The organism is Streptomyces sp. NPDC007917 (assembly GCF_042959105.1).
In the GTDB taxonomy this organism is placed as follows: Bacteria; Actinomycetota; Actinomycetes; order Streptomycetales; family Streptomycetaceae; genus Streptomyces.
Genome location: NZ_JBIBKK010000017.1, coordinates 1 through 198,490, shown reverse-complemented (window position 1 = coordinate 198,490; position 198,490 = coordinate 1). Strand labels below are relative to the sequence as shown.

The following is a 198,490-nucleotide window of genomic DNA, read 5'->3' as shown; positions in this document are numbered from 1 at the left end:
GCGCGCCGGGGGGTGCGCGGGGGGGGGCCGGGCCGGGCGGGGGGGCCGCGCCCCGGGGGGGCGGGGGGGCGCGCGCAACCGGGTGCCCGGGGGCCGGGCGGGGGGCGGGCCCCGCTTCTTTGTCCTGCCTGGCTTGGCTGAGAGCCACGCGCTACGGGAAGTTCCAGCCGTTGCTGTTGCCGTTCCCGTTCCCGCCGTTGCCGCCTCCGCCCCGGTTGCCGCCGGGCCAGCCGTCGTCCCCGCCGCCGCCGATCACGTCCGGCGGGAGGGTGATGTCCGGCCACGGGTTGTCGCCGCCGTTGTTCCCGCCGTTGTCGCCGCCCGGCTTGTCGCCGTGGCCCTTGTCGTCGTCGTTGTCGCGGGGCTTCTCGTTCGGGTCCTTGATCGGCACGGTGACGAATTCCTCCGTCGGCTTGCCCTCCAGGGCGCCGCTCATGGCGTCCTTCCAGATGGGGCCGGGGGTGTCGGCGCCGTAGACCTTGTCGTGGGGGACGCCGCCGATCGTGATGTTCTCCATCTTGACGCCCTTGGAGCCGGAGCCGCCGACCCAGACCGCGCCGGCGAGGTTCGGGGTGTAGCCGACGAACCAGGCGGCCTTGCGCTCGTCGGTCGTACCCGTCTTACCGGCGCTCGGGCGGTTCGCCAGGCCCGCCTTCTTGCCGGTGCCGTCCTCGACGACGCCGCGCAGCAGGGTGTTCATGGTGTCGGCGGTCTTCTCCGACATGGCGCGCGTGCACGAGGACTTGGGGACCTCGAGGGCCTTGCCGCCCGGGCCGGTGATCGACTCGATGAAGACCGGGGTGCAGTAGACGCCGCGGTTGGCGAAGGTCGCGTACGCGTTGGCCATCGTCAGCGGCGAGAAGCCGTCGGTGCCGAGGGTGATGGCGGGCACCTGGTTGAGCTTCTTGCCGTCGGCGCGCTTCACACCCATCTTCTCGGCCATCTCGGTGACCGGGCAGACGCCGATGTCACTGATCATCTGCACGAAGTAGGTGTTGATCGACTTCGCGAGCGCCTCCCTCAGGGCGTACGGGCCCTTCTCGCTCGGGTCCTCGTTCTCCACGGTCGCGCCCTCGGTGTTGGACCACGTGCCGTTGCAGGTGGACACCGGGCTCGGGTAGTCCATGTCGTACGGGGACGAGTAGCGCTGGTACGGCCTCTTGCCCTGTTCGAGGGCGGCCGCGGCGGTGATCGGCTTGAACGTCGAGCCGACCTGGAAGCCGTAGTTCGAGCCGCCCATGGCCTTGTCCGCGGACAGGTTGATCGTCAGCTCGTTGGCCCCGAAGCCGTACGGCCTGGACTGGCCCATGGCGACCACCTTGCCGGTGCCGGGCTCGACGAGCGTGACGGCGGTGGCGACCGGGTCGTCCTTGTAGACATGGGCCTTGATCGAGTTCTGGACCGACTCCTGGGCCTTCGGGTCCAGGGTCGTACGGATCGTCAGACCGCCGCGGTTCCAGCGCTGGGAGCGCTCCTCGCGGGTTTTGCCGAAGACCGGGTCGTTGAGGAAGACCTCGCGGACGTAGTCACAGAAGAACCCGGCGCCGCTCACGGCTGTGATGCAGCCGTTCTTGGGCGAGCTGACCTTGAGCCCGAGGGGCTTCTTCTTCGCCGCGTCGGCCTGGGCCTGGGTGATGTCCTTCACATCGGCCATGCGCTGCAGCACGGTGTCGCGGCGGGCCTTGGCCACCTCCGCGTTGTTGACCGGGTCGTAGCTGCTGGGCGACTGGACGAGACCGGCCAGCATCGCGGCCTGCTCCAGGTTCAGGTCCTTGGCGTGCTTGCTGAAGTAGCGCTGGGAAGCGGCCTCGACACCGTAGGCCTGCTGGCCGAAGAAGGTGATGTTGAGGTAGTTCTGCAGGATCCGCTTCTTGCCCAGCTCCTTCTCGACCTGTATCGCGTACTTCAGCTCCTTGATCTTGCGGCCGACGGACTGCTTCTGGGCCTCGGCGACCGCCTTCTCGTCGTTGCCCGCCTCCTCCACGAAGACGTTCTTGACGTACTGCTGGGTGAGCGTGGAGGCGCCCTGCGAGACGCCGCCGTCCTGCGCGTTCTTGTTGAGCGCGCGCAGCACACCCTTGAGGTCGATCGCCCCGTGCTCGTAGAAGCGCGCGTCCTCGATCGCGACGATCGCCTTGCGCATGTACGGCGAGATGTCCTTGAGGTCCACGATGGTGCGGTCGCGGGAGTAGACCTTCGCGATCTCGCCGCCCTTGGCGTCGAGGATGGTGGTCCGCTCGCTGAGCGGTGGCCTTTTGAGATTGGCTGGAATCTCGTCGAATTGCTCGACCGTTCCCTTGGCCGCGAGGCCGATCGCGCCGACGGCGGGCAGCGCAAGCCCGGCCAGCACCGCTCCCGCGAGCACGCTGACGCCGAGGAACTTCGCGGCCTGCTGAGCGGGGGAGGCCACGCCCCCGCCCGAACGCTTGTTACCCATGGAGGCAGCCTACGTGGCGAATCGCCGGACAGGGGACCACCTGTTCGCATACGCTGATTCACGCCAGTCACTCCGGTGCGGTCGAGCACCATCCCCCCTCTCACTCAAGTGAGTGATGAGACCTGCCCTGTTTGTCGTTTCGTGTCTTGTCTCGCCCCTTTTGGTGCGGGTGAACTGCCCCTATTTGTGCGGGAAGTCGCACATGTCGCCAGCTCACTCCGTTGGGTGATCTGCCGCGTACCCATAGTCCGTTCGGGCCATCCAAGATTGGGCCCGCAGGGGGTGTTGCACCCTGTCCGCCTTCCGTAACGTCCTCAACTGGCGACGGTGAATATGCCGTTTGTCGCCGTGGGGGAGCTCCGAATCGGGAGAGGACGGCGCCAGCATGGGCTGGGTAACCGACTGGAGTGCGCAGGCCGCCTGCCGCACGACTGATCCAGATGAACTATTTGTTCAAGGCGCGGCACAGAACAGGGCCAAAGCGGTCTGCACCGGGTGTCCGGTGCGCACCGAGTGCCTTGCCGACGCGCTCGACAACCGCGTCGAGTTCGGCGTATGGGGTGGAATGACCGAGCGTGAGCGGAGGGCGCTGCTGCGCCGCCGTCCCACGGTCACCTCCTGGCGCCGGCTGCTGGAGACCGCGCGCCTTGAGTACGAGCGCGGGGCGGGCATCCTGCCGCTCGACGACGAGGAATACGAGCGCTTCGCAGCCGTCGGGTAGCAGACGACCGGCGGTTGGCGGTCGGGGGCTGACAGCCGAAGGCTCCTGGGCCGTCAGCCAGTCCTGGCGGTGTGACGTCTCGTTTCTCTCATCACCACGTCACAACCCAGGTGGGGCCAGGCGCTGAGTTCGGGGTGCCTTCGCGCCCCGCACGGCTACCCCGCCGCGCTCTCGGGCTGCCGCTCTGGCTGCTCTGCCAGGCGCTCGCCGATCGCCCGCAGCCCCGCGAGGTCATGTACGTCGCCGGGGAGCGCGGCCACTTCCGCCACGGGAACCTCGGGGTGCAGCGTCGTGAAGCGATGGTGTGTGCGCTGCTCTCGGGCGAGCACCTGCATCCGCTCCGCGTGCAGCCGGAGCAGCCCCACGGCGAGCCTCTCTGCCGACGTGGGGGAGCCGTCGGGGTCAGATGCCGAGGAGTCGCGCGCCGCTGAGGCGTTCTGCTCTTGAGCATGCCCTGAACCGGGGTCGACAATGCCGTCTTCGGCAAGATTTTCTCGGCTGTTGGCGGTGTGGGGCGCGTCCTCGACCCCGTCCGCCTCGTGTGCCTCTTCCACCGGGTCCGCGGGGTCCTCCGGACCGGCCGGACCTGCCGGGTTTGCCTCGCCTACCGGGTTTGCCTCGCCCGCCGGGGCAGGCGCGCCCGATGCCTCTGCCAGCCCCAGGGACAGCGTCTCCGCGGCCGCCAGTGCCCGCTCCGCCGAGAGCTGCGCGGCACCGCTCCCGTGCACCCGGTTCAGCACCAGCCCCGCCAGCGGCATCCGGTCCGCGGCCAGCCGCTCCACGAAGTACGCCGCCTCGCGCAGCGCGTCCCGCTCCGGGGCCGCCACCACCAGGAAGGCCGTGCCCGGCGCCTGCAGCAGCCGGTAGGTGGCCTCCGCGCGGGTGCGGAAGCCACCGAACATCGTGTCCATGGCGGCGGCGAAGGTCTGTACGTCGCGCATCAGCTGTCCGCCCAGGACCTTGCTGACGGTGCCGGTCATCATCGACACGCCCACGTTCAGGAACTTCATCCCCGCCCTGCCGCCGACCTTCGCCGGGGCCATCAGGACCTTGATGAACTTCCCGTCCAGGAAGGAGCCGAGGCGTTTGGGCGCGTCCAGGAAGTCCAGCGCCGACCGGCTCGGCGGCGTGTCGACGATGATCAGGTCCCACTCGTCGCGGGCCCGCAGCTGGCCGAGCTTCTCCATGGCCATGTACTCCTGCGTGCCCGCGAAACCGGCCGAAAGTGACTGGTAGAAGGGGTTGGCCAGGATCGCGCGGGCGCGCTCGGGGTCGGCGTGCGCCTCGACGAACTCGTCGAAGGTCCGCTTCATGTCCAGCATCATGGCGTGCAGCTCGCCGCCCGCCGCGCCGTCGATGCCCTCGACCCGGCGCGGCACGTTGTCCAGCGCGTCGATGCCCATCGACTGCGCGAGCCGACGGGCCGGGTCGATGGTGAGGACGACGGCCTTACGGCCGCGCTCCGCGGCCCGTACGCCCAGGGCGGCGGCCGTCGTGGTCTTGCCGACGCCGCCGGAGCCGCAGCACACGACGATGCGGGTCCCGGGGTCGGCCAGCAGTGCGTCGGTGTCCAGCCGCGGTGCCATGTCCATGCTTCTACCGCCTCCTGCATACGGCGCGTACGGCGCGTCCCGACGCGTACCGCCCGCTCGTACCGTTCATGCTGATTGCGCCGATTGTGTGGATTGCGCTGCTCGTGTCGCCGCCGTCGCCCGTGCGGCTCACATCGGCCACTGCTTGCGCAGATCCGCTGCGAGCCGGTACAGGCCGGCCAGGTCGACGCCGTCGGTGAGCAGCTCCAGCTCGTACAGGGGCAGCTCCAGGCCCGTCAGCTCCGCCCGCTGCGCCCGCTCCAGGGCGACCCGCTCCGCGTGTTCACGGGCCTGCTCCAGCAGCGGGTCCACCAGGCGCTCGGCGAGCCCACCGCGGCGCGCGCCGCCCAGCCCCGCCTGGGACAGGGCCTTGGCGACGGCGGCGCGCTGGCCGTCGGCGGCGGCGTCGACGGCCGCGTGGTCGAGGATCGCGGGCCGCACCATGTTGATGATGACCGCGCCGGTCGGCAGGCCGTCGGTGCGCAGCTCCCCGATGCCGTCCGCGGTCTCCTGGACCGGCATCTCCTCCAGCAGCGTGACCATGTGGACCGCCGTCTCGGGGGACTTCAGCACGCGCATCACGGCCTGCGCCTGATTGTGTATCGGGCCGGTCCTGGCCAGCCCCGCCACCTCGTGGTTGACGTTCAGAAAGCGGGTGATCCGGCCGGTCGGCGGCGCGTCCATCACGACGGAGTCGTAGACGAAGCGGCCGTCCTTGCCCTTGCGGCGCACCGCCTCGCACGCCTTGCCGGTCAGCAGGACGTCCCGCAGCCCCGGGGCGATGGTGGTCGCGAAGTCGATCGCGCCGAGCTTCTTCAGCGCCCGCCCGGCCGAACCCAGCTTGTAGAACATGTGGAGGTAGTCGAGGAGCGCGAACTCGGGGTCGATGGCGAGCGCGTGCACCTCACCGCCGCCCGGCGCGCCGGCGATCTTCCGCTCCTCGTAGGGCAGCGCCTCGGTCTCGAAGAGTTGTGCGATGCCCTGGCGCCCTTCGACCTCGACCAGCAGGGTTCGCCTGCCGTCGGCCGCGAGGGCCAGCGCGAGTGCCGCGGCGACCGTGGTCTTGCCGGTTCCGCCCTTGCCACTGACGACATGGAGCCTGCTCACACTGGGGAGCCTAACCAGTCGTCGTCCGGGCTACGCACCAGGCCCCGGCAGACAGGCATTACAGTCGGCCCTATGACCAAGTGGGAATACGCGACCGTGCCGCTGCTCGTACACGCCACGAAGCAGATTCTGGACACCTGGGGCGAGGACGGCTGGGAGCTCGTCCAGGTCGTGCCGGGGCCCAACAACCCCGAGCAGCTGGTGGCCTACCTCAAGCGGGAGAAGGCAGCATGAGCGCGGTCGAGGACAAGCTCGCCGAGCTGGGCCTGACCCTGCCGGAGGTCGCGGCTCCGCTCGCCTCGTACGTGCCCTCGGTCCGCTCCGGGGCGTATGTGTACACCTCGGGCCAGCTGCCCATGGTCGAGGGCAAGCTCGGCGTGACCGGCAAGGTCGGCGCCGAGGTGACGCCGGAGGAGGCCAAGGAGCTGGCGCGGATCTGCGCGCTGAACGCCCTGGCCGCGGTCAAGTCGACCGTCGGCGACCTGGACAAGGTCGTACGGGTCGTGAAGGTCGTGGGCTTCGTCGCCTCGGCGCCGGACTTCACCGGGCAGCCGGGCGTCGTCAACGGCGCGAGCGAGCTGCTGGGCGAGGCGCTGGGCGAGGCGGGGGTGCACGCCCGCAGCGCCGTGGGCGTGGCGGTGCTGCCGCTGGACGCCCCCGTCGAGGTCGAGATCCAGGTCGAGGTCGCGGACTAGGTCCGCACCGGGGGTTCATCCGGGCGCCGGGGCGAGCGCCACGAAGTCCGCGCCGGACGGGTCGAGGCAGACGGCCAGCCGCCCCACGTCCGGCATGTCGACCGGGCCCATCTGCACGCTGCCGCCGCCCTCGGTGACCTTGACGAGGGTGGCGTCGCAGTCCGCGACCGCGAACACCGGGTGCCAGTACGGGCGGCCGCCGCTGAGCGCCAGATGATCCGCCGGGAGCCCCATGATGCCGCCCTGCGCGCGCTCGGGGCCCAGGCCGGCCGGGGTGATCAGCGTGTACGCGCCGCCTTCACCCGGTAGCGGCATGTCCTGGGTCTGCCAGCCGAAGAGCGAACCGTAGAACTCCTTCGCGGCGGCCGCGTCCGTCGTGTACAGCTCGATCCAGGAGAGGGAGCCGGGCACGTCCACCGCTTCCAGGCCGCGTATCGTCGCCGGCTGCCAGACGGCGAACTGGCCGCCCTGCGGATCGGTCAGCTGCGCCATCAGACCCTCGCCGTTCGCGTCGCGCGGGGCGACCCGTACGGAGCCGCCGGACCGCTCCACCGCCGCTGCCGTGGCCTCCGCGTCGGGGGTCTGGAAGTAGATCATCCAGGCTGAGCGGGCCCCCTCCTCGGTGAGCGGGCCCAGGCCGCCGACGCTCTTTCCGTCCAGCCGGAAGATGCCGTAACCGTCCGCCCCCGGCTCCGGGGGCCCGAGCTGCCAGCCGAGAACCGAGCCGTAGAAGCGGGCCGCGGCGGCGACATCGGGCGCCCCGAGATCGAGCCAGCACGCGGAGCCGGGCACGAAGTCCGTGGTGATCATGGCGCTTCCCTTCTCCGTCGGTGGCTTCCCCCTCGCAGGTCCGTATGCAGCCAGGGTGACACCCGCCACTGACATCCGCCCTCCGGCGCCTGTGCCGGGCGCGGCCGGGCGCGCCGAGCGGTCCGGGGCTCACCTGTGACCAGGTCGGACGTGGCGTCGGCCCCGATGTAGAGCACGGCGTGGCCGCCGCGGTGCGTGCCGCTGCCCCCGTCCTCGCAGGTTGTCGCCTACCGCCACATCGGATCCTGAGACGAGGGGAACGCCTCACCGTGAACACGTCGTCCGTAGACATGCCCTGGCCAACTCGTATGCGCATTAGGCTGCTTGGACAGCCTGAACGCATAGGAGCGGTCATGGAGTCGGGGCCTGACCCGAAGGCGGCACGTACGACAGCCGAGTTCGTCGTCGCGATGCGGCAGTTGCGCAGCTGGGCCGATCTGAGCTACCGCCAGCTGGAGCGTAACGCGGAGGCCGCCGGGGATGTGCTGCCACGCGCCACCATTTCGGGCGCGCTCAGCCGGGACGACCTGCCCAGGGAACAGCTTCTCGCCGCGTACGTACGGGCGTGCGGAGGGGACGAGGAGACCGTGGCCGTATGGCTGGCGGCCCGTCGGCGGCTGTCCATAGCCGGTTCCGGGGCCGCCTCGGCCCCGCCAGACGCTGCCGCGCCGGACTCCGACGCCACATCCGGGCACGCGCCCGCGCCCGTGCCCGCCTCAGCCGGCGCCGCCCGGCCCGGGGGCAGCCCCACGCCGCCCGACCCGGACGAGCGGAGCCACAAGATCAGCCGTCCGGCCGACGTGAGCGAGGCGGCCGAGGTCACCGAGGTGCTCGCCTCCGGCGAGGGGCCAGGCCCGGCACCCGGGGAGCCCGCATCCGGCTCGGCCTGGAGAAAGCGGTATCTGCCCACCGTCGCGGTGGGGCTGGCCGCCGCTCTCGGGGTGCTGCTGCTGGCCTACTGGCCGTTCTCCGGCTCCGACGGCGGCGGCCCCGACGCCCGGCCCGGGGCCGGCTCCAGCTCATCGAGCGGCGGGTCGTCCAAGGTGTCCGACGCGCCTTCGGACGCCTCGGATACCTCAAACACGCCGGACACCTCAAAGACGCCGGACACCAAGGAGCCCGTCGCCGACGACGACGCCCCGCCCGCGACCCACGACGCCTCCCCGTCGAAGAAACCCGAGCCGACGGCCACGAGCACCGCCTCCAAGCCCCGGCTGCCCGCCGCGGGCCCGACGCTGATGCATCCCCTCTCGGCCCCCGGCCTCTGCCTGACCGAGGGCCAGGAACGAAAGAACCCCCAGCCCCGGGAGGTCGCCGCCCAGATGCCGTGCGCCGAGGTCCCGCTGCCCCACGTGTCGCTGGACGCGGTCGGCGACGGCGTCTACCGCATCCAGTGGGACCACCCCGATGTGAACAAGGGGCTCGGCTGTCTGAGCGTCGACGGAAGCGACCCGGGCGACCTGCTCACCCCGCGCCCCTGCTCGTACGCCGACAACATGAAGTTCCGGCTGGAGCCGTCCCACGGCGGGTTCCGGCTGCGTCCCGTCCACAGCGGGCTGTGCATCGGGATCCAGCCGCCCCGTACGGAGGGTGCCGAGGCGATCCAGGCCCCCTGTAGCGGCGCGGAGGACCAGGTATTCCGTTTCACCGCGCCCTGAGGCGGCGCGCCGCCCCCGGCCCCTCGAACATCCGCGCGCCAGCGCATAGCATCCGGCCATGTCCACTACGAATGGTCAGTGGTATCCGTCCGACTGGCCGGAGCGCATCCGACAGCTGGCGACCGGCGAGCTCACCCCGGTGACCCCGCGCCGGGCCGCCACCGTGATGCTGCTGCGCGACGGGGCCGGGGGCCCCGCCGTGCACATGCTGCGCAGACGGACCTCCATGGCCTTCGCCGGCGGGGCGTACGCGTATCCGGGCGGCTCGGTGGACCCGCGTGACGAGCGCGGGGTGGCCTGGGCCGGGCCCTCGCGCCGGGAGTGGGCGCGGCGGCTGGGACTCTCGGAGGACGACGGGACGGCGGCCCAGGCCATCGTGTGCGCGGCGGTCCGGGAGACCTTCGAGGAGTCGGGCGTGCTGCTCGCGGGCCCGACGCCGCACACGGTCGTCGCGGACACGACCGGCGACGACTGGGACAGGGACCGCGCGGCGCTGGTCGCCCGGGAGCTGTCCTTCGCCGACTTCCTTGACCGCCGCGGGCTCGTGCTCCGTTCGGATCTGCTCGGGTGCTGGGCCCGCTGGATCACCCCCGAGTTCGAGCCGCGCCGCTACGACACCTGGTTCTTCGCGGCCGCCCTGCCGCACGGCCAGCGCACCCGTAACGCCTCGACCGAGGCGGACCACACCGTCTGGATCCGGCCCGCCGAGGCGGCCGCCGGGTACGACCGGGGCGAGCTGCTGATGATGCCGCCGACCATCGCGACCCTGCGCGAGCTGGAGCCGTACGGGGCGGTCGCGGAGGTACTGGCGGCGGCCCCGGACCAAGATCTCACGCCCGTACTGGCGCGGGCGCGGGTGGAGGACGGCCAGGTCGTCCTGAGCTGGCCGGGCCATGACGAATTCACCAAGCACATTCCCACGGGCCCCACGGGGGGAGCGACCTGATGACGTACGCGGCATCCTTGCCCGGCCAGCCGCGAGGCGGCCCCATCGACGGCCCGGCCACCGACCGGGCGGTGTGTGTCCTCGCGCCGAACCCCTCCCCGATGACGCTCGACGGCACCAACACCTGGATCGTCGCCGAGCCGGACTCCGACCTGGCCGTCGTCATCGATCCGGGCCCACTCGACGACGACCACCTCAAGGAGGTCATGGCCACGGCGGAGCAGGCGGGCAAGCGGGTCGCGCTGACCCTGCTCACCCACGGCCACCCGGACCACGCCGACGGCGCGGCGCGCTTCGCCGAGCTGACGCGTACGCGCGTACGGGCCCTGGACCCGGCGCTGCGGCTGGGGGAGGAGGGCCTGGGGGCGGGCGACGTCATAACCACCGGCGGGCTGGAGCTGCGGGTGGTGCCCACGCCCGGCCACACGGCCGACTCGCTCTGCTTCCACCTCCCGGCGGACGCCGCGGTCCTGACCGGCGACACGGTGCTGGGGCGCGGCACGACGGTGGTGGCGCACCCGGACGGGCGGCTCGGCGAGTATCTGGACTCGCTGCGGCGGCTGCGCTCGCTGACAGTGGACGACGGGGTGAGCACCGTGCTGCCGGGCCACGGGCCGGTGCTGAACGACGCGCGGGGCGCGGTAAAGTACTACCTCGCCCACCGGGCCAACCGGCTGGCGCAGGTCGAGACGGCCGTGGAGAGCGGCTACCGCACGCCCTCAGAGGTCGTGGCGCATGTGTACGCGGATGTGGACCGGTCGCTGTGGCCGGCGGCGGAGCTGTCGGTCCGCGCCCAACTGGACTATCTGAGCGAGCACGGGCTGATCTGAGGCCGGGCGCGGGCTGATCCGAGGAACGGCCACGGGCTGATCCGAGGACGGCCACGCACGGCCCGCAGCATGAGGAGGGCCCTCGCCGGGGAATCCGGCGAGGGCCCTCCTCGTACGTCGTACGTCGTACGCGTCAGCGGGACCGCTTGGCGAGCCGCTCGACGTCCAGCAGGATCACCGCGCGCGCCTCCAGCCGCAGCCAGCCGCGGCCCGCGAAGTCGGCGAGCGCCTTGTTGACCGTCTCGCGCGAGGCGCCGACCAGCTGGGCCAGCTCCTCCTGCGTGAGGTCGTGGACGACGTGGATGCCCTCCTCCGACTGCACGCCGAAGCGGCGCGAGAGGTCGAGCAGGGCGCGGGCGACACGCCCGGGGACATCCGAGAAGACCAGGTCGGACATCTGGTCGTTGGTCTTGCGCAGGCGCCGGGCGACCGCGCGCAGCAGCGCCGTGGCGACCTCGGGCCGGGCGTTCAGCCACGGCTGCAGGTCGCCGTGGCCGAGGCCGAGCAGCTTGACCTCGGTGAGGGCGGTGGCGGTGGCGGTACGCGGGCCGGGGTCGAAGAGCGACAGCTCGCCGATCAGCTCGCCGGGACCGAGCACGGCCAGCATGTTCTCGCGGCCGTCGGGAGAGGTGCGGTGGAGCTTCACCTTGCCCTCGGTGACCACGTACAGGCGGTCGCCGGGGTCCCCTTCGTGGAAGAGGGCGTCACCGCGCGCGAGGGTGACCTCTCCCATGGAGGCGCGCAGCTCAGCGGCCTGCTCGTCATCGAGCGCCGCGAAGAGCGGGGCGCGCCGCAGAACGTCGTCCACGAGATCTCTCCTTGTCGACATGCACAGGGGACCGTCGTCCCCATGATGCCGGACGGTAAAACAGTGCGATCAATCACAAGTTTGACGCACCTGCCTGCGGCACTGTACGGCAGGGGTCCTATTGAGCGGCTCTTTCCTGCGGTCGGAGCGTATGTCAGTGCCGGGGCTTAGGCTGGCTGGGTGTCCAATAGGCCGGTGAAAGCACGGGGCAAGGGGGCCGGACGGGTGAGTGCACCTCGTAATTCCGCTGTGGGCGAACAAGGCTCGGCCGAGCCAGCGGAAACGGCAAATCCACACAAAACAGCTAAGCAGACAAAAGCCGCCAAAGCCGCCGACGCCGGAAGACCGCGCAAGGCCGCCGCCGCCCGCCCCGAATCCCGGCTCGCCCTCGTCCGCCGGGCCCGCCGGATCAACCGCGAGCTCGCCGAGGTTTATCCGTACGCGCACCCCGAGCTGGACTTCGAGAACCCCTTCCAGCTGCTGGTCGCCACGGTCCTGTCCGCCCAGACCACCGATCTGCGGGTCAACCAGACCACCCCCGCCCTGTTCGCCGCCTGCCCGACGCCCGAGGACATGGCCGCGGCCGACCCTGAGGCGCTGGAGCAGCTGATCCGGCCGACGGGCTTCTTCCGGGCCAAGGCGAAGTCCTTGCTGGGGCTGTCCGCCGCGCTGCGGGACCGCTTCGGGGGCGAGGTGCCCGGCCGCCTGGAGGACCTGGTGACGCTGCCGGGCGTGGGGCGCAAAACGGCCAATGTGGTCCTCGGAAACGCCTTCGGGGTGCCGGGGCTGACCGTGGACACTCACTTCGGGCGGCTGGTGCGGCGCTGGAAGTGGACCGCCCAGGAGGATCCGGAGAAGGTCGAGGCGGAGATCGCCGCGCTCTTCCCGAAGAGCGAGTGGACGATGCTCTCGCACCGGATCATCTTCCACGGCCGCCGCGTCTGCCATGCGCGCAAGCCCGCCTGCGGCGCCTGCCCGATCGCCCCGCTGTGCCCGTCGTACGGGGAGGGGGAGACGGATCCGGACAAGGCGAAGAAGCTGCTGAAGTACGAGCTGGGCGGCCAGCCGGGGCAGCGTCTGCGGCCGCCGGCCGACTATCCGGGCCGGGCCGCCGCCCCTCTGGGGGCGTCCCTGGGGGCCGCGGCTTCCCCGGACGCGGCCGCTCCCGTGGATGCCGCCGCTTCCCCGGGGTCGGCCGCTGCCGCGGAGGCCGCCGAGTGACGAGCACGTACGGCGGCGTGGCCGGTGTGACCAGTGACGGGCTGCCCGAGTGGCTGATGCCCGTGGCCCGTGTCGCGGAGACGGTGGAGGCCCGGCAGCTGAGCCGGTTTCTGCCGCCCGCGCGTGGCGGCGGCCGCCCCTCCGCCGTACTGGTGCTGTTCGGGGAGGGCGACCGCGGGCCCGAGCTGCTGCTCCTGGAGCGTGCGAGCTCGCTGCGCTCACACGCGGGTCAGCCCTCCTTCCCCGGGGGCGCGCTCGACCCGGAGGACGGCGATCCGGAAGGGGCCGGCCCGGTGCGCGCGGCGCTGCGCGAGGCCGAGGAGGAGACGGGCCTTGACCCGGCCGGGGTGCAGGTCTTCGCGGTGCTGCCGCGGCTCTACATCCCGGTGAGCGGCTTCGTGGTGACCCCGGTGCTCGGCTGGTGGCGCAAACCCAGCCCGATCCGGCCCGTCGACCCCGCCGAGACGGCCCGGGTCTTCACCGTTCCCGTGGCGGATCTCACGGACCCGGCGCATCGGGCGACCACAGTCCACCCGAGCGGGCACACCGGGCCCTGCTTCCTCGTCGAAGGGGCTCTGGTCTGGGGATTCACGGCCGGAGTGATTGACCGGATCTTGCACTTCGCGGGCTGGGAAAGACCTTGGAACCGTGACAACCGCGTCCCGCTCGACTGGCGTGCATGAGACGGTGTCCCGGTGAATGTGCTGGACATCCTGCTGCTGCTCGCCGCCGTGTGGTTCGCGGTCGTCGGTTACCGCCAGGGCTTCGTCGTCGGCGTTCTGTCGGTGATCGGGTTCATCGGTGGTGGCCTCGCCGCGGTCTACCTGCTGCCGGTGATCTGGGACGGCACCACCGATCGGGCGTCCCCGGGCACCTTCGGCGCGATCATGGCGGTCGTGCTGGTGATCGTGTTCGCCTCGGTCGGCCAGGCCGCCACCACCCACCTGGGCAACAAGCTGCGCCGTCACATCACCTGGTCACCGGCGCGCGCCCTGGACGCGACCGGCGGCGCGCTGGTCAACGTGGTGGCGATGCTCCTGGTCGCCTGGCTGATCGGCTACTACCTGGCCGGCTCCTCGCTGCCCACCGTGAGCAAGGAGGTCAATAACTCCAAGGTGCTGTTCGGGGTCTCCCGGGTGGTGCCGGACGAGGCGACCACCTGGTTCTCCGATTTCCGCTCGGTGCTCGCGCAGAACGGCTTCCCGCAGGTCTTCTCGCCCTTCTCGAACGAGCCGATCACCTCCGTGCCGGCGCCGGACCAGGCGCTCGCCGAGAGCCCGGTGGCCACGAACGCCAAGCAGAGCATCGTGAAGGTCGTCGGCACCGCCCCCAGCTGCGGCAAGGTCCTGGAGGGCTCCGGCTTCGTCTTCGCCCGGCATCGGGTGATGACCAACGCCCATGTCGTCGGCGGGGTCGACCACCCGACCGTGCAGATAGGCGGCGAAGGCCGGCTCTACGAGGCGAGGGTCGTGCTCTACGACTGGAAGCGCGACATCGCCGTCCTGGACGTGCCCTCGCTGAACGCGCCCGCGCTGAAGTTCGCCGAGGGCGACGCGCGCAGCGGTGACGGCGCGATCGTCGCCGGATTCCCCGAGAACGGCGCCTTTGACGTGCGTGCGGCCCGCGTCCGCGACCGTATCGAGGCCAACGGCCCGGACATCTACCACGACGGCAATGTGCACCGCGATGTCTACTCACTGTTCGCGACCGTGCGGCAGGGCAACTCCGGCGGCCCGCTGCTCACCCCGCAGGGCAGGGTGTACGGCGTGGTCTTCGCCAAGTCCCTCGACAACGCGGACACCGGTTACGCGCTGACCGCGGACGAGGTGCGCCAGGACGTCGAGCAGGGCCGCACGGCCCAGGCCCCGGTGGACACCCGCGGATGCGCGCTGTAGCAGCCGGCCCCGCTGATTGTTCGTCTGTGGCCGCGAGCAGCCTCGCGGCCACAGTGAGTGTTACGGCGCGAGTGAGGGTGACGGCGCGCTGTGGGAGCGGCCGCTACTGACGGCCGCGTGGATGGCGCAGCCGGGCCGAGACCCAGCGGGCCCTGCGGCGGATGATGCGAGGGATCCCCATATCGGGGTCATGGCCTGTGGAAGGCCCGGGACCGCCCCGCTCGGAAACGCTCAGCGCGGTGTTGGCAGCAGCGGCGGCTTCGGAGCCGCGGTCGCTTGGTGCGTCACGGTAGTCGTGCGTCCAGCCCATACATGGGTCTCTGCCCGGGGCCCAAGGTCCGTAATCGCCCCTGGCTGCGGCAATTGGCCTATGCTCCAGGCAAGTGGCCGTTCGAGAAACAGATGTTCGCTCAGCGCGTCGGCGGCCGGTCGACACCACGTCTGCGGCGGGTACGCGGCAGGGCGGCGGGTGGCCTCAGCGGTCGGGCTCGGGGTCCTTGAGCCAGTTGATCAGCTCGGTGGAGAAGGCGACCGGATCCTCCTCGTGCGGAAAGTGCCCGAGGCCGTCGAAGAGGCGCCAGCGGTAGGGCGCCTCCACGTACTCCCCGGAACCCGCCGCGCTGCGGGTGCGCATCACCGGGTCGAGCGACCCGTGCAGATGCAGCGTGGGCACCCGCACCGGCCGCCGCATCCGCCGGTTGAACTGGAAACCGTCCGGCCGCGCCAGCGACCGCACCATCCAGCGGTACGGCTCGATCGAGCAGTGTGCGGTCGACGGGATGACCATCGCCCGCCGGTAGGTCTCCACGGCCTGGTCCTCGGGCAGCCGAGGCCCCGACCAGTCCCGGATCAGCCGCCCCACCAGGGCCGCGTCGTCCGCGGTCAGCTGCCGCTCGGGCAGCCAGGGCCGCTGGAAGCCCCATACGTATGAGCTCGCCGCGCTCTGCTTGACGTCCCTCAGCATGGCCGAGCGCCAGCGCCGCGGATGCGGCATCGAGGCCACCGCGAGCCGCCGGACCAGCTTCGGCCGCATCACCGCGGCCGTCCAGGCGAGGTATCCGCCCAGGTCATGCCCGACGAGCGCGGCATCGGGCTCGCCGAGCGAGCGGACCACCCCGGTGATGTCGAGGGCGAGGTTGGCCGGGTCGTAGCCCCGGGGCGTACGGTCGCTCCCGCCCACCCCGCGCAGATCCATCGCCACCGCCCGGAAACCGGCGTCGGCCAGGGCGGTCAGCTGATGCCGCCAGGCCCACCAGAACTGCGGGAAGCCGTGCAGCAGCAGGACCAGCGGGCCGTCACCCAGCTCGGCGATGTGGAAGCGTGCGCCGTTGGCCGCGACGTCCCGGTGGGTCCAGGGCCCGTCGGGCCGTACGACCGAGGCGGAGGTATCAGGGGCCGTCATGCGGTCGAGCGTGTCATATCCCGTGCCGGGCGGCCGCCATTGGACGCGGCGCGCGGGTGTGGCTTGACGCTGCCCAGCACGGCCGCCGTCTCTTTGGCCGAGGCCATGGACTTCTTCGGCGCCTTGACCTTCTTGAACTTGGCGAGCGCGAAGCCGCTGAGGATCGTGGCGATCAGCCAGTAGATGCCACCCACGATCAGAAAGCACCAGGCGAGGCCGAGGCCGGTCCAGGCGCGCAGACCGTAGGCGAGGGCGAAGCTCAGCACCGGCAGCGAGAACAGCATCAGCACCCCGGCCGCGATGGCCGCGCCGCTGCCGAACAGGGTGCGCCGGGCGCTGTCCCGGAATTCGACCTTGGCCAGCGCGATCTCGTCGTGCACCAGCGCGGACAGTTCGGTGGTCGCCGTGGCCACCAGCTGGCCGAGGCTGCGGTTACCGCCGTCGTCGGCTGCGCTCATCGCCATCTCCCTCTGCTCTCGCACGTCTTATGCGTCCCGCACGTCTTACGCGTCGTCTTTTCCGCGTCTGCCACGTCTTCTGCTCTTCTCCGCGGTTGTCAAGCCTCTCAGATCATGCCGGACCATCGTCACCGGCGTCGGACCCGGCGGCCACTTCGGCAAGTCGGCGGTGCTCGGCGGCCCTGGCCTCGTAGATCGCGGCCATCCGAAGGTGGTACTCCGGGCTGTCGAGTTCATAGATGTCGGGGATGCCGTCCTGGTCCTCGTCCCGTTCCTCTTCCTCGCACAGCTTCCGGTAGGTGTCGTTACGCAGCTTCAGCAGGACGCCCGACACGACCGCGGCGAGCAGCGAACCGATGAGCACCGCCGCCTTCACCTCGGCGGCGAGCGTGGGGTCGGCGGGGAAGGCCAGCTCGCCGATGAGCAGGGAGACGGTGAAGCCGATCCCAGCGAGCGAGGCGATCGCCAACACATCCGCCCAGGCCAGATCCTCGTTCAGCTCCGCCTTGGTGAAGCGGGCGGCGAGCCAGGAGCCGCCGAAGACGCCGATGGTCTTGCCCACGACGAGGCCGAGGACGACGCCGAGCGTCTCCGGGCGGGTGAAGACCTGCCCGACGGCCCCGCCGGAGACCGGGACCCCGGCGGCGAAGAGGGCGAACAGCGGGACGGCGAGACCGGCCGACAGGGGGCGCATCCGGTGCTCGACACGCTCGGCGGGGGAGCGCTCCTCGCCCTCGCGCACGGTGCAGCGCAGCATCAGGCCCATGGCGACGCCGGCGATCGTGGCATGCACCCCGCTCGCATGCATCAGCGCCCAGATCACCAAGGCCAGCGGGACATAGATGTATCCGCCGCGGACGCCCTTGCGGTGCAGTGTCCAGAACACGACGAGACCGGCGACCGCGAGCCCCAGGGCGGCGAAGTCGATATGCGTCGTGTAGAAGATCGCGATGATCAGGATCGCGCCGAGGTCGTCCACCACCGCGAGGGTGAGCAGAAACGCGCGCAGGGCGGCGGGCAGGGCGGTGCCGATGACGGCGAGCACGGCGAGGGCGAAGGCGATGTCGGTGGCGGTGGGCACCGCCCAGCCCCTGAGGTTTCCGCCGCCGGCCGCGCCCGCGGTCACATAGACGAGGGCGGGCACGGCCATGCCGCATATCGCGGCCACGACAGGGAGCGCGGCCGCCCGGGGGTCGCGCAGCTCGCCCGCGACCAGTTCGCGCTTGAGCTCGATGCCGGCCACGAAGAAGAAGACGGTGAGCAGCCCGTCCGCGGCCCAGGAGGCGACCGACAGCCGCAGATGCAGCGCCTCGGGGCCGAAGGAGAAGTCCCTGACGTCCTGGTAGAGGCCGCTGAGCGGGGTGTTGGCGAGCAGCAGCGCGGTGACGGCGGCGACCAGCAGGATGATGCCGCCGACAGTCTCCGTGCGCAGGGCGTCGGTGATGAAGGTCCGCTCGGGCAGCGACAGACGTCCGAGGAACTTACGGCGAATGGGCGCGGCCACGGGGAAGCCTCCTGGGGCGGTCGTACGTATCACGCGTGTGGATACACGTGTGGTGTGTGCCGACCAGACTTCCCGGCGCGCCCTCGAATGCTTGTTCTTGTCGCGCTCTTGGCGCGATGACTTTCCACCTTAACCGGAATGGCCGGAGGGCGCCCCGCCAGGCCGGGCGCCCTCCGTTTGCGAGCGGGTCAGTCCTCGCTGGGTCAGTCCTCGCTGGCGGCGGTCGGCAGCTTGCTCTGGATGAGCTCCATAACGGAGGAGTCGGTGAGGGTGGTGACATCGCCGAGGGTGCGGTTCTCGGCGACATCGCGCAGCAGCCGGCGCATGATCTTGCCGGAGCGGGTCTTGGGCAGCTCGGCCACCGGCAGGATCCGCTTGGGCTTGGCGATCGGGCCGAGATGCTTGGAGACATGGGCCCGCAACTCCTCGACCAGGCCGTCGTCCTCCGCGGCGCCGCCGCGCAGGATGACGAAGGCGCAGATGGCCTGGGTGGTCTGGGGGTCGGTGGCCCCGACGACCGCGGCCTCGGCGACCTTGGGGTGCGAGACGAGCGCCGACTCCACCTCGGTCGTGGAGATGTTGTGGCCGGAGACCAGCATGACGTCGTCGACCCGGCCGAGCAGCCAGATGTCGCCGTCGTCGTCCTTCTTGGCGCCGTCGCCCGCGAAGTAGCGGTTCGAGAAGCGCGACCAGTAGGTGTCCAGATAGCGCTGGTCGTCGCCCCAGATGGTGCGGAGCATGGACGGCCAGGGCTCGGTGAGAACGAGGTAACCGCCGGAGCCGTCCGGCACCTCGTTGGCGTCGTCGTCGACGACGGTGGCGGAGATGCCGGGGAGCGGCACCTGGGCGGAACCGGGCTTGGTCTCGGTGACACCCGGCAGCGGGCTGATCATCATCCCGCCGGTCTCGGTCTGCCACCAGGTGTCGACCACGGGCGTCTTGTCCGCGCCGATGTGCTTGCGGTACCAGATCCACGCCTCGGGGTTGATCGGCTCGCCGACCGAGCCGAGGATGCGCAGCGAGGACAGGTTGAACTTGGCCGGGATGTCGTCGCCCCACTTCATGCAGGCGCGGATCGCGGTCGGGGCGGTGTAGAGGATCGTGACGCCGTACTTCTGGACGATCTCCCACCAGCGGCCCTGATGCGGGGTGTCCGGGGTGCCCTCGTAGAGCACCTCGGTCGCGCCGTTGGCCAGCGGTCCGTAGACGATGTACGAGTGGCCGGTGACCCAGCCGACGTCCGCCGTGCACCAGTACACATCCGACTCGGGCTTGAGGTCGAAGACGGCGTGGTGGGTGTAGGCGACCTGGGTGAGATAGCCGCCGGTGGTGTGCAGGATGCCCTTCGGCTTACCGGTGGTGCCCGAGGTGTAGAGGATGAAGAGCGGGTGCTCGGCGTCGAACGCCTCGGGGGTGTGCTGGTCCGGCTGGCGGTCGACAAGCTCGTGCCACCACACGTCGCGGCCCTCGGCCCAGGCAACCTCCTGGCCGGTGCGGCGGACCACCAGCACATTGCGCACCTTGTCGGTGCCCGGACGGGTCAGGGCCTCGTCGACGGCCGGCTTGAGCGCGGAGGGCTTGCCGCGGCGGTAGCCCCCGTCCGCGGTGATCACCACACGGGCGTCGGCGTCCTCGATGCGGGTGGCGAGAGCGTCGGCCGAGAAGCCGCCGAAGACCACGGAGTGGGGGGCGCCGATGCGGGCACAGGCCAGCATCGAGACGACGGCCTCCGGGATCATCGGCAGATAGATCGCGACCCGGTCACCGGTCCGGACCCCGAGCTCGGTCAGGGCGTGCGCCGCCTTGGAGACCTCGCGCTGCAGCTCGGCATAGGTGAGGGAGCGGCTGTCGCCGGGCTCGCCCTCGAAATGGATGGCCACCCGGTCGCCCAGCCCGTTCTCCACATGGCGGTCGACGCAGTTGTACGCCACGTTGAGCTTGCCGTCGGCGAACCACTTCGCGAACGGCGGGTTCGACCAGTCCAGCGTCTCCGTCGGCTCGGCGGCCCAGGTCAACCGACGGGCCTGCTCGGCCCAGAAGCCCAGGCGGTCAGCCTTCGCCCGCTCATACGCCTCCGCCGTGACATTGGCGTCGGCGGCCAGGTCGGCGGGGGGAGCGAAGCGACGCTCCTCCCGAAGAAGGTTGGCCAGGCTTTCGTTGCTCACGACATCTCCCATTCCCAGGGTGACCGTTGTGTCCCAGGCCATAGCTCATCAGCCCGCGGTGCACCCTGACAAGGGCCGTCGGCAAAAATTGGTTTAGACCTGTAATCACATGACGCCCACGCCCCCGGACAGGAAACCACCGGCCATGCGCCCTGTGGGCCCGCTGCTCGCACAGGCACCAGCTGCCACGCCATGGTCCGGCCGCACAGCCGAGAATCTGCCGGACCCCCCGGCCTCCAGCACATACGCCTGAGCCTCCCCCACATGGAAGTACATCCCCTGAAGCACCAGCGCGCCCTCCGCCACCCGGCGGGCCACACAGCCATGTGCCATCAGATGCTCGAGCTGCTGCACCACATTGACCAATGCCAGCCGCTCCTGCTCATCGGCCACGGGCCTGTTGCCAAGCGCCACCTCGCCGCGCCCCAGCCGCCCGATCCGCTCCATCCGGGCCAGGCTCGGGCGCCCATGGCGCAGCCATCGAGCAAGTGGCGTCTGCGCGACGGGCGGTGTCTGTGTGACCGGCGGCGTCTGTGCGACGGGCGGTGTCTGCGCGATGGGCGGTGTCTGCGCGATGGGGAACGTCTGCGCCATGAGCGGTGTCTGCGCCATGGGCGGCGTCTGTGCGACCGGCGGTGTCTGCCTGCCGAACGGCGCCGGCACCGCCGAGCCGAGCAGCGCCTGCATCGCCCCGCATCCCGAATGCCCGCACACCGTGATGCTGCCGACCTCCAGCACCTCCACCGCGTATTCGATGGCCGCGCCCACCGAGTCACAGGCATCTCCGGAGCCGGGCGGTGGCACCAGATTGCCCACATTGCGCACGGTGAACAGGTCGCCCGGCCCGCTGGAGGTGATCATGCTGGTCACCAGCCGGGAGTCGGCGCAGGTCAGGAAGAGCTGAGTGGGCCGCTGACCCTCCCGCGCGAGTCGCGCCAACTCCTCCCGCACCAGCGGCGCGGTATGCCGCTGGAAGGCGCTCACCCCGCCGAGCAGCTGCCCTCCGCTGTTCTGCACGGCCGTCGGGGCAGGCCGGGTGCAGTGATGGTTGCGCCACGGCGTCCACGGCCTGCAGGCATGGGCGCTGGCCGGCTCGGCGATCGGCCGCCCCGAGCGGCCACCGAGCCTGACCCAGCCGCCGTGCGCCCGGTGCCCCTCGGCCCAGGACTGCAGCGCCTCATACGCGGCGTGGTCCATGAACCAGCCGCCCAGCTCCACCACCACGCTCGCCCCGGCAGGCAACTGCGCCAGGGCCCGGCTGAGCCGGGGCACCGCCAGGAACGTCAGCTGCCCGCTCACCCGCACCCGGTGCAGCCCGGCCTCCTCGGCCACGGTGATCCGGGTGTGGGTCAGCCGGCGCAGCGCCGTGACGACCGCGACCACGATCCCGACCGCCACCCCCTGCAACACGCCCAGCAGGACGACCGAGCCCAGGGTGGCCGCATACACCGGGAACTCCCGGTTCCGCTGCACGTTCTTGATGTGTGCGAAGCTGACCATCTTCACGCCGACGACCATGACCAGCGCGGCGAGCGCGGCGAGCGGAATCAGCTCGAGGACCCCGCCGAGCAGCCCCGCCAACAGAGCCACCCACACGCCATGGAGCACCGTGGACCGGCGGGTCACGGCACCGGCCCGGACATTCGCCGAGCCGCGCATCGCGCCTCCCGCGATCGGCAGCCCGCCCAGCAGCCCGGAGACCACATTGGCCGCGCCCTGCCCGACCAGCTCGCGGTCCAGCCGGGTCGGCTGCCTTACCGGCGCCGCGCCCGGCCCCTCCGTCCGCGGGCCGGGTGCCGCGGTCTGCAGCCGGTCGACGGCGACGGCGGACAGCAGCGATTCCATGCTCGCGACCAAAGTGACCGTCAACACGGCGGCGACCAGTCCGAGCACCGGCCCCTCCGGGAGCCCGGGGAGCGTCGGCACCTCCCACGACGGCAGATCGACGCGCGGCACCGCCATGCCCGCGCTCACCGCGGTGGCCGCCACGACGGCGACGAGCGCCGCGGGCACGGCACGCGCGACCCGTCCGGCCTTCCCCGGCACCGCGGGCCACAGCGCGAGCACCGCGACGGTGATCGCGCCCACCAGAAGGGCGGCCGGGTGCGGATGGCTCAACTCCGCGGGCAGCGCGGCGATGTTGTCGATCACAGAGCTGTCGGGGCTGTCGCCGAGCACCACGTGCAGCTGGCCGACCGCGATGACGACACCGATGCCCGCGAGCATCCCGTGGACGACGGCCGGGCTGATCGCGAGCGCCGCCCGCGCCACCCCCAGGGCCCCGAAGGCCAGTTGCGCCGCGCCGGCGAGCACGGTGATCGCGCAGGTGGTGCGCCAGCCGTAGCGCTGCACGAGATCGGCGGTGACCACGACCAGGCCGGTCGCGGCGCCGCTGACCTGGAGAGGAGCGCCCCCGAGCAGCCCGGCCACGATTCCGCCCACGACGGCGGAGACCAAGCCGGCCTGCAGCGGGGCGCCTGTGGCCAGCGCGAGCCCGAGAGAGAGCGGGATCGCGATCAGAAAGATGACGATCGAGGCGGAAAGGTCCCGTCTGCAGGAGATCCCGCCGATCCGGTCCAACAGCTGCGACATTCCCGTCTCCTCCGGGGCTTCGCGGCCGCGCACGAGTACACGGCCGTGGGTCACGGCGTACTGCGGTCTGATTCCCAAGCCCGGCATCGACCCCCAAGCGTTGGTAAATGAATCGTAATGCTGAGTAAAGTCCGCAGGAAGCCTTTTCGTGCGAAACGGGCCCATATTCCACCTTCCGGGTGAATAGTCATTTGAAATGGCTTGTCATGCCCTGCCTTTTCTTCGTTCCGTGCGAGCTTGGACTCGGTCCGAGCTCCCGCGGCGCGGAAGGACGAGAGAGGCGAGGTGGCGGCATGAGGGCCAGAAGAAACGTCACTGCATGGTTCGCCGTGATGGCCGCGCTGGCCGCGGCGGCCAACTGCACGGGGAGCTCGCACGACTCACAGCGCTCAGGCAACCCGGGACAGCCGCGGACGGACCGCGACGCGCAGCGGAACGGGCCCGCGGCGCCCCGGCACCCCAGGCGTGGCGGGAAGCAGGGCCGGCTCATCGGTGACGGCTCGACCTCCTTCACCGGACCACAGCCGGGGCAGCCCAGACCCCGGCGCCTCAAACCGGGCGACAAACCGCCGCAGTTCGTCGTCTTCTCCTGGGACGGCGCGGGCCAGGACAGCCAGAAGCTCTTCTCCCGCTTCCGCGCCGTCGGCAAGAAGTACGACGCGACGATGACGTACTTCCTCAGCGGCGTCTACATGCTGCCCACCGAGAAGCGAGACCTCTACGATCCGCCGAGACACTCGCGCGGCTCCTCGGCCATCGGCTTCAACGACGTCAAGGGCGTCAAGGACACCGTGGAGCAACTCGGCGCCGCCTGGCGCGAAGGCAATGAGATCGGCACCCACTTCAACGGCCACTTCTGCGGCCCGGACGACGGGGTGGGCACCTGGAGCCCCAGCGAGTGGATCGACGAGACCCGGCAGGCCGTGTCCTTCGTCGAGCACTGGAAGACCAACACCGGCCTGCGGAACGGCGAACCGCTGCCCTTCGACTACGGCAAGGAGCTCGTGGGCGGCCGCGCCCCCTGCCTGGAGGGGCAGAAGAACCTGATCAAGGCGGGCAAGAAGATGGGATTCCGCTACGACGCAAGCTCCGTGGGCGGCCGCCAGGTCTGGCCGAAGAAGATCCACGGAATCTGGGACTTTCCGCTGCAGGAGATCCCCGTGCCCGGCCATTCCTTCGAAACCCTGTCGATGGACTACAACTTCCTCGCCAACCAGTCCGGCACGACCGAGGGCGACCCCTCCAAGCGCGCCGCCTGGGGCAGGCAGATGCGCGAGGGACTGCTCGCCGCCTTTGACCGGGCTTACAAGGGAAATCGGGCACCGCTGTTCATCGGCAACCACTTCGAATCCTGGAACGGCGGAACGTACATGAACGCCGTCGAGGACACCATCAAGAAGGTCTGCCCGAAGAAGGGCGTGCGCTGCGTCTCCTTCAAGCAGCTGGCCGACTGGCTGGACGCGCAGGACCTCGGAGTCCTGCGCCGGCTGCGCAAACTGGACGTCGGGAAGGGGCCGAAGGGCGGCTGGGCGGGCTTCTTCGCCGCCGAGCCGGCCTCCACGCACTCCGCGCTGCCGGTCAAGCGGAAGCGGAAGTAGCTGTCGGCCGCCCGACCAGGACCGATTCGTCCAGCGTGAAGGCAGGGTCGATCTGGGCGGCCAGGTCGGCGCCCGTCTTCTCGTTGCCCCAGCTCTGCGCGTTCCTCAGGTGGAAATGCACCATCTGGCGGGTGTAACGCCGCCAGTCCCGCCGCTCGTACGACGCGTCCACCGCCTCGCGCAGCGCCCGCAGGGCGCGGCGGTTGCCCTCCTCGAGCTCCTCGAAACGGGGCGGGCGACCCCTTTCCATGGCCCGCACCCAGTCCGAGTGGCCGACCGTGACCAGCAGGTCCTCGCCCACCTCGGCGCGCAGGAAGGCCAGGTCCTCCGGGCCCTGGACCTTGTTGCCGACCACGCGCAGCGCCACGTCGAAGTCGGCGGCGTACTCCTTGTACTGGCGGTAGACGGCCACGCCCTTGCGCGTCGGCTCGGCGACCAGGAACGTCATGTCGAAGCGGGTGAAGAGGCCCGAGGCGAAGGAGTCGCTGCCGGCGGTCATGTCGACGACGACGAACTCGTCGCGGCCGTCGACCAGATGGTTCAGGCACAGCTCGATCGCGCCCACCTTGGAGTGGTAGCAGGCGACGCCGAGATCGGACTCGGTGAACGGGCCGGTCACCATCAGGCGCACCTGCCCGCTGTCGAGCCCGACCGTATGGGCGCAGGCCTCGTACACCGGGTTGTCCTCGTCGATCCGCAGGAGCCGTGAGCCCTCGCCCGGCGGAGTCGTCTTGATCATTGTGCCGGCGCCGGAGATGCGGGGGTTGGTGCCGCGCAAGTAGTCCTTGATCAAGGGGAGGTGGGCGCCCATGGCGGGCAGCGCGGCGGCTTCCGGCTCGTCCAGGCCGAGGGCCACGCCGAGGTGCTGGTTGATGTCCGCGTCGACGGCCATGACGGGGGCGCCGGTGGCGGCGAGGTGGCGGATGAACAGCGAGGACAGCGTCGTCTTGCCGCTGCCGCCCTTGCCCACGAAAGCGATCTTCATGTTCACCTAGCGTAGGTGAGTGATCGTCTCCGGCGGTGGATACGGTGAAGAAGACCACTCCAACGAGGGGTGGCGGCCGTGGGTGCGGGTGGGTGCGTAGGGTCGTACTCATGAGTACGACAGCAGATCCGCTCGCCGCCCTGGCCGCGCTTCCCGGCGTCGCCGACTCCGTGGACGCAGTACGCGAGGCGGTGGACCGGGTCTACGGCCACCGGGTGATGCGCCGCCGCAGCAATGAGGTCACGTCCGAGGCGGCCCTGCGCGGGGCGCGCGGCTCCGCCGCCCTGGCCGGGGCCGACTGGGCGCTGGAGGAGGTGCGGCGCCGCAGCGACTTCGGGTCGGAGGGCGAGCCGCGCACGGTGGGCGCGGCGCTGCGGCTGACCGCCGAGGCCGGACAGCTGCTGAGCGTGTGGCGGCAGTCGCCGCTGCGGGTGCTGGCCCGTCTGCATCTGGTCGCGGCGGCCGGGCCCGGGGAGGCGGCCGACACGGTGGGGCGGCCGCGGCTGGCGGGTGAGTCGGTCGAGGAGCCGCTGATCGAACTGGCGCTGCCGGACGCCGACGAGGTGGCGGGGCGGCTGGACGGGCTGGTGCGGCTGCTGGTGGCGGGCAGCAAGGCCCCGGCGCTGGTGACGGCCGCGGTGGTGCACGGCGAACTGCTGGCCTTGCGGCCCTTTGGGTCTCACAACGGTCTGGTGGCCCGCGCGGCGGAGCGGATTGCGCTGGTGGGCAGCGGACTTGACCCCAAGTCCATCTGTCCGGCCGAGGTCGGACACGCGGAGTTGGGGCGTGCGGCGTACGTCGGGGCGTTGGAGGGCTATGTCTCGGGGACCCCCGAGGGCATGGCGGCGTGGATCGCGCAGTGCGGGCGCGCGCTGGAGTTGGGGGCCCGGGAGAGCATGGCGGTCTGTGAGGCCCTGCAGCGCGGCGCCGCCTGAGTCTCCGCGGAATCGGACCACATGGGGTGGTGCGGGCGGGCCCGGACATGATTGCGGCGGCACCGAGTTCGGTACCGCCGCTGGCACGTCCACCGGGTTACCATGCGTGCACGAGAATTCGCCCATCAGGTCGGGATCTTCGCCCGTCACCTGGTGCGGCTGGCCCGTAATCGACGGGTCGGCGTCGCGTGGGTGCCCGGTATTCATGCTCGGTCCGTGGGCCTTGGTGCGTCTGGGGTTATCCTCCGGATGCCCCTGGTCTCGCGGGCCTTCGATTCCTTTCTACTCCTCTGTCAGCCCAAGTGGAAGCTCTCATCGCAGATCTTTGTGATTGGCTTCAAATACGGGCATACGGTGCGCGGCGCCGACTGGCGTACCACATCAGCCCGGCGGTGGCCGCGGCCGCGCCCACCGCCGCCGCCACGGCCAGCACCGGACGCGGCGGCATGGAGAGGGAGGGCACGCGCTGCTTCAGCCGCACCGGCTTGTTGAAGGAGAGGACCGGCCAGCCGCGGGCGGCGGCCTCGCGGCGCAGCGCCCGGTCCGGGTTCACCGCGTGGGGATGGCCGACGGACTCCAGCATCGGCAGATCGGTGACCGAGTCGCTATAGGCGTAGCAGCGGGAGAGGTCATAGCCCTCGGACTCGGCCAGCTCGGCGATGGCCTCCGCCTTGGTCGGCCCGTATGCGTAGTACTCCACCTCGCCGGTGAACACCCCGTTCTCCACGACCATGCGGGTGGCCACCACACGGTCAGCGCCCAACAGCTCGCCGATCGGCTCGACGACCTCGGCGCCCGAGGTGCTGACGATCACCACATCGCGGCCGGCGGTGTGGTGTTCCTCGATGAGGGAGGCGGCCTCGTCGTAGATGATCGGGTCGATGAGGTCATGCAGGGTCTCGGCGACGATCTCCCGCACCTGCTGCACATTCCATCCACGACACAGCGCCGAGAGATACTCCCGCATCCGCTCCATCTGCTCGTGATCGGCCCCGCCGGCGAGGAAGACGAACTGCGCATATGCGGTACGCAGTACGGCGCGGCGGTTGATCAGCCCACCTTGGTAGAAGGACTTGCTGAAGGTGAGCGTGCTCGACTTCGCAATGACCGTCTTGTCCAGGTCAAAGAAGGCGGCTGTCCGAGGCAACGAGTGGTTTTCCACGACGCCGAGCATAGGGCCCACCATTCGGCGTAAGCTGGGCGCGTGGGTTTGCCTGAGAAGGCTCTCGGGTACACCATGGAAGTCACGGATCGTTCGCGACCGTGCTAACCCGGTCCGACTCCTCCCCCCCCGAGTCGGCCGTGGGGACGACCCCCGCTCTCCCCCCCGGCGGGGGTCGTCGCATGTCCGGGTGCATGTGCGGTCTTTTCACCTGATCATTTCCCCCTCCCGGGCCTCTGCTGGCGGCAGCCGCCCCACCAGACTGATCTGTGACTGTGCGTAATCACAAGGCTGCTCTCCGGAAGTCACTGGTTTAGGTGACTGGGATATTCACAACTGATGAGTTGTCCACAGTTTTGGACCAAGATCCCCAAGATTTTCTGGATCGCCGGACGCTGATTCTCCGCGGCGTTCGCGCTCATCGTTCGCGGAAGTGAGAGCGCGTAACGAGATGGGGCGCGTAACGAGATGGGGAGGGGATCGTGGCTGGATCCATCACACCGAATCGACCGGCGGCGGATGGGCGACAGCGCAGACCGCTGATCGTCACGGAGGACGAGGAGCTTCTCGACGACTTGCTGCGCCTGTGCGCGGCGGCGGGGGCCGAGCCCGAAGTGGTGCACGGCTTGCCCGCGCGCCGGGGCAGTTGGGAGAGCGCCCCGCTCATTCTGGTCGGTGACGACGCGGCGGCCCGGTTGCGCGGTGGCACCCGCAGGGAGGGGGTGCTGCTCATCGGACGAGACCTCGACGACCACGGCATCTGGCAGCGAGCCGTCGCCCTCGGCGTGGACAATGTGGCGTTTCTGCCCGATGCCGAGACCTGGCTGGTGGACCGCATCGCCGATGTGGCCGAAGGTGTCGGCCGCCAGGCCTTCACCATCGGAGTCGTCGGCGGGCGCGGCGGCGCCGGCGCCAGCACCCTCGCCTGCGCCCTGGCGGTCACCGCCGCCCGCGCGGGGCGGCGCACCATGCTCATCGACGGAGACCCGCTGGGCGGCGGGCTGGATGTGCTGCTCGGCGGCGAGGGCGCGGAGGGGCTGAGATGGCCCGCCTTCGCCGAATCGCGCGGCCGGGTCGCCGGGAGCGCGCTGGAGGAATCGCTCCCCGAGCTGCACTCCCTGCGCGTGCTCAGCTGGGACCGCGGCCAATCGGTGGCCATCGCGCCGTCCGCGATGAGGGCGGTGCTCGCGGCCGCGCGCCGGCGCGGCGGGGTTGTGGTGGTTGACCTGCCGCGGCGGGTGGACGACACGGTGGCCGAAGCCCTCGACCAGCTGGATCTGGGCCTGCTGGTCGTGCCCGCCGAGCTGCGGGCGGTCGCCGCGGCCCACCGGGTGGCGTCGACGGTGGGCATGGTGCTGCGGGATCTGCGCGCGGTGGTGCGCGGGCCATGCGGACCAGGGCTCGACGACGAGGAGATCGCCCGGCTTCTGGACCTGCCGCTGGCCGGTGAACTGCCACCGGAGCCAGGACTGTCGGACGCGTCGGACGGCGGCGAGCCGCCAGGTGGCAGCCACCGCGGCCCGCTGGCCCGGTTCTGCGCGGAGTTCTGGGGGCGGGTCCTGTCCGACGCGGAGCAGCAAGGGGGCGGGGCATGAGCGTCAACACGAGCGTCAAGTGGCGCGAGCGCGGTGGCGCGAGCGTCGAGTCGCCGGAACTGCTGGACGCCGTGCGGCTCCGGCTGGCGCGAAGCGGGGCGGAGCCGACGCCCGCGCGGGTGGCGGCGGCCCTGCGCGAGGAGGGGCGGCTGCTCGGCGACACGGAAGTCCTGGGGGTCGTCGCGGCCCTGCGCTCGGAGCTGGTCGGCACCGGGCCGCTGGAGCCGCTGCTCGCCGCCCCCGACGTCACGGACGTCCTGGTGACCGCCCCCGACGAGGTGTGGGTGGACCGCGGGGCGGGACTGGAGCGGACGGACGTGACATTCACCGACGCGGCCGCGGTGCGCAGGCTCGCCCAGCGCCTGGCCGCCGTGGCCGGCCGTCGGCTGGATGACGCCAGGCCATGGGTGGACGCCCGGCTGCCGGACGGCACCCGGCTGCATGCGGTGCTCCCGCCGGTGGCCGTCGGGTCCACCTGCCTGTCGCTGCGCGTGGTGCGGCCCCGGGCGTTCTCCCTGGAGGAGCTGGTGGCGGCGGGGACCGTACCGCCCGGCGGTCAACAGCTGCTGCGGACGATGCTGGACGCCCGGCTGTCGTTCCTGATCAGCGGCGGCACGGGCTCCGGGAAGACGACCCTGCTCAGCACACTGCTGGGGCTTGTCGCACCGGACGAGCGGATCGTCCTCGCCGAGGACTCGGCCGAGCTCAGGCCGGACCATCCGCACGTGGTCCGGCTGGAGACGCGGCCGGCCAACCAGGAGGGCAGGGGCCAGGTCACCCTCCGGGACCTGGTGCGCCAGGCGCTGCGGATGCGTCCGGACCGGCTGGTGGTCGGAGAAGTGCGCGGTCCCGAGGTCACCGATCTCCTGGGCGCGCTCAACACCGGGCACGAGGGCGGTTGCGGCACGGTGCACGCCAACACCGCGGCGGATGTCCCGGCCCGGCTGGAGGCGCTGGGATCGACGGCCGGTCTGGACCGGGCGGCGCTGCACAGCCAGCTGGCGGCCGCCCTGTCGGTGGTGATCCATCTGGTGCGGGACCGCGGCGGGCGGCGCAAGATCGCCGAGCTCCATGTTCTGGACCGGGACAAGGCGGGTTATGTCACCACCGTCCCGGCCGCGGTGTGGACCCCCGAGGGTTTTGGCAGGGCGGCGGGCTGGGACCGGCTCCAGCGGCTGTGTGTGCGGGGCGGGGGTGCGGCATGACCGGCGTGGGGGGTGGAGCTGCCCCGGAGGCGCTGCCGCTGTGTGCGGCCGTGCTGTGCGCGGGCGCGGCGGCCTGGCTGCTCTCCGGGTGCGACAGGGATCTGCGGCGGGCCAGGCTGCTGTTCGCGGGCGGCGGAGCCGCCGGGCCCGCCGGGGCGGATCCACAGCGCAGGCTGACCGAGACGGTCGCCTGGCTGCAGGAGCGGTGGCGGACCGCATATGGCGGGCGGATCGGGCGCGAGCTGCTGTGTCTGCCGGTGGGATGCCTGCTCGCACTGGTGGGTGCGTCGGTGCTGCCGCTGCTGGCCGGGGTGGCGGCCGTGCCGCTCGTCGGCCGGTGGCGGCGGGCTCGGAAGCGCGACCGGCAGCAGGAGCGGCGTGCCGCGGCGGTGATCGAGCTGTGCGGGGCGGTGGCGGGCGAGCTGCGCGCCGGGCGGCAACCGGTCGAGGCGCTGTTGGCCACGCCCCCAGGACACATCGGGGAGCGATGGGGGCTGGTCTCGGCGGCCGCACGGTTCGGCGGTGATGTGGGGGAGGCGCTGCGCAGGGCGGCCCGTTCGCCGGGGGCGGAAGGGCTCATCGGGGTGGCGGCCTGCTGGCAGGTCGCGGTCGACGAGGGGGCGGGCCTCGCGGCCGGCCTCGACCGGGTCGCGGCGGCGCTGCGGGCCGAGCGGGACCAGCGGCAGAGCCTGCGCTCCCGGCTGGCGGGCGCACGGGCCACGGCCGTCGCGCTGGTGCTGCTGCCGGTCCTCGGGCTGCTGATGGGCACCGCGCTGGGAGCCGACCCCCTGCATGTGCTGCTCCACACCCCGGCCGGTCTGGCCTGTCTGCTGGTGGGCGGGCTGCTGGAGTGGGCCGGATTCGCCTGGACCTCGCGGGTGATCCGGGCGGCGGCGGGCCAGGGAGGACGCAAGGATCATGGCGACTGATGTCATCCACAGCCTGTGGATCGCGACGGCCTTCGCGGCCGCCACCGTGTCCGTCGTGGGAGCGGTGGCCGAGGCCCGCAGGGTGCGGACCGCCCGGCGTCGGCTCAGGGTGCTGCTGCCGGAGGCCCACCAGGAGCGGCGGCCGGGGCTGCGGGAGAGATGGCGCGCCGACGGGGCGGCCGTCGCGATACGGGACTGGGCTTGGGCCGCGGGCGCCCTGCTCGTCTTCCTCGTCCTGGTCGGCGGCCCGCTGGGCTGCGCGCTGGGCCTCGCCGCCGGATACGGGGCGCGGGGGTGGCGAGGCCACCGTCGAGCGGCCGGCGGCGGGCGGTCGGGCAAGCGCGCCAAGGACGGCGCGGCGCGTCAGCTTCCGCTGGCGGCCGACCTGCTCACCGCCTGCCTCGAGGCCGGAGCCGGTCCGCGCAAGGCGGCAGAGGCGGTGGGCCGGTCGCTCGGCGGCCCGGTCGGAGAGCGGCTCTCCCAGGCCGCGGCGGAGCTGCGGCTCGGAGGTGAACCGGCCGCTGCCTGGGGGCGCGTGGGAGCTCTACCCGGCGCGTACGGACTGGCGCGCGCTCTGGAGCGCGCCGGGACGACAGGAGCGCCGGCCGTGGAGCCGGTGTCCCGGCTGGCCGCCGACTGCCGGGCCGAGCAGGGAAGGCAGGCGGACAAACGGGTGGAGCGCGCAGGCGTGCTGGCCACCGCCCCGCTGGGGGCGTGCTACCTGCCCGCGTTCCTCCTGCTCGGGGTGGCGCCGGTGATGCTCGGGCTCGCGGGCGCCCTGACAGGCGGTGGCTGAGGAGGGGGCCGTTCGGCAGACCGAGCGCGGATGTCGCAAGCAAGCACGGAAACGGAAGCACGGCACTCAGAAGTACGGGATTCAGCACAGATCGGGGAGGCCGAGATGGTGATGCGGTGGTGTCTACGGCGGTACATGGCGATGAAGGCACGAGCCGACGCGGGGATGGCGACCGCCGAGTATGCGATGGGGACGATCGCGGCATGCGCCTTTGCCGCGGTTCTGTACAAGGTGGTGACCGGCGGGGCGGTCGACGAAGCGCTGCGGTCGGTGATCGGGAAGGCGCTCGATGCACAGTTCTGATGCGACCGGCCGACCCGATCCAGACGGTCGGCGCGGTCGGGCAGGATCGGGCGACCGGGGGTTTGTCACGGCGGAGGCGGCCGTCGTGCTGCCGGTGCTGGGGCTGTTCGCCCTGATGCTGATCTGGGGCCTGATGGCCGCGTCCGGGCAGATGCAGTGCGTGGACGCGGCACGGGCCGGGGCGCGCGCCGCCGCGCGATCGGAGCCCCGGGCGGCCGCGCTGGCCGCCGCCCGGTCGGCCGCGCCAAGCGGGGCCCGGGTCGAGCTGCGGCGCGAGGGCGACCTGGTGCGGGTGCGGGTCGAGGCCCGTGCGCCCGGCCCCGGCCCATTGGCGGTGCGCCTGCGCGGTGAGGCGGTCGCCTTCGTTGAGGAATCGGTGGGCCGGGGTGAGGGGGTGATCGGCTCGGCCGGGGAGCCGGTGGGCCCGGACCAACGGCGGCCGGGCGACCAGCCGTCGGGCTCCGTCGGTGAGGCGGCAGGGCCTGGCGGGGAGCCGTCGGGCCGGGCCGAGGAGGCACCGGGATCGGTCGTGGCACCGGCGGGCGAGGCGGGGCCGTGAGGAGGGTCTGCGGAGACCGCGGGTCGGCGACGGTGTGGGCCGCCTTGGCCGCGACGGCGCTGTGCGCGGTGTTCGCGGTCGTGCTGACGGCCGGACAGGTCATGGTGGCCCGCCACCGGGCCGGCGCCGCCGCGGACCTGGCGGCCCTCGCGGCGGCGGACCACGGGCTGGAGGGACGCGAAGCAGCGTGCGGACTCGCCCGGCGGGTGGCCGCCGCACAGGGCGCCCGCGTGGTGAAGTGCGCCCTGCGCGGTGCGATCGCGGATCTCAGGGTGGAGGCACGGGCCGGCCCGTTCGCTCCCGAAGTCCGCTCCCGCGCCGGCCCCGCGGAGCCGCCCGCGCCCCAGAGCGGGCGAAACGCACCCCGGTGAGGCGCCGGGGCGGGCGGGGTGGGGCGTCGGCGTGGCTGGGCGTTCACCGGCCGTGCGCCCACCGGCCGGGGGCGCGCGGCCGCGAAGCGGACGCGGACCCCGGCGCCGCCTGTCGGTGTCGGGTGTCGGTGTCGGCTGTCAGACGGCAGGTGTCCGGCGTCGGGCCTCCGACGCTCCGCTGTCGGCCTCCGGCTGCCCGACGTCCGGGGTCAGCTGGTCAGGCGCCTGGTGCCGACTGCCAGGTGTCAGGAGCCACGTGTCAGGTGCCCAACGTCAGGTGCCCGGCGCCAGGTGCCGGAAGTCCTGCCGTCGGCCGGCGCCTGCTCGGTGCCAGGCGCCAGGCCCAGGCGTCAGGTGTCGGTCGGCTGGGGTGGGGGTGCCTTGGCGAGGAGGGTGGTCAGGAGGCGGATGGCGGCCTTCTTGTCGAGCGGGTCATTGCCGTTGCCGCACTTGGGGGACTGGATGCAGGACGGGCAGCCGGACTCGCACTCGCAGGCGGCGATCGCCTCGCGGGTGGCCGTGAGCCAGCGGGCGGCGGTGTGGAAGGCGCGCTCGGCGAAGCCCGCGCCGCCGGGGTGCCCGTCGTAGACGAACACGGTCGGAAGGAGCGTGTCGGGGTGGAGCGGGACGGAGACCCCGCCGATGTCCCAGCGGTCGCAGGTCGCGAACAGCGGCAGCATGCCGATGGAGGCGTGCTCGGCGGCGTGCAGGGCGCCGCCGAGGGCTTCGGGGGCGACGCGGGCGTCCTCGAGCTGGTCGTCGGTGACCGTCCACCACACGGCCCGGGTGCGCAGCGTACGGGGCGGGAGGTCGAGTCTGGACTCGCCGAGTACCTCGCCGCTGATCAGCTTGCGACGCAGAAAGGAGACGACCTGGTTAGTGACCTCGACCGAGCCGAAGCACAGCCGCGCGTCGCCCCAGGGGACCTCGGTGGAGGTCTCCAGGATGGAGATCGCCGTGGTGTCGCGGGCGGTGGTCGAATACGGCGGGGAGGCCTCCGCCACCAGCGCGACCGAGTCCTCGAGGTCGAGCTGTTCGACGAGGTAGGTCCGGCCCTGGTGGAGGTGGACGGCGCCCTCGTGGACGGTGGCGTGGGCGGCTGAGGCGTCCACGGTGCCCAGCAGCCGCCCCGTCATGGCCTCCACGATCTGCACCGGCCGTCCGCCTTCGCCGCGGATGTCGGTGAGGTCGGCGGCGCGCTCGCGGCGGGTCCAGTGCCAGGCGGTCGCCCGGCGGCGGAGCAGTCTGCGCTGCTCCAGCTGGGGCATCAGCTCCTCGGTGGCGGGGCCGAAGAGTTCCAGGTCCGCCTCGGTGAGCGGCAGCTCGGCCGCGGCCGCGCAGAGGTGGGGCGCGAGGACGTACGGGTTGTCCGGGTCCAGCACGGTGGATTCGACCGGCTGTCGGAAGAGGGCTTCCGGGTGGTGGACGAGATAGGTGTCCAGCGGGTCGTCCCGGGCCACGAGGATCGCCAGCGCGCCCTGGCCGGTGCGCCCGGCCCGCCCCGCCTGCTGCCACAGGGAGGCGCGGGTGCCCGGGTATCCGGCGAGGACGACGGCGTCCAGCCCGGCCACGTCCATCCCCAGCTCCAGGGCGGTGGTGGCGGCGAGCCCGAGGAGGTCCCCGGAGTGCAGGGCGCGCTCCAGGGCGCGGCGCTCCTCGGGGAGATAGCCGCCGCGGTAGGCGGCGACCCTGTCGGCCAGGGACCGGTCGACCTCGGCGAGCCGCTCCTGGGCGATCAGGGCGATGAGCTCGGCGCCGCGCCGGGAGCGTACGAAGGCGACGGTACGGACGCCCTGGACGGCCAGGTCGGTGAGCAGGTCCGCGGACTCCGCCGTGGCGGTGCGGCGGACCGGGGCGCCCTGTTCGCCGTGCAGCTCGGTCAGCGGCGGCTCCCACAGGGCGAAGACCACCTCGCCCCGGGGTGAGGAGTCGTCGGTGATCTCCACGACGGGAAGCCCGGTCAGCCGGGTCGCCGCCACGGCCGGGTCGGCGGCGGTCGCGGAGGCGAGCAGGAAGACCGGCGAGGCGCCGTAGCGGGCGCAGACGCGGCGCAGTCTGCGCAGCACCTGGGCCACGTGGGAGCCGAAGACGCCCCGGTAGGTGTGGCACTCGTCGATGACGACATAGCGCAGCGCGCGCAGGAAGGAGGACCACCTGGGGTGCCCGGGCAGGATGCCGCGGTGCAGCATGTCGGGGTTGGTGAGCACGTAGTTCGCGTACTGGCGGACCCACTCGCGCTCCTCGACCGGGGTGTCCCCGTCGTACACGGCGGGGCGGATGCCGGTGCCCAGGGGAGCCGCGAGATCGGCCACAGCGCGCCGCTGGTCGGCGGCCAGGGCCTTGGTGGGCGCCAGGTACAGGGCGGTCGTGCCGCGTCCGCTGGGCGCCTCGGAGCCGTCCAGGAGGGCGCTGAGCACGGGGGCCAGATAGGCCAGCGACTTCCCCGACGCGGTGCCCGTGGCGACGACCACCGATTCGCCTCGCAGCGCGTGCTCGGCCGTACGCGCCTGGTGGGCCCACGGGCGCTCGATTCCGGCGGCCTGGACGGCATCGACGACTTCCGGCCGGATCTGGCGAGGCCAATCGGCATGGGTCCCGAGACGCGGGGGCAAGTGCTCCGTATGAGTGATGCGCGCAGCCCGGCCCGCCCCAGTGGTGAGCCGCCCGAGGACGGTCCGGGGTGAGGTGCGTATGCCCGCCTGCCGCGGGAGTTGGTTGTGGGCCATCGACACCGAGTCTGTCACTGGTCTGACGGACAATGGGCTCAAGGCGTCGTGCGCGCCTGCTGGTAAGTGATTGAATGCCATCGCGGCTGCCGATCCATGGGGGGCGACCGCTCGATGCAAGGTGCTGGAGGATCCGTGGACCTGTCCCTGTCGACCCGGACCGTTGGCGACCGCACGGTCGTCGAGGTCGGTGGCGAGATTGATGTATACACCGCGCCCAAGCTGCGCGAGCAGCTGGTCGAGCTTGTCAACGACGGCAATTACCACTTGGTCGTCGACATGGAGGGCGTCGACTTCCTCGACTCCACCGGACTCGGCGTGCTCGTCGGCGGGCTCAAGCGAGTGCGGGCCCATGAGGGCTCGCTGCGCCTCGTCTGCAACCAGGAGCGCATTCTCAAGATCTTCCGTATCACCGGTCTGACCAAGGTGTTCCCGATTCACACCTCGGTCGACGACGCCGTCGCGGCGACCGACTGACCAGTCACCATCGGAAGAACGAGGGGGTACCGGGCGGCTCCGCCCGGCCCCTGAGATGCACGCCCATACGCCCGAGGGGGATGGCATGGCCACCGTCGAACTCCGCTTCAGCGCCCTGCCCGAGCACGTCAGAACCGCACGCCTGGTGGCGGCGGCCGTGGCGCGCCGGGCCGGGGTGGACGAGGCCGTGCTCGACGAGGTGAGGCTCGCGGTCGGCGAGGCATGCACGCGCGCGGTCGGGCTCCACCTGAGCAATGGGGTCGAGGCCCCGGTCCGGGTGGTCCTGACCGACGAGGAGAAGAAGTTCTCCATCGAGGTCGGCGACGAGTCGCCGACATCCGCCGGGCTGACGCCCGGCTCCCATCCCGACGTGGACGAGGAGCCGGCGGCCGAGGGGGAGGACGAGATGGGGCTCGCGGTCATCAGCGGGCTGGTCGACGACGTCGAGGTGACGACGGGCGAGACCGGCGGCCGTATCCGGATGAGCTGGCCCACCGCCCCCCAGTCCGTTCTGCCGTAGCTCCACAGCTCGCGCCGGGGTCCATAGCGGACGTCGGCGCAGGGTGCTTCGCCCTGCTCTGGCCATGCGCTGAGCAGGGCTTTTTATATGACACTGAGATCGTCTATAGAGATCATTATCTATGCGTCAGCGAATTAGGCGCCTTCCTTCATCCGAGGGAATTACTGAGGCCGAAACCTATTGATCTTCGCTGGTGCAGGCGAATTCCTATTCCGGCGCCCTGTTTTGATCTGGTGCCGCTCCCTACAATCCGTCCACATCTTGAGCTCAGGACGCCTGAGCGTGGCGGCTCTTCTGCGGTCGCAGAACTGCTGCGCGCCCATGTGCCAAACGTCAAGGAGGACGAATGGCGGGGCAACTCACCCCTCATCCACTGGACCTTCCCCCAACCCTGGCCGCCGCAGAACTGACCGACGACAACAGAGTGATCGTGCTGGTGATCGCCGCGGTCGCGGTGGCGGCACTCGCGGTCGCGGTGACGCTGGTACGACAAGTGCTTGCGGCCGGCGAGGGCACCGACACCATGAAGAAGATCGCCGCGGCGGTCCAGGAAGGCGCGAATGCCTATCTGGCCCGGCAGCTGCGCACTCTCGGCGTATTCGCCGTCGTGGTGTTCTTCCTGCTCATGCTGTTGCCGGCGGACGACTGGAAGCAGCGCATCGGGCGATCGGTGTTCTTTTTGATCGGCGCCGGATTCTCCGCGGCCACTGGCTATATCGGGATGTGGCTCGCGGTGCGCAGCAATGTGCGGGTCGCGGCCGCCGCCCGTGAGGCGACACCGGAGAAGCCGTCCGGAACCGCTCCCGTCAATGGGAGTTCCCCCTCTTCCACTCCCTCTTCCGCGGGCGATTCGGGTGTCGATCTGACGGCCGTCTCGCACAAGGCCATGAAGATCGCCTTCCGCACCGGCGGCGTGGTCGGCATGTTCACCGTCGGTCTCGGCCTGCTCGGCGCGTCCTGCGTGGTGCTGGTTTACGCGGCCGACGCGCCCAAGGTGCTCGAAGGCTTCGGCCTGGGCGCCGCCCTGATCGCGATGTTCATGAGGGTCGGCGGCGGCATCTTCACCAAGGCCGCCGACGTAGGCGCCGACCTCGTCGGCAAGGTCGAAAAGGGCATCCCCGAGGACGACCCGCGCAATGCCGCGACCATCGCGGACAACGTCGGCGACAACGTCGGGGACTGCGCGGGCATGGCGGCGGACCTGTTCGAGTCGTATGCCGTGACCCTGGTCGCCGCGCTGATCCTCGGCAAGGTCGCCTTCGGCGACTCGGGCCTGGTGTTCCCGCTGCTGGTACCGGCCATCGGCGTGGTCACCGCCATGATCGGCATCTTCGCCGTGGCCCCGCGGCGCGCCGACCGCAGCGGCATGTCCGCCATCAACCGCGGCTTCTTCATCTCCGCGGTGATCTCGCTGGCGCTGGTGGCGGCCGCGGTCTTCGCCTATCTGCCGTCCAGCTACGCCGATCTGCACGGCGTCACCGACCGCGCGATCCTCGGCCACGGCGGGGACCCGCGTGTGCTCGCGCTCGTCGCTGTCGCCATCGGCATCGTGCTCGCCGCGCTCATCCAGCAGCTCACCGGCTACTTCACCGAGACCACTCGGCGCCCGGTGCGGGACATCGGCAAGACGTCGCTGACCGGCCCCGCCACGGTCGTGCTCTCCGGGATCTCGGTCGGGCTGGAGTCCGCGGTGTACTCGGCGGTGCTGATCGGCCTCAGCGTCTACGGCGCGTTCCTGCTCGGCGGCACCTCGATCATGCTGGCGCTGTTCGCGGTCGCGCTGGCCGGCACCGGCCTGCTCACCACCGTGGGCGTCATCGTCGCGATGGACACCTTCGGCCCGGTCTCCGACAACGCCCAGGGCATCGCCGAGATGTCCGGCGATGTCGAGGGCGCGGGCGCGCAGGTGCTCACGGACCTCGACGCGGTCGGCAACACCACCAAGGCGATCACCAAGGGCATCGCCATCGCGACGGCGGTGCTCGCAGCCTCGGCGCTCTTCGGCTCGTACCGGGACGCCATCGCCGAGGCGGTCGCCGACGTGCACACGACCGTGGCCGGGAAGACGGGCCTGAGCCTGGACATCTCGCAGCCGAACAACCTCGTCGGGCTCGTCCTCGGCGCCGCCGTCGTCTTCCTCTTCTCGGGGCTGGCGATCAACGCGGTGTCGCGCTCCGCGGGCGCGGTGGTCTTCGAGGTGCGACGGCAGTTCCGCGAGAAGCCCGGGATCATGGACTACAGCGAGAAGCCCGAGTACGGGCGGGTCGTGGACATCTGCACCAAGGACGCGCTGCGCGAGCTCGCCACGCCCGGGCTGCTCGCCGTGCTGGCGCCCATCGCGGTCGGCTTCACCCTCGGGGTCGGCGCGCTCGGCTCGTTCCTGGCCGGCGCGATCGGCACCGGGACGCTGATGGCGGTCTTCCTCGCGAACTCCGGCGGCGCGTGGGACAACGCGAAGAAGCTGGTGGAGGACGGCCACCACGGCGGCAAGGGCAGCGAGGCACATGCGGCCACAGTGATCGGCGACACGGTCGGCGACCCGTTCAAGGACACGGCGGGCCCCGCGATCAACCCGCTGCTGAAGGTCATGAACCTGGTGGCGCTGCTGATCGCCCCGGCGGTCGTGAAGTTCTCCTACGGCGACAACGCCAGCCCGGGGCTGCGGGCCGGGATCGCGACCCTGGCCTTGTTGATCATCATCGCCGCCGTGTACGTGTCAAAGCGGCGCGGTATCGCGGTGGGTGACGAAGGCAACGCCGAGAGGGTCGGCAAGTCAGCCGACGCCGCGGTGGTGTCCTGACCCGGGGCGGACGCGAGTCGGCGGGGGAGAGCCCTGCGGCAGGCGGGCGGACAGGGTGTGTCGACACGCTGTCCGCCCGCCTGCCGCGTCCGGCCCCGGGGCGAACGCGTCAGACCCGCGCTCCGGCCCGGGCTCCGGGTCCGGGTCCGGGCTCCGGGTCCGGGGGTCCGGGTCCGGGGGTCCGGGGGCGGGCTCGGGGTCAGGGGGTCCAGGGGGCCGGGTTCAGTGTTCGGCTCCAAGGTGAGGCGGACAGCACACCTGGCTTGGTTCAAATGGCTACAGAAGGTCCTATAAGGGACGCTCATCCCAGGGCCCCGGCCGCTCGGCCGTGTATGTTCCGGGGCCGAGAAGAGCCATGGAAGGGACCAATCCGGTGAACAAGAAGCTTGTGGCGGCACTGTCCGGCGGTGCGGCACTCGTCGTGGCGCTGACCGGTTGCGGAGGCGGCGGGGGCGAGAGCGACAAGAAGGTCAACGACTGGGCCAAGACGGTCTGCGACGAGGTGCAGCCGCAGCTGCAGAAGATCCAGAGCGCCAACGCCTCGATCCACGCCGCGTCCAACGAGCCGGACTCCAAGAAGCTTCAAAAGACCGACTCCCAGGCGTTCGGCGACATCTCCGAGGCGTATGCGTCGCTCGCCAAGGCGGTGCAGGACGCGGGTCCCCCGCCCGTCGAGGGCGGCGAGCAGACCCAGAAGCAGGCGGTCAAGGAGCTGAACTCCACCTCCAAGGCGTACAAGGACCTGCAGACGGCCGTCGACAAGCTCGACACCTCGGACAAGGCGAAGTTCGCGGAGGGCCTTACCGGCATCGCCGACGAGCTCAAGAAGCTCAGCAATTCGGGTGACAAGGCCCTGCAGAAGCTGCAGGAGGGGAAGGTCGGCGAGGCGATGGCCAAGCAGCCCGGCTGCCAGAAGCCGAAGGGCACCAGCACCGCGTCGCCGTCGTAGCCCTGGCAGCCCTCGTGGCTGTCGTAACCGTCGTAACCGTCGTGACCGCGCGGGCGGCGCGCCCCGCGCGTGCCGCCGCCGCGCCGACCCACGGCGACCCACGGCGACGGCCGGGCCCCGCGCGCCCCGCCGACCGCCAACCGTCAGGCGGGGCCCCCAACTGCGGCCGCCCGGCGTCGCCCGCTGTCAGTGGTTCCCCCGACAATGGGGGCGTGAGTACGCACCGCCTCCCCAGCCCCGCCGACCCCGAGCGCGTCGCCCGCCTGCGCGGCGCGCTGCTGGCCGCCGCCTTCACCGCCGACGGCCTGCTGGACCTGCTCGGCGCGCCCGCCTACGCCGCCCTGGCGCGCAGCGAGACCGTCCCCGCCCTGCGTGCCACGCGGGGCGGCAGCCCGCTGGAGACGCTGGTGCGGCTCTTCCTGCTGCGGCAACCGGTGGCGTACGGGCGGGCGGCCGCCGCCCTGCCCGCCGAGGACTGCCTCGCCGACGGCTGGCTGGTGCGCGACGGCGACGAGGTGCGTGCGACCGTGGACGTGCGCCCGTACGGTGGCCCGCAGGGCGAGGACTGGTGGATCGTCTCGGACCTGGGCTGTGCGGTCGGCGGTGCGGGAGGCATCGGCGGGCCCGGAGGCGCGCCGGGCGGCGTGGACCGGTCCGGGCTCGTCCTCGGGGTCGGCGGGGCGTCCACGACCCTCGCCGGTCTGACGGTCCGCGCCCCCGTGGCCCGGGCCCTCGACCTGGGCACCGGCTCGGGCATCCAGGCGCTCCACGCCTCCCGCCACGCCGCCTCCGTCACCGCCACGGACACCAATCCGCGCGCCCTGAGCATCGCGCGGCTCACCCTCGCCCTGTCCGGCGCGGCGGAGCCCGATCTGCGGGAGGGCTCGCTCTTCGAGCCGGTCGCCGACGAGACGTACGACCTGATCGTCTCCAACCCGCCCTTCGTGATCTCGCCGCCTTCCTCCGAGGGGGACCGGCTGGTCTACCGGGACGCCGGGATGTCCGGCGACGACCTGTGCCGCACCCTGGTCCAGCGGTCCGCCGCCCACCTCACCGACGGCGGTTGGTGCCAGCTGCTGGCCAACTGGCAGCACGTGGAGGGGGAGGACTGGCGCGAGCGGATCGCCTCCTGGGTGCCCAGCGGGTGCGACGCGTGGATCGTGCAGCGCGAGGTGCAGGACATCACGCAGTACGCCGAGTTGTGGCTGCGGGACGCCGGGGCCCATCTCGCCGGCCCCGCCGAGTACGCCGCGCGGTACGACGCCTGGCTGGAGGAGTTCGAGGCCCGCAAGACCAAGGCCGTCGGCTTCGGTTGGATCACCCTGCGCAAGTCCGGGGCCGACCGCCCCGCCGTGACCGCGGAGGAGTGGCCGCACCCCGTGGAGCAGCCGCTGGGGGAGGCGGTCGTGGGCCACTTCGAGCGGCAGGACTTCCTGCGTACGCACGACGACGCGGCGCTGCTGGCCGCCCGCTTCCGGCTGGCCGACGAGGTCGTCCAGGAGCAGGTGGGGCTGCCCGGGGCGGAGGACCCCGAGCATGTGGTGCTCCGTCAGAACCGCGGTATGCGGCGGGCGACGAAGGTGGACACGGTCGGTGCGGGGTTCGCGGGGGTGTGCGACGGCACGCTCAGCGCGGGCCGCATCCTGGACGCGATCGCCCAGCTCCTCGGGGAGGACCCGGTGGTGCTGCGCGACCGCACCCCCGACTCGATCCGGCTTCTGGTCGAGCAGGGGTTCCTGCATCCGGTGGACTAGTCGCGGACGAGCCGGCGGGCGGAGGGGAGCGGCTGGTGGACGGGTCGGTGGACGGACGGGGGAGCGGGGGGTAGTGCGCCGGAGCGCGCGCGACGCTCCGCGGCCCGCCCGGATGGCAAGAAGCTGCCACCCGGGCGCGTGATCATGGCCGGAAGGGCCGGAAGAGTGAGTCGTGCGCTGTTCACCCGCGGTTCGCGCGTACGCCTTCCGTGGGTGCCACGCTCTGCCCATGGAGAGGGGACCCGCGATCTTCGCCGGTACGGCATTTGTCGTGTTCGGCGCCGCGCTGCTGCTGTGGACAGCGGCGCGAACGCGGATGCGTGCGCCGGTCGCGCACGGTGTGAGCCCTGTCGCTTCGGCGGTCCTCTCCGTTCTCTTCGGCATCGCCGCGCTGGGCGGCGGGATCTGGTGCCTGGTTTACGCCTGACAGGGCTCTCGCGCGGCGCCGAGTGACGGTCCGGGCGGCAGACAGGACGCTTGTCGGGTTACCGTTCGAGTGGCGTTGCGGGCTTTTTCCGTTTGACACGGGGCCGGGAGGTACCGTCACACTCCGCAGCGTCACCGTAGTGGTGTACGTGTACGCGTAACCCGTGATTAGTGCCCGTTCACCGAGCGTCGACCGGAGAGAAGAGCGAAGTTGTCCCCGACCAGCGAGACCGCACAGGGCGGCCGCCGACTCGTCATCGTCGAGTCGCCTGCCAAGGCGAAGACGATCAAGGGCTATCTCGGCCCGGGCTACGTCGTCGAAGCCAGCGTCGGGCACATCCGGGACCTGCCGAACGGTGCGGCCGAGGTGCCCGACCAGTACACCGGGGAGGTCCGCCGCCTCGGTGTGGACGTCGAACACGACTTCCAGCCCGTCTATGTCGTCAACGCTGACAAGAAAAGCCAGGTCAGGAAGCTCAAGGAACTGCTCGCCGACTCGGACGAGCTCTTCCTGGCCACCGATGAGGACCGTGAGGGCGAGGCCATCGCCTGGCACCTCCAGCAGGTGCTCAAGCCCAAGGTCCCGGTCCGCAGGATGGTCTTCCACGAGATCACCAAGGACGCGATCCGCGCCGCCGTCGCCAATCCGCGCGAGCTGAACCAGCGGCTGGTCGACGCCCAGGAGACCCGCCGTATCCTCGACCGCCTCTACGGCTACGAGGTCTCGCCGGTCCTGTGGAAGAAGGTCATGCGCGGCCTGTCCGCGGGCCGCGTCCAGTCCGTGGCCACCCGCCTGGTCGTCGAGCGAGAGCGCGAGCGCATCGCCTTCCGCTCCGCCGAGTACTGGGACCTGACCGGCGTCTTCGCGACCGGCCGGGCCGGTGACACCAGCGACCCCGGCACCTTCGGCGCCCGGCTGACCGCCGTCGACGGCCGCCGTGTCGCCCAGGGCCGCGACTTCACCTCGACCGGGCAGCTCAAGTCCGGCTCCCAGGTCCTGCACCTGGACGAGGCGGGGGCGCGAGGGCTGGCCACAGCCCTCGCGGACACCGCCTTCACGGTGCGCTCCGTCGAGTCCAAGCCGTACCGCCGCTCGCCGTACGCCCCGTTCCGCACCACCACCCTGCAGCAGGAGGCCAGCCGCAAGCTGGGCTTCGGCGCCAAGGCGACCATGCAGGTGGCGCAGAAGCTGTACGAGAACGGCTTCATCACCTATATGCGTACGGACTCCACCACCCTGTCCGAGACGGCGGTGGCGGCGGCCCGGGCGCAGGTCACCCAGCTCTACGGGGCCGATTTCCTGCCGGACAAGCCGCGCTCCTACGCGGGCAAGGTCAAGAACGCCCAGGAGGCCCACGAGGCCATCCGCCCCTCGGGAGACCGCTTCCGGACCCCGGCGGAGACCGGTCTCACCGGTGACCAGTTCCGGCTGTACGAGCTGATCTGGAAGCGGACCGTCGCCTCCCAGATGAAGGACGCGGTCGGCAACTCCGTCACCGTCAAGATCGGCGGCCGGGCGAGCGACGGCCGTGACGCCGAGTTCTCCGCCTCCGGCAAGACGATCACCTTCCACGGCTTCATGAAGGCCTACGTGGAGGGCGCCGACGACCCGAACGCCGAGCTCGACGACCGCGAGCGGCGCCTGCCGCAGGTCGCCGAGGGCGACCGGCTGGCCGCCCAGGAGATCACCGCCGACGGCCACGCCACCAAGCCCCCGGCCCGCTACACCGAGGCCTCGCTGGTCAAGGAGCTCGAAGAGCGCGAGATCGGCCGCCCCTCGACGTACGCCTCGATCATCGGGACCATCCTGGACCGCGGCTACGTCTTCAAGAAGGGCACCGCGCTGGTCCCGTCCTTCCTGAGCTTCGCCGTGGTCAACCTGCTGGAGAAGCACTTCGGCCGGCTGGTCGACTACGACTTCACCGCCAAGATGGAGGACGACCTCGACCGCATCGCGCGCGGCGAGGCCCAGGCCGTGCCGTGGCTCAAGCGCTTCTACTTCGGTGAGAGCGCGAGCGAGTCCGGCGCCGAGAGCGCCGCCGCGCCGGGGCCCGAGGGTGGTGCGGCCGATGCCGGAAACGGTGACGGAGACCACCTCGGCGGCCTGAAGGACCTGGTCACCGACCTCGGCGCGATCGACGCCCGGGAGATCTCCTCCTTCCCCGTCGGCGACGGCATCGTGCTGCGGGTCGGCCGCTACGGCCCATACGTCGAGCGGGCGACGCGGCCGAGCGAGGCCGAGGGCGCGACCGGACAGCGCGCCGACGTGCCCGACGACCTGCCGCCGGACGAGCTGACCGTCGAGTACGCGGAGGAACTGCTCGCCAAGCCGAGCGGCGACTTCGAGCTCGGCACCGACCCGGAGACCGGCCGCAAGATCGTCGCCAAGGACGGCCGCTACGGTCCGTACGTCACCGAGGTGCTGCCCGAGGACACCCCGAAGACCGGCAAAAACGCGGTCAAGCCGCGCACCGCCTCGCTCTTCAAGTCGATGTCCCTGGACACGGTGACCCTCCAGGACGCGCTGCGGCTCATGTCGCTGCCGCGCGTGGTGGGCGCCGATCCCGAGGGCGTCGAGATCACCGCGCAGAACGGCCGCTACGGCCCGTATCTGAAGAAGGGCACCGACTCGCGCTCGCTCGAAAGCGAGGAACAGCTCTTCACGATCACCCTCGAAGAGGCGCTCGCGATCTACGCGCAGCCCAAGCAGCGCGGCCGGGCCGCGGCCAAGCCGCCGCTGAAGGAGCTGGGCACCGACCCGGTCAGCGAGCGCCCGGTCGTCGTCAAGGACGGCCGCTTCGGCCCGTACGTCACCGACGGCGAGACCAACGCGACCCTGCGCCGCGACGACGACGTCGAGACGATCACCCCGGAGCGCGGCTTCGAGCTGCTTGCCGAGAAGCGCGCCAAGGGGCCGGCCAAGAAGACCGCCAAGAAGGCGGCCAAGAAGACGACGACGGCCAAGAAGGCGGCGGCCAAGAAGACGACCACCGCCAAGAAGACCGCCGCCAAGAAGACGACCACGGCCAAGAAGACCGCGGCGAAGAAGACGGCGGCCAAGGCGGCCACCAAGCCGGCGGCCGACGCCGACTGAACCGGGCGGCTGAGGCCGACCGGACCAGGTGGTCGAGGCTGACCGGACCGGGCGGCTGACGCCGACTGAACCGGGCCGCCGGGGCCCAGCGGACGCGGTGGCCGACGCCGACTGGAACCGGCGGATCACGCGGACGCCCGCCCGTCTGTTCGGGCGGGTGACCGTCTATTCACGTGATCCGGATAGGCTGGCGGGATGACGCGAGAGCAGCCTACGGACGTGACCCCCACATCCGGCGCCCTTGCCGCGGATTCCCGCGAGCGTGCCGTACGAGCCCTGTTGCGCCATCCGCCACTGCGCCGCCTGTGGAGCGCCCAGCTCGTCGGCGGCACCGCGGACGCGCTGGCCGTCCTGGTGCTCGTCCTGCTGTCGCTGCAGGCATCCGTCGCCACGGGCGCCTTCGGCGATGGCTACCGGGGCGCGGCCCTGTCCGTCGCGGCGGTGCTGGGCGCGCGACTCCTGGCGACGCTGCTGTTCGGGGCGGTGCTGCTCGGCCCGCTGTCCGCGCTGGTCGGGCCGTCGGGGCCGCTGGACCGCCGCTGGACCATGATCGGCGCGGACGCGGTGCGGCTGGCGCTGCTCATCGTCGCCCCGCTGTGGATCGACTGGACCCCCGACGACGCCGTCGCCTGGCTGCTCATCACCACCTTCGTGATCGGGGTCGCCGAGCGGCTGTGGACCGTGGCCAAGGACGGCGCCGCGCCCGGGCTGCTCCCGGCCCCGCCCGCCGAGGGCGCGGCCGTCCGGCCGCTGCCGGACCACCTCGACGCGCTGCGCCGGCTGTGGCTGCGTACGAACTTCGTCACACTGCCCATCGCCGCCGCCGCGCTGCTCGTCGCCACGCTCCTCGCCAGGCTGCTGGCCACCGGCGTCGTGTGGTTCGACGGTCACCAAGCGGCCCTGGGCTCGTACGTCGGCGCCGGGCTCTTCGCCGCCTCCGTGTCGATCCTGTACTTCGTCGAGCTGCCCGGCGCGCAGACCCCCCGCGCGCGCTCCCCGCTGGAGGGGCTGCGCCGCCCGCGCGCCGCGTCCGGCTCCGGCCCCGACAAGGGCCGCACCGGCGCCGTCCCGCTGCTGGTCCTCGCCTGCGCCGCCGTCGCGGCGGCGGTCGCGGCCGCCGTGGGCGTGGCCGCGCTGCAGGCCGTCGACCTCGGCGGCGGCCCGGTCGGCTTCTCGCTGCTCGTCCTGGCCCTCAGCGGCGGCCCGGCCGCCGGCATCCGCTGGGCCCCCAAGGTCCTGCCCGGTCTGTCGCGGCGCCGCCTGCTCGCGCTGGCGATCGCGCTGACCGGGCTGGCGCTGCTGGTCGCGGGCCTGGTCCACGACGCCACGACCGTGGTGCTGATCATCGCGGTCGCCGGGGTCTCGGCGGGGATCGCCGCCAACATCGGCCACACCCTGCTCGACCAGGAAACCGAGGAGTCTCGCCGGGCCCGTACGACCGAGCACCTGCACGCCGTCGTCCGCGTCTTCGTCGGACTCGGCGCGGTCGCCGCTCCGCTGCTGGCCGCCGTGATCGGACCGCACCGGCTGGGCAGCGGCGACTTCGTCTTCGCCCACGGCGGCGCGGCCTTCACCCTCATGCTCGTCGGCGCGCTGCTGCTGCCCGTCGCCGCCCTCGTCCTCGGCAAGACCGACGACCGCCAGGGCGTGCCGCTCCGCCACGATCTGCGCGAGGCGCTGCGCGGCGCCGACCCCGTGGAGGCACCCGCCGGGACCGGCTTCTTCATCGTCGTCGAGGGCGGCGACGGAGCGGGCAAGACCACCCAGGTCGAGGCGGTCGCGGAGTGGATCAGGGCCAAGGGCCACGAGGTCGTGGTGACCCGGGAGCCGGGTGCGACCGCCATCGGCAAGCGGCTCCGCTCGATCCTGCTCGACGTCTCCTCGGCCGGGATCTCGCACCGGGCCGAGGCGCTGCTGTACGCGGCCGACCGCGCCGAGCACGTCGACTCCGTGGTCCGCCCGGCGCTGGAGCGCGGCGCGGTCGTCATCTCGGACCGCTACATCGACTCGTCCGTCGCCTACCAGGGCGCGGGCCGCGACCTCGCCCCGACCGAGATCGCCCGCATCTCGCGCTGGGCGACCAACGGCCTCGTGCCGCATCTGACCGTGCTGCTCGACGTCGCGCCGGAGACCGCGCGGGAGCGCTTCACCGAGGCCCCGGACCGGCTCGAGTCCGAGCCCGCCGAGTTCCACCAGCGGGTACGGAACGGATTCCTGACCCTCGCGGCGGCCGACCCGGCCCGCTACCTCGTCGTCGACGCCGGCCAGCTGCCCGAGGCCGTCACCGCCGTCGTACGCCACCGCCTGGACCTGATGCTGCCGCTGTCCGAGGCGGAGGTGAAGGCCCAGGAGGAGGCCCGGCGCAAGGCCGAAGAAGAGGCGCGCCGCAAGGCCGAGGAGGAAGCCCGCCGCAAGGCGGAGGAGGAGCGGCTGGAGCGCGAGCGGCAGGAGGCCCTGGCCAAGGCGCGCGCCGAGGAGGAGGAGCGCAAGCGGCGCGAGCTGGAGGAGGCCCGGCAGCGCGAGGCCGAGCGGCAGGCGGAGGAGGCCCGCAAGCGGGCCGAGGACGCCCGCCGGCGCGCCGAGGAGGAGCGCAAGCGCATCGAGGCCGAGGACCGGGCCCGCGCCGCCGAGGAGGAGCGGCGCCGCCGCGAGGCCGAGGAGGAGGCCCGGCTGCGGGCCGAGGCGGAGGAGCGCCGCCTGGAGAAGCAGCGCAAGGCGGAGGAGGCGCTGCTGCGGGCCGAGCAGGCGCGGCTGGCGGCGGAGGCGGACGCGTCCCGCTCCGCGAGCACGCCGCACGCCCCGGCGGCTTCGCCCGCCGAGGGTGTCTCCCCGGCCGGGGGTGCTTCCCCGGCCGCGGGCGCTGACGCGCCGACCGTCGAGACCCCGGCCGTGGTTCCGCCGCCGCCCCCCGCCCCGGCCGACGGCGCGGACACCACGGAGACCGTCCAGACGCCGCGTGTCGACCCCCGGACCGCCCGCCCGGGCGAAGGGGCCGCCGACGCCGACGCGACCGCCGTGCTGCCGCCCGTACGGCCTCAGGGGGGCTCGGACGCCGAGGAGACGGCCGTCCTGCCCAAGCCGCCCGCGCCGCCCGCTCCGCTGGCGGGCGCGGCCGACGAGACGGCCGTGCTGCCGCCCGTACGGGACGACGACCGGCCCGCGGACTTCCGAGCCGCCGAGCCCCGGTCCGCCGAGCCCCGGTCCGGCGACCCGGCCGACCGGGTGCCGCCGTGGCTGTTCCGGCCGGAGGAGCCGCAGGGCGGGCAGGGCGGTGAGCAGGGGAACGAGCGGACCCGCGAGCTCCCGCAGTTCGGCGAGGGGCAGCCGCCCCGGCAGGCCGAGCCCGAGCCGCCGCGCCGCTCCCGGCAGCGCCGCCGCCCGGAGTGGGCGGAGGAGACCCCCCTGGACGACCTGCCGACGCTGGCCGACGAGCTGCTGGGCCCGCGTGACGACGAGGACGGGCGCCGCCGCTGACCTGATGAGACCGCCCGTACTGTCGGCGCTTTCGGCGCCGCGGTGCGGGCGGTTCTTTTTCGGCGCGGGTCTCGGCGCTCGGCGGTGCCTGGCGGGGTGTGTCGGTGGGGTGGCCCACAATGGGATGCCGTAGGGACGAGCGGCGGAGGCGGTCATGGCGGTGTGGGACGACCTGGTCGGACAGGACCGGGTGGCGAGCCAGCTGACCGCTGCCGCGCGCGACGCGGACGCGCTGGTCACCGCCGCCGCGGCCGCAGCGTCCGAAGGCGGGTCGGCCGGCGCGGCCGAGGCGCCCCCCGCCTCGTCGAAGATGACCCACGCCTGGCTGTTCACCGGCCCGCCCGGCTCCGGCCGTGCCGCGGCCGCCCGCGCCTTCGCCGCCGCGCTGCAGTGCGTCAGCCCCGACCGGGCGCTCGGCGGCGCCCCCGGCTGCGGCTTCTGCGAGGGCTGCCACACCACGCTGGTCGGGACGCACGCCGACGTCGAGGTGGTGCGTACGGACCTGCTGAGCATCGGCGTGAAGGAGACCCGCGAGCTCGTCCGCCGCGCCCAGCTCTCGCCGGCCGGCGGCCGCTGGCAGGTGATCGTCCTGGAGGACGCCGACCGCCTGACCGAGGGCGCGGGAAACGTACTGCTGAAGGCCGTCGAGGAGCCCGCGCCCCGTACGGTGTGGCTGCTGTGCGCGCCCTCCCTGGAGGACGTGCTGCCCACGATCCGCTCCCGCTGCCGGCTGCTGACCCTCCGCACGCCGCCGGTGGACGCCGTCGCGGACCTGCTCGTCCGCCGGGACGGCATCGAGCCCGAGCTCGCCGCCTCCGTCGCCCGGGCCACCCAGGGCCATATCGACCGGGCCCACCGGCTGGCCACCGACGAGCGGGCGCGGTCCCGCCGCGCGGCGGTGCTCAGGCTGCCCCTGCGGATCGACGACGTGGGCGGCTGCCTCAAGGCCGCCCAGGAGCTGATCGACGCGGCGGCCGAGGACGCCAAGCAGGTCGCGGAGGAGACCGACGCCAAGGAGACCGAGGAGCTGCGCGCCGCCCTGGGGGCCGCCGCCGGGACGGGCGGACGGCTGCCGCGCGGCACCGCCGGAGCCATGAAGGAGCTCCAGGACCGCCAGAAGCGCCGTGCGACCCGCACCCAGCGCGACAGCCTCGACCTCGCCCTGACCGACCTCGCGGGCTTCTACCGGGATGTGCTCGCGCTCCAGTTCGGCTCGCGTACGGCCCTCGCCAACACCGACGTCCAGGACGCGCTGGAGCGGATCGCGGCCGGCTCCAAGCCGGAGCGGACGCTGCGCCGGATAGAGGCGGTCAGGGCCTGCCGTGAGGCGCTGGACCGCAATGTGGCGCCGCTGCTGGCGGTCGAGGCCATGACCATGGCGCTGCGCGCGGGCTGAGCCCGCGGCGCCCGCGCTCACCCGTTCGAGCCCGCCCCTGTCCACTGTCCACTCCACTGTCCACAGGACGTTATCCACAGGCGTGCCCACAAGCGAGCACGGAACGCGTTGATGCCGCTACGCTCCGGATATCCGACCCAAGCGAGGACCGCCGATGTTCATCAGCCGCAGCACGCTCCGCGCCACGTGCGCCGCCTTCGCGGCCGTCGCCCTGCTGCTCGCCGGCTGCACCTCCGGCGCCGCCTCGCCGCGCACCCCACCGCCGACGGGGGCGGCGGCCCGGGCCGCCCTCGCGACGTACTACGAGCAGAAGCTGAGCTGGCACGAATGCGGCGGGGGCGCGGGCTTCGAATGCGCCACGCTGAAGGCCCCGCTGGACTACACCCGGCCCGCCGACGGCCATGACCTGAAGCTCGCGGTGTCCCGCAAGAAGGCCGGCGGCCCCGGCAAGCGGCTCGGCTCCCTCTTGGTCAATCCCGGCGGCCCGGGCGGCTCGGCCATCGACTATCTGCAGAGCTACGCGGGCATCGGCTACCCGGCCCGGATCCGCGCCCGCTACGACATGGTGGCCATGGACCCGCGCGGGGTGGCGGCCAGCGAGCCGATCACCTGTCTGGGCGACAAGCAGATGGACGCCTTCACCCAGACCGACCAGACCCCCGACGCCCCTGCCGAGACCCGCCGCCTCGTCGCCTCGTACCGGAAGTTCGCGCGCGGCTGCGCGGCCCGCTCGGGTGAAATCCTCGGCCATGTCTCGACCGTGGAGGCGGCGCGCGACATGGACCTGCTGCGGGCGGTCCTGGGCGACCGGAAGCTCACCTATGTCGGCGCCTCGTACGGCACGTTCCTCGGCGCGACCTACGCCGACCTCTTCCCCCGCCGCGTCGGCCGCCTCGTCCTCGACGGCGCCCTCGATCCGGCGCTGACCTCCGAGCGGATCAACCGCGACCAGACCGCCGGTTTCGAGACCGCCTTCACCTCCTTCGCCAAGGACTGCGTGCGCCGCGCGAGCTGCCCCCTGGGTACGGGCGACGCCGCCCAGGCCCGCCGGCGGATGACCGCCTTCTTCACCCGCCTTGACGCCCACCCCGTGCCCACCGGGGAGTCCCGCCGCCTCGGCGAGCCCCTGGCCACCACCGGGGTGCTCGCCGCCCTCTACGACGAGGGCGCCTGGCCCCAGCTGCGCACCGCCCTCCGCTCGGCGATGCGCGGCGACGGCAGCGGCCTGCTCACCCTCGCCGACCTCTACTACGAGCGCGACGGCGACGGCTCGTACGCCAACCTCATGTACGCCAACCCCGCCGTCAACTGCCTCGACCTCTCGCCCGCCTTCCGCACCCCCGCCGACGTCCGCAAGTCCCTCCCCGCCTTCCAGAAGGCCTCCCCCGTCTTCGGCAAGGCCCTCGCCTGGTCCGCCCTGAACTGCGCCTACTGGCCCGTGCGCCCCACCGGCGCCCCCCACCCCCTGCACGCCAAGGGCGCCGCCCCCATCGTCGTCGTCGGCACCACCCGCGACCCCGCCACCCCCTACACCTGGGCCCGCTCCCTGGCCTCCCAGCTCACCTCCGCCACCCTCCTCACCTACGACGGCGACGGCCACACCGCCTATGGCCGCGGCAGCGCCTGCATCGACACCGCCATCGACACCTACCTCCTCACCGGCACCCCGCCCTCCTCCGGCAAGCGCTGTACCTGACCTGCGCGTACGCTCCGCACCCGGGTCGCGATCAACCCCGTACGGAGCACCCCTCGAAACTGTGTAGACTTGGCGACGCTGCTGATGCCAGTCTGGCCAGGCAGCATGCCGCCTTAGCTCAGTCGGCCAGAGCGACGCACTCGTAATGCGTAGGTCAAGGGTTCGATTCCCTTAGGCGGCTCCACTGGAACCCCAGCCCAGACACAGTCTGAGCTGGGGTTTTTCATGCGGTCGTGGGGTCAGGGCCGGGGCGGCCGGGTCACGGTGCCCGGAAGTGCCTCTTGCGGTACTCGCCCGGTGAGATTCCGTAGGCCTTCTTGAAGGCTCTGCCGAAGACCGCGTCGTCGCGGAAGCCCCAACGGGCACGGATCGCGCCGACGGTGCGTACGGGGTGGGACGGATCCGTCAGGTCGGCCCGGCAGCGTTCCAGGCGCTGTTCCTGGAGGAAGCCTCGGACGGTCCGCTTGTCATGGTGGAAGAGGTGGTGCAGGTATCGCACCGAGATGTGATGCTCTGCCGCGATCAGCCTGGGTGACAGTTCCGGTTCGCCGAGATTGCGGATGATGAAGGACTTGATCTCCTCGAGGAGTTCGGCCTTTCGGGGATGAGGCGGCAGGAGCAGTCCGTGCGCCTCGGCCAGGCTGGCGAGAAACGCGATGGAGAGATCGACCACAGCCGAGCCGAGCCGTTCGGCCGGGGTCGGCCCAAGGCCTTCCCACTCGTCGGCGAGCCCTTCCAGAAAACGGGCCAGGATCATTCCGGGTCCGGTCCGGGGAGGCACGGGTCGGGCCGTCAGACTCTGCAGCGCATGGTCCGGTATCGGTACCGCGCCGCGGGGGAGGTCGACCACCACGGCCTGTGCCGGGCCGAGGGCCGGGGCGGGTGGCTCGAAGGGCCGTGAGCCCTCGTGCAGCATCAGGGCGTCGGCTTTCCGGTGCATGCCGTCGGCTTTCTCCATGGCCCCTGGCCCCGGGCGGGAGGACAGGAGAGAGAGCTGCCAGGTCTCCGGAGCCGGCCACAGGAGCGGGCGGTGTGGCCGTGCCGGTGTCCGTTCGGGGAGGTTCACCACCGTAAGGCGCACCGGGCCGAGTTCCAGCGCGCGTATCTCATCGGTCTTCTCGTGGGGCCGCCTTTCCGCCGTGGGCTCTGAAACGGAGTCATGCGCTATCAAGGCCGAAGGTGCCTTTCGTTCGGCCGAGTCCTGTCCGGGGGCATGACACAGGACGCGGGCAGTCAGGAGATGCGCGTGAACCGGGCGTTGGTGGTCGCCCGGGCGCTCGAACGTCAGCTCCAGCGCGGCGCTGACCTCTACACTCTTGACCGCTCAGGGCGTCCCGGGAAGGAATGGGGCGTCTCATGGGACGTCTTGAGACGCCTGGGACGTCCGGAGACGCCGCACCACCCCGGATGGCCGCCCGCATACGGCGCACAGGGGGGCACAGGATGGGGCAACGCAGATCGGACACACCGGAAGCACCCCGTCAGGCGGCCGTCGCCCTGAACTCCGCGGCGGGACAGCGGCTGGCGGCCGAACTGCGGCGCATCAAGCAGGCGTCCGGGCTGAGTTTCGCCAGGCTCGAGGCGCGCACCAACTACAGCAGGGCTTCGCTCGAGCGTTATGTGAACGGCAAGCTGTTCCCCGGCCGCGACGCCGTCGAGGGCATCGCGCAAGCCTGCGGGGCCGATCCGAGGCCACTGCTGGACCTGTGGGACGACGCGCTGGAGGCCGGCGCCCAGCCGCCGCGTGACGCGGCACCCCCGCCCGTCACGGCGCCCCCGCCGGAACCGACGACGTCACCCGGCGGGCAGCCAGGGCGCGCCCCGCGCGGTGGTCGGCGGCGTCTGTTCCTGTTCGCGGGGTCGGGGGTGGTGCTCCTGGTGTCCCTCGGTCTCGCCTTACTGCCGTTCAGCCCGTTGAGCCCGTTCGGCTCCGAGCCGTCGCCCCCGGCCCCGTCGAGCGGATGCCGCGACTACGAGGCGGACATGGGCGCCTATGCCGTCGGGAAGATCTGTTGGACATCGGCCAGAGCCACGGTGACGGGATATGTGAAGAACCCGGACGGCACCGGGAAAGCGGTGGCCCAGTTGTGTATCTCCAATCAGCCGAACGTCTGCTCGCAGACCATTGATCTGGCTGTCGCGGGGCCGGGCAGCACCTCCCGGTACCGCCGGACGGTCACCCTTCCGGCCGGGCACGGTGCGTGGGTCCGCACCTGCGCGGAGGGGCTGTGCACCCAATGGGACTGAGAGCTGTGCGCCCAATGGGACTGAGAGGAGTCTCTCCGGTAGGGCTGGGGAGGTCATTGACCTGGGACGCACGGTTCTTGACGTCCAGCGCACTCGGATCAGGTGTGCTGACCGTTCCCTATGTCGGCGCGCATGGCCGAGCGCAGAGCGGCCATCGCGTCGATGTACACGCGGTGGACGCCGCGCCATTCGGCGGTTCCAGGGGTGTTGTCCTCCGGCGTGCCGGTACGGCCGAGGGTGACCTCGGTTGTACCCAGGACGTTCCGCATCTCTCGTAGCGAGCGGTAGGCCGTGTCGGCGGCGTCGGCCACCGGTGGTGGACCGACGAGCGCGATCTCGTAATTCAGGGACAGCAGGGAGTGGCTGCGCCAGGCGGCCCGGAGGTCGGCCTCGTCCAGTGGGGTCTGCTCGCGAATGGCGAGCAGCTGCAATTCGCTGTCCGTGTTGGTGAGGGCTTCGAGGTAGCGGGCGTACAGCTGCCGCCTGAGCTCGTGCTGCTGATGCCCACGATCACGTTTTGAGCGAACGGTCTCGCCCAGCAGTGTTGATCCGACCCCAACCACCGCGCCTATCAGCGTACTTACGGGCGTAGTCCAGTCCATGGGCCGTAAGCGTAGGTCGAATCGGGACCAACCTCCCCATGCGCGGGGCGATTGGCGGCTGCGGCATGCTTGCTGCCCGGCAGGCGTGAGCGAAGCAGGGAGCAGGCATGGGAACGCCCGAGTCCGTCGTGGTCACCGAGACGAAGGCGGCGGGGGCTCCGCCGTCCCGGACGCGTCGGTTGGTCAACTCGCTGGTGTGGGCCGTGTCGGTGCCGCTGATGTTCACCGTGGCCGCGTGGCTGGCGCAGTACCCGTCGGTGGGCCTCTACGTCGGAGTCGTGCTCGCGCTGGGGACGTTCGCCGTCGCGGCGACCGTGGCGGGCGGCATCTGGCACCGGGCGGGGGCGGCGGTGCTGGTGTCGTGCGCGGGGTTCGCGCTGACGCTGTTCGTCGGGCCGGGGCTCTGCGAGCTCTACATGAAGACCATGGGGGAGAAGGTGCCCGCCGTGGTCATGAAGGTCGAGGAGCGTGACGAGAAGCAGTACTGCACGGTGAAGGAGACCGCCGGGGACCATGCCGTGCATGAGGTATCGCAGCAGCAGAACTGCTTCGACCACATCAAGCGGCTGCAGCGCGTCACGCTCCGCGAGGACCCGATGGGGATGCTGGAGCCGCGGCTGCCGGACGGGCCCGACCAGGAGGGCCAGACCGCTGTCGCCCTGGCGATTTCCGGTGGGCTGTTCGTGGTGACCGGTGGCTCGATGTTCTACGCGGGGCGGTGCAGGCGCTGACGGGCGCTGCAATACGGGGCGTACGGAACGGGAGCCCGGCCCTGGGGGGATCAAATGAGACAACTGGACGCTTCCATTCCGCCCACCTTTTCCCATGGATCCAGCCAATCCGCGTCCGCACGCACAGAAAAATATGCGGGCCAAATGGTTGAGAATGGTTAAAATTTGCCACCGCGTGGCGCGTAATCTCCCTGGCTGAAAACGCTCTGACCTCTCACCAGATTCGTACATACGCTCGACGAGCACATCACGGTGGGACGTCATGAGGATGACGCCCGCAGAGCAAAGGGAACACGTTGAAGAGAAACAAGATGTGGGCAGCGGTCGCTCTGCCTCTCCTGGTCGGCTCGGCCACCCTGACTGCCGCCCCATCGGCCGGTGCCGCCACCACGGGCACCGCCGCATGCACCCACCCGTCCTGGCGCGACGTGGACACCGGGACCGGCTACCTCCTGAACCGGGACGGCTCCGCGCCGCTGCGCAGCGGCCCGAACGCCGAGTGCTCGGTGAACATCACCGTCTTCTCGGGCCGTCTCTCCTACGACTGCTACGTGGTCAACTCCGCGGGTAACACCTGGACCCACGCGAAATACGACGACACCGGGACCAGGGGCTGGATCTACGACGGCAACCTGAACGACGGCGGTGCGCAGACGCCCTGCTGACGTGATGACGCCGCTGGGGCGGCGGAATACGGGGCGCGGGCGGGCGGGTTTCCTCGCTGTGGTTGCCAGGGAGCGGTTCAGGCGGCTGTCGGCGGTCGTCCGGCGGTCCTCGGGGGCCGGCGGTGGGCGTCGGCGCCGGGGAGCGGGCTACCCCAGGCCTCCTGCGGCGACCGAGGACCGCCGCTGTCGCAGGGCGTGTCGTACGGAACCGGGGCCCGGTGCCGTCCCCGACCCCGACGCCGTCTCACGGCTGCGCCGCTTCGGGGAGTCGCTGCTCCGCGGCGACCAGTGGGGATGAGGCCGAGGGCGCGGTCGGGCGGTCACGCGTCACCACCTCGCACAGATCCTCCAGCGCACGCCGCGCCGCGCACGGGGGCAGCGGCGCCAGCGCAGCGCGGGCCTCGCCGGCGTAGCGGTTCGCGGCCACCCGGGCCTGTTCCAGGGCGGGGTGGGCACGGAGCCGGCGCAGCGCCTCCGCGTAGCGGGTCTCGTCTGTTGTGCTGGTGAGTCCGGTGGTGAGCAGTTCGCACAGCTCCCGGTCCTCGGGCGAGCCGGTCGCCTCCGCCCGCGCCCGCAGATACAGGACCGGCAGCGTCGCGAAACCCTCGCGCAGGGCGGCGCCGGGGCGGCCGCGCGGCACGCCCCCGGCCCCGCCGGCCTCGGCGATGTCCAGGACGTCCTCGGCGAGGCGGCAGGCCACGCCCAGCCGTTCGCCGTACCGGGCGAGGACGCAGGCGACGTCCCGCCCGGCGCCGGACGCCAGCGCGCCCAGCCGCCCGGAGACCGCGATCAGCGAGCCGGCCCTGCCCGCCAGGACTTCCAGGTAGTGCTCGATCGGGTCGCGGTCGCCGCTGGGGCCGGCCGTCTCCAGGATCTGGCCGGTGACCTGCTGCCGGAAGGCGTCGGCCTGGATCCGTACGGCCTCCGGGCCCAGGTCGGCCAGCAGGTGCGAGGCGCGGGCGAAGAGGAAGTCGCCGGTGAGGACCGCCACCGAGTTGTCCCAGTTCGCATCGGTGGCGGGCGTACGGCGCCGGGCGTCGGCGTCGTCCAGGACGTCGTCGTGGTAGAGCGTCGCCAGGTGCGTCAGCTCGACGACAACGGCGGAGGGCACGACGCCCGGCGCGTCCGGGTCGCCGAACCGCGCGGCCAGCAGCACCAGCAGCGGCCGCAGCCGCTTGGCGCCCGCCCGCACCAGGTGCTGGGCGGCCTCGGTGATGAACGGCACGTCGCTCTTCGTGGCCTCCAGCAGGCCCGCCTCGACCGCCGCGAGACCGGCCCGGACGTCGGCCTCCACCGCGCGGTCCCGCATGCGCAGCCCCATGGGCTCGAGGAGGGTCACGGGCGGGTCTCCTGTCTGTGGGCTGCGGCCGGTCTCACCGGCATCAGGAACGTAGCAGGGGGCTGGAACAGAGCGGGGTAAATGTCTCATATGGCGCCGGGTGCGGGGCGGGGGGCGGGGGCGCGGGTGTGCGGGGTACGGGGTACGGGATGCGGGGGCGCTGGGGCGCTTTGAGGTTTACGGCCCCGCCGGGACGGTGGCCCGGATGCGGCTGCCCTGGCCCGGCCGGCTGTCCACGTTCAGCGTGCCGCCCACCTCCCGGGCCCTCTCCCGCATGGACAGCAGCCCCAGATGGCCTGGGAAGGACCTCCGGGAGTCGAAGCCCACTCCGTCGTCGGCGACCGTCAACGTGACGGTGCCCGGGCCGCTGAGCAGATGGAGGCGCACATGCCGCGCCCCCGAGTGCTTGGCGACGTTGTGCAGGGACTCCTGGGCTATCCGGAAGAGGGCGTGCTTGGCCTCCGGAGTCGTCTCCGGTTCCGCGCCGAGCGTCGCCTCGGCGGCGATGCCGTACCGGTCGCGGAGCGCCGTCACATGTCGTGTGAGCGCGGCGACCAGGCCCTCGGCCTCCAGCGCCTCGGGTCTGAGGCGGCCCAGCAGGACCCGGGTGTCGGCGATCGCGGCGTCGGCGAGCTGCCGGATGTAGTCGATCGGCTCGGCGAGCTCCGACATCCCGTCCGTGTCCTGCTCCGCGTTCCGGTTCAGCAGCTCGCGGGCGGTACGCGCGCCCAGGGCGATGCCGTACAGGGCCTGCGAGACCGAGTCGTGCAGCTCCCTGGACAGCCGCCGCCGTTCGTCCAGGGCGCCCTTGTCCCGCGCGGCCGCCCGCCACCGTTCGCCCTCCACCGCGCGGGCCGCGTGCCCGGCGATCCCTTCGAGCAGGGTCAGATCGAGGCCGTCGGGCCGCCGGCCCGGCGGGTAGCGGCAGTGCAGCACCCCGGTCACCCGCCCCTCGCACAGCAGCGGCCAGGCCGTGCCGGTGCGGCCGTCGCGGAGCGTACGCGTGACGGGGGCGGCGGAGGCGACGGCATCCCGGACCTCCTCCGGCGCGTCTCCCGGAGCCGTCCCGTCCGGTTCCAGCAGCCGGACGGCGCATTCCGCCGCGCCCGTATGCGCCACGGCCGCGGCGGCCAGCTGGTCCAGTGTCCGCCCCACGCCGTCCGAGGCCCCGACGGCGGCCAGTCGACGCAGCTGTTCCCGGGTACGGAGCTGGGCGGCCGCCAGGGCGGCGGGCGCGGCGAACCGCCTCAGCGCGCGCTGCTCGCCCGAGGTGAAGCGGCGCCGACGGCGATCGGCCACCTCCAGGACGCCCACGGTCCGTCCGCCCACTGTCAGCGGTGTGTCCAGAACGGTCACGAACCCGCCCGTACACAGCGCCCCCCGCCGCGCGCCCGCCGACGGCCCGCTGGGCTCGGGCGCCTCGACGCCGTCGGCCGCCCATACGGCCGGCGCCTCGCCGGGCTCCGCCAGCAGCACCCGGGCCGCGTCCGCGCCCACGGCTTCGCGCGCTCGCCGGGTGATCAGCCGCAGCAGGTCCTCGGCGGGTTCCGCGGCGAGGACGCGTCGATGGATGTCGGCCAGGGCGCGCCGCCGCGCCCTGGCCCGGCGTCGGGCAGCGATCACGCCGACCACCAGTGGTCCCGCGTCGCGTCCAGTGGTTCGGGCGTGGTGAGCTCCCCGGCCGGCACCAGGCCCGACTGGACGGCGTACACCGCGGCCTGGGTGCGGCTGTGCACCCCGAGCTTGGTCAGGATGTGGCTCACGTAGGTCTTCACCGTCTGCTGTCCGATCCGCAGGTCGCGCGCGATCTCCTTGTTGGACTTGCCGCGCGCGAGCATCGTCAGGACCTCGGCCTCCCGCTCGGTCAGCTGTTCCGGCCCGCTCGGGGCCCTGACCTGGCCCATCAGCCGGGAGGTCGCGTCGGGGGAGACCTGGATCCGGCCGGCGGCGGCGCCCTTGACCGCGCTTCTCAACTCGTCGGCCTCGGCGTTCTTCAGCAGAAAGCCGATCGCGCCCGCCCGGACCGCGCCCATGACCATGGTGTCGTCGAGTGCGCTGGTCAGCGCCACGACCTCCACCTCGGGGAGGTCCTGGCGGATCTCGGCGGTGGCCGAGATCCCGTCCATGACGGGCATCAGCAGATCCATCAGGACGACGTCGGGGCACAGCTCGCGGGCCAGCCGTACGGCTTCCCGGCCGTTGGTCGTCTCGCCGACCACCTTGATGTCGTCGTCGAGACTCAGGATCATCCGCAGGCCCTGCCGGACGACCGCGTGGTCGTCGGCGATCAGAACTCGAAGTGCCACTTTGGCTCACCTGCTCACGGAACGAGTGCGGACACGGGCACGTACGGTCGGCAGGGGGCGAGCGCGCCCCGGACCGGTCGAGCCGGCCGAGCCGTCCGCTCCGTCCGAGCCGCCGCTGCGCCACGGCGACGTACGGCTCGAACAGCGGCAGGGCCAGCAGCACCAGGGCCCCGGCCGCCCAGCCGGCCAGCACGTCGCTGACCCAGTGAGTGCCCAGATAGACCGTGGCGAGACCGATCGCGAGGGCCATGACCCCGGCCGCCGCGCCCGCCGCCCGGCGGTGGCGGGCCGCGAGATAGGCCAGGGTGCCCCAGACGACGACCCCGTTCGCGGTGTGGCCGGAGGGGAAGATCATCCCGCCGTGGAACAGCTCGGCCGAGCCGAAGGTGTGCGCGTAGTGCGGGCCGAGGCGGCCCGCGCCGAGCTTGACGGCGCCCACGCTCGCGTTGAGGAGCGCGAGGGCGAGGCCGAAGACGAGCACCGGGCGCGCGCTTCCGGTACGCCAGGAGCGCCGGCCCAGCCAGGCCAGAGCCGCCAGGGCGGTGGGGCCGCGCTGGCCCGCGACGATGAACACGTCGAGCGGGCCCTGGGCCCACGGCCACTGCTTGTACGGCTTGAACATCGCCACGCGCCAGTCGAGGCGGACCAGGGGCGAGGTGGTCAGCACGCCCGCCGCGACCGCCGCGTAGCTCGCGGCGGCGGCCAGCAGGAGGATCCGATGGCTGCGGCGCATGGGGAGGAAACTCGGCGCGGCCCGCCCGGAATTCCCCCGTGTGGGGGTTTTGTCTCCCCTGGTTGGAGGCAGCCGATGGGCGTCGGCCCGTCAGGACCGGCCGGTTGGGGCAGCCCATCCGGATGCGCCGACGGGGTTCCGCCGACCGGGTTCCGCCGGCGGGGTTCCGCCGACAGGGGGTCCGCCGGCGGGTCACTCCGGTTCGACGTGGCGGAACCCCCAGTCGGCGGCCTTCGCGACCGCCTCCAGCTGGGACCGCACCTCCAGCTTCTCCAGGATCTTGCGCACATGCGTGCGTACGGTGGCGTAACTGATGCTCAGCCGCTCCGCGACGGCCCGGTTGTCCAGACCCTGGCTCATCAGAGTCAGGATCTCCTGTTCGCGCGGGGTCAGGCTCTCCAGCCGCTCGGTCTGCTGAGCGGAGGAGCGCGCGTTCTCCCGGTGCCGGGCCAGGACCTCGACGAGGGTGCTGGCCGGGATGAGGGTTTCGCCCTCGGCCGCCGAGCGAATGGCGTCGGCGATCTCGTCACCGCTCGCCGACTTGAGCAGATAGCCGCAGGCCCCCGCCTCCACCGCGGCCAGCAGCGCCGAGTCGCTGGCGTCCGCGCTGAGGATCACGATGGCGGTGGAGGGGTCGTTGGCCCGGATCGCGGCGGCCGCGTCGGCTCCCGTGCCATCGGGCAGACGGAAGTCGACCAGCGCCACGTCGGGGCCCAGCTCCTTGGCCATGGGGACGACCTCCGCGACCGAGTCGGCCCACCCCACCACGGTCAGGTCCGAGTACTCCGCGAGCAGTGCCCACAGTCCCTCGGCCACCACCCGGTGGTCCTCGACGATCAGCACCTTGGTGAGATCGGCCGGCGCGGTCACGGCTGCGTGTCCCCTTCCGGACGGTTCAGGAGGGGCGATACGCCCGATGCGTCCGACGAGTTCGACGAGTCCGGCGCGTCCGGCGCGTCCGACGGGCCCAGGGAGTCCGGGTAGCCCGAGGTGTCCGCGGGGCCGAAGGGGAGCGGGCCGTGGCCGGGCGTATCGCCCAGCGGCACCCAGAACTCGACCGTGGTGCCCGTGCCCGGCGCGCTCTCGATGCGGCACCAGCCGCCCGCGATCTGGGCCCGCTCCTGGATGAGCGACAGGCCCAGATGGCCGGGGCGGGACTCCACCTCGAGCGGGTTGTAGCCCTGGCCGTCGTCCACGATCCGCACCAGGCAGCCCTCGTCGAGCCCCAGCAGCTGCACATGGACCGTCTTCGCCCGCGCGTGCTTGCGCACGTTCATCAGGGCTTCCTGCGCGGTGCGGTAGATCAGGGCCATGGTCTCGGGCGGGGGCTTGGCCGCGATCCGGTCCTCCAGCCGGTATTCGACGCCGGTTTCGGTGCGTATCTGCTCCAGGAGCCCGCGCAGCGCCGCGGCCAGGCAGCCGTGCTCCAGGCTGGACGGCCGCAGGTCGAAGATCAGCTGCCGCAGCCGGCTCAGCGAGAGCTTGAGGGTTTCGTCCAGCTTCTCCATGATCCGCTGCTCGTCGGGGTCGCGCAGCCGCCGCCGCAGCTGCTGGAGCCGGAGGCTGGCCGCGGTGATGACCTGGATGGTGTCGTCGTGGATGTCGGCGGCGATGCGTCCGCGCTCGGCTTCCTGGGCGTGGACGAGATGGCTGAGCAGCGCCTGGCGGTCCCGGTCGGTGACCTCCAGCAGCTCCAGGCTGCGCTCCAGGACGAACTGGGCGCGCTGCACCTCGGTGATGTCCTTGATGGCCAGCACGGTCAGCAGTCCGTCCTCGGTGCGCAGCGGGATGATGCTGACGTCGGCCGGGAACTGCTTGGCGTCGCTGCGCCGCCCGACCAGCTCCATGCTGTGTCCCATGGGCTCCTCGGCGGAGTCGGCCCAGTCGCGCAGCGAGATGGTCAGCGGCTGGTCGGGGAGCAGCGCTTCGACGGCACGGCCGATCAGCTGGTCGCGGTCGTAGCCGAACAGGATCTCGGTGCGGTGGTTGGCCGTCTGGATCCGCCCGGCGGCGTCCACGATCACCATCGCGTCCGGGGAGGACTCGATGACCTGCCGGAACCGGCCCTCGGCCGCCCGCAGCTGGCTCAGGTCCGCGACGAAGACCACACACCGGGGCCGCTTGCCCTGCAGATGGCCGCCGCTGAACTGGGCGGGGAACTCGGTGCCGTCCCGGCGCCGGCCGGTCATCGCGGAGGGGGCGGTGAACAGCCGCTCGATCAGCTGCTCGGCGGCGGTGCGGTAGCGGTCGGGGACCAGGTCGCGCAGCCGCTTGTCGCGGAGCTCGGCCGAGCTGTAGCCGAACATGTGCCGGGCGTGTGCGTTGGCGGACTCGATCCGCCCGCGGGCGCCGACGATCAGTACCCCGCACGGCGCCTGGCCGAGCAGTTCCAGATACGACTCCTCGAGCCGGCCGCCCACCAGCTCCTCGAACCGCCAGGAGACGCGGTCGGCCCGCCGCAGCGGCTCGGTGCAGTCGGCGACGAGCTCCCCGGCCATGGAGAACTGGTCGCGGGCGGCCCGGGTGATCGCCTCGAGTATCTCTTCGGCGGGGGTGCCCTTGACCAGGTAGCCGGTGGCCCCGACCGCGAGCATGTTGAGCACGGTCTCCCGGTCGCCGTGGGCCGAGAGGGCCACCACGCGGGCCCCTGGCACCTGCTCACGGATGGCGCGGACGCTGCTTGGCGCGTCGCCCTTCGGCATGTGCACATCCATGACCACGACACGGGGGCGGTGCTCCACCGCGGCGCGTACGGCCTGCTCGTGGTTGACGGCCAGGCCCACCAGCGCCAGGTCGGGGTGGGAGTCGATCAGGTCCGCGAGCGCTTCCCGGACCACGGGGTCGTCATCGGCCACCACGACTCGGATCCGGTCGTCGCGCATCAACCTCCACCTCCCTTGAGGACGGCACCCTGGAGCTCCAGGGTGGACAGCTCGTCACGCCGGCAGTGCGCCAGTGATGGCATGACCGCGGCCAGCGGGGCGACCAGCACGTTGTAGTGGCCACCGATGCGGTCGCACACGGCGACCGCCGCCGCGGCGTCCCACACCGCGGCCCAGAAGGCCCAGTCGTGCCGGCCGTGTGCCCGGGCGGCGTCCAGGGCCGCCCGGCGCGCCACGGAGGCGGCGACCAGGATCCGGTACTGCTCCTCGTCGGACGTGGTGCGGTGGACCTCCGCCCACCCCTCCGCGCGGGTCTGGCTGGAGGTCTGCTTCCACAGATCGGCCACGCGGTCGATCTCCTCCGGGGAGAGGTCCTCGATGTGGGTCAGGAATTGTAGGACTCTTCGAGAATTCGGGCCGAAAATAACACTCATAGGACACTCCAGGACATGCATGGTACAACTATGGAACACCGGGCTTGTCTGTGACTGTCCCAGGCCAGGCCCCCGGCCCTGTGAGCACGTCTTTCTAGTGCCCCTGGCCCTGGCCACTCGTGTTGTTGATGCCCGCCTTGGCGACCCCGCCGCTCTTGGAGCCGACGAGCTGGAAGGACACGCCGTTCTCGTCGGCCCTGGTGATCCGGTACGAGCCCACGGCGGCCGCCTTGCCCCGGCCGTCGACCTGGAAGGTGGCGATCTTCCGCCCGGCGACGCTGCCGTTGCCGGCGTAGACGGTCACCGTCTCGTTGGGCGCGAACCCGGAGCAGTAGAAGCTCAGCGTGGTGCCCGCCTTGCCGCCGAAGGTGCTGGGCTCGGCGCTGGGGGAGTACGGCAGCACGGTGAAGCCCGAGCGGACCACGGCCCGGCTCTGGTCGCCGATCGCGGTCAGGCTCTGCCTGCCCTTCAGCCCGAACGGCACGTCGAACGCGACGTCGCGGATCTGGCCGAAGGAGTTGGCCTGCGTGGTGAAGGCGGGGAGACCGCTGGTGGCGTTGATGTAGACCAGCACCCGCTCGTTCGGCGCGAACCGGTTCCCCGACAGCCTGATCCGCTGCCCCGCCTTCAGCGCGTACGGGGAGGACTTGATCGCCGGGTACAGGCTCAGCATCTGGAACGGCGCGGTGGCCGTGGTCTTGCTCTGCTGCCCGACCAGCACCAGGGTGCTCTGGCCCGTCGGGGCGACGCCGACCCTGATGTCGGCGCGGCCCACCCCGCCCGAGCTGTCGGTGCGCAGCCTGGCGACGGGGGTGCCGGTGGTCCGGCCCCAAAAGACGTTGATCTGCTCACCCGGCTTGAAGCCGCGGGCGCTGATCGAGACCACGTCGCCCGGCCTGCCGACCATCTTGTTGATCCTCGCGGTGCCTATCGCGCCGCCGCTGATCAGCTCGGCCTGGGCGGTCCGGCCGCCGCCGCGCTGCTGCGCGACCAGCGTCCCGGGCCTGCCGCCCAGCGACTCCGGCATGGTGAAGTTCGCGTAGAGCGAGCCGTGCTTGTCGGTGCGCACCGTCCGGATGGCGCGCCCCTTGGTGCCCGACCGCTTGGTCTTCAGCAGCAGGTCCACCGTGCTCTTGGGGGCGAAGCCGCCGCCTTCGACGGACGCCTTGCCGCCGGGGGCGACCAGGCCCGGGTTGATGACGATGATCGGGCCGGAGGCCTGCGGGACCCGCTGGTTGCCCAGCTTGACGGTTTTGGGCTTCTTCGGCGGGGCGATCTCCTGCTGCTGGGCGTCGCTCTTCTTCTGGCCGCCTCCGCCGCCGCCGGCGGTGTTGAGGGCGCTCCCGAGGCCGCCGCGCGCGACCACCTGGACCAGCGATCCCACGATCGCGATGGCCACGAGGCCCAGCAGGACCGTCTTCCAGGAGATCCGCTTGCGCTTCCCCCCGCCGGCCCCCGGCTCCCCCGGCTCCCCCGCGTCCCCCGCAGGGGCCTCGGAGGTCTTGGAAGCCCTGAAGGCCTTGGAAGTCTTGGAGGCCCTGGACGTCTTGAGGGTCTTGGGGGCGTGCCTCGGCGGGGGCTCGTCGTAGTCGGCGAAATCGTCGTCGTAGTCGTCGTAGTCGCCGTACTTGTCGTAGTCGTCGCCCCTGCTGTCGTCCCTGTCGCCCCCGTCGTCCCTGTCGTCCCCGCGTGGTTCGTCTGCCTCACGGGTGTCGTATTCGTCGTCGTACTCTTCGTACTCGTCGTAGTCGTCGTACTCGGGCATGGCCTTCACCTCCTCTTCCGGCGGGTTACTTGTTCACCCGATAGATTTCCAGCCTGATGCCACCCCGGATGTCCGCCCATACCCTTTCCGAATTCCGTAGCGCCGCCAGAATCCAGTTCTCCCGGCCGTCGCCGTTGTTGCGGTGAATTGCGTTGCGCATCTTGTTGGACATGATGATGTAGTCGACGTTCTGCCATCTCTTGCGGAAGAGCTTGTCCCGCAGGGCAGGGTCGGACGAGGCGTTCCAGTGGGAATGCGCGTACGGATAAATCGGGTGTACGTCATGCAATTCTCCCCACATGTCGTCGTCCATGATGATGCGTGCCTTGGGCGGGACGTGCTTGCGCACCCAGGCGATCTGCGCCAGCTGCATATGGGTCAGGGCCAGCTTGTGCTGGTACTGGTCCGCGACCGCGACACGGCCCTCGGTGTTGACGGTCAGGACATATCCGGTGGACGGCGAGGCCAGCAGCAGGACGCCGAGCATCGCGGGCACCGCTATCCGCACCCTGGAACTCGCCCGTCCGAGCAGCCTGCGGAGCACCGGGCGCCTCAGAAGTCGGTCCGTCACCATTCCGACGTTCATGGCGAACATCGGAATCAGCGGGGTGATGTAGAAGTCCAGCACCACGCTGCCGCGCAGCAGATAGAAGGAATATCCGAAGGCCAGCGTCCCGGCGACGAAAAACCCAAGATCCCGCCGGTGTTTCCGCATTCCCCACCACAGGCTGAGGACCGTGGCGGCCATCCCGGCCAGCAGCAGGAACGCGTCCCGGGGCAGCCAGCTGGTGTACAGCAGGCCGTGGTGGTTGAGCAAGCTGCCCTGACTGCGGTTGATCTGCCACCACAGGGTGTAGAGCAGCGAGACGTGGTCCGCCGGCGGGTTGCCCAGGTCGAAGTCGAGCCCGCTGGGCATCAGCTCGTTCTTGAGCAGGGCGTAGGTGACATACGCGCCGACCGGCGCCGCCGCGGCGAACGGCCACAGCGTGCGGGTGAACCGCTGGCTCGTGGAGCCCCGAATTCTCCGATAGAGCAGATACATGAAGGTCGGGGCGAAAAAGAGCGCGTTCTCCTTGGTGATCAGCGCGACCCCCAGCGCTACCCCGCCGGCGAACGCGGATCTGATCGTGGTTTCGCGGCGCAGCAGGGCGTACAGGGCCAGCAGCAGCCAGAACATCATCAGGTTGTCCAGCAGCACCTGGCGCTGGTAGTAGACCGCGATCGGCGAGAGGTTGAAGAAGAACGCGGCGATGGTGGCGGCCAGCACGGTGCCGGACAGCCTCCGGGTGACCTCGAAGAGCAACACGACCGAGGCCAGATGCACCAGCAGCATCAGGAACCGGCCGGTGTTGATCGCGTTGCCGAACGCCTCGAACTGCTTCGGCAGCGGGAACGCCCAGCCTGCCAGCGTGATCCAGCCCGCCGGGGCGTGGTCGTAGTCGTAGGTGTACGGGGACAGCCGGGTCTCCCGGACCAGCGACCAGGCCCGCTGCATATAGATGCCCTCGTCGGTGAGGTACAGCGGATAGCGGAACAGGTGGTAGCCGTGGCTGAGCAGGCCGCAGAGTACGGAGAAGAGCAGCGCAAGCCGGCCGTTGCGGCCCAGCCGGGGGAAGATGCCGCGCTCGACGGACAGCCGCGGCGGCGGGCGCCTGCGCCGGGGGCGCGGCGGGGGCTCGTCGCCCGCGGCCGGGCGCCGGGGCCGTGAGGGCCGCTGGGCGCGCTCGGGTCGGTCGGGGCGCTGGGGTCGGTCGGGGTGCGGCGGCCGGTCGGGTCGGTCGGGGCGCTGGGGTCGGTCGGGGCGCGGCGGCCGGTCGGGCCGGTCGGGGCGCTGGGAGCGTTCGGGTCGCTGGGGGCGCTCGGGCCGATCCGGTCGCCGCGGTCGATCGGGTCGCTCGGGGCGCGGCGGTCGCTCGGGCGGCTGGGACCGCTCGGGTCGCTCGGGACGCGGCGGTCGATCGGGCCGCGGCGGTCGCTCGGGCTCCTCGGGGCGGAGGGGCCGCGGAGGCTGCGGGTGCAGCGGAGGCGTGGGGTCATGCGACACGGGAGTCCGCCTCCTCCGTACGGGCCCGGTGGGCGCCCACGTGCTGGGTCTTCTCCCAGTCGTGGCGGCCGAGCAGCTCACGCCGCATGGCGCGCACCGCGGCGTAGGCGAGAACCATCTGGAAGGGGAACCAGGAGATCGCCATCTTCACGACCGTCCCCGGTGTGGCCTCCAGCCCATGTGCCCCGGTGAACTCGTACAGTCCGACCGCGGCCACCAGGAAGTGCGCGCACAGCAACAGGACGGGCAGATAGGAGAAGAGCGCGATCAGCACGGGCACCTTGAGGACGAGGATCATCCCCAGGGAGACCGGCAGATACAGCCCGAGCAGCGCCTGGCCGTGCGGAAACGCGAGGACGTAGAAGGCGAGCCACCGCTGTTTGCGCGTGGGCATCTGTTTCCACGTGCCCTTCTTGAGGGTCTGCATGAACCCCTGGCTCCACCGGGTGCGCTGCCGGATGAAGTGTCCGAGGGTCGGCGGCGTCTCCTCTTTGGTCACATAGCGGTCGTCGTAGACCACGCGCACCCGCTCGCCGCTGGCCGAGACCCGCAGGCCCAGGTCGGCGTCCTCGGTGAGATTGCGGTCGTCCCAGCCGCCGAGCCGGATCAGCAGCTCGCGGGCGAAGAAGACGGTGTTGCCGCCGAGCGGAATGGACCCGTAGTGGGCGTGGTAGTGCAGCCGGCTCTTGAACCAGAAGAAGTATTCGAGGACGTTGAGCGTGGAGTACCAGTTGGAGTCGAAGTTCATCAGCTGGACGCCCGCCTGCACCACCCGCACGCGCTCCTTGAGCATGACCGTGTTGACCAGCAGAAAGATCTCGGGGTGGATGTCGTCCTCGGCGTCGAAGATCGTCACCACGTCGTGAGTGGTGTGCGGCAGGGCCACATTGAGCCCATGGGGTTTGTTGACGGGCTTGTCGTCGAAGACCACGACCTCGACGTTGTGCAGACCTTCCCGGTCCAGCTCGGCGATTTTCTCTTCCGCCTTTTTGATCGTGCCGGTGTCGTCCTGCGAACAGATCACGAAGACCTCCAGCAGTTCGGCCGGATACGCGGCCCGCACCACCCGCTCGATGGTGGTCTGGATGACGTCCTCCTCGTGCCGTGCGGGCAGCAGCACGCTGAAGGAGAGACGCGGACGGACAAAGCGGTCCGGGGCCCTGGCTTTTCGCTCCGCGTCCGCCCGGTCCCAGGTGTAGAGCATCAGATAGAGCACATGGGCCGACTGCACCGTGAGCAGCACGGAGACCAGGACGAGACCCAGATAGATGATGATGATCATCGGCCCCGCCTCCCCCAGACCCACCCCGCGCTGGCGGCGAAATTGGCCGAGAACGCGGCGGCGATACCGAGGCCGTTCGCCAGCAGGAGGTGGATTCCCGAGCGTTCCAGCAGCCAGACCACCAGGACGTTGACCGCGAGCCCGCCCAGTACGGACACATTGAATTTCAGAAACCGCCGGACCGACGGGGTGGAAACCGCGAAGGTCCATCGGTCGTTGAGCAGGTAGTTGTGGACCACGGCGAGTTCCACCGCGACCGGGGAGGCCGCGAGCAGTGGCCAGTGGGCCCAGTGGTAGAGCGCGAAGAGAGCCGCCGTGTTCACCAGCACGCCACCCACGCCGACAACCGCGAATCGCAGGACCATACCGCTCAGGGCGGCCAGTGGACCGCTCGTCGAGAGCGTTCGATAGAACATTCCTTTTCGCTTGCGGGTGTTGTCCACCCGTTCGCTCGGGTCGCTGGTGCGATCGCTGAACGTTCCGAAACGCTGCATCGCGACTCCCTACGCACGGGGCTCTTTCGCCGATGTCAGTCCAAGAGTGCGCCCCCGCATTTCCGAGGACATCACGCCTTCGGGGGAGGGCGGACTCCACCTTCGGTGGAGCGGCTTTCTCCCCCGTTTTGGGGAAGCCCGGAAACGGCGCCCCCAACTCGTCCCCCAAAAAGGGGAGCGGCAGGTCCCCCGCCCGCGGGTGTCCGCACCGAGGAGACCCGCAGAAGATGAGACGGCCAGGCGTCCGCCGACGGCCTCGCGTCCCACTGGGATGAAGGTAGGTGACGTAATGTCAGGTCACGTGATGTCGCACCGCTCATTCGCCGCCCGGACCGGGGCCGTCATCGCCCTGATGGCGTTCTCGCTCGCGCCCTCGGCGGCGATCGGTGTTTCTCAGCATTCCGATTCCGGAGCGATGCATGATTCCGAATGGGCGCTGACCGCGCTGCAGGCCAAGAAGGCATGGAAAATCAGTAAGGGCGCCGGGGTGACCGTCGCGGTCATCGGCACCGGCGTCGACGCATCCCATCCGGATCTGCGCGGGCGGGTCCTGGCCGGCAAGGACTTCGGGGACGGCCCCAGCGGCACCGGCACCCGCGACCAGGGGGTCGCGATGGAGCAGGCCACCCACGCGGCCGGGATCATCGTGGGCACGGGCCGCAACTACCGGGGCAACGGGCTGCTGGGGCTGGCTCCCCAGGCCCGGGTGCTGCCGCTCGGGGTGTACGAGGACCGAAAGCCGATGGTCGACGCCACCGCCAGGGCCATCCGCCACGCGGTGAGCCGCGGCGCGAAGGTCATCGATGTGGCGGTGTCCTTCAAGAAGCCGAGCGCGGCGCTGCGGTCGGCCGTGACCTACGCGCTCAGCGAGGACACCGTGGTGGTCGCGGGCGCCGGCGACAACGGCAAGGACGGCAACCGCCCCACCTACCCCGCCGCCTACCGCGGGGTGGTCTCCGTCGTGGCGACCGACGAGAAGGGCGCGGTGTGGACCGACTCGCACCACGGCGGGGCCGTGACCCTCGCAGCGCCCGGCGTCTCCATCCTGACCACCGCCCCGAACAGCGACTACTGGACCGGCGCGGGCACCGCCTACGCCGCGCCGTGGGTCGCGGCCGGCGCCGCGCTGCTGCGCTCGGAGCACCCGCGCTGGACCGCCGGCCAGGTCGTGCAGAAGCTGATCGACACGGCCGACCGCAAGGGGTCCTCGGGGCGTGATCCGCGCTATGGCTTCGGGCTGATCGCCCCGGCCAAGGCGCTGGCGGACCGTGCCGCGCCGCCCGCCTCCACGAGCCCGCCCGGCTCCGGGCGGGCGACCGCCGAGCCGGACCACAAGCACTCCGCGGCCCGGTCCGATGAGGGATCGGCGCTGGTGGCGATAGGAGCGGTGGCGGGGGCCCTGGTGGTGCTGGCCGTCATCGCGGTCTTCCTGATCAGCCGCCGTAAGCCCCCGAACAACTCCCACAGCTGAACGGCGGACCCGGCGTGAGCGAGAGGACCCCCGGAACGGCGGGGACCCCTGGGACGGCGGAGACCCCCGGAACGGCGGAGACCCCCGGAACGGCGGGGATACGCGGGCGGCTGGGGTTCTGGCAGCGGGTGCGGCTTCAGGTGCTGCTGCTGGGGCTGATAGGTCTGCCGAGATGGCTGGGGCTCGGGGCGGTGCCGAGACGGCTGACACGGCAGGAGCGGCCGGACCGTGCCGACCGCAGATGGCCACGCCGGGCGTGGCGGCGGCAAGAGCGGCGGAAGCGGCGCCCGGGGCACCGGTCCCCGCTGCGGACCGGCAGAGGCATCGTCCAACTGCTGGCCCTGGCCCTGATGGCCGAGGTCGCGACGGCCGCGACGACGCTCCATCCACCGATGGGCTGGGCCGGCGACGAGTCCGCCTTCCCCCTGCCCAAGCCGTACTTCCCGGCCGCGACGCGGTTCTACACGGACCCCGACAACCCCGCGGCGCAGTGGGTGCGCGACAACCCCCACGACCGCCGGGCGGCGGTCATCCGCGAACGCATCGCCGATGAGCCACAGGCCGCCTGGTTCACGGACACCGACCAGGGCCGGGTCGAGGCCCAGGTGCGCCAGGTGGTCCGGAACGCCCGGGCCCGCGGGCGGCTGCCGGTGCTGGTCGCGTACGCCATCCCGCAGCGCGACTGCGGAAAGCACAGCTCCGGGGGCATGGCCGACCTGTCCGGCTACCGGCACTGGATCGGTGGCTTCGCCAAGGGGATCGGCACCTCGCGCGCCGTCGTCATCCTGGAACCCGACGCCCTGGCGCATCTGACCTGTCTCAAGCGGCGGCAGCAGGCCGAGCGGTTCTCGGCGCTGTCCCAGGCGGGGCGGACGCTGCGGCGGCAGGCCGCGCACGCCCGTATCTACTACGACGCCGGGAACTCGGGGTGGATCCCCGCGCCGGTCATGGCCGAGCGGCTGGAGCGCGCGGGGATCGGCCGGTACGGGAACGGCATCGCCCTCAACATCTCCAACTTCAACGCCACGCGCGACGAGGTGCGCTACGGGCTGTCCGTCCTCAGGGAGCTGCGCCTGCCCAGGCTGGGCGCCGTGATCGACACCAGCCGCAACGGCGCCGGGCCCACCCACGACCACCGGTTCTGCGATCCGCCGGGGCGCAAGCTGGGCACGCCGCCCACCGCCCGTACCGGGATCCCCGGGATCGACGCGTATCTGTGGGTCAAGCAGCCGGGGCAGGCCGACGGCTGTGCGGCGACCGCCGGGCTCTTCGTCCCGGGCTATGCCTTCCGGCTGACCCGCTGACCCGCTGACCCGCTGACCCGCTGACCTCCTGACTCCCTGGCCCTCTGCCCCTTGTCCCCCTGTCCCCATGCCCCTGACCTCCTGACTCTCTGACCTCTTGGTCCGCTGTCCGGGCCTTCTGCTGCCCTGCACCGCTACTCTGCGTCACTGATCCAGCGCCCAGCGGAGCGAAGCCGACCCTCAAAACCGGACATAAAGCCATCAAAGCGGCCGAATTCCGCCTACCTCAATCGAGGTAGGCGGAATTCGGCCGTTTGGCGTGCCCGCAATTCCCGCAATTGAGGTAGCGAGATTTCAGTCGTGCGTACGGTGATTCGGGCCCGGCGGATTCCCTAATGTCGTTGAGCGAAAGGGAAAGCCGCCCGAAGGAGCTCCACCGATGAAAAGAGTTCTCGTCGTGGAGCACCACCATCTGGTTTCGAGTGCTATCGCCGACCTGGTCGACGAAACACCCGGACTGGAACTTGCCGGCGCTGCCAGATCGGTCCGTGAAGCAATTTCGCTGGCCGAGCGAAAGCAGCCGGATGTGGTGCTGATCGACGTGGACAAGACGAGCTGGAGACGGCTCCGTCTCGACCTCCTGGTCGCAGATCTCCTTCCGCGTGCGCGGCTTGTCCGGCTGACCGCAGTCTCCGACCCGCGAGTGGAATGTCTGGTCCCTCCGACGAATACCCCCAGCGTCCTGAAAACAGCCATACCCCAATTCCTCAGGAGTCTCACCGAATGAATTCCCCCATGGACAACAACGTTCCGACCGTTTCCGAGACCACCGAGTCGAAGCGTGGACAGCGTTCCTACCGGCTGCGTGTCGGTATCGCGGCCGGAGTTGTCGTGGCTGCTGCCATCGGTGGCACCGTGACCGCGTTCGCTCTGAATTCCGACCCCGCCTCCTCCGCTGCGGGCACTTCCGCCTCGTCCGCGAAGGCCAAGGGCGGCGCTGCCGTCGACGGTCCGCTGTCCACCCGCGGTGGCGACATCGTGGACTCCAAGGGCCACAAGGTCGTGCTGACCGGTATCAACTGGTTCGGTGCCGAGACCGGCAGCTTCGCGCCGCACGGTCTGTGGACCCGTAACTGGAAGAGCATGCTCGACCAGATCGCGCACAACGGCTTCAACACGATCCGGCTGCCGTACTCCAACGAGATCTTCGCGGCCAAGAGCAAGCCGAACGGGATCGACTTCAAGCAGAACCCGGACCTCAAGGGCCTCACCGGCCAGCAGATCATGGACAAGATCGTCAAGGGTGCCACCGACCGCGGCATGATGGTGATCCTGGACCAGCACCGTCCTGACCAGTACGGCCAGAGCGAGCTGTGGTACAGCCAGAACCTCACCGAGAAGCAGTGGCTGGACGACTGGACCCAGCTGGCCAAGCGCTACAAGGACAACCCCCGGGTGATCGGCGCCGACCTGCACAATGAGCCGCGTGGCCAGGCCACGTGGGGCGACGGCAACCCGAAGACCGACTGGCGCCTGGCGGCCGAGAAGGCCGGTAACGCGATCCACTCCGTCAACAAGAACTGGCTGATCTTCGTCGAGGGCACCGACCGTCACAAGAACGAGCAGTTCTGGTGGGGCGGCGACCTCCAGGGTGTGAAGAAGTACCCGGTCAAGCTGAAGGAAGCCAACAAGGTCGTCTACTCGGCGCACGACTACGGCCCGGGTGTCTACAACCAGAACTGGTTCATGGCCAAGGACTTCCCGAAGAACATGCCGGCGATCTGGCAGAAGCACTGGGCCTACATCAAGAAGCAGAACATCGCTCCGGTGCTGCTCGGTGAGTTCGGTGGCCGCAAGACCGCGGGCAAGAGCTCCGAGGCCGTGTGGCAGAACGCGCTGATGGACTACCTCAAGAAGAACCAGATCAGCTACACCTACTGGTCCCTGAACCCGAACTCGGGTGACACCGGTGGTGTCCTCAACAACGACTGGAAGACGGTCGACAAGAACAAGATGAAGATGCTGTCCAAGTACCAGGCGCCGCTTCTGTCGGCCAAGGGGAAGACGTCGGAGTAACCCCTTCGGTACGGCCGCCGCACCCCGGCGGTGGACAGCGAGGGCCCGCAGGCATCCCGCCTGCGGGCCCTCCGTCGTACCCGCGTACGGCAAAAGTGGAAGCGATCCGTCACCTCGCCGGGTTTCCTGTCCGGGCCCGCTTTCCGCGCCGGTCCGAAGGCGCGAGGAGGCCGGCCGCGAGGAGGCCGACGATGAAGCCCCAGCAGCGCACCGGCCGCGTACTCTTCCCGCTGGCCGCATTCGCGGTGGTGGCGGCCGACCAGGTGAGCAAGGCCTGGGCGGTGGCGGCCCTCGGCGGCACCGTGGGGCCGCGGGGCGAGTTCGGGCCGGTGCACACCCTGCTGGTGCGCAACACCGGGGTGGCCTTCGGGCTGGGGCGGGGCCGGCCCCTGCTGATCGCTCTGATCACCCTCGCCGGAGCGGTCGCGACGCTGGCCGCCGTGGGCGCGGGGATGCGGGTCCGCAGCCGGGCCCGGGCGCTGGCCCTCGGGTTGATCGCCGGGGGCGCGCTCGGCAACGGCGCCGACCGGGCCGTACGGCACCCCGGGCCGCTGCGGGGCGCGGTCATCGACTGGATCATGGTGACGGCCCGCGGTCCGGTGTTCAATCTCGCCGACGCCGCCCTGGCGGCCGGCGCCTGCCTGATCGTCGTCGCCCTGCTGCGCGACCTCACGCCCCCGCTTTGGGGACCGCGCTCTCGCTGGCGTCCGGCTCTCCGGGCGGCAGCGGCTCCTCTTCAGCCGCCAGGTCCGGGCCCCCGTCCTGAGCCCGCGCCGTCCCCTGCCCCTGGACCCCCTCCTGGAGCCGGTTCTGGTGCTGGTCCGGGCCCTGACCCCGGTCCGCGGCCGGATGCTGCGGCCGACCCGGGGCCAGGTCCTGGGGCCGCTCCTCGACCCGGCTCCGGGCCGGGTCCGCGAGGGAGCCCGCCAGGTCACGCAGCCGTCCGAGCGCCGCTTCGTCCGGGCCCTCGCGGGCCCCGCGGGAGGCCAGCGCGCTGGTGATCCGCTGATACGCGGCCAGCTCCCCGGCGCAGCGGTGGCACCGTGCCACATGGGCCCGGACCCGGCGCGCGGCCGGCGCGTCCAGCTCACCGTCCAGATACGACTGGAGCTCCGCGCCGTCCGTGAGGCACTCCCTGGCCTGCCGGCGCTCGGCGCTCCGCCACCACATCCACCACCTGCTCATGCCCCACCTCGCTGTCCTTGAGGTCCCGCGGCCACCAGTCGGTCCCGAATCCGCTTGCGCGCCCGGTGCAGCCTGCTCATCACCGTCCCCTTGGGCACACCCAGCACCCGCGCGGCCTCCGCGTACGACAGCCCGTCCACATGCACCAGCCGCACCACCTGCTGGTCGCGCGGCGACAGCGCGGTGAACGCGGCGTCCACGGCCTCGTCGAAGGCCGTGTCGACCACCAGCTCCTCCGGTGTCGCGCCCTGGGCAGTCGCGAGCCGGTCGAGTTCGGTGTCCGGGTCGTCGAGCAGATGCGGTCTGCGCTGACGGCGCCGGCTCACCTCCGCGTGCCGCATGATCGTCAGCAGCCAGGCGCGCGGATGGCGGCCGTCGAACCGGCCGACCGCCCGGTAGGCCCGGAGCAGGGTGTCCTGCACCAGGTCCTCGGCGTCGGCGGGCTGCGCGGTCAGCGACATCGCCACCCGCAGCAGCACCTCCACCTCGGGCAGCACGTACTGGGCGAACATGCGCTGTTGACGGGCGTCCGGGTCAGCCACGGGTGCCTCCTCGGATCCTGACCCCCCGGGACGCGGTGACCACTGTCACACTCTGTGTAACACCGGGCTCACATCGGCGCACGCCATGATCGGCGGTTCGAGTGATGGTGGGGGCGGCCGTGGGGGCGGCCGTGGGGGTGGGGGAGGAGGCTTCTCGTGCTCAGGATGTCGCTGCTCGCGCTCAGACCTTCACGGAGACCAGGAGTTTCCCGTCGAGCGTGCGGATCTCGAAGTGGTCGATGTCGGCCAGTTTGTAGGCCGCGCCGCCCTGGGTGAACAGGGGCGCCTGGGCGCTCTTGTCGGGGCTGTCCGCGATGCCGTACCCCTGAGGAGGCACCGACCAGGTCGTCATGACCTGCTTCTCGCCGCTCTTGGGGACCGCGATCAGGCTGCACGCGAGAGGGCCCTTGACGTTCTTCAGCCGCAGCATGGCGTCGGTGCCCCACTTCTTGTCTTCCAGGGCGATCGCGGCGCTCACCTTGGTGTCCGGGTCGGTGGCCTCGACCTTGGTGGGCGACTTCTCGAAGATCTCGCTCGCGGTGGTCCCGGCGGTGACGGTCGTGCTCGAGCCGTCGTCGGAGGTGAGGGCCACCGCGCCGAGCGGTCCGCCGATGATCAGGACGGCGGCCGCGGCCACCAGGGAGAGGTGCCGGCGCCGCCGGCGCCGCCGCACCACGGCGACCTCGCCGATCATGCGGTCCAGCAGCCCGGGGCCCGGGCTCGCGGTGAGCGTGTCGATGCCGTTGGGGGTGGCGGTGAAGGAGTGCGGGACGCCCGTGAGCCCGGGCCGGCCGGGGGCACCGTGGATACCGGGGACGTCGGATGCCAGCTCCGCCAGCATGGGTTCCAGTCCCGCCAGCTCGTCGAGGCGGCGTCCGCACTGTTCACAACCGGCGAGGTGCTGCTCGAAATACGTGGCGTCCGCGTCGTCGAGGACGCCGAGTACGTACGCGCCGACGGCGTCGTGCCCGGCGTGGTGCGCCTGCGCGGTCATGCCGTCACTCCTCTTTCCTCAAGCGCGAGCTTCATGGAGCGCAGCGCGTAGAAGACCCGGGACCGCACGGTCCCGCTGGGTATGCCGAGCGTCTGGGCCGCCTCGTTGACCGTGCGGCCCTTGAAGTACGTCTCGACGAGCACCTCGCGGTGCGCGTCGCTGAGGTCGTGCATGGCGTCCGAGAGGGTCATCAGCCGCAGGGCGCGGTCGATCTCGTCCTCGGCGGGCATGAGCTCCAGCGGGGAGGGGTCGACTTCCTGCGGGCGGGCCTGGCGGCTGCGGTGGCCGTCGATGACGATCCGCCGGGCCACGGTGACCAGCCAGGGCCGGATCGAGCCGGTGGCCCTGCTGAGCTGGTCGGCGTTGCGCCAGGCGCGGACAAGGGTCTCCTGGACCACGTCCTCGGCCCGGTGCCGGTCGCCTGCCACCAGGCGCAGTACGAAGGCGAGCAGCGGCCCGGCGTGCTCCTGGTAGAGCGCGCGCATGAGCTCCTCGTCCGGCGTACCGCGCTGGGATCTCGACCGATGTGCATCGGTCACGGCGGCGTCGTCGCGCACCAGAACCTCCAGGACGGAACCCGAGTTGGACATCATCAGCAGACACTCCCGGTGTGTTGGCCGGGGGTTGTGTGGCCCGGACGGCCTCTTCCTCCATCACTACGGACGGGGCGTGAGCGTCGCTCAACTCGGGGCGAAGTTTCTTGAAGTGATCGCGGACGGCGCCGTTCCGCACCAACCGGCGGGCGCTGCCGCACCGGGCGTCAGGCGCCGCAGCAACCGGCAGGCGCTGCCGCACCGGGCGTCAGGCGTTGTCGCACCGGCCGTCAGGAGGCCAGGGGGTCCAGGACGACGGGCTGGACCGAGCCCTCGATCATCGCGCCCAGCCCCTCGACCGCGCAGGTGTCGGGGTGTTCGGCGATGTGCAGCGGCATACCGGTCGCCCCCCGCAGGAGATCGTCGAATCCGGGGAGCCCCGCGCTTCCGCCCGCCAGCATGATGCCGCGCTCCGCGAGGTCGGCGACCAGATCGGGCGGGCAGCGGCGGAGCACCGCGCCGACCGCGTCGAGCACCCCGGTCAGCGGGGTCTGCACCACGGCCCGGATGCCCTCGATGTCGAGCTGCACCGAGCGGGCGAGCCCGGTGGCCACGTCCCGGCCGTGCACCTCGGTGTCGTCCACGGCCGGGCCGGCGCCGCTCAGGGCCAGGTGCAGCGGGCGGACGGCCTGGCTCGGCAGCACCAACGCGTGCTCGTTGCGCACATGTTGGACGAGGGCGTGGTCGATCGTCTCCCCGCCGACCGCCACCTGCTCGGCGGCGACGATCGAGCCCAGCGACAACACCGCGACCTGGGTGGTGGCCGCCCCGCACACCACGATCATCGTCGCCTCGGGCCGCTCGACCGGCAGGCCGCAGCCCACGGCGGCGGCGATCAGGGTGTCGACCAGCTCCACCCGCCGGGCGCCGAGCCCGGTCAGCGTCTCGACGGCGGCGCGCTCCGCCAGCGGGTCGGCGTCGTGCGGGACGCAGACGGCGGCGCTCAGCAGCGGCTTGCGCCGCCAGGCCCGGCGCACCTTGTTGCCGACGAGGTACCGCAACATGCGCTGGGCCATGGCGATGTCGACGACCCTGCCGCCGGACACGGGCCGGACGACCCGGATATGGGCGGGGGTACGGCCGATCATGCGCTCGGCGAGTGCCCCCACCGCGATCAGCCCCCCGGTGCGGGTGTTCACGGCGGCGACACTCGGCTCGTCGACGACGAGGCCGGTGCGCCTGAGATAGACCCGGGTTCTGGCGGCGCCGAGGTCGACGGCGATGGAGCAGCGGCGCAACCGGTCGAGGCTGATGGTCATGTCAGGTCTCCTGCGTGGTCAGGTCTCCTGTGGGGGCGGCGAGGTGGGGCCGTCGTCCCGGCGGCCCTGTGATCATCGTGTGGGCCGGACCGCCCGCCGCGCCTGCGGTGCTGCGCCGGTCGGGCGAGGAGCGGCCCTCGGCTCTGCCGATGCGGCGGGTGCGGCGATTCGGCGGTCCGGCGATTCGGCTCGGTCGGCTCGGCAGGCTTGTCGGGCTTGGCCGGTCGGCGTGTTCGGCTTATTCAGCTTGCTGGGCTCGTTGGGCTTGCTGGGCTCGTTGGGCTTGTTCGCCGTACTCGCCGGCGTCCGGGTAGTCCTTGGCGTCCGCGTAGCACTCCACGGCTGCCGTGGTGAGCGAGAACCGCACGGGCGTCTCGCCGAAGGCGACCCGGCCCGCCCTCTCACCCGCCGCCGCGATCGCCTCCCGCACCTGCGGGACCTCCTCGGCCGGGCAGTGCACGATGACCTCGTCGTGCTGGAAGAAGACCAGCTCCGCGCGGAGCCCCGCCCCGGCGAGCGACTGCCGCAGCGCGGCGAGCATCAGCACCGCCCAGTCGGCGGCGCTGCCCTGGACGACGAAGTTACGGGTGAACCGCCCGCGGGCGCGGGCCCCGGCCGTGCTGCCGTACGTCGGCTCCTCCTCCTGGTCGCGCGGCAGGCCCGCCTCGTCGGCCGGGTCCCCGCCGGCGGACGCGGGCGGGCAGGTGCGGCCCAGCCAGGTGCGCACCAGCCGCCCCTCCTCACCCGCCCGGGCCGCCTCGTCCACGTACGCCACGGCCGCCGGGAAGCGGCGCCGCAGGGCCGCGAGGTGCTTGAGGCCGTCGCCCGAGGTCTGGCCGTAGATCGCGCCGAGGAGCGCGAGCTTGGCCTGGTCGCGCCGGCCGGAGAAGGCGCGGTCGGACAGCGTCGCGTACAGATCCCGCCCGCTGCCGGCGATCTCCATCAGGCCCGGGTCGCGGGAGACGGCCGCCAGCACCCGCGGCTCTATCTGGTCGGCGTCGGCGACCACCAGCCGCCACCCCTCGTCGGCGACCACCGCCCGCCGCACCACCTTGGGGATCTGCAGCGCCCCGCCGCCGTTGGTGGTCCAGCGGCCGGAGACCGTACCGCCGGGCACATACTCGGGGCGGAAGCGGCCGTCCCGAACCCACGACTGCAGCCACGCCCAGCCGTGCGCCGTGTGCAGACGGTAGAGCTTCTTGTAGCGCAGCAGCGGCTCCACGGCGGGGTGGTCGACGCCCCTCAGCTCCCAGGCGCGGGTGGAGCCGAGCGAGATGCCCTCGCGCGCGAACGCCTTGACGACCTCGGCCGGCAGATCGGGCCGCACCCGTACGCCCCCGAAGGCGCGGGAGACCTCGTCGGCCAGCTCGACCAGCCGCTGTGGCTCCAGACCGCCCGGGTAACGCTCGCCGAGCAGCTCGTCCAGCAGCTCGCGGTGGCGGTCCGCGCGCCAGGGCACCCCGGCCCGGCGCAGCTCGGCGGCCACCAGCGTCCCGGCCGACTCGGCCGCCGTCAGCAGCCGCATCCGGCCGGGGTGCTCGGCCGCCTCCGTACGGGCCAGCTGTCCGGCGTAGACCGCCAGCAGCGCGTCGAGGGGGTCGGTGCCGGGCGGCAGCGGCACCGGGCCGGGCTCGAAGAGCGACGGCTGCGTCTCGGCCGCCCGCACCGGAGGGTCCTCGGGGACCGGCAGGCCGCGCAGCCGCGCCCACGCCGCGGCCAGCGAGCGCGGCTCGCCGCACCGCCCTTCGTGGCCCAGCAGCAGGGCCTCGGCGGCCTCCAGGTCGTAGCACCGCTCGACGCGGACGCCCGCGGCGAGCAGCCGCGGGTAGAGCTCGGAGGTCGACCGCCACACCCAGCGCTCGACGTCCGGCCGGGACCGCACGGCCCAGGCGGCACCGCCGGCCGCGGCCGTGACCTCGACGATCGGACCTGCGGCCCGCCCCGCGGGGTCGAGCGGGCACAGACGGGCGCCCCCGTCCCCTGTCTCCGCCAGCGCCCATCTCATGTCGGTGAGTGTGACAGGAGGGTCTGACAGAACCGGCAACTTCTGGGCGCCCGAACTGCACCGCCTCAACGGCCCCAACGGCCTGCGCTGGTATCTGACCTACAGCGCGGGCGTCTCCGCGAACATCGACCACCAGCACGTCCACGTCCTGGAAAGAGGGCGGTACGCAGAACCTGTACGCGGTCCGGATGAGCAACCCGTGGACCCCGACGGGCGGCGCCGTCCGCATCGCGACCCCCACCTACAGCTGGGAGAAGGTGGGCTCCGGGGTCAACGAGGGGCCGACCACCCCTGGCCTGCTGTTTTTGCTGCCCGAAGGTTGCCTCGCGCGCGGCGGTTTTGGGCATCATGCCCGGAATGATGAAATCCGGAAGAATTTCCGGGTGTGGGAGAACCTGTCGGGCATGGTCTGCGTCACCTCTATCGACCGTGTATGCCGACCGCGCGGACCGCCGTTGCCCTACGCTTCCCGGTGATCATCGGGTGATCGTCCGGATACGCATGGTGCACGTGCATCTGCTGGTGCATCTGCGAATGCATTTGCCCGTTCTGATGCTCATGCATTTGCAGCTCAACAACGTTATGATCCGGGTCAGTTGACAGCTGCACTAACCAGTGGAGAGCCCTGTGCGCGACCACCCGTACAACGGCATGGCGGCCGCGGACCTTCAAGAGGCCGCCTGGCAGAAGAGCAGCCACAGCAATTCCCAGGGCTCATGTGTGGAGTTCGCCAAGCTGCCGGGCGGCCACGTCGCCGTACGGAACTCCCGCTACCCGGACGGCCCGGCCCTCATTTACACCCCGGCCGAGGTCGAGGCGATGCTGCTCGGCATCAAGGACGGCGAATTCGACCACCTGGTGCGCGACCCGGCCTGACGCGGCCCGTTCCGGCCCCGCCGCGGTGAGCGACACTGGTAGGTGGGTGTGATGCCCGGCTGGATGAGACGACGGCTGGGGTGAGACGGCTATGAACGGGTCGATGCGCGTCGGACATGTCCTCGGGGTGCCGCTGCGGATGCACTGGAGCGTCCCGGTGCTGGTGGCCCTGCTCGCCTATGGCCTGGGCCATGAGACGCTCCCGGCCTGGACCCCGGGCCATTCGAGCGCCGTCTACGCCGCCGCCAGCGTGATCGGAGCCCTGCTCCTGATGGGGAGCCTGCTGCTGCACGAGGCCGCACACGCGGTCACCGCCCGCAGAAAGGGCGTCTCGGTCCAGGATGTGACGCTGTGGGCGCTGGGCGGCATGACCCAGATGGGCCGGCCGCGGACCGCCGGGGTGGCGCTGCTGGTGGCCATCAGCGGCCCGATCACCAGCCTGGTGATCGGGGGCGCCGCGATCGGGGCGGGGATCGGGGCACACGGCCTGATCGGCTGGGGGATACCCGCGGCGCTGCTGGTCTGGCTGGGGTGGGCCAATCTGCTGCTGGGTGTCTTCAATCTGCTGCCCGCCGCTCCCCTGGACGGGGGGCGGGTGGTGCAGGCGGTGCTGTGGTGGCGCACGGGGGACCGGGAGCGGGCCGAGCGGGCGGCGGGCCGCAGCGGACAGATCTTCGGCATGGCGATGATCGCCTTCGGCTGGGTGGCGTTCGTCCGTGGGAACACGGGCGGTTTGTGGTTCGCGCTGATCGGTCTCTTCATGGTGATCATCGCCAACGCGGAACGGCAGCACGCCACCCTCACCGAGACCCTGCGCGGGGTGCGGGTGGGCGAGGCCATGTCCCACCCGGTGGCCGCCGGGGCCGACTGGCTGACCGTGGACCGCTTCATCGACGAGGTGGCGACGCCCTCCCGGCACTCGGTACTTCCGGTCCTCGACTTCGAGGGCCGTCCGAGCGGGCTGGTGAGTCTGCGCGGCCTCGCGGCGGTGCCGTCCGAGAACCGGGGAATGCAGCGGGTGCGCGATGTGGCGACGCCGGTCTCCCGGTGCACGCTCGCCGTGCCGGGCGATCTGCTGAACGAGGTCATGGAGCGGGGGCTGCGGCCCGGGGGCGGTATGCCGATCCTGGTCGTCGACCATGGCCATCTGGAGGGGATCGTCACCGCCCATGATGTGACGCGGCTCTTCCAGCTGCACGCGCTGGGTGTGACGGCGGCCCCGCCGAAGTCCAGCCCCCTGTGAGTGTGAGTCCAGCCCCTGTCTGGGTGTGAGTCCGGCCGCCTCTGGGGCGGGGGCGAAGCCGCTAGCGTGGTCGCGGCAGCAGGAACAGCGCCCAGACCACCTTGCCGCGCAGCGTCCCGGCCAGCGGATGCCAGCCCCAGTCGTCGGTGAAGGACTCCACGAGGCAGAGCCCTCTGCCCGACTCCTGGCTGGAGTCGGCCTCGCCGGCCACCGGGCTCTTGTCGCTCGGGTCCCGCACCGCGCACACCAGACGTGAGCGCCAGCGCATCAGGTGCAGACGCACCTGCGGTTCGGCCTCCGCGCCGGGCCGGCCGTCCGGACGGACGCCGGGGACGGCATGGCGCAGGGCGTTGGTGACCAGTTCGGAGACGACCAGGGCGACCTCGTCGAACATCTCCGGGAGTTCCCACTGCGCGAGCGTGGTCCCGGTGAACCGCCGGGCTCCTTGGACCGCTTCGAAGCGGGTCGGCAGCGAGCAGGAGGCGGAACCGGAGACGCCGGGGGCGTCGATCGCGGGGAGCCCCAGCCACACGGGCTCCAGCATGGTCGAGCCTTCGGTCCCCATGCGAGCACTCCTGCATCCGTGGCCCTGACGAATCCTGGCCAGATCTCGTACGAGCTTGCACGTGCGCAGGACCTATGGTTCCGAATGCGCACAACGGATGCAAGGGCAGATGCACGTGCACGCAGATTTTTTGGGACTATGTACCCAACTTCGACACAGATTCTCCCTACGTCCTCTTGCGTACGTCTCACACTTGAGTAACGACATGTGCACGGGGTGGAGCCCGAATAGTGGCAGACTTCGGCCTCAGGGCTGCGGGGGTCGCCTTCGGAAGAGTGCGTTCCGTACAGGGAGGGTCGCAGACATGAGCGCAAGTGAGTCGAGCGGATCGGTGGTGCGCCGGATTCTCCTGGGCTCTCAGCTCAGGCGGTTGCGCGAGTCCCGTGGCATCACGCGGGAAGCGGCGGGTTATTCGATCCGGGCCTCCGAATCCAAGATCAGCCGGATGGAGTTGGGCCGGGTGAGCTTCAAGGCGCGCGACATCGAGGACCTGCTCACGCTCTACGGGGTCACGGACGAGACCGAGCGCGCGTCCCTGCTGGGCCTGGCCCGCGAGGCCAATGTCGCGGGCTGGTGGCACAGTTACGGCGATGTGCTGCCGAACTGGTTCCAGACGTATGTCGGTCTGGAGGGCGCCGCCTCGCATATCTCCTGCTACGAGGTGCAGTTCGTCCACGGCCTGCTGCAGACCGAGGGCTACGCCCACGCCGTCGTCACCCGCGGCCAGCCGCACGCCTGCCACTCCGAGGTGGACCGACGGGTCGCGCTGCGGCTGGAGCGGCAGAAACTGCTGGTCTCCGAGCGGGGGCCGGCCTTCCATGTGGTGATCGACGAGGCGGCGCTGCACCGGCCCTACGGCGGTCAGGCCGTGATGCGGGCCCAGATCCAGCACCTCATCACGGTCTCCGAGCAGCCCAATGTCACGCTGCAGGTGATGCCCTTCTCCTTCGGCGGACACGCCGGGGAGAGCGGCGCGTTCACCCTGTTGCGCTTTCCCGAGTCCGATCTGCCGGACATCGTCTATCTGGAACAGCTCACCAGCGCGCTCTACCTCGACAAACCCGAGGAAGTGGGGCAGTACCGGCGGGTGTTGGAGCGGCTGAGCGCGGACAGCCTCTCCGTGGAAAAGAGCCGTGACTTGCTGCGGGGCCTCCTTCAATGACGTTGCCGTGTCAGTAGGATGACGTTCTGTCAGCAATCCCCCACGCGTACGCGGTGTTGTCGAACGGCACCCCGTCCTCCAGATAGGGATGGCATGTCCTACTTCTCCGAGCTGGCCTTTCAGTACATCGACGGTGAGTGGCGGACCGGCAGCGGTTCCTGGGACATCGTCGATTTCAACCCCTATAACGGGGAGAAGCTCGCCTCCATCACCGTGGCCACCGTCCAGGAGGTCGACCTGGCCTACCGCGCCGCCGAGCGGGCGCAGCCGGAGTGGGGCGGCACCAATCCGTACACCCGGCGCCTGGTCTTCGAGCGGGCCCTGCGGATCATCGAGGACCGTGAGAAGGAGCTCACGGAGGCGATCATCGCGGAGTGCGGCGGCACACATGTGAAGGCCGGGTTCGAACTGCACCTCGCCAAGGAGTTCCTGCGCGAGGCGATCCAGCTGGCGCTGCGGCCCGAGGGGCGCATCCTGCCCTCGCCGGTCGACGGCAAGGAGAACCGCCTCTACCGGCTTCCGGTCGGTGTGGTCGGGGTCATCAGCCCGTTCAACTTCCCCTTCCTGCTGTCGGTCAAGTCGGTCGCCCCGGCGCTCGCGCTGGGCAACGCCGTCGTGCTCAAGCCGCACCAGAACACTCCGATCTGCGGTGGCGGACTGGTCGCCAAGGTCTTCGAGGACGCCGGGCTGCCCGCCGGGCTGCTCAATGTGGTGGTCACCGACATCGCCGAGATCGGCGACGCCCTGATCGAGCACCCGGTGCCGAAGGTCATCTCCTTCACCGGCTCGGACAAGGTCGGCCGCCATGTCGCCACCGTCGCCGCCTCCCACTTCAAGCGCTCCATCCTGGAACTGGGTGGCAACAGCGCCTTGGTCGTGCTCGACGACGCCGATGTGGACTACGCGGTGAACGCCGCCGTCTTCAGCCGCTTCGTCCACCAGGGCCAGGTCTGCATGGCCGCGAACCGGGTGCTCGTGGACCGCCGGATCGAGCGCGAGTTCACCGAGAAGTTCGTGGCCAAGGTCGAGTCGCTGAGGGTCGGCGACCCGAGCGATCTGACGACACATATCGGCCCGCTGATCAACGAGGGCCAGGCCGAGGCCATCAGCGCCCTCGTCGACCAGGCCGTCGCCGAGGGCGCCACCGCGCTGGTGCGCGGGCGGACCGAGGGCACCCTCGTCGCCCCCACCGTGCTCACCGGGGTCGCGGAGGACGCCGCGATCCTCGGGCAGGAGATCTTTGGCCCGGTGGCCCTGCTGATCCCCTTCGACGGGGACGAGGACGCCCTCCGGCTCGCCAACGCCACGGAGTACGGGCTCAGCGGCGCCGTGCACACCGGCGACATCGAGCGCGGGGTGCGCTTCGCCCAGCGGGTGCGCACCGGCATGATCCACGTCAACGACAGCACGGTCCACGACGAGCCGATCGTGCCCTTCGGCGGGGAGGGGAACTCCGGGCTCGGGCGGCTCAACGGCGACTCCTTCGTCGAGGACTTCACCACCACCAAATGGATCTCCGTTCAGTACGGCCGCAGCCAGTTCCCGTTCTGAGCCGCGGTGTGATCGACGTGTCGTTGAGGACAGAAGCTGACCGCAAGGGTCCGTAGTGTCGGAGACATCGGGAGACGGAACTCCCGAAGGACCGACGGAAGGCGGACCCATGCCCACTCTGGTGAACCAGGAAGCCCACGGTGACGAGGCCGGAGCCCTCCTGGGCTTCCTCGACGCCCAGCGCGGCGCCGTCCGCCGGACGCTGCACGGCCTCACCGACGAGCAGGCGGCCCTCAAGCCGTCCGCCAGCGAGCTCTCGCTGTTCGGCGTGCTCAAGCACGTCGCCGAGGTCGAGCAGGGCTGGGTCGAGGACGCCAAGCAGGTGCCGCACTCCATCCCGCGCGATCCCTCCAACTGGCACATGAGCTTCGAGCCCGAGGAGGGGCGGGCGACGGTCAAGGAGGTGCTCGCCTTCTGGGACGAGGCCGCGGCCGAGACCGAGAAGTTCATCCGCTCGCTGCCCGACCTGGACGTAACCTTCCCGCTGCCCCCGGCGCCGTGGTTCCCCGAGGGCAGTGTGCGCTCCATGCGCTTCCTGCTGCTCACCTTGATCCAGGAGTTCGCCCGGCACGCCGGTCACGCCGACATCATCCGCGAGACCATCGACGGCAAGACGGCCTTCGAGCTCATCGACGCGATCGCGGCGGGGCGGTAGCCGACGCCGGCGTGGCTGGTCCGGGGACAGCCGATCGGGGGTAGCCCATCGGGCAGCGGCCGGCTCATCGCCGAGGGGTGAGCCGGGGCCGCAGCGCGCACCAGGCGGGCAGGACGGAGGAGACCACCGCCAGCAGCGCGCAGGCGGCCACCGCCGCGCCCACCGCGTCCCAGGGCACCGTGGGCGAGGCCGGTACCGACAGCCGCCCCAGCGCACCCCACAGCCCGAGCAGTTGGACCCCGGCCACCGCCGCCCCGAGCAGCGCGCCCACGGCCACGGTCAGCACCGCCTCCGCCGCGACGGCCCGCAGCACCTGGAACGTGGTGGCCCCGGCCAGCCGCAGCGCCCTCAGCTCGGGTATTCGGTCGGAGGTGGCCATGACCAGCGTGCCGGCAAGCGCTATGCCCGCGTAGACCAGGGCGATACCGACCACCACCAGCAGGCCCAGCCGGGTCTGCGGACTCGTCCGGGGATGGACGGCCGCCACCCAGGCGTCCCGGGTGAGCACCCGCCCGCCCTCCGGCCGCACCGCGGCCCGCAACCCCTCGGCGACGGCGGCCGCGTCCGCCCCGGGCCGCAGCCGCACCTCGATCCGGTCCGACGCCGCGCCGCGCGCGTTTCGCCAGGTGACATACGCGCCGTTGTCGCCGGTGCCGGTGCGCAGGACGGCGACGATCCGCAGCGTCGCCTTCCGGCCGTCGCCCAGCCAGACGGTGACCCGGCGGCCGACCGTGGGCCGCTCCCACTCCTCGTTCACCACGATGCCCCGGTCGTCCAGGTCACGGAGGGAGCCGGAGACCACGGGCAGCCGCCCGACGGCCGCGAGCCGTGCCGGATCCACCGCCCGCGCCGATGACTCGACCAGCGCCGACTCGCCGTCACGGGCGAACACGGCGGTGGTCGCGGACGCGGACGCCAGCGCTCCGGGGACAGCGGACACCCGCCCCACCGCGCTCGCGCTCAGGCCCTCGGAGCCCGCCCCCGCGGTGATCACGAAGTCGGCGCGGGTCTGGGCGCGAAGCTCGGCCGCCTTCGCCTGGCTCACCGTCGCGGCAGCGCCCAGCAGGGACCCGGTGAGCGCGACCGTGATCAGCACCGGCGCGGTCACGGACGCGGTCCGCCGCACCCCGGCCGAGGCGCTTTCCCGGGCCAGCATCCCCGTCGCGCCCGGCAGCCGGGCCGGCAGATGGCCCAGCGCCCGCACCACCGGCCGGGCCAGCAGGGGCGCCAGCAGGCCGACCGCGGTGATCAGCACCATGGGCTCGGTGGTGTAGGTCTTCCGCTTGAGCAGTCCTCCCGGATCGTGGGCGAGCGTCCACCCCAGCGTCGCCACCCCGGCCAGCAGCAGCCCGGCGCCCAGCAGCCGACGGATGAGCGGCATCGTCCGGCTGTCCACGGCGGCCTCGCGCAGCGCCTCGGCCGGCTCGACCCTCCCGGCGCGGCGCGCCGCGGCCCACACCCCCGCGAGCGCCACCAGCAGGCCGGTCGAGAAGGCCACGGGAAGCGGCCAGAAGTGATCGTCGACAGTGAACCACTCGGGCGCCACCCCGCCCTCCACCAGCCGGCGCGCGAGCCATGGCGCGCCCCAGGTCCCCAGCGCGCAGCCCGCGGCCGAGGCGAGCACCCCCACCACCGCGGCCTCCGCGAGCACCACCCGTCTGAGCTGGCCGGGGGTGGCCCCCGCCATGCGCAGCAGGCCGAACTCCCGGCGGCGCTGGGCCACCGCGAAGGCGAAGGTGGAGGCGACCACGAAGACGGAGACAAAGCCGGTCACCCCGGCCGCCGTGCCGAGCAGCGCGTTGACCGTAAGCAGGGCCCGGCTGTCGCGGTCCGGGTCGGGGTCGGCCCGACGCCGGTCATCGCCGGTGAGGACCCGCACCCCGGCCGTGCCCGCCACCGCCTCGCGCACGGCGGCCGCGGGGGCGCGCACCACCAGCGCGTCGATCCGGGGCGAGAGACGGGCCGCCTCCTCGTCGGTGAAGAACACCGCGCTCTCGAAGGTCGTCCTGGGAGCCGTGCCCACCACGACGCGGGTCTGCTTTCCCGAGGCGGTGCCCACGCCGATCCGGTCGCCGACCTTCGCCCCGCTCCCCGCGACGACCACCTCCCCGGCCTTCTCCGGCGCCCGTCCTGCGGTCAGCCGGTACGGGGTGAAGGACGCGGCGGACCAGGGGTGGCCGACGGTGCCCTGGGGGAGCGCGGCCGAGCGCACGGGGAAGGTGCGGTCCGGTGTCACCGGGCCCAGCCGCCCGAGCCGTGCCACCAGCGCGGGAGGCACCGGGCGGGGGTGGGCCAGGGGCGCCGAGACCTTCTCCGTGTCCGGCCCGCGCCGTACGGGGACGGTGAGGGTGTCGGCGCCGCGCACCACCACCGGCGCGGCGGCGAACCGCTCGGGGCCCCGCCGGGGGGCGTCCAGGGTGGAGGCCAGGGCCAGGCACATGGTGGCGATCAGGGCGACCCCGAGGCCCAGCGCGACAAACGTGCCGACGAGGGTGGTCCACCGGGTCCGCAGACCGCCGAGCGTCATCCTCAGCACGGGATCGTCTCCAGCCGCGTCATCCGGGCGGACACCTGCTCGGCGGTCGGCCGCTGGAGCTCTCCGCTCACCCGCCCGTCGACGAGGAAGACCACCCGGTCGGCATAGGAGGCGGCCACCGGGTCGTGGGTGACCATGACGACCGTCTGCCGCTCGGCGTCGACCAGCTCCCGGAGCAGCCGCAGCACATCGCGGCTGGTGGCGGAGTCCAGGGCGCCGGTCGGCTCGTCGCCGAACAGCACCTGGGGCCGGGTGATCAGGGCGCGGGCGAGCGCCACACGCTGCTGCTGGCCACCCGACAGCTGACCGGGCCGGTGCCCGGCCCGGTCAGCCAGCCCCACCCGGGCCAGCGCCCCCTGTATCTCCGCGCGCGCGGGGGCGCGGCCGGCCAGCCGCAGCGGCAGGGCCACGTTCTGCGCGGCGGTCAGCGAGGGCAGCAGATTGAAGGACTGGAAGACGAAGCCGATCCGCTCCCGGCGCAGCCGCGTCAGCCGGGTCTGGCTCAGCCCTTCCAGCGGGGTGCCTCCGATCGACACCGAGCCGGAATCGGGCCGGTCCAGGCCCGCCGCGCACTGCAGGAGCGTGGACTTGCCGGAGCCGGAGGGGCCCATGACCGCGGCGAAGCTCCCCGCGGGAAAGGAGAGGCTGACATCGTCGAGCGCCGTCACCCCGTCCGCGCCGGAGCCTGAGTCATAGCGCCGGCTCACCCGCGAGAGCCGGATCGCCGCGGTGTCCAGATCAGTTCGTGTCATGCCTTCCAGACAACCGGCTCCGGCCCGCCCGTTCACGACCACTGGGCATAGTCCCGGGGTATGGCCAGCCATACCCCCAAGACGCCTACTGGACCGACTGTGGCGGGGGGTCGCCGGACCGTACCGTTCTCGCATGTCCACACGAAATGTCCGGCAGGCGCTGTATCAGCCCGGCTATCTGCGAACCGCCTGGCCCTGGCGCGCGGTGCTGTATCTGCTGAGCAGCGCGCCCGTCGGGCTGCTCGCGCTGCTTGGCATCGTCGTCTTCGCCCTGGTCGGCGGGGTGTTGACGATCGTCGTGATCGGGCTGGTGGTGCTGGCCGCGCTGGGGCTGGCCGGGGTGCCGGTCGGCGCGATCGAGCGCCGCCGGCTGCGGCTGGTGGACAACAGCCCGGCCCGCAACCCGCACCGCACACCGGACGAGCCGGGGCTCCTCGCCTGGGCGCGCGTGCGGTATCAGGAGCGGACGACCTGGTACGAGCTGGCTTACACGGTGCTGTTCGCCTTCGGCCTGTGGATGGCGGACGCGTTCGCCCTGCTGGGCGCGCTGGGGGCGCCCCTGGCGATGATGGCCACTCCGATCCTGCTGGCCCTGGACGGCGGCGGCCAGGCCCAGGTCCTCAAGTACTGGTCGGTCACCTCCTATCCCGAGGCGTCCGCGTGGTCCGTCGGGGGCGCGCTGCTGTTGCCGGTGGGCCTCTACTGTCTGGGAGTCTTCGCCGGACTGCGCGCCGCCTTCGCCCAACTGCTCCTCGTGGGCCCCGAGGGCGAGTTGCGCGAGGAGCTGGGGGAAGTGGCCCGGTCGCGGGCCCGGCTTGTGCACGCCTTCGAGGCGGAGCGCCGGCGCATAGAGCGGGATCTGCACGACGGCGCCCAGCAGCGGCTGGTGGCGCTCACCATGACGCTGGGCCTGGCGCGGCTGGACGCCCCGCCGGGGCCGCTGGCCGATCAGCTCGCCAAGGCACATGACGAGGCGGGCAAGGTGCTGGCGGAGCTGAGGGAGCTGATTCATGGGATACACCCCCAGGTGCTGGCCGACCGGGGCCTGGGTGCGGCGCTGGAGGACGCCGCCGACCGTTCGCCGATCCCCGTGCTGGTGAACGCCTCGGGGCTGGGGCGGCTCCCCGAAGCGGTCGAGAAAGCCGCGTACTTCGTGGTCTGCGAGGCGCTGGCCAATGTCGCCAAGCACAGCGGTGCGGGGCTGGCCGAGGTCGGGGCCGAGATACGGGAGGGCTCGCTGTTCGTGTCCGTCGTGGACGACGGGGTGGGCGGCGCGGTCCTGCTGACGGGTGGCTCGGGGGGCCGGGCGGGGGGCAGCGGGCTGACCGGGCTGTCCGACCGGGTGGCCGCTCTCGATGGGACACTGAGGCTTTCCAGCCCGCCCGGCGGGCCGACGATTCTGAGCGTGGAGATACCGTGCGAGCCGATCGAAGTCTTCGGCTAGTCCTGGCTGAGGACAGTGTGCTGCTGCGCGAGGGGCTGGTGGGGCTGCTGGCCCGGTTCGGGCACGAGGTCGCCGCGGCCGTCGGCAACGCTCCCGCGCTGCGGGCCGCGGTCGCCGAACACTCCCCGGACTTGGTGGTCACCGATGTGCGGATGCCGCCGGGGCAGAGCGACGAGGGGCTGCGGGCAGCGGTCGCCCTGCGCAAGGAGCGGCCGGGGCAGCCGATCCTCGTGCTGAGCCAGTATGTGCAGCGGACCTATGCGACCGAGCTGCTGGACTCCGGCGACGGCACGGCGGTGGGCTATCTGCTCAAGGACCGGGTCGGGCAGGTCGAGGAGTTCATGGACGCGCTGCGCCGGGTGGCCGACGGCGGCACGGTCGTCGATCCGGAGGTCGTGCGCCAGCTGTTCCGCCGTCGGCGAGACCCCCTGGAGCGCCTCACCTCGCGTGAGCGGGAGGTGCTGGCCCTGGTGGCCGAGGGCAAGTCCAACGCGGCCATCGCGCGTGAGCTGGTCGTCTCCGAGGCCGCGGTGGGCAAGCACATCGGCAACATCCTGGGCAAGCTCGATCTGCCCCCCGGCGAGGACACCCACCGCCGTGTCCTCGCGGTCCTGGCGTTCCTGCGGGCGTAGGCCCTGTCCTCTCCGGACTCCGCGGGGCCACCCCGAACTCTGCGGGGCCCGGGCGGCCGGGAAAGCACCTCGCCGGTGTCACGTGTTCGATCCACGCGCCGTACCCATATACGACTCCGGCGGACGACACGCCACCGCGCGTCACTACAGTTCCCCCAAGGGAAAGTGTGAGCCTGGACAGTGGCGGGCTCTCGGAGGGGTCCGGCAGGGAGAGAAGGCGGGCGATGTCAGCGATCCGGCTGCTGGTGCTGGGGGCGGTGCGCCAGCACGGGCGGGCTCATGGCTACCAGGTCCGTAACGACCTGGAGTTCTGGGGCGCTCACGAGTGGTCCAACGCCAAGCCCGGATCGATCTACCACGCGCTCAAACAGATGGCCAAGCAAGGCCTGATGGTCGCTCATGACGTCGCGCCGAGCACGGCCGGCGGCCCGCCGCGCACCGAGTACGAGCTGACCGACGCGGGGGAGGAGGAGTACTTCCGGCTGCTCCGCGAGGCGCTGGTGCGCCATGATCAGAAGATCGACGAGCTGACGGCCGGGGTCGGCTTCATCGTCGACCTTCCGCGTGCCGAGGCGATCTCCTTGCTGAAGGAGCGGGTCGCGACCCTGGAGGAGTGGCGGGCCACGGTCACCGCGCACTGGATGCCGCCGGAGGCCGCGCCCGACGCCTGGGGCCACATCGGCGAGATCATGAAGCTCTGGGTGCACTCGGCCGACAGCGGGGCGCAGTGGACGCGCGGCCTGATCGAGCGGCTGGAAGGCGGGGCGTATGTCATGGCGGGTGAGGGGAAGCGCTCGGTCGATGTGCTGATGAACAGTGTGGAGAGCGTGGTCGGAGCCGAGGACCCATGTGCGCCTCCGAGCGGCGAGGACGACACCGAGGCCGAGCGGAACGCTCGCTAATCAAGTTTGACTAGTCTCCCGTCGGGAAGTACCTTTCCCGCCTCCGAGTAGTCAAATTTGATTACTGGCTCAATGAGGGGAAGGGGAAGACCTTGGCCGACAGCCATGGCGAATCCGCCATCGTCGTCGAGGGACTGCGGAAGGCATACCGAGGCCGGCCGGCGCTCGACAGGCTCGACCTGACCGTCCCGTACGGCACGGTCCATGCCCTGCTGGGCCCCAACGGCGCGGGCAAGACCACCTCCGTACGGATCCTCTCCACGCTGCTGCGCCACGACGGCGGGCGCGCGGAGGTCGCCGGATACGACGTGCTGCGCCACCCCGACGAGGTCCGCTACCGCATCGGACTCCTCGGCCAGCACGCGGCCCTGGACGAGGGCCTCAGCGGACGGCAGAACCTGGAGATGTTCGGCCGCCTCTACCACCTGGGAGCCCGCGGGGCCGCGCGCCGCGCCGACGAGCTCCTGGAGCGGTTCGGACTCACCGACACCGGCCGCAAACCGGTCAGCCAGTACAGCGGAGGCATGCGGCGCAGGCTGGACCTGGCGGCCGGCCTGATCACCCGCCCCAGGGTGCTGTTCCTGGACGAGCCGACCACCGGACTCGATCCGCGCGGCCGCGCGGAGGTGTGGGCCGCGGTCCGGTCGCTGGTCGGTGGCGGCACCACCGTGCTGCTCACCACCCAGTACCTGGAGGAGGCCGACCAGCTCGCGGACCGCGTCTCCGTGATCGACACCGGCCGGGTGATCGCGGAGGGCACCGCGGACGAGCTCAAGGCCCGGCTCGGCGGGGACCGGATCGAGGTGGTGGTGCGCCACACCGGCCAACTGGACGCCGCCGCCTCGCTGATCGCCACCGCGGCCCGCGCCAGTGCCGGAGCCGTCGAGACCGACCCCGACACCCGGCGGATCAGCGCGCCGGTCACCGACCGGATGACCGCGCTCACCGAGGCCGTACGGGCCCTGGCGGCGGCTCGGATCGAAGCGGAGGACATCGCACTGCGCCGCCCCACCCTCGACGAGGTCTTTCTGCACCTCACCGGCGAGCGCGCCAACACCACGGAAACCGACAGCACGAAACCCGACAGCACGGAAACCGACAGCACAGAGACCAACAGCACCCGCACCGAGGAGGACGCGGCCGCATGACCACCGCGACACACCCCGCGACCCACACCACGGCCCCCCGGGGCCGCCTCGGCCGGGCGGCCACCGACTCATGGACCATGACCCGGCGCGGTCTCGCCCACTGGGCGCGGCAGCCGGCCCAGTTGGTCGTCGGCCTGGTCTTCCCGGTGATGGTGCTGCTGATGTTCGCCTACTTCCTCGGCGGCGGCATGACCGTCCCGGGCGGCGGCGACTACAAGGAGTACCTGGTGCCGGGCATGCTCGCCCTCACCATGGCCTTCGGCCTCGAGTCCACCATGATCGCCGTCACCCAGGACCTCAACAAGGGCGTCATCGACCGCTTCCGGTCCATGCCGATCGCCCCCTCGGCGGTGCTGGTCGGCCGCAGCGCCCTGGACATGGTGCAGTCGGGGCTGGGGCTGCTGGTCCTCATCGGGACCGGGCTCGCGATGGGCTGGCGCTGGCACGGCGGCCCCGGGGACGCGCTGGCCGCGGTCGGGCTGTTGCTCCTGCTGCGCTTCGCCATGCTGTGGCTCGGCATCCACCTCGCCATGGTGGCCGGACGGCCCGAGATGGTGCAGGCGGTGCAGGTCCTGATCTGGCCGCTCGGGTTCCTGTCGAACGTCTTCGCCTCGCCCGAGTCCATGCCGGGCTGGCTCGGCGCGATCGCGGACTGGAACCCGATGTCGGCGACGGCCACCGCGGTCCGCGAGCTGTTCGGGCCCGCGGGCCCCGGCGGCGGTTCCTGGCCCGTGGAACACGCCCAACTGCTGGCGCTGTGCTGGCCGCTGGCGCTGCTGGCGGTCTTCTTCCCCTTGGCTGTGGGCCGTTACAAGAACCTCAGCCGCTGAAACGAGTCCAGACACGCCCGAATGCCGCGTGAGCCACACCATCACTCGTCGTGGGTGGATCCGGATACGGTGCTGACATGGTGAACGACAGGGGGGACACGGGCGCGAGGGCGACGGGCGGGGTCGGTTACGCCCTGCTCGTCGCCGCCGCCCCGGGCGGCAGACAGCGGCTGATGGACGCGGCCGGGGCACTGCACCAGCTCGCGGCCGTACCGCCCGCCGCGCTGCTGGGGACCGCGAACGGGGCGAGCGTCGTACAGCTGGTCGATCCGGCCGATCCGCAGACGGTGCTGACGCATCTGCGGACCGCGGCCGCCCATGAGGGGCCGGTGCTGATCTATCTGGCGGGTCAGCTCACCTTCGACGCCAAGCAGCGGCTGCCGCACTTCGCGCTGGCCCGTACGACGGCCAGGACCGCCCGCTACACCGCGCTGCCGTGGCACTGGCTGGCGGCCGAGCTCGCGCGGCGGCCGGCGGGCAGCACCACGGTGCTCGTCGACCTGGTGGCCGACGAGACGGCGTGGCCGCGGCTGTCGGCCGACCCCGTCCTGGCCGGGCGGCTGCTGGCGGCCGGGCTCACCCTCTACGGCTCGCTCGCCCCCGCCCCGCCCAAGCGGCGGACGGCGGCACCGCTCTACAGCCGGGCGTACGCCGCGGCCTTGAGGGGCGCCGCCGAGGACGCGTCGTTCGCGGTGCTGCACGAGCTGGCGGTCGCCGAGGCGGGGCTCGGCGGCGGCCCGGAGCTGCTGTTCGACGGGTCCGCCGTCCATGCCGACGCCTCGGCGGCCGCTCTCGCGGGCCTCCCGCACCAGCCCCAGGCCGTCGGCGTCAACGGCGAAGTGACGCGCGTTGCGGATGGCGCGCCGCAGGTGGAGACGGCGACGGAGACGGCGACGGAGGGGGCTGACGACCCGCCGCCCCGCCCGCAGGACCGCCTCCCGGACGTGCCGGCGCCCGAGCCCATCGCCGCGCTGCCGCCCCCGCCCGTCGCGTGGGAACGGACCCCGCCGCCCGCGTTCATGCCGGATCCGCACGCCGCGATCCTGGAGGCCGCGCACGCCGGGCGGCACAGCGAGGCAGCCTCCATGGCGGCGGCCTGGGAGCAGGAGGCCCTTCGCTCGGCCGGTCCGCGCTCCGGCGAGGCCATCCACTGGCTGGAGGTACGGGCCGACCTCGCGCGCCTGGCCGACGATCCCGCCCGCGCCTGCGAGCTGTGGATGTCGGTGGCCGACGCCAGGCTGGGCAACGGCGAGGCCGCCGACGCCCCGGACGTCGAAGCGGCGGTGGACCGGGCCCACCACCAGTGGCAGTACGTCCAGGACCCGGCCAGGGCCCGCTCCCTCGCCCCGTTCCTGATATCGCTGCGCGGCCGGGTGCCCGGCCGCAGGCCCGGCGCCCTGGACGCGGTCCGGCGCAGGGCCGAGATCTTGCAGGAGACCTCGCAGACGGGCTGACGGCCGGGCGCCGACGGGCAGGCGCCGACGGGCAGGCATCGACGAATAGGCGTCGACGGCCGGATGCGTACGGCCCGCAGCCGCGCCCCGGACCCGGCCCGGCTCAGTGGTGGAAGGCCGTGGCCAGGCTCTCGGGCCGGCCCAGCGGCTCGGACTGGCGGCGCAGTTCGGGCAGCAGCGTCTCCAGGTCCTCCAGGAAGAGGTCGGAGAGGTCCATCGAGAAGCCGTTGCGGCACACCACCCGCAGCACGGACAGGTCCTGCCGGTTGGGCGGGAAGGTGTAGGCGGGGACCAGCCAGTTGTGTTCGCGCAGTCGCCGCGACACATCGAACACATCGAAGTTCCGCACGCCCTCGGCCGTGGTGAAGGCGAAGACCGGCAGTTCGTCCCCGCGCGTCAGCAGCCTGAAGTCGCCCAGCGCCTCGATCCGCCCGGCCAGCGAGCGCGCCACGTCCCGCGTGCTCTGCTGCACGGCGCGGTAGCCCTCCCGCCCCAGCCGCAGAAAGGTGTAGTACTGGGCGGCCACCTGGGAGCCGGGCCGGGAGAAGGTCAGCGCGAAGGTCGGCATCTCGCCGCCCAGATAGTTGACGCGGAAGACGAGCTCCTCGGGGAGGTTCTCGGCCGTGCGCCACAGCGCCCAGCCCACACCGGGGCAGACCAGGCCGTACTTGTGCCCGGAGGTGTTGATGGAGGCGACCCGGGGCAGCCGGAAGTCCCACACCACGTCCGTGTCGAGGAAGGGCGCCACCATCGCGCCCGACGCGCCGTCCACATGGACCGGGATGTCCAGTCCGGTGCGCTCCTGTAGGTCGTCGAGCGCCGCGCAAACCTCCGCGACCGGTTCGTACGAGCCGTCGAAGGTGGACCCGAGGATGGTGACGACACCGATGGTGTTCTCGTCGCACAGGTCGGCGGCCGCCTGGGGGTCGAGGTGGAACCGGTCGCCCTCCATGGGCACCTGGCGCGCCTCGACCTCCCAGAAGTTGCAGAACTTCTCCCAGCAGACCTGGACGTTGATTCCCATGACCAGATTGGGCCGGGCCGTCTTCGGGTAGCGCTCCGCGTTGCGCTTGGCCCAGCGCCGCTTGAAGGCCATTCCGGCGAGCATGCACGCCTCGCTGGAACCGGTGGTGGAACAGCCCATCACCGAGTCCGGGTCGGGGGCGTGCCACAGATCGGCCAGCATCGCGACACAGCGCCGCTCCAGCTCGGCGGTGCGCGGATACTCGTCCTTGTCGATCATGTTCTTGTCGCGGCACTCGAACAGCACCTGGTCGCCCTGCGGCTCCATCCAGGTGGTGACGAAGGTGGCGAGGTTGAGCCGGGCGTTGACGTCCAGCATCAGCTCGTCGTGTACGAGCTGATAGGCGGTGGCGGGCGCCATCGGGCCGTCGGGCAGCCGGTTGCGCGGCACCTCGTCGGCCATGCCGCCGACCGGGTCGGCGGCCCCGTAGAGGGGGTTGACGGCAACGTTGCGCCGCCGCCCCTCCTGGTCCCGCTTGCCGTGCCTGCCCGTGTGGAGCGTCATGGGCCGCCCAATCCCCTCAGTCCTATGAGAGCCGTCGGCTGACCCTGGCGACAATACGGGCATATCGGTCGAATATCCCGCTCCCGCGCCGCGCCCCCCGCGGCACCCCCATCGCCCCCCCCGCTCCTCCCTCGCGCCCCGCGCCGCTACCCCGCGCCGCTACCCCGCGCTGCTCAGCGACAGCTTCACCGCGAACCCCAGGAACGCCGCTCCCGCCGTCGCCGACAGCCCCGCGGTCAGCCGCTTCCGCCGCCGGAAGGCCGCCGCCAGATGCGCGCCGGTGAAGATGAGCACCGACAGATACGTGAGGCTGAACAGCTGCACCCAGGCGCCCAGCGCCACGAAGGACAGCGCCGGGTGGGCGTAGTCCGGGTCCACGAACTGCACGAAGAAAGAGATGAAGAACAGGATCGCCTTCGGGTTCAGCAGGCTGATCACCAGCGCCTTGCGGTACGGCCGCTCCGCCGCCTTCGCGCCGTCACCCCCGGCCTCGGCCCCGGCCGCCGCAAGGCCGTCCGGGCCCTCGTCCCCGTGCGAGCCCCGGGTGCGCCACAGCCGCCACGCCCCGCGCAGCATGCCCACCGCGAGCCAGCTCAGATAGCCGGCGCCGGTGAACTTCACCACGGCGAAGAGCGCCGGGCTCGCCTGCAGCAGCGAGGCCACGCCGCCCGCCGACAGCACCATCAGCGCCGTGTCCCCGCACACCACGCCCAGCGCCGCCCGGTAGCCGGTGCGCGCGCCGCTGCGGGCGGCGACGGAGACCACATACAGCGAGTTCGGCCCCGGCAGCAGAATGATCAGGGCGAGACCCGCCAGATACGTCGAAAGATCTGTTATCCCCAGCACAACAGGCAGGATGCCAGGCACCCCGGACATCTCCCCGCGGGTTTCCGGGATGCGGACTTGCACCTCACGTCACGTGAGGGCGCACCGTGGAGCGCGTACCGAGGAAGGAGCGGACGGGCCATGAGCTACTCCGTGGGACAGGTGGCGGGCTTCGCCGGGATCACGGTGCGCACCCTGCACCACTACGACGAGATCGGGCTGCTGAGCCCGAGCGCCCGCAGCCGGGCCGGGCACCGGCGTTACGACGACGCCGACCTGGACCGGCTCCAGCAGATCCTGTTCTACCGGGAGCTCGGCTTCCCGCTCGACGAGGTGGCGGTCCTGCTGGACGACCCGGACGTGGATCCGCAGGAGCACCTGCGGCGTCAGCACGCCGTGCTGACCGAGCGGATCGAAAGGCTCCGGAAGATGGCCGCCGCCGTCGAACACGCCATGGAGGCACGGAAGATGGGCATCAACCTCACGCCCGAGGAGAAGTTCGAGCTCTTCGGGTCCAAGAACCCCGAGGCCTACGCGGAGGAGGCCGAGCGGCGCTGGGGCGGCACCGACACGTACGCCGAGACCCAGCGGCGCACGGCCGGCTACACCAAGGAGGACTGGCGGCAGATACAGGCCGAGGTCGCCGACTGGAGCACCCGGTTCGCCGCGCTCATGGAGGAGGGCGAGCCGGCCTCCGGCGAGCGGGCGATGGACATGGCCGAGGAGCACCGGCGCCACATCTCCACGTGGTTCTACGAGTGCACCTTCGAGATCCACCGGGGGATCGGCGAGACGTATGTGACCGACGAGCGGTTCCGGGAGTTCTACGACTCGATCCGGCCCGGGGCCGCCGAATTCCTGCGCGACGCCATCGCGGCCAACACCGCCCGCCACGGCTAGGTCCCGGACAGGGGCCTGGCCCGCCCGCCGCGCCGTACGCCTCGCCCTGGTGGGTCCGGGGCGTACGGACAGCGGGAACCGAGGGCACGCACACGGCGTTGATAGCTTTGGGCGGCACACTGTGAAGACCCCACCCTGTCCGCCCCCACCCTGCGGCCGGGCCTCGCACGAGCCTGCACCCCTCGACCCAGGAGCCTGTCACCCGTGACCACTCTCGCGCTCGGCCCCAGTTGGCTGGACCCCGACTACCTCATCGAAACCTTCGGCCTGCTCGGCGTCCTGGCGATCGTCTTCGCGGAGTCCGGCCTGCTCATCGGCTTCTTCCTGCCGGGTGACTCGCTGCTGTTCACCACGGGCCTGCTGGTCACCACGGACGTGATCAAGCAGGATCTGTGGCTGGTCTGCGTCGGCGTCGCCGCCGCCGCGGTCATCGGTGACCAGGTCGGGTACCTCTTCGGCCGGAAGGTCGGCCCCTCGCTCTTCCGCCGCCCGGACTCCAAGCTCTTCAAGCAGGAGAACGTGGAGAAGGCCCACGAGTTCTTCGAGAAGCACGGGCCCAAGTCGCTGATCCTGGCCCGCTTCGTGCCCATCGTGCGCACGTTCACGCCGATCATCGCGGGCGTGAGCCGGATGAACTACCGCTCCTTCATCATCTTCAACATCATCGGCGGCATCGCGTGGGGCGTGGGGGTCACCCTGCTCGGGGCCGCGCTGGGCAAGGTCGACTTCGTCCACGCCCACATCGAGCTGATCCTGGTCGGCATCGTCCTGCTGTCGGTGATCCCGATCGCCATCGAGTTCCTCCGCGCCCGCGGCAAGGCCAAGAAGGAAGCCGCGTCGGGCCCGGCGGAGCCGACGGGCGCCCAGGGCCCCGCGGCGGGCCCGACCGCGCCGGGGACCGGCCCCGAGGCGCGCTACCAGGCGCAGCAGCCCTCGGGCCCGGCGCCGCGCGGCCGCCACGCCAAGCGCTGACGCCCGGCGGCCCCCGCCCACCATCCCCACACCCACAGCCCCCACAGGCCCCACGCACCCCCGCTTCCCACCGCCCCACCCTTCGGATGGCGGCCATCGACCCGCACAATGGGCTCGATGGCCGCCATGGTGCATGGTGGCCGGGGTACACACGTGCAAAAGGCGGGTGAGGAGCGAAGCGACGTGGGGTCCGAACGACAGCGCGGTCAGCGCGGTGTGAGCGTGCCGGAATCGGAGGGAGCGGGGAGCCGCAAGCCGCAGTCGGACGAGGCGCACAGCGCCTTCACGCCGCCGCTCGGCATGCCGTTGCCGCCCGTGCCCGAGGACGACCACCCCACCTCCGAGTTCGCCGTCCCCGAGGGGCTGGCCCCCGAGCCCTCCGGCGACACCGAGGGCTCGGCGTTCGTACCGCCCGCCGGGGTCAAGACCGGTCCGCAGGCCGCCCAGGCCGCGAACGTCCTGGCGTTCACCCCGCCCAACGGCATCCCCGTCGTCCAGCTCGCCAAGGAAGCCCCCTGGCAGGACCGGATGCGCACCATGCTGCGCATGCCGATCAGCGAGCGCCCGGCGCCCGAGCGCCAGGAGCGGCAGGACGAGGCGGGGCCCGCCGTGCCGCGCGTGCTGGACCTGACCCTGCGCATCGGCGAGCTGCTGCTCGCGGGCGGGGAGGGGGCCGAGGACGTCGAGGCGGCGATGTTCGGCGTGGCGCACGCGTACGGGCTCGACCGCTGCGAGCCGACCGTCACCTTCACCCTGCTCTCGGTCAGCTACCAGCCCTCGCTCGTCGACGACCCGGTCACCGCCAGCCGCACCGTACGCCGCCGGGGCACCGACTACACCCGGCTGTCGGCCGTCTTCCGCCTGGTCGACGACATCACCTCCAGCGACGACTTCACCCTGGAGGAGGCCTACCGCCGCCTCGCCGAGATCCGCCGCAACCGCCACCCCTACCCCGGGTGGGCGCTCACCGTGGCCGGCGGAGCGCTGGCCGGCGCGGCGAGCATGCTGGTCGGCGGCGACTGGCCGGTCTTCTTCGTGGCGGCCGTCGGCGCGATGCTCGGCGACCGGCTGGCCTGGCTGGCCTCGGGGCGCGGGCTGCCGGAGTTCTACCAGTTCGTGGCCGCGGCGATGCCGCCCGCCGCGATGGGCGTCGCGCTCAGCCTGGCCGGGGTGGGGCTGCAGTCCTCCGCGGTGATCACCGGTGGCCTGTTCGCGCTGATACCCGGGCGTGCGCTGGTGGCGGGCGTGCAGGACGGGCTGACCGGCTATTACATCACCGCCGCGGCCCGGCTCCTGGAGGTCGCGTATCTGATCGTCGGGATCGTGTGCGGCGTGCTGACCGTGCTGTACGGGGGGCTCCAGCTGGACGCGAAGCTCAACCCGGAGGCGACCTGGCGCCAGGTCGACCGGCCAGTGGTGCAGATCGTCGCGGCGATGCTGCTCGCGCTGACCTTCTCCATCCTGCTCCAGCAGGAACGTCACACCCTGCTGTTCGCGACCCTCAACGGCGGGGTGGCCTGGGTCGTCTACGGAGCGCTGCACGACACCGCGGGCGTCCCCGCGGTCGCCGCCACGACGGTCGCCGCCGGGCTGGTGGGTCTCTTCGGGCAGATGCTGTCCCGCTACCGCTACGCGTCCGCGCTGCCGTACGTCACGGCGGCCATCGGGCCGCTGCTGCCCGGTAGCGCCACGTACTTCGGCCTGCTGGCGCTGGCCCAGGGCAATCTGGACCGCGGTATCGCCCACCTCACCCAGGCGGTGGCGCTGGCCCTGGCCATCGCCATCGGGGTGAACCTGGGCAACGAGGCCGCGCGCCTGTTCCTGAAGGCCCCGCGGCCCGAGGCCGAGGCATCGGGCCGCCGCGCCGCCAAGCGCACCCGCGGCTTCTGACATCCCGCGCACGACAGACACCCCGCGCACAACAGACCCCCGGCGCACAACAAAGGGCGGGCCGGAAGACCGGCCCGCCCTTGGTCAAACCCTCAAAGTCCCGTCAGTGGGCCCCGCCCGAGGCCTCCAGGCGCTTCATGGACGCCTCGACCTCGGCCTCGGCCTCGGCGCGTCCCACCCAGTTGGCCCCCTCGACCGACTTGCCCGGCTCCAGGTCCTTGTAGACCTCGAAGAAGTGCTGGATCTCCAGGCGGTCGAACTCCGAAACGTGGTGAATATCACGCAGGTGCTCGACCCGCGGGTCGGACGCGGGCACGCACAGCAGCTTGTCGTCGCCGCCCGCCTCGTCCGTCATCCGGAACATGCCGATCGCACGGCACGTGATCAGGCAGCCGGGGAAGGTCGGCTCGTCCAGAATGACGAGTGCGTCCAGCGGGTCGCCGTCCTCGCCGAGGGTGTTCTCCACAAAGCCGTAGTCAGCCGGGTAGCTGGTCGAAGTGAAGAGTCGACGGTCGAGACGGATGCGCCCCGTCTCGTGGTCCACCTCGTACTTGTTGCGCGAACCCTTCGGGATCTCGATGGTGACGTCGAACTCCACGGGTGGCTCCTCCATGATCAACACATACGTCTGGTGATTAAGTGTCCCCCACGCAGGTGTGTGGTGGCGAAAGGGGCTGGTCCGACGTGCCTGAAGCCAGATCGTGGCAGGTCAGGTGGTGGCAGAGCCGGTGGCAGAGCGCCACGGGCCGGTGGCGGAGCGCCACGGTGGAGCAGCGGCTGACGTGGCGACTGTCGGCGATCTCCGCCGTCGTCGGCCTGGTGGTGGCGGTCGCGTCGGTGTTCGCGGCCGGGCCGTGGGACTCCGGGCAGCGTACGGCCGAGCGGGCCCGCGCCGCCGGGAGTCCGGGCACAGGTGGTGAGCGTCACGGCGGCGCCCCCTCGCGGTCCGCGCCCAGCGCCGCGCCGGTGCTGGCCCCCCTGGGCACGGCCGCCGTCGCGCCCTCCCCGGACAGCGGCGACGACGCGGTCCCGCAGCCCAGCGGGGCGGGCCTGGCCGACGCGCTGGAGCCGCTTCTGGACGACGGGGCGCTGGGCAAGCCGCGCTCGGTGTCCGTCGTGGACGCGGCGACCGGGCGGCAGCTGTACGGGACGCAGGCGGACGCCCGGGCCGTGCCCGCCTCGATCATCAAGCTGGCGACCGGCGTCGCCGCGCTCTCCGCCCTCGGACCCGACCACCGCATCGAGACCACCGTCGTCGCCCCCGAAGGCGGTGCCGAGGGCAAGGACAAGGACCGCATCGTGCTGGTCGGCGGCGGCGACCCCACCCTCACCGCCCGCGCCACCAAGGGCGCCGGCGCCCCGGCCAGCCTGCGCAAGCTGGCCGACAGAACCGCCGCCGCGCTCGAGAAGAGCGGCACCGAGAGCGTCCGTCTGGGCTACGACACCTCGCTCTACTCCGGCCCGGTCCTGCACCCGATCGGCCCCAACGAGAACATCTCCCCCGTCACCCCCCTCATGGTCGACGAGGGCCGCCTGGACGACAGCGACCACGGCCCGGCCCCGCGCTCCCAAGACCCCGCCGCCGACGCGGCGGAGGCGTTCGCCACGATGCTGCGCGACCGCGGGATCGACGTGAAGGGTGAGCCGCGGTCCGTGAAGGCCGGGAAGGATGCGCGGCGGCTCGCCACCGTCCGCTCCCAGCCGCTGTCCGCCCTGGTCGAGCGGGCGCTGACCTACAGCGACAACGACATCGCCGAAGCCCTCGCCCGGCAGACGGCCATCGCCTCCGGCGAACCCGCCGGCTTCGAGGGCGCGGGGCGGGCCGTCATGGACCGGCTGGACAAGCTCCGGCTGCCGCTGTCGGGCGCCCGTATCGCCGACGGCAGCGGCCTGGACCGCGCCGACCACGTGTCCGCGGCCCTGCTCGCCCAGGTCCTGGTGCGCGCGGCCGACCCCGACCACCCCGAGCTGCGCCCGGTCCTCACCGGCCTGCCGGTGGCCGGCTTCACCGGGACGCTGCGCGGCCGCTACGCGCAGGAGGCGGTCGGCCGTGGCGTGGTCCGCGCGAAGACCGGGACCCTGACGGGCGTCAACACGCTCGCGGGCACCGTCGTCGACGCGGACGGCCGCCTTCTGGCCTTCGCGTTCATGACGAACGGAACCACCGACCCCCAGGGCGCGCAGCGCGCGCTGGACCGCATGGCGTCCGCACTCGCGAACTGCGGTTGCCGCTGATGCCCTCGTCGCCTCCCGGATGGACCGCGCGCCACGTACCGTGAAGCCATGACGAGCATCGGTGGTGCGGAGATGGTCGACTGGAACCTCGCGGTCGCGACCGCGACCCGGCTGGTGCGGCCGGGCCCCGACGTGAGCCGGGACGAGGCGCGGGCCGTCGTCGCGGAGCTGCGCCGGTACGCCAAGTCGTCGGAGGAGCACGTCCGGGCCTTCACCCGAATGGCCCCGGCGGGCGGACCCGGCTCGGACACCCCGGTCCTCGTCGTGGACCGGTCGGGCTGGATCAAGGCGAATGTGGCGGGCTTCCGCGAGGTGCTGAAGCCACTGCTGGGCAAGATGCAGGAGCGTCGCGGCGGGCTGCCGGGCGGCGCGGTGCTCGGGGCGGTCGGCGGCAAGGTCACCGGGGTGGAGCTGGGGATGCTGCTGTCCTTCCTGGCCTCCCGGGTGCTCGGCCAGTACGAGACCTTCGCGCCGCCCAGCCGCGAGCTGCCGGCCTCCGCGGGCGGCGGGCGGCTGCTGCTGGTCGCGCCGAACGTGGTGCATGTCGAGCGCGAGCTGGACGTCGCCCCGCACGACTTCCGGCTGTGGGTGTGTCTGCACGAGGAGACGCACCGTACGCAGTTCACCGCGGTGCCCTGGCTGCGCGACCACATCGAGTCCGAGATCCAGGCCTTCCTCGGCGAGACCGAGGTGGACCCGGCCACCCTCCTGGAGCGGTTCCGCGAGGCCGTGCAGTCGCTGGGCGGCGGCCGCCCGGAGTCCGACGGCGACGGGGACGGCGGCACGCCCAGCATCATCGAACTGGTGCAGACCCCGGCCCAGCGGGAGATCCTGGGTCGGCTGACCGCCGTGATGTCGCTGCTGGAGGGGCACGCGGACTATGTGATGGACGGGGTGGGGCCCGAGGTGGTGCCGTCCGTCGCGGAGATCCGCGAGAAGTTCCAGAAGCGCCGGGCCAGCGGCGCGGGCCGGCTGGACCAGGCGCTGCGCAAGCTGCTGGGGCTCGACGCCAAGCTGCGGCAGTACCGGGACGGGGAGCGGTTCGTGCGGTCCGTCGTGGACCAGGTCGGGATGGACGGCTTCAACCGGGTCTGGACCTCGCCGAACACGCTTCCGACCAAATCGGAGATCAGCAAACCCGCGGACTGGGTCGCGCGGGTGCACCGCAGGACGGAGCCGTAGGAGCGCCATGCCCTCTTAATCACCCGTCCGAGGGACCGTGAGCGACGGGTAGGCGTGCGATGCTCGGGGAACACCCCGCTTCTGTCACCATCGACATACTCTGCGTGACGAGCTCTGTGTGACGACATCCTCGTAACGGCCCCCGAGGCACCCCCTCGAACGACAGATGGGAAACGGACATGGGTCCCCATCCAGCGGTCGCCGCGATACGCCTGGCGGTCCGCCGCGTCCTCCACGACGTACTCGTCGACTTCTCGACCTCGCCCCCCGCCCCCGCCCCCCTCGCGCCGCTGGTGCTCGTCGCCTGCTCCGGCGGCGCCGACTCCATGGCGCTCGCCTCGGCCCTCGCCTTCGAGGCCCCCAAGCTCGGGGTGCGCGCCGGAGGGGTCACCGTCGACCACGGCCTGCAGGACGGCTCCGATGTGCGCGCCGCCGAGGTCGCCGAGCGGCTGCGGCTGCTCGGTCTTGAGCCGGTCGAGTGCGTCGCCGTGTCCGTCGGCCGGGGCGGTGGCCCCGAGGCCGCCGCCCGTGACGCGCGCTACGCCGCCCTCGACGCAGCCGCCGAGCGGCATGGCGCGGTCGCCGTGCTGCTCGGCCACACCCGCGACGACCAGGCCGAGACGGTCCTGCTGGGGCTGGCCCGCGGCTCCGGCATCCGCTCGCTGTCCGGTATGGCGCAGGTCTCCGGGGCGGGTGGGCGCTACCGCCGCCCCTTCCTGCGGCTGGACCGGCAGACCGTCCGCCGGGCGTGCCTGGCCCAGTCGCTGCCCGTATGGGACGACCCGCACAACGTGGACCCGGCGTACACCCGCTCCCGGGTCCGCCACGAGGCGCTGCCCATCCTGGAGAAGGCCCTCGGCAAGGGCGTCGTCGAGGCGCTCGCCCGCACCGCCCAGCTCTCCCGTGACGACGCCGACGCCCTCGACGCCTGGGCCGCCCGGGCGGAGGCGGAGGTGCGGACCGACGTACTGCCCTCCGGGGCCGCCCCGGCCGGCGGCCAGGCCCCGGCCGAACCCGACGCCGTCGAACTCGACGCCGTCGGGCTGCACGCGCTGCCCCCCGCCGTCCGCCGCCGGGTGCTGCGCCGCGCCGCGATCGCCGCGGGCGCCCCCGCCGGTTCGCTCTTCGCCCGCCACATCGAAGAGGTGGACCGGCTGATCACCGGCTGGCGCGGCCAGCGGGCGCTCAATCTCCCCGGCCGCGTGGAGGTCCGCCGGGAGGGTGGCAGACTGGTCATCCGGCAGGGCTGACCCGCCCAGCCAGTGAAGCCGGTAACCCTAACGAGAGTGGCGCGGGTGGACGACAAGGACATGGGCACCGACCTGAAGTCGGTCCTCATCACCGAGGAAGAGATCAACGCGAAGCTGGCCGAGCTGGCCGCCAAGATCGACGCGGAGTACGCGGGCAAGGACCTGCTGATCATCGGGGTCCTCAAGGGCGCGGTGATGGTCATGGCGGATCTGGCACGCGCCCTGTCCACCCCGGTCACCATGGACTGGATGGCCGTGTCCTCGTACGGCGCGGGCACCCAGTCCTCCGGCGTGGTCCGCATCCTCAAGGACCTGGACACCGACATCAAGGGCAAGCACGTCCTGATCGTCGAGGACATCATCGACTCCGGCCTGACCCTGTCGTGGCTGCTGTCCAACCTGGGCTCGCGCGAGCCCGCCTCGCTGAACGTCTGCACCCTGCTGCGCAAGCCGGAGGCGGCCAAGGTCGCCATCGACGTGAAATGGGTCGGATTCGACATCCCCAACGAGTTCGTCGTCGGCTATGGCCTCGACTACGCCGAGAAGTACCGCAACCTGCCCTTCGTCGGCACGCTCGCCCCGCACGTGTACGGCGGCTGAGCCCCTTCCGGGGCCTTCGGGAACCTGGCGCGGTTTCCCGCCGTTGGAGCAGGGGAAGGCGGATTTGTTAACAGTCCACGGCGGCGTCGGGTGACAATGCTGGGGTACCGTCCGAAGGTCAGTCTTTTTTGAGACTGAGGATTACACAGCTCATACACCGCAAATACACCGCAATACACCGCATGCACAGGCGCCCCTCCAGGGCTGCCGTGCCTCACTGTGGCAGGAGGGACGGGGCGGCATCGCCCCGTATGGATGGACGTGAAGCGCTACTTCCGTGGGCCGGTCATGTGGATCGTGCTGGCCGTCCTCGCCGTGGTCGTGTTGATGCAGGTCGTCGGCTCGTCCGGCGGCTACAAGTCGGTGGACACCAGCCAGGTCGTCAAGGCGATCAACAGGAACCAGGTCCAGTCCGCCGAGCTGACGACCGGCGACGAGCACAAGATCAAGATCGAGCTCAAGGACAACGTCGCTAAGATCTCGGGCAGCAGGAAGCTCCAGGCCACCTACATCGGTGACCAGGGCCTCGACATTGCCCGGACCTTGCAGGCCAATGCCCAGAAGCAGGGTGGGATCCCGGACGGGTACAACGTCTCGACCTCGAAGCAGAACCCGTTCGTCGGGATCCTGCTGTCGCTGCTCCCGTTCGTGCTGATCGTCGTGGTCTTCCTGTTCCTGATGAACCAGATGCAGGGCGGCGGCTCCCGGGTGATGAACTTCGGCAAGTCGAAGGCCAAGCTGATCACCAAGGACACCCCGAAGACGACGTTCGCGGACGTGGCCGGGGCCGACGAGGCGGTCGAGGAGCTCCACGAGATCAAGGAGTTCCTGCAGGAGCCGGCGAAGTTCCAGGCCGTGGGCGCCAAGATCCCCAAGGGCGTGCTGCTCTACGGCCCGCCCGGCACCGGTAAGACGCTGCTCGCGCGCGCCGTCGCGGGCGAGGCGGGTGTCCCCTTCTACTCGATCTCCGGCTCCGACTTCGTCGAGATGTTCGTGGGTGTGGGTGCCTCCCGCGTCCGTGACCTGTTCGAGCAGGCCAAGGCGAACGCCCCGGCGATCGTCTTCGTCGACGAGATCGACGCCGTCGGCCGCCACCGCGGCGCCGGCATGGGCGGCGGTCACGACGAGCGCGAGCAGACGCTGAACCAGCTGCTGGTCGAGATGGACGGCTTCGATGTGAAGGGCGGCGTCATCCTGATCGCCGCCACCAACCGGCCCGACATCCTGGACCCGGCGCTGCTGCGCCCGGGCCGCTTCGACCGGCAGATCGCCGTGGACCGCCCGGACATGCAGGGCCGCCTGGAGATCCTCAAGGTCCACCAGAAGGGCAAGCCGGTCGCGCCGGACGTCGATCTGTCCGCCGTGGCCCGCCGCACCCCCGGGTTCACCGGTGCCGATCTGTCCAATGTGCTGAACGAGGCCGCGCTGCTGACGGCCCGCAGCGACAAGAAGCTGATCGACAACCACTTCCTGGACGAGGCGATCGACCGTGTCGTGGCCGGTCCGCAGAAGCGGACCCGGATCATGAGCGAGAAGGAGAAGAAGATCACCGCGTACCACGAGGGCGGTCACGCCCTGGTCGCGGCGGCCTCTCCGAACAGCGACCCGGTGCACAAGGTCACCATCCTCTCCCGCGGCCGGGCCCTGGGCTACACCATGGTCCTGCCGGACGAGGACAAGTACTCGACCACGCGCAACGAGATGCTGGACCAGCTCGCCTACATGATGGGCGGCCGCGCCGCGGAGGAGCTCGTCTTCCACGACCCGACCACGGGCGCGTCCAACGACATCGAGAAGGCGACGGCCACGGCCCGCGCGATGGTCACGCAGTACGGCATGACCGAGCGGCTGGGCGCGATCAAGTTCGGCTCCGACAACTCCGAGCCGTTCCTGGGCCGTGAGATGGCTCACCAGCGCGACTATTCCGAAGAGGTCGCCGCGCTGGTCGACGAGGAGGTCAAGAAGCTCATCGAGGCCGCGCACAACGAGGCGTGGGAAATCCTCGTCGAGAACCGCGACGTCCTGGACAACCTGGTCCTGGCGCTGCTGGAGAAGGAGACGCTCAACAAGGAGGAGATCGCCGAGATCTTCGCCCCGATCGTCAAGCGCCCGGCCCGCCCGGCATGGACCGGCTCCTCGCGGCGTATGCCCTCCACCCGCCCGCCGGTGCTCTCCCCCCGGGAGCTCGCCCCGGCCAACGGTGCCCAGCCCCCCTCGGCGGCCGGCCTCGCGAAGGCCACCACCCCCGAGGACAGTGTGGAGCGCCCGGAAGAGGCAGGGCCCGAGAGCTGACCCGAGGCGGGCCGTCATCGGCGCCCGCACAGGGTCCGTAGTGGCCCATACCGACCCGGAATGAACGCCGCGTCCCCCAGGTTCTAGCCTGGGGGGCGCGGCATCCGCGTTTTCAGGTTTGACGTTTTTTGGTGGCATGAGGAACGAGGCAGCTCCATGACCGACTCCATCTCGCTGGACGGCCAGGGCCCCGTCGGTGTCTTCGACGAGAAGCGCGCCGAGCAGGCGGTCCGCGAACTGCTCATCGCCGTCGGCGAGGACCCGGACCGGGAGGGGCTGCGGGAGACGCCGGGGCGGGTGGCCCGTGCGTACCGGGAGATATTCGCGGGGCTGTGGCAGAAGCCCGAGGAGGTCCTGACCACGACCTTCGACCTGGGCCATGACGAGATGGTGCTGGTGAAGGACATCGAGGTGATGTCCTCGTGCGAGCACCACCTGGTGCCCTTCGTGGGCGTCGCCCACGTCGGCTACATCCCGTCCAACGACGGCAAGATCACCGGGCTGTCCAAGCTGGCCCGGCTGGTCGATGTCTTCGCCCGCCGCCCGCAGGTCCAGGAGCGGCTGACCACGCAGATAGCCGACTCCCTGATGCGAATCCTGGAGCCGCGCGGTGTGATCGTGGTGGTGGAGTGCGAGCACATGTGCATGACCATGCGCGGGGTGCGCAAGCCGGGCGCCAAGACGCTCACCTCGGCCGTGCGCGGCCAGCTGCGTGATCCGGCGACCCGCGCCGAGGCGATGAGCCTCATCATGGCGCGCTAGGCCCTGTCCGGACGGCCGTACCGCGGCCCAGGGCCGCAGGCCTACGCCCGGGCCGCCGCGCCCGGCCCGTTCCCGGTGTCAGTGTCATCGTCTTCGGGCAGCCTGCAGACCCGCTCCAGGAAGAACGCGGCGGCGACCACGGCCGCCCCCGCCAGCACCGAAGCCGCCGCGTAGATCGCCTGGTCCTTACGGGCGGGCACATCCAACTGCTCCAGCAGCAGAAACACCCCGACCCCGCCGTACATCCCCGAGACCAGCGCCGCCACCAGCGCGCTCGCCTGGCCGAAGACCACCGCGCGGGCGGCCACCAGCGGATCCACGCCCTTCGCACCGGGCCGGCGCTCCCGCTGGGCGCGCAGCCGGGCCCGCAGGGACAGGGCGGTCGCGGCCAGCACGACCGCGATCAGGGCCAGCACGATCGGCGCGGCCACCGGAACGCTGGGCAGCGAGCCCAGCGTGTCCCACAGCCGGGCGCCCGCCCATGACACCACGCCGGCCACGACGAACAGCCCGACCAGCACCCTGATCCGAAGTTGCCTCACCGAGCCGTCGCCCCTCAAGTCGTACGTGGTCGCGAAATCGTACGCAGTCGCGTGGAGTCCACGGGATCGTGGAATCCACGGGATCAACGTCTATTCGGGCAGCCGCAGTTCCAGGTCCGCCCGCGCCTGTACGCCCTCCCGGCCCACCTCGGCCAGCAGCCGCGAGACCGCCCCGAGCCCCGGGACCTCGGCCCCCGGGTCCACGTCGTGCCAGGGGACGAGCACGAAGGCGCGCTCGTGGGCGCGGGGGTGCGGCAGGGTGAGCACCGGGTCGTCGGAGATCACGTCCTGGTAGGTGACGATGTCCACATCCAGCGTCCGGGGGCCCCAGCGCTCGTCGCGCACCCGCTCGAAGGCCTCCTCGATGGCGTGTCCCCGCTCCAGCAGGGAGGAGGGCGGCAGCGTCGTCTTGACCAGCACCACCGCGTTGAAATACGTCGACTGGGTGCCCGGTTCCACCCCCCACGGCTCGGTCTCGTACACCGGTGAGACCGCCTTGACCCGCAGGCCCGGGGTGTCCTCCAGCGCGTCGACCGCGCCCTGCAGGGTCTCCAGGCGATTGCCCAGATTGCTGCCGAGCGAGATCACCGCCCATTTCGGGTTCGACAACGTCACATCGGCGGCGTCCACCCGCTCCACGACGGAGGCTGGGACGGGCTGCACGGTCGGGTCGCTGCTGCTCATGCTCGGCTCCGGGTGATGGTGATGGTCACGTCGTCGAAGGGCACGGTGATCGGGGCCTCCGGCTTGTGCACCACGACCTCGACCTCCCGCACCTGCTCGTGCTTGAGGCACCGCTCGGCGATCCGCTCGGCGAGGGTTTCGATCAGGGCGACCGGCTCCCCCTCCACCACCTCCACGACCTCCTCGGCCACCACGCCGTAGTGGACGGTCCTGGTGAGGTCGTCGGTGGCCGCGGCGGGCCGGGTGTCCAGGCCGAGCACCAGGTCCACGACGAAGGTCTGGCCCTCCTCGCGCTCATGGGGGAAAACCCCGTGGTGCCCGCGGGCCCTCAGGCCGCGCAGCGCGACACGATCCACCCGAATCACTCCTGCTGTCGTCGGTCGGGGCACGTCCGATCTGCCCGGAACGCACCACCCGTCCCCCGCCGTCGGCGGGGGCACCTCCTTCGAATCTACCTGCGAGCACGGACAGGACTCGCCCACGGGGGTCCGTGGCGCGCGCTCCCGGAGCCCCCGCGCCACTTCCCCCTACCCGCCCATGGCGCAGATCTCACGCCCGGTTCGACTCAGGACAGAAGTCCGTCCGGGTTGTCGTCCGGGTTGTCGTCAGGGCCCCCGGCCTCCGCCGCGGCGCCGGCCGCGTCGTTCTGCTCCGCCAGCACCGGCGACCCGTGGTGCGCCCACACCTTCCAGCCGTCCTCGGTCCGCCGGAACACGTTCGTGGCCACCACCAGCTGCCCCACCAGCGGGCCGAGCTGGCCCTCCTCCTCCGCCGGGGCGCCGCTGAGAATGTTCTCCGTGCAGGTCACCATCGCGGTGTCGGACATGATCGACACCTCCACATCCGTCAGGAAGAACTGGATGTAGTCGGTGTTCGCCATGATCAGCGCATAGGAGCGGAGCACTTCGCCGCGCCCGCGCAGCACCGGCCAGCCCGGGTGCACACAGGAGACCTCGGTGTCCGGGGCGTCGAGCCACAGCCGCGCCATCGCCCCGTGGTCGCCCTGCTCCATGGCTTCGTACAGCGCGGTGTTGGCCAGTGCCACCCGCTCGCTGTCCGTCAGGGAAGTCACACCGCTCCCGCCGTGTCCGCCGCTTCGATCGCCCGGGCCACGCGCACCGCGTCGGCGCTCGCGCGCACCTCGTGCACCCGCACCGCCCACGCGCCCTCCCGCGCCGCGATCGCCGAGACCGCCGCTGTCGCCGCGTCCCGCTCGCGGGCGGGGGGCGGGCTGCCGCCGTCTCCGGCCAGTACGCGCCCCAGGAACCGCTTCCGCGAGGCCGCCACCAGCAGCGGCCGCCCCAGCTCCCGCAGCGCGCCGAGCCGGGCGACGAGCGCCAGGTCGTGATCGGCGCTCTTCGCGAAGCCGAGGCCGGGGTCTATCACGATCCGCTCCGGATCGATGCCGCCGGCCACCGCCCGCTCCAGGCTCGCCCGCAGCTCCGCGACGACCTCTGAGACCACATCCCCGTAGACCGCGCGGTTATTCATGTCGATCGACTGGCCGCGCCAGTGCATCACCACGAACGGCACCCCGGCGGCGGCCACCATCGGGACCATCGCCGGGTCGGCGCCGCCCCCGCTCACGTCGTTGACCAGCCGCGCCCCGGCCTCGACCGCGCGCTCGGCGACCGATGCCCGCATGGTGTCCACGCTGACCACCGTCCCAGCGGCGGCCAGCTCGCGCACCACCGGGACCACCCGGCGCAGCTCCTCGGCCTCGTCGACGCGGGACGCGCCCGGGCGGGTCGACTCGCCCCCGACGTCCACCAGGTCCGCCCCGGCGGCGACCAGGTCCAGGCCGTGTTTGACGGCCAGCTCGGTGTCGAACCACTGGCCGCCGTCGGAGAACGAGTCGGGCGTGACATTGACCACGCCCATCACCGCGCACCGGCCCCACTCCGGCAGTCCGGCCACCCGCCGCCGTTCACGCAACGTCCTCATGACCCCAGCCTAGGCGTACCTCGGCCGCCTGCCCCGCCCGCCGGGCGGGTCACGCGGCCTGTTCGAGGCCGCCGCGCGCGGCGGCCGCGACCTGATGGGCGCAGGGCCTCGGCTCGGCGCGCCGCCCGCGGCGCAGCAGCCGGGGCAGGGCGAGCGAGACGAAGCCCTCGGCCTGCATCGCCGCCAGGCCGATGCGCGGCAGGTCGCGGGTGTTGCGGAAGACCACGAACCGCGGCTCCCAGCGCGGCTGGAACTTGGCGTTGAACTTGTACAGCGACTCGATCTGGAACCAGCGCGACAGGAACACCAGCAGCCCCCGCCAGCCCCGCAGCACCGGCCCGGCGCCCAGCTTCTCGCCGCGCGCCAGCGCGGAGCGGAACATCGCGAAGTTCAGCGACACCCGGGTGACCCCGAGCCCCTCGGCGGCCTGGAGGGAGGCGACGATGAGCAGTTCGTTCATGCCCGGGTCGGCGCTGCGGTCCCGGCGCATGAGGTCCAGCGACATGCCGTCCCGGCCCCACGGCACGAAGTGCAGCACGGCCTTGAGGTCCCCGTACGGGCCGGGCTCGGCGCCCTCCTCGGGCGCCTTGTGGGCGGTGGCGATGACCGAGTCCCCGTCCGCCGGGTCGCCGATCCGGCCCAGCGCCATGGAGAAGCCCCGCTCGGTGTCGGTGCCCCGCCAGTCCGCGGCGGCCTGCCGGATGGCCTCCAGCTCGTCCTCGCTCAGATCGCGGGCGCGCCGTACCCGGGTCTCGTACCCGGCCCGCTCGATGCGCTTGACCATCTGGCGGACGTTGCGCATGGCGCGCCCGGACAGGGTGAAGTCCGCCACGTCCACGATCGCCTCGTCGCCGAGCTCCAGCGCGTCGAGGCCGGTCTCCCGGGTCCACACCTCGCCCCCGGTCTCGCTGCACCCCATGACCGCCGGGGTCCAGGAGTGGGCCCGCGCCTCCTCCATGAAGCGGGCGATGGCGCCCGGCCAGGCCTCCACGTCGCCGACCGGGTCGCCGCTGGCGAGCATCACCCCGGAGACGACCCGGTAGCAGACCGCGGCCTTGCCGCTCGGCGAGAAGACCACGCCCTTGTCGCGGCGGAGCGCGAAGTGGCCCAGCGAGTCGCGGCGCCCGTGCGCGGCGAGCAGATCGCGCAGCCGCTCCTCGTCCGCGGGGGTCAGCCGGGCGGCGGGGTGCTCGGGACGGAAGGCGAGGTAGGCGGTGGTCGCGACGGTCAGCAGGCCGAGCGCGCCGAGCGAGTAGCCGACGGTGTAGTCGGCGCCGTCCCGGTAGCCGACCGGCCCCTCGAAGCCGAACAGCCCCCACAGCACATGCTCCAGCTGCTCCTGGAACGACGGCCGTCCCACCACGTCGTCGGGGTGCGATCGTACGATCAGCAGCCCGAGCCCGACGCTCACCGCGCCCAGCACCACGAAGTTGGCCAGCGCCATCCAGCGGCTGCGCGGATCCGGCAGCGCCGCGAACTCCTTCCGGTAGCGGATCATGACGCCCAGGAGCACCAGCGAGAGAACCGCCCCGCATATGGAGTGCCGGTACAGCAGCTGGGCGGCGGCGCCGACGGGCAGCAGCCCCACGGCGGCGACCCAGGCGCGCCGCTTACGCCGCTTCAGCCCGTGGGCCAGCATGAGCAGCAGCAGTCCGACCACGATGGACGCGGCGGCGGCCAGCGAGCTCACCGCGCCCGGCAGTACATCGGCGAGGGCGTGCACCTTGCTGTAGCGGAGGCGCGGAAAGACGATGTTCAGCAGTCCGATCAGCATGCAGGCGGTGCCCACGGCGGTCGGTACAGCCTCCGGCCGGGGTCCGCGCGGCAGCCCCCGTACCCGGGAAGCAACCCTTCCGGACTTTTCGGCATCTTGACTGTCAGACATTCGCTTTCCCGTCGCTCCGGTCTAGAGATCCGTCTCTGACGCAGTATCTGGACATTTCGCGCCCACCAAGACGGCGTTTGACGGGGCGGGGTTCCATCGCGGCACGGGGGAGCCGGCCGCCCGGCAGAAAGATAGTGATGGGTCTTACGAGCAACAACGTCGTGATGGTGTCAGTCGTCGCGTCGGTGCTGCTGTTCGGCGCCACGATCTGGCTCTGGCCCAGGCTCGCCCGACGAGGAATCGCCCCGGTCCTCGGCCGGATCGGCATGCTCCTGGTCACGCAGGTGTCGCTGTTCGCCGCGCTCGGGCTGTTCGCCAACCAGTCGTTCGGCTTCTACGGCTCCTGGTCGGACCTGTTCGGCACCGAGACCACACCGGGCGTGGTGGTCAACCACGACGCCCCGGGCTCCACCCGGGTGCAGGTCACCGACGTCCGGAGGGTGAACGTGCCCGGCGGTTCCTCGCCGGCCGTCGCCGGGCGGATCGAGAAGGTCACCATCAAGGGGCCGCTCTCCGGGCTGGCCAGCCCGGCGTACGTCTATCTGCCGCCGGAGTACTTCCAGCCGGACTACGCCCGGCGCGACTTCCCCGCCGCGCTGGTGCTGACCGGGTACCCGGGCACCACCGAGGCGCTGATCAACGGCCTGAAATACCCTCAGAACGCCCACAGGCTGGTCAGACACGGCAGGATGCAGCCGATGGTCCTGGTGATGCTGCGTCCGACCGTCGCCCCGCCGCGCGACACCGAGTGCATGGACGTGCCGGGCGGCCCGCAGACCGAGACGTTCTTCACCAAGGACGTGCCGGCCGCCGTGGCCGGCCACTACCGGGTCGGCGAGCACGCCCGTAGCTGGGGCGTCATCGGGAATTCCACCGGCGGCTACTGCGCGTTGAAGATGGCCATGCGCCACCCCGAGGCCTTCTCCGCCGCGGCCGGTCTCTCCCCCTCGTACAAGGCCCCGATCGACGCGACCACCGGCGATCTGTTCGGCGGCAGCAAGCGGCTGGAGCAGGAGAACGACCTGATGTGGCGGCTGAACCACCAGCCCGCGCCGCCGGTGTCCCTCCTGGTCTCCAGCAGCGAGCACGGTGAGAAGAACTACAAGGACACCGTGAAGTTCATCGAGAAGGTCAAGGAGGTCAACCGCCGGGGCGAGCCCACCAGGATCTCCTCCATCATCCTGAAGACCGGCGGTCACAACTTCAACACCTGGAGGCGCGAGGTGCCCGCCGCGCTGGCGTGGCTGGGCGGCCGCCTCAGCGACCGCTGAACGGCGGCCGCTGAGCCGCTGTGACCCTCGAGCCGCGCGCGCTCACGCGTCGGCGACCGTCTGCAGTTCCACCTCCGCCCGGGCGATGCCGCCCGCGTCGGCGTCGATCGAGCGGCGCAGCGCCTCGTGGAGGCGGGCGGGGGTGAGCACGCCGAGGAAGCGGTCGTCGTCGAGGACCGCTATCCAGCCCGCGTCGTGCTGCAGCATGGTGCTGAACGCCTGCTTGAGCGAGGAGCCGACCGGCAGCCACGCCTCCATGCGGCGGGCGTGGTCCCGTACGGTCCCTCCGCCCGCCTCCTTGCCCACCTTCTCCGCCGTGTCCGCCGGGATCCAGCCGTGCAGCCGGTCCGCGTCGTCCAGCACGACGGCCCAGCGCGCCCCGTCGGCCGACAGCCGGGCGGCGGCCTTGGCCAGCGGGTCGTCGAGGTGGACCACCGGGGGCTGTTCGAGGTCGCCCGGCTCGATGGGGGTGACGGACAGCCGCTTCAGGCCGCGGTCCGCGCCGACGAAGTCCGCGACGTACGGCGTGGCGGGCGCGCCCAGCACCGACGCGGGCGTGTCGAACTGCTCGATCCGCCCCGCCCCGTACACCGCGATGCGGTCGCCGAGCCGGACCGCCTCCTCGATGTCGTGGGTCACCAGCAGCACCGTCTTGCGGACCTGCGACTGCAGCCGCAGGAACTCGGTCTGCAGATGCTCGCGGACCACCGGGTCCACGGCCCCGAACGGCTCGTCCATCAGCAGCACCGGCGGGTCGGCGGCCAGCGCCCGGGCCACCCCGACCCGCTGGCGCTGGCCGCCGGAGAGCTGGTCGGGGTAGCGGTCGCCGTAGACGGACGGGTCGAGGCCCACCAGGTCGAGGAGTTCGGCGGCGCGGTCCCGGCCCTTCTTGCGCTGCCAGCCCAGCAGCGCCGGAACGGTCGCGGTGTTCTCCAGCACGGTCTTGTGCGGGAACAGGCCGACCTGCTGGATGACATAGCCGATGCGGCGGCGCAGCTTCACCGGGTCGACCTCGGCGATGTCCTCACCGTCCAGGAAGATCCGGCCCGAGGTCGGCTCGATGAGCCGGTTGACCATCTTCATGGTGGTGGTCTTGCCGCAGCCCGAGGGTCCGACGAGCGTGACCAGCTCGCCCTCCGTGACCTCGAAGGACAGATCGTCCACGGCCGTCGTGCCGTCGGCGTAGCGCTTGGTGACGTTCTCGAAGCGGATCATGGCTCCCCATTGTGGTCGCATTCCGGGTTTGAATTGTTGCTGTTGTGTGGCGAGCCGACGAGATTGTCGGTGCCCGGGGTTAGGGTCGCCAGGTCACCGGAGACGACGGGGAGGTGACCGAGTGGCCGGGCAGAGCTGCCTGATCAGCAATGACTGGATCTGCGGAGAATATGTACGTACGCGCAGTCAGGAGCTGACGGACGCGACGGTCCAGCATGTGTGGATCACGGTGGCGTCGGTCGCCATCGGTTTCGTGGTCGCTTTTCCACTGGCGCTGCTGGCCCGCCGATGGCGGTCCGTGGCGGGCCCGGTGCTGGGGCTGACCACCATCCTCTATACGGTGCCCTCGCTGGCGATGTTCTCGCTGCTGCTGCCCTTCTTCGGGGTCTCGGCCGCGGTGGTGATCACCGGCCTGGTGCTGTATTCGCTGACGATCCTGGTGCGCAACATCATGGCCGGGCTCGCCTCGGTGCCCGAGGAGGCCCGTGAGGCGGCCCGCGGCATGGGGTACGGCCCGCTGCGGCTGCTGTTCGGCGTGGAGCTGCCGCTCGCGCTGCCCGCGCTGATGGCGGGTCTGCGGATCACCACGGTCTCCACCGTCTCGCTCACCACGGTCGGCGCGATCATCGGCTACGGCGGCCTCGGCAACCTGATTTATGAAGGCATGCGCAGCTTCTTCAAGGCCCAGGTGCTCACCGCGTCGGTGCTGTGCGTGGCCTTGGCGGTCACGGCGGATGTGCTGCTGCTCCTCCTGCAGCGGCTGCTCACGCCGTGGGCGCGGGGAGGAACGAAGAAGGGCCGGAAGGCGCGGAAGAGGGCGCGGGAGCAAGAGCGCGAGGGCGAGCGGGAGCAGGACAGCGCACGGCAGAAGGTGGGGGCGGCCTGATGGGGGTCATCGGCGAGGCCTGGACATGGCTGAACACCGGATCGCACTGGTCGGGCACCGACGGCGTCTGGCACCGGCTCGGCCAGCACCTCTACCTCACCTTCGTCTGTCTGGCGATCTCGTGCGCGATCGCCCTGCCGGTCGCCGTCGTGCTCGGCCACATCGGCAAGGGCGGCGCCCTCGCGGTCAACATCTCCAACGCGGGCCGCGCGGTGCCCACCTTCGCGGTCCTGGTCCTGCTGCTGCTCAGCCCGCTGGGGACGCACGGCGACTGGCCCACGATCGTCGCGCTGGTGCTGTTCGCCATCCCGCCGCTGCTCACCAACGCCTATGTGGGGATGCGCGAGGCGGACCGCGAGGTCGTCGAGGCGGCCCGCGGCATGGGGATGACCGGCGGTCAGCTGGTGGCCAGGGTGGAGCTGCCGCTCGCCTTCCCGCTGATCATGACCGGGGTGCGCTCGGCCGCCGTGCAGGTGGTGGCGACCGCGACGCTCGCGGCGCTGCCCGGCGGCGGCGGGCTCGGCCGGATCATCACGGCGGGCTTCCGGAACACCGACACCCCCCAGGTGGTGGCCGGGGCGGTGGTCGTCGCGGCTCTCGCGCTGGTGGTCGAGGGCGTGTTCGTCGCCCTGCAGTGGCTGCTGGACCCGATGCGCCGCAGGCGCGTACGGCCCGCGGCCGCGGAGCGGCGCCCGCCCGCTGACCAGGCGCCGAAGACGCCGGCCATAACGGGCGCGTGAACAGTGGCGCGGTCCACGGCGATGTGGGCGCGCCGAATATCCGTGACGTCTCATGACATCGCATGGCATCTATGGACGGGGAATCCCAATGAGCAAGATCTTCCGCGTGGCCGGGGCGGCCGCGACTGTCACGGCGCTGGCGGCCGGCCTCACCGCGTGCGGTGGCGACAGCCTGGAGAAGGAGAGCGAGGACTCGGTGGTGGTCGGATCCGCGACCTTCACCGAGTCGAAGATCCTGGCGGCGCTGTACGTGGGGCTGCTGGAGGACGCCGGCTATAAGACGTCGATCAAGACCCTGGATACCCGCGAACTGTACGCACCGGCTCTGGAGAAGGGCGAGATCGATGTCGTGCCGGAGTACGCGGCCACGATGGCCGAATATCTGAATAAGAAGAAGAACGGGCCGAATGCCAAGACCGTCGCCTCCTCCGAGGTCGACGCCACCGTGAAGGTGCTCCGGGAACTCGCCGAGCCCCGTGGACTGAAGGTGCTCGAGCCCGGCGAGGCCGTCGATCAGAACGCCTTCGCGGTGCGCAAGGACTTCGCTTCGGAGCACAACCTCAAGACACTCTCCGACCTCGGAAAGTCCAAGCAGAAGATCAAGTTGGCGGCGGGCGACGAATGCCCCAAGCGCCCCTTCTGTCAGCCCGGTCTGGAGAAGACGTACGGGATAGACATCACCGGCATCGACGCGCTGGATGTCGGCAGCGTCCAGGCCAAGCAGGCGGTCAAGGACGGCAAGGACCAGATGGTGCTGACCACGTCCACGGACGCCACCCTCGGCCAGTTCGGACTCGTCCTGCTGGAGGACGACAAGAACCTGCAGAACGCCGATAACGTCCTGCCCGTCGTGAATGCGAAGTCCGCGGGCTCGAAGAAGATCGCGAACGCGCTCAACAAGCTCAACAAGGTGCTGACCACCGCTGATCTCACCGAACTCAACAAGAAGGTGGATGCCGAGCGGCTCAAGGCGTCCGACGTCGCCGAGGACTACCTGAAGGAGAAGGGACTGGTGAAGGGCTAGTTCCGTGAAGGGCTGGTGAAGTGCCGGGCCGGGATGGGTATTACTGGGACCGGCCCGCACTTCGCGTGGCTATCGGCGGCGGATGCGCGGCGGTTCCACGGCGGACCCATGGCGGATCGACGGCGGATCGACGGCGGAACGAAGGCGGATCGGGCGCGGAATTTGGCGGGGCGGGGCCCCATGGGAGCCGCCCGCACGGTAAGTTTCGGCCCATGCCACGAGGACGCCACCGCCAATCCCCACCTCTGCACAGGCTACTTCCCCCTTTGTCGGTCGCAGCCGCGTCAATAGCGTGCGCCTCCGGTGCCTGGCTGGTCGGCGATACGGTCGTGATCCGTGGTCTCGCGGCGACCGCGGCAGCCGCCGCGGTCGTCGGCGCCGTCCTCATGCGCAATTGGGACCGCTCCGCCGGGCGGCGGGTCGCCGAGGTCGCGAGCGAGAGCGCGCGGCAGGAGCTCAAGTACGAGGACCGGATCGCCGAACTCGAAGCGGGCGCCGAGAAGGCCGCCGAGCTGCAGACCGCGCTCAACACCAAGCTGCGCGCCAAGCGGGCCGAACTGGCCCGGCTGCGCAACGAGCACGCCTCGCTGCTGCGCCGCTACGCCACGGCCGAGACGGAGCGGGCCAGGGCCCTGGAGGTCCGCCGCCGGCTGGCGCTGGAGGCCGCGGCCCCGGCCCCGGACCCGGCCAAGGAGCTGGAGCCCGAGCCGCCGGCCCTGGAGGCCCCGGCCTCCGAGGCCCCCGTGGCCGGTGCCCCGACCGCCGAGGCGTACGCGCGGGCCGATGAGGCGCTGCGTCATCTGGTGCGCAATGCGCGCAGGCAGCGCGAGGAGCGCGAGCAGGGCGAGCGGGCGGAGGGCGAGCGCTCGGAGGGCTCGGAGGGCGCGGAAGGCTCGAGCGGCGAGCGTACGGCAGACGACCGTACGGCAGACGACCGTGCGATAGCGGACCGTGCGGCAGAGGACCAGCGGCCCCACGCCCGTACGGCCGCCTCCGCCGTGGTGCCCTACGCCGCGGCGCGCCGGGCCGCCTCCCGCGCGGAGGGCGGCTTCGACTACTTCGGCACGCAGAAGAAGCAGCCCGCGAAGCGGCAGCCGGAGCCCGTCGAGCCCACCGCCGATGCGCCCGAGCCCGCCGAGAGCACCCGGCCCGCCGGGCGCCCCGAGGCGTCGGACGAGGACCTTGCCGACGTGATCGGCGCGGAGACGCTGGCGGAGGCCGGGAAGGGCGCCGTGGGCGAGGTCATCGACCTGACCGAGCACGACGAGACCGAGCACATCGAGATGCCCGAGCTGCGCAGCGCGATCTCGTAGGACCGCCGTACCCGCCGGTTACTCGTCGATTATTTGTCGATGTCGCCGACGACGAAGAAGAGCGAGCCGAGAATGGCCACCATGTCGGCGACCAGCGTGCCCGGCAGCAGCTCGGTCAGCGCCTGGATGTTGTTGTACGACGCCGACCGCAGCTTCAGCCGGTACGGCGTCTTCTCGCCCTTCGAGACGAGGTAGTAGCCGTTGAGGCCGAGCGGGTTCTCGGTCCAGGCGTAGGTGTGGCCCTCGGGCGCCTTGAGCACCTTGGGCAGCCGCTGGTTGATCGGCCCCGGCGGGAGCTCCGCGATCCGGTCCAGACAGGCGTCCGCGAGGTCCAGGGAGTTGTGGGTCTGCTCCAGCAGGCACTCGAAGCGCGCCAGGCAGTCGCCCTCCTCGCGGACGACGACCTTCAAGGTCTCCCGCAGCTCCCCGTACGCCAGGTACGGCTCGTCGCGCCGCAGGTCGAAGTCGACGCCCGAGGCGCGGGCGATGGGTCCGCTGACCCCGTAGGCGTGCACCGTCTCGCGCGCCAGCGCGCCCACCCCGCGGGTGCGCCCCCGGAAGATCTCGTTGCCGAGCACCAGCTGGTCGTACACGTCCATGCGCGAGCGGACCTCGGCCACCGCCTGGCGGGCCCGGCCGAGCCAGCCCGCCGGCAGGTCCTCCTTGAGGCCGCCGACCCGGTTGAACATGTAGTGCATCCGGCCGCCGGAGACCTCCTCCATGACGTGCTGCAGGTCCTCGCGCTCGCGGAACGCGTAGAAGATCGGGGTGATGCCGCCCAGCTCCAGGGGGTAGGACCCCAGGAACATCAGGTGGTTCAGCACCCGGTTCAGCTCGGCCAGCAGGGTGCGCGTCCACACGGCGCGCTCGGGCACCTCCATGCCGAGCATCCGCTCGACGGCGAGGACGACGCCCAGCTCGTTGGAGAAGGCGGAGAGCCAGTCGTGGCGGTTGGCGAGCATGATGATCTGGCGGTAGTCGCGCGCCTCGAACAGCTTCTCCGCGCCGCGGTGCATATACCCGATCACCGGCTCGGCGCTCTGGATGCGCTCCCCGTCCAGGACGAGGCGCAGCCGCAGCACGCCGTGGGTGGACGGGTGCTGCGGGCCGATGTTGAGCACCATGTCCGTGCTCTCGGCGGCACCGCCGATGCCGACTGTCGTCTCCGTCATGAGCCCAGTCTCTCAGCCGCCGTTCCTCGGCCCACCCGTCGCCCACCACCCTCAACGGAGGCGCTACGCGCCCTGGCCCGGATCGGCCTGCCCCGGCCCCAGCAGCCCGCCACACGCCGCGACCGTCGGCTGCAGCAGCCAGGTGAAGCCCCCGAGCCCCGCCGGGTCCAGCAGCTCCGCCGCCTCGCCCGCCCCGCTCAGCGCGCGTACGTACGCCGCCGGGTCGTCGGTGGCCAGCGCCAGCGGCGGCCGCCGCCCCTCGACGCCCAGGGCGCGCAGCGCGGCGCGCTGGGGGAGGGTGACGGGGGTGAGCGAGGGGTCCGGGGGTGAGGAGTCCGCCGCTCCCCGCAGTGCCGCCGCGCCCGCCGCCGCGCACGCGTCGATCGCCACATGGGAGGTCAGATCGCAGGAGCCGTCGGGCACGGGCCGCACCTCACGCCCCTCACGGAAGCCGGTCAGCGTCCCGAACGGGGGCCGCGCCCCGCGTTCGTGCGCGTAGTCCACGGCGACCGCGAGCCCCGACCGCAGGGTGCGCACCGCCTCTGCCCACGCCTCGTCCCGCGGCCGGCCGACCTCCGCCCGCAGCCCCGGCTCGTCCGCCGAGTCCCGCGCCGACGGCCACCAGCGCGCCAGCCAGTCCGCGTCCGCGCCGCCCACCGGCCCGCCCAGCCGTTCGGCGCCGTCCTCGGGGGCGACCAGGACCTGGCGCCAGGCGCCGTCCGCGTCGGTCTCCACCACGTCGACGGGGACGTTGTCGAGCCATTCGTTGGCGAAGAGAAGCCCGTCGAGCCCGCCGCGGCCGTCGTGCGGCAGCTCACCGAGGTCCCCGAGCCAGGTGATCCGCGGGTCGAGGCCGGGCGGGCGCGGCGCGCGCTCCACGGCGTACGGGCGCAGCCGCTCAACCAGCGACCCGTCCAGCGGCCCATCCCGCTCCCCGCCCAGCCGCTCGCCCTGCTTCCCACCCAGCCGTCCGCCCTGCTTCCCGCCCACCCACCCTGGGATCTCCGCCGCGCACGCCAGCACGCCGGTCAGCAGCTCTCCCCGCCCCGCGCCCATGTCCACCAAGGCCAGCTCGTCCGGGTGGCCGAGCGCCCGGTCCACCCGCGTCAGCAGCTCGGCGACCGCCGCCGCGTACCGGGGCGAGGCATGCACGGATGTACGGAAATGCCCGGCCGGTCCTTCCGTACGCCGGAAGAACCCTTCCGGTCCGTAGAGGGCGTATTCGGCGGCGTCACGCCACCCCAGCCATTCCCGTGTCTCGCTCGCCACACGCCTACGCTAAGCGGAGCGGTATCCACCTTGGGTCGTAGGGCGGCGGCTCACGGATCGCCCGTCCGGCTGACCCCCGGACGTATCCGCCATGCCTACGCTGGGTGACGTGCAGCGCCTCTACGATTTCCTCCGCAGGCACCCGACAGGGGTGGACAGCTTCTGGGCCGTCCTCCTCTTCGGCTTCTCGCTCCTGTGGATCGTCAAGGCGCATATGCACGAGGTGCCGCGCGCCGCGGCCGTGCCCATCGTCCTCGCGCTGTGCGCCGCCGTCGCGCTGCGCCGCCGCGCACCCGAGAAGATGCTGATCCTCGTCACCGCGTGCGGGGTGGCCCAGGTCGCGCTGAACGTCGACCAGAATCCCGCCGACTTCGCGATGCTGGTCGTCGTCTACACCGTGGCGGCCGAGGGGAAGCGCTGGGCGTCCCGCTTCGCTCTGGTCGCGGCCCTGGCCGCGCCGATCATCGCCACCCTCCGCTGGCCCGGCCCGGACCACCCGGGGTCGGCAGAACGGACGTGGTGGGGCGCCGCCATCGCCACGGTCTTCATGACCATCCCGTTCGTCCTGGCCTGGGTGCTCGGCGACTCCATCCGCACCCGCCGCGCCTACTACGCCCAGCTGGAGGAGCGCGCCGCGCGCCTGGAGAAGGAGCGCGAGGCGCAGGCCAAGGTGGCGGTCGCCGCCGAGCGGGCGCGGATCGCGCGCGAGCTGCACGACGTCGTCGCGCACAACGTGTCGGTGATGGTGGTCCAGGCCGACGGCGCCGCGTACGTCATGGACGCCGCCCCCGACCAGGCCCGGCAGGCCCTGGAGACGATCTCCGGCACCGGCCGTCAGGCGCTCGCCGAGATGCGGCGGCTGCTGGGCGTGCTGCGCTCGGGGGCGCCGAGCGACGACAGCGACTACGTCCCGCAGCCGGATGTGGAGCAGATAGACGACCTCGTGGAGCAGGTGCGCGGCGCCGGGCTGCCGGTGGACTTCAAGATCGTCGGCAGTCCGCGCCCGCTGCCCAGCGGCGTCGAGCTGACCGCCTACCGCATCGTGCAGGAAGCGCTCACCAACACCCGTAAGCACGGCGGCCCGGACGTCGGCGCCAGCGTGCGCCTGACCTACTTCGACGACGGGCTCGGCCTCCTCGTCGAGGACGACGGGCGGGGCGCGCGGCAGGAGATGTACGAGGACGGCGGCGCGGACGGCCAGGGGCACGGTCTGATCGGGATGCGGGAGCGGGTCGGCATGGTGGGCGGCACCCTCGACGCGGGCCCGCGGCCGGGCGGCGGCTTCCGCATCAGCGCGCTGCTGCCGCTCAAGCCGGCCGGCTGAGCGACGGCCTGCCGCACTGGCCTGCCGCACTGACCGGACGCGCGGCCGGTCAGCTCCGATCAGTAGTGTCACCACGCACACCGTGACCCGCTCGCTGAGGGAACGCTCACTGAGGGGCTGAGGGAAGGGACCCGACCGGATGCCGATCCGCGTCATGCTCGTCGACGACCAAGCGCTGCTGCGCACCGGCTTCCGGATGGTGCTCGCGGCCCAGCCCGACATGGAGGTCGTCGCCGAGGCGGGCGACGGCGCGGAGGCCCTGGAGGTGCTGCGCACCGCCGAGGTGGACGTCGTCCTCATGGACGTCCGGATGCCCAGGCTCGACGGGGTGGAGGCAACCCGCCGCATCTGCGCCCTGGAAGGCGCGCCCAAGGTGCTCATCCTGACCACCTTCGACCTCGACGAGTACGCCTTCTCGGCGCTCAAGGCCGGAGCGGGCGGCTTCATGCTCAAGGACGTGCCGCCCGGTGAACTGCTCGCCGCCATCCGCGCCGTGCACAGCGGCGACGCGGTCGTCGCCCCCAGCACCACCCGCCGGCTGCTGGACCGCTTCGCGCCGCTGCTGCCGGGCACGGCCGGCGGCGGGCCCGGCGGATCGGCCCACCCGGAGCTGGAGCGGCTGACCGACCGCGAGCGCGAGGTCATGCTGCTGGTCGCGCAGGGGCTGTCGAACGGCGAGATAGCGGCGCGCCTGGTGCTCTCCGAGGCGACCGTCAAGACGCATGTGGGCCGCATCCTCACCAAGCTGGAGCTGCGCGACCGGGTGCAGGTGGTGGTGATGGCGTACGAGTCGGGGCTGGTGCGCGCCCAGGGCCCGGGCGGCGGCTCCCGGCCGTAACCGCGTCCGCTATCTCAACACGCTCTCCAGGAAGTCGCTGCCCAGCCGCGCCACCGCCGACAGCTCCAGCTGATGCAGGACGTACCGGCCGCGGCGGCGGGTGGTCAGCAGCCCCGCTTTCTTCATGACGGCGATGTGGCGGGAGACCTCCGGCGGGGTGATGCCGCACCCGTCGGCCAGCTCGCCGGTGGTGTGCGGGCCGCGGGCCAGGGAGCGGCACAGGCGCATCCGCATCGGGTGGGCCAGCGCGTCCATCCGGCGCTGGACCAGCTCCAGCGCGGCGGGCGGCGGCAGCTCCGGGGCCGCGACCGGGTACTGGACCACCGGGCGCCGGCCGGGCGCGTACACCACGAGCAGATGCGGCCAGCCGAAGGCGGTCGGGATGAACGTGACCCCCCGGCCGGCGGCCGTCGTCTCGCCCCCGGCGAGCTTGTCCACGAGGATGCGCCGTGCACCGCCCTCGCCCGGCTGCACGGACAGCGCGGCCGAGGCCGCCGCCAGCGCCTCGTCGAGCCCCTTGCGCCGCAGCAGCTCCCCCTTGTGGCGGGCGTCGGCGGCCAGCTGGATGCGCACCCGCCGCCAGGTGTCCGCGAAGAACGCCCGGTCGCAGTCCTCCAGCAGACGGCGCAGCCAGATCCGCAGCCCGTCCGGGTCCTCCAGCATCCGGTCGACGAACGCGGCCTGCTTCGGCCCACGGGCCGCCGCCATCTCCCGCGCCCGCGCCCGCTCGCCCGCGTCGACCAGCGGCGACGGCACGGGCTGCCCGTACGAGGAGCAGGCGACCTCGAAGGCGGCGGCCACGAACGTCTCGTCGTCGATCCGGTCCAGCGCGTCCAGCTGCTCCGCGAGCGTCTCCCCGGGCTCGGCGGGCAGCAGCAGGTCGGAGCGGGAGGAGCGCCACAGGAAGTCCGCCTCGCAGAGCCGGTCGGCGAGGTCGCACTTGAGGCCCGTGGCCGTGGCGGTGGCCCAGCCGTGCAGCCCCGGGTGGTGGCCGGGCTCGGACAGCACGTGCAGCGCGGCGCCCAGCTCGGCGAGCGGGGAGGGGCTGAAGACGATGCGCTCGGGCGGCAGCCCGGTGATGTCGATGACGCTGACCATGGCTCCCATGGTGCCGTCCGCGCCGACGGCCTCCGGCGTCGTTTGACCGCGATCGTCAATCGAGGCGACCGGCGGCCGGGGGCGGGCGCAGCCTCGTGCCATGACCCTCACCGAGCAGTACGCACTGGACCTGTACCGCGCCGCCCAGCGCGGCGAACCCGCCCCGCCCGCGCCCCGCCCCGGCGACTGGCGCACCCTCCGCGAGCTGAGCCGGTACCGCGACGTCCGCGCGGCGGCCGAGGAGCGCCCGGCGCGCGGGGCGGCCCGGCGGGCCGTACGCGCCCGGCTGGCCGCCCTCTTCGCCCGCCCCCGCCGCCCGGCGCCGGGCGAGGCGGCGGCCGCCTCAGCCGACCGCCCGGCCGCAGCCTCAGCCGACCGCCCGGCCGCCCCGCGGAATCCGCTCCAGGAAGGCGGTGACCGCGGCCGCGACGTCGTCGGCCGTCCACTCCAGTGCGGATGAGGCGACCGTCACCTCGGTCATGGCCAGGCCCGGCGGCCCCGGCTCCCACCACCGGCCGAACAGCGTCGTCCTCGTCTCCTCCGCCAGCCGCAGCCCCGCCTCGTCCAGGTCACCGGCCGGATACGGCAGCCACACCTGGAACCGATGGGTGTGCGGCCGGTGCGGATGCACCCGCAACCAGGCCACCCCGGCGGCCGTGAACGCCTCGTCCAGCGCCCGCGCCACGACCTGGGCGTGCGCCACGTACGACGGCAGCCGGGGCAGCTCGCGGTCCAGTCCGGCCAGCGCGGCCAGCGCCGCGGGCCACTGCTGGAACAGCTGCCCGCCGTACCGGTGCCGCCACGCCTTCGCCTCCTCCACCAGCGCCGCGGGCCCGGCCAGCGCGGCCCCCGAAATGCCGTCCAGCGACTTGTAGAACGACACGTACACCGAGTCCGCGAGGGCGGCGATCTCCGACAGCTCACGCCCGAAGTGCGCGGTGCACTCCCACAGCCTCGCCCCGTCGAAGTGGACCACCGCCTCGCGCTCCCGCGCGGCCTCCACCACGGCGGTCAGCTCGTCCCAGGTGGGCAGCACAAAGCCCGCGTCGCGCAGCGGCAGCTCCAGGGCGAGCGTCCCGAAGGGCTCGTCCAGCTCCCGGACCTCGTCGGCCGTGGGCAGCCGCGGCTCGCTCGTCGGCCGCACCGCGCGCAGCCCGCTCACCGTCAGATAGGCGTCGCGCTCATGCACCTCCAGATGCGAGAGCGGATGCACGGCGACGGCCGGATTGCCGGTGCGCCCCGCCCAGCAGCGCAGCGCGATCTGCTGGGCCATGGTGCCGGTGGGGAAGAAGGCCGCGGCCTCCATGCCGAGCAGATCGGCGACCCGCCGCTCCAGCTCCTCAACGACCCCGTCCCCGTAGAAGTCCACCCAGTCGTCCAGGTCGTACACCCCGGCCGCGTCGGCCGTCAGCCGGGCCAGCCGCTCGCCGATCCGGTCCCCGACCGCGAGGTCGGTCAGCTTCCGCGTCGAGCCGCGCCACGCCGCGAGCCTGCGGGCCCGGGCGTCTTGCGGCCCCTCGGACCGTTCCGCTGCGTCTGCCATGGGCCGATCATGGCGTACCCGCGCTCAGCCGGACCACAGGGTTTCCACAGCCCTGGGGACAGGACCGGAGCATCTGGAAGCACTCGCGTAGCATGGCGGGGAATCGTCCGGTACCCCATGAGGACTGGAACGGAAGGCCGTCGTCGAGTGAACGCTCAACCACTTCCCGAGCCGCAGGACCGCCCTGCCCGGCTCACCGTCGGGGTCGTCGGCGCCGGTCGCGTCGGCCCCGCCCTCGCCGCCTCGCTGCGGCTCGCCGGGCACCGCCCCGTCGCCGCGTCCGGCGTCTCCGACGCCTCCGTGCGCCGGGCCGCCGCCCTGCTCCCCGAGGTCCCGGTCGTCCCGCCCGCCGAAGTGCTGGCGCGGGCCGAGCTGGTCCTGCTGACCGTCCCCGACGACGCGCTGCCGGACCTGGTCAGCGGCCTCGCCGAGACCGGTGCGGTGCGCCCCGGGCAGCTGCTCGTGCACACCTCCGGGCGGTACGGCACCTCCGTGCTCGACCCCGCCCTGCGCGCCGGGGCGCTGCCGCTCGCGCTGCACCCCGTCATGACCTTCACCGGCACCCCCGTCGACGTCCAGCGGCTCGCGGGCTGCTCCTTCGGGGTCACCGCCCCCGAAGAGCTGCGGATGGCGGCCGAGGCGCTGGTCATCGAGATGGGCGGCGAGCCCGAGTGGATCGCCGAGGAGGCCCGGCCGCTCTACCACGCCGCGCTCGCCATCGGCTCCAACCACCTGGTCACCCTGGTCGCCCAGGCCATGGACCTGCTGCGCGCCGCCGGGGTCGGGACCCCCGACCGGATGCTCGGCCCGCTGCTGGGCGCCGCCCTGGACAACGCGCTGCGCAGCGGCGACGCCGCGCTGACCGGCCCGGTCGCGCGCGGCGACGCCGGCACCGTCGCCGCCCATGTCGCCGAGCTGCACCACCACGCGCCCCAGGCGGTCCCCGGCTACCTCGCCATGGCCCGTACGACCGCGGACCGCGCGCTCGCCGCCGGGCTGCTCAAGCCCGAGCTGGCCGAGGACCTGCTGGGCGTCCTCTCGGACGTCTCCGACGTCCCCGGCCGGGGAGGGGCGGGATCATGAGCCCCAGGCTGTGGCACAAGGCCGCCCCCGGCGAGCCGGACGTGGAGCTTTTCACCAGCCGCGCCGACTTCGACGCCGCCCTGGCGCAGTTCGCCACCCCGGGGCGCGCCGCCGTCGTCATGACCATGGGCGCGCTCCACGAAGGACACGCCTCCCTCATACGCGCGGCGCGCGCCCGGGTCGGGGCCAAGGGCGTGGTGACGGTCACGGTCTTCGTCAACCCCCTGCAGTTCGGCGTGGGCGAGGACCTGGACCGCTATCCGCGCACGCTCGACGCCGACCTCGAGGTCGCGGCCGCCGCGGGCGCCGACATCGTCTTCGCCCCGCCGGTCGAGGAGGTGTACCGGGGCGGTGAGCCGTGGGTGCGGATGGCCGCGGGCCCCATGGGGGAGCGGTACGAGGGCGCCTCGCGGCCCGGGCACTTCGACGGGGTGCTCACGGTCGTGGCCAAGCTGCTCCACCTCACCCGCCCGGACATCGCCTTCTTCGGCGAGAAGGACGCCCAGCAGCTGGCCGTGATCCGCCGCATGGTGCTCGACCTGGACTTCCCCGTCGAGATCGTCGGCGTTCCGACGGTCAGGGAGGACGACGGCCTCGCGCTCTCCAGCCGTAACCGCTACCTGTCGCCGCAGGAGCGGGGCACCGCCCTGGCCCTGTCCCGCGCGCTGTTCGCGGGCCGTGACGCGGGCCGTGACACGGGCCGTGACGCGGGGCGGGACGCGGCGGCGGAGCACAGCGGCCCCCAGGCGGTCCGCTCCGCCGCGCGCGCGGTGCTCGACGAGGCGGCCTCCCTCCGGCCACCCCTCGCCCTCGACTATCTGGCGCTCGTCGACCCCTCGGACTTCACCGAGGTCCCCGACGACCACACCGGCGAGGCCGTCCTCGCCGTCGCCGCCAAGGTCGGCACCACGCGCCTGATAGACAACGTCCGCCTGTGGTTCGGAGCCGCGTGATGATCCAAGAGAAGAAGCCGGCAGCCGTCGGCGTGGCCCTGCGTGCCCCGGCCCCCGGCTGGGCCATCGAGGCCGACGTCGTGGTCGTCGGCTCCGGCGTCGCCGGCCTGACCGTCGCGCTGCGCTGCGCCGCCGCCGGGGCGAAGGTCACCGTCGTCACCAAGGCCCGTCTCGACGACGGCTCCACGCGCTGGGCCCAGGGCGGCATAGCGGCCGCCCTCGGCGAGGGCGACACCCCCGAGCAGCACCTCGACGACACCCTGGTCGCCGGCGCCGGGCTCTGCGACGAGACGGCCGTGCGCACCCTGGTCACCGAGGGCCCCGACGCCGTGCGCCGCCTGATCGGCACCGGAGCCCGGTTCGACGCCGACGACGAGACCGGCGAGATCCTGTTGGGCCGCGAGGGCGGCCACCACCGCCGCCGCATCGTGCACGCGGGCGGCGACGCGACGGGCGCGGAGGTCTCACGGGCCCTGGTGGAGGCGGTGCGCGCGGCCGGCATCGAGACCGTTGAGAACGCGCTGGTGCTCGACCTGCTCAAGGACGCCTCCGGCCGCGCGGCGGGCGTCACCCTGCACGTCATGGGCGAGGGCCAGCGGGACGGCGTCGGCGCGGTGCGCGCGGGCGCGGTCGTCCTCGCGACCGGCGGCATCGGGCAGGTGTTCTCCGCCACCACCAACCCCGCCGTCTCCACCGGCGACGGCGTGGCCCTCGCGCTGCGCGCCGGGGCGGAGGTCTCCGACCTGGAGTTCGTGCAGTTCCACCCCACGGTGCTGTGGCTCGGCCCGGAGGCGGAGGGGCAGCAGCCGCTGGTCTCGGAGGCGGTACGGGGCGAGGGCGCGTATCTCGTCGACGCCGACGGCGTCCGCTTCATGCGGGGGCAGCACGAGCTGGCCGAGCTCGCGCCCCGTGACATCGTGGCCAAGGGCATCCTGCGGCGCATGCTCGAGCAGGGCGCCGAGCACATGTACCTGGACGCCCGCCACTTCGGCGCGCGGATGTGGGAGCACCGCTTCCCCACCATCCTCGCCGCCTGCCGCGCCCACGGCATCGACCCCCTCACCGAGCCCATCCCGGTGGCGCCCGCCGCGCATCACGCGAGCGGCGGCGTACGCACCGACCTGAGCGGCCGCACCACGGTCCCCGGGCTGTACGCGTGCGGCGAGGTCGCCTGCACCGGCGTCCACGGCGCGAACCGGCTCGCGTCCAACTCCCTCCTGGAGGGCCTGGTCTTCGCGGAGCGCATCGCCGAGGACATCACCTCCGCCCCGGCCTCCCAGGCGCGGCAAGCCCCTGAGGCCGCCACCGGCGAGGGGCCGCTGCTGCCGCCCGAGGCCCGGTACACCATCCAGCGGATCATGACCGCCGGGGCCGGGGTGCTCCGGTCCGCCGAGAGCCTGGCCCGCGCCGCCGCCCAGCTGGAGCAGGTCCACGGCGAGGCCGCCGAGGAGCTGCGCCGCGACGGCAAGACCGCCGAGCCGGGGGTCGACACCTGGGAGGCGACCAACCTCCTCCTCGTGGCCCGCGTCCTGGTGGCCGCCGCCCTCCGCCGCGAGGAGACCCGCGGCTGCCACTGGCGCGAGGACCGCCCCGACCGGGACGACCCGGCCTGGCGCCGGCACCTGCTGGTCACCCTGCGCCCCGACGACACGCTGGACGTCCGTACGACGGACTCGGAGGCGTTCCCGGCGACCGGGGCCCTCCCCGGGTCCGACGCATTCCCCCCACTCACCACCCCCCGAACGAAGACGGAGTCCCACCCGTGAGCAGCACCCCCGACGACCGCCCACAGCCCGTGGCCCTCCCGCTGCTGCAGATCGGCCTCCCCGGCGGGGGCCCCGGCTGCGGTGACGCGTGCGGCTGTGGCGCCGACGACGAGGCGTACGACCTCGACCCGATGGAGTGCGGCCTGGACCCCGACCTCGCCCAGCTCCTGGCCGACGCCGGGCTCGACCCCGTCAAGGTCGAGGACATCGCGCACATGGCGATCGAGGAGGACCTCGACCACGGCGTGGACGTGACGACCGTGGCCACCATCCCCGAGGACGCCATGGCCACCGGCGACTTCACCGCCCGCGAGGCGGGCACCGTCGCCGGGCTGCGCGTCGCCGAGGCGGTGCTGTCCATCGTCTGCACCGACGAGTTCGAGGTCGAGCGGCATGTCGAGGACGGCGACCGGGTCGCCGCCGGGCAGAAGCTGCTCTCGGTCCGCACCCGCACCCGCGATCTGCTCACCGCCGAGCGCAGCGCGCTCAACCTGCTGTGCCGGCTGTCCGGTATCGCCACCGCGACCCGCGCCTGGGCGGACGCCCTGGAGGGCACCGGGGCGAAGGTCCGCGACACCCGCAAGACCACCCCGGGGCTGCGCGTGCTGGAGAAGTACGCGGTGCGCTGCGGCGGTGGCGTCAACCACCGTATGTCGCTGTCGGACGCGGCCCTGGTCAAGGACAACCACGTGGTCGCGGCGGGCGGCGTGGCGCAGGCCTTCAAGGCCGTGCGCGCCGAGTTCCCGGACGTGGACGTGGAGGTGGAGGTCGACACCCTGGACCAGATCCCGCCGGTGCTCGACGCGGGCGCGGACCTGATCCTGCTCGACAACTTCACCCTGGAGCAGACCCGGCAGGCCGTCGAGCTGGTCGCGGGCCGCGCCACCCTGGAGTCCTCGGGCCGCCTCACGCTCGCAGACGCGCGGGCGTACGGCGAGACGGGCGTCGACTATCTCGCGGTCGGCGCGCTCACCCACTCCTCCCCGATCCTCGACATCGGCCTGGACCTGCGCGAGGCCGGAGAAGAGGCCGAGGGCGGGGCCGAGGCGAACTGACGATGCTGCTGACGATCGATGTGGGAAACACCCACACCGTGCTGGGCCTGTTCGACGGCGACGAGATCGTCGAACACTGGCGGATCTCCACGGACGCCCGCCGCACCGCCGACGAGCTGGCCGTCATCCTGCAGGGGCTGATGGGCATGCACCCGCTGCTCGGCGAGGAGCTGGGCGACGGCATCGAGGGCATCTCGATCTGCTCCACCGTCCCCTCCGTCCTGCACGAGCTGCGCGAGGTGACCCGCCGCTACTACGGGGACGTGCCCTCCGTCCTGGTCGAGCCGGGCGTGAAGACCGGGGTGCCGATCCTGATGGACAACCCGAAGGAGGTCGGCGCCGACCGGATCATCAACGCCCTGGCGGCCGTCGAGCTGTACGAGGGCCCCTGCGTGGTCGTCGACTTCGGCACGGCGACGACCTTCGACGCGGTCAGCGCGCGCGGCGAGTACGTGGGCGGGGTGATCGCGCCGGGCATCGAGATCTCGGTCGAGGCGCTCGGTGTGCGCGGCGCGCAGCTGCGCAAGATCGAGCTGGCCCGGCCGCGCAGCGTCATCGGCAAGAACACCGTCGAGGCGATGCAGGCGGGCATCCTGTACGGGTTCGCCGGCCAGGTCGACGGCGTGGTCCGGCGGATGGCGCGCGAACTGGCCGACGACCCCGAGGAAGTGACGGTCATCGCCACCGGGGGCCTGGCCCCCATGGTGCTGGGCGAGTCCTCGGTCATCGACGAGCACGAGCCGTGGCTGACCCTGATCGGCCTGCGTCTGGTGTACGAGCGCAACGTCTCGCGGGGCTGACCCCGCCTCATCCCCCGTCACCCCCTTACCCTCTCCCGCCCCCTGCCTCCTGCCTCCTGCCTCCTGACCGGAACTTTCCGTTCACCGGAGGGCAACCATCCGGTCAGCTGAACTGTCTTGCGAGCGGACGTAGTCGGGTCACGCGAGATGGGCATGGGACGCATGTGGCATAAGGGGAAAACGATTCACGTGGCGGCCGCCGGGGCGGTGCTCGCGCTCGGGACGGCCGTCGGCGTGCCCGCCGCATACGCGGAGGACGAGCCGACCCAGCCCTGGGCCGAGATCACCGCTCCCGGGCAGATCGCCCTGCCGTCGGCCGCCGACGGCCAAGGCGCCGTCGCCCCGCACGTGAGTTATTCGTTCGCCGACGGCGGGGCCGAATTCCCCCTCCCCAAGAACGCCAAGCTGGTCATCGACGCGAGCGGCCTCGAGGGCGTCGCGGCGATCAAGGCGAAGAACGAGCAGTGCACCGCCTCCGGCGCCGTCGTCACCTGCCTCGACAACGGCAACCTCCACGGCCCCTGGGAGCCGTTCACCCTCACCGCCGACTCCGACGCCAAGCCCGGCGCCTCCGGCACCATCACCTACGAGGTGACGGCCGACGGCGCCACCGGGGACAAGGGCTCCTCCAAGGTCGTCGTCGGCTCGCCCCGGCTGGTCGTGGGCAAGCTGCCCGACCGCGACGGCCTCAAGACCGGCGCCACGGTGGACCTGCCCCTGGCGGTGCGCAACACCGGGGACCTGCCGGCCGAGCGCGTCGACATCCAGCTGACCAGCGTGCCCGGCGTCGAATTCACCTCGAAGCCGAAGAACTGCCGCTTCAGCTCCGAATGGGACGAGTCCGCGCGCGTCTACTGCTCCATCGACACCGCCATCGAACCGGGCCAGTCCGCGAAGCTCAGCACCCCGCTGACCGTCAAGGTCACCAAGGCCGCCCTGGCCCCCTGGATCGACTACGAGGTCCAGGCCGTCCCGGCGGGCAGCGCCGAGAACCCCAACGGCACCCCCGGCACCGGGTCCCCGCTCGCCTTCACCACCACCTCCGGCGGCGACTTCGAGACCGGTGGCAAGAGCAGCGTCTCCCTCCGCACGGACAACCACGCCGACTTCCGTGCCGTCGGCGGCGCCATCGACCCCGAGGACGACAACGGCACCACGGGCGGGCTGAGGTTCGGGCTGACCAACGACGGCCCGGCCGCCGCGTACCGCAAGGACGGCCGGCCCATCCTGTACGCCGACATCACCCTGCCCGAGGGCGTCACCGGGCTCACCAACCGCATCGACGAAGAGCCGGACCAGGACACCACCGGCGAGTGCCTGACGTATGTGAGCGCGACCGAGACCAAGAAGTTCGAGCCGGGCCACCGCCGCTATCTGTGCCCCGAGGCCTCGACCGAGCTTCCCGGCGAGGGCCAGACGTACGGCCTCGGCGTGAAGATCGCCAAGGATGCCGACAAGAACGCCACCGGCACCGTCAAGCTGGTCCCCGGCCCGGCGGGCTTCAGCACCCATGACCCGAACTCGGGCAACGACACCGCGAAGATCACCTTCAAGGGCGCATCCGGCGGCGCCGGCGGTTCCGACGGGCCCTCCACCGGCGACGACGACAACACGTCCGGCTCGACCAGCGGTTCCGGGTCCGGCTCGGCCTCCGGCTCCCAGGACGGCGGCGCGTCCGGCTCCGGCGGCTCCGGCGACGGCGCCACGGGCGGCGACTCCTCCGACGGCGGCTCCACCGGCGGGACGATGGCGCTGACCGGCGCGGGCGGCATCAGCCTGATGGCCGGCGGCGCCGCGGCCGCGCTCGCGCTGGGCGGCGCGGCCGTCGTCGTCACCCGCCGCCGCCGAGCGGCCCGCGCCTGACGCCCCCTCTCCTCCTCGCGCCTCTTCGCCTCGATGCCCCCGGCCGTGGGTCCGCTCCCCAACCGAGCGGCCCCACCCGGGGGCATCGCCGCGCCCCCCACCTTCCGCGTCCCGGCCGGCGCCTGCTCGCGGCCGACGCCGCCTGCCCGCGCGTGCCCCCGGCGCCCGCAGCGCCTTCCGGCGCGCCGTAGGCACTCGCCGGCGTTCGCCCGCGCCGCTGTGCGCCTTTCGCGCGCTCGTCATACCCTCCGCGCTCCGCCGCGGCATCCCGCGCCTCCGCGCCTTCCACACCCTCCGCGCGTTCCATCCCTTTCCGTAACGCACCGGACCTTTCCGCAACGCGCCGCACCGCCCCGCGCTCAGCGAATTTTGTCCGCTTAGCACTTAAAGTCGGCCCATGCCCACGCCATATGGATCCCGCGGCGGAATGGCGTTCAGTGCGGATGAGCTGCGTGTGCTCCGACGCGCCCTCGCCATCGCCCTCCAGCCCCATCCCGTCACCCTCTCCCCCGGCCACGGGGGCCCGGACCGGACGGAGGAGGTCCAGGACTGCCTCCGCCTCGCCGAGGCCGTGGACGAAGCGGTCCGCGAGGGCGGGCGGCTGAGAGCTTTCCTGCTCGATGAGCTCGCCCGCTACCGCGCCGCCCTCCCCGGTGCCGCCGTCGGCTATCTCGACCAGCTCGAAGGAGTCCTCGCGGCCGGCTACGAGCCGCTTCCGGAGGACCTGGCCGCGCTGCGCCAGCTGTGCCGGTCCGCCGCCGGGACCGGCGAGGCCGAGCGGCGTCGCGCCCTGCTGCGCCACTGTGAGCGGCTTGCCGAGCGGGGCGTACGGGCCCGGCTCGCGGAGCGCGCGGCTGGGGTCCTGCGGTCTGGTGACGGCCGGTCTCCGGCGGTCCGGTTGAGGGTGCTGCCCGGCGGGGCCCTCGCGGGCGCTGCCCGGGTGGTGCCAAGGGGTGGTGAGCCCGGCCCCGGACAGGGTGAGGCCAAGAAGGGCGATCCGGCGCAGGGCGAGCCGAAGCAATCCGACCAGAAGCAAGCCGATCCCAAGCAAACCGGTCCCAAGCCAATGAGCCCGAAGCAAACCGATCCCAAGCCAACGGGCCCCAAGCAAACCGATCCCCAGCGCGGGGAGCCGAAACAAGCCGAGCCCAAGAAGGGTGAGCCCGAGCAGAGCGAGCCCAAGAAAGCCGAACCCAAGAAAGCCGAGCCCAAGCGCGCGGAGCCGGGGCGTGGCGAGCCGGGCCGCCGGGCGCCGCGCCCGGGCCGGCCGGTGCCCACCCCGGCGGAGGTCTTCCCGCCCAAGCGCCGGCGCCCGGCCCGGCCGCCGGAGAGCGACTCCCGGCTCGGGCGGGTCCCGGCCTGAGCCGGGGCCGGCGCACCCCGTAATCTGGAGGCCTCGAGTCAGCTCGAGTCAGAAGGAGCGACAGCCATGGATTACATCTCCGCGCTGGTCCCGCCCGTGGTGATGGCCGTGGCCTTCACCGCGCTGATTGTGACGATCGTGAAGAGCCAGGGCGGTGCCAACAAGGCCAAGGAGGACGCCGCGGTGGACGCGGCGCTCGCCCGCGCCGAGGCTGAGCGGCAGGCGCGGTCCAGCGCTTCCTGACCCGCCCGGAGCGGGGCCGTGTGTCTGGGGCCGTACGTCCCGGGATGAACGTCGTCTCGGGATGTGCGCCCCTTTTTCGCGCGCATGAACCCGACATTCGAGACATCTCCCACTATTATTCACGTGTGCCTCGGCCATTGGGAGATCTCGAAGACGCGGTCATGACGCGGGTGTGGAAGTGGAACCGCCCGGTCACGGTCCGGGAAGTCCTGGAAGACCTTCAACAGGAACGCTCGATCGCCTACACGACGGTCATGACCGTAATGGACAACCTCCATCAGAAGGGCTGGCTGCGCCGTGAGGTGGAAGGGCGCGCCTATCGATATGCCGCGGTCTCCACCCGCGCCGCCTACTCGGCCGCACTGATGAACGAGGCATGGTCCGCGAGTGACAACCCGGCCGCCGCGCTCGTCGCGTTCTTCGGGATGATGTCCGAAGAGCAGCGAGATGCGCTGCGAGATGCGATGCGCGTCGTACAACTCGAAGAGCCCGGTGAGAGCCCCGGTGAGTCGCGCCGATGACAGCGGCGATAGCGTCCGGGCATGTCCTTGGCTCAATCTAAAGCAGTCACCGTCCGCCGTGCCCGGACCTCTGATGTACGGGCCGTACGTCGCCTCATCGACCTCTACGTGGCCGATCGCATCCTCCTCGACAAAGCGACGGTGACGCTTTACGAGGACATCCAGGAGTTCTGGGTGGCGGAGCGGGACGCCGACGCGGAGGTCATTGGCTGCGGGGCACTGCATGTCATGTGGGAAGACCTCGCGGAGGTTCGCACTCTCGCGGTGGATCCCGCCGTGAAGGGCAGTGGTGTAGGCCACCTGGTGCTCGACAAGCTGTTGCAAACGGCGCGCTGGCTCGGCGTACGGCGCATTTTCTGCCTCACCTTCGAAGTCGACTTCTTCACCAAGCACGGCTTCGTGGAGATCGGCGAGACGCCGGTCGACGGTGATGTCTACAGCGAGCTGCTGCGTTCCTATGACGAGGGCGTCGCGGAGTTCCTTGGTCTCGAACGGGTGAAGCCGAACACCCTTGGCAACAGCCGGATGCTTCTGCAACTGTGATCGCGGGCCCCTATGTCCGAATCGCTCCCTATCACATAGCTCCGGAACAGAGGGTTCCCCCGTGGTCCATCGATCGAACCTTCCCGGGGGGTTTGTGTTTTTCCGGGAAAAGCGGTTTCCTATTCTCCCGTAGTGTAATTACCTGGGGGGTGGGGACATCAGCGCCTAACGCTGCGGCCCGAGCTCCCCGGTTTCTCGGAAAGGAACCCCATGGCACAGAAGGTTCAGGTCCTTCTTGTCGACGACCTCGACGGCGGCGAGGCGGACGAGACTGTGACGTTCGCACTGGACGGCAAGAGCTACGAGATCGACCTCACCACGGACAACGCGGACAAGCTCCGTGAGGCCCTGGAGCCCTACACCAAGGGCGGCCGTCGCACCGGTGGCCGGGCGGCCGCCACCCGCGGCAAGGCGGCGGCGCGCGCGACGGCCGGCGGCAGCCAGGACACCGCGAAGATCCGCGCCTGGGCCAAGGAGAACGGCTACGAGGTCAATGACCGCGGGCGTGTTCCGGCGACTGTGCGTGAGGCGTACGAGAAGGCCAACGCCTGAGCGCGTCACCTTCTCCGGCTTCTCCGGCTCGCCGGGCTCCCCGTTGTCCCGGCAAGAGCCGAGCGCGCAACAACCGGGCACGGTGGCACTCCGTGGCCGCCGCACCCACGAGTCGTACCAGATCGGGGGCGCCCCCATCGCCCCCGAACGCTGCCAGCGGCAGCGTCGGCTCCACCTCGCCCCCCGGCTCGGGAGGTCGCAGCCATACGGCGGCCTCCTGTGGGCTCGGCACTCCGAGTGCCGCCCGAAAAGGCCGGGAGGGGGGAATTGGCGCAGTGATCCGGCCGCCCGCACCGATCGCGGTCAGATCGAGGGGGATGTCGCCCCATTCCAGCCAGTCGAGCAGCCCCGGCAGCTCGTCGGCGCTGCCCGCGGCCACCAATAGCCGCATTCGGGGGCCCTCCACCGCGACCGGACCGGTTCGCGGTACGCGCCGCAGCAAGGCGAAACCGGCGTCGGCCGGCAGCTCCAGCACGTCGAAGCGCACCCCCGTGAGCAGTTCGACGGGATCGCTGCCGGTCGTCGGCCATTCCAGCTCGCTCGCGTACCACTGAGCCCATTGAGCCCATTGAGTCCATGCGCTCGGGGCGGCGGGCGCGGACAAGTGGTCCGCGGCTGGGGTCTCTGGAGCCGGGATCGCCGGAGCCAGGACCTCCGGGGTCGTGAGGGCCATGCCCGGAGCAACTGCGTCCCTCTTCGAAAGTTACGTGAAGGCCGGGAGTCGTCACCCACCGTCACGAACCCGCCTCGGTCACGCCATGTCGCTGCCCGTGCGCGCTCCGTGCCCGACAGGGGGCTGGCAGGGGTGGTGAACGGGCGCAAGGTTGTTCGCCCGTAGCGGAGGGAACTGGCCCGCGCCGCATGGAGTGTCAGCCCATGCGGGTAAGAGATGCCTAGTGGGAGGGGCGGTCCACGGGCCGGGAGGCGGTCGCGTTCGCCACGGGCGTAGTGGCGGCGAGCGTAGATGCCTGGCCTGCGGGAACATCGTCTCGCACCATCGGGTTGGAGCTGTTGTCGGCTGTTCGGGGAAAGGGGGCCAGCGGGCTGCCTTCCTCGCGAGAGCGGGGGGTGATCCGGACGGGTGTCGGCAGTTGGAATGAGCGGTCCCCGCTTGCGGGACTAAGCTGCGGAAGGACAGAGAGGGGAGCGCCCCCTTACTGCCTGACCGCTCTGAGGAGCGATTAACGATGTTCGAGAGGTTCACCGACCGCGCGCGGCGGGTTGTCGTCCTGGCTCAGGAAGAAGCCCGGATGCTCAACCACAACTACATCGGCACCGAGCACATCCTCCTGGGCCTGATCCACGAGGGTGAGGGTGTCGCCGCTAAGGCCCTGGAGAGCCTCGGGATTTCGCTCGAGGCGGTCCGCCAGCAGGTGGAGGAGATCATCGGCCAGGGCCAGCAGGCCCCGTCCGGGCACATCCCCTTCACCCCCCGTGCCAAGAAGGTCCTGGAGCTGTCGCTCCGCGAGGCCCTTCAGCTCGGCCACAACTACATCGGCACGGAGCACATCCTGCTCGGCCTGATCCGCGAGGGCGAGGGCGTCGCAGCCCAGGTCCTGGTGAAGCTGGGCGCCGATCTGAACCGGGTCCGGCAGCAGGTCATCCAGCTGCTCTCCGGCTACCAGGGCAAGGAAGCCGCCACGGCCGGCGGCCCGGCGGAGGGCACTCCCTCCACCTCGCTCGTCCTGGACCAGTTCGGCCGCAACCTCACGCAGGCCGCCCGCGAATCCAAGCTCGACCCGGTCATCGGGCGCGAGAAGGAGATCGAGCGGGTCATGCAGGTGCTCTCGCGCCGCACCAAGAACAACCCGGTCCTCATCGGCGAGCCCGGCGTCGGCAAGACGGCGGTCGTCGAGGGCCTGGCCCAGGCCATCGTCAAGGGCGAGGTGCCCGAGACCCTCAAGGACAAGCACCTCTACACCCTCGACCTGGGCGCCCTGGTCGCCGGCTCCCGCTACCGCGGTGACTTCGAGGAGCGCCTGAAGAAGGTGCTCAAGGAGATCCGCACCCGCGGCGACATCATCCTGTTCATCGACGAGCTCCACACCCTGGTGGGTGCGGGCGCCGCCGAGGGCGCGATCGACGCCGCGAGCATCCTCAAGCCCATGCTGGCCCGCGGCGAGCTGCAGACCATCGGCGCGACCACGCTCGACGAGTACCGCAAGTACCTGGAGAAGGACGCGGCCCTGGAGCGCCGCTTCCAGCCCATCCAGGTCGCCGAGCCGTCGCTGCCGCACACCATCGAGATCCTCAAGGGCCTGCGGGACCGCTACGAGGCGCACCACCGCGTCTCCATCACGGACTCCGCCCTGGTCGCGGCCGCCACCCTGGCCGACCGCTACATCTCGGACCGCTTCCTGCCGGACAAGGCCATCGACCTGATCGACGAGGCCGGTTCCCGGATGCGTATCCGCCGCATGACCGCACCGCCGGACCTGCGCGAATTCGACGAGAAGATCGCCGATGTGCGCCGGGAGAAGGAGTCCGCGATCGACTCGCAGGACTTCGAGATGGCCGCGGGCCTGCGCGACAAGGAGAAGCAGCTCCTGGCCGCCAAGGCGAAGCGCGAGAAGGAGTGGAAGGCCGGCGACATGGACGTCGTCGCCGAGGTGGACGAGGAGCTGATCGCCGAGGTCCTGGCCACGGCCACGGGCATCCCGGTCTTCAAGCTCACCGAGGAGGAGTCCTCCCGCCTGCTGCGCATGGAGGACGAGCTGCACAAGCGCGTCATCGGCCAGAAGGACGCCATCAAGGCGCTCTCGCAGGCCATCCGGCGCACGCGTGCGGGTCTGAAGGACCCGAAGCGCCCCGGCGGATCGTTCATCTTCGCGGGCCCGTCCGGTGTCGGTAAGACCGAGCTCAGCAAGACCCTCGCCGAGTTCCTGTTCGGCGACGAGGACGCGATGATCTCGCTCGACATGTCGGAGTTCAGCGAGAAGCACACCGTCTCGCGGCTCTTCGGCTCCCCGCCCGGATACGTGGGCTACGAGGAGGGCGGCCAGCTCACCGAGAAGGTGCGCCGCAAGCCGTTCTCCGTGGTCCTCTTCGACGAGGTCGAGAAGGCCCACCCGGACATCTTCAACTCGCTGCTGCAGATCCTGGAGGACGGTCGTCTGACCGACTCCCAGGGCCGGGTCGTGGACTTCAAGAACACGGTCATCATCATGACCACCAACCTCGGCACCCGGGACATCTCCAAGGGCTTCAACCTGGGCTTCGCCGCCCAGGGCGATGTGAAGACCGGCTACGAGCGGATGAAGGCGAAGGTCAACGAGGAGCTGAAGCAGCACTTCCGGCCCGAGTTCCTCAACCGCGTCGACGACACGGTCGTCTTCCACCAGCTCAGCGAGGAAGACATCATCCAGATCGTCGACCTCATGATCGCCAAGGTGGACGAGCGGCTCAAGGACCGCGACATGGGCATCGAGCTCAGCGGCGACGCCAAGAAGCTGCTGGCCAAGCGGGGCTACGACCCCGTGCTGGGCGCCCGGCCGCTGCGCCGGACCATCCAGCGCGAGATCGAGGACGTGCTGTCGGAGAAGATCCTCTTCGGCGAGCTGCGCCCCGGTCACATCGTGGTCGTGGACACCGAGGGTGAGGGTGAGGAGAAGAAGTTCACCTTCCGCGGCGAGGAGAAGTCGGCGCTGCCGGACACCCCGCCGATCGAGTCCGCGGCAGGCGGCGCGGGCCCGAACCTCAGCAAGGAGGCGTGACCTCCCGCCCGGGAGTCGCGTCAAGCGCCCAGAGGCTGCCCCGGACCGTTCACACGGTCCGGGGCAGCCTCGTCTTCTCAACCCTTCGCTCCAGGAGGCCGAGGAAGGCCCTGACGGCCCTTCTGGAGCCCTGGCGCCTCGGGAACGGTCCCCTTGGGCGGAACGGTCCCCTTGGGCGGCCCTCGGGGCGAGCAGCCCTCAGGGCCCCGTCACGATGACCTGTACGCCCTCGGGGACGCCCGTCACCCCGGCGTTGCGGGAGCTCACCCGCAGGGTGTGCAGCCGGGGGAAGGCGGCCAGCCACTCCAGGTCCAGCCGCGTCCCCAGGTCATAGGCGAGCCACAGCTCGGTCAGCCGGTCGGCGACCAGGCCCTCGACCAGCCGGCGCGGGGTGAAGGCCCCGGCTATCTGTACGCAGGGGCGCCCGCCGAGGCGGCGCAGGGCGTGCAGCTCTTCCAGGTTCGAGACGGGAAAGTCGAGTTCCCGCTCATCGAGATGGGCGATGATTTCATCCGCGTAGCGATCGGTTTCATAACGCCGCCAGGCCCCGGCGAGCACGGAGCGTACGGCCCAGGAAGTGCGGTCCCGCAGCCGGACGAGATAGTCGATGGCCCGGTCGTCGGCAATCGAGGTCGCGGTGACGGCCAGCCGGTGCGCTTCCTCATCCGTGACAACTGTCGGATCGGGCAGCATTTCCAGCACGATCGGGCCGATCCAGCCGAGCGCCCGGGCCCCTTCCAAGGTGGTCGGACGGACCAGATCGCGGGTATAGCGGTGCACCCGGGCGCGTACTTCCGGATCAAGCTCGGTCGCGTGTTCCAGGCAGGCCGCCGCAAGCAGTTTCCGATGGCGCGCCTGTACCGGGCGCGCGCCTTTCCGGGCGGCGAGCAGGCCCTCCAGGATGTACGCGCATTCATCGGGCCGAGCCAGCGCCACCGACATTCTGATCACCTCTTCCCAGTCGTCCTGGTGGGCGTGTTCGATCAGGAAGTCGAAATCATGCCGTTCGACGACCGCTCTCGCGCTCAGATAGTCCTGGAAGGTCCGGTGCACGAAATCGACCGCGCCCGGCGCGGGCTCGCGCAATAGTCCGGTGCGGTTGAGCAGATGGCGGTAGATCTCCTCGGGGCCGCCCTGCCGCGCCGCGTGCGGAATCGCCGGAAGGTGCCGGGCGAGGGTCGTCACGGCGGTCGCCCGCTCCATTTCCGCCCTGCCGTTGACGAGCATCCAGCGCGCGAGCTTCTGCAGCAGCTGGATCTTCGGTTCCTGGGTGAGATCGATTCCGTCCGGCGGCGGCATGGAGCGCTCGCGGTCCCGGCGTTCCAGGAGCATGGAAAGGGCCGCGTCGTAGAGCGCTTTGCGGCCGCGCGGAAGATAGCCGCGGCGGTCCCGGTGCAGTGCGCAGATCAACCCGCACATCAGCGGATTCGTGGCCAGCCGCCCCAGCTCCCGGTTAATACGGACCGCGTCCAGCAGCGTTTCCTCGTACGCGTCAAGCCGGTCCAGGTCGGCCGCCGCGTCCACCCGCGCCGCGGCATGCCAGCGCTGGATGAATGCGGCCACGCCCTCCCGGCTGAGCGGCGCGAGTCTCAGCTCGGTGAATCCCTCCGAGGCCAGCCAGTTCTCCCGTACGGCGGACGGGCGCGAGGTGACCAGCCAGACATTTCCCGGATAGCGGGCGAGCGACCTGCGCAGCGCGAGCCGCAGCCGCTCACGGTCGTCCTCGGGCACCTCGTCCACCCCGTCGACGAGCAGCAGCCCGCGCCCGCCCGACAGCACCCGCTCGGCCCACCCGGCCGGCTGCCCGGCCGCCCGCGGATGGCGTACGGAGGCCAGGAAGTCCCGCGGCGCGGGAAAGCCGTGCCGGCCGAAGCGGCGCACCTGCAGCACGAACGGCACCCGGCCGCGCAGCCCCTCCAGCTCGGGTGGCAGCTCCCCGCGCGCCACGGACACCGCGAGCCACTGCACCAGCGTCGTCTTGCCGGAGCCCGCCACGCCCCGCAGCAGCACCCGCTCCCGCCCGGCCAGCGCCTGATCGGCGGGGGCGGAGGGGCCCGCGTCGGTCTCCGCCTCCAGGCTCAGATACGCGCTCTCCAGCGGCCAGCTGTCGGGGGAGTGCGCCAGGTCGATGCCGTAGATGGTGAGGTGGTTGTGGCCGGTGACGATGTCGTGCGCGTACCGCTCCTCGAAGGCGGCGTCGGCGGTGGATGCGGCGGCGGCGTCGGCGTCTGCGGTGGGTGCGGCGTCCGCGTGGGATGTGGCGTCCTCGGCCAGGGCCCGGGCGACGAAGGCGGACCGCCGGGTGAGGAACCGCAGTATGTGCAGGCACGCCAGCTCCAGCAGCGCGCCGTGCAACCGGGCGGCGCCCGCCGACAGATCGCGGCCTGCGTCCGGCGCGGCCACCGCCAGATGCCCGGCGAACCGCTCGGGCCCCAGCCGGACCGCCTGGACGTCGTTCAGATCCACCGTCCCCAGGGCGTGCAGCGTGCGCGCGAGCGCGTCGACCACGGCCCGCTCCTCGTCGGCGGCAGCGGCCGGCCTCGCCCCGCCCGGCACCACCGCCCCCAGCGTCTCGCGCACCAGCCGGGCCGCCAGCCCGGTCAGATCCCGCTCGGTCAGCGTCCGCACGTCCCCCTGGAACGACACCAGCCCGCTGATCCTCACCGGCCGGTCCACCGGCCCTGCCCCCGGCCCCTCCCGTACGAACAGCTGTTCCACGATCGGGGCGACGGCGTCCGGGACGGCGCTGCCTGAGGCGAGGCGGGCGGCTATGGCTGCGGGATCCATGTCTTCCCCCGACCGCTGGTTCCAGCGGCTCAATCGGCACGTCGTAGATCCCGGAACGTACCCCGCCACCGCACGCCGAACCTCAGGCGGCGGGCGGTCCGGGAGCACGCGGCCGGTCAACAGCGTTCAAAAGACGGGCCGTTGCGCGATCGGCTCCCTCAGGCCCGCTCGTCGCGCGGCCGGGTGTCCCGGTACCAACGCCCCCAGGCGTCGAGCAGATCCGTGATGCGCTCCAGGCTGCGGCCCGTCTCTGTGAGCGCGTACTCGACCTTCGGCGGCACCTCCGGATAGACCGTCCGCACGATCAGCCCGTCCGATTCCAGTTCGCGCAGCTGGCGGGTCAGCATGCGCTGGGTGACGCCGGGCAGGGCGCGCCGGAGTTCCCCGAACCGATGGGTGCCGGTGAGGAGTTTCTTGACGATGGCCAGCTTCCACCGGCCGCCGAGGATCTCCATCGCGATCTCCACCGCGCAGTGATCTTGGGTGTCGTCCACACTGCCGCGCATCCAGCAAAGGTATCCAGAGTGGTACTAGGGAACAAAAAAGACCGTACTTGTGGGCGCGGAGCCACCCGATGACAGTGCCGACATGAGCCGTCGCACGCCCTGCCAAGACCGGACCGCCACCGAGGCCCCCGCGAAGGCCCCCGGCGAGGACCGGGCCACGCCCCGCGCCGAGGCCCCCGCCCGCTCCCCGTCGCGGGGCGGGCGGCGCCGGTGGGCCGTGCTGGCGGTGCTGTGCGCGAGCCTGCTGCTGTCCGGGATCGACCTGACCGTCACCCACGCGGCGATCCCCAGCCTGACCCGGGATCTGCACCCCAGTGGGGCACGGCTGCTGTGGATCGTGGACGTCTACTCCCTCACCGTCGCCGCGCTGCTGGTGACCTGCGGGACGCTCGGCGACCGCGTCGGGCGCAAGCGCCTGGTGCTCTCCGGCTTCGTGCTGTTCGGCCTGGCGTCGGCCGGCGCCGCGTTCGCCCAGACGTCCGGGCAGCTGATCCTCGCGCGGGCGCTGCTCGGCGTGGGCGCCGCCATGATCATGGCCTCGACGGTGTCGATCATCCGCGTCGTCTTCCCCGACGGCCGTGAGCGCGCCCTGGCTCTCGGCATCTGGACCGCCGCCCACAGCGTGGGCGCGGCCATCGGCCCTCTGGTGGGCGGGGCGCTCCTCGCGCGGTGGTGGTGGGGCTCGGTCTTCCTCGTCAATGTGCCCGTCATCGCGGTGATCCTGGTGGCCGGGGCCCGGCTGATCCCCGAGTCGCGCAACCCCACGCCCCGCCACTGGGACCTGGCGGGCGTCGTGCTCTCCGCCGCAGGCCTTGCGGGCGTCGTCTACGCCCTCAAGCAGGCCGGAGCGGAGCTGCGCCCCGACGCGGGTTCCGCCGTCGCCGGCGCCGCCGGCCTGGCGCTGCTGCTTGCGTTCGTACGGCGGCAGCGCCGACTGCCGCAGCCGCTGCTGGACTTCTCGCTGTTCGCCGACCGCCGCTTCAGGGCAGCCACCGTGTGCGTGGTCGGCTGTTTCGGCAGCTATACGGCGGTGCTCTTCTTCCTCACCCAGTGGTTCCAGCTGGTGGGCGGCGCATCCCCGCTCCGCGCCGGGTTCGCGCTGCTGCCCCTGGCCGTGGCCAACGCGATCGGCGCGGTCGCCGCTCCCGCGGCGGCCCGCCGCTGGGGCAATCGCCGGGCGCTCACCTGCGCGCTCGCGCTCTTCTCCGGCGCGCTGCTCCTCCTGTACGCGGGCGGCGGCCCCGCGCACCACGGCGTGACCACCCTCGCTCTCCTCGCCTCGGGCCTCGGGGCGGGCGTGGTGATGACCCTGGGCGCGGACTCCATCATGTCCTCAGCCGACCCGGACCGCGCCGGGGAAGCGGCCGCGATCCAGGAGACCTCCTTCGAACTCGGCGCGGGCCTCGGTGTCGCGGCACTCGGCACCGCCCTCGCCGCGACCTACCGCGCGGCCCTGCCCCCCTCCGTCCCCGGCGTCCCGCCCACCGGCCGCGCCGCCGCGCGGGAGTCCATCGGCGCGGCCGACACCGCCGCCGACCACCTCGCCCCGCCCGCCGCCGACCTGCTGCGCGCGGCGGCGCGCGACGCGTACGACCGGGGCTTCGCGGCGGTCACCCTCGTCGCCGCGGCAGCCCTGGCCCTGACGGCCCTGCTGGCGGCCTCGCTCCTGCGGCCCGGCGAGGGCCTGGAACAAGGCGAGAACCAGCCGCCTGGTCAGGACTCCGCGAAGGAGCGCTGAAGGATGTCGGCCAGCAGCGCGGCGCCGGAACCCTCGGGGTCGAGATCGGGGTCGTAGATGGTGAGGTTGAAGCCGACGCAGCGCTCCGAGCGGACCAACGGCCGCAGGACGGAGGCGAGTTCGTCGGGCAGCAGCCCGTCGGGGTCCGGGCTGTCGACCGCGGGCATGACGGAGGGGTCCAGCACATCCGCGTCGAGATGCACCCAGAACCCCTCGGTCGCGGGCGATTCGAGGGACTGCAGCGTCGCTCGCGCCAGATCCTCCGGGCCCCACTCCCTGAGCTCCCCGACCGACGCGTTCGCGATCTTCAACTCGGAGAGCTCGGCGCGGTCCTCGTCGTAGTCCCGGATGCCGAGGATCCGTACGTCCTCGTCCTTGAGGTACGGCCGCAGCCCTTCGAGGTTCGTCAGGTCCTCCTGCCCGCGCCCCGTCCCGAGCGCCAGCTCCTCGCCCCCCGCGGCGCCGATGCGCTCGGAGTTCCCGGGGTGCCGGAAGTCCGCGGAGGCGTCGATGGCGGCGAGCCCGTACCGCCCGATGCGGCGGAGCGCGAGCGAGGCGCCGAGCTGGATGGAACAGTCCCCGCCCAGAACCACCGGGAAGTCCCCGGCCCGGACATGGCGCTCGATGCGGTCGGCGAGCTTGCGGGTGTACGCGGCGATGGCCGCGGCGTTGAACACGCCGTCGCCCTCCTGCCAGCCACCCCGGTCGTAGCGGGGCGGTACGACCACCCCGCCCTCCTGCGCCCCGAGCCGCTGCAGCAGCCGCTGCTCCCGCAGCGCGCCCGCCAGCTTGTAGCACCCGGGCACGGTGCCTTCGGCGGGCGGTCTGAGACCGAGGTTGGACGGGGCATCGATGACGACGAGACGGCGCATCCGGCCAGTTTCGGCGTGCGGACGTCCCGTGCACCAGGACCTTCGCTCCCGGCGGAACCCCAGGGTGACCGGGCACGGCGGCGGAGAACGTCTAGTGTCGCTAGCTGATGAGGCAACGCTAGCGCTACTGTCGATCGTTTGTCTAGCGATGCTAGGATCGAAAGCATGTCGGTACAAGAACGCAAGCAGCGCGAACGGGCGGAGCGCGAACGCCTCATCGTGGTGACGGCCCGCGAGCTCGCCGAGCAGCAGGGCTGGGACGCGGTCACCACCCGCCGCCTCGCCGAGCGCATCGAATACAGCCAGCCCGTCCTCTACAGCCACTTCCGCGGCAAGCGCGAGATCATCGGCGCCGTCGCCCTCGAAGGTGCCACCGAGATGGCCGCGGCGGTACGGGCCGCGGCCTCCGCAGCCGACGGCCCGCGCGCCCGGGTCGCCGCCCTCGCCCGCGCCTACCTCGACTTCGCCGAGCGCAACCCGGCGGTCTACGACGCCCTGTTCCAGCTCGACGGCGGCCTGGCGTACGCGCAGGAGGACACCCCGGAGCCTTTGAAGGACGCCTTCGCCGCCCTGCTGGAGAGCCTGGGCGAGGTCGCCGGGGACGGTGTCCATCCGGGGCTGTTCACCGAGACGTTCTGGGCGGCCCTGCACGGGCTGGCGACCCTCACCCGGGCGGGACGGCTGCCGCCCAAGGACGCCGAGCGGAGGGTCGAGCTGCTGGTCGACCGGCTCGCCAAGCTCTGACACCCCGGCCGGGCGGACCGGAAGCCCGGGCTCTAGGCCAGCGCGCCGCCGTCGACCGGCAGGACCACGCCGGTCACATAGGAGGCGCGGTCGCTGAGCAGCCAGGCGGCGGCCTCGGCGACTTCGGCCGGTTCGGCGGCGCGGCGCAGCGGCGTCCGGGAGTTGAGCTGCGCGATGACGCCGGGGGACGCCGCCTCCCAGTCGTGCAGCATCTCGGTGAGCGTGGTGCCCGGGGCGATGGCGTTGACGCGGATGCCTTCCGGGCCGTACGTGACGGCGGCCGACTCGGTGAGGCTGTTGACCGCCCGCTTCATCGCGCCGTACGCGGGCAGCTGGGGGTTGCCCCTCAGGCCGCCGATGCTGGAGGTGTTGACGATGGCGCCCGTCCCGGCGGTGGCCCGGATGGCCGCGACCTCCGCCGCCATGGCCAGCCAGGCACCCTTGAGGTTGACGGCGTAGACGTGGTCGAAGTCGGCCTCGCCGACCTGGTCGAGCGGGCCCGGCGGCACGCCCGTCGCGCCGTTGTTGAAGGCGGCGTCGAGGCGGCCGTACAGTTCCACGGCCCGCTCGACGGCGGCCCGGACACTGGTCGCGTCGGCCAGGTCGCACACCACGTGGTCCGCGGTGCCGCCCGCCGCCCGTATCTCCTCGGTCACTGCCTTGAGCTCGGCCTCCGTACGGGCCGCGAGCAGCACCCGGGCGCCCTCGCGGGCGAACAGCCGCGCCGCGGCGGCGCCGATGCCGCGCCCGGCGCCGGTGACGAGGACGGCCTTGCCGGACAGCAGGCCCAGGGGCGTGGCGGGGGCGGGGACGTGGGTGTTCGGTGTGTTGTCCATGGCTTCGAGCCTGTGCCCGGGGCCGACGCCCATCCAGGCACCGGCGGTACCTGGATGCGGCCGTGGCGCCCCCGCACACTGGGGGACGTGGACAGACGGGAACTGGCGGACTTCCTGCGCAGCAGGCGCGAGCGGATCACCCCGGCCGACGTGGGGCTGCCCGCCGGGCCGCGGCGCCGCACCCCGGGGCTGCGCCGCGAGGAGGTGGCGCAGCTGGCGTTCATCTCGACCGAGTACTACACCCGGCTGGAGCAGGCGCGTGCCCCGCGCCCGTCCCGCGAGGTGCTGGCCGGGTTGTCGCGCGCCCTGCGCCTCACGGACGCCGAGCGCGACCACCTCCACTACCTCGCCGGCGCTCCCCCGGGCCCGCGGCCCGGGCCCTCGCGCGAGGTGCGGCAGTCCATCGTCGACCTGCTGGACCGGCTGCCGCAGGCCGCTGCGATCGTGATGTCCGCGACGTACGAGGTCATCGCCTGGAACGCGCTGGCCGCCGCCCTCATGGAGGACTTCTCCGCCCTGCCGCGGCGCGACCGCAACCTCGTGCGCCGCGTCTTCCTCGGGCCGCACCGGGAGGGGCGGCGGCTGTACGGGGTGTCCGACGCGGACGCGTTCGCCCGCAACTCCGCCCAGCGGCTGCGCGCCACCGCCGCCCGCTACCCGGACGACCCCGAGGTGACCGAGCTGGTGGACGAACTCCTCGCTGGAAGTGAGGAGTTCGCCCGGCTGTGGGCCTCTCATGACGTCTGCGCCGAGCCCACGCTGTGCAAGACCTTCCAGCACCCGCTGGTCGGCCCCGTCAGCGTCAACTGCGACGTCCTCGACATCACCGACCGGGACCAGCAGGTCGTCATCTACACCGCCGCCCCCGGCTCGCCCTCCGAGGAGGCGCTGCGGCTGCTGTCCGTCATCGGCACCCAGCGCATGGACGTGACCGGCTGAGCGAGCAGTACTCCACCAGGACTCCGGCAAAGCACCTGGGCCACGCGAGCACACTGCGGTGAGTGTCATCTGCTCCGCGCCGGGTGCTCGGTGTGCCCGGCCGCGGCACCCGCGTATGGAAGGAGCCCTTGTCATGCTTCGTGCTCGCTCATTCGCCCTCGCCTCGGCCGCCCTGCTCGCGGCCCTCGGCGCCGCGCCCTCCGCGATCGCGGCCCCCACGGCGCCCGCCCGCCCGGCGGCCTACAACTGCTCCGCCGGGTACTTCTGCATCTACAGCGGCTGGGACGGCGGCGGCACCCGATGTCAGTGGTCGCAGCCCAGCAAGGCGAACACCGCCGACGACTGTTCCTTCATCCGGAACGGCCAGAACGTCCGCTCCGTGTGGAACGGAACGGGACAGCGGAAGCAGTACTACACGCAGACCAACTACCACTCCCGCGTAGGCTCCACGTCCGCCGGAGCGGGCGGCAACCTCCAGGGCAGCTACCAGATCCGGTCCTTCAAGCCGCAGTAGCGGCCACAGACGCGCGAGGCGGGGCGAGCCCGGCAGGGGAAGCGGGCGCGCGCTCCGCCTCGCGCCCCGGTCAACCGGCGGTCCGCCCGACCTCGAACGTCGCCCCGGGCGCGGCGTACTCGACGGGCCCGTCAAAGCGCGCCGCCGCCCGCGCCACGGCCTCCTCCGGCGTGAGGAACCGGCCCACATGCGTGACGATCAACCGGCCTGCCCGCGCCGCACTGGCGGTCTCACCGGTGTCCTCGGGCGTGTGATGCACCTGCGCCTCGCCCTCTGCGGGGGCGTGTGCGCTCTCGGCCTCGCACAGCAGCATGTCGCATCCCTCGGCCAGGCCTGTGAGGGCTTCGCACGGTGCCGTGTCCCCGGAGTACACCAGCGTTTGGTTTGCCGCCTCCACGCGCAGAGCGAAGGCCGGGATTCCGTGCGCCACGGCCCGGCTGGTGAGCTTGAGCCCCCCGACGGTCACCTCGTGCCCGTCGTGCAGCTCGGTCACCGCGAAGGCGGATTCGACCGGGCTACGGGTCGCGGTGTTCGTGAGGAAGCTCGCCAGCCGGTCGGCGATGCCGGGCGGGCCGTAGAGGGGGATCGGCGCGGTGAGGTTGATGTCCGCGAACAGAAGCCCGTAGTACGCGGTCAGCAGATCCGCGCTGTGATCGGCGTGCAGATGCGAGATCCAGATCCCGTCCAGCTCGTCCAGCCGGGTGTGACGCTGCAACGGGCCCAGCGTTCCGCTGCCCGCGTCCACCCACAGGCGGGTGCTGCCGCTGGTCACGAGGTAGCCGGAGCACGGGTTGTCCACGCTGGGGTATGGCGTCGCGCACCCCAGGACCGTGAGACGAAGACGTTCGTCAGCCATGGTGGTCCAGTCGGCCGGCCTTTACGGCCCGTATGAAGGATCGGAGGGTGGCGGGGGTGGTGTGGATCACGGCGTCGGGCTCGTCGCTCTCCCGCAGGTGTATGCCGTTGGGGACGGCGGCGAGCTCCACGCAGTTGGCCCCGGAGGTGCTGAAGGAAGACTTACGCCAGTTGAGTATGGGCATGATCGCGATTCCTAATAGTGGCTGTAGAGGACGTATTGGATCAGCCCCAGTGAATCCCGCCCCTCATGACTGAGGGACGTGACCTTGGCGTTCACCGGAGGAAGAGCGATCGAGCTTAGCTGGTCGAACTGTTTCTCGTACTGGGCGATTGACTCTGGGGTGTGCAGAAACATGGACTGGTCTGCATGATCCATCTGCACGGTCTGAAGCGCTCCCCCGTGTGAGGTGAGGAGACAGAACGGGGTGTTCACGGCGGACACCCCCTCTGCTGTGAAGGGTAGGACCTGGATCCTCACATGCGGTAGTTCAGCCAGCTCTACGAGGCGCAGGAGCTGCTTGCGAGCTACTGCCGCACCGCCGAATCGCATGTGCAGCGCAGCCTCGTGAATCACGGCGTGGACCTCCGGCGGATCATCGCTGGTGAGGATCTTCTGGCGCCTCAGCCTGAAGTTGACCGCTGCGTCGATGCCTTCCGGCGTCGTGACGGTGTCGTTGGCACGGAAGATGGCGTGTGTGTAGTCCTCGAGTTGGAGGATGCCCGGGATGAACAGTGACTCGTAGGAACGGATGCCGTCGGCCCGGGATTCGAGTTCGGCCAAGTCCAAGGCGGCTGACGACAGGGCGCCCTTGTAGTCGCTCCACCAGCCCTTCCCCTTGTCCTCCGAGAGACTGACAAGGGCGTCGACGTAGGGCTCATCTCTGACCTCGTAGACCTGCATCAAGGCGCGCAGCCGATCGAGGGCGATCGCGGTACGGGCCGCCTCTGCGTGGCTCAGATGTGTGGCGCCGATCCCGACTCGCGAACTTGCCTCGTTGATAGACAAGCCAGCCTGCTCGCGCAGCCTTCGGAGTTCTGAACCGAGTCGGCGTTGCCGCTCAGAGATGACGGTTCGCAGTGCCAAGACCAGGCCTCCTGGATGATCCGCCCACGGTCTGCCCGTGGGCGGGAGCTCGGTCCACTCGATAAGGGGAGTGGGTTGCAGATCTGATGAGTCTATCCCTACAGTTTGTGTTGGATGGATCACGTAGAGGATCCGCCAACCCCTCACCTACGGAACGCCATGGAGGCGTCTCATGGGAGTACGTACCGAACCGGGCGCGGCTGAGCCCGGGAATTCCATCGGCGGAACCGAGCAACTTCCGCACCACTACACGTTGTCCGCCCCCGGCATCCCCCTCGCGCCCAGACTGTGCCGAGACTTCGTACGCAACCTGCTTGTTGCCTCCGGGCTGGGCCAACTCGCCGACGCGGCAGCGTTGTGCACATCGGAGCTGGTGACCAATGTGCATCAGCACGGCAAGGGAGACGTGCGGCTCGCCGCCACCGTCGAGTGCACCCGCGTGCGGGTCGCCGTCCACGATGACGGCCCCGCGTTGCCGTCGCCCCGTCGCGCGGCGAGCGACGACACGCACGGGCGCGGTCTGTTCCTGGTCACCGCGCTCTCGGACGTATGCGGCCTGACGGTCGACGAACAACTCGACGGCACGGGCAAGGCCGTGTGGTTCGAGCTCAGCGTCCCGCCTGGGGACAAGGCGTGAACGCTCAGGCCCCCGGCGTGCGGGTCGCCGACATTGTCCGGGACGAGTTCGCCGCGCTGGGTGTGCGGCTTCCCGATATACGGGCGGACCTTCGGGACCCGCAGCGGCCGCTGTTGGTCATCGGGACGGTTCCCCTGGGGACCGGCTTCGCGATGCTGCGCGTGCTCGCGGACTACCAGCGGCTGCTGAAGGCTGAGCAGGCCCGGGTGGGGCGGAGCAGATAGCCTCAATTCGCGCCCGAAGCCTGAGTTGTGGTGAGTATCGGACAGCGACACGCCGTGGTGTTGGCGTGTCGCTGTCCGATACTCACCGTAAAGGCGTCCGGGCTGGCTAGAGCACGCTCAAGCCTCCAGAATGCGGCGGGCGCGAAGTGTCTCAGGGTGGTCGGAGCCGAGAATGCGCTCGCATTGCGGCAGGACCGAGTGTGCCAGGGTCTGTGCCTCCTCGGTTCGTCCCGCCCGGGCAAGCAAGGCGGCCACCTCGATGTGGCCTCTTGGGACGAATGGGTGCTCAGGCCCGAACAATCGCTCACGGGCCGCAACGGCGTGACGCATCAGCTCAATGGCCTCTGTCCAGTGCTCCAGTTCTGCGACCACCATGCTGAGCAACGAGACTGCGGAGAGTGTCAGGGGGTGCTCAGGGCCATGAAGGCGCTCGCGGTCTGCCAGGTTCCGCCGTGCCACGGGCTCGGCTCGTCGCGCATCACCGAACCTGAGGAGGCCGTAGGCATAGTTGAGGCGGGCATCCAGCGTCGTGGGGTGATCGCAACCCAGGGCTTCCTCGCAGTCAGCGACAGTGTCCGGTGCCGTGCGATCGAATTCCTGGTCTGCTCCGACTTCCGCCAGCAACACCATGAGCATGGACCGGCTCTTGAGCGTCTTGGGGTGAACGGTGCCGAGGACTCTTCGCTGTCCCCCCGCTGCTCTCCTCAGTAGGACGAGATCTTCTTCGTAGCGTTGCATGAGGTGCAGCGGCTGCCGGAGGGCGAAGCAGCTGTCCAGGGTATCCGGATGCTCAGCGCCCAGGACACGTTCGCGGACCTGGAGAACGTGACGATGCAGCTCCTCGGACTCCTCATAGCGACCGAGCCGGAACAGCGAGCGCCCGACCCGCTGCTCGGCGCTCAACGTCAGCGGGTGCTCAGGACCGAGCACCCGTTCCGCCGTGCCGGCGGCCTCCTGGGCCAGGGCCAGGGCGGCGGCGTAGTCGCCGGTCTCATGAACGCGTTCAGCGAGGCGTACGGACAGGTCCACCACCCGTTCCGTGGTCCTAACGTCCCCCTCGCGGAGCAACCGCACCGCATGCGGCACGAGCAGCGCAACGAACCCGCCCTCAGCCCCGCCCTCGGCCGGAAGCGCGGACTCCAACAGCGTGGCCGCCGCCTCAATGAGGTCCGGGCGCTGTTCGGCGGGGGTGCCCGAGGCGACGCTGTCCAGGAGTACGCCGTGCACCTGGACGCAGCGCACCGGCCGCTCCCCATCCGTACCCGTACCCGTACCGCCCGGCGCGGAGACGATCGCGGCGAGGGAGTGGTCGAGCAGCCCCCGCAACGCCGGTTCGACGCGGGCGGCGTCCAGCAGGCCCGTCGCGCCCAGCGACGCCGGGCTCAGCACCGCGAGCGGTAGCGGGTCCGGGCTCCAGCAGGACAGCAGCCGCAGCAGCGTCGTCGCTTCGGGGAGGCCCTGGTCGGCGAGGGCGTCCAGGGACAGGTGCCAGGTGCGGCTGACCAGGTGGCGGGATTCGGCGCGGCCGGGATCGAGGGCCGCTCCCTGGTCGATGAGGCCGGTCGGGTCGGCTTCGAGGCGGTTTCGGTACTCGTCCATGGACCAGGACTCCAGTAGCTGGTGGTGCAGGTAGGACCCCGCGAGGGTCAGGGCGAGCGGGAGGCAGCCGAGGCGGAGGGCGACCTGTTGGGCCGCCGCCGGGGTGCCCGCGTGCGGAGCGAGGTCGCACAGGACCTGGGCCGCGTCCTCAGGGGGCAGCACCCCGACGGGGTGCAGGATCGCGCCCCGCCAGGCGCGCGAGGTGGCGTAGCGGGTGGTGACCAGGACCGTGCCGCGCGGGCTGGGGCGCAGCCAGGCGCCTTCCTCCAGGATCGCCGGGTCGTCGGCGTTGTCGATCACCAGGAGCCAGGGGTCGGGGGAGTGGTCCAGGTGGTGCCAGACGAGGTCCGCCGCCGCGCGCTGCCCGCTGTGCGCTGCGGCCAGTTCGCCGGGGCCCGCGCCCCGGTCGGCGGCGACGGCCAGCATGCCCGCGCGCAGGGACAGCCGCTCGGAGGCGTTGACCCAGAGGCCGATTCTGGCCCGGTCGCGTACGGCCTCGGTGAACAGGGCTTGGGCCACTGCCGTCTTGCCGCAGCCGCCCATGCCGTGCAGGACGTGGATCTGGCCGCCGCCGCGATCGTCGTCCACTGCCGTCCGTAATCGCCGCATCAGGTCCGACCGGTCCCGCAGGACGGCCGGGGCCCGGCCGACCAGGGGGACCCGTACGGTGTCGGGGCCGCCGAGCCCCGGGCCGCCGGGTCCCGCGCCGGGTCCCGGGGCGGGCCCCGGGGCGGTCGCCCCGGTGAACAGGGAGGCGCCGGGCGCGTAGTGGTGATGGTGCTCGGCGATGTGCTGGTCGCCGGCCGACTGGAAGACCCGTCCGTGCCCGGAGGCCTGGCCGTCCGCGTACGGGGGAGGCGGGCCGCTCACCGCTCGGTGATGTGCTGGTCGCGGCCCGCCTGGTAGACCCGGCCGCTGCCGGAGGCCTCGGCTCGCATATGGACGGTGGTGTTCATCGCCTGATCGTTGCCCGGCAGGGCGGGGCTCAACTCGTCCAAGGCGCGGCGCAACTCCTCAATGACCTCCGGATGCGCCGCGAGGAAGCGCCGCATGCGGCCCGCCCACTCCTCGCTCAGCTCGCGCTGCGTCTGCTCGCCCTCCGAGCCGTCCGCCGCGTCACGCGCGGCCAGAAGGTCGTCGTGCGTGGTCTCGAGCTCGCCGTCGATGCCGTCGGCGCGGTCCGGCTGGGCCCGGCGCCATAACGCGACGATCCGCTCCCTCGTGCGCTGCCATGCGTCGGTGGCCATCAGGGCCACCACGGTGGACCCGGCCGTCCGTGCGAGATCTGCGATCTGCGGCTCCATGGCGTCCCCTCGCCCCCCTCATCCCTGCGGACGTCGGCTTTTCACGATACGTCGGCCGGTCCGCGCGTCAGGCGGTTTCGTCGAGGAGGCGGCGGAGTCCGGCGGGCAGTCCCAGGCGGGCTGCGGCGAGTGTTCCGGGGGTGACGCCGACGATGGGGGTGATGGCCGGTTCGCCGCCGGTCAGGCGCAGACTGCGGACATGTCCACCGACATGAGCGGAATGATCGAGTGCAGACCCTTGGCCCGGATCTGGGGAGAGGACGACGAGGACGCGGAATGGCACGCCGCCATTGACCTCCACCTCCTCAACACCGGCAACGCCTATGACGCCCTCGCCTGCCTGTTCGGCGTCCGTAACTCCTTCGGGTTCCGGCCGCTGGCCGAGGGGCGCGGTCTGCCGGAGGACGCCTCGGACGGACTGCGGAACGCGTTCCACGCAGGGGGCGGACCACAGGACGCGCACGGAACGACGTGGATCGACTGGGCTGAGGTGCAGGCTGCCAACTGGGACGAAACCGATCGATCAGGCACGCTCAGCCGACGCGCGGTTGCCGGGGCGGGGACCCATTGGGCGCCGGTATGGGACGTGATGAGGACGCTTGCCGAGCTGCACGGCCCGGAGCACGTGCGACTCGTGGTCTGGTTCGACTGAGGGTCGACGGTCTCGGGCGGGTGGCCTCCTGGGCCTGGGCCAGGGCGGCGTAGTCGGCCCCAGGCCCAGGGCGGCGGCGTAGTCGGCCGTCAGGCGGTCTCGTCGAGGAGGCGGCGGTGTTCGGCGGGCAGTCGCAGGCGGGACGCGGCGAGTGCTTCGTCGAGCTGCTGCCGGGTGCTGACGCCGACGATGGGGGTGATGGCCGGTTCGCCGCCGGTCAGCCACGACAGGACGACCTGGTTGCGGCTGACCCCGAGCTCCCCGGCCACCTTGTCCAGGGCCGTCAGTCGCCGGGAGGTGCCGGGGTGGTCGTAGGCGTCGGGGAGGGGGCGGTCCGGGCGGCTGTAGGAGCCGTTCAGCAGGGCGGTGTACACCCACAAGGACAGGTCCGGTTCGCTGTCGACGTAGTCGATGACCTCGTCGGTGACCCAGCCGAACCGGTGGGACTGGTCGGGGACCGGCGCGCCGGGGCGGGGCTGGAGGTAGGAGTGGCGCAGCTGGAGCGCGGTGTATCCGGCCCAGCCGTTGGCCGCGGCGATCTGCCGGGCCCGCTCCACCCGCCACATCGGGTGGTTGGAGCACCCCAGCCGCCCCACGACGCCCTCGGCCACCAGCGCGCCGAATGCCTCCGCTGACTCCGCCAGGGGGACCGTACGGTCCTCCATGTGGGCCCAGTACAGGTCGATCCGGTCGGTGCCCAGCCGGCGCAGGCTGCCCTCGACAGCGGTTCTGAGCGCTGACGCCGACAGGCCCTCGCGGTTGGCCGGCCAGTCGCCGGGGCCGACGGGCTGGGCGCCGGCCTTGGTGCTGAGGTACGTCCGGTCGCGGAGGGAGGGGCGGCGGGCCAGCCAGCGCCCGATGACCTCCTCGCTGTGGCCGCCGCGGCCGCTCGGGGCGGACCAGAAGGCGTAGCAGTTGGCCGTGTCGACGAGGGTCCCGCCGGCGTCCGCGAACCGGTCGAGCAGGTCCAGAGACGTAGCGGTGTCGACCTTGGTGCCGAATCCCATGGTTCCCAGTGCGAAGTTGACTTCGGGCACAGCGCGGTCCTTCCGGGCGAGTGGCAGGGACATGCTTGGCGTGCCGGGCAGCTTGGCAATTGAAGTGGGCTCGAACGCAAGGGCGTTGCCGGGGGTTGCTGGGGGTTGCTGGGGGTTGCCGGGGGGCTCGGTCTTCGGCGGTCAGCCCTTGGTGATGCGCTTCTCGAACCAGTGGTGGGCGTACGGCTCGTCGTTGAAGGCCGGCACCTCCTGGAAGCCGAAGGAGTGGTACAGCCCGATCGCCGCATCGAGCGCCTTGTTGGTGTCCAGGCGCAGCACGTCGCGGCCGTGTTCGGCGGCCCGTGTCTCCAGTTCGGCGAGGAACCGGCGGGCGAGGCCGAGGCCGCGCGTGTGGGGGGCGACCCACATGCGTTTGATTTCGGCCGGGGCGGTGGGCGGCAGCTTCAGGCCGGCGCAGCCGACGGGTTCGCCGTGCAGCCGGGCGACGAGGAACAGGCCGCGCGGGGGGCGGAGCTCGCCCGCGTCGGGCAGCAGGCTGCGCGCGGGGTCGAAGCCGGTGTCGAAGCGCTCCTGCAGTTCGGTGAAGTAGGACCGCAGGCAGTGCTGGGCGTCGGGGTGGTCCGGGTCGACCACCTCCACGGTGACCGTGGCGGCGGTGAGCAGCCGGTCGACCTCGGCCATGGCCGTCACCAGCCGGGCCCGCTGGGTGGCGTTGAGGGGTTCCAGCAGGGAGCCGGCGAGTTCGTCGCTGCGGCGGTCGAGCGTGGCGCGCTCCGCGCGGCCCGCCTCGGTGAGCCGGACGGTGCGCACCCTTCTGTCCTCCGGGAGGGGTTCCAGCGTCACCAGGCCGTCGGCCTCCAGGGCGCGCAGCAGCCGGCTGGCGTATCCCGAGTCGAGCCCGAGGCGCTCGCGCAGCCGCCGTACGTCCTGGCCCTGCTCGCCGATCTCCCACAGGAGCCGGGCTTCGCCGATGGGCCGGTCGCGGCCCAGGTAGTGGTCGTGGAGGACGCCCACGCGCTCGGTGACGGTGCGGTTGAACCGGCGCACCTGGGAGATCTGTGCCTCATGCATTCTCTGACTCTAGTCAGAGAATGCATGAGGCTGCCAGTCGTTACGTGACGTCGGCCGCGGGGCCGACGGGGCCGACGGGGCCGACGGGGTCGGCCGGGAGGCCCGTGCTCAACGGCACGGCGTCGAGCGCCGTGACCGTGACATCGGTGAGCGACTCGGCGCCGGTGATCTCCGCGCGGGCGACGATGACCGCCTCGAGGGCGGGAAGAGCGGCCAGGGGGGTCAGGTCCAGCCGGGCCCTGTCCGAGCCGCCGTTCCGGAAGGTGATGCCCAGCTGGCGGAGTTCGGGGAACGCCTCGGCGATCCAGGTGGTGTCCAGGAACGATGCGAAGACGTGCAGGTCGAGCCAGGTGATCTGGTGGGGGAAGAGGGACGGCGGGATCTCGCTGGCGGTGATGTCGATCTTCAGATGCTTCAGCGTCGCCAGCGTGTCCAGACCGCTGAGGAGCGGCCCTCCCTTCGCCGGCGACCTGGCGACGTCGAGGCTCCGGAGCGACAGCGCGGACAGCGGCGTCAGGTCGTGGACCCCGACACACCTGGTCAGGACGAGGGTGCGCAGGCTCGACAGATGGCTCAGGGCGCTCAGGTCGGTGAGAGCACGATTCCGGTCCAGCCTCAGATGGGTGACCTGGGCGAGCGAGTGGTTGGCACGCAGCTCCTCCTCGCTGAAGTCGCCGCGCAGCTGGAGCTTGGACACGCCGCCCATGCTGTCGAGGAGGCGCAGATGCTCCCACGTCTCCGCCGTGAAGTACAGGTCGTCCGGGGCGAGGCGGGCGATCACCTCGGTGAAGTAGCGCTCGGTGTCGAACCTCCCCCAGCTCGCCGTGAGTTGTGAGCGGACGAGCAGCGAGGGGTGGTCGGTGAACCGGGAGAGGTAGGGGATGGCCGCGTCGGTGCCGATGTGGGAGGCGGTGACCACGCAGGAGTAGGCCTGGTCGTCGGTGAGCTCGCCCGGCGGCGGCAGGAGCTCCAGGACGAGGGGGCCCACCTGCGCCATTTCGCGGGCGCGCGCCGCGTCCAGGGGCGGGATGAACCCTTTGGCGTGCCAGGTGACCTCGTCGCGCACCCCGGGGTCCAGGTCGGGCGCGTGCTCCAGGCACGCGAAAGCCAGCAGGAAGACGCGGAGCCCCGAGTCGGGGTTGTTCCTGGCCCGGATCAGCAGCTTGTTGAGGAGCTTGGCCCGTTCGCGCGGGCGGGCGTGGGCGACCGCCATGCGGATGACGTCCTCCCACTGGGCGTCGGCGGCGTGCTCGACGAGCAGCCCGAAGTCCTCCTCCTCCACGGCCGCCTTCGCGCCGAGGAAGTCCTGGAACGTGCGGTGGACGAAGTCGATCGTGCCGACGGACGGTTCGCGGAGCAGACCGCTGCGCAGCAGCAGATGGCTCAGGATGCGCGGGGGGCCGCCGAGCGCGGCGGCTGCGGGGACGGAGGACAGGGCGTCGGCGATGATGCGCTCCGCCCGGTCGCGGTCGAGCTCCGCCTCGCCGTTGCGGATGAGGTAGTACGCGAGCCGCTGGAGGAGCTGGATCTGCGGCTCCTCGTCGAGCTGGACGTCGCCGGGGGCGTAGATGTGGCGTTCGGTGTCGCGCCGGGTGAGGAGCATGGACAGCGCCGCGTCGTACAGCGCCTTGCGGCCGGGCGGCAGATAGCCGCGGCGCGCCCGGTGCAGGGCGCAGATCAGGCCGCACATCAGGGGGTTGGTGGCGAGGAGCCCGAGGTCCTGCTTGGTGCGTACGGCGGTGTGCAGGGCCGCCTGGTAGCCGTCGAGGGCGGTGCGCTCCTCGTCCGTACGGCAGGTCGCGCGGGCGGCGTCGTGCCAGCGGTCGATGAAGGCGCCGAGGTCGTCGTGGCTCATGGGGGCCAGGGCGAACTCGGCGAAGCCCTCGGCCTCCAGCCAGTCGTCGGCGACGGCGGAGGGGCGGGAGGTGACCAGCCAGAGGTTGTTCGGATAGGCGAGGAGGAGATCGCTCAGCCAGGCGCGGGTGCGCTCCCGGTCGCGCTCGGGGATCTCGTCGATCCCGTCGATGAGCAGCAGCCCGCGCCCGGCGCTCAGCACGCGGTCGGCCCAGCGGGCGGGCTGGGCACCGTGCCGGGGGTTGTGGACGGCGGCGAGGAAGCGGTCGGGGGTGGGAAGGGTCTCCTGGCGGGCGATGGTGCGCAGCGGCAGGACGAAGGGGACGCGGCCGATCAGCTGCTCCATGCCGCGCGGCGGCTCCTGGCGCGCGGCGCAGACGGCGAGCCACTGGACGAGGGTGGTCTTGCCGGAGCCCGCGACGCCGCGGAGCAGGACCCGGCTGTGGCCGGACAGGGCCTGGTCGGCGGGGACGGGGGCCTCGGGGGCGGCCGTGATCTCCCCGTCGAGCGCGGTGACCTCCCCGTCGAGCGCGGTGATCTCCCCGTCGAGCACCGTCGCGGACCGGCCGCGCGCCGGGACGATCGCCTCCAGGCTGAGATACGCGGCGTCCAGGGGCCAGCTGGCCTCCGCGTGGCTGAGGTCGATGCCGACGATGGTCAGCGTCCCGTACTTCTTCTGTACGAAGTCGGCGTAGTCCTTTTCGAAGCCCGCGTCCTCGGCGGACTGGGAGGGGATGCGCTCGATCAGGATGTCGATTTTGGTGATGAGGTCGGTCAGCTGGCCGCTCTGTTCGACCAGGGTGCGGGCGACGAAGGTCGAGCGCTGGGTGAAGAAGTGCAGGATGTGCAGGCAGGCGGTGTCCAGCAGGCCCCTGTAGAGCGCTGTTCCGGCCTGGCTGAGAAAGAGCTTGCTGCCCTTGGCCAGGGTGGCGTCGATGAGCGTGCGGGCGAGGGCGCGGTGGCCGAGCCGTACGGCCTGCACGTCGTCCATGTCCAGTTCGCCCAGCGCCCGCAGGGTCGTGGCCAGGTGCATGGCGACGATCTCGTCCTCGTCGGCGGGGCACGGCCGTTCCCCCGGTCCGGCGTGCTGGACGGCCTGGGCGACCAGCTGGGCGGCGATCTTCTGGAGGTTCTTCTCCGTCAGCGTGCGCTTCTCGCCCTTGAACGAGACGAGCCCCGAGACCCGGACCGGTTTGTCGACGAGCCCGGCGCCCGGCGCCTCCTGTACGAAGAGTTTCTTGATCAGCGGCGTGACAGCGGCCGAGGTGAGGCGAGCGCCGATGGCTGCGGGATCCACGTTCCCATCCCCCCGATGGTTTGGTGCGGACAGCGTACAGGACCGTATGGCCTTTGGTCCCGAAACGGACATCGAATGCCCGGGGCCGATGATCGGCGATCTTATGGCGCGGTGATATCGCACACAGGCCGCCGAGGATCTACTACGGGAAATAGTGAATACCTTCGACTATGGGGCGCGCGTGCGGTCACAAGCGGGGGCGGGGTTTGTGTCTGCGATCGGAGAATCTCTCATTGTGCCAGGTCAAACCGGTCACCGGAGGTTGATGATCCGGATTCTCGGTTGCGTGATCGCGAATATCGGGCCGGGATCGGAGCCGGGGGCGAATTGCGGCTGCGACCGCTTTTCGTACGGCGCAGATTAGTAGTGACGGGGCTTGGCCTCATGGCTCGGCCGGGTTACGAAAGAACGTCCGTTCCGGTCCCCGGCCGGGACTCACTCATGTTTCCGGAGGTAGTCCCCCTATGTCCCCGCGCGCCAAATCCCGGCACCTTGAATCCCGTAAAACGAGCAAGACCGCCCTGCGTACCCGCGCCGCTGTGCTGGCCGCGGGCATGGGGGCGTCGCTGGCGCTGGGGGCGGGCGTCTCGTTCGCCGCGGACTCGACGCAGGGCGGCGGCGTGCTGTCGGTGGCCCCGGCCGCCGACCTGGGCAATTCGGTGCAGGCGCAGGCGGACGCCCTGCAGAAGGCGATCGACGCCGAGAAGGCGGCCGCGAAGAAGGCGGCGGCCGAGAAGGCCGCCAAGGAGGCCGCGGCGAAGAAGAAGGCCGAGGAGCTGGCCGCCGCGAAGAAGGCCGCGGAGAAGAAGGCGGCGGCCGAGGCCGCGGCGAAGGCGCGGCAGGCCGCCCTGGCGCGCCAGAAGGCCGCCGAGGCCGCCAAGAAGGCCGCCGAGGCCAAGGCCGCCTCCTGGGTGACGCCGGTCGCCTCGTACCAGATCGGCGCCGCTTTCGGGCTCGCGGGCAACCTGTGGGCTCACAACCACAGCGGGCAGGACTTCGTCGTGCCGAGCGGCACCCAGGTGCGCGCCGTCCACGGGGGCGTCGTGGTCAAGGCCGGCGGCAACGGCGCCGGTGACGGCCCGGCGTACGGCAACGCCATCGTCATCAAGCACGACGACAACACGTACTCGCAGTACGCGCACCTGTCGCTGGTGAAGGTGTCGGTGGGCCAGACCGTGACGACCGGTCAGGAGATAGGCCTCTCCGGGAACACCGGCAACACGACCGGGCCGCACCTGCACTTCGAGATCCGTACGACGCCGAACTACGGCTCGGCCGTCGAGCCGCTGGCCTTCCTGCGCTCGCACGGCGTCAAGGTCTGATCCATCCCGGGCCGATGTGCTCCGCCGGGGCCCGACACGGGGCGGGTCCCGGCGACAGCCTTTCCGGGTTCCCGGCGTCAGCCCTTCCGGGTTCCCGGCGTCAGCCCTTCCGGGTTCCCGGCGACAACCCTTCCGAGGTCCCGGCGACAGCCCTTCCGGCCGCGTCAGGCCGCGTCCGGGGTGTCGGGCCTCTCCTGCGCGTGTGCCTGGGCCAGTAGATCGAGGGCGACTTCGAGGGCGGCCTTCCGCTTCTCCTCGGCGTCGGCGTCGATGTGCTGCATGGCGAACTGGGACGTATGCATGACGAAGAGGGCGCTGAGGCTGCGGACCTGGTCGGTCAGCGGGGCGTCGGGGTCCCTCAGCAGGTCGCCCACGGCGATCATGCGGTCCTTGAGGGTTTCGCCGGGGCGCAGATGGCTCATCGCGGCCTGGTTCTGCTGCATGAACCGGAACAGCGGGAGGGCGCTTTCGAGAGCCACGCTGTAGCGGCGCATCAGCTCCTGCTTGGTCTCCAGGGTCCGGGGCTGCTGCCGGCCCCAGGCGAGCAGTTCGTCCACCGGCCGGGCCAGGTCCTGGAACAGGCTGATGAGGATGTCTTCCTTGGTCTTGAAGTGGTAGTACAGCGCGGCCTTGGTGACCTCGAGCCGCTCGGCGATCTCGCGTAGCGAGGTCTTCTCGTAGCCCTGCTCGGCGAAGAGCTCCAAGGCCACGTCCTGGATGCGCTGCCGGGTGTCGCCCCGGCGCGCCTGCGGTGTGTTGCCCATCGTGCTCTCCTGTGGTCGTGGGGGCCGTGCGCGGCCGAACAGAACTTACTTGACGCCCGGCTAGTAGACGCCGTACCTTCTCCACTGTACTCAACTAGCCGGGCGGCAAGTAAGTAGCCGGTCGCAGCAATTGGCCGCACCCCAGGGGGGAAGTGGAGAGAATGTCCGAGAAACAGTCCGGAGGCGGAGCACCATCCGCGTCGCCGCAGTCCAGCGCGGAAGCCCCGCAGTCCGGCGGGGAGGCCGCGTCCGGCCGCAAGCCCCGCTCCACGGGTGTGGTGATCTTCGCGCTGATGATCGCCATGCTGCTCGCGATGCTCGACAACATGATCGTCGGCACCGCGATGCCGACCATCGTCGGCGAGCTCGGCGGGCTCGAACACCTCTCCTGGGTGGTCACCGCGTACACCCTGGCGACCGCCGCCTCCACCCCCATCTGGGGAAAGCTCGGCGACATGTACGGGCGCAAGGGCATGTTCCTCACGTCCATCGCGGTCTTCCTGGTCGGTTCGGCCCTGTCCGGGGCGGCCCAGGACATGGGGCAGCTGATCGGCTTCCGGGCCCTTCAGGGCCTGGGCGCCGGCGGTCTGATGGTCGGTGTGATGGCGATCATCGGTGACCTGGTCCCGCCCCGGGAGCGCGGCCGGTACCAGGGCATGATGGCCGGTGTGATGGCCGTGGCCATGATCGGCGGACCGCTGGTCGGCGGCACCCTCACCGACCACCTCGGCTGGCGCTGGATCTTCTACATCAACGTCCCGCTCGGCGTGATAGCCCTGGCCGCGATCACCACGGTGCTGCATCTGCCGAAGAAGCGCGCCCAGGCACGGATCGACTACGTCGGCGCGGTGCTGCTCACCGTGGGCATCACCGCCCTGGTGCTGATCACGACCTGGGGCGGCAACGAGTACGCGTGGGGCTCGGTCGAGATCATCGGGCTCGGCATCCTGGGGGTCGCCGCGCTCGTCGCCTTCGTGGCCGTCGAGCGGCAGGTCGCCGAGCCCGTGCTGCCGCTGCACATCTTCCGTAACGGCAACTTCTCGCTCATCACGGTGATCGGCTTCCTCACCGGCTTCGTGATGTTCGGGTCGATGACCTTCCTGCCGCTCTTCCAGCAGACCGTCCAGGGCGCCACGGCCACCAACTCCGGGCTGCTGCTCCTCCCGATGCTGCTGGGCATGCTGTTCGTCTCGCTGATCGCGGGCCGGGTCACCACCCAGACCGGCAAGTACCGGATCTTCCCGATCCTCGGCGGCGGCCTGATGGTGGTGGGCATGTTCCTGCTGGCCCTGATGGACACCGGCACCACCCGCCTGACCTCGGGCATCTACATGGCGGTGCTCGGCGCGGGCATGGGCTTCCTGATGCAGACCTCCATGCTCATCGCGCAGAACAGCGTCGAGATGAAGGACATGGGCGTCGGCTCCTCCTCCGCCACCCTCTTCCGCACCCTCGGCGGCTCCTTCGGCGTCGCCATCCTCGGCGCCCTCTTCACCAACCAGGTGAAGGACACGATGATCGACCGGGTCGGCCAGAAGGGCGCGGCGGTCACCTCCGGCGGCGCCCAGCTCGACCGGGAGAGCCTCAAGAAGCTGCCTCCGGAGATCCAGGACGCGTACACCCACGCGGTCGCGAACGGGGCGCACCAGGTCTTCCTGTGGGGCGCGGTGATCGCGGTCGTCGGCTTCCTCGCGGCCTGGTTCATCAAGGAGGTCCCGCTGCGCGGGGCCGGGCCGCAGGCCAAGGGCGAGAACCCGGCCCCGGCCGAGCAGACGCCGATGGTCGAGGCGGTCTGACCAGTCTGACCCGGCGGTACGGGACGGAAAGCGTGAGGCGCGGTCGGTGCGGGTGCACCGGCCGCGCCTCACGCGTTACGTACGCCTCCCGCTCTACGTGCGCCTCGTGCGTTACGTGACCCTCAGTCCAGCACCTCGATGACCGGGAAGCTGCCCGTGTTGGTCGGCGCGGACTCCGGCAGCCACAGCACCGCGACCGCGCCCTCCCGCCCCTCCGCCGTCGGCTCGGCGTTGCGGAACGTCAGCCGGGCGCCCAGCACGCGCGCCTGGCCCACCGCGATGGTCAGGCCCAGGCCGTGGCCGGTGCCGGCCCGGTCCTTGCTGCCGGTGCGGAAGCGGCTCGGCCCGTCCTTCAGCAGCGCCTCGGGGAAGCCGGGGCCGTGGTCGCGGACGCGCAGCACCCGCCCCTCCACCGTGACCTCGAACGGGGGCTTGCCGTGGCGGGCGGCGTTGGCCAGGAGATTGCCGAGTATCCGCTCCAGGCGGCGGGGGTCGGTGGAGACATGGGCGTCGCGCAACACGGTGACCCGGGCGTCGGGGGCCGCCACCCGGACCCGGCGGGTGACGAACTCGGCGAGGGCGATCTCCTGCAACTCGGCGCGCTCCGCGAAGCCGTCCAGCCGGGCGACCTCCAGAACGTCCTCGACGAGCTGGCGCATCGCCTGCGCCCGGTCCCGTACCAGCTCGGTCGGGCGCCCGGGCGGCAGCAGTTCGGCGGCGGTGAGCAGGCCGGTGACGGGGGTGCGCAGCTCATGCGCTATATCGGCCGTCACACGCCGCTCGGCCTCCAGCCGCTGCTGCAGCGCCTCGGCCATGCCGTCGACGGCGCGCGCCAGGTCGTCGGTCTCGTCCCGCACCCGGCCGCCGATCGCGTCCCGCACGCGGACCTCGGAGTCGCCCTCGGCGAGCTTGCGGGCCGCGGTGGCGGCCTTGCGCAGCCGCCGGGAGAGCTGGTCACCGATGAGCACACCCAGCGCGATGCCGCCCATCACCACCGACACGGAGCCGAGGACCAGGACGCGGTCGAGGTCCTCCAGCACCCGGGCGCGGTCCTTGAACTGGGTGTGCACGGACAGCACCCGGCCGTCCCGCAGCGGCACCGAGGCCCAGACCTCGGGGGTGCCGGTGCCCGTGTCTCCCAGGTAGGTGGCGCGCAGCCCGCGCGCCGCCTCCTTCTTCAGCTGCTCGGGAAGCCGCTTGTCGTCGAGTTTCGCGCCGAACCCGAGAATCCTGTACTTCTCGAACATCCGCTGGGCGGCCTGCACCTGGTCGTTCATCGCCGCGCGGCTGTTGTCGAGCATCGAGACGCGGGCCGCGTTGTGCACGACCAGGCTCAGCGCGATGGCGACCAGCGCGCTCACGGCCGCGATCGCCAGACTGACCTTCCAGCGCAGCCCCGAGCGCAGGGCGAGCCTCACCATCGCCCGCTCATCCCCTGAGCTTGTAGCCGAAGCCGCGGACCGTCTCGATCCGGTCCTGGCCTATCTTTCCGCGCAGCCGCTGCACATGGACGTCCACGACCCGGGTGTCACCGCCCCAGCCGTAGTCCCACACGCGCTCCAGCAGCCGGTCTCGGGAGAGCACGGTGCCCGGCGCGGCCGAGAACTCCAGCAGCAGCCGCATCTCCGTCGGCGTCAGCGCCACCTGCTGACCGGCCCGGCGGACCTCCATCCCCTCCGGGTCCACCTCCAGGTCGCCGAAGCGCAGCACTCCGCCCTCGGGCTCCTCGGGTTCCGCCTCCGCGCCCCGGCCCGGGCCGCTGGCGTGCCCGAAGCGGCGCAGCACGGCGCGGATCCGGGCGACCAGGACCGCGCCGTCGAAGGGCTTGGTCACATAGTCGTCGGCGCCGGCCTCCAGGCCGAGCACCACGTCGATCGAGTCGGCGCGCGCCGACAGCATGATCACGGGCACGGTGGACTCGTCGCGGATACGGCGGCACAGGCTCACCCCGTCAAGACCCGGGACCATCACATCGAGCAGCGCGATATCGGGCCGGTCGGCCCGGAACCGCTCCAGCCCGGTCAGCCCGTCCGGAGCGGCGGTGACGACGAAGCCGTCGCGCTCCAGGGCGAGCTGGGTGGCCTCGCGGATGACGTCGTCGTCCTCGACGAAGAGCACATGGGTTTCGGCCATCGGCCTTGTCTTCAGCCTTCCGTTCCGTCGTCGGGCGCGGGCGTTTCGTCCTCGCTGATGTTCCTGGTCTTGCGGTCGGTCACGAGGAATTCCCGGCGCTTCTCGGCCCACCGGTACGTCGTCACGTCCTCGCTCGAGGGGCAGCAGACCGAATCGTTGGAGGCGTAGATCAACTTCGTGACGCGGAGGTTGCCCTTGGTGGTGTCGGCGTAGACGGGCGGGCGCTCGTCCGCGAAAACATTCTCATACGCCCCGCCCACCTTGCGGTACACATACGAGCCGAGGCCGAAACCCTCGGTGCAGGTCATCACATTGATCACCAGGTCGGACGCGGAGGACCCGGTCAGCCGGCCGTAGGCCACGTCGATCGGGTAGCCCTGTGTCGTCGTGGCGCCCTTCTTCGCGTCCTGCGGAGCGTCCTCGGCGGCGCCTTTTGTGGCGCCCTTCGTGGCGCCTTTCGTGGAGTCCTTCGTGGAGTCCTGCGGAGCGTCCTGTGTGGCGCCGCTCCCGGCGTCCTTCGTAGCGGTCTTCGAGCAGGGCTTCAGATTCGCCTTCAGGCGCTCGCTGACCTTGGGGTCCTTCTTGACCAGCGCGACGGCGTCGATCTTCTGCTTGGCCGACGTCGACGTGGGGGAGGTGCCGTGCACATACGAACCCGGGGAGTCGGCCTGCTCCGGGGCCCAGGACGTACGCGCCGGACCTTCCTTGCGCAGCCCCTGGCCTCCGGTGCCGCATCCGGCCATCAGCAGCCCGCCGACGGCCGCGAAGCCGACGACCGCGCCCCCCGTGATCAGGGCGGCCCGGCGAGGGGAGGTCCGGTGACAAGCGGTCCGGGGAGTGGTCCGCGGGGGCAGGAAAAGCCGGTGCGGGGTGTCCTCGTGGGGAGCGTCCTTGGGAGGCGAGGCCCTGGTCAGGCCGCGCACCGGTCCTGCCCCCGCTCGTGGCCTCGGCGCCGGTCCTGCGGGGCCCGGCGGATCTGCCCGCCTTCCTCGCGGCCGAGCGCACGGGCGTCCAGGTCGCGGCTCTCCAACTCCTGCCGCAGCCTGGCCAGCGCCCTGTGCAGCGTGCTCTTGACCGTGCCGGTCGACATCCCGAGCGCCTCCGCGGTCTCCTCCGTGGTCATCTGCTCCCAGTGTCGCAGCACCACGACGCTGCGCTGCTTGGGAGCCAGGACTCCGAGGATGTCCATCAGCAGCGCGCGGTCGGCGTGCTGCTCGGTGCTGTCCTCGACGCGCGCGTCCGGCAGCTGCTCGGTCGGCACCTCGTCCAGCTTGCGGGCCCGCCACCACTCGGTACGGGTGTTGATCATGACACGGCGCAGATACGCGTCGGCCAGCGACTTGTCGGCTATCCCGTCCCAGCGGCCGTAGGTACGCACCAGCGCGGTCTGGAGGAGGTCCTGCGCCTCGATCGGGTCGGGGACGAGGCGGCGGGCGCTGCGCAGCAGCGCGTCCTGCCGGTTGCGAACGTACTCCTCGAAATCCAGAACCTTGCCGCTGCCGGACATCGCCAGCCTCCATCCCGCCGTTTTCCCACCCTGTGCGCCCGGCGGTCACCGAGCACGAAGAGGACGCTACGGAGCGGCTGTTGCGGCGCCATGTGCATCTGACCTGCGGCGGATGCACAGCTACCCATAGGTTGTGTAACAGTCGGGCCCGTTCGGACGGAGTGTCAGAGTCGGGTCGTGGCCGTGTCACAGCCTTGTCACAGAAACGGTCTCGCGGGCTGTCGCGGCGGGCTGCCGCGGCGGGTTGTCCCGGCGGGTGGCGCGTCAGGTCATCGGCAGCCGGTAGAGCCCGCCGTCAAGCGGCTCCACGAGGCCGTCGGCGACCAGCCCGTCCAACGCCCGGGCCCGCTGCACCGGCTCGCCCCAGACCTTGTCGAGCGCCGCCTGCGGCACCGGCGCGACCGCCTCCCGCAACACCGCGAGCAGCTTGCCGCGCACCTGACGGTCCGTGCCGGCGTAGGTCTGGCCGCGGCGCGGCGGCCCGTCGTGCGCCGGGGAACCGGCCGCCCGCCAGGCGCACTGCGCGGTGATGGGGCAGCGCGCGCAGTCCGGCGTGCGCGCCGTGCACACCAACGCGCCCAGCTCCATCGTCGCCGCGGCCCAACGGGCGGCGGTCGGCTCGTCGTCGGGGAGCAGCGCGCGGGCCAGCTTGCGCTCGGCGGCGGTCGTGGCGTCCGGCGGGAACTCCCGGCCGCTGACGGCGCGGGCGAAGACCCGGCGGACGTTGGTGTCCATGACCGCGTGCCGCTGTCCGTACGCGAACGAGGCCACGGCCGCCGCCGTGTACTCGCCCACGCCCGGCAGCGCCAGCAGCTCCGCGTGTTCGGTCGGCACCTGACCGCCGTGCCGCTCCCGTATGGCGACCGCCGCGCCGTGCAGACGCAGCGCGCGCCGTGGATAGCCGAGCCGCCCCCAGGCGCGGACCGCCTCGCCGGGGGCGTCCGCGGCGAGGTCCGCGGGGCTCGGCCAGCGGGCGAGCCACTGCTCGTACACCGGCAGCACTCGGTTCACCGGGGTCTGCTGGAGCATGAACTCGCTGACCATCACGGCCCATGGGCCGGCTTCGGGGCGGCGCCAGGGCAGATCGCGGGCGTGGGCGTCGAACCAGTCGATGACGGGGGCGTGGAGAGCGGCCCCGTCGGGGGCGGCACGCCCTTCGGGATCGGCGTGGCGGGCGGCGGAGGGCGCGGAGTCGGCGGGGATGGCAGTCATGTCACCGACGATCCTGGCACGCCGCCCGCCCGCGCCGGAAACGCCGGGCCCTGTTCGGGGCGCGTGTCAGCGGTATGGCGGGGTGACAGTGGCCGGGCGGGCCTGACTTTCGTCAGGGGCGGCGGCGTACTCCCGCTTGTAGCGTCAGCCGCTGAACGGCAGTGACGAAAGGAATGGCGGGTGCGGATGGGGAACGAGCCGACGATCAGGGTGCTGCTCGCGGACGACGAGGCGATGATCCGCGCCGGGGTACGGGCCGTCCTGGCCGCCGGCCCCGGGATCGAGATCGTCGCCGAGGCGGGCGACGGCCGGGAGGCGGTGGAGGCGGCGCGCGCCCACCGGCCCGACGTCGCGCTGCTGGACATCAGGATGCCCCGGCTGGACGGGCTGTCCGCGTGCGAGGAGATCCGCCGCACGCTGCCGGACACCGCGGTCGCCATGCTCACCACCTTCTCCGAGGACGCGTACATCGCGCGGGCGCTGGGCGGGGGCGCGACCGGCTTCCTGCTGAAGTCCGGCGATCCGCACGAACTCATCGCGGGGGTGCGGGCGGTGGCGGGCGGCGCGGCGTTTCTGTCGCCCAAGGTGGCCCGCCACGTGATCACCGAACTCGGTGGCGAGCGCCTGACCCGGGGCGCCGCGGCCCGCGCCCGTACGGACGTCCTGACCGCCCGGGAGCGGGAGGTGCTGGCGCTGGTCGGCGCGGGCCTGTCGAACGCGGAGATCGCCCGGCGGCTGCACCTGGTCGAGGGCACGGTGAAGGGGTACGTCAGCGCCGTCCTGGACCGCCTGGAGGTCGGAAACCGCGTCCAGGCGGCCATCGTGGCGTACGAGGCGGGGCTGGTCGCCGACGCGGGATAGGGCGGGGTGAGCCGGTATCTGAGGGGGATTCGGTCGGATAATGAGAAAACCAGGGCGCAGACCGGTGGTTATTGGCGGGTGCCGCTTCGGATCTCTCGTAGAGTTTCCGCGTGGGATCTCTGCGCAATCCGATCGGGCCGCTTCCCTCCTCCATTTACTGGCGGCGGAGGGCTGTTGCGCTGGCCCTTCTCGTCCTCGTCATCCTGCTCGTCATCTGGGCCTTCGGCTGGGGCGGTTCCGGCGGCGGTGGGAGAGACGAGGGCAAGGGGTCGGGCGGCGGTGGCGCCGCGAGCACCATCACCCCGGGGCCCACCTCCTCCACGCCCGTCAACAGCCAACGGCCGGGCGGGCGTGACGAGTCGGACGACGGCGGGACCGGCACCGGCGACAGCGGCAGCGGCAGCTCTGACGGCGGCGGCAGCGGTGACGGCGGCAGCGGCGGCACCGGCGACGGCGGCGGCACGGGCGGCGACGGCGGCGCGGGCGGTGGCGGGACCGGCGGCGGCCTGGGCATCGGGGACGGGCGGAGCGTCCCGGCCGGGTCCAGCCTGCCCGCCTGCACCCGGAGCGCGGTCGAGCTGACGGTGCGCAGCGTCAAGGACTCGCGGGTGAAGAACACGTACGGGCCGGGCGAGGAACCGACGTTCGAGATCATCGTGAAGAACTCCTCGGACACCGCCTGCAAGGTCGACTTCGGCCGGGCGGCGGCGACGCTGACCATCACGGACGCCGAGAACGACCATGTGTGGGCGTCCGACGACTGCCCGGAGGGCAGCAAGTCCGTGCTGGTCGAGGTGGCGGGCAACGGCCAGACCAAGCGCACCGTCCACTGGGACCGCAAGCGCAGCGTCGAGAACTGCGCGACGCCGGCCGGCAGCGCTTCGGCCAAGGCCGGTACGTACCTGGTCGAGGCGAAGATGGAGGGGCTGGGCATCGCGCGGGTGTCGTTCGTGCTGGACGAGGACTGACCGGGGCCGCGGCCGACCGAACAGGCGCCGACTCCGTGGTGGATATGAGACAGCGACACGCCGTGACATCGGCGTGTCGCTGTCTCATATCCACTACAAACGCATCGTCGGCGGCTAGACGTACCGCTCCAGGATCGAGGACTCCGCCAGCCGCGACAGCCCCTCGCGCACCGACCGGGCCCGCGCCTCGCCCACGCCGTCCACCATCTGCAGGTCGTCCACGCTCGCGGCGAGCAGCTTCTGCAGCCCGCCGAAGTGCTCCACCAGCCGCTCGATGATGGCGCCCGGAAGCCGCGGCACCTTCGCCAGCAGGCGGAAACCGCGCGGCGAGACCGCGGAGTCGAGGGTCTCGGGCGAACCGCTGTAGCCCAGGGCGCGGGCCACATTGGCCAGTTCCAGCAGTTCGGCGTGGGTCAGCCGGTCGAGCTCCGCCAGCGCCTCGGGGACCGTACGGGTCCGCTTGGCCGTGGGCTCGGGGACGTAGTCGCGGACCACCAGCTCGCGCTCCGGCTCCACGCCCGCGATCAACTCGTCGAGCTGGAGCGACAGCAGACGGCCGTCGGTGCCCAGCTCCACCACGTACTCGGCGATCTCCGTGGCGATCCGGCGGACCATCTCCAGCCGCTGTGCGACCGCCGTCACATCGCGGACCGTGACCAGGTCCTCGATCTCCAGGGCCGAGAGCGTGCCCGCGACCTCGTCGAGGCGGAGCTTGTAGCGCTCGAGCGTGGCCAGCGCCTGGTTGGCGCGGGAGAGGATCGCGGCCGAGTCCTCCAGGACGCGGCGCTGCCCGTCCACGTACAGGGCGATCAGCCGCATCGACTGGCTGACGGACACGACCGGGAACCCGGTCTGGATGGAGACGCGCTGCGCGGTGCGGTGGCGGGTGCCGGTCTCCTCGGTGGGGATCGCGGCGTCCGGGACGAGCTGCACGCCCGCCCGCACGATCTTGGTGATGTCCTTGTCGAGGATCAGCGCGCCGTCCAGCTTGCACAGCTCGCGCAGCCGGGTCGCGGTGAACTCGACGTCCAGGACGAAGCCGCCGGTGCACAGCGACTCGACGGTCTTGTCCGTGCCGAGCACGATCAGCCCGCCGGTGCGGCCCCGCAGGATCCGCTCGAGGCCGTCGCGCAGCGCCGTGCCCGGGGCGACGGCGCTCAGAGAGGCGCGCATCAGACCGTCGGCTTTGCCGGGAGCCGCTGCCCGGTCGCCTGCTGCCACTGCACTCCTCCGTCGCAAGGTCATTCGCTGCCGCGGGCCGCCCTGCTGTGCCGGTGCGCGGGCTACGTACGGGCGAGACCAGGGCAAAGTCTACCGGCGGTCACCGCCCTCCCGCCGGGTCTCCCGGCGTACGCCCGTGGGCGGGAGCGGGAGCGCGGCATCCGCGCCCGCGCTCACCAGGCCGGGGCTCAGCCACTCGGCTCGTCCTGAGGCGCCCGCTCGGCCCGCTTGCGCCGGGGCAGTACGCGCAGTGCGTCCCCTATGTCCGCCACCTCCAGCACCCGCATGCCGGCCGGGACCTTCCCCGGGTCGCCGGGCACCAGGGCGTGGGTGAAGCCGAGCCGGGCGGCCTCGGCCAGCCGCCGCTGCACGCCCGTGACCCGCCGGACCTCTCCCGCCAGGCCCACCTCGCCGATCGCCACCAGGTTCTTCGGCAGCGGGGTGTCACTCGCCGCGCTGGCCAGCGCGAGCGCCACGGCCAGGTCGGCCGCGGGCTCGGAGAGCTTCACGCCGCCGACCGTGGCGCTGTAGATGTCCCGCTTGCCGAGGGCGCTGATCCGGCCGCGCTGCTCCAGGACGGCGAGCATCATCGACACCCGCGAGGTCTCCAGACCGGAGGTGGTGCGGCGGGGGGACGGGATCTGGGAGTCGACGGTCAGCGCCTGCACCTCGGCCACCAGCGGCCGGCGCCCTTCGAGGGTGACGGTCAGGCAGGTGCCGGGCACCGGCTCGTCACGGCGGGTGAGGAACAGCCCGGACGGGTCGGCGAGGCCGGTGATGCCCTCGTCGTGCAGCTCGAAGCAGCCGACCTCGTCCGTCGCCCCGTAGCGGTTCTTCACGCCGCGCACCAGGCGCAGCCGGGCATGGCGGTCGCCCTCGAAGTGCAGCACCACGTCCACCAGATGCTCCAGCAGGCGGGGGCCGGCGATGGCGCCGTCCTTCGTCACATGGCCGACCAGGAGCGTGGACATGCCGCGCTCCTTGGAGGCGCGGATGAGCGCCCCGGCCACCTCCCGCACCTGGGCCATGCCGCCGGGCGCGCCGTCGATCTCGGGGGAGGCGACGGTCTGGACGGAGTCCAGGACCAGCAAGGACGGCTTGACGGAGTCGAGATGGCCGAGGACGGCCGACAGGTCGGTCTCCGCGGCGAGATAAAGATGCTCGCTCAGCGCGCCGATGCGGTCGGCGCGCAACCGCACCTGGCTCGCCGACTCCTCGCCCGTGATGTAGAGGGTGCGGTGGTCGTCGGTGGCGGCCTTGGCGGCGACGTCGAGCAGCAGCGTCGACTTGCCGACCCCCGGCTCCCCGGCCAGCAGCACCACGGCGCCGGGGACCAGGCCGCCGCCCAGGACGCGGTCGAGCTCGTCCACCCCCGTGGAGCGGGCGGTCGCCTGGCGGCCGTCCACCTGCCCGATGGGCACGGCCGCCGAGGTGACCCGGCCGGCCGCGGTCGTCCGCACCGCGGGCGCGCCGAACTCCTCGACCGTGCCCCACGCATGGCACTCGGGGCAGCGGCCGAGCCATTTGGCCGTGGTCCAGCCGCACTCCGTACAGCGGTAGGAGGGCCGGTCCTTGGCGGATGATCGGGAGGAGCTACGGGCAGCCATGCCGTAACGCTAGCGCCGGGCACCGACAGCCGGGCGGGGAGCCCGGCCGACCGGCGGGTGGGCGGGCGCCGCTTCGCGTGTAGCAGATCCCGGGCGGGAAGGGAGGACAGCTGTCCCCTTATGAGGGAGATGGTCACCCGTAAGGGTTAAAACAGCGCAAGTAGCGCGAGGGAGCCTGCATCATCCGCCTACCGTCACCGGGTGATGAGCAGCAGGCCCGAGCACTCGACACACTCGCCCGGCGCGCCCGGCGCATCCGGTGCGTCCGGCGCCCCCGGTGCGCAGCTTCGCGCGTCGCGCGCTTCCGCCACACACCCCGAGCGTCCCCCCGCGCACTACGAACCGTATCTGGACGGTCTGTTCACCTACTGCCTGTCGGTCCTGTGCGAGCACGACGCCGCGACCGCCGCGCTCGGCGAGGCGCTTGCCGTCGCCGAGCGGCAGCACGGGCGGGGGCGGGGGCGCGTGGCGGCCGAGGGCGATCTGCGCCGGCCCTGGCTCTACGCCCTCGCGCGCTGGGCCTGTCTGCGCAAGCTCGCCGAGCGGAAGGAGCCGAAGGGTCCGAAGGGCCCCGGCGGCCTGGGGGAGCGAGGGGAGCGAGGGGACGACCAGCGGGGCCCTGGCGACCATGGCGACCGTCGGACCCCTGAAGGCCCCGGGTCCCCCGGCACTCGCGGGGACCACGGCGCCCGCGGGGACCACGGCGCCCGCGGGGACCGGGGGAAGCTCAGGGCGGCCTCCGGGCCCGGCGGGATCGAGAAGCGGGCGGGCCGGCCCCGGCCGCCGGAGGTGCCGGCGCAGCGGAGCCACCGCGACCGGCGCACGCCGGCCGCGGCCACCTCGCCGCCCCCCGTTTCCACCGCCGCGCAGCGCCGCCGCGAGCTGGCCGCGCTCGCGTGGCCCGAGGCCGCCGGGACCACCCCCGAGCAGCGCGAGGCGCTGGAGCTCGCCGTGCGCCACCGGCTGAGCCCGAGCGAGGTCGCCGCGGCGCTCGGCAAGGAGCGCGACGAGACCCGCGCCCTGCTCGCCAGCGCGGCCTGCGAGGTGGAGCGCACGCGCGCCGCCCTCGCCGTCGTCGAGCTCGGCCACTGCCCCGTCGTCGCCCGGCTCGCGGGCGACACCCAGGTGCTGCTCTCCGCCGCGCTGCGCCGTGAGCTCGTACGGCATGTGGACGACTGCCGTGAGTGCCGCGGGATGGCCGAGCGGGCCACGGCGGGCGGCCCCTGGCCGGGCACGGCGGCCGCCCCCGCGGCCCTGCCGGTGCTGGAGGCGCCGCGCGCCGCCGTGCACGCCGCGATGGTGGGCGCCCAGCGCGCGCGCCCGGCGCGCGCCGCCTCGCGGCCGCGCTTCGACCGGCGCGGCTTCCCCCTGGACCCCAAGGAACAGGCCGCGCGCCGCAGCCGGACGCGCGGCCGCGCGCTGACCACGGCGGTGGTCGCCTCGGTCGTGGCGGCCCCGCTGCTGGCGCTGTGGGCCGCCTACCGGGGCACCCCGACGGCGGGCGACGACCACGACACGGACTCCGTGGCCGCCGCCAACGCGGACGGGGCGGCGGAGCGCACCCCCGACCGGTCCGGCGGCGTCGGCGACGAGCCGACCGGGGGCTCGTACGGCCGGGCGGGCAACGCGCAGGACCGTTCCGGCGCGCGGCTGAAACACCGCCGCGGTGGCACCGCGGGTGAACAGTCGCCGGACGTGTCCGTGGAGGTCGTCGGCGGAGACGGAGGCGGATACGGAGGCAGAGACGGAGACGTCGGAGACGGGGTCGGGGTCGGGGCCGGGGCCGCGCAGGGCGACCGGGACGGGGAGGCGGAACGGTCCGGCACCGCGTCCGGCCGGCGGCCGGGCCCGCACACCACGTCCGGCACCCCCGGCGCCGGGGGCCGGCCGGGCAGCGGACACGGCCCCGGGCGGGCCGAGCCGGGCCCCGGGCGGCTGACGGTCGAGGCGCAGCCCAGCGGCGAGGTCACGGTCATCACGCTCAGGGCCTCGGGAGGCGCCCCGGTGCGCTGGTCGGCGTCCACCGGCGCGCCCTGGCTCCAGCTGAGCCACACGGCCGGGGTGCTGCGGCCAGGCGAGACGACGACGATCACCGTGTCCGTGGACCGGGACCGCGAGCCGCCCGGGCACTGGAGCGCTCGGGTCGGGGTGGATCCGGCGGGGGCGGTGGTGGTGATCGAAGGCCGTGGCGCGGAGCCCGAGCCCACCCCCGGGCCCTCGGACCCTCCGGGCGGACCCACACCGACCTCGGGCCACACGCCCCCGGCGCCCGCCGAGACCGACTAGGCCACGACTAGGCCCTGTCCCAGGGCGCCCGCCGAGACAGGCTCAAGCGCCGGTCAGCTCGTCGGGTCCGCGGGGTGCGGGGCCACGAGCGGCAGCGAGGACGCCAGCCGCTGTGCGCAGAGCTCGGCCAGCCGGTCGTAGCCCGCCTCGCCCATGAGCTCCGTCAGCTCCGCCCGGTACGACACGTACACCGGCTCCCCGCCGCCGTGCGCGGAGGTCGCCGAGGTGCACCACCAGTGCAGGTCATGGCCGCCGGGGCCCCATCCGCGCCGGTCGTACTCGGCGATGGTGACCTGCAGCACACGCGTGTCGTCGGGCCGGTCGATCCAGGTGTACGACCTGCGGATCGGCAGCTGCCAGCAGACGTCCGGCTTGGTCTCCAGCGGCTCGCGGCCCTCCTTGAGCGCGAGGATGTGCAGCGCGCAGCCCGCGCCGCCCTTGAAGCCCGGCCGGTTCTGGAAGATGCACGAGCCCTCGTAGCGGCGGGTCTGGCGCTCGTCCTCCTCGTCGCCGGCCTGGATCCATCCCGTCTTGTGCCCCACGTCGTGGAACTGCCAGATGTCCGGGGTGAGCCGGGCCACATGGCGCCCCACGCGCTTCTCGTCGTCCTCATCCGAGAAGTGCGCGCCCAGCGTGCAGCAGCCGTCGCTCGCGCGCCCCGCCTGGATGCCCTGGCAGCCCTGGCCGAAAACGCAGGTCCAGCGCGAGGTCAGCCAGGTCAGATCGCAGCGGAAGACCTGCTCGTCGTCGGCGGGGTCGGGGAATTCGACCCAGGCGCGGGCGAAGTCCAGGTCGACCTCGTCATCGGCCGGGTCGAACGTGATGACCAGGTCATCCAGCTCGTCCTGGCCGTCCAGTCCGTTCAGACCGTCCTGGCCGTCCAGCTCGCTCAGGCCGTCCGTGGCCGTCTCGGCCTCGCCGGGCCGCCCGGCCGCCTCCGGCCGCCGCTTCCGGGCTTTGTCCTGCTTCGCCTTTTTCGTCTTTGCCACGGGCCAAGCGTATGCCCACGGCCAGCGTGTAAAGGCTCAGGCCCGTACCTGACCAGGCGATGTGGGCAGTAGCGTTCTGGCCATGAGACTCGGTGTCCTGGACGTGGGTTCGAACACGGTCCATCTGCTGGTGGTGGACGCGCACCCGGGAGCACGCCCGCTGCCCGCCCACTCGCACAAGGTGGAGCTACGCCTGGCGGAGCTGCTCGACGACGGTGGGGCCATAGGGGCCGAGGGCGTCGAGCGGCTGATCGCGGTGGTCAAGGAGGCGCTGCAGGCCGCCGAGGACAAGGGCGTCGAGGACGTGCTGCCCTTCGCCACCTCCGCCGTCCGGGAGGCGGCCAACGCCGAGGACGTGCTGTCCCGCGTCGCCGAGGAGACCGGGGTGCGGCTGCGCGTCCTGACCGGCGAGGAGGAGTCCCGGCTCACCTTCCTCGCGGCCCGCCGCTGGTACGGCTGGTCGGCCGGAAAGCTGCTGGTCCTGGACATCGGCGGCGGCTCGCTCGAGATCGCGTACGGGCTCGACGAGGAGCCGGACGCGGCCGTCTCGCTGCCCCTGGGCGCCGGCCGGCTGACGGCCGGCTGGCTGCCCGGCGACCCGCCCGCCCCGGAGGACGTACGGGCGCTGCGGCGGCACGTACGGGCGGCGATCGCGCGGATCGTCGGCGACTTCAGCCGCCACGGCACGCCCGACCACACCGTCGCCACCTCCAAGACCTTCAAACAGCTGGCCAGGATCGCGGGCGCGGCCCGCTCCGCCGAGGGGCTGTACGTACAGCGCCGGCTGACCCGCCAGGCGCTGGAGCAGTGGGTGCCGAAGCTGGCCGCCATGCCTGTCGAGAAGCGGGAGCAGCTGCCGGGCGTCTCCGACGGGCGGGCGCCGCAGCTGCTGGCGGGCGCGCTGGTCGCGGAGGCCACGATGGATCTGTTCGGGGTGGAGGAGCTGGAGATCTGCCCGTGGGCGCTGCGCGAGGGCGTCATTCTGCGCCGGCTGGATCACCTGCCGGGATGACGCCGTGACCTGCGCTGTGACCTGCACCGCTCGCGGCGTCCGGGGTGGCGCGGCGGGCGGTGGCGGTGTAGCCGTCCGGGGGAGCGCCGTACCCTGTCCCTCGTGACAGAGCCAGTGGTGCGCATCCCGGATGCGAAGGTCGCGCTGTCCACGGCCTCGGTCTATCCGGAGTCGACGGCGACGGCCTTCGAGATCGCCGCACGCCTGGGCTACGACGGTGTCGAGGTCATGGTGTGGACCGATCCGGTCAGCCAGGACATCGAGTCGCTGCGCCGGCTCTCCGACTACCACGAGGTGCCGATTCTCGCCGTGCACGCGCCATGCCTGCTGATCACTCAGCGGGTGTGGTCGACCGACCCGTGGGTGAAGCTGCAGCGCGCGAAGGCCGCCGCCGAGAAGCTCGGCGCCTCCACCGTCGTGGTCCATCCGCCCTTCCGATGGCAGCGCGCGTACGCCCGGGAGTTCGTGCGCGGAATCTGGCGGATGGCGGGCGAGACGGACGTGCGGTTCGCTGTCGAGAACATGTATCCGTGGCGCTACCGCGACCGGGAGATGCTCGCGTACGCGCCCGACTGGGACGTCACCCACGACGACTACCGCCACTTCACGATCGACCTCTCGCATACGGCGACCGCGCGTACGGACGCGCTGGGCATGGTGGACCGGATGGGCGACCGGCTGGCCCATCTCCACCTCGCCGACGGCATGGGCTCCAACAAGGACGAGCACCTGGTGCCGGGGCGTGGCACCCAGCCGTGTGCCGAGCTGCTGGAGCGGCTGGCCGCGACCGGATTCGACGGCAATGTGGTCGTCGAGGTCAACACCCGGCGGGCGATGTCCACGGCCGAGCGCGAGGCCGATCTGGCGGAGGCGCTGGCCTTCACCCGGCTCCACCTCGCCTCGGCGAACTCGGCGGTCCCGCCCAACGCGGGCCGCTCGTCCGATTCGGCCGCCTCGTCGGGCAGGGCGGTGCCCGGCTCGTGACCCCGGCCCTGCCCTCGCAGTCCCCCGCTCCGCGCCGCCGCGGCCGTCCGCCCCGTACCGACGGCGCCGCCGACGCCCCAGCGGCGCGTGACCGGATCCTGACCGCGGCGCGCAACGAGTTCGCCGAGCGCGGCTACGACAAGACCTCGATCCGCGGCATCGCGAAGGCGGCGGGGGTGGACCCGGCCCTGGTCCACCACTACTTCGGCACCAAGGACCAGATCTTCGGGGCGGCCGTCGAGCTGATCTTCGCGCCCACCATGGGCGCCCCGGACGCGGTGCACGGCGGCAGCCGGGAGGGGGCGGGCGAGCGGATGGCCCGTTTCATGTTCGGCGTCTGGGAGAACCCCGTCACCCGCCAGCCGCTGCTGGCCGTGATGCGCTCCGCGCTGACCAACGAGGCGGCGGCCGCGGTCCTGCGGGGAATGATCGAGCGCCGGCTGCTGCTGCGGATGGTGGTCGAGCTGGATGTGCCCGACCCGGAGTTCCGGGCGCAGCTGGCGGCCAGCCACATGATCGGGATCGCGATGCTGCGGTATGTGATCCGGATGGAGCCGATGGCCTCCGCGCCCGTGGAGGACATCGTCGCCCTGGTGGGGCCGACGCTCCAGCGCTATCTGGCCGAGGGCTGAACCGGCCGTACGCGGGCGGGGCCGTTGACGGCCGGGGCTGCCCGAGGGCTGAGCCACGCGTCTTGGGATCCGGACGCGCCGTCCGTATCCCGGATGGGAGGCGTAGGCTCAGAAGACTCAAGAACCCGTACCACCGGGACGACCCGGAAACGAGGGAGTGGAGCACCGTGCCCGAGCTGAGGTCCCGCACCGTCACCCATGGCCGCAACATGGCGGGCGCCCGAGCCCTTATGCAGGCCTCCGGCGTAGCGCGCGAGGACTTCGGCAAGCCGATCATCGCGGTGGCGAACAGCTTCACGGAGTTCGTGCCGGGCCACACCCACCTCCAGCCGGTCGGCCGGATCGTCAGCGAGGCGATCCACGCCGCGGGCGGCATCGCGCGCGAGTTCAACACGATCGCCGTGGACGACGGCATCGCCATGGGCCACGGCGGAATGCTCTACTCGCTGCCCTCCCGCGACCTGATCGCCGACTCGGTCGAGTACATGGTCGAGGCCCACTGCGCGGACGCGCTGATCTGCATCTCCAACTGCGACAAGATCACGCCCGGCATGCTGATGGCCGCGATGCGGCTGAACATCCCCACCGTCTTCGTCTCCGGCGGCCCCATGGAGTCGGGCCGGGCGACCCTGGTCGACGGCACCGTCCGCAAGCTCGACCTGATCACCGCGATCTCCGAGGCCGTCAACGACAACGTCTCCGACGAGGACATCGCCCGCATCGAGGACAACGCCTGTCCGACCTGCGGCTCCTGTTCCGGGATGTTCACCGCGAACTCGATGAACTGCCTCACCGAGGCGATCGGCCTCTCCCTCCCCGGCAACGGCTCGGTGCTGGCCACCCACACGGCCCGCAAGGCGCTGTACGAGACCGCCGGCCGCACCGTCGTGGAGATCACCAAGCGCTACTACGAGCAGGGCGACGAGACGGTCCTGCCGCGCGCCGTCGGCTCCCGCGCCGCCTTCGAGAACGCCATGGCCCTCGACATCGCCATGGGCGGCTCGACCAACACGATCCTGCACCTGCTGGCCGCCGCCCAGGAGGCCGGGCTCGACTTCGACATGAAGGACATCGACGGGCTCTCCCGCCGCCTGCCCTGCCTGGCGAAGGTCGCCCCGAACGTCGCCCCCGGCGGGGTCTACTACATGGAGGACGTCCACCGGGCCGGCGGCATCCCCGCCATCCTGGGCGAGCTGTACCGGGCCGGGCTGCTCAACGAGGACGTGCACACGGTCCACTCGCCCTCGCTCGCCGACTGGCTCAAGCAGTGGGACATCCGCGGCGGCTCCCCCTCCGCCGAGGCCGTGGAGCTCTTCCACGCCGCCCCCGGCTGTGTCCGCTCCGCGACCGCCTTCTCCCAGTCCGAGCGCTGGGACACCCTGGACACCGACGCCGAGAACGGCTGCATCCGCGACATCGAGCACGCCTACTCCAAGGAAGGCGGCCTGTCCGTCCTGTACGGCAACCTCGCCGAGGACGGCTGCGTGGTGAAGACTGCGGGCGTCGACGAGTCCATCTGGACCTTCGAGGGCCCGGCCGTGGTCTGCGAGTCCCAGGAAGAGGCCGTCGAGAAGATCCTCGGCAAGCAGGTCAAGGAGGGCGACGTCGTCGTCATCCGCTACGAGGGCCCCAAGGGCGGCCCCGGTATGCAGGAGATGCTCTACCCGACCTCCTTCCTCAAGGGCCGGGGCCTGGGCAAGGCCTGCGCGCTGATCACCGACGGCCGCTTCTCCGGCGGCACCTCCGGCCTGTCCATCGGCCACGCCTCGCCCGAGGCGGCCTCCGGCGGCACCATCGCCCTGGTCGAGGACGGCGACCGGATCCGCATCGACATCCCCTCCCGCACCCTCGAACTGCTGGTGAGCGAGGACGAGCTGGCCGCCCGGCGCGAGGCCCTGGGCGGCGTGTACGCGCCGAAGAACCGCGACCGCAAGGTGTCCGCCGCGCTGCGGGCGTACGCGGCGATGGCGACCAGCGCCGACAAGGGCGCGGTGCGGGACGTCAGCAGGCTCGGCTAGCCACCCCGCGCCCCGGCTGTTCGGCCGGGGCGGCCCCTCGGCCGCGGCGCAAGCGGTCCGGGGGCCGCCCCGGCCGCTCAGTCGTGATCTTCGGCGGGCGGGTGCCGATGTCGGTCCGCCACACCCGCTCGCCGTCCCCGGTCCGGTATGCCTCCAGCCGCTGCCGGCCGCCGCCGAGCCGGACCGCGGCGTGCGCCAATCCCTCGGACACCACGACGAGTTCGGCGGTCGGCCCGCCGACCGGATGGCGCCACACGGCGCGCACCTGGCCCTGGCCCTGGCCCTGGGCGCTGGGGCGTAAGGCGGCCATCGCCGCGATGACCGTCCCGGCCAGGGCGGCGGCCAGGCCGCTCACGACCAGCACCCGGCGCACCCGGCGCGCGCGGCGGCTCGCCGCCGGGGTGTCCGCAGCGGCGCCCTTCGCCGCTCCTCCCGCCGGCCCTTCCTCGCTGCCTTTCCCGGTTCCCTTCGCGGTTCCCTTCGCCGTACCGATGCCGGTGTAGTCCGCGGCGGGCAGCGCCCGCAGCCGCTCCAGCAGCCGGTCGATCGCCGGTGCGCCCCGCGCGCAGTGCCATCCGTCTTCTCCAGGTCGTGTCCGGCGTCTTCACCAGCCGGCCGGGTCCCCGTCCGCCACCCCGAAGACCGTGCCGTCCGGCGCCGACCCGTACACCTTGCCGTCCGCCGCCACTGGCGCGGGCACCAACTCCAGATAGCTCTTCTGGGCCTTGCCCGTACGCGGCGGGGTCTGCCCCAGCAACTCGCCCCCCGCCGCGTCCACGGCGAGCAGCCGCCCGTCCGCCGCCGAGAAGTACAGCCGGTCGCCCGCCGCCACCAGCGGCGACGCGTTGCCCACCGAGGTCTCCATCCGCCACCGCTGCGCCGTCGCCGGATCGGTACGGCGCGGGTCGACCGCCACCAGACCGCCGTCCGCACACAGCAGATAGACCAAGCCGCCGCGCACCGCCACGCTGGTCGCGGACACCGGTGCGGTCAGCGCGACGCGGTGTTCGGCGCGGCGCGCCGGGTCGTACCGGACGACGGTGGCGGTACGCGTCTGTGCGTCGGTCCCGGTGAGGTGGAGGACCCCGTCGGAATCGGCGCCGGCCGGGGTGAGATTGCCGGCGAACGACCGCTGCCAGCGGGTCGCGCCACGGGCCGTGTCGACCGCCGTGACCAGCGTGTGGGACCCGTCGGCCGACGTGGTCAGCGCGTAGGCGGTGCGGCCGTCGCCGTACGAGACGAACGCCGGGCGGGCGTGGCCGGGGAGGCGATGGCTCCAGCGCCGCCCGTTCGTGGTCCCGTTGACGGCGGTGACCACGCCGTCCGCCGCCACCAGCAGCACCGTGTCACCCGAGGGGTAGACCCGCCCCTCGTACGGGGCCACGTCGCGGCTCCACCGGGGGTGCCCCGTCTTCGGGTCGAGCGCCCGCAGCCGCGCCCCGTCCGGCGACACCACCTGGACCAGGCCGCCGGAGAGCACGGGGGCGGTCGGCGTGCCGTCGTCGGGGCGGCTCGCCGCGGCCGGGCGCCACCACAGCACCTTGCCGTCGGCCGGGTCGAGGCGGGCGGCCTCGATGCCGCGCCCGGCGCAGTACAGCGCGCCGCCTCCGTACGAGCAGAATGCCGCCCGGATGCCCTCGCCCTCGCCCTTCCCACCGGACCCGGCCGTGGGCAGCGTGCCCTTCCACGGGCGCCAGGCCGCCGCCTTCGCGGTGCCGACCGGCTGCCGGTGCGCCGAGCGCCGCCCGTCGCCGTCCCGCTGCAGCGCCCAGACCGTTCCCGCGCCGAGCATCACGACGGCCAGCACCCCGACCGTGACCCACCGCCGCGCCGTCCGGTGCCGCCGCGGCCCCGCCGCGGCCCCGCACTCCGCGCCGGCCGAGTCCGCCGAGTCCGCCGAGTCTGCCGGGTCCGCCGGGTCCGCCGCGCCCAGCGCGCCCGGCCTGACCCGGGTGTCCGCGTCCCGCCCGCCGTACGGGGGGTCGTCGGTGCGGCCTTCGCCGGCCGTGGGCACTGAGTCAACGGCCACGGCGTCCGGGGAGTCATCGGCCCCGGCGCCCGTAGCGGCCCCGGGGTCCGTAGCCGCCCCGGTGTCCGTCACGCCGCCGCCGTCGTCGTCATCGCCCCACAGCGGGCCGGTGCCGTGCCCGCGCTGGGCGGGTACGCGCGGAAGCGGGCCGCGCAGGGCCGGCGGATGGGGGCCGCTGATGGCGCGCAGGACCGTCATCAGCGCGTCGGGCGTGGGGCGTTCGGCGGGGTCCTTGGCCAGGCAGCGCTGCACGAGCGGCAGCAGCTCGCGCGGCACGCCCGCCAGATCCGCCTCGTCGTGCACGACCTGGTACGCCACGATGTACGGGCTCTCGGACTCGAAGGGCCCGCGTCCGGTCGCCGCGTGCACCAGCACCGACCCCAGCGCGAACACATCCGCCGCGGGCCCCACATGGCGCGGCCGCTGGAACTGCTCGGGCGCCATGAACGGCGGCGTGCCGATCAGCTTCCCCGTCTCCGTGCGCAGCTCGCTGTCGGACGGCCGCGAGATGCCGAAGTCGATGACCTTCGGCCCGTCCGCGGCGAGCAGCACATTGCTCGGCTTCAGATCGCGGTGCACCACGCCCGCGCGGTGGATGTCGCGCAGCGCCTCGGCGAGTCCGGCGGCCAGCCGCACCATGTCCCCGGTCGGCAGCGGGCCGTTCCGCTTGACGTGTTCGGCGAGGGTGGGGCCGGGGATGTAGAGGGTGGCCATCCAGGGCCGCTCGCCGTCCGGGGCGGCGTCCACGACGGGCGCGGTGAACGCCCCGCTGACCCGCCGGGCGGCCGCCACCTCCTGCCGGAACCGCGCCCGGAACTCGGGGTCTTCGGCCAACTCCGCGTGGACGACCTTCACCGCGAGGCGCCGGCCCGAGGCCGAGCGCGCCAGGTGCACCACGCCCATGCCGCCGGAGCCGAGGCGCGCCTCGAGCCGGTACTGACCGGCGTACTCCGGGTCCTCCGCTTCCGGGCCTGTCCCGGCTCTGCGCACCGGCGGCATTCCCCACCCCCGTGAATTCGGCCGCAGTCGCGACTCGGCGAGCCTAGTCGATGACACGTGCGAGCCCTGTTAGCCTCCGCTGGTCGTGTCACGTAACGCGACATGTGCACAAGATGTGCACAACATCGGAATGAAGTTCGACGGGGGAGGGCCGATGGCCATGGAAGAGACAGTGGGGACGACCGACGCCGACACGGCTGTTGAGGCGGGGGCGGTCGCGGCAGGAACGGTCGAGGTGGGGACGGTCGAGGCGACGACGGTCACCTATCCGATCGCGCCCGGCTACCAGGTGAACGTCCGCAGCGGACCCAGCACGACCAGCAAGCTGATCAAGGTGCTGCCGTACAACACCCGCGTCCCGATCCGCTGTCAGCGCCGCGGGCAGAAGGTCTCGGGCCCGTACGGCACGACGGACATCTGGGACAGCATCGCGCCGGGGCAGTACGTCTCCGACGCGTATGTGAAGACCGGCAGCGACGGGTTCGTCACCGTCATCTGCGGCGGCTGACCGGACACGGCTGAGCCCACTGGTCCGGCCGCGCCGACTGGTCCGGCCGGACCGGGGACATCAGGGCTTCGCGAGGGGGTGCGCCGAGGGCTTCGCGGGCTTGGCGTCCGGGTGGCGCGGATCGACCGAGAAGAGCGTCGCGTCGCTCGCCAGGGCCACGATCGAGCCGCCCACCCGCAGCACCTGCGACGACTCCGGGCCGCCGCCCGAGCCGCTGTAGCCGCTGCGCGGCGCGGACTGCCACAGCTCCTCGCCCGTCCGCAGGTTCAGCGCCAGTAGCCGCCCGCTGCCGCTGCACAGGTACACCGTGTCCTCGGCGGCCGAGACGCTCGGCGTGCCCAGCCGCTCCACCGTCGTCTGCCGGCTCCAGAGCTGTTTGCCGCCGTCCACGTCCACCGCGGTGATCCGGCCGCTCTCCTGGACGAAGAAGAGCCGGCCGTCGACCAGCGCCCCCGTGCCCTGCGCGTACTTCGGGAGCGGGACCCGCCGCTGCTCACCGGTGCGGATGTTCAGGCGGAGGAGGTAGGGGTACGGGCCGTCGCCGGCCTCGGTCAGCATCGGGAGGATCAGCAGGTCGTCGCCGTCGAGCCCGAGACCGTCCTCGGTGTCCTTCAGCCGGGCCAGCTTGGTGGCGGAGCCATCGCGCTTGTCGAACCGCACGATGGTCGACCACAGGACTTCCTCCTCGTTGCTGTCCCAGCACAGGCCGAACGGCACGCCCCCGTACGCGACGGGCGAGCACTCCTGCCCCTTGGGTATCCGGTACGTCCACCGGATCTCGCCGGTCGCCCCGTCCCGGGTGACCAGGGACCGGTCGTCGGGGGCGCTGGAGATGACCATGTCGTCGAAGAGGGCCGAGTCGAGGCCCGAGCTGATCGGCTCGGCCCACTTCTTGTCGCCGGAGTCCGCGTCCAGGGCGACCAGCTCGCCGGTCGTGTCCGACGGGGTGTCCTGGACGAAGACCAGCCCGCCGTGCACCCCGACCGGTTCCGAATCGGACACCCCGATGTCGCGCTTGACCAGCGCGGCGGCGGTCCAGTCGACGTGTCCCGTCAGGGCGTCCACGCGGACCGTCGGGAAGCCGTCGCCTCCGCAGTAGAGCTTGGTGTCCTGCCGTGTGCAGTGCGGGGTCACATCGCCGTTGATGTCCACCAGCTCGCCTGCCGCGCCCGAGCCCTTGGTGGCCCCGGTGAGCGACACCTGCCACGGCCGCCAGCCCTCAGGGAGCGGGATCGCCCGTGGCGTGTCGGTCGGGGGGCCGCTCGTACGCACCCCGTCGCCGTCGTCGTCGCCGGGCGAGTACAGCGCGAAGGCGCCGCCGCCCAGGGCCAGCGCCGCGACGGCGACCACGGCGGCGAGCACGGGGCGGCGCCGCCGTCCCCCGCCCCAGGTCGGCCAAGTGCCCTGATCCGCGTCCGGCTTCCCGTCCCCGGCCCGGCCCTGCCGCTTCCCCTCGCCCTTCCCCTTGCTCTTCCCCTCGCCCTTCCCTTTGTCTTCGCCCGAACCACTGACCGAACCGCCGCGTGAGCCGTTGCCCGAACTCCCGCCCGAACGCCCCTTTGACCCGTCCCCTTCCGCGCGAACGGCGCCCTTGGCCGGCAGTTCGTCCAGCAGCCGCACCAGCTCGGCGATGCCGGGCCGGTCGTCCGCTGCCTTGGCCAGGCAGCGCTCGACGATGCCGCGCAACGGCTGTGCGACCTCGTTCAGCGCGGGCGGCTCGTGCACCACCTGGTACGCGGTCAGATACGGGCTCTCGCCGTCGAAGGGCCCCTTGCCCGTCACCGCGTACACCAGCAGCGCGCCGAGCGAGAAGATGTCCGAGGCCCCGGTCACCTCACGGGGTCTGCTCAGCTGCTCGGGCGACATGAAGGGGGGTGTCCCCATGACGCGGCCGGTCACCGTCAGCGCCTGGTTGTCCGCCGCCCGGGAGATGCCGAAGTCGATGACGCGCGGACCGTCGTCCGCCATCAGCACATTGGCGGGCTTGAGATCGCGGTGGACCACGCCCACCCGGTGGATGTCGTGCAGCGCCTCGGCCAGGCCGAGCGCCAGCTGCCGCAGCTCGGCCGCGTTCAGCGGGCCGTGCTGGGTCAGCCGCTCGGAGAGCGTCGGCCCCGGCACGTACAGGGTCGCCATCCAGGGGCGCTCGGCGTCCGGATCGGCGTCCACGACGGGTGCGGTGTACGCGCCGCTGACCCGCCGGGCCGCCGCGACCTCCTGCCGGAAGCGGGTCCGGAACTCCTCGTCCTCGGCGAACTGCGCGTGCACCACCTTGACCGCGACCTGTCGGCCCGACGCCGAACGCGCCAGATAGACGACGCCCATGCCGCCGGATCCGAGCCGGTCCAGCAGCCGGTAGTCGCCCATGGTCTTCGGATCACCGGCGCTCAGCGGCACCGCAACCCCTCCCCGAGTGCCCGTAGGCATGTGCGTGTACGTAGCTGTGAAGCTGCCTCAGCCTAAAGGGCGGGTCGAAGGGGCGGCAGACCGATCCCGGGCACGAACGGCCTCGGAAAGGCCTCGACAGGGCATCGGAACCGCATCGGGGGAGCATCGGGGGGAACCCTGAGAAGTCCCTGACCCTCCCCCAACTACCCCCGGAATTGGACCGGTTCGCTTTGACGCGCGCCACGGCGGCTGCCAGCGTGATGGTCAGGAACCTCTCAAGGAGACAGCCGAATGAACGGCGAAGCCGCAGGAGTGGTCGGCGCAGGCGGAACCTTCCTGCTCCTGATCGTGGTCGTCTGGCAGATTGCCGTCACATGGCGGGCCCGGATGCTGAGCGCGCGCGAGGAGCAGTACAAGCAGCTGGCGATGAAGTACGCCAAGTTGATGGAGGACAACCTGGAGTTGCACCGCCGCAGCCTCGACGAACTGACGCAGGCCCGGCTCTCCATCGAGGCGCTGGAGAAGCGGACTCACGCGATCGAGTGACCGGGGGACGAGGGCCACGCGGTGCGGGTCCCCGGCGTCCGAGACGCCGGGGACCCGCATGCGTTGGTGTCCCCCCGTTGCGACAGTGGCGCGTGACTAGGCCAGAGCCCGCTCGTCGGCGGCCTCGGCATCCTCGGCGGCGTCAGCGCTGCCCGCGCCCTTCGCCCCCTTCGCGCCCTTCGCCCCCTCCGCGCCCTCCGCGCCCGAGGCGTCGGTCGCAGGGGAGCCCGCCTCGGTGCCCCGGCTGACCACCGCGTTGTGCCGCTCGGCCCATGTGGCCAGCGCCATCTCGCACGCGTGGTCGACATGCCGCAGCCCGCTCAGATCCAGCCGCACCTCGCGCTCGCGAGGCAGCGCCTCCAGCTCGTCGAGCAGCTTGGGCAGCCGCAGGAAGGTGGCGTTGCCCAGCACCTGAACGCGGACGGGGCGGTCCTCCGGCGCGTCCTTCAGCCCGGTCACCTCGACATGCACATGCGAGGTCTCCCAGGCCGACTTGGCGACCGCCATCAGCAGACCGATGATCACGCCCTCGAACATGTTGGTGATCACGATCGCGCCCGCGGTCACCACCAGCACCACCGCCTCGCCGCGGTGCGCACGCCACAGCGGGACCAGGTCCTTGGTCGGAATCAGCTTCCAGCCCGCGTGCACCAGCACACCGGCCAGCGCCGCCACCGGGATGACGCCCAGCGCCGAGGGGAACAGCACCGCGAAGACCAGCAGCCACACACCGTGCAGCACCCGCGAGGCCTTCGTCCTGGCGCCCGCCTGCACATTGGCGGCGCTCCGTACGATCACCGCGGTCATCGGCAGGGCGCCCAGCGCGCCGCACACCGCGTTGCCCGCGCCCTGCGCGATGAGCTCCTTGTCGTAGTTCGTCCGCGGGCCGTCGTGCAGCCGGTCCACGGCCGCCGCCGAGAACAGGCTCTCGGCCGAGGCGATCAGCGTGAAGGCGAGTACGGTCCCGAGCACGCCGATCTCCGCGAGCTGCGCGAACTCGCTGCTCCCGGGCGGCTGCACGGCATCCAGCAGGCCCTGCACCTCGACCCGTGCGACCGGCAGGTCCATCCCCACCGTGGCCAGGGTGGCGAGCGCGACCGCCGCCAGCGGGGCGGGCAGTACCTGCGCCCCCCGCTTCCAGAGCGGCCACAGCACCAGCACCGCGATCGTGCCCGCGCCCACGGCCACCGCCTTGAGCGCGGTGCCCGACCCGGCCACATCGGCCACCAGCCCGGGCAGCCCGCCCAGCTTGCCCAGGCCGCTGCTCGGCGCCTTGGCGTCGGCGAGCGCGTACAGCTGTCCGGCGATCAGTACGAGGCCGATGCCCGCGAGCATGCCCTGGACGACCGCGACGGAGATCGCGCGGAACCAGCGCCCCAGGCGCAGCACGCCCATCGCCAGCTGGAGCAGCCCGGACACGAGGACCAGGACGCCGAGGGCCGCGAGGCCGTATTCCTCCACCGCCTCGTACACGAGCACGGTCAGACCGGCCGCCGGCCCGCTGACCTGCAGACTGCTGCCCGGCAGAAGGCCGGTGACCAGGCCGCCGACGATGCCGGTGATCAGGCCGAGCTCGGCCGGGACCCCCGAGGCGACCGCCACGCCCACGCACAGGGGCACGGCGACGAGGAAGACGACGAGAGATGCGGTGAAGTCGGCGCGGAAGGTGCCGGCACCGGCGGGCGAGCCGTCGGCGCCGCCCGCCCCGCGGAAACGGTTGAGGAGAGTCTTCTGCAATGGCATGAGGGTTGCCTCCAGTGCGCGCCGGCACCGGCACGAGGGCAGGCGCGGGCGCGACGTACGCTGCGTCAGTCGGGATCGATGGAATCGGTCGCTAGCTGATGAGTTCGCTGGCTGATGAGCTGCTGTTGCGCTGCTGATGAGCCGTGAGAGAGCGTGTTCGATCGCCGCGGCGGTGGTTCACCGCCCGCGGTGGGACTGGCGCCTCTCAGCAGCGGAAGATCTGGAGGGAGACCGGCAGCTCGCCGGATCTCGACACGGGGACGGCCTGCCGTCCCGTGAGAGGTGCGACGGCCGTGGTGCGCGGCTCCAGCCGCCCGGCGTCGCAACCGCACACACATCCGGGTTTGCCGGTGGGGGTGGGTGCGGTGAGGGGTGCCCGGGCCCCACGGAGCCCCTGGCAGTCGTCGGCCCCGGCGTCGTCATGCGAGGACGCGGTGACCTTGACGGCAGGACGGGACTCGGCCACGGATACGGTGGCCATCCGCTCGGGGTGGGTGACCTGCGCAGATGCGCAGTCGGCGGCGATGAAGAGGGCGAGCAGCACGGACACCGCGGCGAACAGCACACGGCCGGCATGCCGGATGGTCCTCACCATCGCCCCCCCTCTGATCACGAGTTGGACACCGAACTCCATTATGTCCAAAGGGTTGTGACCCTTTGCAAGTCGCTATGTAACCGAACTGTGAACGCGGAGTCATCTAACAGGAGCGACCAGCTCCGATTGCCCCGGCGGGCGCCCGCGCGGACGCGCCCCCTCGACGCGCCGGCCCCCGTACCGCCACCTGGACGCCTTACACACCTACCCCGTCCCCGGTGCGAGGATGGCTCCGTACGTCCAACCGCTGCCCACGGCGCTGCACAACAGCTCCGCACAGCGACACAGCAATCCACGAGGTGAGGCCGCACCATGACGGACAAGGTGACGGAAAAGGTCACGGAAAGGGGCACGGAGAGGGCCACGGAGAAGATCGCCGTGCTCGGTACGGGCAAGATCGGCGAAGCCCTCCTCAGCGGAATGATCCGCAGTGGCTGGGCCCCGTCCGACCTGCTGGTCACGGCCCGCCGCCCGGAGCGCGCCGCGGAGCTCCGGACCCGCCACGGCGTCGAGGCCGTCTCCAACGCCGAGGCCGCCAAGATCGCCGATACCCTCATCCTCACCGTCAAGCCCCAGGACATGGGCGCCCTGCTCGACGAGCTCGCCCCGCACGTCCCCGCCGACCGGCTGGTGATCTCCGGCGCGGCGGGCATCCCGACCGCCTTCTTCGAGTCGCGTCTGGCCCCCGGCACCCCGGTCATCCGGGTCATGACCAACACCCCCGCCCTGGTCGACGAGGCCATGTCGGTCATCTCGGCCGGCAGCCACGCCACCGAGGAGCACCTGGCACACGCGGAGGCGATCTTCGGCGGTGTCGGCAAGACCCTGCGCGTCCCCGAGACCCAGCAGGACGCCGCGACCGCGCTCTCCGGCTCCGGCCCCGCCTACTTCTACTTCCTCGTCGAGGCGATGACCGACGCGGGCATCCTGCTGGGCCTGCCCCGCGACAAGGCCCACGACCTGATCGTCCAGGCGGCGATCGGCGCGGCCGTGATGCTCCGCGACAGCGGAGAGCACCCGGTCAAGCTGCGCGAGGCGGTGACCTCACCGGCCGGCACCACGATCAGCGCCATCCGCGAGCTGGAGAGCCACGGCGTGCGCGCCGCGCTGATCGCGGCCCTGGAGGCGGCCCGCGACCGCAGCCGCGAACTCGCCTCCGGCACCGGCTGACGGGCGAGCTCGCGGCGAGGCGCGCCGGAGTGCCGCGGGACGGGGACGGGCAGGGCGAGGAGCTGCGGACGGGAACGGGGACGGGCGAGGAACTGCGGGACGGGAACGCGGACGGGCGGGGCGAGGACGGGCCGGGCGGCCGGACTCAGCGGGCCGGCAACAGCCCCACCGCCTCGTACGCGGCGTCCACCCGCGGCCGCGCCAGCCCCCGCGCCCGCTCCGCCCCGGCCCGCAGCACCCCGTCCACATAGGAGGGGTCGGCGCACAGCTCGGCGTGCCGGGTCCGGATCGGCCGCAACGTATCCACCACCGCCTCGGCCGTGTCCTTCTTCAGCGCCCCGTACGAGGAGTACTCACCGGCCAGCTCCTCCGGCGCCCGGCCGTCCGTGCACGCCGCCAGGATCTCCAGCAGATTGGCCACCCCGGGCTGCGCCTCCCGGTCGTACGCGACCTCGCTCCCGCTGTCCGTCACCGCCCGCATCACCTTCCTGCGGACCACGTCCTCCTCGTCGAGGAGATAGACGATGCCCGCCGCCTCGGCGTGCGACTTGCCCATCTTCGAGGTCGGGTCCTGCAGGTCCATGACGCGGGCGGCGACCGCCGGACGCGTCAACCGGGGCACGGTGAAGACCGGCCCGTACCGCTGGTTGAACCGCTGGGCCAGCGTCCGGGCCAGCTCCACGTGCTGCGCCTGGTCGTCCCCGACCGGCACCTCGTCCGTGGCGTACGCGAGGATGTCCGCGGCCATCAGCGCGGGATAGGTGAGCAGCGACAGCCGCACGCTGCTCCCGCGCGCCTGCTCCCGCACGACCTTCTCCTTGTACTGGATCATCCGCCGCATCTCGCCGTCCGTGGCCGTGCACTCCATCAGGTACGACAGGCGTGCGTGCTCGTCCACATGGCTCTGCACGAACACCGTGCACAGATCCGGGTCGAGCCCGCAGGCCAGGAACAGCGTGGCCGCCTGCCGGCTGAGTCTCCGCACCCGGGCCGGATCGTGCTCCACGGTGAGGGCATGCAGATCGACGACGCAGAAGAGGGCGTCGGCGTGGTGCTGGTCCTCCTGGACCCACCGCCGTAGGGCCCCGAGGTAGTTCCCGAGGGTCAGATGGCCCGTGGGCTTGACCCCGCTGAAGATCCGCGTCTGTGCGTGTGGCGCTGGCTGTGACATCTCTGTGCCCTCTCCCGGCGTAGTCGGGACCGCCGCGGACCGGACGGACCGGCTTGTGCGAGGGGGAGACGCACGAACGGCCGCCGGAGCGGCGGCCGTGTGGATGCGATGCGCGATGGTCGGCCGCCGGTCAGGCGGGCCACCACTGGTGAGTACGCAGCGCATGGTGAGTCATGGCCCCAGAGCGTACGCCCTCCCGACGCGCACGACGACGTGGTTGATGGCCTCCGAAGCGTCGTGTACAGTTCTTCGGGTTGTCACGGAGCCGTAGCGGTTCTGCGGCAGCCACTCGCGCCATTCGGCGCACACCACTACTGCACGGCCCCTCATCGGGACCAATTTCGGCGTGCCCGGAATTCGGCCCGGAGGCTCGATTATGAGCCTCGGAGGAAATCCGCTAACGTAGTGGACACGCCGGAAGGCGCGAAAAACCCCGCTCCAACAGGGGGCCGGAAACGGAATTCGGACCGGGAACGGACCGGAAAACGGATCTGGTAAGGTTGGAAACACCGAAGGGAAGCGCCCGGAGAAACCGGTGAAACGGTTACGAAGGAAGCGTCCGTTCCTTGAGAACTCAACAGCGTGCCAAAAGTCAACGCCAGATATGTTGATACCCCGTACGATCGGCCGGTCTAAATTCGG

General features: G+C 71.9%; 171 protein-coding genes, 1 tRNA gene and 3 pseudogenes. 97 read left to right on the top strand and 78 right to left on the bottom strand.

All coding sequences use genetic code 11. The features are described from left to right. Positions 1–151: 151 nt before the first annotated feature. Positions 152–2,437 (bottom strand): transglycosylase domain-containing protein, encoded by a 2,286-nt coding sequence (locus ACFZDL_RS30610; protein ID WP_353590356.1) that lies wholly within the window; start codon positions 2,435–2,437, stop codon positions 152–154. 385 nt (positions 2,438–2,822) lie between these two features. Here ACFZDL_RS30610 and ACFZDL_RS30605 point away from each other — a divergent pair, with 385 nt between their 5' ends. Next, entirely contained in the window at positions 2,823–3,158 is a 336-nt protein-coding gene (locus ACFZDL_RS30605; RefSeq protein ID WP_043487364.1) for a WhiB family transcriptional regulator, read from the top strand. A gap of 155 nt (positions 3,159–3,313) precedes the next feature. On the opposite strand, the gene ACFZDL_RS30600 is transcribed toward ACFZDL_RS30605, so the two are convergent. Together ACFZDL_RS30600 and ACFZDL_RS30595 are read right to left on the bottom strand one after the other, a co-directional pair. Beyond that, entirely contained in the window at positions 3,314–4,750 is a 1,437-nt protein-coding gene (locus tag ACFZDL_RS30600) for an ArsA-related P-loop ATPase (RefSeq protein ID WP_353590357.1), read from the bottom strand. A gap of 129 nt (positions 4,751–4,879) precedes the next feature. After that, positions 4,880–5,857 carry an ArsA-related P-loop ATPase gene (locus ACFZDL_RS30595; RefSeq protein ID WP_353590358.1) on the bottom strand — a complete coding sequence of 326 codons (978 nt, stop codon included), beginning with the start codon at positions 5,855–5,857 and terminating at the stop codon, positions 4,880–4,882. A gap of 72 nt (positions 5,858–5,929) precedes the next feature. Between ACFZDL_RS30595 and ACFZDL_RS30590 the strand changes: the two genes are divergently transcribed. Next, on the top strand, positions 5,930–6,091 hold the full coding sequence (locus ACFZDL_RS30590) for a DUF4177 domain-containing protein (RefSeq protein ID WP_014178397.1): 162 nt from the start codon (positions 5,930–5,932) through the stop codon (positions 6,089–6,091). Beyond that, a complete protein-coding gene (locus ACFZDL_RS30585; RefSeq protein ID WP_353590359.1) occupies positions 6,088–6,552 on the top strand; it encodes a RidA family protein in 465 nt (154 codons plus the stop codon). The genes ACFZDL_RS30590 and ACFZDL_RS30585 overlap by 4 nt, the downstream gene beginning before the upstream one ends. A 15-nt stretch (positions 6,553–6,567) precedes the next feature. On the opposite strand, the gene ACFZDL_RS30580 is transcribed toward ACFZDL_RS30585, so the two are convergent. Further along, a complete protein-coding gene (locus ACFZDL_RS30580; RefSeq protein ID WP_353590360.1) occupies positions 6,568–7,362 on the bottom strand; it encodes a VOC family protein in 795 nt (264 codons plus the stop codon). A gap of 353 nt (positions 7,363–7,715) precedes the next feature. On the opposite strand from ACFZDL_RS30580, the gene ACFZDL_RS30575 reads away from it, so the two are divergent. The 3 genes from ACFZDL_RS30575 to ACFZDL_RS30565 are packed head-to-tail and all read left to right on the top strand — an operon-like array spanning position 7,716 to position 10,796. Then, positions 7,716–9,020 (top strand): hypothetical protein, encoded by a 1,305-nt coding sequence (locus ACFZDL_RS30575; protein ID WP_353590361.1) that lies wholly within the window; start codon positions 7,716–7,718, stop codon positions 9,018–9,020. A 58-nt stretch (positions 9,021–9,078) separates the two neighbouring features. Next, positions 9,079–9,966 carry an NUDIX hydrolase gene (locus ACFZDL_RS30570; RefSeq protein WP_353590362.1) on the top strand — a complete coding sequence of 296 codons (888 nt, stop codon included), beginning with the start codon at positions 9,079–9,081 and terminating at the stop codon, positions 9,964–9,966. After that, a complete protein-coding gene (locus ACFZDL_RS30565; RefSeq protein ID WP_353590363.1) occupies positions 9,966–10,796 on the top strand; it encodes an MBL fold metallo-hydrolase in 831 nt (276 codons plus the stop codon). Before ACFZDL_RS30570 ends, ACFZDL_RS30565 begins: the two co-directional genes overlap by 1 nt. 133 nt (positions 10,797–10,929) lie before the next feature. Here ACFZDL_RS30565 and ACFZDL_RS30560 read toward each other — a convergent pair whose 3' ends face one another. After that, positions 10,930–11,604, bottom strand: coding sequence for a Crp/Fnr family transcriptional regulator (locus ACFZDL_RS30560; protein WP_003981529.1), 675 nt, complete (start codon positions 11,602–11,604; stop codon positions 10,930–10,932). 249 nt (positions 11,605–11,853) lie between these two features. Between ACFZDL_RS30560 and nth the strand changes: the two genes are divergently transcribed. The 3 genes from nth to ACFZDL_RS30545 are packed head-to-tail and all read left to right on the top strand — an operon-like array spanning position 11,854 to position 14,720. Beyond that, the gene (nth, locus tag ACFZDL_RS30555; RefSeq protein ID WP_353590364.1) at positions 11,854–12,825 is read left to right on the top strand and encodes an endonuclease III; all 972 of its coding nucleotides are present in this window, start codon (positions 11,854–11,856) and stop codon (positions 12,823–12,825) included. Then, positions 12,822–13,508, top strand: a complete 687-nt coding sequence (locus ACFZDL_RS30550; protein WP_391192994.1) for an NUDIX domain-containing protein — start codon at positions 12,822–12,824, stop codon at positions 13,506–13,508. Before nth ends, ACFZDL_RS30550 begins: the two co-directional genes overlap by 4 nt. A 12-nt stretch (positions 13,509–13,520) precedes the next feature. Next, positions 13,521–14,720, top strand: a complete 1,200-nt coding sequence (locus ACFZDL_RS30545) for a MarP family serine protease (protein ID WP_353590365.1) — start codon at positions 13,521–13,523, stop codon at positions 14,718–14,720. A 103-nt stretch (positions 14,721–14,823) separates the two neighbouring features. On the opposite strand, the gene ACFZDL_RS30540 is transcribed toward ACFZDL_RS30545, so the two are convergent. The 6 genes from ACFZDL_RS30540 to ACFZDL_RS30515 all read right to left on the bottom strand — a co-directional run bounded on the left by ACFZDL_RS30540 (position 14,824) and on the right by ACFZDL_RS30515 (position 22,841). Then, positions 14,824–15,030, bottom strand: coding sequence for a hypothetical protein (locus ACFZDL_RS30540; protein WP_391192992.1), 207 nt, complete (start codon positions 15,028–15,030; stop codon positions 14,824–14,826). Positions 15,031–15,195: 165 nt separating this feature from the next. Beyond that, positions 15,196–16,122, bottom strand: a complete 927-nt coding sequence (locus ACFZDL_RS30535) for an alpha/beta hydrolase (protein ID WP_353590366.1) — start codon at positions 16,120–16,122, stop codon at positions 15,196–15,198. Continuing rightward, the gene (locus tag ACFZDL_RS30530) at positions 16,119–16,580 is read right to left on the bottom strand and encodes a phage holin family protein (protein WP_353590367.1); all 462 of its coding nucleotides are present in this window, start codon (positions 16,578–16,580) and stop codon (positions 16,119–16,121) included. The genes ACFZDL_RS30535 and ACFZDL_RS30530 overlap by 4 nt, the downstream gene beginning before the upstream one ends. 112 nt (positions 16,581–16,692) lie before the next feature. Beyond that, complete coding sequence (gene nhaA / locus ACFZDL_RS30525; RefSeq protein WP_353590368.1) at positions 16,693–18,084, bottom strand: Na+/H+ antiporter NhaA; 1,392 nt, start codon at positions 18,082–18,084, stop codon at positions 16,693–16,695. 203 nt (positions 18,085–18,287) lie between these two features. Further along, positions 18,288–20,249, bottom strand: a complete 1,962-nt coding sequence (acs, locus tag ACFZDL_RS30520) for an acetate--CoA ligase (protein WP_353590369.1) — start codon at positions 20,247–20,249, stop codon at positions 18,288–18,290. A gap of 105 nt (positions 20,250–20,354) precedes the next feature. Beyond that, on the bottom strand, positions 20,355–22,841 hold the full coding sequence (locus tag ACFZDL_RS30515) for a SulP family inorganic anion transporter (RefSeq protein ID WP_353590370.1): 2,487 nt from the start codon (positions 22,839–22,841) through the stop codon (positions 20,355–20,357). Between the two features lie 293 nt (positions 22,842–23,134). On the opposite strand from ACFZDL_RS30515, the gene ACFZDL_RS30510 reads away from it, so the two are divergent. Beyond that, positions 23,135–24,439, top strand: a complete 1,305-nt coding sequence (locus ACFZDL_RS30510) for a hypothetical protein (protein ID WP_353590371.1) — start codon at positions 23,135–23,137, stop codon at positions 24,437–24,439. Here ACFZDL_RS30510 and ACFZDL_RS30505 read toward each other — a convergent pair. Then, entirely contained in the window at positions 24,420–25,424 is a 1,005-nt protein-coding gene (locus ACFZDL_RS30505; protein ID WP_353590372.1) for an ATP-binding protein, read from the bottom strand. The two genes, ACFZDL_RS30510 and ACFZDL_RS30505, sit on opposite strands and share 20 nt — an antisense overlap. A 110-nt stretch (positions 25,425–25,534) precedes the next feature. Here ACFZDL_RS30505 and ACFZDL_RS30500 point away from each other — a divergent pair, with 110 nt between their 5' ends. Then, the gene (locus tag ACFZDL_RS30500; RefSeq protein ID WP_353590373.1) at positions 25,535–26,359 is read left to right on the top strand and encodes an oxidoreductase; all 825 of its coding nucleotides are present in this window, start codon (positions 25,535–25,537) and stop codon (positions 26,357–26,359) included. Between the two features lie 337 nt (positions 26,360–26,696). Here ACFZDL_RS30500 and ACFZDL_RS30495 read toward each other — a convergent pair whose 3' ends face one another. Then, on the bottom strand, positions 26,697–27,533 hold the full coding sequence (locus ACFZDL_RS30495; RefSeq protein WP_353590374.1) for an HAD family hydrolase: 837 nt from the start codon (positions 27,531–27,533) through the stop codon (positions 26,697–26,699). Positions 27,534–28,003: 470 nt separating this feature from the next. Here ACFZDL_RS30495 and ssd point away from each other — a divergent pair, with 470 nt between their 5' ends. From ssd to ACFZDL_RS30460, 7 genes and pseudogenes are all read left to right on the top strand, one after another. Continuing rightward, positions 28,004–29,116 (top strand): septum site-determining protein Ssd, encoded by a 1,113-nt coding sequence (gene ssd, locus ACFZDL_RS30490; protein WP_353590375.1) that lies wholly within the window; start codon positions 28,004–28,006, stop codon positions 29,114–29,116. A 59-nt stretch (positions 29,117–29,175) separates the two neighbouring features. Continuing rightward, positions 29,176–30,321: a TadA family conjugal transfer-associated ATPase gene (locus ACFZDL_RS30485; RefSeq protein ID WP_353590465.1), complete on the top strand. Its 1,146-nt coding sequence runs from the start codon at positions 29,176–29,178 to the stop codon at positions 30,319–30,321. Next, on the top strand, positions 30,318–31,250 hold the full coding sequence (locus tag ACFZDL_RS30480) for a type II secretion system F family protein (protein WP_353590376.1): 933 nt from the start codon (positions 30,318–30,320) through the stop codon (positions 31,248–31,250). Before ACFZDL_RS30485 ends, ACFZDL_RS30480 begins: the two co-directional genes overlap by 4 nt. Then, entirely contained in the window at positions 31,240–32,046 is an 807-nt protein-coding gene (locus ACFZDL_RS30475) for a type II secretion system F family protein (protein ID WP_353590377.1), read from the top strand. The genes ACFZDL_RS30480 and ACFZDL_RS30475 overlap by 11 nt, the downstream gene beginning before the upstream one ends. A gap of 105 nt (positions 32,047–32,151) precedes the next feature. Further along, entirely contained in the window at positions 32,152–32,349 is a 198-nt protein-coding gene (locus ACFZDL_RS30470; protein WP_353590378.1) for a DUF4244 domain-containing protein, read from the top strand. After that, a pseudogene (locus ACFZDL_RS30465) lies at positions 32,336–32,734 on the top strand (TadE family type IV pilus minor pilin); the annotation flags it as partial. The gene ACFZDL_RS30470 and the pseudogene ACFZDL_RS30465, both read left to right, overlap by 14 nt. 218 nt (positions 32,735–32,952) lie before the next feature. After that, positions 32,953–33,279, top strand: a complete 327-nt coding sequence (locus tag ACFZDL_RS30460; protein ID WP_391192985.1) for an Rv3654c family TadE-like protein — start codon at positions 32,953–32,955, stop codon at positions 33,277–33,279. A 350-nt stretch (positions 33,280–33,629) separates the two neighbouring features. Here the strand turns inward: ACFZDL_RS30460 and ACFZDL_RS30455 are convergent, their stop codons facing one another. Beyond that, positions 33,630–36,086, bottom strand: a complete 2,457-nt coding sequence (locus ACFZDL_RS30455) for a DEAD/DEAH box helicase (RefSeq protein WP_353590380.1) — start codon at positions 36,084–36,086, stop codon at positions 33,630–33,632. Between the two features lie 54 nt (positions 36,087–36,140). Here ACFZDL_RS30455 and bldG point away from each other — a divergent pair, with 54 nt between their 5' ends. The 11 genes from bldG (at position 36,141) to ACFZDL_RS30400 (ending at position 52,775) form a co-directional block, all read left to right on the top strand. Beyond that, entirely contained in the window at positions 36,141–36,482 is a 342-nt protein-coding gene (bldG, locus tag ACFZDL_RS30450; protein WP_014178436.1) for an anti-sigma factor antagonist BldG, read from the top strand. A gap of 85 nt (positions 36,483–36,567) precedes the next feature. After that, positions 36,568–37,002 (top strand): ATP-binding protein, encoded by a 435-nt coding sequence (locus ACFZDL_RS30445; protein WP_353590381.1) that lies wholly within the window; start codon positions 36,568–36,570, stop codon positions 37,000–37,002. A 346-nt stretch (positions 37,003–37,348) separates the two neighbouring features. After that, positions 37,349–39,802, top strand: a complete 2,454-nt coding sequence (locus tag ACFZDL_RS30440) for a sodium-translocating pyrophosphatase (RefSeq protein WP_353590382.1) — start codon at positions 37,349–37,351, stop codon at positions 39,800–39,802. 373 nt (positions 39,803–40,175) lie between these two features. Then, positions 40,176–40,751 (top strand): small secreted protein, encoded by a 576-nt coding sequence (locus ACFZDL_RS30435; protein ID WP_353590383.1) that lies wholly within the window; start codon positions 40,176–40,178, stop codon positions 40,749–40,751. Between the two features lie 212 nt (positions 40,752–40,963). After that, on the top strand, positions 40,964–42,505 hold the full coding sequence (locus tag ACFZDL_RS30430) for a class I SAM-dependent methyltransferase (RefSeq protein ID WP_353590384.1): 1,542 nt from the start codon (positions 40,964–40,966) through the stop codon (positions 42,503–42,505). 229 nt (positions 42,506–42,734) lie between these two features. Then, positions 42,735–42,932 carry a hypothetical protein gene (locus ACFZDL_RS30425; RefSeq protein WP_353590385.1) on the top strand — a complete coding sequence of 66 codons (198 nt, stop codon included), beginning with the start codon at positions 42,735–42,737 and terminating at the stop codon, positions 42,930–42,932. A gap of 210 nt (positions 42,933–43,142) precedes the next feature. Then, entirely contained in the window at positions 43,143–46,025 is a 2,883-nt protein-coding gene (gene topA / locus ACFZDL_RS30420) for a type I DNA topoisomerase (RefSeq protein WP_353590386.1), read from the top strand. Between the two features lie 195 nt (positions 46,026–46,220). Next, positions 46,221–49,499, top strand: a complete 3,279-nt coding sequence (tmk, locus tag ACFZDL_RS30415; protein ID WP_353590387.1) for a dTMP kinase — start codon at positions 46,221–46,223, stop codon at positions 49,497–49,499. A 154-nt stretch (positions 49,500–49,653) separates the two neighbouring features. After that, entirely contained in the window at positions 49,654–50,895 is a 1,242-nt protein-coding gene (locus tag ACFZDL_RS30410) for a DNA polymerase III subunit delta' (protein WP_353590388.1), read from the top strand. A 154-nt stretch (positions 50,896–51,049) separates the two neighbouring features. Continuing rightward, positions 51,050–52,591 carry an alpha/beta hydrolase gene (locus ACFZDL_RS30405; RefSeq protein WP_353590389.1) on the top strand — a complete coding sequence of 514 codons (1,542 nt, stop codon included), beginning with the start codon at positions 51,050–51,052 and terminating at the stop codon, positions 52,589–52,591. Between the two features lie 107 nt (positions 52,592–52,698). Further along, positions 52,699–52,775: transfer RNA gene (locus ACFZDL_RS30400), tRNA-Thr, on the top strand. A gap of 75 nt (positions 52,776–52,850) precedes the next feature. Here ACFZDL_RS30400 and ACFZDL_RS30395 read toward each other — a convergent pair. Then, positions 52,851–53,531, bottom strand: coding sequence for a helix-turn-helix domain-containing protein (locus ACFZDL_RS30395; RefSeq protein WP_353590390.1), 681 nt, complete (start codon positions 53,529–53,531; stop codon positions 52,851–52,853). 503 nt (positions 53,532–54,034) lie between these two features. On the opposite strand from ACFZDL_RS30395, the gene ACFZDL_RS30390 reads away from it, so the two are divergent. Then, positions 54,035–54,838, top strand: coding sequence for a helix-turn-helix transcriptional regulator (locus ACFZDL_RS30390; RefSeq protein ID WP_353590391.1), 804 nt, complete (start codon positions 54,035–54,037; stop codon positions 54,836–54,838). Between the two features lie 98 nt (positions 54,839–54,936). Here ACFZDL_RS30390 and ACFZDL_RS30385 read toward each other — a convergent pair whose 3' ends face one another. After that, entirely contained in the window at positions 54,937–55,440 is a 504-nt protein-coding gene (locus ACFZDL_RS30385; RefSeq protein WP_353590392.1) for a hypothetical protein, read from the bottom strand. A gap of 107 nt (positions 55,441–55,547) precedes the next feature. Here ACFZDL_RS30385 and ACFZDL_RS30380 point away from each other — a divergent pair, with 107 nt between their 5' ends. Then, positions 55,548–56,171: a hypothetical protein gene (locus ACFZDL_RS30380; protein WP_353590393.1), complete on the top strand. Its 624-nt coding sequence runs from the start codon at positions 55,548–55,550 to the stop codon at positions 56,169–56,171. Between the two features lie 296 nt (positions 56,172–56,467). Then, a complete protein-coding gene (locus ACFZDL_RS30375) occupies positions 56,468–56,836 on the top strand; it encodes an SH3 domain-containing protein (protein WP_353590394.1) in 369 nt (122 codons plus the stop codon). A 244-nt stretch (positions 56,837–57,080) separates the two neighbouring features. Here the strand turns inward: ACFZDL_RS30375 and ACFZDL_RS30370 are convergent, their stop codons facing one another. From ACFZDL_RS30370 to ACFZDL_RS30320, 11 genes and pseudogenes are all read right to left on the bottom strand, one after another. Beyond that, positions 57,081–58,175 carry a polyprenyl synthetase family protein gene (locus ACFZDL_RS30370; protein ID WP_353590395.1) on the bottom strand — a complete coding sequence of 365 codons (1,095 nt, stop codon included), beginning with the start codon at positions 58,173–58,175 and terminating at the stop codon, positions 57,081–57,083. A 177-nt stretch (positions 58,176–58,352) separates the two neighbouring features. Further along, positions 58,353–59,798, bottom strand: a complete 1,446-nt coding sequence (locus ACFZDL_RS30365; RefSeq protein ID WP_353590466.1) for a GAF domain-containing sensor histidine kinase — start codon at positions 59,796–59,798, stop codon at positions 58,353–58,355. Beyond that, on the bottom strand, positions 59,795–60,481 hold the full coding sequence (locus tag ACFZDL_RS30360) for a response regulator transcription factor (protein ID WP_014178459.1): 687 nt from the start codon (positions 60,479–60,481) through the stop codon (positions 59,795–59,797). The genes ACFZDL_RS30365 and ACFZDL_RS30360 overlap by 4 nt, the downstream gene beginning before the upstream one ends. A 199-nt stretch (positions 60,482–60,680) precedes the next feature. After that, a pseudogene (locus ACFZDL_RS30355) lies at positions 60,681–61,103 on the bottom strand (phosphatase PAP2 family protein); the annotation flags it as partial. A gap of 303 nt (positions 61,104–61,406) precedes the next feature. After that, positions 61,407–62,084 (bottom strand): response regulator transcription factor, encoded by a 678-nt coding sequence (locus ACFZDL_RS30350; protein ID WP_353590396.1) that lies wholly within the window; start codon positions 62,082–62,084, stop codon positions 61,407–61,409. Beyond that, positions 62,081–64,096, bottom strand: a complete 2,016-nt coding sequence (locus ACFZDL_RS30345) for a PAS domain S-box protein (protein WP_353590397.1) — start codon at positions 64,094–64,096, stop codon at positions 62,081–62,083. The genes ACFZDL_RS30350 and ACFZDL_RS30345 overlap by 4 nt, the downstream gene beginning before the upstream one ends. After that, entirely contained in the window at positions 64,096–64,530 is a 435-nt protein-coding gene (locus tag ACFZDL_RS30340; protein ID WP_353590398.1) for a hypothetical protein, read from the bottom strand. The genes ACFZDL_RS30345 and ACFZDL_RS30340 overlap by 1 nt, the downstream gene beginning before the upstream one ends. Before the next feature lie 94 nt (positions 64,531–64,624). Next, the gene (locus tag ACFZDL_RS30335) at positions 64,625–66,295 is read right to left on the bottom strand and encodes a hypothetical protein (protein ID WP_353590399.1); all 1,671 of its coding nucleotides are present in this window, start codon (positions 66,293–66,295) and stop codon (positions 64,625–64,627) included. Between the two features lie 25 nt (positions 66,296–66,320). Continuing rightward, a complete protein-coding gene (locus tag ACFZDL_RS30330) occupies positions 66,321–68,339 on the bottom strand; it encodes a glycosyltransferase family 39 protein (protein ID WP_353590400.1) in 2,019 nt (672 codons plus the stop codon). After that, positions 68,329–69,621: a glycosyltransferase gene (locus ACFZDL_RS30325; RefSeq protein WP_353590401.1), complete on the bottom strand. Its 1,293-nt coding sequence runs from the start codon at positions 69,619–69,621 to the stop codon at positions 68,329–68,331. Before ACFZDL_RS30325 ends, ACFZDL_RS30330 begins: the two co-directional genes overlap by 11 nt. Continuing rightward, positions 69,618–70,115, bottom strand: coding sequence for a GtrA family protein (locus ACFZDL_RS30320; RefSeq protein ID WP_353590402.1), 498 nt, complete (start codon positions 70,113–70,115; stop codon positions 69,618–69,620). The genes ACFZDL_RS30325 and ACFZDL_RS30320 overlap by 4 nt, the downstream gene beginning before the upstream one ends. A 415-nt stretch (positions 70,116–70,530) precedes the next feature. On the opposite strand from ACFZDL_RS30320, the gene ACFZDL_RS30315 reads away from it, so the two are divergent. The 5 genes and pseudogenes from ACFZDL_RS30315 to ACFZDL_RS30295 all read left to right on the top strand — a co-directional run. Then, a complete protein-coding gene (locus tag ACFZDL_RS30315) occupies positions 70,531–71,586 on the top strand; it encodes a S8 family serine peptidase (protein WP_353590404.1) in 1,056 nt (351 codons plus the stop codon). Positions 71,587–71,600: 14 nt separating this feature from the next. Next, positions 71,601–72,890, top strand: coding sequence for a glycoside hydrolase family 6 protein (locus tag ACFZDL_RS30310; RefSeq protein ID WP_353590405.1), 1,290 nt, complete (start codon positions 71,601–71,603; stop codon positions 72,888–72,890). Between the two features lie 379 nt (positions 72,891–73,269). Next, positions 73,270–73,617: a DNA-binding response regulator gene (locus ACFZDL_RS30305; RefSeq protein WP_353590407.1), complete on the top strand. Its 348-nt coding sequence runs from the start codon at positions 73,270–73,272 to the stop codon at positions 73,615–73,617. A gap of 8 nt (positions 73,618–73,625) precedes the next feature. After that, positions 73,626–74,906, top strand: a complete 1,281-nt coding sequence (locus tag ACFZDL_RS30300) for a glycoside hydrolase family 5 protein (protein WP_353590408.1) — start codon at positions 73,626–73,628, stop codon at positions 74,904–74,906. 191 nt (positions 74,907–75,097) lie between these two features. After that, a pseudogene (locus ACFZDL_RS30295) lies at positions 75,098–75,508 on the top strand (signal peptidase II); the annotation flags it as partial. 67 nt (positions 75,509–75,575) lie between these two features. On the opposite strand, the gene ACFZDL_RS30290 reads toward ACFZDL_RS30295, so the two are convergent. From ACFZDL_RS30290 to ACFZDL_RS30265, 6 genes are all read right to left on the bottom strand, one after another. Then, positions 75,576–76,091 carry a zf-HC2 domain-containing protein gene (locus ACFZDL_RS30290; RefSeq protein WP_353590409.1) on the bottom strand — a complete coding sequence of 172 codons (516 nt, stop codon included), beginning with the start codon at positions 76,089–76,091 and terminating at the stop codon, positions 75,576–75,578. Further along, positions 76,088–76,633 (bottom strand): RNA polymerase sigma factor, encoded by a 546-nt coding sequence (locus ACFZDL_RS30285; RefSeq protein WP_353590410.1) that lies wholly within the window; start codon positions 76,631–76,633, stop codon positions 76,088–76,090. The genes ACFZDL_RS30290 and ACFZDL_RS30285 overlap by 4 nt, the downstream gene beginning before the upstream one ends. A 181-nt stretch (positions 76,634–76,814) precedes the next feature. Next, positions 76,815–77,627, bottom strand: a complete 813-nt coding sequence (locus ACFZDL_RS30280; RefSeq protein ID WP_353590411.1) for a zf-HC2 domain-containing protein — start codon at positions 77,625–77,627, stop codon at positions 76,815–76,817. Then, positions 77,624–78,217, bottom strand: a complete 594-nt coding sequence (locus ACFZDL_RS30275; RefSeq protein WP_043491081.1) for a sigma-70 family RNA polymerase sigma factor — start codon at positions 78,215–78,217, stop codon at positions 77,624–77,626. The genes ACFZDL_RS30280 and ACFZDL_RS30275 overlap by 4 nt, the downstream gene beginning before the upstream one ends. 233 nt (positions 78,218–78,450) lie before the next feature. Continuing rightward, positions 78,451–79,479, bottom strand: coding sequence for a rod shape-determining protein (locus tag ACFZDL_RS30270; RefSeq protein WP_353590412.1), 1,029 nt, complete (start codon positions 79,477–79,479; stop codon positions 78,451–78,453). A gap of 238 nt (positions 79,480–79,717) precedes the next feature. Continuing rightward, a complete protein-coding gene (locus ACFZDL_RS30265; protein WP_353590413.1) occupies positions 79,718–81,484 on the bottom strand; it encodes a bifunctional 3'-5' exonuclease/DNA polymerase in 1,767 nt (588 codons plus the stop codon). A 188-nt stretch (positions 81,485–81,672) separates the two neighbouring features. Here ACFZDL_RS30265 and ACFZDL_RS30260 point away from each other — a divergent pair, with 188 nt between their 5' ends. From ACFZDL_RS30260 to ACFZDL_RS30250, 3 genes are all read left to right on the top strand, one after another. Then, positions 81,673–81,960: a hypothetical protein gene (locus ACFZDL_RS30260; protein ID WP_353590414.1), complete on the top strand. Its 288-nt coding sequence runs from the start codon at positions 81,673–81,675 to the stop codon at positions 81,958–81,960. A gap of 175 nt (positions 81,961–82,135) precedes the next feature. Then, positions 82,136–82,360 (top strand): DUF397 domain-containing protein, encoded by a 225-nt coding sequence (locus ACFZDL_RS30255; protein ID WP_319691739.1) that lies wholly within the window; start codon positions 82,136–82,138, stop codon positions 82,358–82,360. A gap of 91 nt (positions 82,361–82,451) precedes the next feature. Further along, entirely contained in the window at positions 82,452–83,603 is a 1,152-nt protein-coding gene (locus tag ACFZDL_RS30250; RefSeq protein WP_353590415.1) for a site-2 protease family protein, read from the top strand. Between the two features lie 61 nt (positions 83,604–83,664). On the opposite strand, the gene ACFZDL_RS30245 is transcribed toward ACFZDL_RS30250, so the two are convergent. Then, positions 83,665–84,168: an ATP-binding protein gene (locus ACFZDL_RS30245; RefSeq protein WP_353590416.1), complete on the bottom strand. Its 504-nt coding sequence runs from the start codon at positions 84,166–84,168 to the stop codon at positions 83,665–83,667. A gap of 304 nt (positions 84,169–84,472) precedes the next feature. Here ACFZDL_RS30245 and ACFZDL_RS30240 point away from each other — a divergent pair, with 304 nt between their 5' ends. The 3 genes from ACFZDL_RS30240 (at position 84,473) to ACFZDL_RS30230 (ending at position 87,536) form a co-directional block, all read left to right on the top strand. Beyond that, on the top strand, positions 84,473–85,330 hold the full coding sequence (locus ACFZDL_RS30240) for a helix-turn-helix transcriptional regulator (RefSeq protein WP_353590417.1): 858 nt from the start codon (positions 84,473–84,475) through the stop codon (positions 85,328–85,330). A 93-nt stretch (positions 85,331–85,423) separates the two neighbouring features. After that, positions 85,424–86,881 (top strand): aldehyde dehydrogenase family protein, encoded by a 1,458-nt coding sequence (locus tag ACFZDL_RS30235; protein ID WP_353590418.1) that lies wholly within the window; start codon positions 85,424–85,426, stop codon positions 86,879–86,881. 109 nt (positions 86,882–86,990) lie between these two features. Continuing rightward, positions 86,991–87,536, top strand: coding sequence for a DinB family protein (locus ACFZDL_RS30230; protein ID WP_353590419.1), 546 nt, complete (start codon positions 86,991–86,993; stop codon positions 87,534–87,536). A 64-nt stretch (positions 87,537–87,600) separates the two neighbouring features. Here ACFZDL_RS30230 and ACFZDL_RS30225 read toward each other — a convergent pair whose 3' ends face one another. After that, complete coding sequence (locus ACFZDL_RS30225) at positions 87,601–90,072, bottom strand: ABC transporter permease (protein WP_353590420.1); 2,472 nt, start codon at positions 90,070–90,072, stop codon at positions 87,601–87,603. Beyond that, a complete protein-coding gene (locus ACFZDL_RS30220; protein ID WP_353590421.1) occupies positions 90,066–90,824 on the bottom strand; it encodes an ABC transporter ATP-binding protein in 759 nt (252 codons plus the stop codon). The genes ACFZDL_RS30225 and ACFZDL_RS30220 overlap by 7 nt, the downstream gene beginning before the upstream one ends. A 133-nt stretch (positions 90,825–90,957) precedes the next feature. Between ACFZDL_RS30220 and ACFZDL_RS30215 the strand changes: the two genes are divergently transcribed. The 6 genes from ACFZDL_RS30215 (at position 90,958) to ACFZDL_RS30190 (ending at position 97,234) form a co-directional block, all read left to right on the top strand. Continuing rightward, complete coding sequence (locus ACFZDL_RS30215) at positions 90,958–92,268, top strand: sensor domain-containing protein (RefSeq protein WP_353590422.1); 1,311 nt, start codon at positions 90,958–90,960, stop codon at positions 92,266–92,268. Then, positions 92,241–92,900 (top strand): response regulator transcription factor, encoded by a 660-nt coding sequence (locus tag ACFZDL_RS30210; RefSeq protein WP_353590423.1) that lies wholly within the window; start codon positions 92,241–92,243, stop codon positions 92,898–92,900. Before ACFZDL_RS30215 ends, ACFZDL_RS30210 begins: the two co-directional genes overlap by 28 nt. 224 nt (positions 92,901–93,124) lie before the next feature. Continuing rightward, positions 93,125–93,802, top strand: coding sequence for a PadR family transcriptional regulator (locus ACFZDL_RS30205; protein WP_353590424.1), 678 nt, complete (start codon positions 93,125–93,127; stop codon positions 93,800–93,802). Positions 93,803–93,894: 92 nt separating this feature from the next. After that, positions 93,895–94,950: an ATP-binding cassette domain-containing protein gene (locus tag ACFZDL_RS30200; RefSeq protein WP_353590425.1), complete on the top strand. Its 1,056-nt coding sequence runs from the start codon at positions 93,895–93,897 to the stop codon at positions 94,948–94,950. After that, a complete protein-coding gene (locus tag ACFZDL_RS30195; RefSeq protein ID WP_391192955.1) occupies positions 94,947–95,780 on the top strand; it encodes an ABC transporter permease in 834 nt (277 codons plus the stop codon). The genes ACFZDL_RS30200 and ACFZDL_RS30195 overlap by 4 nt, the downstream gene beginning before the upstream one ends. Positions 95,781–95,857: 77 nt before the next feature. After that, complete coding sequence (locus ACFZDL_RS30190; protein ID WP_353590426.1) at positions 95,858–97,234, top strand: hypothetical protein; 1,377 nt, start codon at positions 95,858–95,860, stop codon at positions 97,232–97,234. Between the two features lie 103 nt (positions 97,235–97,337). On the opposite strand, the gene ACFZDL_RS30185 is transcribed toward ACFZDL_RS30190, so the two are convergent. Beyond that, positions 97,338–98,762 (bottom strand): glutamate decarboxylase, encoded by a 1,425-nt coding sequence (locus tag ACFZDL_RS30185; protein ID WP_353590427.1) that lies wholly within the window; start codon positions 98,760–98,762, stop codon positions 97,338–97,340. 159 nt (positions 98,763–98,921) lie between these two features. Continuing rightward, positions 98,922–99,608 (bottom strand): leucine efflux protein LeuE, encoded by a 687-nt coding sequence (leuE, locus tag ACFZDL_RS30180; protein ID WP_353590428.1) that lies wholly within the window; start codon positions 99,606–99,608, stop codon positions 98,922–98,924. 120 nt (positions 99,609–99,728) lie between these two features. Between leuE and ACFZDL_RS30175 the strand changes: the two genes are divergently transcribed. From ACFZDL_RS30175 to ACFZDL_RS30165, 3 genes are all read left to right on the top strand, one after another. Beyond that, positions 99,729–100,487 (top strand): MerR family transcriptional regulator, encoded by a 759-nt coding sequence (locus tag ACFZDL_RS30175; RefSeq protein WP_353590429.1) that lies wholly within the window; start codon positions 99,729–99,731, stop codon positions 100,485–100,487. 204 nt (positions 100,488–100,691) lie between these two features. Beyond that, positions 100,692–101,459, top strand: coding sequence for a VTT domain-containing protein (locus tag ACFZDL_RS30170; protein WP_353590430.1), 768 nt, complete (start codon positions 100,692–100,694; stop codon positions 101,457–101,459). 183 nt (positions 101,460–101,642) lie between these two features. After that, complete coding sequence (locus tag ACFZDL_RS30165; RefSeq protein WP_353590431.1) at positions 101,643–103,349, top strand: threonine/serine exporter family protein; 1,707 nt, start codon at positions 101,643–101,645, stop codon at positions 103,347–103,349. Between the two features lie 103 nt (positions 103,350–103,452). Here ACFZDL_RS30165 and ACFZDL_RS30160 read toward each other — a convergent pair whose 3' ends face one another. Next, positions 103,453–103,947 (bottom strand): inorganic diphosphatase, encoded by a 495-nt coding sequence (locus ACFZDL_RS30160; protein ID WP_353590468.1) that lies wholly within the window; start codon positions 103,945–103,947, stop codon positions 103,453–103,455. An 86-nt stretch (positions 103,948–104,033) separates the two neighbouring features. Between ACFZDL_RS30160 and dacB the strand changes: the two genes are divergently transcribed. The 6 genes from dacB to folE all read left to right on the top strand — a co-directional run bounded on the left by dacB (position 104,034) and on the right by folE (position 111,670). Further along, positions 104,034–105,584: a D-alanyl-D-alanine carboxypeptidase/D-alanyl-D-alanine-endopeptidase gene (gene dacB / locus ACFZDL_RS30155; protein ID WP_391192949.1), complete on the top strand. Its 1,551-nt coding sequence runs from the start codon at positions 104,034–104,036 to the stop codon at positions 105,582–105,584. 48 nt (positions 105,585–105,632) lie between these two features. Further along, entirely contained in the window at positions 105,633–106,766 is a 1,134-nt protein-coding gene (locus tag ACFZDL_RS30150; protein WP_353590432.1) for a zinc-dependent metalloprotease, read from the top strand. A 179-nt stretch (positions 106,767–106,945) separates the two neighbouring features. Then, positions 106,946–108,016 carry a tRNA lysidine(34) synthetase TilS gene (gene tilS, locus ACFZDL_RS30145; RefSeq protein WP_353590433.1) on the top strand — a complete coding sequence of 357 codons (1,071 nt, stop codon included), beginning with the start codon at positions 106,946–106,948 and terminating at the stop codon, positions 108,014–108,016. A gap of 60 nt (positions 108,017–108,076) precedes the next feature. Next, positions 108,077–108,616, top strand: a complete 540-nt coding sequence (hpt, locus tag ACFZDL_RS30140) for a hypoxanthine phosphoribosyltransferase (protein WP_311727226.1) — start codon at positions 108,077–108,079, stop codon at positions 108,614–108,616. Positions 108,617–108,871: 255 nt separating this feature from the next. Beyond that, positions 108,872–110,908 carry an ATP-dependent zinc metalloprotease FtsH gene (ftsH, locus tag ACFZDL_RS30135; RefSeq protein WP_353590434.1) on the top strand — a complete coding sequence of 679 codons (2,037 nt, stop codon included), beginning with the start codon at positions 108,872–108,874 and terminating at the stop codon, positions 110,906–110,908. A 156-nt stretch (positions 110,909–111,064) separates the two neighbouring features. After that, positions 111,065–111,670, top strand: coding sequence for a GTP cyclohydrolase I FolE (gene folE / locus ACFZDL_RS30130; protein ID WP_353590435.1), 606 nt, complete (start codon positions 111,065–111,067; stop codon positions 111,668–111,670). Positions 111,671–111,711: 41 nt separating this feature from the next. Here folE and ACFZDL_RS30125 read toward each other — a convergent pair whose 3' ends face one another. The 6 genes from ACFZDL_RS30125 to ACFZDL_RS30100 all read right to left on the bottom strand — a co-directional run bounded on the left by ACFZDL_RS30125 (position 111,712) and on the right by ACFZDL_RS30100 (position 116,725). Continuing rightward, the gene (locus ACFZDL_RS30125) at positions 111,712–112,212 is read right to left on the bottom strand and encodes a DUF3180 domain-containing protein (RefSeq protein ID WP_353590436.1); all 501 of its coding nucleotides are present in this window, start codon (positions 112,210–112,212) and stop codon (positions 111,712–111,714) included. A 90-nt stretch (positions 112,213–112,302) separates the two neighbouring features. Continuing rightward, a complete protein-coding gene (gene folK / locus ACFZDL_RS30120; protein WP_353590437.1) occupies positions 112,303–112,896 on the bottom strand; it encodes a 2-amino-4-hydroxy-6-hydroxymethyldihydropteridine diphosphokinase in 594 nt (197 codons plus the stop codon). Continuing rightward, positions 112,893–113,252 (bottom strand): dihydroneopterin aldolase, encoded by a 360-nt coding sequence (folB, locus tag ACFZDL_RS30115; RefSeq protein ID WP_353590438.1) that lies wholly within the window; start codon positions 113,250–113,252, stop codon positions 112,893–112,895. The genes folK and folB overlap by 4 nt, the downstream gene beginning before the upstream one ends. A gap of 209 nt (positions 113,253–113,461) precedes the next feature. Beyond that, positions 113,462–113,968, bottom strand: coding sequence for a nuclear transport factor 2 family protein (locus ACFZDL_RS30110; protein WP_353590439.1), 507 nt, complete (start codon positions 113,966–113,968; stop codon positions 113,462–113,464). Then, positions 113,965–114,840, bottom strand: a complete 876-nt coding sequence (folP, locus tag ACFZDL_RS30105; RefSeq protein ID WP_353590440.1) for a dihydropteroate synthase — start codon at positions 114,838–114,840, stop codon at positions 113,965–113,967. The genes ACFZDL_RS30110 and folP overlap by 4 nt, the downstream gene beginning before the upstream one ends. A 49-nt stretch (positions 114,841–114,889) precedes the next feature. Beyond that, positions 114,890–116,725 carry a phosphatidylglycerol lysyltransferase domain-containing protein gene (locus ACFZDL_RS30100; RefSeq protein WP_353590441.1) on the bottom strand — a complete coding sequence of 612 codons (1,836 nt, stop codon included), beginning with the start codon at positions 116,723–116,725 and terminating at the stop codon, positions 114,890–114,892. A gap of 137 nt (positions 116,726–116,862) precedes the next feature. Between ACFZDL_RS30100 and ACFZDL_RS30095 the strand changes: the two genes are divergently transcribed. Beyond that, positions 116,863–117,996, top strand: coding sequence for an alpha/beta hydrolase-fold protein (locus ACFZDL_RS30095; RefSeq protein ID WP_353590442.1), 1,134 nt, complete (start codon positions 116,863–116,865; stop codon positions 117,994–117,996). 42 nt (positions 117,997–118,038) lie between these two features. Here ACFZDL_RS30095 and ACFZDL_RS30090 read toward each other — a convergent pair whose 3' ends face one another. Beyond that, a complete protein-coding gene (locus tag ACFZDL_RS30090; protein ID WP_353590443.1) occupies positions 118,039–119,211 on the bottom strand; it encodes a betaine/proline/choline family ABC transporter ATP-binding protein in 1,173 nt (390 codons plus the stop codon). Positions 119,212–119,332: 121 nt separating this feature from the next. Between ACFZDL_RS30090 and ACFZDL_RS30085 the strand changes: the two genes are divergently transcribed. The 4 genes from ACFZDL_RS30085 (at position 119,333) to ACFZDL_RS30070 (ending at position 123,174) form a co-directional block, all read left to right on the top strand. Then, complete coding sequence (locus ACFZDL_RS30085) at positions 119,333–120,097, top strand: ABC transporter permease (RefSeq protein ID WP_353590445.1); 765 nt, start codon at positions 119,333–119,335, stop codon at positions 120,095–120,097. Then, entirely contained in the window at positions 120,097–120,837 is a 741-nt protein-coding gene (locus tag ACFZDL_RS30080; protein WP_353590446.1) for an ABC transporter permease subunit, read from the top strand. Before ACFZDL_RS30085 ends, ACFZDL_RS30080 begins: the two co-directional genes overlap by 1 nt. An 88-nt stretch (positions 120,838–120,925) precedes the next feature. Continuing rightward, positions 120,926–121,861 (top strand): ABC transporter substrate-binding protein, encoded by a 936-nt coding sequence (locus tag ACFZDL_RS30075; protein ID WP_353590447.1) that lies wholly within the window; start codon positions 120,926–120,928, stop codon positions 121,859–121,861. Positions 121,862–122,190: 329 nt separating this feature from the next. Beyond that, positions 122,191–123,174, top strand: coding sequence for a hypothetical protein (locus tag ACFZDL_RS30070; RefSeq protein ID WP_353590448.1), 984 nt, complete (start codon positions 122,191–122,193; stop codon positions 123,172–123,174). Between the two features lie 29 nt (positions 123,175–123,203). Here ACFZDL_RS30070 and ACFZDL_RS30065 read toward each other — a convergent pair whose 3' ends face one another. Together ACFZDL_RS30065 and ACFZDL_RS30060 are read right to left on the bottom strand one after the other, a co-directional pair. After that, complete coding sequence (locus tag ACFZDL_RS30065) at positions 123,204–124,346, bottom strand: NADH-quinone oxidoreductase subunit D (protein ID WP_353590449.1); 1,143 nt, start codon at positions 124,344–124,346, stop codon at positions 123,204–123,206. Positions 124,347–124,409: 63 nt separating this feature from the next. After that, positions 124,410–125,615, bottom strand: a complete 1,206-nt coding sequence (locus tag ACFZDL_RS30060; protein ID WP_353590450.1) for an SAM-dependent methyltransferase — start codon at positions 125,613–125,615, stop codon at positions 124,410–124,412. 109 nt (positions 125,616–125,724) lie between these two features. Between ACFZDL_RS30060 and ACFZDL_RS30055 the strand changes: the two genes are divergently transcribed. Together ACFZDL_RS30055 and ACFZDL_RS30050 are read left to right on the top strand one after the other, a co-directional pair. Then, positions 125,725–126,939: a sensor histidine kinase gene (locus ACFZDL_RS30055; protein WP_353590451.1), complete on the top strand. Its 1,215-nt coding sequence runs from the start codon at positions 125,725–125,727 to the stop codon at positions 126,937–126,939. A gap of 139 nt (positions 126,940–127,078) precedes the next feature. Beyond that, positions 127,079–127,777 carry a response regulator transcription factor gene (locus ACFZDL_RS30050; RefSeq protein ID WP_353590452.1) on the top strand — a complete coding sequence of 233 codons (699 nt, stop codon included), beginning with the start codon at positions 127,079–127,081 and terminating at the stop codon, positions 127,775–127,777. 9 nt (positions 127,778–127,786) lie between these two features. Here the strand turns inward: ACFZDL_RS30050 and ACFZDL_RS30045 are convergent, their stop codons facing one another. Beyond that, on the bottom strand, positions 127,787–128,875 hold the full coding sequence (locus ACFZDL_RS30045) for a DUF5937 family protein (protein WP_353590453.1): 1,089 nt from the start codon (positions 128,873–128,875) through the stop codon (positions 127,787–127,789). A gap of 100 nt (positions 128,876–128,975) precedes the next feature. Here ACFZDL_RS30045 and ACFZDL_RS30040 point away from each other — a divergent pair, with 100 nt between their 5' ends. Then, entirely contained in the window at positions 128,976–129,335 is a 360-nt protein-coding gene (locus tag ACFZDL_RS30040) for a hypothetical protein (RefSeq protein WP_391192936.1), read from the top strand. On the opposite strand, the gene ACFZDL_RS30035 is transcribed toward ACFZDL_RS30040, so the two are convergent. Beyond that, on the bottom strand, positions 129,243–130,418 hold the full coding sequence (locus ACFZDL_RS30035) for a beta-eliminating lyase-related protein (RefSeq protein ID WP_353597189.1): 1,176 nt from the start codon (positions 130,416–130,418) through the stop codon (positions 129,243–129,245). The genes ACFZDL_RS30040 and ACFZDL_RS30035 overlap by 93 nt on opposite strands. Before the next feature lie 147 nt (positions 130,419–130,565). Here ACFZDL_RS30035 and ACFZDL_RS30030 point away from each other — a divergent pair, with 147 nt between their 5' ends. From ACFZDL_RS30030 to ACFZDL_RS29980, 11 genes are all read left to right on the top strand, one after another. Continuing rightward, positions 130,566–131,501 (top strand): DUF2520 domain-containing protein, encoded by a 936-nt coding sequence (locus ACFZDL_RS30030; RefSeq protein WP_353597188.1) that lies wholly within the window; start codon positions 130,566–130,568, stop codon positions 131,499–131,501. Then, positions 131,498–132,454 (top strand): pantoate--beta-alanine ligase, encoded by a 957-nt coding sequence (gene panC, locus ACFZDL_RS30025; protein ID WP_353597187.1) that lies wholly within the window; start codon positions 131,498–131,500, stop codon positions 132,452–132,454. The genes ACFZDL_RS30030 and panC overlap by 4 nt, the downstream gene beginning before the upstream one ends. After that, on the top strand, positions 132,454–134,220 hold the full coding sequence (locus ACFZDL_RS30020; protein ID WP_353597186.1) for an L-aspartate oxidase: 1,767 nt from the start codon (positions 132,454–132,456) through the stop codon (positions 134,218–134,220). The genes panC and ACFZDL_RS30020 overlap by 1 nt, the downstream gene beginning before the upstream one ends. Further along, the gene (gene nadC, locus ACFZDL_RS30015) at positions 134,217–135,275 is read left to right on the top strand and encodes a carboxylating nicotinate-nucleotide diphosphorylase (protein ID WP_353597185.1); all 1,059 of its coding nucleotides are present in this window, start codon (positions 134,217–134,219) and stop codon (positions 135,273–135,275) included. The genes ACFZDL_RS30020 and nadC overlap by 4 nt, the downstream gene beginning before the upstream one ends. A 2-nt stretch (positions 135,276–135,277) precedes the next feature. Continuing rightward, the gene (locus ACFZDL_RS30010; protein WP_353597184.1) at positions 135,278–136,075 is read left to right on the top strand and encodes a type III pantothenate kinase; all 798 of its coding nucleotides are present in this window, start codon (positions 135,278–135,280) and stop codon (positions 136,073–136,075) included. Between the two features lie 189 nt (positions 136,076–136,264). Beyond that, a complete protein-coding gene (locus tag ACFZDL_RS30005; RefSeq protein ID WP_353597183.1) occupies positions 136,265–137,938 on the top strand; it encodes a hypothetical protein in 1,674 nt (557 codons plus the stop codon). Between the two features lie 397 nt (positions 137,939–138,335). Then, positions 138,336–139,301 (top strand): hypothetical protein, encoded by a 966-nt coding sequence (locus ACFZDL_RS30000; protein WP_353597182.1) that lies wholly within the window; start codon positions 138,336–138,338, stop codon positions 139,299–139,301. Positions 139,302–139,367: 66 nt separating this feature from the next. Further along, entirely contained in the window at positions 139,368–139,544 is a 177-nt protein-coding gene (locus ACFZDL_RS29995) for a hypothetical protein (RefSeq protein WP_353597181.1), read from the top strand. Between the two features lie 125 nt (positions 139,545–139,669). Next, positions 139,670–140,065, top strand: coding sequence for a BlaI/MecI/CopY family transcriptional regulator (locus tag ACFZDL_RS29990; RefSeq protein WP_089512871.1), 396 nt, complete (start codon positions 139,670–139,672; stop codon positions 140,063–140,065). Positions 140,066–140,086: 21 nt separating this feature from the next. Then, the gene (locus tag ACFZDL_RS29985; protein WP_353597179.1) at positions 140,087–140,608 is read left to right on the top strand and encodes an amino-acid N-acetyltransferase; all 522 of its coding nucleotides are present in this window, start codon (positions 140,087–140,089) and stop codon (positions 140,606–140,608) included. Between the two features lie 210 nt (positions 140,609–140,818). Further along, entirely contained in the window at positions 140,819–141,160 is a 342-nt protein-coding gene (locus ACFZDL_RS29980; protein WP_353597178.1) for an Lsr2 family protein, read from the top strand. On the opposite strand, the gene ACFZDL_RS29975 is transcribed toward ACFZDL_RS29980, so the two are convergent. Beyond that, positions 141,099–141,809 (bottom strand): SCO3374 family protein, encoded by a 711-nt coding sequence (locus tag ACFZDL_RS29975; RefSeq protein ID WP_391193008.1) that lies wholly within the window; start codon positions 141,807–141,809, stop codon positions 141,099–141,101. The genes ACFZDL_RS29980 and ACFZDL_RS29975 overlap by 62 nt on opposite strands. A gap of 538 nt (positions 141,810–142,347) precedes the next feature. On the opposite strand from ACFZDL_RS29975, the gene ACFZDL_RS29970 reads away from it, so the two are divergent. After that, the gene (locus ACFZDL_RS29970) at positions 142,348–144,873 is read left to right on the top strand and encodes an ATP-dependent Clp protease ATP-binding subunit (RefSeq protein ID WP_065961344.1); all 2,526 of its coding nucleotides are present in this window, start codon (positions 142,348–142,350) and stop codon (positions 144,871–144,873) included. A 198-nt stretch (positions 144,874–145,071) separates the two neighbouring features. Here the strand turns inward: ACFZDL_RS29970 and ACFZDL_RS29965 are convergent, their stop codons facing one another. Next, positions 145,072–147,660 carry an NACHT domain-containing protein gene (locus ACFZDL_RS29965; protein ID WP_353597176.1) on the bottom strand — a complete coding sequence of 863 codons (2,589 nt, stop codon included), beginning with the start codon at positions 147,658–147,660 and terminating at the stop codon, positions 145,072–145,074. Positions 147,661–147,818: 158 nt separating this feature from the next. Further along, positions 147,819–148,166 (bottom strand): helix-turn-helix domain-containing protein, encoded by a 348-nt coding sequence (locus ACFZDL_RS29960; RefSeq protein WP_353597175.1) that lies wholly within the window; start codon positions 148,164–148,166, stop codon positions 147,819–147,821. Positions 148,167–148,248: 82 nt separating this feature from the next. Between ACFZDL_RS29960 and ACFZDL_RS29955 the strand changes: the two genes are divergently transcribed. Then, positions 148,249–149,904 (top strand): MFS transporter, encoded by a 1,656-nt coding sequence (locus ACFZDL_RS29955; RefSeq protein WP_353597174.1) that lies wholly within the window; start codon positions 148,249–148,251, stop codon positions 149,902–149,904. Here the strand turns inward: ACFZDL_RS29955 and ACFZDL_RS29950 are convergent. Further along, positions 149,880–150,776 (bottom strand): arginase family protein, encoded by an 897-nt coding sequence (locus ACFZDL_RS29950; RefSeq protein WP_353597173.1) that lies wholly within the window; start codon positions 150,774–150,776, stop codon positions 149,880–149,882. The genes ACFZDL_RS29955 and ACFZDL_RS29950 overlap by 25 nt on opposite strands. Before the next feature lie 165 nt (positions 150,777–150,941). On the opposite strand from ACFZDL_RS29950, the gene ACFZDL_RS29945 reads away from it, so the two are divergent. After that, positions 150,942–151,520: a WHG domain-containing protein gene (locus ACFZDL_RS29945; protein WP_391192925.1), complete on the top strand. Its 579-nt coding sequence runs from the start codon at positions 150,942–150,944 to the stop codon at positions 151,518–151,520. A gap of 32 nt (positions 151,521–151,552) precedes the next feature. Here ACFZDL_RS29945 and ACFZDL_RS29940 read toward each other — a convergent pair whose 3' ends face one another. Continuing rightward, entirely contained in the window at positions 151,553–152,356 is an 804-nt protein-coding gene (locus tag ACFZDL_RS29940) for a glucose 1-dehydrogenase (protein ID WP_353596655.1), read from the bottom strand. An 87-nt stretch (positions 152,357–152,443) separates the two neighbouring features. Between ACFZDL_RS29940 and ACFZDL_RS29935 the strand changes: the two genes are divergently transcribed. Continuing rightward, the gene (locus ACFZDL_RS29935) at positions 152,444–153,295 is read left to right on the top strand and encodes a helix-turn-helix transcriptional regulator (RefSeq protein ID WP_353596656.1); all 852 of its coding nucleotides are present in this window, start codon (positions 152,444–152,446) and stop codon (positions 153,293–153,295) included. 133 nt (positions 153,296–153,428) lie between these two features. Next, entirely contained in the window at positions 153,429–153,809 is a 381-nt protein-coding gene (locus ACFZDL_RS29930) for a peptidase inhibitor family I36 protein (RefSeq protein WP_353596657.1), read from the top strand. A gap of 70 nt (positions 153,810–153,879) precedes the next feature. Here ACFZDL_RS29930 and ACFZDL_RS29925 read toward each other — a convergent pair whose 3' ends face one another. Genes ACFZDL_RS29925 through ACFZDL_RS29915 form a run of 3 tightly spaced genes read right to left on the bottom strand, consistent with a single transcriptional unit; the run spans position 153,880 to position 155,751 of the window. Beyond that, a complete protein-coding gene (locus ACFZDL_RS29925) occupies positions 153,880–154,665 on the bottom strand; it encodes an MBL fold metallo-hydrolase (RefSeq protein WP_353596658.1) in 786 nt (261 codons plus the stop codon). Further along, positions 154,658–154,849, bottom strand: a complete 192-nt coding sequence (locus ACFZDL_RS29920; protein ID WP_353596659.1) for a DUF397 domain-containing protein — start codon at positions 154,847–154,849, stop codon at positions 154,658–154,660. The genes ACFZDL_RS29925 and ACFZDL_RS29920 overlap by 8 nt, the downstream gene beginning before the upstream one ends. Before the next feature lie 11 nt (positions 154,850–154,860). After that, complete coding sequence (locus ACFZDL_RS29915) at positions 154,861–155,751, bottom strand: helix-turn-helix transcriptional regulator (RefSeq protein ID WP_353596660.1); 891 nt, start codon at positions 155,749–155,751, stop codon at positions 154,861–154,863. A 172-nt stretch (positions 155,752–155,923) separates the two neighbouring features. Here ACFZDL_RS29915 and ACFZDL_RS29910 point away from each other — a divergent pair, with 172 nt between their 5' ends. Then, a complete protein-coding gene (locus ACFZDL_RS29910; RefSeq protein ID WP_353596661.1) occupies positions 155,924–156,388 on the top strand; it encodes an ATP-binding protein in 465 nt (154 codons plus the stop codon). After that, a complete protein-coding gene (locus ACFZDL_RS29905) occupies positions 156,385–156,612 on the top strand; it encodes a hypothetical protein (RefSeq protein WP_353596662.1) in 228 nt (75 codons plus the stop codon). Before ACFZDL_RS29910 ends, ACFZDL_RS29905 begins: the two co-directional genes overlap by 4 nt. Before the next feature lie 117 nt (positions 156,613–156,729). Here the strand turns inward: ACFZDL_RS29905 and ACFZDL_RS29900 are convergent, their stop codons facing one another. Both ACFZDL_RS29900 and ACFZDL_RS29895 read right to left on the bottom strand, forming a co-directional pair. Beyond that, a complete protein-coding gene (locus ACFZDL_RS29900; protein WP_353596663.1) occupies positions 156,730–159,081 on the bottom strand; it encodes a tetratricopeptide repeat protein in 2,352 nt (783 codons plus the stop codon). Further along, on the bottom strand, positions 159,078–159,515 hold the full coding sequence (locus tag ACFZDL_RS29895; protein ID WP_353596664.1) for a hypothetical protein: 438 nt from the start codon (positions 159,513–159,515) through the stop codon (positions 159,078–159,080). The genes ACFZDL_RS29900 and ACFZDL_RS29895 overlap by 4 nt, the downstream gene beginning before the upstream one ends. 199 nt (positions 159,516–159,714) lie before the next feature. On the opposite strand from ACFZDL_RS29895, the gene ACFZDL_RS29890 reads away from it, so the two are divergent. Continuing rightward, a complete protein-coding gene (locus tag ACFZDL_RS29890) occupies positions 159,715–160,167 on the top strand; it encodes a hypothetical protein (protein ID WP_353596665.1) in 453 nt (150 codons plus the stop codon). An 89-nt stretch (positions 160,168–160,256) separates the two neighbouring features. Here ACFZDL_RS29890 and ACFZDL_RS29885 read toward each other — a convergent pair whose 3' ends face one another. The 3 genes from ACFZDL_RS29885 to ACFZDL_RS29875 all read right to left on the bottom strand — a co-directional run bounded on the left by ACFZDL_RS29885 (position 160,257) and on the right by ACFZDL_RS29875 (position 165,387). Next, the gene (locus ACFZDL_RS29885; protein ID WP_353596666.1) at positions 160,257–161,204 is read right to left on the bottom strand and encodes an aldo/keto reductase; all 948 of its coding nucleotides are present in this window, start codon (positions 161,202–161,204) and stop codon (positions 160,257–160,259) included. Between the two features lie 141 nt (positions 161,205–161,345). Next, positions 161,346–162,236 carry a helix-turn-helix domain-containing GNAT family N-acetyltransferase gene (locus ACFZDL_RS29880; RefSeq protein ID WP_353596667.1) on the bottom strand — a complete coding sequence of 297 codons (891 nt, stop codon included), beginning with the start codon at positions 162,234–162,236 and terminating at the stop codon, positions 161,346–161,348. A gap of 40 nt (positions 162,237–162,276) precedes the next feature. Further along, entirely contained in the window at positions 162,277–165,387 is a 3,111-nt protein-coding gene (locus tag ACFZDL_RS29875) for an NACHT domain-containing protein (protein WP_353596668.1), read from the bottom strand. Positions 165,388–165,851: 464 nt separating this feature from the next. On the opposite strand from ACFZDL_RS29875, the gene ACFZDL_RS29870 reads away from it, so the two are divergent. Beyond that, complete coding sequence (locus ACFZDL_RS29870; RefSeq protein ID WP_353596669.1) at positions 165,852–166,709, top strand: M23 family metallopeptidase; 858 nt, start codon at positions 165,852–165,854, stop codon at positions 166,707–166,709. A 164-nt stretch (positions 166,710–166,873) separates the two neighbouring features. On the opposite strand, the gene ACFZDL_RS29865 is transcribed toward ACFZDL_RS29870, so the two are convergent. Then, on the bottom strand, positions 166,874–167,473 hold the full coding sequence (locus ACFZDL_RS29865; RefSeq protein WP_353596670.1) for a helix-turn-helix domain-containing protein: 600 nt from the start codon (positions 167,471–167,473) through the stop codon (positions 166,874–166,876). 161 nt (positions 167,474–167,634) lie between these two features. Between ACFZDL_RS29865 and ACFZDL_RS29860 the strand changes: the two genes are divergently transcribed. Next, complete coding sequence (locus tag ACFZDL_RS29860; protein WP_391192915.1) at positions 167,635–169,269, top strand: DHA2 family efflux MFS transporter permease subunit; 1,635 nt, start codon at positions 167,635–167,637, stop codon at positions 169,267–169,269. A gap of 122 nt (positions 169,270–169,391) precedes the next feature. Here ACFZDL_RS29860 and cseC read toward each other — a convergent pair whose 3' ends face one another. The 5 genes from cseC to ACFZDL_RS29835 form a co-directional block, all read right to left on the bottom strand. Next, positions 169,392–170,690: a two-component system sensor histidine kinase CseC gene (gene cseC / locus ACFZDL_RS29855; protein ID WP_353596671.1), complete on the bottom strand. Its 1,299-nt coding sequence runs from the start codon at positions 170,688–170,690 to the stop codon at positions 169,392–169,394. Positions 170,691–170,697: 7 nt separating this feature from the next. After that, positions 170,698–171,402 (bottom strand): two-component system response regulator CseB, encoded by a 705-nt coding sequence (cseB, locus tag ACFZDL_RS29850; RefSeq protein WP_353596672.1) that lies wholly within the window; start codon positions 171,400–171,402, stop codon positions 170,698–170,700. A gap of 11 nt (positions 171,403–171,413) precedes the next feature. Beyond that, a complete protein-coding gene (locus tag ACFZDL_RS29845) occupies positions 171,414–172,325 on the bottom strand; it encodes a hypothetical protein (protein WP_353596673.1) in 912 nt (303 codons plus the stop codon). Further along, a complete protein-coding gene (locus ACFZDL_RS29840; RefSeq protein WP_353596674.1) occupies positions 172,313–172,909 on the bottom strand; it encodes a SigE family RNA polymerase sigma factor in 597 nt (198 codons plus the stop codon). The genes ACFZDL_RS29845 and ACFZDL_RS29840 overlap by 13 nt, the downstream gene beginning before the upstream one ends. Positions 172,910–173,173: 264 nt before the next feature. Beyond that, positions 173,174–174,121 carry an A/G-specific adenine glycosylase gene (locus ACFZDL_RS29835; protein ID WP_353596675.1) on the bottom strand — a complete coding sequence of 316 codons (948 nt, stop codon included), beginning with the start codon at positions 174,119–174,121 and terminating at the stop codon, positions 173,174–173,176. A gap of 186 nt (positions 174,122–174,307) precedes the next feature. Between ACFZDL_RS29835 and ACFZDL_RS29830 the strand changes: the two genes are divergently transcribed. Beyond that, entirely contained in the window at positions 174,308–174,982 is a 675-nt protein-coding gene (locus tag ACFZDL_RS29830) for a response regulator transcription factor (protein ID WP_353596693.1), read from the top strand. Positions 174,983–175,092: 110 nt separating this feature from the next. Next, a complete protein-coding gene (locus ACFZDL_RS29825; RefSeq protein WP_353596676.1) occupies positions 175,093–175,950 on the top strand; it encodes a hypothetical protein in 858 nt (285 codons plus the stop codon). A gap of 114 nt (positions 175,951–176,064) precedes the next feature. On the opposite strand, the gene disA is transcribed toward ACFZDL_RS29825, so the two are convergent. Beyond that, positions 176,065–177,123, bottom strand: a complete 1,059-nt coding sequence (gene disA, locus ACFZDL_RS29820; protein WP_353596694.1) for a DNA integrity scanning diadenylate cyclase DisA — start codon at positions 177,121–177,123, stop codon at positions 176,065–176,067. 236 nt (positions 177,124–177,359) lie between these two features. Further along, on the bottom strand, positions 177,360–178,778 hold the full coding sequence (radA, locus tag ACFZDL_RS29815) for a DNA repair protein RadA (RefSeq protein WP_353596677.1): 1,419 nt from the start codon (positions 178,776–178,778) through the stop codon (positions 177,360–177,362). Positions 178,779–178,982: 204 nt separating this feature from the next. Between radA and ACFZDL_RS29810 the strand changes: the two genes are divergently transcribed. Continuing rightward, on the top strand, positions 178,983–181,064 hold the full coding sequence (locus tag ACFZDL_RS29810; RefSeq protein ID WP_353596678.1) for a sigma-70 family RNA polymerase sigma factor: 2,082 nt from the start codon (positions 178,983–178,985) through the stop codon (positions 181,062–181,064). A 53-nt stretch (positions 181,065–181,117) separates the two neighbouring features. Here ACFZDL_RS29810 and ACFZDL_RS29805 read toward each other — a convergent pair whose 3' ends face one another. After that, positions 181,118–181,921 (bottom strand): hypothetical protein, encoded by an 804-nt coding sequence (locus tag ACFZDL_RS29805; protein WP_391193005.1) that lies wholly within the window; start codon positions 181,919–181,921, stop codon positions 181,118–181,120. A gap of 214 nt (positions 181,922–182,135) precedes the next feature. Here ACFZDL_RS29805 and ACFZDL_RS29800 point away from each other — a divergent pair, with 214 nt between their 5' ends. From ACFZDL_RS29800 to ilvD, 4 genes are all read left to right on the top strand, one after another. Beyond that, the gene (locus tag ACFZDL_RS29800; RefSeq protein WP_353596679.1) at positions 182,136–183,065 is read left to right on the top strand and encodes a Ppx/GppA phosphatase family protein; all 930 of its coding nucleotides are present in this window, start codon (positions 182,136–182,138) and stop codon (positions 183,063–183,065) included. 114 nt (positions 183,066–183,179) lie between these two features. After that, on the top strand, positions 183,180–184,049 hold the full coding sequence (locus tag ACFZDL_RS29795) for a TIM barrel protein (RefSeq protein ID WP_391193003.1): 870 nt from the start codon (positions 183,180–183,182) through the stop codon (positions 184,047–184,049). Beyond that, complete coding sequence (locus ACFZDL_RS29790; protein ID WP_353596681.1) at positions 184,046–184,681, top strand: TetR family transcriptional regulator; 636 nt, start codon at positions 184,046–184,048, stop codon at positions 184,679–184,681. Before ACFZDL_RS29795 ends, ACFZDL_RS29790 begins: the two co-directional genes overlap by 4 nt. Positions 184,682–184,848: 167 nt before the next feature. Beyond that, positions 184,849–186,699: a dihydroxy-acid dehydratase gene (ilvD, locus tag ACFZDL_RS29785; protein ID WP_353596682.1), complete on the top strand. Its 1,851-nt coding sequence runs from the start codon at positions 184,849–184,851 to the stop codon at positions 186,697–186,699. On the opposite strand, the gene ACFZDL_RS29780 is transcribed toward ilvD, so the two are convergent. After that, positions 186,683–187,063, bottom strand: a complete 381-nt coding sequence (locus ACFZDL_RS29780) for a hypothetical protein (protein WP_353596683.1) — start codon at positions 187,061–187,063, stop codon at positions 186,683–186,685. The two genes, ilvD and ACFZDL_RS29780, sit on opposite strands and share 17 nt — an antisense overlap. 240 nt (positions 187,064–187,303) lie before the next feature. Next, the gene (locus tag ACFZDL_RS29775; protein WP_353596684.1) at positions 187,304–189,727 is read right to left on the bottom strand and encodes a serine/threonine-protein kinase; all 2,424 of its coding nucleotides are present in this window, start codon (positions 189,725–189,727) and stop codon (positions 187,304–187,306) included. A 154-nt stretch (positions 189,728–189,881) separates the two neighbouring features. Between ACFZDL_RS29775 and ACFZDL_RS29770 the strand changes: the two genes are divergently transcribed. Further along, positions 189,882–190,235 (top strand): SH3 domain-containing protein, encoded by a 354-nt coding sequence (locus tag ACFZDL_RS29770; protein WP_353596685.1) that lies wholly within the window; start codon positions 189,882–189,884, stop codon positions 190,233–190,235. Between the two features lie 60 nt (positions 190,236–190,295). Here ACFZDL_RS29770 and ACFZDL_RS29765 read toward each other — a convergent pair whose 3' ends face one another. Beyond that, positions 190,296–192,632: a PQQ-binding-like beta-propeller repeat protein gene (locus ACFZDL_RS29765; protein ID WP_353596686.1), complete on the bottom strand. Its 2,337-nt coding sequence runs from the start codon at positions 192,630–192,632 to the stop codon at positions 190,296–190,298. A gap of 282 nt (positions 192,633–192,914) precedes the next feature. On the opposite strand from ACFZDL_RS29765, the gene ACFZDL_RS29760 reads away from it, so the two are divergent. Then, positions 192,915–193,169, top strand: a complete 255-nt coding sequence (locus ACFZDL_RS29760) for a hypothetical protein (protein WP_353596687.1) — start codon at positions 192,915–192,917, stop codon at positions 193,167–193,169. A 96-nt stretch (positions 193,170–193,265) separates the two neighbouring features. On the opposite strand, the gene ACFZDL_RS29755 is transcribed toward ACFZDL_RS29760, so the two are convergent. Then, positions 193,266–194,912, bottom strand: a complete 1,647-nt coding sequence (locus ACFZDL_RS29755; protein ID WP_353596688.1) for a SulP family inorganic anion transporter — start codon at positions 194,910–194,912, stop codon at positions 193,266–193,268. Positions 194,913–195,117: 205 nt separating this feature from the next. Further along, the gene (locus tag ACFZDL_RS29750; protein ID WP_353596689.1) at positions 195,118–195,507 is read right to left on the bottom strand and encodes a hypothetical protein; all 390 of its coding nucleotides are present in this window, start codon (positions 195,505–195,507) and stop codon (positions 195,118–195,120) included. Positions 195,508–195,819: 312 nt separating this feature from the next. On the opposite strand from ACFZDL_RS29750, the gene proC reads away from it, so the two are divergent. Continuing rightward, the gene (gene proC / locus ACFZDL_RS29745; protein ID WP_353596690.1) at positions 195,820–196,677 is read left to right on the top strand and encodes a pyrroline-5-carboxylate reductase; all 858 of its coding nucleotides are present in this window, start codon (positions 195,820–195,822) and stop codon (positions 196,675–196,677) included. A 145-nt stretch (positions 196,678–196,822) separates the two neighbouring features. On the opposite strand, the gene trpS is transcribed toward proC, so the two are convergent. Further along, positions 196,823–197,848 carry a tryptophan--tRNA ligase gene (gene trpS, locus ACFZDL_RS29740; RefSeq protein WP_353596691.1) on the bottom strand — a complete coding sequence of 342 codons (1,026 nt, stop codon included), beginning with the start codon at positions 197,846–197,848 and terminating at the stop codon, positions 196,823–196,825. Positions 197,849–198,490 lie beyond the last annotated feature (642 nt).

Excerpts from the sequence above, each read along its gene's own strand:
- ACFZDL_RS30610 (WP_353590356.1), bottom strand. The coding sequence starts at position 2,437 with ATGGGTAACAAGCGTTCGGGCGGGGGCGTGGCCTCCCCCGCTCAGCAG.
- ACFZDL_RS30605 (WP_043487364.1), top strand. The coding sequence starts at position 2,823 with ATGGGCTGGGTAACCGACTGGAGTGCGCAGGCCGCCTGCCGCACGACT.
- ACFZDL_RS30600 (WP_353590357.1), bottom strand. The coding sequence starts at position 4,750 with ATGGACATGGCACCGCGGCTGGACACCGACGCACTGCTGGCCGACCCC.
- ACFZDL_RS30590 (WP_014178397.1), top strand. The coding sequence starts at position 5,930 with ATGACCAAGTGGGAATACGCGACCGTGCCGCTGCTCGTACACGCCACG.
- ACFZDL_RS30585 (WP_353590359.1), top strand. The coding sequence starts at position 6,088 with ATGAGCGCGGTCGAGGACAAGCTCGCCGAGCTGGGCCTGACCCTGCCG.
- ACFZDL_RS30580 (WP_353590360.1), bottom strand. The coding sequence starts at position 7,362 with ATGATCACCACGGACTTCGTGCCCGGCTCCGCGTGCTGGCTCGATCTC.
- ACFZDL_RS30575 (WP_353590361.1), top strand. The coding sequence starts at position 7,716 with ATGGAGTCGGGGCCTGACCCGAAGGCGGCACGTACGACAGCCGAGTTC.
- ACFZDL_RS30570 (WP_353590362.1), top strand. The coding sequence starts at position 9,079 with ATGTCCACTACGAATGGTCAGTGGTATCCGTCCGACTGGCCGGAGCGC.
- ACFZDL_RS30565 (WP_353590363.1), top strand. The coding sequence starts at position 9,966 with ATGACGTACGCGGCATCCTTGCCCGGCCAGCCGCGAGGCGGCCCCATC.
- ACFZDL_RS30540 (WP_391192992.1), bottom strand. The coding sequence starts at position 15,030 with ATGGGCTGGACGCACGACTACCGTGACGCACCAAGCGACCGCGGCTCC.
- ACFZDL_RS30535 (WP_353590366.1), bottom strand. The coding sequence starts at position 16,122 with ATGACGGCCCCTGATACCTCCGCCTCGGTCGTACGGCCCGACGGGCCC.
- ACFZDL_RS30530 (WP_353590367.1), bottom strand. The coding sequence starts at position 16,580 with ATGAGCGCAGCCGACGACGGCGGTAACCGCAGCCTCGGCCAGCTGGTG.
- ACFZDL_RS30515 (WP_353590370.1), bottom strand. The coding sequence starts at position 22,841 with ATGTCGCAGCTGTTGGACCGGATCGGCGGGATCTCCTGCAGACGGGAC.
- ACFZDL_RS30510 (WP_353590371.1), top strand. The coding sequence starts at position 23,135 with ATGAGGGCCAGAAGAAACGTCACTGCATGGTTCGCCGTGATGGCCGCG.
- ACFZDL_RS30505 (WP_353590372.1), bottom strand. The coding sequence starts at position 25,424 with ATGAAGATCGCTTTCGTGGGCAAGGGCGGCAGCGGCAAGACGACGCTG.
- ACFZDL_RS30500 (WP_353590373.1), top strand. The coding sequence starts at position 25,535 with ATGAGTACGACAGCAGATCCGCTCGCCGCCCTGGCCGCGCTTCCCGGC.
- ACFZDL_RS30495 (WP_353590374.1), bottom strand. The coding sequence starts at position 27,533 with ATGCTCGGCGTCGTGGAAAACCACTCGTTGCCTCGGACAGCCGCCTTC.
- ACFZDL_RS30480 (WP_353590376.1), top strand. The coding sequence starts at position 30,318 with ATGACCGGCGTGGGGGGTGGAGCTGCCCCGGAGGCGCTGCCGCTGTGT.
- ACFZDL_RS30475 (WP_353590377.1), top strand. The coding sequence starts at position 31,240 with ATGGCGACTGATGTCATCCACAGCCTGTGGATCGCGACGGCCTTCGCG.
- ACFZDL_RS30470 (WP_353590378.1), top strand. The coding sequence starts at position 32,152 with ATGGTGATGCGGTGGTGTCTACGGCGGTACATGGCGATGAAGGCACGA.
- ACFZDL_RS30455 (WP_353590380.1), bottom strand. The coding sequence starts at position 36,086 with ATGGCATTCAATCACTTACCAGCAGGCGCGCACGACGCCTTGAGCCCA.
- ACFZDL_RS30445 (WP_353590381.1), top strand. The coding sequence starts at position 36,568 with ATGGCCACCGTCGAACTCCGCTTCAGCGCCCTGCCCGAGCACGTCAGA.
- ACFZDL_RS30440 (WP_353590382.1), top strand. The coding sequence starts at position 37,349 with ATGGCGGGGCAACTCACCCCTCATCCACTGGACCTTCCCCCAACCCTG.
- ACFZDL_RS30425 (WP_353590385.1), top strand. The coding sequence starts at position 42,735 with ATGGAGAGGGGACCCGCGATCTTCGCCGGTACGGCATTTGTCGTGTTC.
- tmk (WP_353590387.1), top strand. The coding sequence starts at position 46,221 with ATGACGCGAGAGCAGCCTACGGACGTGACCCCCACATCCGGCGCCCTT.
- ACFZDL_RS30410 (WP_353590388.1), top strand. The coding sequence starts at position 49,654 with ATGGCGGTGTGGGACGACCTGGTCGGACAGGACCGGGTGGCGAGCCAG.
- ACFZDL_RS30405 (WP_353590389.1), top strand. The coding sequence starts at position 51,050 with ATGTTCATCAGCCGCAGCACGCTCCGCGCCACGTGCGCCGCCTTCGCG.
- ACFZDL_RS30395 (WP_353590390.1), bottom strand. The coding sequence starts at position 53,531 with ATGCACCGGAAAGCCGACGCCCTGATGCTGCACGAGGGCTCACGGCCC.
- ACFZDL_RS30390 (WP_353590391.1), top strand. The coding sequence starts at position 54,035 with ATGGGGCAACGCAGATCGGACACACCGGAAGCACCCCGTCAGGCGGCC.
- ACFZDL_RS30385 (WP_353590392.1), bottom strand. The coding sequence starts at position 55,440 with ATGGACTGGACTACGCCCGTAAGTACGCTGATAGGCGCGGTGGTTGGG.
- ACFZDL_RS30380 (WP_353590393.1), top strand. The coding sequence starts at position 55,548 with ATGGGAACGCCCGAGTCCGTCGTGGTCACCGAGACGAAGGCGGCGGGG.
- ACFZDL_RS30345 (WP_353590397.1), bottom strand. The coding sequence starts at position 64,096 with ATGCGCGACGACCGGATCCGAGTCGTGGTGGCCGATGACGACCCCGTG.
- ACFZDL_RS30340 (WP_353590398.1), bottom strand. The coding sequence starts at position 64,530 with ATGAGTGTTATTTTCGGCCCGAATTCTCGAAGAGTCCTACAATTCCTG.
- ACFZDL_RS30335 (WP_353590399.1), bottom strand. The coding sequence starts at position 66,295 with ATGCCCGAGTACGACGACTACGACGAGTACGAAGAGTACGACGACGAA.
- ACFZDL_RS30325 (WP_353590401.1), bottom strand. The coding sequence starts at position 69,621 with ATGATCATCATCATCTATCTGGGTCTCGTCCTGGTCTCCGTGCTGCTC.
- ACFZDL_RS30320 (WP_353590402.1), bottom strand. The coding sequence starts at position 70,115 with ATGCAGCGTTTCGGAACGTTCAGCGATCGCACCAGCGACCCGAGCGAA.
- ACFZDL_RS30315 (WP_353590404.1), top strand. The coding sequence starts at position 70,531 with ATGCATGATTCCGAATGGGCGCTGACCGCGCTGCAGGCCAAGAAGGCA.
- ACFZDL_RS30305 (WP_353590407.1), top strand. The coding sequence starts at position 73,270 with ATGAAAAGAGTTCTCGTCGTGGAGCACCACCATCTGGTTTCGAGTGCT.
- ACFZDL_RS30300 (WP_353590408.1), top strand. The coding sequence starts at position 73,626 with ATGGACAACAACGTTCCGACCGTTTCCGAGACCACCGAGTCGAAGCGT.
- ACFZDL_RS30290 (WP_353590409.1), bottom strand. The coding sequence starts at position 76,091 with ATGAGCAGGTGGTGGATGTGGTGGCGGAGCGCCGAGCGCCGGCAGGCC.
- ACFZDL_RS30280 (WP_353590411.1), bottom strand. The coding sequence starts at position 77,627 with ATGACCGCGCAGGCGCACCACGCCGGGCACGACGCCGTCGGCGCGTAC.
- ACFZDL_RS30275 (WP_043491081.1), bottom strand. The coding sequence starts at position 78,217 with ATGTCCAACTCGGGTTCCGTCCTGGAGGTTCTGGTGCGCGACGACGCC.
- ACFZDL_RS30270 (WP_353590412.1), bottom strand. The coding sequence starts at position 79,479 with ATGACCATCAGCCTCGACCGGTTGCGCCGCTGCTCCATCGCCGTCGAC.
- ACFZDL_RS30265 (WP_353590413.1), bottom strand. The coding sequence starts at position 81,484 with ATGAGATGGGCGCTGGCGGAGACAGGGGACGGGGGCGCCCGTCTGTGC.
- ACFZDL_RS30260 (WP_353590414.1), top strand. The coding sequence starts at position 81,673 with ATGAGCAACCCGTGGACCCCGACGGGCGGCGCCGTCCGCATCGCGACC.
- ACFZDL_RS30255 (WP_319691739.1), top strand. The coding sequence starts at position 82,136 with ATGGCGGCCGCGGACCTTCAAGAGGCCGCCTGGCAGAAGAGCAGCCAC.
- ACFZDL_RS30250 (WP_353590415.1), top strand. The coding sequence starts at position 82,452 with ATGAACGGGTCGATGCGCGTCGGACATGTCCTCGGGGTGCCGCTGCGG.
- ACFZDL_RS30245 (WP_353590416.1), bottom strand. The coding sequence starts at position 84,168 with ATGGGGACCGAAGGCTCGACCATGCTGGAGCCCGTGTGGCTGGGGCTC.
- ACFZDL_RS30240 (WP_353590417.1), top strand. The coding sequence starts at position 84,473 with ATGAGCGCAAGTGAGTCGAGCGGATCGGTGGTGCGCCGGATTCTCCTG.
- ACFZDL_RS30235 (WP_353590418.1), top strand. The coding sequence starts at position 85,424 with ATGTCCTACTTCTCCGAGCTGGCCTTTCAGTACATCGACGGTGAGTGG.
- ACFZDL_RS30230 (WP_353590419.1), top strand. The coding sequence starts at position 86,991 with ATGCCCACTCTGGTGAACCAGGAAGCCCACGGTGACGAGGCCGGAGCC.
- ACFZDL_RS30220 (WP_353590421.1), bottom strand. The coding sequence starts at position 90,824 with ATGACACGAACTGATCTGGACACCGCGGCGATCCGGCTCTCGCGGGTG.
- ACFZDL_RS30215 (WP_353590422.1), top strand. The coding sequence starts at position 90,958 with ATGTCCACACGAAATGTCCGGCAGGCGCTGTATCAGCCCGGCTATCTG.
- ACFZDL_RS30205 (WP_353590424.1), top strand. The coding sequence starts at position 93,125 with ATGTCAGCGATCCGGCTGCTGGTGCTGGGGGCGGTGCGCCAGCACGGG.
- ACFZDL_RS30195 (WP_391192955.1), top strand. The coding sequence starts at position 94,947 with ATGACCACCGCGACACACCCCGCGACCCACACCACGGCCCCCCGGGGC.
- ACFZDL_RS30190 (WP_353590426.1), top strand. The coding sequence starts at position 95,858 with ATGGTGAACGACAGGGGGGACACGGGCGCGAGGGCGACGGGCGGGGTC.
- ACFZDL_RS30185 (WP_353590427.1), bottom strand. The coding sequence starts at position 98,762 with ATGACGCTCCACACGGGCAGGCACGGCAAGCGGGACCAGGAGGGGCGG.
- ACFZDL_RS30175 (WP_353590429.1), top strand. The coding sequence starts at position 99,729 with ATGAGCTACTCCGTGGGACAGGTGGCGGGCTTCGCCGGGATCACGGTG.
- ACFZDL_RS30150 (WP_353590432.1), top strand. The coding sequence starts at position 105,633 with ATGACGAGCATCGGTGGTGCGGAGATGGTCGACTGGAACCTCGCGGTC.
- tilS (WP_353590433.1), top strand. The coding sequence starts at position 106,946 with ATGGGTCCCCATCCAGCGGTCGCCGCGATACGCCTGGCGGTCCGCCGC.
- hpt (WP_311727226.1), top strand. The coding sequence starts at position 108,077 with ATGGGCACCGACCTGAAGTCGGTCCTCATCACCGAGGAAGAGATCAAC.
- ftsH (WP_353590434.1), top strand. The coding sequence starts at position 108,872 with ATGGACGTGAAGCGCTACTTCCGTGGGCCGGTCATGTGGATCGTGCTG.
- folE (WP_353590435.1), top strand. The coding sequence starts at position 111,065 with ATGACCGACTCCATCTCGCTGGACGGCCAGGGCCCCGTCGGTGTCTTC.
- folK (WP_353590437.1), bottom strand. The coding sequence starts at position 112,896 with ATGAGCAGCAGCGACCCGACCGTGCAGCCCGTCCCAGCCTCCGTCGTG.
- folP (WP_353590440.1), bottom strand. The coding sequence starts at position 114,840 with ATGAGGACGTTGCGTGAACGGCGGCGGGTGGCCGGACTGCCGGAGTGG.
- ACFZDL_RS30100 (WP_353590441.1), bottom strand. The coding sequence starts at position 116,725 with ATGTCTGACAGTCAAGATGCCGAAAAGTCCGGAAGGGTTGCTTCCCGG.
- ACFZDL_RS30095 (WP_353590442.1), top strand. The coding sequence starts at position 116,863 with ATGGGTCTTACGAGCAACAACGTCGTGATGGTGTCAGTCGTCGCGTCG.
- ACFZDL_RS30090 (WP_353590443.1), bottom strand. The coding sequence starts at position 119,211 with ATGATCCGCTTCGAGAACGTCACCAAGCGCTACGCCGACGGCACGACG.
- ACFZDL_RS30080 (WP_353590446.1), top strand. The coding sequence starts at position 120,097 with ATGGGGGTCATCGGCGAGGCCTGGACATGGCTGAACACCGGATCGCAC.
- ACFZDL_RS30075 (WP_353590447.1), top strand. The coding sequence starts at position 120,926 with ATGAGCAAGATCTTCCGCGTGGCCGGGGCGGCCGCGACTGTCACGGCG.
- ACFZDL_RS30065 (WP_353590449.1), bottom strand. The coding sequence starts at position 124,346 with ATGACGGAGACGACAGTCGGCATCGGCGGTGCCGCCGAGAGCACGGAC.
- ACFZDL_RS30050 (WP_353590452.1), top strand. The coding sequence starts at position 127,079 with ATGCCGATCCGCGTCATGCTCGTCGACGACCAAGCGCTGCTGCGCACC.
- ACFZDL_RS30045 (WP_353590453.1), bottom strand. The coding sequence starts at position 128,875 with ATGGTCAGCGTCATCGACATCACCGGGCTGCCGCCCGAGCGCATCGTC.
- ACFZDL_RS30040 (WP_391192936.1), top strand. The coding sequence starts at position 128,976 with ATGACCCTCACCGAGCAGTACGCACTGGACCTGTACCGCGCCGCCCAG.
- ACFZDL_RS30035 (WP_353597189.1), bottom strand. The coding sequence starts at position 130,418 with ATGGCAGACGCAGCGGAACGGTCCGAGGGGCCGCAAGACGCCCGGGCC.
- panC (WP_353597187.1), top strand. The coding sequence starts at position 131,498 with ATGAGCCCCAGGCTGTGGCACAAGGCCGCCCCCGGCGAGCCGGACGTG.
- ACFZDL_RS30020 (WP_353597186.1), top strand. The coding sequence starts at position 132,454 with ATGATCCAAGAGAAGAAGCCGGCAGCCGTCGGCGTGGCCCTGCGTGCC.
- ACFZDL_RS30010 (WP_353597184.1), top strand. The coding sequence starts at position 135,278 with ATGCTGCTGACGATCGATGTGGGAAACACCCACACCGTGCTGGGCCTG.
- ACFZDL_RS30000 (WP_353597182.1), top strand. The coding sequence starts at position 138,336 with ATGCCCACGCCATATGGATCCCGCGGCGGAATGGCGTTCAGTGCGGAT.
- ACFZDL_RS29995 (WP_353597181.1), top strand. The coding sequence starts at position 139,368 with ATGGATTACATCTCCGCGCTGGTCCCGCCCGTGGTGATGGCCGTGGCC.
- ACFZDL_RS29985 (WP_353597179.1), top strand. The coding sequence starts at position 140,087 with ATGTCCTTGGCTCAATCTAAAGCAGTCACCGTCCGCCGTGCCCGGACC.
- ACFZDL_RS29980 (WP_353597178.1), top strand. The coding sequence starts at position 140,819 with ATGGCACAGAAGGTTCAGGTCCTTCTTGTCGACGACCTCGACGGCGGC.
- ACFZDL_RS29970 (WP_065961344.1), top strand. The coding sequence starts at position 142,348 with ATGTTCGAGAGGTTCACCGACCGCGCGCGGCGGGTTGTCGTCCTGGCT.
- ACFZDL_RS29965 (WP_353597176.1), bottom strand. The coding sequence starts at position 147,660 with ATGGATCCCGCAGCCATAGCCGCCCGCCTCGCCTCAGGCAGCGCCGTC.
- ACFZDL_RS29960 (WP_353597175.1), bottom strand. The coding sequence starts at position 148,166 with ATGCGCGGCAGTGTGGACGACACCCAAGATCACTGCGCGGTGGAGATC.
- ACFZDL_RS29955 (WP_353597174.1), top strand. The coding sequence starts at position 148,249 with ATGAGCCGTCGCACGCCCTGCCAAGACCGGACCGCCACCGAGGCCCCC.
- ACFZDL_RS29950 (WP_353597173.1), bottom strand. The coding sequence starts at position 150,776 with ATGCGCCGTCTCGTCGTCATCGATGCCCCGTCCAACCTCGGTCTCAGA.
- ACFZDL_RS29945 (WP_391192925.1), top strand. The coding sequence starts at position 150,942 with ATGTCGGTACAAGAACGCAAGCAGCGCGAACGGGCGGAGCGCGAACGC.
- ACFZDL_RS29940 (WP_353596655.1), bottom strand. The coding sequence starts at position 152,356 with ATGGACAACACACCGAACACCCACGTCCCCGCCCCCGCCACGCCCCTG.
- ACFZDL_RS29930 (WP_353596657.1), top strand. The coding sequence starts at position 153,429 with ATGCTTCGTGCTCGCTCATTCGCCCTCGCCTCGGCCGCCCTGCTCGCG.
- ACFZDL_RS29925 (WP_353596658.1), bottom strand. The coding sequence starts at position 154,665 with ATGGCTGACGAACGTCTTCGTCTCACGGTCCTGGGGTGCGCGACGCCA.
- ACFZDL_RS29920 (WP_353596659.1), bottom strand. The coding sequence starts at position 154,849 with ATGCCCATACTCAACTGGCGTAAGTCTTCCTTCAGCACCTCCGGGGCC.
- ACFZDL_RS29910 (WP_353596661.1), top strand. The coding sequence starts at position 155,924 with ATGGGAGTACGTACCGAACCGGGCGCGGCTGAGCCCGGGAATTCCATC.
- ACFZDL_RS29895 (WP_353596664.1), bottom strand. The coding sequence starts at position 159,515 with ATGGAGCCGCAGATCGCAGATCTCGCACGGACGGCCGGGTCCACCGTG.
- ACFZDL_RS29890 (WP_353596665.1), top strand. The coding sequence starts at position 159,715 with ATGTCCACCGACATGAGCGGAATGATCGAGTGCAGACCCTTGGCCCGG.
- ACFZDL_RS29880 (WP_353596667.1), bottom strand. The coding sequence starts at position 162,236 with ATGCATGAGGCACAGATCTCCCAGGTGCGCCGGTTCAACCGCACCGTC.
- ACFZDL_RS29870 (WP_353596669.1), top strand. The coding sequence starts at position 165,852 with ATGTCCCCGCGCGCCAAATCCCGGCACCTTGAATCCCGTAAAACGAGC.
- ACFZDL_RS29865 (WP_353596670.1), bottom strand. The coding sequence starts at position 167,473 with ATGGGCAACACACCGCAGGCGCGCCGGGGCGACACCCGGCAGCGCATC.
- ACFZDL_RS29860 (WP_391192915.1), top strand. The coding sequence starts at position 167,635 with ATGTCCGAGAAACAGTCCGGAGGCGGAGCACCATCCGCGTCGCCGCAG.
- cseC (WP_353596671.1), bottom strand. The coding sequence starts at position 170,690 with ATGGTGAGGCTCGCCCTGCGCTCGGGGCTGCGCTGGAAGGTCAGTCTG.
- cseB (WP_353596672.1), bottom strand. The coding sequence starts at position 171,402 with ATGGCCGAAACCCATGTGCTCTTCGTCGAGGACGACGACGTCATCCGC.
- ACFZDL_RS29840 (WP_353596674.1), bottom strand. The coding sequence starts at position 172,909 with ATGTCCGGCAGCGGCAAGGTTCTGGATTTCGAGGAGTACGTTCGCAAC.
- ACFZDL_RS29835 (WP_353596675.1), bottom strand. The coding sequence starts at position 174,121 with ATGACTGCCATCCCCGCCGACTCCGCGCCCTCCGCCGCCCGCCACGCC.
- ACFZDL_RS29830 (WP_353596693.1), top strand. The coding sequence starts at position 174,308 with ATGGGGAACGAGCCGACGATCAGGGTGCTGCTCGCGGACGACGAGGCG.
- disA (WP_353596694.1), bottom strand. The coding sequence starts at position 177,123 with ATGCGCGCCTCTCTGAGCGCCGTCGCCCCGGGCACGGCGCTGCGCGAC.
- radA (WP_353596677.1), bottom strand. The coding sequence starts at position 178,778 with ATGGCTGCCCGTAGCTCCTCCCGATCATCCGCCAAGGACCGGCCCTCC.
- ACFZDL_RS29810 (WP_353596678.1), top strand. The coding sequence starts at position 178,983 with ATGAGCAGCAGGCCCGAGCACTCGACACACTCGCCCGGCGCGCCCGGC.
- ACFZDL_RS29800 (WP_353596679.1), top strand. The coding sequence starts at position 182,136 with ATGAGACTCGGTGTCCTGGACGTGGGTTCGAACACGGTCCATCTGCTG.
- ACFZDL_RS29775 (WP_353596684.1), bottom strand. The coding sequence starts at position 189,727 with ATGCCGCCGGTGCGCAGAGCCGGGACAGGCCCGGAAGCGGAGGACCCG.
- ACFZDL_RS29770 (WP_353596685.1), top strand. The coding sequence starts at position 189,882 with ATGGCCATGGAAGAGACAGTGGGGACGACCGACGCCGACACGGCTGTT.
- ACFZDL_RS29760 (WP_353596687.1), top strand. The coding sequence starts at position 192,915 with ATGAACGGCGAAGCCGCAGGAGTGGTCGGCGCAGGCGGAACCTTCCTG.
- ACFZDL_RS29755 (WP_353596688.1), bottom strand. The coding sequence starts at position 194,912 with ATGCCATTGCAGAAGACTCTCCTCAACCGTTTCCGCGGGGCGGGCGGC.
- ACFZDL_RS29750 (WP_353596689.1), bottom strand. The coding sequence starts at position 195,507 with ATGGTGAGGACCATCCGGCATGCCGGCCGTGTGCTGTTCGCCGCGGTG.
- proC (WP_353596690.1), top strand. The coding sequence starts at position 195,820 with ATGACGGACAAGGTGACGGAAAAGGTCACGGAAAGGGGCACGGAGAGG.
- trpS (WP_353596691.1), bottom strand. The coding sequence starts at position 197,848 with ATGTCACAGCCAGCGCCACACGCACAGACGCGGATCTTCAGCGGGGTC.